219 protein-coding genes, 1 tRNA gene, 1 pseudogene and 1 riboswitch (2 of these 222 only partly in view) are annotated in these 226,870 nt (G+C 69.1%); of the genes and pseudogenes, 146 read left to right on the top strand and 75 right to left on the bottom strand.

Annotated features, from left to right (window positions below; translation table 11 throughout):
* The 10 genes and pseudogenes from HRC28_RS23275 to HRC28_RS23235 all read left to right on the top strand — a co-directional run.
* Nucleotides 1-908 carry the 3' portion of a hypothetical protein gene (locus HRC28_RS23275; protein ID WP_182377734.1) on the top strand. 469 nt of this gene lie to the left of the window's left edge, so 908 of the gene's 1,377 nt are visible here — the last part of the coding sequence; its start codon lies off the left edge, out of view; the stop codon is at nt 906-908.
* A 116-nt stretch (nt 909-1,024) separates the two neighbouring features.
* On the top strand, nt 1,025-2,695 hold the full coding sequence (locus tag HRC28_RS23270; protein WP_182377733.1) for an FAD-dependent oxidoreductase: 1,671 nt from the start codon (nt 1,025-1,027) through the stop codon (nt 2,693-2,695).
* Nucleotides 2,696-2,897: 202 nt separating this feature from the next.
* Nucleotides 2,898-4,301: an aromatic ring-hydroxylating dioxygenase subunit alpha gene (locus HRC28_RS23265; RefSeq protein WP_182377732.1), complete on the top strand. Its 1,404-nt coding sequence runs from the start codon at nt 2,898-2,900 to the stop codon at nt 4,299-4,301.
* Nucleotides 4,291-4,659 (top strand): 2Fe-2S iron-sulfur cluster-binding protein, encoded by a 369-nt coding sequence (locus tag HRC28_RS23260; RefSeq protein WP_182377731.1) that lies wholly within the window; start codon nt 4,291-4,293, stop codon nt 4,657-4,659. The genes HRC28_RS23265 and HRC28_RS23260 overlap by 11 nt, the downstream gene beginning before the upstream one ends.
* Nucleotides 4,656-5,663: a thiamine pyrophosphate-dependent dehydrogenase E1 component subunit alpha gene (locus tag HRC28_RS23255; RefSeq protein WP_182377730.1), complete on the top strand. Its 1,008-nt coding sequence runs from the start codon at nt 4,656-4,658 to the stop codon at nt 5,661-5,663. Before HRC28_RS23260 ends, HRC28_RS23255 begins: the two co-directional genes overlap by 4 nt.
* Nucleotides 5,660-6,679, top strand: a complete 1,020-nt coding sequence (locus HRC28_RS23250) for an alpha-ketoacid dehydrogenase subunit beta (RefSeq protein ID WP_182377729.1) — start codon at nt 5,660-5,662, stop codon at nt 6,677-6,679. Before HRC28_RS23255 ends, HRC28_RS23250 begins: the two co-directional genes overlap by 4 nt.
* Nucleotides 6,680-6,744: 65 nt before the next feature.
* The gene (locus tag HRC28_RS23245) at nt 6,745-6,966 is read left to right on the top strand and encodes a lipoyl domain-containing protein (protein ID WP_182377728.1); all 222 of its coding nucleotides are present in this window, start codon (nt 6,745-6,747) and stop codon (nt 6,964-6,966) included.
* 36 nt (nt 6,967-7,002) lie between these two features.
* A pseudogene (locus HRC28_RS25780) lies at nt 7,003-7,773 on the top strand (CoA transferase subunit A); the annotation flags it as partial.
* A 75-nt stretch (nt 7,774-7,848) separates the two neighbouring features.
* Entirely contained in the window at nt 7,849-8,469 is a 621-nt protein-coding gene (locus tag HRC28_RS25775) for a 3-oxoacid CoA-transferase subunit B (protein ID WP_202033463.1), read from the top strand.
* Between the two features lies 1 nt (nt 8,470).
* Nucleotides 8,471-9,667, top strand: coding sequence for an MFS transporter (locus HRC28_RS23235; protein ID WP_182377726.1), 1,197 nt, complete (start codon nt 8,471-8,473; stop codon nt 9,665-9,667).
* Between the two features lie 45 nt (nt 9,668-9,712).
* Here HRC28_RS23235 and HRC28_RS23230 read toward each other — a convergent pair whose 3' ends face one another.
* The 4 genes from HRC28_RS23230 to HRC28_RS23215 all read right to left on the bottom strand — a co-directional run bounded on the left by HRC28_RS23230 (nt 9,713) and on the right by HRC28_RS23215 (nt 14,551).
* The gene (locus tag HRC28_RS23230) at nt 9,713-10,765 is read right to left on the bottom strand and encodes an LLM class flavin-dependent oxidoreductase (protein ID WP_182377725.1); all 1,053 of its coding nucleotides are present in this window, start codon (nt 10,763-10,765) and stop codon (nt 9,713-9,715) included.
* Between the two features lie 31 nt (nt 10,766-10,796).
* Nucleotides 10,797-12,425, bottom strand: coding sequence for an FAD-binding protein (locus tag HRC28_RS23225; protein WP_202033160.1), 1,629 nt, complete (start codon nt 12,423-12,425; stop codon nt 10,797-10,799).
* A gap of 168 nt (nt 12,426-12,593) precedes the next feature.
* Nucleotides 12,594-13,748 (bottom strand): acyl-CoA dehydrogenase family protein, encoded by a 1,155-nt coding sequence (locus tag HRC28_RS23220; RefSeq protein ID WP_182377723.1) that lies wholly within the window; start codon nt 13,746-13,748, stop codon nt 12,594-12,596.
* A gap of 11 nt (nt 13,749-13,759) precedes the next feature.
* A complete protein-coding gene (locus HRC28_RS23215; RefSeq protein WP_182377722.1) occupies nt 13,760-14,551 on the bottom strand; it encodes an enoyl-CoA hydratase-related protein in 792 nt (263 codons plus the stop codon).
* Nucleotides 14,552-14,717: 166 nt separating this feature from the next.
* On the opposite strand from HRC28_RS23215, the gene HRC28_RS23210 reads away from it, so the two are divergent.
* From HRC28_RS23210 to HRC28_RS23185, 6 genes are all read left to right on the top strand, one after another.
* Nucleotides 14,718-15,662 (top strand): alpha/beta hydrolase, encoded by a 945-nt coding sequence (locus HRC28_RS23210; protein ID WP_182377721.1) that lies wholly within the window; start codon nt 14,718-14,720, stop codon nt 15,660-15,662.
* Nucleotides 15,663-15,832: 170 nt separating this feature from the next.
* Nucleotides 15,833-16,573, top strand: a complete 741-nt coding sequence (locus HRC28_RS23205) for an SDR family NAD(P)-dependent oxidoreductase (protein WP_182377720.1) — start codon at nt 15,833-15,835, stop codon at nt 16,571-16,573.
* A gap of 56 nt (nt 16,574-16,629) precedes the next feature.
* On the top strand, nt 16,630-17,844 hold the full coding sequence (locus HRC28_RS23200) for an LLM class flavin-dependent oxidoreductase (RefSeq protein WP_202033159.1): 1,215 nt from the start codon (nt 16,630-16,632) through the stop codon (nt 17,842-17,844).
* Entirely contained in the window at nt 17,831-19,348 is a 1,518-nt protein-coding gene (locus HRC28_RS23195; RefSeq protein WP_182377718.1) for a carboxyl transferase domain-containing protein, read from the top strand. The genes HRC28_RS23200 and HRC28_RS23195 overlap by 14 nt, the downstream gene beginning before the upstream one ends.
* 106 nt (nt 19,349-19,454) lie before the next feature.
* A complete protein-coding gene (locus HRC28_RS23190; protein ID WP_237111624.1) occupies nt 19,455-20,903 on the top strand; it encodes an NAD-dependent succinate-semialdehyde dehydrogenase in 1,449 nt (482 codons plus the stop codon).
* The gene (locus HRC28_RS23185) at nt 20,896-21,792 is read left to right on the top strand and encodes a MoxR family ATPase (RefSeq protein ID WP_182377716.1); all 897 of its coding nucleotides are present in this window, start codon (nt 20,896-20,898) and stop codon (nt 21,790-21,792) included. The genes HRC28_RS23190 and HRC28_RS23185 overlap by 8 nt, the downstream gene beginning before the upstream one ends.
* Before the next feature lie 12 nt (nt 21,793-21,804).
* On the opposite strand, the gene HRC28_RS23180 is transcribed toward HRC28_RS23185, so the two are convergent.
* Nucleotides 21,805-22,470, bottom strand: coding sequence for an alpha/beta fold hydrolase (locus tag HRC28_RS23180; RefSeq protein ID WP_182377715.1), 666 nt, complete (start codon nt 22,468-22,470; stop codon nt 21,805-21,807).
* 58 nt (nt 22,471-22,528) lie between these two features.
* Here HRC28_RS23180 and HRC28_RS23175 point away from each other — a divergent pair, with 58 nt between their 5' ends.
* From HRC28_RS23175 to HRC28_RS23160, 4 genes are all read left to right on the top strand, one after another.
* The gene (locus tag HRC28_RS23175) at nt 22,529-23,899 is read left to right on the top strand and encodes a VWA domain-containing protein (RefSeq protein ID WP_182377714.1); all 1,371 of its coding nucleotides are present in this window, start codon (nt 22,529-22,531) and stop codon (nt 23,897-23,899) included.
* 125 nt (nt 23,900-24,024) lie between these two features.
* Nucleotides 24,025-26,142 (top strand): acetate--CoA ligase family protein, encoded by a 2,118-nt coding sequence (locus tag HRC28_RS23170; protein ID WP_182377713.1) that lies wholly within the window; start codon nt 24,025-24,027, stop codon nt 26,140-26,142.
* Nucleotides 26,143-26,144: 2 nt separating this feature from the next.
* Nucleotides 26,145-27,119, top strand: a complete 975-nt coding sequence (locus HRC28_RS23165; protein WP_182377712.1) for a phosphotriesterase-related protein — start codon at nt 26,145-26,147, stop codon at nt 27,117-27,119.
* Nucleotides 27,120-27,121: 2 nt separating this feature from the next.
* On the top strand, nt 27,122-28,063 hold the full coding sequence (locus HRC28_RS23160) for an amidohydrolase family protein (protein WP_182377711.1): 942 nt from the start codon (nt 27,122-27,124) through the stop codon (nt 28,061-28,063).
* On the opposite strand, the gene HRC28_RS23155 is transcribed toward HRC28_RS23160, so the two are convergent.
* Nucleotides 28,051-30,441: a LuxR C-terminal-related transcriptional regulator gene (locus HRC28_RS23155; RefSeq protein WP_182377710.1), complete on the bottom strand. Its 2,391-nt coding sequence runs from the start codon at nt 30,439-30,441 to the stop codon at nt 28,051-28,053. The two genes, HRC28_RS23160 and HRC28_RS23155, sit on opposite strands and share 13 nt — an antisense overlap.
* A 127-nt stretch (nt 30,442-30,568) precedes the next feature.
* Between HRC28_RS23155 and HRC28_RS23150 the strand changes: the two genes are divergently transcribed.
* Complete coding sequence (locus HRC28_RS23150) at nt 30,569-30,997, top strand: metalloregulator ArsR/SmtB family transcription factor (protein ID WP_202033157.1); 429 nt, start codon at nt 30,569-30,571, stop codon at nt 30,995-30,997.
* A 4-nt stretch (nt 30,998-31,001) separates the two neighbouring features.
* Here HRC28_RS23150 and HRC28_RS23145 read toward each other — a convergent pair whose 3' ends face one another.
* A complete protein-coding gene (locus tag HRC28_RS23145; RefSeq protein WP_182377709.1) occupies nt 31,002-31,796 on the bottom strand; it encodes an enoyl-CoA hydratase-related protein in 795 nt (264 codons plus the stop codon).
* A 114-nt stretch (nt 31,797-31,910) separates the two neighbouring features.
* On the bottom strand, nt 31,911-32,237 hold the full coding sequence (locus tag HRC28_RS23140) for an Lsr2 family protein (protein ID WP_182377708.1): 327 nt from the start codon (nt 32,235-32,237) through the stop codon (nt 31,911-31,913).
* A 282-nt stretch (nt 32,238-32,519) separates the two neighbouring features.
* Between HRC28_RS23140 and HRC28_RS23135 the strand changes: the two genes are divergently transcribed.
* Genes HRC28_RS23135 through lipA form a run of 4 tightly spaced genes read left to right on the top strand, consistent with a single transcriptional unit; the run spans nt 32,520 to nt 36,140 of the window.
* The gene (locus HRC28_RS23135; RefSeq protein WP_182377707.1) at nt 32,520-33,707 is read left to right on the top strand and encodes a thiolase family protein; all 1,188 of its coding nucleotides are present in this window, start codon (nt 32,520-32,522) and stop codon (nt 33,705-33,707) included.
* A 2-nt stretch (nt 33,708-33,709) separates the two neighbouring features.
* Entirely contained in the window at nt 33,710-34,120 is a 411-nt protein-coding gene (locus tag HRC28_RS23130; protein WP_182377706.1) for an OB-fold domain-containing protein, read from the top strand.
* Between the two features lie 36 nt (nt 34,121-34,156).
* Nucleotides 34,157-35,131, top strand: coding sequence for an acyl-CoA dehydrogenase family protein (locus HRC28_RS23125; protein ID WP_182377705.1), 975 nt, complete (start codon nt 34,157-34,159; stop codon nt 35,129-35,131).
* A gap of 19 nt (nt 35,132-35,150) precedes the next feature.
* On the top strand, nt 35,151-36,140 hold the full coding sequence (gene lipA, locus HRC28_RS23120; RefSeq protein WP_182377704.1) for a lipoyl synthase: 990 nt from the start codon (nt 35,151-35,153) through the stop codon (nt 36,138-36,140).
* A gap of 14 nt (nt 36,141-36,154) precedes the next feature.
* Here the strand turns inward: lipA and HRC28_RS23115 are convergent, their stop codons facing one another.
* From HRC28_RS23115 to typA, 3 genes are all read right to left on the bottom strand, one after another.
* Nucleotides 36,155-37,525: an MFS transporter gene (locus tag HRC28_RS23115; protein ID WP_182377703.1), complete on the bottom strand. Its 1,371-nt coding sequence runs from the start codon at nt 37,523-37,525 to the stop codon at nt 36,155-36,157.
* A 67-nt stretch (nt 37,526-37,592) separates the two neighbouring features.
* Entirely contained in the window at nt 37,593-39,557 is a 1,965-nt protein-coding gene (locus tag HRC28_RS23110; protein WP_202033156.1) for a hypothetical protein, read from the bottom strand.
* Between the two features lie 217 nt (nt 39,558-39,774).
* Nucleotides 39,775-41,685: a translational GTPase TypA gene (gene typA / locus HRC28_RS23105; protein WP_182380926.1), complete on the bottom strand. Its 1,911-nt coding sequence runs from the start codon at nt 41,683-41,685 to the stop codon at nt 39,775-39,777.
* A gap of 166 nt (nt 41,686-41,851) precedes the next feature.
* Here typA and HRC28_RS23100 point away from each other — a divergent pair, with 166 nt between their 5' ends.
* Nucleotides 41,852-42,541 (top strand): amino acid racemase, encoded by a 690-nt coding sequence (locus HRC28_RS23100; RefSeq protein ID WP_182377702.1) that lies wholly within the window; start codon nt 41,852-41,854, stop codon nt 42,539-42,541.
* 21 nt (nt 42,542-42,562) lie between these two features.
* On the opposite strand, the gene HRC28_RS23095 is transcribed toward HRC28_RS23100, so the two are convergent.
* The 4 genes from HRC28_RS23095 to HRC28_RS23080 are packed head-to-tail and all read right to left on the bottom strand — an operon-like array spanning nt 42,563 to nt 44,363.
* The gene (locus HRC28_RS23095) at nt 42,563-42,862 is read right to left on the bottom strand and encodes a PqqD family protein (RefSeq protein ID WP_182377701.1); all 300 of its coding nucleotides are present in this window, start codon (nt 42,860-42,862) and stop codon (nt 42,563-42,565) included.
* Nucleotides 42,846-43,766 (bottom strand): hypothetical protein, encoded by a 921-nt coding sequence (locus HRC28_RS23090; RefSeq protein WP_182377700.1) that lies wholly within the window; start codon nt 43,764-43,766, stop codon nt 42,846-42,848. The genes HRC28_RS23095 and HRC28_RS23090 overlap by 17 nt, the downstream gene beginning before the upstream one ends.
* 1 nt (nt 43,767) lies before the next feature.
* On the bottom strand, nt 43,768-44,196 hold the full coding sequence (locus HRC28_RS23085) for a lasso peptide biosynthesis B2 protein (protein ID WP_272902687.1): 429 nt from the start codon (nt 44,194-44,196) through the stop codon (nt 43,768-43,770).
* 17 nt (nt 44,197-44,213) lie between these two features.
* A complete protein-coding gene (locus HRC28_RS23080) occupies nt 44,214-44,363 on the bottom strand; it encodes a hypothetical protein (RefSeq protein WP_182377699.1) in 150 nt (49 codons plus the stop codon).
* A 167-nt stretch (nt 44,364-44,530) separates the two neighbouring features.
* Between HRC28_RS23080 and HRC28_RS23075 the strand changes: the two genes are divergently transcribed.
* Entirely contained in the window at nt 44,531-45,703 is a 1,173-nt protein-coding gene (locus tag HRC28_RS23075) for a nucleotidyltransferase family protein (RefSeq protein ID WP_182377698.1), read from the top strand.
* Here HRC28_RS23075 and HRC28_RS23070 read toward each other — a convergent pair.
* Nucleotides 45,657-46,409, bottom strand: coding sequence for an SDR family NAD(P)-dependent oxidoreductase (locus HRC28_RS23070; RefSeq protein ID WP_182377697.1), 753 nt, complete (start codon nt 46,407-46,409; stop codon nt 45,657-45,659). The two genes, HRC28_RS23075 and HRC28_RS23070, sit on opposite strands and share 47 nt — an antisense overlap.
* 85 nt (nt 46,410-46,494) lie before the next feature.
* Between HRC28_RS23070 and mshA the strand changes: the two genes are divergently transcribed.
* Complete coding sequence (mshA, locus tag HRC28_RS23065) at nt 46,495-47,787, top strand: D-inositol-3-phosphate glycosyltransferase (RefSeq protein ID WP_182377696.1); 1,293 nt, start codon at nt 46,495-46,497, stop codon at nt 47,785-47,787.
* Nucleotides 47,787-48,287, top strand: a complete 501-nt coding sequence (locus tag HRC28_RS23060) for a YbjN domain-containing protein (protein ID WP_182380922.1) — start codon at nt 47,787-47,789, stop codon at nt 48,285-48,287. The genes mshA and HRC28_RS23060 overlap by 1 nt, the downstream gene beginning before the upstream one ends.
* Here the strand turns inward: HRC28_RS23060 and HRC28_RS23055 are convergent.
* Both HRC28_RS23055 and HRC28_RS23050 read right to left on the bottom strand, forming a co-directional pair.
* Nucleotides 48,276-49,409 carry a sigma-70 family RNA polymerase sigma factor gene (locus HRC28_RS23055; RefSeq protein ID WP_346010498.1) on the bottom strand — a complete coding sequence of 378 codons (1,134 nt, stop codon included), beginning with the start codon at nt 49,407-49,409 and terminating at the stop codon, nt 48,276-48,278. The two genes, HRC28_RS23060 and HRC28_RS23055, sit on opposite strands and share 12 nt — an antisense overlap.
* Complete coding sequence (locus HRC28_RS23050; RefSeq protein WP_182377694.1) at nt 49,406-49,825, bottom strand: YciI family protein; 420 nt, start codon at nt 49,823-49,825, stop codon at nt 49,406-49,408. The genes HRC28_RS23055 and HRC28_RS23050 overlap by 4 nt, the downstream gene beginning before the upstream one ends.
* Nucleotides 49,826-49,957: 132 nt before the next feature.
* On the opposite strand from HRC28_RS23050, the gene HRC28_RS23045 reads away from it, so the two are divergent.
* The gene (locus HRC28_RS23045; RefSeq protein WP_182377693.1) at nt 49,958-50,878 is read left to right on the top strand and encodes a DMT family transporter; all 921 of its coding nucleotides are present in this window, start codon (nt 49,958-49,960) and stop codon (nt 50,876-50,878) included.
* Here HRC28_RS23045 and HRC28_RS23040 read toward each other — a convergent pair whose 3' ends face one another.
* Together HRC28_RS23040 and HRC28_RS23035 are read right to left on the bottom strand one after the other, a co-directional pair.
* Nucleotides 50,879-51,556, bottom strand: coding sequence for a response regulator transcription factor (locus HRC28_RS23040; RefSeq protein WP_182377692.1), 678 nt, complete (start codon nt 51,554-51,556; stop codon nt 50,879-50,881).
* A complete protein-coding gene (locus HRC28_RS23035; RefSeq protein WP_182377691.1) occupies nt 51,553-52,764 on the bottom strand; it encodes an ATP-binding protein in 1,212 nt (403 codons plus the stop codon). The genes HRC28_RS23040 and HRC28_RS23035 overlap by 4 nt, the downstream gene beginning before the upstream one ends.
* A gap of 122 nt (nt 52,765-52,886) precedes the next feature.
* Here HRC28_RS23035 and phoU point away from each other — a divergent pair, with 122 nt between their 5' ends.
* Nucleotides 52,887-53,540, top strand: coding sequence for a phosphate signaling complex protein PhoU (phoU, locus tag HRC28_RS23030; RefSeq protein ID WP_182377690.1), 654 nt, complete (start codon nt 52,887-52,889; stop codon nt 53,538-53,540).
* 7 nt (nt 53,541-53,547) lie between these two features.
* Here the strand turns inward: phoU and HRC28_RS23025 are convergent, their stop codons facing one another.
* The 4 genes from HRC28_RS23025 to HRC28_RS23010 all read right to left on the bottom strand — a co-directional run bounded on the left by HRC28_RS23025 (nt 53,548) and on the right by HRC28_RS23010 (nt 57,568).
* Nucleotides 53,548-54,846 carry an Ig-like domain-containing protein gene (locus HRC28_RS23025; protein ID WP_182377689.1) on the bottom strand — a complete coding sequence of 433 codons (1,299 nt, stop codon included), beginning with the start codon at nt 54,844-54,846 and terminating at the stop codon, nt 53,548-53,550.
* Between the two features lie 62 nt (nt 54,847-54,908).
* Nucleotides 54,909-55,655, bottom strand: a complete 747-nt coding sequence (locus HRC28_RS23020) for a phosphoglyceromutase (RefSeq protein WP_182377688.1) — start codon at nt 55,653-55,655, stop codon at nt 54,909-54,911.
* The gene (locus tag HRC28_RS23015; protein ID WP_182377687.1) at nt 55,655-56,305 is read right to left on the bottom strand and encodes a hypothetical protein; all 651 of its coding nucleotides are present in this window, start codon (nt 56,303-56,305) and stop codon (nt 55,655-55,657) included. Before HRC28_RS23015 ends, HRC28_RS23020 begins: the two co-directional genes overlap by 1 nt.
* Nucleotides 56,306-56,434: 129 nt before the next feature.
* The gene (locus tag HRC28_RS23010) at nt 56,435-57,568 is read right to left on the bottom strand and encodes a UbiA family prenyltransferase (protein WP_182377686.1); all 1,134 of its coding nucleotides are present in this window, start codon (nt 57,566-57,568) and stop codon (nt 56,435-56,437) included.
* A gap of 261 nt (nt 57,569-57,829) precedes the next feature.
* Between HRC28_RS23010 and HRC28_RS23005 the strand changes: the two genes are divergently transcribed.
* Complete coding sequence (locus tag HRC28_RS23005; RefSeq protein WP_182377685.1) at nt 57,830-58,315, top strand: CarD family transcriptional regulator; 486 nt, start codon at nt 57,830-57,832, stop codon at nt 58,313-58,315.
* A gap of 37 nt (nt 58,316-58,352) precedes the next feature.
* On the top strand, nt 58,353-58,949 hold the full coding sequence (locus HRC28_RS23000; protein ID WP_182377684.1) for a 2-C-methyl-D-erythritol 4-phosphate cytidylyltransferase: 597 nt from the start codon (nt 58,353-58,355) through the stop codon (nt 58,947-58,949).
* 8 nt (nt 58,950-58,957) lie between these two features.
* Here the strand turns inward: HRC28_RS23000 and HRC28_RS22995 are convergent, their stop codons facing one another.
* Nucleotides 58,958-59,632: a 2-C-methyl-D-erythritol 4-phosphate cytidylyltransferase gene (locus HRC28_RS22995; protein ID WP_182377683.1), complete on the bottom strand. Its 675-nt coding sequence runs from the start codon at nt 59,630-59,632 to the stop codon at nt 58,958-58,960.
* Nucleotides 59,633-59,758: 126 nt separating this feature from the next.
* On the opposite strand from HRC28_RS22995, the gene nirD reads away from it, so the two are divergent.
* A complete protein-coding gene (nirD, locus tag HRC28_RS22990; RefSeq protein WP_182377682.1) occupies nt 59,759-60,130 on the top strand; it encodes a nitrite reductase small subunit NirD in 372 nt (123 codons plus the stop codon).
* A gap of 13 nt (nt 60,131-60,143) precedes the next feature.
* Here the strand turns inward: nirD and ispF are convergent, their stop codons facing one another.
* Nucleotides 60,144-60,671, bottom strand: coding sequence for a 2-C-methyl-D-erythritol 2,4-cyclodiphosphate synthase (gene ispF, locus HRC28_RS22985; RefSeq protein ID WP_237111622.1), 528 nt, complete (start codon nt 60,669-60,671; stop codon nt 60,144-60,146).
* Nucleotides 60,672-60,703: 32 nt separating this feature from the next.
* Here ispF and HRC28_RS22980 point away from each other — a divergent pair, with 32 nt between their 5' ends.
* The 8 genes from HRC28_RS22980 (at nt 60,704) to HRC28_RS22945 (ending at nt 68,935) form a co-directional block, all read left to right on the top strand.
* Complete coding sequence (locus tag HRC28_RS22980) at nt 60,704-62,242, top strand: molybdopterin-dependent oxidoreductase (protein WP_182377680.1); 1,539 nt, start codon at nt 60,704-60,706, stop codon at nt 62,240-62,242.
* Nucleotides 62,239-62,979 (top strand): SDR family oxidoreductase, encoded by a 741-nt coding sequence (locus HRC28_RS22975; RefSeq protein ID WP_182377679.1) that lies wholly within the window; start codon nt 62,239-62,241, stop codon nt 62,977-62,979. The genes HRC28_RS22980 and HRC28_RS22975 overlap by 4 nt, the downstream gene beginning before the upstream one ends.
* Nucleotides 62,980-63,031: 52 nt before the next feature.
* Complete coding sequence (gene cysS / locus HRC28_RS22970) at nt 63,032-64,462, top strand: cysteine--tRNA ligase (RefSeq protein WP_182377678.1); 1,431 nt, start codon at nt 63,032-63,034, stop codon at nt 64,460-64,462.
* A 62-nt stretch (nt 64,463-64,524) separates the two neighbouring features.
* Nucleotides 64,525-65,493 carry a 23S rRNA (guanosine(2251)-2'-O)-methyltransferase RlmB gene (gene rlmB / locus HRC28_RS22965; protein ID WP_182377677.1) on the top strand — a complete coding sequence of 323 codons (969 nt, stop codon included), beginning with the start codon at nt 64,525-64,527 and terminating at the stop codon, nt 65,491-65,493.
* Nucleotides 65,494-65,555: 62 nt separating this feature from the next.
* A complete protein-coding gene (locus HRC28_RS22960; protein WP_237111621.1) occupies nt 65,556-67,007 on the top strand; it encodes a metallophosphoesterase in 1,452 nt (483 codons plus the stop codon).
* 9 nt (nt 67,008-67,016) lie between these two features.
* The gene (locus tag HRC28_RS22955; RefSeq protein ID WP_182377676.1) at nt 67,017-68,165 is read left to right on the top strand and encodes an acyl-CoA dehydrogenase family protein; all 1,149 of its coding nucleotides are present in this window, start codon (nt 67,017-67,019) and stop codon (nt 68,163-68,165) included.
* Nucleotides 68,166-68,256: 91 nt separating this feature from the next.
* A complete protein-coding gene (locus HRC28_RS22950; RefSeq protein ID WP_182377675.1) occupies nt 68,257-68,757 on the top strand; it encodes a hypothetical protein in 501 nt (166 codons plus the stop codon).
* 99 nt (nt 68,758-68,856) lie between these two features.
* Nucleotides 68,857-68,935, top strand: a tRNA-Gln gene (locus HRC28_RS22945).
* A 32-nt stretch (nt 68,936-68,967) separates the two neighbouring features.
* On the opposite strand, the gene HRC28_RS22940 is transcribed toward HRC28_RS22945, so the two are convergent.
* On the bottom strand, nt 68,968-70,104 hold the full coding sequence (locus tag HRC28_RS22940; protein WP_182377674.1) for an XdhC family protein: 1,137 nt from the start codon (nt 70,102-70,104) through the stop codon (nt 68,968-68,970).
* 172 nt (nt 70,105-70,276) lie between these two features.
* Between HRC28_RS22940 and HRC28_RS22935 the strand changes: the two genes are divergently transcribed.
* Together HRC28_RS22935 and HRC28_RS22930 are read left to right on the top strand one after the other, a co-directional pair.
* Entirely contained in the window at nt 70,277-70,789 is a 513-nt protein-coding gene (locus tag HRC28_RS22935) for a 2Fe-2S iron-sulfur cluster-binding protein (RefSeq protein WP_202033155.1), read from the top strand.
* Nucleotides 70,786-73,125 (top strand): molybdopterin cofactor-binding domain-containing protein, encoded by a 2,340-nt coding sequence (locus tag HRC28_RS22930; RefSeq protein WP_182377672.1) that lies wholly within the window; start codon nt 70,786-70,788, stop codon nt 73,123-73,125. Before HRC28_RS22935 ends, HRC28_RS22930 begins: the two co-directional genes overlap by 4 nt.
* A 1-nt stretch (nt 73,126) precedes the next feature.
* On the opposite strand, the gene HRC28_RS22925 is transcribed toward HRC28_RS22930, so the two are convergent.
* Nucleotides 73,127-73,993, bottom strand: a complete 867-nt coding sequence (locus HRC28_RS22925) for a DICT sensory domain-containing protein (RefSeq protein WP_182377671.1) — start codon at nt 73,991-73,993, stop codon at nt 73,127-73,129.
* 51 nt (nt 73,994-74,044) lie between these two features.
* On the opposite strand from HRC28_RS22925, the gene HRC28_RS22920 reads away from it, so the two are divergent.
* Genes HRC28_RS22920 through HRC28_RS22900 form a run of 5 tightly spaced genes read left to right on the top strand, consistent with a single transcriptional unit; the run spans nt 74,045 to nt 78,249 of the window.
* Complete coding sequence (locus HRC28_RS22920; protein ID WP_182377670.1) at nt 74,045-74,347, top strand: hypothetical protein; 303 nt, start codon at nt 74,045-74,047, stop codon at nt 74,345-74,347.
* The gene (locus tag HRC28_RS22915) at nt 74,341-75,606 is read left to right on the top strand and encodes an FAD-dependent oxidoreductase (RefSeq protein ID WP_182377669.1); all 1,266 of its coding nucleotides are present in this window, start codon (nt 74,341-74,343) and stop codon (nt 75,604-75,606) included. The genes HRC28_RS22920 and HRC28_RS22915 overlap by 7 nt, the downstream gene beginning before the upstream one ends.
* Nucleotides 75,603-76,505, top strand: a complete 903-nt coding sequence (locus HRC28_RS22910; protein WP_182377668.1) for an NAD(P)H-binding protein — start codon at nt 75,603-75,605, stop codon at nt 76,503-76,505. Before HRC28_RS22915 ends, HRC28_RS22910 begins: the two co-directional genes overlap by 4 nt.
* Nucleotides 76,502-77,254: a CPBP family intramembrane glutamic endopeptidase gene (locus HRC28_RS22905; protein WP_182377667.1), complete on the top strand. Its 753-nt coding sequence runs from the start codon at nt 76,502-76,504 to the stop codon at nt 77,252-77,254. Before HRC28_RS22910 ends, HRC28_RS22905 begins: the two co-directional genes overlap by 4 nt.
* Entirely contained in the window at nt 77,251-78,249 is a 999-nt protein-coding gene (locus tag HRC28_RS22900) for an SDR family NAD(P)-dependent oxidoreductase (RefSeq protein WP_182377666.1), read from the top strand. The genes HRC28_RS22905 and HRC28_RS22900 overlap by 4 nt, the downstream gene beginning before the upstream one ends.
* A gap of 10 nt (nt 78,250-78,259) precedes the next feature.
* On the opposite strand, the gene HRC28_RS22895 is transcribed toward HRC28_RS22900, so the two are convergent.
* Entirely contained in the window at nt 78,260-79,279 is a 1,020-nt protein-coding gene (locus HRC28_RS22895; RefSeq protein ID WP_182377665.1) for a hypothetical protein, read from the bottom strand.
* A gap of 170 nt (nt 79,280-79,449) precedes the next feature.
* Between HRC28_RS22895 and HRC28_RS22890 the strand changes: the two genes are divergently transcribed.
* From HRC28_RS22890 to HRC28_RS22860, 7 genes are all read left to right on the top strand, one after another.
* A complete protein-coding gene (locus HRC28_RS22890; RefSeq protein WP_182377664.1) occupies nt 79,450-80,220 on the top strand; it encodes an ABC transporter ATP-binding protein in 771 nt (256 codons plus the stop codon).
* Nucleotides 80,217-81,566 (top strand): FtsX-like permease family protein, encoded by a 1,350-nt coding sequence (locus HRC28_RS22885; RefSeq protein ID WP_182377663.1) that lies wholly within the window; start codon nt 80,217-80,219, stop codon nt 81,564-81,566. Before HRC28_RS22890 ends, HRC28_RS22885 begins: the two co-directional genes overlap by 4 nt.
* Nucleotides 81,567-81,580: 14 nt before the next feature.
* Nucleotides 81,581-82,810 (top strand): histidine kinase, encoded by a 1,230-nt coding sequence (locus HRC28_RS22880; RefSeq protein WP_202033154.1) that lies wholly within the window; start codon nt 81,581-81,583, stop codon nt 82,808-82,810.
* A 14-nt stretch (nt 82,811-82,824) separates the two neighbouring features.
* Nucleotides 82,825-83,466: a response regulator transcription factor gene (locus HRC28_RS22875; protein WP_182380918.1), complete on the top strand. Its 642-nt coding sequence runs from the start codon at nt 82,825-82,827 to the stop codon at nt 83,464-83,466.
* Nucleotides 83,467-83,511: 45 nt separating this feature from the next.
* Nucleotides 83,512-84,963, top strand: a complete 1,452-nt coding sequence (glmU, locus tag HRC28_RS22870) for a bifunctional UDP-N-acetylglucosamine diphosphorylase/glucosamine-1-phosphate N-acetyltransferase GlmU (RefSeq protein ID WP_182377661.1) — start codon at nt 83,512-83,514, stop codon at nt 84,961-84,963.
* Entirely contained in the window at nt 84,963-86,159 is a 1,197-nt protein-coding gene (locus HRC28_RS22865; RefSeq protein ID WP_182377660.1) for an LCP family protein, read from the top strand. Before glmU ends, HRC28_RS22865 begins: the two co-directional genes overlap by 1 nt.
* 146 nt (nt 86,160-86,305) lie before the next feature.
* Nucleotides 86,306-87,286, top strand: coding sequence for a ribose-phosphate diphosphokinase (locus HRC28_RS22860; RefSeq protein ID WP_182377659.1), 981 nt, complete (start codon nt 86,306-86,308; stop codon nt 87,284-87,286).
* A 6-nt stretch (nt 87,287-87,292) separates the two neighbouring features.
* On the opposite strand, the gene HRC28_RS22855 is transcribed toward HRC28_RS22860, so the two are convergent.
* A complete protein-coding gene (locus tag HRC28_RS22855) occupies nt 87,293-88,465 on the bottom strand; it encodes an ATP-binding protein (RefSeq protein ID WP_182377658.1) in 1,173 nt (390 codons plus the stop codon).
* A 147-nt stretch (nt 88,466-88,612) separates the two neighbouring features.
* Nucleotides 88,613-89,239 carry a maleylpyruvate isomerase family mycothiol-dependent enzyme gene (locus HRC28_RS22850; RefSeq protein ID WP_182377657.1) on the bottom strand — a complete coding sequence of 209 codons (627 nt, stop codon included), beginning with the start codon at nt 89,237-89,239 and terminating at the stop codon, nt 88,613-88,615.
* Nucleotides 89,240-89,333: 94 nt separating this feature from the next.
* Here HRC28_RS22850 and HRC28_RS22845 point away from each other — a divergent pair, with 94 nt between their 5' ends.
* The 6 genes from HRC28_RS22845 (at nt 89,334) to HRC28_RS22820 (ending at nt 93,526) form a co-directional block, all read left to right on the top strand.
* Nucleotides 89,334-89,765 (top strand): MarR family winged helix-turn-helix transcriptional regulator, encoded by a 432-nt coding sequence (locus HRC28_RS22845; RefSeq protein WP_182377656.1) that lies wholly within the window; start codon nt 89,334-89,336, stop codon nt 89,763-89,765.
* 207 nt (nt 89,766-89,972) lie between these two features.
* Nucleotides 89,973-90,596 (top strand): 50S ribosomal protein L25/general stress protein Ctc, encoded by a 624-nt coding sequence (locus HRC28_RS22840; RefSeq protein ID WP_182377655.1) that lies wholly within the window; start codon nt 89,973-89,975, stop codon nt 90,594-90,596.
* Between the two features lie 101 nt (nt 90,597-90,697).
* Nucleotides 90,698-91,300, top strand: coding sequence for an aminoacyl-tRNA hydrolase (gene pth / locus HRC28_RS22835; protein WP_182377654.1), 603 nt, complete (start codon nt 90,698-90,700; stop codon nt 91,298-91,300).
* 132 nt (nt 91,301-91,432) lie between these two features.
* The gene (locus tag HRC28_RS22830; RefSeq protein WP_182377653.1) at nt 91,433-92,224 is read left to right on the top strand and encodes a 3'(2'),5'-bisphosphate nucleotidase CysQ; all 792 of its coding nucleotides are present in this window, start codon (nt 91,433-91,435) and stop codon (nt 92,222-92,224) included.
* Between the two features lie 14 nt (nt 92,225-92,238).
* A complete protein-coding gene (locus tag HRC28_RS22825) occupies nt 92,239-93,066 on the top strand; it encodes a hypothetical protein (RefSeq protein WP_182377652.1) in 828 nt (275 codons plus the stop codon).
* A 55-nt stretch (nt 93,067-93,121) separates the two neighbouring features.
* A complete protein-coding gene (locus HRC28_RS22820) occupies nt 93,122-93,526 on the top strand; it encodes a VOC family protein (RefSeq protein WP_182377651.1) in 405 nt (134 codons plus the stop codon).
* Between the two features lie 3 nt (nt 93,527-93,529).
* On the opposite strand, the gene HRC28_RS22815 is transcribed toward HRC28_RS22820, so the two are convergent.
* The gene (locus tag HRC28_RS22815) at nt 93,530-94,147 is read right to left on the bottom strand and encodes an alpha-ketoglutarate-dependent dioxygenase AlkB (RefSeq protein ID WP_237111882.1); all 618 of its coding nucleotides are present in this window, start codon (nt 94,145-94,147) and stop codon (nt 93,530-93,532) included.
* A 163-nt stretch (nt 94,148-94,310) separates the two neighbouring features.
* Here HRC28_RS22815 and HRC28_RS22810 point away from each other — a divergent pair, with 163 nt between their 5' ends.
* A complete protein-coding gene (locus HRC28_RS22810) occupies nt 94,311-95,000 on the top strand; it encodes a GntR family transcriptional regulator (protein ID WP_182377649.1) in 690 nt (229 codons plus the stop codon).
* Nucleotides 95,001-95,021: 21 nt separating this feature from the next.
* Here the strand turns inward: HRC28_RS22810 and HRC28_RS22805 are convergent, their stop codons facing one another.
* A complete protein-coding gene (locus HRC28_RS22805; RefSeq protein ID WP_182377648.1) occupies nt 95,022-95,387 on the bottom strand; it encodes a hypothetical protein in 366 nt (121 codons plus the stop codon).
* A 172-nt stretch (nt 95,388-95,559) separates the two neighbouring features.
* Between HRC28_RS22805 and HRC28_RS22800 the strand changes: the two genes are divergently transcribed.
* Nucleotides 95,560-96,225, top strand: coding sequence for an NAD(P)H-dependent oxidoreductase (locus tag HRC28_RS22800; protein ID WP_182377647.1), 666 nt, complete (start codon nt 95,560-95,562; stop codon nt 96,223-96,225).
* Between the two features lie 2 nt (nt 96,226-96,227).
* On the opposite strand, the gene HRC28_RS22795 is transcribed toward HRC28_RS22800, so the two are convergent.
* Nucleotides 96,228-96,842 (bottom strand): hypothetical protein, encoded by a 615-nt coding sequence (locus HRC28_RS22795; protein WP_182377646.1) that lies wholly within the window; start codon nt 96,840-96,842, stop codon nt 96,228-96,230.
* 47 nt (nt 96,843-96,889) lie between these two features.
* The gene (locus tag HRC28_RS22790; protein WP_182377645.1) at nt 96,890-98,071 is read right to left on the bottom strand and encodes an RtcB family protein; all 1,182 of its coding nucleotides are present in this window, start codon (nt 98,069-98,071) and stop codon (nt 96,890-96,892) included.
* A 249-nt stretch (nt 98,072-98,320) separates the two neighbouring features.
* On the opposite strand from HRC28_RS22790, the gene HRC28_RS22785 reads away from it, so the two are divergent.
* The 4 genes from HRC28_RS22785 to lon all read left to right on the top strand — a co-directional run bounded on the left by HRC28_RS22785 (nt 98,321) and on the right by lon (nt 102,206).
* On the top strand, nt 98,321-98,632 hold the full coding sequence (locus tag HRC28_RS22785) for a chorismate mutase (RefSeq protein WP_182377644.1): 312 nt from the start codon (nt 98,321-98,323) through the stop codon (nt 98,630-98,632).
* Nucleotides 98,633-98,645: 13 nt separating this feature from the next.
* Nucleotides 98,646-99,023 carry a hypothetical protein gene (locus HRC28_RS22780; RefSeq protein WP_182377643.1) on the top strand — a complete coding sequence of 126 codons (378 nt, stop codon included), beginning with the start codon at nt 98,646-98,648 and terminating at the stop codon, nt 99,021-99,023.
* 163 nt (nt 99,024-99,186) lie between these two features.
* Complete coding sequence (locus HRC28_RS22775) at nt 99,187-99,726, top strand: Uma2 family endonuclease (RefSeq protein WP_237111620.1); 540 nt, start codon at nt 99,187-99,189, stop codon at nt 99,724-99,726.
* Between the two features lie 65 nt (nt 99,727-99,791).
* Nucleotides 99,792-102,206, top strand: a complete 2,415-nt coding sequence (gene lon, locus HRC28_RS22770) for an endopeptidase La (RefSeq protein ID WP_182377641.1) — start codon at nt 99,792-99,794, stop codon at nt 102,204-102,206.
* A gap of 3 nt (nt 102,207-102,209) precedes the next feature.
* Here lon and HRC28_RS22765 read toward each other — a convergent pair whose 3' ends face one another.
* Nucleotides 102,210-103,880, bottom strand: coding sequence for a DNA repair helicase XPB (locus HRC28_RS22765; protein ID WP_182377640.1), 1,671 nt, complete (start codon nt 103,878-103,880; stop codon nt 102,210-102,212).
* A gap of 33 nt (nt 103,881-103,913) precedes the next feature.
* On the bottom strand, nt 103,914-106,202 hold the full coding sequence (locus HRC28_RS22760) for a helicase-associated domain-containing protein (protein ID WP_182377639.1): 2,289 nt from the start codon (nt 106,200-106,202) through the stop codon (nt 103,914-103,916).
* 45 nt (nt 106,203-106,247) lie between these two features.
* Between HRC28_RS22760 and HRC28_RS22755 the strand changes: the two genes are divergently transcribed.
* The 3 genes from HRC28_RS22755 (at nt 106,248) to HRC28_RS25685 (ending at nt 110,190) form a co-directional block, all read left to right on the top strand.
* Nucleotides 106,248-107,096, top strand: a complete 849-nt coding sequence (locus HRC28_RS22755; RefSeq protein ID WP_182377638.1) for a protein phosphatase 2C domain-containing protein — start codon at nt 106,248-106,250, stop codon at nt 107,094-107,096.
* A complete protein-coding gene (locus HRC28_RS22750) occupies nt 107,093-108,136 on the top strand; it encodes a hypothetical protein (RefSeq protein WP_182377637.1) in 1,044 nt (347 codons plus the stop codon). Before HRC28_RS22755 ends, HRC28_RS22750 begins: the two co-directional genes overlap by 4 nt.
* Before the next feature lie 845 nt (nt 108,137-108,981).
* Entirely contained in the window at nt 108,982-110,190 is a 1,209-nt protein-coding gene (locus HRC28_RS25685; protein ID WP_182377636.1) for an RDD family protein, read from the top strand.
* 15 nt (nt 110,191-110,205) lie between these two features.
* Here the strand turns inward: HRC28_RS25685 and HRC28_RS22740 are convergent, their stop codons facing one another.
* On the bottom strand, nt 110,206-110,802 hold the full coding sequence (locus HRC28_RS22740; RefSeq protein WP_202033153.1) for a GNAT family protein: 597 nt from the start codon (nt 110,800-110,802) through the stop codon (nt 110,206-110,208).
* A gap of 108 nt (nt 110,803-110,910) precedes the next feature.
* Between HRC28_RS22740 and HRC28_RS22735 the strand changes: the two genes are divergently transcribed.
* Nucleotides 110,911-111,306, top strand: coding sequence for a cold-shock protein (locus HRC28_RS22735; protein WP_182377634.1), 396 nt, complete (start codon nt 110,911-110,913; stop codon nt 111,304-111,306).
* 176 nt (nt 111,307-111,482) lie between these two features.
* On the opposite strand, the gene HRC28_RS22730 is transcribed toward HRC28_RS22735, so the two are convergent.
* Nucleotides 111,483-112,856, bottom strand: coding sequence for an MFS transporter (locus HRC28_RS22730; RefSeq protein WP_182377633.1), 1,374 nt, complete (start codon nt 112,854-112,856; stop codon nt 111,483-111,485).
* A 194-nt stretch (nt 112,857-113,050) separates the two neighbouring features.
* Between HRC28_RS22730 and HRC28_RS22725 the strand changes: the two genes are divergently transcribed.
* Nucleotides 113,051-113,827, top strand: coding sequence for a DUF3027 domain-containing protein (locus tag HRC28_RS22725; RefSeq protein ID WP_237111619.1), 777 nt, complete (start codon nt 113,051-113,053; stop codon nt 113,825-113,827).
* A 124-nt stretch (nt 113,828-113,951) separates the two neighbouring features.
* On the opposite strand, the gene HRC28_RS22720 is transcribed toward HRC28_RS22725, so the two are convergent.
* Complete coding sequence (locus HRC28_RS22720) at nt 113,952-114,608, bottom strand: class I SAM-dependent methyltransferase (protein ID WP_182377631.1); 657 nt, start codon at nt 114,606-114,608, stop codon at nt 113,952-113,954.
* Entirely contained in the window at nt 114,598-114,888 is a 291-nt protein-coding gene (locus HRC28_RS22715; protein WP_237111618.1) for a DUF2530 domain-containing protein, read from the bottom strand. The genes HRC28_RS22720 and HRC28_RS22715 overlap by 11 nt, the downstream gene beginning before the upstream one ends.
* A gap of 80 nt (nt 114,889-114,968) precedes the next feature.
* On the opposite strand from HRC28_RS22715, the gene HRC28_RS22710 reads away from it, so the two are divergent.
* The 10 genes from HRC28_RS22710 to HRC28_RS22665 all read left to right on the top strand — a co-directional run bounded on the left by HRC28_RS22710 (nt 114,969) and on the right by HRC28_RS22665 (nt 125,240).
* Entirely contained in the window at nt 114,969-115,427 is a 459-nt protein-coding gene (locus HRC28_RS22710) for a MarR family transcriptional regulator (RefSeq protein WP_182377630.1), read from the top strand.
* Nucleotides 115,428-115,473: 46 nt separating this feature from the next.
* On the top strand, nt 115,474-116,718 hold the full coding sequence (locus tag HRC28_RS22705) for an MFS transporter (protein ID WP_237111880.1): 1,245 nt from the start codon (nt 115,474-115,476) through the stop codon (nt 116,716-116,718).
* Between the two features lie 207 nt (nt 116,719-116,925).
* Nucleotides 116,926-117,300, top strand: a complete 375-nt coding sequence (gene rpsL, locus HRC28_RS22700) for a 30S ribosomal protein S12 (RefSeq protein WP_056708632.1) — start codon at nt 116,926-116,928, stop codon at nt 117,298-117,300.
* A gap of 1 nt (nt 117,301) precedes the next feature.
* Nucleotides 117,302-117,772: a 30S ribosomal protein S7 gene (rpsG, locus tag HRC28_RS22695; RefSeq protein WP_182377629.1), complete on the top strand. Its 471-nt coding sequence runs from the start codon at nt 117,302-117,304 to the stop codon at nt 117,770-117,772.
* An 83-nt stretch (nt 117,773-117,855) separates the two neighbouring features.
* Nucleotides 117,856-119,970 carry an elongation factor G gene (fusA, locus tag HRC28_RS22690; protein WP_182377628.1) on the top strand — a complete coding sequence of 705 codons (2,115 nt, stop codon included), beginning with the start codon at nt 117,856-117,858 and terminating at the stop codon, nt 119,968-119,970.
* A gap of 80 nt (nt 119,971-120,050) precedes the next feature.
* Nucleotides 120,051-121,244, top strand: coding sequence for an elongation factor Tu (gene tuf, locus HRC28_RS22685; RefSeq protein WP_182377627.1), 1,194 nt, complete (start codon nt 120,051-120,053; stop codon nt 121,242-121,244).
* 578 nt (nt 121,245-121,822) lie between these two features.
* Nucleotides 121,823-122,257, top strand: coding sequence for a hypothetical protein (locus tag HRC28_RS25480; protein WP_237111617.1), 435 nt, complete (start codon nt 121,823-121,825; stop codon nt 122,255-122,257).
* Nucleotides 122,258-122,445: 188 nt separating this feature from the next.
* Nucleotides 122,446-123,768, top strand: a complete 1,323-nt coding sequence (locus HRC28_RS22675) for a PhoH family protein (protein ID WP_202033152.1) — start codon at nt 122,446-122,448, stop codon at nt 123,766-123,768.
* A 303-nt stretch (nt 123,769-124,071) separates the two neighbouring features.
* Nucleotides 124,072-124,635 carry a lytic transglycosylase domain-containing protein gene (locus tag HRC28_RS22670; protein ID WP_237111616.1) on the top strand — a complete coding sequence of 188 codons (564 nt, stop codon included), beginning with the start codon at nt 124,072-124,074 and terminating at the stop codon, nt 124,633-124,635.
* 290 nt (nt 124,636-124,925) lie between these two features.
* Nucleotides 124,926-125,240, top strand: coding sequence for a hypothetical protein (locus HRC28_RS22665; protein ID WP_182377624.1), 315 nt, complete (start codon nt 124,926-124,928; stop codon nt 125,238-125,240).
* Between the two features lie 25 nt (nt 125,241-125,265).
* Here HRC28_RS22665 and HRC28_RS22660 read toward each other — a convergent pair whose 3' ends face one another.
* From HRC28_RS22660 to HRC28_RS22650, 3 genes are all read right to left on the bottom strand, one after another.
* Entirely contained in the window at nt 125,266-126,675 is a 1,410-nt protein-coding gene (locus HRC28_RS22660; protein ID WP_202033151.1) for a class II fumarate hydratase, read from the bottom strand.
* Nucleotides 126,676-126,723: 48 nt separating this feature from the next.
* Entirely contained in the window at nt 126,724-129,921 is a 3,198-nt protein-coding gene (locus HRC28_RS22655) for a bifunctional diguanylate cyclase/phosphodiesterase (RefSeq protein WP_182377623.1), read from the bottom strand.
* Between the two features lie 155 nt (nt 129,922-130,076).
* Nucleotides 130,077-130,370 carry a zf-TFIIB domain-containing protein gene (locus HRC28_RS22650; RefSeq protein WP_182377622.1) on the bottom strand — a complete coding sequence of 98 codons (294 nt, stop codon included), beginning with the start codon at nt 130,368-130,370 and terminating at the stop codon, nt 130,077-130,079.
* Nucleotides 130,371-130,532: 162 nt separating this feature from the next.
* Between HRC28_RS22650 and HRC28_RS22645 the strand changes: the two genes are divergently transcribed.
* Nucleotides 130,533-132,293, top strand: coding sequence for an AMP-binding protein (locus HRC28_RS22645; RefSeq protein WP_182377621.1), 1,761 nt, complete (start codon nt 130,533-130,535; stop codon nt 132,291-132,293).
* A gap of 19 nt (nt 132,294-132,312) precedes the next feature.
* Entirely contained in the window at nt 132,313-132,921 is a 609-nt protein-coding gene (locus HRC28_RS22640; RefSeq protein ID WP_182377620.1) for a TetR/AcrR family transcriptional regulator, read from the top strand.
* 15 nt (nt 132,922-132,936) lie between these two features.
* Here HRC28_RS22640 and HRC28_RS22635 read toward each other — a convergent pair whose 3' ends face one another.
* Nucleotides 132,937-134,625 (bottom strand): fumarate hydratase, encoded by a 1,689-nt coding sequence (locus tag HRC28_RS22635; RefSeq protein ID WP_202033150.1) that lies wholly within the window; start codon nt 134,623-134,625, stop codon nt 132,937-132,939.
* Nucleotides 134,626-134,706: 81 nt separating this feature from the next.
* Nucleotides 134,707-135,960 (bottom strand): choice-of-anchor P family protein, encoded by a 1,254-nt coding sequence (locus HRC28_RS22630; protein ID WP_272902647.1) that lies wholly within the window; start codon nt 135,958-135,960, stop codon nt 134,707-134,709.
* A 224-nt stretch (nt 135,961-136,184) separates the two neighbouring features.
* Here HRC28_RS22630 and HRC28_RS22625 point away from each other — a divergent pair, with 224 nt between their 5' ends.
* The 8 genes from HRC28_RS22625 (at nt 136,185) to thiC (ending at nt 142,937) form a co-directional block, all read left to right on the top strand.
* Nucleotides 136,185-137,324 carry an FAD-dependent oxidoreductase gene (locus HRC28_RS22625; RefSeq protein ID WP_237111615.1) on the top strand — a complete coding sequence of 380 codons (1,140 nt, stop codon included), beginning with the start codon at nt 136,185-136,187 and terminating at the stop codon, nt 137,322-137,324.
* A riboswitch (TPP riboswitch) is annotated at nt 137,290-137,399 on the top strand. (Overlaps the previous gene by 35 nt.)
* Nucleotides 137,398-138,000 carry a thiamine phosphate synthase gene (gene thiE / locus HRC28_RS22620; protein WP_182377618.1) on the top strand — a complete coding sequence of 201 codons (603 nt, stop codon included), beginning with the start codon at nt 137,398-137,400 and terminating at the stop codon, nt 137,998-138,000. (Overlaps the previous riboswitch by 2 nt.)
* A 5-nt stretch (nt 138,001-138,005) precedes the next feature.
* Nucleotides 138,006-139,043 carry an FAD-dependent oxidoreductase gene (locus HRC28_RS22615; protein ID WP_182377617.1) on the top strand — a complete coding sequence of 346 codons (1,038 nt, stop codon included), beginning with the start codon at nt 138,006-138,008 and terminating at the stop codon, nt 139,041-139,043.
* Nucleotides 139,021-139,227 (top strand): sulfur carrier protein ThiS, encoded by a 207-nt coding sequence (gene thiS, locus HRC28_RS22610; protein ID WP_182377616.1) that lies wholly within the window; start codon nt 139,021-139,023, stop codon nt 139,225-139,227. The genes HRC28_RS22615 and thiS overlap by 23 nt, the downstream gene beginning before the upstream one ends.
* The gene (locus tag HRC28_RS22605) at nt 139,224-140,003 is read left to right on the top strand and encodes a thiazole synthase (RefSeq protein ID WP_182377615.1); all 780 of its coding nucleotides are present in this window, start codon (nt 139,224-139,226) and stop codon (nt 140,001-140,003) included. The genes thiS and HRC28_RS22605 overlap by 4 nt, the downstream gene beginning before the upstream one ends.
* Nucleotides 140,000-140,563 (top strand): thiamine phosphate synthase, encoded by a 564-nt coding sequence (locus HRC28_RS22600; RefSeq protein ID WP_182377614.1) that lies wholly within the window; start codon nt 140,000-140,002, stop codon nt 140,561-140,563. The genes HRC28_RS22605 and HRC28_RS22600 overlap by 4 nt, the downstream gene beginning before the upstream one ends.
* Nucleotides 140,560-141,231 (top strand): bifunctional hydroxymethylpyrimidine kinase/phosphomethylpyrimidine kinase, encoded by a 672-nt coding sequence (locus HRC28_RS22595; protein WP_182377613.1) that lies wholly within the window; start codon nt 140,560-140,562, stop codon nt 141,229-141,231. Before HRC28_RS22600 ends, HRC28_RS22595 begins: the two co-directional genes overlap by 4 nt.
* Nucleotides 141,228-142,937 carry a phosphomethylpyrimidine synthase ThiC gene (gene thiC, locus HRC28_RS22590; RefSeq protein WP_182377612.1) on the top strand — a complete coding sequence of 570 codons (1,710 nt, stop codon included), beginning with the start codon at nt 141,228-141,230 and terminating at the stop codon, nt 142,935-142,937. The genes HRC28_RS22595 and thiC overlap by 4 nt, the downstream gene beginning before the upstream one ends.
* On the opposite strand, the gene HRC28_RS22585 is transcribed toward thiC, so the two are convergent.
* Together HRC28_RS22585 and HRC28_RS22580 are read right to left on the bottom strand one after the other, a co-directional pair.
* The gene (locus tag HRC28_RS22585; protein ID WP_182377611.1) at nt 142,895-144,379 is read right to left on the bottom strand and encodes a hypothetical protein; all 1,485 of its coding nucleotides are present in this window, start codon (nt 144,377-144,379) and stop codon (nt 142,895-142,897) included. The genes thiC and HRC28_RS22585 overlap by 43 nt on opposite strands.
* A gap of 61 nt (nt 144,380-144,440) precedes the next feature.
* Nucleotides 144,441-145,112, bottom strand: coding sequence for a YdeI/OmpD-associated family protein (locus HRC28_RS22580; RefSeq protein WP_202033149.1), 672 nt, complete (start codon nt 145,110-145,112; stop codon nt 144,441-144,443).
* Nucleotides 145,113-145,164: 52 nt separating this feature from the next.
* Between HRC28_RS22580 and HRC28_RS22575 the strand changes: the two genes are divergently transcribed.
* Complete coding sequence (locus HRC28_RS22575; RefSeq protein ID WP_182377610.1) at nt 145,165-146,166, top strand: asparaginase; 1,002 nt, start codon at nt 145,165-145,167, stop codon at nt 146,164-146,166.
* On the opposite strand, the gene HRC28_RS22570 is transcribed toward HRC28_RS22575, so the two are convergent.
* Nucleotides 146,163-147,362: a DUF4032 domain-containing protein gene (locus tag HRC28_RS22570; RefSeq protein WP_182377609.1), complete on the bottom strand. Its 1,200-nt coding sequence runs from the start codon at nt 147,360-147,362 to the stop codon at nt 146,163-146,165. The genes HRC28_RS22575 and HRC28_RS22570 overlap by 4 nt on opposite strands.
* 171 nt (nt 147,363-147,533) lie before the next feature.
* Here HRC28_RS22570 and HRC28_RS22565 point away from each other — a divergent pair, with 171 nt between their 5' ends.
* From HRC28_RS22565 to ugpC, 4 genes are read left to right on the top strand one after another with little or no spacing between them, the layout of a single operon-like run.
* On the top strand, nt 147,534-148,808 hold the full coding sequence (locus tag HRC28_RS22565) for an extracellular solute-binding protein (RefSeq protein WP_182377608.1): 1,275 nt from the start codon (nt 147,534-147,536) through the stop codon (nt 148,806-148,808).
* A complete protein-coding gene (locus HRC28_RS22560) occupies nt 148,805-149,731 on the top strand; it encodes a sugar ABC transporter permease (RefSeq protein WP_237111614.1) in 927 nt (308 codons plus the stop codon). Before HRC28_RS22565 ends, HRC28_RS22560 begins: the two co-directional genes overlap by 4 nt.
* A 1-nt stretch (nt 149,732) precedes the next feature.
* Entirely contained in the window at nt 149,733-150,578 is an 846-nt protein-coding gene (locus tag HRC28_RS22555) for a carbohydrate ABC transporter permease (protein ID WP_182377607.1), read from the top strand.
* 11 nt (nt 150,579-150,589) lie between these two features.
* Nucleotides 150,590-151,792 (top strand): sn-glycerol-3-phosphate ABC transporter ATP-binding protein UgpC, encoded by a 1,203-nt coding sequence (gene ugpC, locus HRC28_RS22550; RefSeq protein ID WP_182377606.1) that lies wholly within the window; start codon nt 150,590-150,592, stop codon nt 151,790-151,792.
* A 6-nt stretch (nt 151,793-151,798) separates the two neighbouring features.
* Here the strand turns inward: ugpC and HRC28_RS22545 are convergent, their stop codons facing one another.
* Together HRC28_RS22545 and HRC28_RS22540 are read right to left on the bottom strand one after the other, a co-directional pair.
* Entirely contained in the window at nt 151,799-152,176 is a 378-nt protein-coding gene (locus tag HRC28_RS22545; RefSeq protein WP_182377605.1) for a hypothetical protein, read from the bottom strand.
* 152 nt (nt 152,177-152,328) lie between these two features.
* Nucleotides 152,329-153,270, bottom strand: coding sequence for an alpha/beta fold hydrolase (locus HRC28_RS22540; RefSeq protein WP_182377604.1), 942 nt, complete (start codon nt 153,268-153,270; stop codon nt 152,329-152,331).
* 57 nt (nt 153,271-153,327) lie between these two features.
* Here HRC28_RS22540 and HRC28_RS22535 point away from each other — a divergent pair, with 57 nt between their 5' ends.
* Nucleotides 153,328-154,161 carry an alpha/beta fold hydrolase gene (locus tag HRC28_RS22535; protein ID WP_182377603.1) on the top strand — a complete coding sequence of 278 codons (834 nt, stop codon included), beginning with the start codon at nt 153,328-153,330 and terminating at the stop codon, nt 154,159-154,161.
* A 25-nt stretch (nt 154,162-154,186) separates the two neighbouring features.
* On the opposite strand, the gene glpX is transcribed toward HRC28_RS22535, so the two are convergent.
* From glpX to HRC28_RS22510, 5 genes are all read right to left on the bottom strand, one after another.
* Nucleotides 154,187-155,200 (bottom strand): class II fructose-bisphosphatase, encoded by a 1,014-nt coding sequence (gene glpX, locus HRC28_RS22530; RefSeq protein ID WP_182377602.1) that lies wholly within the window; start codon nt 155,198-155,200, stop codon nt 154,187-154,189.
* Between the two features lie 69 nt (nt 155,201-155,269).
* Complete coding sequence (locus HRC28_RS22525) at nt 155,270-156,310, bottom strand: ATP-binding cassette domain-containing protein (RefSeq protein WP_182377601.1); 1,041 nt, start codon at nt 156,308-156,310, stop codon at nt 155,270-155,272.
* The gene (locus tag HRC28_RS22520) at nt 156,307-157,092 is read right to left on the bottom strand and encodes an ABC transporter permease (RefSeq protein WP_182377600.1); all 786 of its coding nucleotides are present in this window, start codon (nt 157,090-157,092) and stop codon (nt 156,307-156,309) included. The genes HRC28_RS22525 and HRC28_RS22520 overlap by 4 nt, the downstream gene beginning before the upstream one ends.
* Complete coding sequence (gene modA, locus HRC28_RS22515; RefSeq protein ID WP_182377599.1) at nt 157,089-157,847, bottom strand: molybdate ABC transporter substrate-binding protein; 759 nt, start codon at nt 157,845-157,847, stop codon at nt 157,089-157,091. Before modA ends, HRC28_RS22520 begins: the two co-directional genes overlap by 4 nt.
* A complete protein-coding gene (locus tag HRC28_RS22510) occupies nt 157,844-158,245 on the bottom strand; it encodes a TOBE domain-containing protein (protein ID WP_182377598.1) in 402 nt (133 codons plus the stop codon). The genes modA and HRC28_RS22510 overlap by 4 nt, the downstream gene beginning before the upstream one ends.
* Nucleotides 158,246-158,355: 110 nt before the next feature.
* Between HRC28_RS22510 and HRC28_RS22505 the strand changes: the two genes are divergently transcribed.
* Both HRC28_RS22505 and HRC28_RS22500 read left to right on the top strand, forming a co-directional pair.
* A complete protein-coding gene (locus HRC28_RS22505) occupies nt 158,356-158,937 on the top strand; it encodes a DUF4245 family protein (RefSeq protein WP_182377597.1) in 582 nt (193 codons plus the stop codon).
* A gap of 35 nt (nt 158,938-158,972) precedes the next feature.
* The gene (locus HRC28_RS22500; protein WP_182377596.1) at nt 158,973-160,112 is read left to right on the top strand and encodes a hypothetical protein; all 1,140 of its coding nucleotides are present in this window, start codon (nt 158,973-158,975) and stop codon (nt 160,110-160,112) included.
* Between the two features lie 3 nt (nt 160,113-160,115).
* Here the strand turns inward: HRC28_RS22500 and HRC28_RS22495 are convergent, their stop codons facing one another.
* The gene (locus tag HRC28_RS22495) at nt 160,116-160,328 is read right to left on the bottom strand and encodes an exodeoxyribonuclease VII small subunit (RefSeq protein WP_237111613.1); all 213 of its coding nucleotides are present in this window, start codon (nt 160,326-160,328) and stop codon (nt 160,116-160,118) included.
* Complete coding sequence (xseA, locus tag HRC28_RS22490) at nt 160,325-161,557, bottom strand: exodeoxyribonuclease VII large subunit (protein WP_182377595.1); 1,233 nt, start codon at nt 161,555-161,557, stop codon at nt 160,325-160,327. Before xseA ends, HRC28_RS22495 begins: the two co-directional genes overlap by 4 nt.
* Nucleotides 161,558-161,644: 87 nt before the next feature.
* Here xseA and HRC28_RS22485 point away from each other — a divergent pair, with 87 nt between their 5' ends.
* From HRC28_RS22485 to HRC28_RS22465, 5 genes are read left to right on the top strand one after another with little or no spacing between them, the layout of a single operon-like run.
* Nucleotides 161,645-162,106, top strand: coding sequence for a hypothetical protein (locus HRC28_RS22485; RefSeq protein ID WP_182377594.1), 462 nt, complete (start codon nt 161,645-161,647; stop codon nt 162,104-162,106).
* Between the two features lie 46 nt (nt 162,107-162,152).
* Nucleotides 162,153-163,079: a PfkB family carbohydrate kinase gene (locus tag HRC28_RS22480; protein WP_182377593.1), complete on the top strand. Its 927-nt coding sequence runs from the start codon at nt 162,153-162,155 to the stop codon at nt 163,077-163,079.
* A 17-nt stretch (nt 163,080-163,096) separates the two neighbouring features.
* Nucleotides 163,097-163,930, top strand: a complete 834-nt coding sequence (gene truA / locus HRC28_RS22475; protein ID WP_182377592.1) for a tRNA pseudouridine(38-40) synthase TruA — start codon at nt 163,097-163,099, stop codon at nt 163,928-163,930.
* Complete coding sequence (locus tag HRC28_RS22470) at nt 163,927-164,526, top strand: methyltransferase (protein ID WP_182377591.1); 600 nt, start codon at nt 163,927-163,929, stop codon at nt 164,524-164,526. Before truA ends, HRC28_RS22470 begins: the two co-directional genes overlap by 4 nt.
* Nucleotides 164,527-164,550: 24 nt before the next feature.
* The gene (locus HRC28_RS22465) at nt 164,551-165,231 is read left to right on the top strand and encodes an SIMPL domain-containing protein (protein WP_182377590.1); all 681 of its coding nucleotides are present in this window, start codon (nt 164,551-164,553) and stop codon (nt 165,229-165,231) included.
* 1 nt (nt 165,232) lies between these two features.
* Here the strand turns inward: HRC28_RS22465 and HRC28_RS22460 are convergent, their stop codons facing one another.
* Complete coding sequence (locus HRC28_RS22460; protein WP_182377589.1) at nt 165,233-165,901, bottom strand: maleylpyruvate isomerase family mycothiol-dependent enzyme; 669 nt, start codon at nt 165,899-165,901, stop codon at nt 165,233-165,235.
* A 69-nt stretch (nt 165,902-165,970) separates the two neighbouring features.
* On the opposite strand from HRC28_RS22460, the gene HRC28_RS22455 reads away from it, so the two are divergent.
* Genes HRC28_RS22455 through HRC28_RS22445 form a run of 3 tightly spaced genes read left to right on the top strand, consistent with a single transcriptional unit; the run spans nt 165,971 to nt 168,189 of the window.
* A complete protein-coding gene (locus tag HRC28_RS22455; RefSeq protein ID WP_182377588.1) occupies nt 165,971-166,516 on the top strand; it encodes a SigE family RNA polymerase sigma factor in 546 nt (181 codons plus the stop codon).
* On the top strand, nt 166,509-167,762 hold the full coding sequence (locus tag HRC28_RS22450) for a hypothetical protein (protein WP_182377587.1): 1,254 nt from the start codon (nt 166,509-166,511) through the stop codon (nt 167,760-167,762). The genes HRC28_RS22455 and HRC28_RS22450 overlap by 8 nt, the downstream gene beginning before the upstream one ends.
* 7 nt (nt 167,763-167,769) lie before the next feature.
* Entirely contained in the window at nt 167,770-168,189 is a 420-nt protein-coding gene (locus HRC28_RS22445; RefSeq protein ID WP_182377586.1) for an adenylyltransferase/cytidyltransferase family protein, read from the top strand.
* A 43-nt stretch (nt 168,190-168,232) separates the two neighbouring features.
* Here HRC28_RS22445 and HRC28_RS22440 read toward each other — a convergent pair whose 3' ends face one another.
* The 4 genes from HRC28_RS22440 to HRC28_RS22425 form a co-directional block, all read right to left on the bottom strand.
* On the bottom strand, nt 168,233-168,610 hold the full coding sequence (locus HRC28_RS22440) for a hypothetical protein (RefSeq protein ID WP_182377585.1): 378 nt from the start codon (nt 168,608-168,610) through the stop codon (nt 168,233-168,235).
* A gap of 308 nt (nt 168,611-168,918) precedes the next feature.
* Complete coding sequence (locus HRC28_RS22435) at nt 168,919-169,392, bottom strand: hypothetical protein (protein ID WP_182377584.1); 474 nt, start codon at nt 169,390-169,392, stop codon at nt 168,919-168,921.
* A gap of 629 nt (nt 169,393-170,021) precedes the next feature.
* Nucleotides 170,022-170,504 carry a hypothetical protein gene (locus tag HRC28_RS22430; RefSeq protein ID WP_182377583.1) on the bottom strand — a complete coding sequence of 161 codons (483 nt, stop codon included), beginning with the start codon at nt 170,502-170,504 and terminating at the stop codon, nt 170,022-170,024.
* Between the two features lie 151 nt (nt 170,505-170,655).
* Nucleotides 170,656-171,975 carry an HNH endonuclease signature motif containing protein gene (locus HRC28_RS22425; RefSeq protein ID WP_182377582.1) on the bottom strand — a complete coding sequence of 440 codons (1,320 nt, stop codon included), beginning with the start codon at nt 171,973-171,975 and terminating at the stop codon, nt 170,656-170,658.
* 441 nt (nt 171,976-172,416) lie between these two features.
* On the opposite strand from HRC28_RS22425, the gene HRC28_RS22420 reads away from it, so the two are divergent.
* The 3 genes from HRC28_RS22420 (at nt 172,417) to HRC28_RS22410 (ending at nt 175,405) form a co-directional block, all read left to right on the top strand.
* A complete protein-coding gene (locus HRC28_RS22420; RefSeq protein WP_182377581.1) occupies nt 172,417-174,132 on the top strand; it encodes an ATP-binding cassette domain-containing protein in 1,716 nt (571 codons plus the stop codon).
* Entirely contained in the window at nt 174,129-175,157 is a 1,029-nt protein-coding gene (locus HRC28_RS22415; protein ID WP_182377580.1) for a GNAT family N-acetyltransferase, read from the top strand. The genes HRC28_RS22420 and HRC28_RS22415 overlap by 4 nt, the downstream gene beginning before the upstream one ends.
* A gap of 65 nt (nt 175,158-175,222) precedes the next feature.
* On the top strand, nt 175,223-175,405 hold the full coding sequence (locus tag HRC28_RS22410) for a DUF5302 domain-containing protein (protein WP_182377579.1): 183 nt from the start codon (nt 175,223-175,225) through the stop codon (nt 175,403-175,405).
* Nucleotides 175,406-175,416: 11 nt separating this feature from the next.
* Here the strand turns inward: HRC28_RS22410 and HRC28_RS22405 are convergent, their stop codons facing one another.
* On the bottom strand, nt 175,417-176,616 hold the full coding sequence (locus tag HRC28_RS22405; protein WP_182377578.1) for a trypsin-like peptidase domain-containing protein: 1,200 nt from the start codon (nt 176,614-176,616) through the stop codon (nt 175,417-175,419).
* A gap of 66 nt (nt 176,617-176,682) precedes the next feature.
* Nucleotides 176,683-178,320 (bottom strand): long-chain-fatty-acid--CoA ligase, encoded by a 1,638-nt coding sequence (locus HRC28_RS22400; RefSeq protein WP_182377577.1) that lies wholly within the window; start codon nt 178,318-178,320, stop codon nt 176,683-176,685.
* Between the two features lie 92 nt (nt 178,321-178,412).
* Here HRC28_RS22400 and HRC28_RS22395 point away from each other — a divergent pair, with 92 nt between their 5' ends.
* The 5 genes from HRC28_RS22395 (at nt 178,413) to HRC28_RS22375 (ending at nt 186,952) form a co-directional block, all read left to right on the top strand.
* Nucleotides 178,413-182,276, top strand: a complete 3,864-nt coding sequence (locus tag HRC28_RS22395; RefSeq protein WP_237111612.1) for a Pls/PosA family non-ribosomal peptide synthetase — start codon at nt 178,413-178,415, stop codon at nt 182,274-182,276.
* Complete coding sequence (locus HRC28_RS22390; RefSeq protein WP_237111611.1) at nt 182,276-183,574, top strand: M1 family metallopeptidase; 1,299 nt, start codon at nt 182,276-182,278, stop codon at nt 183,572-183,574. The genes HRC28_RS22395 and HRC28_RS22390 overlap by 1 nt, the downstream gene beginning before the upstream one ends.
* An 89-nt stretch (nt 183,575-183,663) precedes the next feature.
* Complete coding sequence (locus tag HRC28_RS22385) at nt 183,664-183,954, top strand: hypothetical protein (RefSeq protein WP_182377574.1); 291 nt, start codon at nt 183,664-183,666, stop codon at nt 183,952-183,954.
* On the top strand, nt 183,954-186,371 hold the full coding sequence (locus tag HRC28_RS22380; protein ID WP_182377573.1) for a hypothetical protein: 2,418 nt from the start codon (nt 183,954-183,956) through the stop codon (nt 186,369-186,371). Before HRC28_RS22385 ends, HRC28_RS22380 begins: the two co-directional genes overlap by 1 nt.
* Nucleotides 186,365-186,952 (top strand): hypothetical protein, encoded by a 588-nt coding sequence (locus HRC28_RS22375; RefSeq protein WP_182377572.1) that lies wholly within the window; start codon nt 186,365-186,367, stop codon nt 186,950-186,952. Before HRC28_RS22380 ends, HRC28_RS22375 begins: the two co-directional genes overlap by 7 nt.
* A gap of 70 nt (nt 186,953-187,022) precedes the next feature.
* Here HRC28_RS22375 and HRC28_RS22370 read toward each other — a convergent pair whose 3' ends face one another.
* A complete protein-coding gene (locus HRC28_RS22370) occupies nt 187,023-188,312 on the bottom strand; it encodes a citrate synthase (protein WP_182377571.1) in 1,290 nt (429 codons plus the stop codon).
* A gap of 384 nt (nt 188,313-188,696) precedes the next feature.
* Between HRC28_RS22370 and rplM the strand changes: the two genes are divergently transcribed.
* From rplM to HRC28_RS22350, 4 genes are all read left to right on the top strand, one after another.
* On the top strand, nt 188,697-189,140 hold the full coding sequence (rplM, locus tag HRC28_RS22365) for a 50S ribosomal protein L13 (RefSeq protein WP_182377570.1): 444 nt from the start codon (nt 188,697-188,699) through the stop codon (nt 189,138-189,140).
* A 32-nt stretch (nt 189,141-189,172) separates the two neighbouring features.
* Complete coding sequence (rpsI, locus tag HRC28_RS22360; protein WP_182377569.1) at nt 189,173-189,676, top strand: 30S ribosomal protein S9; 504 nt, start codon at nt 189,173-189,175, stop codon at nt 189,674-189,676.
* A 94-nt stretch (nt 189,677-189,770) separates the two neighbouring features.
* Nucleotides 189,771-191,132: a phosphoglucosamine mutase gene (gene glmM, locus HRC28_RS22355; RefSeq protein WP_182377568.1), complete on the top strand. Its 1,362-nt coding sequence runs from the start codon at nt 189,771-189,773 to the stop codon at nt 191,130-191,132.
* 17 nt (nt 191,133-191,149) lie between these two features.
* Entirely contained in the window at nt 191,150-192,883 is a 1,734-nt protein-coding gene (locus HRC28_RS22350; RefSeq protein ID WP_272902646.1) for a serine/threonine-protein kinase, read from the top strand.
* A gap of 16 nt (nt 192,884-192,899) precedes the next feature.
* Here HRC28_RS22350 and HRC28_RS22345 read toward each other — a convergent pair whose 3' ends face one another.
* Both HRC28_RS22345 and coaA read right to left on the bottom strand, forming a co-directional pair.
* On the bottom strand, nt 192,900-193,952 hold the full coding sequence (locus HRC28_RS22345) for an alpha/beta fold hydrolase (protein WP_182377566.1): 1,053 nt from the start codon (nt 193,950-193,952) through the stop codon (nt 192,900-192,902).
* A 9-nt stretch (nt 193,953-193,961) separates the two neighbouring features.
* Nucleotides 193,962-194,960 carry a type I pantothenate kinase gene (coaA, locus tag HRC28_RS22340; protein WP_182377565.1) on the bottom strand — a complete coding sequence of 333 codons (999 nt, stop codon included), beginning with the start codon at nt 194,958-194,960 and terminating at the stop codon, nt 193,962-193,964.
* Nucleotides 194,961-195,024: 64 nt separating this feature from the next.
* On the opposite strand from coaA, the gene glmS reads away from it, so the two are divergent.
* From glmS to tsaD, 12 genes are all read left to right on the top strand, one after another.
* Nucleotides 195,025-196,869, top strand: coding sequence for a glutamine--fructose-6-phosphate transaminase (isomerizing) (gene glmS, locus HRC28_RS22335; RefSeq protein WP_182377564.1), 1,845 nt, complete (start codon nt 195,025-195,027; stop codon nt 196,867-196,869).
* 6 nt (nt 196,870-196,875) lie between these two features.
* Nucleotides 196,876-197,229: a holo-ACP synthase gene (locus HRC28_RS22330; RefSeq protein ID WP_182377563.1), complete on the top strand. Its 354-nt coding sequence runs from the start codon at nt 196,876-196,878 to the stop codon at nt 197,227-197,229.
* A 47-nt stretch (nt 197,230-197,276) separates the two neighbouring features.
* Complete coding sequence (locus HRC28_RS22325; protein WP_182377562.1) at nt 197,277-197,507, top strand: ribbon-helix-helix protein, CopG family; 231 nt, start codon at nt 197,277-197,279, stop codon at nt 197,505-197,507.
* Nucleotides 197,482-197,841, top strand: a complete 360-nt coding sequence (locus tag HRC28_RS22320; RefSeq protein WP_272902645.1) for a type II toxin-antitoxin system PemK/MazF family toxin — start codon at nt 197,482-197,484, stop codon at nt 197,839-197,841. The genes HRC28_RS22325 and HRC28_RS22320 overlap by 26 nt, the downstream gene beginning before the upstream one ends.
* A 7-nt stretch (nt 197,842-197,848) precedes the next feature.
* Entirely contained in the window at nt 197,849-199,300 is a 1,452-nt protein-coding gene (locus tag HRC28_RS22315) for an NAD(P)H-hydrate dehydratase (RefSeq protein ID WP_182377561.1), read from the top strand.
* A gap of 16 nt (nt 199,301-199,316) precedes the next feature.
* Entirely contained in the window at nt 199,317-200,501 is a 1,185-nt protein-coding gene (alr, locus tag HRC28_RS22310; RefSeq protein WP_182377560.1) for an alanine racemase, read from the top strand.
* Nucleotides 200,498-201,604, top strand: coding sequence for an alpha/beta hydrolase (locus tag HRC28_RS22305; RefSeq protein ID WP_182377559.1), 1,107 nt, complete (start codon nt 200,498-200,500; stop codon nt 201,602-201,604). The genes alr and HRC28_RS22305 overlap by 4 nt, the downstream gene beginning before the upstream one ends.
* Nucleotides 201,601-202,545, top strand: a complete 945-nt coding sequence (gene tsaE, locus HRC28_RS22300) for a tRNA (adenosine(37)-N6)-threonylcarbamoyltransferase complex ATPase subunit type 1 TsaE (protein ID WP_182377558.1) — start codon at nt 201,601-201,603, stop codon at nt 202,543-202,545. Before HRC28_RS22305 ends, tsaE begins: the two co-directional genes overlap by 4 nt.
* 167 nt (nt 202,546-202,712) lie before the next feature.
* Nucleotides 202,713-203,876 (top strand): glycoside hydrolase family 16 protein, encoded by a 1,164-nt coding sequence (locus tag HRC28_RS22295; RefSeq protein WP_182377557.1) that lies wholly within the window; start codon nt 202,713-202,715, stop codon nt 203,874-203,876.
* A 33-nt stretch (nt 203,877-203,909) separates the two neighbouring features.
* Complete coding sequence (gene tsaB, locus HRC28_RS22290) at nt 203,910-204,569, top strand: tRNA (adenosine(37)-N6)-threonylcarbamoyltransferase complex dimerization subunit type 1 TsaB (protein ID WP_182377556.1); 660 nt, start codon at nt 203,910-203,912, stop codon at nt 204,567-204,569.
* On the top strand, nt 204,566-205,024 hold the full coding sequence (rimI, locus tag HRC28_RS22285; protein WP_182377555.1) for a ribosomal protein S18-alanine N-acetyltransferase: 459 nt from the start codon (nt 204,566-204,568) through the stop codon (nt 205,022-205,024). Before tsaB ends, rimI begins: the two co-directional genes overlap by 4 nt.
* Nucleotides 205,024-206,082, top strand: coding sequence for a tRNA (adenosine(37)-N6)-threonylcarbamoyltransferase complex transferase subunit TsaD (gene tsaD / locus HRC28_RS22280; RefSeq protein ID WP_182380897.1), 1,059 nt, complete (start codon nt 205,024-205,026; stop codon nt 206,080-206,082). Before rimI ends, tsaD begins: the two co-directional genes overlap by 1 nt.
* A gap of 4 nt (nt 206,083-206,086) precedes the next feature.
* On the opposite strand, the gene HRC28_RS22275 is transcribed toward tsaD, so the two are convergent.
* The 3 genes from HRC28_RS22275 to HRC28_RS22265 are packed head-to-tail and all read right to left on the bottom strand — an operon-like array spanning nt 206,087 to nt 207,689.
* Nucleotides 206,087-206,548: a hypothetical protein gene (locus tag HRC28_RS22275; protein ID WP_182377554.1), complete on the bottom strand. Its 462-nt coding sequence runs from the start codon at nt 206,546-206,548 to the stop codon at nt 206,087-206,089.
* An 8-nt stretch (nt 206,549-206,556) separates the two neighbouring features.
* Nucleotides 206,557-207,249 (bottom strand): hypothetical protein, encoded by a 693-nt coding sequence (locus HRC28_RS22270; protein ID WP_182377553.1) that lies wholly within the window; start codon nt 207,247-207,249, stop codon nt 206,557-206,559.
* Entirely contained in the window at nt 207,249-207,689 is a 441-nt protein-coding gene (locus HRC28_RS22265) for a hypothetical protein (RefSeq protein WP_182377552.1), read from the bottom strand. The genes HRC28_RS22270 and HRC28_RS22265 overlap by 1 nt, the downstream gene beginning before the upstream one ends.
* 97 nt (nt 207,690-207,786) lie before the next feature.
* On the opposite strand from HRC28_RS22265, the gene HRC28_RS22260 reads away from it, so the two are divergent.
* From HRC28_RS22260 to HRC28_RS22245, 4 genes are read left to right on the top strand one after another with little or no spacing between them, the layout of a single operon-like run.
* On the top strand, nt 207,787-208,386 hold the full coding sequence (locus HRC28_RS22260) for a hypothetical protein (protein WP_182377551.1): 600 nt from the start codon (nt 207,787-207,789) through the stop codon (nt 208,384-208,386).
* Between the two features lie 57 nt (nt 208,387-208,443).
* Nucleotides 208,444-209,553, top strand: coding sequence for an S-(hydroxymethyl)mycothiol dehydrogenase (locus HRC28_RS22255; RefSeq protein WP_182377550.1), 1,110 nt, complete (start codon nt 208,444-208,446; stop codon nt 209,551-209,553).
* Nucleotides 209,553-210,173, top strand: coding sequence for an MBL fold metallo-hydrolase (locus HRC28_RS22250; protein ID WP_182377549.1), 621 nt, complete (start codon nt 209,553-209,555; stop codon nt 210,171-210,173). Before HRC28_RS22255 ends, HRC28_RS22250 begins: the two co-directional genes overlap by 1 nt.
* A 10-nt stretch (nt 210,174-210,183) precedes the next feature.
* Nucleotides 210,184-211,236, top strand: a complete 1,053-nt coding sequence (locus HRC28_RS22245) for an alpha/beta hydrolase (protein ID WP_182377548.1) — start codon at nt 210,184-210,186, stop codon at nt 211,234-211,236.
* A 96-nt stretch (nt 211,237-211,332) separates the two neighbouring features.
* Here HRC28_RS22245 and HRC28_RS22240 read toward each other — a convergent pair whose 3' ends face one another.
* The 3 genes from HRC28_RS22240 to HRC28_RS22230 form a co-directional block, all read right to left on the bottom strand.
* On the bottom strand, nt 211,333-211,503 hold the full coding sequence (locus HRC28_RS22240; protein ID WP_182377547.1) for a hypothetical protein: 171 nt from the start codon (nt 211,501-211,503) through the stop codon (nt 211,333-211,335).
* Between the two features lie 94 nt (nt 211,504-211,597).
* Nucleotides 211,598-212,773, bottom strand: coding sequence for a class I SAM-dependent methyltransferase (locus HRC28_RS22235; RefSeq protein ID WP_182377545.1), 1,176 nt, complete (start codon nt 212,771-212,773; stop codon nt 211,598-211,600).
* 12 nt (nt 212,774-212,785) lie between these two features.
* On the bottom strand, nt 212,786-214,939 hold the full coding sequence (locus tag HRC28_RS22230; RefSeq protein ID WP_182377543.1) for an MMPL family transporter: 2,154 nt from the start codon (nt 214,937-214,939) through the stop codon (nt 212,786-212,788).
* 229 nt (nt 214,940-215,168) lie between these two features.
* Between HRC28_RS22230 and groES the strand changes: the two genes are divergently transcribed.
* The 5 genes from groES to HRC28_RS22205 all read left to right on the top strand — a co-directional run bounded on the left by groES (nt 215,169) and on the right by HRC28_RS22205 (nt 220,709).
* Complete coding sequence (groES, locus tag HRC28_RS22225; RefSeq protein ID WP_182380895.1) at nt 215,169-215,462, top strand: co-chaperone GroES; 294 nt, start codon at nt 215,169-215,171, stop codon at nt 215,460-215,462.
* Nucleotides 215,463-215,592: 130 nt separating this feature from the next.
* Nucleotides 215,593-217,230, top strand: coding sequence for a chaperonin GroEL (gene groL, locus HRC28_RS22220; protein WP_182377542.1), 1,638 nt, complete (start codon nt 215,593-215,595; stop codon nt 217,228-217,230).
* Between the two features lie 131 nt (nt 217,231-217,361).
* Complete coding sequence (locus HRC28_RS22215) at nt 217,362-218,225, top strand: GNAT family N-acetyltransferase (RefSeq protein ID WP_182377540.1); 864 nt, start codon at nt 217,362-217,364, stop codon at nt 218,223-218,225.
* Nucleotides 218,226-218,283: 58 nt separating this feature from the next.
* On the top strand, nt 218,284-219,711 hold the full coding sequence (locus HRC28_RS22210; RefSeq protein WP_237111610.1) for a cytochrome ubiquinol oxidase subunit I: 1,428 nt from the start codon (nt 218,284-218,286) through the stop codon (nt 219,709-219,711).
* The gene (locus HRC28_RS22205; RefSeq protein WP_182377538.1) at nt 219,708-220,709 is read left to right on the top strand and encodes a cytochrome d ubiquinol oxidase subunit II; all 1,002 of its coding nucleotides are present in this window, start codon (nt 219,708-219,710) and stop codon (nt 220,707-220,709) included. The genes HRC28_RS22210 and HRC28_RS22205 overlap by 4 nt, the downstream gene beginning before the upstream one ends.
* A gap of 3 nt (nt 220,710-220,712) precedes the next feature.
* Here HRC28_RS22205 and zwf read toward each other — a convergent pair whose 3' ends face one another.
* Nucleotides 220,713-222,170 carry a glucose-6-phosphate dehydrogenase gene (gene zwf / locus HRC28_RS22200; RefSeq protein ID WP_182377537.1) on the bottom strand — a complete coding sequence of 486 codons (1,458 nt, stop codon included), beginning with the start codon at nt 222,168-222,170 and terminating at the stop codon, nt 220,713-220,715.
* A 55-nt stretch (nt 222,171-222,225) separates the two neighbouring features.
* Between zwf and HRC28_RS22195 the strand changes: the two genes are divergently transcribed.
* The 4 genes from HRC28_RS22195 to HRC28_RS22180 form a co-directional block, all read left to right on the top strand.
* Complete coding sequence (locus tag HRC28_RS22195; RefSeq protein WP_182377536.1) at nt 222,226-222,882, top strand: class I SAM-dependent methyltransferase; 657 nt, start codon at nt 222,226-222,228, stop codon at nt 222,880-222,882.
* 71 nt (nt 222,883-222,953) lie between these two features.
* Nucleotides 222,954-224,456 carry an IMP dehydrogenase gene (gene guaB / locus HRC28_RS22190; protein WP_182377535.1) on the top strand — a complete coding sequence of 501 codons (1,503 nt, stop codon included), beginning with the start codon at nt 222,954-222,956 and terminating at the stop codon, nt 224,454-224,456.
* A 62-nt stretch (nt 224,457-224,518) separates the two neighbouring features.
* Nucleotides 224,519-226,027, top strand: coding sequence for a glycoside hydrolase family 16 protein (locus HRC28_RS22185; protein ID WP_182377534.1), 1,509 nt, complete (start codon nt 224,519-224,521; stop codon nt 226,025-226,027).
* A gap of 284 nt (nt 226,028-226,311) precedes the next feature.
* Nucleotides 226,312-226,870 carry the 5' end (the start) of a hypothetical protein gene (locus tag HRC28_RS22180; protein WP_182377533.1) on the top strand. It continues 593 nt past the right edge of the window, so the window shows 559 of its 1,152 coding nt (coding positions 1-559); its start codon is at nt 226,312-226,314; its stop codon lies off the right edge, out of view.

Here is a 226,870-nt window from a genome sequence, read left to right as displayed (position 1 = left end):
TCGGCAACCCGTCCTGTGTGGTGCAGCAGAACAACACCCCGATGCTCACCACGTTCCCGGGATCGGACTCGGAGTACCTGAAGCAGTTCCCGAAGCTGTCCGGCGGCGCGGCCACCCTGGAGCAGGCAGCGACCGACCTGATCGGTGGCGGCGCCGAGATGGGCTTCTTCGACATCCCCGGCAAGTTGGGCATTCTGCGCAACGGCTGCGACCCGGACTCGGTCTGGGACGGACCCAATGGCGTGTATGCCCTGCTGAAGCAGCTGGGCATCACCAGCGATGACTACGTCGAGTACAAGAACGCCTGCGACTTCGCGGTGACGGCGGGCAAGACCGCGACCCAGGCGCTGCTGGCGTTCAAGGCCGCGAACGTCACCAAGGTGATCGCCGGTACCGGATCGGCGATGGAGAAGACCGTCTCCGCGCAGGGCCAGCGGCAGGGCTTCCAGCCGGCCTGGCTGATCGGCGACTTCGCCTCGACCATCCAGAACACGACCCTGTTGAACAACGACAACATTGACGGGGCCTACGGCGTCAGCGGGACGGCACTCACCTATGAGGGCAGCGAGAGCGCTGCTCTTTGTGACGAGATCTTCACCGGCGCCGGGCTGCCCGCGATGAAGGGCATTGATGTCGATCTCAGTGCCGCCTATCACTGCGATGCGGTCGTCCAGATGGTCCAGATCGGGGCCTTGATGGACAAGGACGCCGAGGTCACCACCGAGTCCTATGCCGAAGCGGCCCAGAAGGCAGGGAACCTGTTCTCAGCCCAGACCTACGGGGTGACCTACGGCGAGGGCGACATGCTCGGCGCCGACAAGGTCGGGCTGTTCCGCTACGACGCTGACAAGAAGGCGTGGAAGCAGCAGGGCGAGACCATCGTCGCGCCGCACGTCCCGCAGAGCTGAGGACGCGCGACCGCGCGCACTGAACGCGGTGTTGGCGCGGGAGCCCCGAGGCCCCGCGCCAACGCCGAACAACGCACCTTTCGAAACGTAGACACCAACCAAGGGAGTAGGGACCGATGAGCAGCGAAGATCGCCTGGTCGACGTGGTCATCGTCGGGAGTGGCGGCGGAGCCCTCACCGCGGCACTCCGCGCCGTGACTCTCGGACTCGAGCCGCTCGTGCTGGAGAAGACCGAGTACGTCGGAGGCGCAACCGCCATGTCAGGCGGCGGGATGTGGGTTCCGAACAACCCGCTGATGAAGGCGGAAGGGATCCAGGACTCGTCGGGGGACGCGCAGGCGTACTTCCGTTCGGTCGTCGGGGACGTCGGTCCGCAGTCGTCGATCGAACGCCGCGCGTCGTACATCGCGAACAGCCCGAAGATGGTCGAATTCCTGCAGACGATGGGCGTCAGGTTCAAGCGCGCCGCCGGGTGGCCGGACTACTACTCGGAGTCGCCTGGCGGCAAGGCAGATGGGCGATCGGTCGAACCGACACCTTTCGACACCAGGCAGCTCGGCGCCTGGGAACCGCGGTTGAGGCCGGGGATCACGATGGGGATCGGGATCGTCGCGACCACCTCTGAACTGATGCGCCTCGGCTACTGGAACCGGAGCATCAAGGGCATGGTCACCGGGCTCCGGGTGGTCGGGCGGACCAAGGTGTCGAAGTGGCGGGGCCGTTCGCTGGTGTCGCACGGCGCCGCGCTGATCGGCATGCTGCTGGAGGCCGCGATCGCCCGTGGTGTTCCGATCTGGACCGACTCGCCGGTCGAGGAGCTGGTCGTCGAGGACGGCCGGGTCGTCGGCGTGGTCGTCGTCCACGAAGGTGAGCGGATCACGGTCCGGGCCCGCAAGGCTGTGTTGCTGGCCGCTGGGGGCTATGCAATGAACCAGGAGATGCGTGACAAGTTCGCTCCGCACCAGCCCGGCGGATTCACCTATTCGAACCCCGGGGACACCGGTGAGATGCTCGTCCAGGCGATGAAGCTGGGGGCAGCCACCGCGCAGCTCGACGAGGCCCTGTGGACACCCAACCCGGCGATGCCTGATGGTTCTCCGGCGCTCTTCCAGGCCGCGAGCATGGGCATTGTGAAGACCCGTCCCGGTGCGATCCTGGTCGATCAGGACGGCGAGCGTTTCACCAACGAGGCGGGCTCGCACATGGACATCGGGCAAGCCATGTTCGCCAGGAATGCTGCCGGGCGAAGCGTGCCCAGTTGGGCGGTCTTCGACGACAGGGCCCGGCGCCGGTACACCTTCGACAGGGTGCCGGGGCAGCTCAAGAAGGAGCTGATCGACGGAGGGTTCGTCATCCGCGCCGACACCCTGGAAGAACTTGCCGCCGCCTGCAAGGTCGATCCGACGGGGCTGGCAGCAACGGTTCAGCGCTGGAACACGATGGTGGCGAACGGCCGTGACGAGGACTTCGCTCGCGGCGAGGGTGCCTACAACCGGTACCAGGGTGATCCGCTCAAGCGCGGCAACAACGGCCTGGCGCCGATCTCGCGGGCGCCGTACTACGCCGTGGCCTACGTGCCCGGCGATGTGGCGACGCTCGGTGGGGTACTCACTGACGAGCATGCACGCGTGCTCGACGAGAGCGGTCAGCCGATTCCGGGTCTGTACGCCGCCGGCAACATCGCGGCGACGGTCATGGGCCGTACCTACCCGGGGCCGGGAGCGAGCATCGCGCACACCTGCACCTTCGGAATGGTGGCGGTCGACCATGTGGCCGCCGGTTCCTAGGGCCATATTCATTAATTAATTCACGGCGAGATTCAATTGCATTCTTCTAATGTCATTTAATGCTTGACATTGACTTCTCGCCATTGCAATATTGCCGAAACTTTCCATTTGCGCGACCTGCATTTTCATTCACTTCAGGAATGGACTCGGGGTCGCTGAGGGCAATGTGACCGTCCGCCAGGAATGGCACGAAGGAGATGCAGTGACCACTCAGATCGAGAACCCGGCAGCGCACGGCGCGGGCGAGGTCGACCTGCCCGAGGTGGAGGTCATCCCCCTCCTTCCCGACCCGAGCGTCGACACCTCGGGCGTTCCGTTCCGCATGGTCGACGGGGTGCACATTCCGGCTGACCGGTACTACGACAAGGACTTCGCCAGGCTCGAGAACCGCAAGCTCTGGATGCACACCTGGATGTGGGCCGCCCGCGTCGAGGACGTCCAGATGCCCGGTGACTACATCGAGTTCCAGGTCGCCGAAGAGTCGGTGATGGTCGTCCGGGTGGACGAGAACACCATCAAGGTCTTCCACAATGTGTGTCCGCACCGGGCCACCCAGCTGGCCGTGGACTGCGGATCCTTCAGTGGAAAGCAGATCGTCTGCCCGTTCCACGGCTGGCGCTGGAATCTCGATGGGACCCAGTCCTACCTCTACGCCCGCAACGGCTTCGTCGCGGAGTCGATCGACCCGTCGAAGATCAACCTCAAGGAGGTCCGGTCCGAGATCCGGCACGGCTTTGTCTGGATCAACTTCGACGACGAGGCACCGTCGCTGGGCGAGTTCCTCGGCGACATGGACCGCCACCTCGAGCCGATGTGGATGGACAAGATGCGGGTCCGGTGGTGGAAGTACATCGACCTGGACGCCAACTGGAAGGTCGCCACCGAGGCGTTCATCGAGGCCTACCACGTGATGCAGGCTCACCCCGAGCTCGCCTTCTACGCGGTCGGCGACGACTATGACGCCGACAAGCTGGCGTACCACCCGAAGGGCAACGGCCACTACAACGTGGGCGCCGCCGAGCGTCCAGGTGGGTACACCCCGCCGGTGAAGGACATTCCTTTCGGGCAGTTCTTCCTCGAGCAGAACCGGGTCATGTTCGAGGGCACCGACGCGTACATCACTGCGCGTGAGGAGTTCATCAGCGATCGCGTGCGGCACCAGGACATTCCCGACGAAGCGCTGGTGACGACGTTCTTCGAGCAGTACTACGCCTACGCGGCGGATGCCGGGATCGCGCTGCCGCCCCCGGACCCGGACGCGTCCGGATACGGATTCATCTTCCCGAACATGGTGTTCCTCGGTTTCACCGGCAACCTCCTGCTCTACCGGATCCGGCCGCTCGGTACGGACCCGAACGTCTGCCGGTTCGAGGTCTTCGCGCTGCAGATCCCGATCGAAGCAGAAGGCGAGCAGGCCCCGGCGCGTGCCGAAGGACCACTCCAGGTCTCCGACCTGCCGTTCGTGCTCCGCCAGGACGTGGAGAACATTGCGCGTCAGCAGGCCGGATACCGGAGCAGTGCGTTCACCGAGACCACCATGTCGCCGCGCTTCGAGACGATGATCTTCGGAATGCACAACGAGATCGACCGCTACCTTGCGCAATGACAGCCGCAAGGTCATCGCCGGGACGATGACGGTCGAGCCGGCCGGGCACGTGGTCGACGTACTGGCCGGAGAGTCGTTGATCGAGGCTGCGTGGCGCGAGGACTTCCACTGGCCGACACTCTGCTACGGCGTTGGCAAGTGCACCGCGTGCCAACTCGAGGTCATCGACGGTCTGGACCGGCTGTCACCCCAGACCGAGGCGGAGCGCGCGATGCTGACCGACTTCGCCATGCGCCGACGTCGAGTCCACCCGCAACGGCTCCGGCTGGCCTGCCAGGTGCGAATCAGCGGCGACGTCGTCGTCCGCAAGCCCGGGGTGCGGCCTGCCGACCCAGAGACCACAAGGAGTTCAACATGACCACCCAGATCACTGCCGAGCCCGATGGCGAGATCGGAGTCGGGGCCGAGGTCCTGCTCGAGATCTTCACGACGGCCGCGAAGATCAAGCAGTACGACGACACCTACCGAGCTTCGATGAGCGCCGGAAAGGTCAGCGGGATGTACTACTCGGCCCGCGGCCAGGAGCTGATCCCGTCGGCGATCAACGCGGTCATCGGTGCCGATGACTACGTGCTCACCATGTATCGGGGCGTGCACGACCAGATCGCCAAGGGCGTACCGCTGCCCACGCTGACCGCAGAGTTCTTCGGGAAGGCCAGCGGCAGCTGCAAGGGCAAGGGCGGCCCGATGCACCTCACCGACGTCAGCTCCGGCCTGATCGTCACCACCGGGGTGGTCGGTTCCCAGATCCCGATCGCTGTGGGCGTCGGCCTGTCGGCCCAGATGAGGGGCACCGGTCAGGTCGCCGTTGTGAGTTTCGGTGACGGCGCCGCCAACATCGGCGCCTTCCACGAGGCGCTCAACCTGGCTTCGCTGTGGAACCTTCCGGTGGTCTTCGTGTGCCAGAACAACCTGTACTCCGAGTACACGCCCTTCGCTGACGGCACCTCGATCGACCAGATCGCCAAGCGCGGAGCGTCGTACTCGATGCGGTCCATCCATGTGGACGGCAACGACGCCGAGGCGATGTACCGGGCGGCGCGCGTCGCCGTCGACGCGGCGCGTGCTGGCGAAGGTCCGACGCTGATCGAGGCGGTGACCTACCGCTTCAACGGACACATGATCGGCGACTCCATGGAGTACATGCCCAAGGAGGAGTTGGCGGCGGCCATCGAAGCCGATCCGGTGCTGCGGCTCCGAGCCTCGCTCATCGCCTCGGGACAGGTTTCCGAGGCCGAGATCGTCGAGATCGAACAGCGCCTGCAGGCCGAGATCGATGAAGCCTTCGAGTTCGCGATTGCGGCGCCGTTCCCCGATGTCGCCGAGCTGACCACCGACGTTTACGGGACGGAAAACCGATGACCATTCAAAGCCAGACCCAGGACGACGTGAGCACCGGCCGTCAACTGCGGATGATCGATGCGATCTCTGAAGCGCTCGACGTCGCGATGTCGATCGATGAGACCGTCTTCGAGTTGGGTGAGGACATCCAGGACCCCAAGGGCGGCGGGTGGGGCATCCACAAGGGTCTGTCCACCAAGTTCGGGCTCGATCGGGTGCGCCCGACGCCGATCTCGGAGCAGGCCATCATGGGCGCGGCCATCGGTGCCGCGATCACCGGCATGCGGCCGGTGCCCGAGATCATGCTGATGAACTTCCTGGCGGTCTGCTCGGACCAGTTGATCAACCACGCGGCCAAGCTTCGCTACATGTCGGGTGGACAGACCAACGTTCCCATCACGGTTCGCACGGCAACGGGAGCTGGCGGCGGTTTCGGCGCGCAGCACTCCGACATGCTCGAGGCCGTCCTGGCGCACACGCCCGGCCTCAAGGTCGTGATCCCCTCGACCGCTGCCGACGCCAAGGGCCTGCTCCTGAGCTCGATCTTCGACGACGACCCGGTCGTCTTCGTGGAGATGCATCACCTCTACTACTCCACCGTCGACGCGGTGCCTGAGGGCGACTACCGGGTTCCGCTCGGTGAAGCGAGGATCGCGCGCGCCGGCTCTGACGTGACGTTGATCAGTTGGGGCCGCCAGGTGCACGACTGCCTGGCTGTTGCCGAGACGCTCAGCGCGTCCGGGATCGAGGCCGAGGTCCTGGATCTGCGCACCCTGGTGCCGCTGGACCTGGACCGCATCCTGGCATCGGTCAGCAAGACACGTCGCGCTGTCATCGTTCACGAAGCGGTTCGCCGGGGCGGATTCGGGGCCGAACTGGCCGCAACGATCAACGAAGAGTTGTTCGGGCAGCTGCATGGGCCGGTTCGCCGGGTCGCTGCGCCCAACACCCCGGTGCCGTTCTCCTCGGTTCTGGAGGCGGCGTACATGCCCAGCAGGGCTGCCATCGAAGAAGCCGTACGCGGCTTGTGCAGCTGAGCACCAACTCACGATCCACGGACGCCCACGCGCGGCGGCCCGCTATCTGAAGAAGGAAACGAACGATGGAACTGAGCATCCCCCAGCTGGGCGTCACCATGACCGAGGGCACGTTGGCCGAGTGGCTCGTCGCCGACGGCGCGTCCGTCGGCGCAGGCGAAGCGCTCTACGTGCTCGAGACGGACAAGACCATGACCGAGATCGAGTCGCCCGCCGCCGGTGTGTTGACGATCAAGGTCGAACCCGGCGACTACGAGGTCGGCACCGTGGTCGGCGAGCTCAACTAGCCGTCGAACCGACGAGAAGCCGGAGGCTGGACAGCGATGGACAAGGTGGTCGGCGGTGTCGCCGAGGCGCTCGAGGGAATCGGCGACGGAGCCCGACTCTCGGTCGGAGGTTTCGGACTGTGCGGAATCCCGAGCGTCCTGATCGCGGGGCTCCTGGACAAGGGAGTCCGGGACCTCGTCACCGTGTCCAACAACTGCGGGGTCGACGACTGGGGCCTCGGCCTGCTGCTTCGCGAGCACCGGATCCGACGGATGGTTTCGTCATACGTCGGCGAGAACAAGGAGTTCGAACGCCAGTTCCTGGGCGGTGAGCTCGAAGTCGAGCTCGTCCCGCAGGGAACCCTGGCCGAGAAGTTGCGTGCGGGTGGCTCCGGCGTCCCGGCGTTCTACACCGCCACTGGAGTCGGCAGCCAGGTTGCCGACGGCGGCCTGCCGTGGCTTTTCGGCCCTGATGGTGAGGCTCTCGAACAGAGCCAGCCCAAACCCACGGCGCAGTTCGACTTCCGCGGAAAAGAGCGAACGTTCGTCCTCGAGGAGGCCATCGCCACCGACTTCGGCCTGGTCCGGGCGTGGAAGGGCGACCGCCACGGGAACCTGGTCTTCCACCGGTCAGCGCGGAACTTCAATCCGCTCGCAGCCATGGCCGGGCGGATCACGGTGGCCGAGGTCGAGATTCTCGTCGAGCCCGGTGAATTGGACCCGGACGAGATCCACTTGCCGGGAATCTACGTCCATCGGGTGCTCGCCCTCACGTCGGAACAGTCGGCGGAGAAGAGGATCGAGCGGCTCGTGGTCCGGGACCCGGCTGTCAGCGACGATGGGAACCAGGTCGTGGCCGGGGCTTCCGCGACGCCACCAGGCTTTGGCCTGAGCCGCGACCAGATGGCGGCCCGGGCCGCGCTCGAACTGTCCGATGGCGACTACGTCAATCTCGGCATCGGGCTGCCGACGCTGATCCCGGCGCATGTTCCCGAGAACGTCGAGATCGTGCTCCAGTCAGAGAACGGCGTGCTGGGGACCGGACCGGCGCCGTACGCCGACCAGGTGGACCCTGACGTGGTCGACGCCGGCAAGGCGACGGTGACCCTGCGTCGAGGCGCGTCCATCTTCGACTCCGCCACGAGCTTCGGGATGATCCGCGGAGGCAAGATCGACACTGCCATTCTCGGAGCAATGCAGGTCTCTGCGGACGGCACCATCGCCAACTGGATGATCCCGGGCAAGATGGTCAAGGGCATGGGCGGCGGCATGGATCTCGTCGGCGGTGCCCAGAAGGTGATTGTGCTGATGGAGCACGTTGCCAAGGACGGGACCTTCAAGGTCGTCGAGAGCTGCACCCTGCCGATCACCGGTGTTCAGGTGGTCTCGCGGATCATCACCGACCTGTGCGTCCTTGATGTCGCCGACGGCGGTCTGGTCCTGCGTGAGCTGGCGCCCGGGGTCACCGTCGAAATGGTTCGGGACCGGACCGGTCCACCGTTCACCGTCGACCTGACTGCCTGAGATGAAGCCTGCCGCGGTCGCGGCACGCCCGGCACAGGTGACGGTTCCGGTGTGGGCGCTCGCCGCCCTGATGACGGTGATCGGACTCAACCTTCGCGCCTCGCTGGGGTCGGTGCCACCGCTGCTGGACGACATCACCAGGGACCTCGAGCTCTCGGGACTCGAACAGGGGTTGCTGACATCGCTGGTCGTCGCCTTCATGGGGATCGGTGCGCCCGTCGGGCACCGGGTGGCGGTCCGGGTCGGCGCGGTCAATGGGATGGGCGTCGGTCTCGCGGTGCTCTCGCTCGGCTGCCTGCTCCGGTTGGTTCCTGCCGGCGCCCCGCTGCTGCTCTGCTCATGCGCAATCGTCGGCGCCGGGATGGGGGCGGCTTCGGCGCTCGTGCCCAGTCTGATCGCCAGTCACCTCTCCCGGATCCGGGGGCTCGCGGTTGGCCTCTACACCACCGGTACTGCGGTCGGTGTGGCTCTCGCTGCCTGGATCGCGACACCGGTGGAGGAATCGTTGGGGGGTTGGCGGCCAGCGCTCGCGTTCTGGGGCGTCATCGCGGCGGTGACCGCATTGGTCTGGGTCGCCACGGCACGGAGGCTTCCCGCTGACCCGCCTCCCGAGGGCCGGGTTGAGCGCCGCTTGCCGTGGCGCTCGCCGACGGCGTGGTGGATCACCTGGTTCACGGCTTCGGCGATGCTCATCGGCTTCAGCGGATTGGCCTGGGTGACGCCGCTTTTTCTCCACCTCGGCACCTCCGAACATCACGCGGCGGGTCTCTTCGCCGTCTTCCAGCTCGTCGGCCCTGTATCGATGGTGGCCGTGTCGTGGCTCACCGACGTCGTCGTCGATCGACGTCCGCTGCTCGCCGTGGTGATCACCGCGTCGACCACGGGCGTGCTCTTCCTGCTGGTGGCCCCGCTGACCCTGGCAGTTCCCTCCATGGTCCTGTTCGGCATCGGCGCTGGCGGGTGCTCGACACTCGCCCTGGTCTTGCTCGTTGATGTCACCCGCACCCAGGCGGACGCCACCCGACTCGGGGCAATGGTGATCCTGATCGCCTACCTCGTTGGAGCGACTGGTCCAGCCCTGCTCGGCATCCTCCGCGAAGCGACGGGAGGGTTCACCGCCGGCTACGCCGTCCTGCTCGCCATCGGGATCCTCTCCCTCTTGAGCGTTCCGATGTTCGGGCCCCAGCGCCGCCTGTGAAATGTGAAGCGGCCGGCCCCGAGGGGACCGGCCGCTTGGTGTCACTCAGAGTTGTGGGCGGACCTTCTCGGTGAAGGTCGTCATCGACTGGAGGACCTGCTCCTGCGGCTGGGCCCCGCCGCCGTCGAACCACAGCATCATTCCGCCGAGGCCGGTGTGACTGTGCAGTGAGGAGAGCTCCTCAGCGACGTCGTCGGGGGAGCCGACGATGAGCATCTTCCGCTCGACGTACTGCTCGAAGCTCATCGTGTCGATGTTGAGACCGACCTTGGGTCGGTTGCTCTTCACGTCGGTGAACCACATGTAGCCGTCCTTGAACTCACGCTGCGCCTGCTCCGTGGTGTCGGCCACGTGGATCGCCTTGAACTGCTGGCAGCGCGAGACGAGCTCGTCGATCTCGTCGAAGGAGTAGCCGGCAGTGCGGGCTTCCTCGCGATAGACGTTGACGAGGTCACGCGCCTGGTCGCGCGACGCAGCACCGAGGACGAAGGCGTGGCCCTGACGCGCCGCCTTGCGCAGCGACTCCTCGCTGGAGCTGACCATCACGTAGACCGGGGGAGTCGGCTTCTGGAACACCTCGGGGTAGATCGGAATCTCGTCGATGACCTCACCCGGGCCGGGAACCTGGAGATGCTTGCCCTGGTAGCTGACCTTGCCGGTCTGCCAGGCCTGCATGACGATGTCCAGGGTCTCCTGGTATCGCTCGTCGCGCTCGTCGAGGTTGACGTCGTACGCCTGGAATTCGACGGGGTCATAACCCTTGCCGATCCCGAAGTCGAGGCGGCCGCCGCTGAGTTGATCGATGTACGCGAAGTCCTCGGCGAGGCGAAGGGGGTGGTGCAGCGGCAGACGCGACACGGCGGTGCCGAGCCGGATGTTCTTAGTGGAGGCCGCGGCAGCCGCGAGCAGCATCTGCGCCGAGGACGTGATGCCGTAGATGCGGCCGTTGTGCTCGGCAGTCCACGCTCGTTCGAAGCCGAGCTTGTCGGCGTGCCTGATCTGATCGATCGCCTTGTTCACGATCTCGTTCGGGGTGCTCCCCGGCGGGATCGTGGACAGGACGAAGATCCCGTAGTGAAGGCTGGCTCCAGAGGTCATTGCATTCCAATCGACAATTAGTTGTTCCCGGTCAGGTGACGATCCGGGTTCCTGCCTGGGCAGAGGGACTGCTGTTCTGTGCAGCCGCGGCTGCATGTCCGCCGGCACGGCGGCCGGAGAAGACACCATCGGCCAGCGAGAGTCCGCTGACGTAGCTGTGCGAGCAGAGCCCGATCGCGCACCTGCCGGCGGCGTAGAGACCGGGAATCCGCTGGTTGTCAGGGGTGAGAACGTGGCCGGAGGTCTCGTCGACACGCAGACCGCCGAGGGTGAACACCGTCGCCGGGTAGAGAGGCGAGGCGTCAACGGAGATGTTGATCGCCCGGTACGGGCCCCGGCTGAGCGGCTTGCACAGGTTGGCCGCCTTGTGGGCCGGATCCCCGTCCGCGCTGCGGACGCCCTCGTTGTAGGCGTCGACCGTTGCGGCGAGTGCATCGGCAGGGACGCCGATCCTGGCTGCCAGGTCGTCGAGGGTGTCTGCCTTCTGATGGCCGGCCGTGAAGAGGTACGCCGTCTGCGGGATCTGGAACGCTTGCCGGCACTGTTTCCGGATCTGCCTACGGGCCCGGACCCAGGTCTCGTCGTCCACGATCAGGAAGCCCTTGCCCTGGTGTTCGGCGATCATGAACTCGGCCAGGCGGGCGCCGTACACGTCCTCGTTGATGATCCGCGTGCCCGTCGGCCCGACGGCGACGCCCTCGAGGAAGGCACTCGGCGGCGACAGGAACCTCCAGGCGGCCAGACGGTCCATGTTGACGGTGGTTCCGCCGGCAGAAACGCCGAGCCGCAGCCCGGTGCCGTCGTCACCGACAGTTCCCAGCGGCAGCAACGACTGGTACTCGGGGGCGTGCTCGGCCATCATCTCGGCGTTGAGCACGAATCCGCCGGCGGCCAGGATGACCGACTTCGCGCGGGCCGTGTGCGTGGTCGCGTGTCGTTGCCACAGAGCCTCGGCCTTGCCATTGAGCCGCGCGCCCAGGGGCGGCATCCAGTTGCCGAGCTTGGCACCGACCTTGCTCAGCCGGCGATGGCCGTCGGCGCTGTCGGCATTGACGCTCATGGTCCGGTAGGTCACGCCGACGACGACCCCGTCCTCGATGAGGAGTTCGCTGACCCTGCTGAGCGGCCTGAACTCGACGCCCTTGGCGATGGCGGCCTTCCGAACGGCGAGCGACAGCATCGTCCCGGACTGCACGCCCTTCGCCACCTGCCGGTGACCTCGGGCTGCTGGAACCGCATGGAGCCGGTAAGGCCAGGCGGTCTCGTTGCCTGAGTAGTACAAGTAGTGCGCATCGGTCGTGTACGACGCCTTGTAGGGGCTCAGCGTGCCTTCGAACTTGGCGCCCTGCTCCTCCAGCCAGTCGATCATGGCCGGACTCTGTTCGCAGAAGGCGCGGACGGTCTCGTCGGAAACGATCCCGTTCACTTCCTGACGGAGGTAGTTGAACATGTTCTGCGGGGTGTCGTGCACCCCGGCCGCCTTCTGGTGCCTGGTGCCGCCACCGGCGTAGATGACGCCGCCCGACAACGCAGCCGCACCGCCGCCGTACCCGCGATCGAGGACCAGCACCCGGGCACCGCGCTCGACGGCTTCGATGGCAGCGGCAGCTCCCGCGATGCCGAAGCCCACGATGACGACGTCATGATCAGTGCGTTCCACGTTCGAACTCCTTGGACTGAATGAGCAATTCGGAAAAGTGGAGAATATTCGCCACGCAGCGATTGAATTCGAACCAGGCTGGCATTTATGCAATCTTTCAAGAATTGCCATTGCCTGTCAATGAAATAGTCATTGTCCCTATGAATTCATGCTGGGATCAGAATGATTTCAGCGCGGTAGCCCGAGTACGCGCTCACCGATGATGTTCTTCTGGATGTCCTTCGTGCCGCCGACGATCGTCGTCGCGAACGTGCCGAGCCACTGTCGGGTCCAGTTGTTCCGGAGCAGGGCCTCGGTGCCGAGAATGTCGACCGCGAGGCGACTGATGCGCTGCTCGAGCTGGGTGTGCCAGGTCCTGATCGCCGTGGACTCCGCTCCCGGTTGGACGCCCATCTCTGAGGTCGAGATCTGCCAGTAGGCCATCGACCGGACCGCTGCAGCGTCCGCGCGAGCCTGGGCGAGTCGGTCGGCCAGGGCGGCGTCGGCCAGGAGGCCTCTGTCGCGAGCGATCGAGATCAACTCATCGACGTGGTAGATGTTGTAAAGGCGCATGTCCAGGAACGCAGGCCCGCGCTCGATGGCCAGCGTGGACATCGCCACGCTCCAGCCGTTGTTGACCTGGTCGACGACATTGCTGAGCGGCACCCTGACCTCGTCGTAGAAGACCTCACACGTCTCGTACTCGTCGGGGATCAGGTGAATCGGACGGACGTCGACTCCCGGTCGGTCCATTTCCATGATCACCCACGTGAGGCCCTTGTGGCGGGCCACGTCGGGGTCGGTCCGGACCAGCAGCTCGCAGTAGTCGGCGTACTGAGCCCCGGTGGTCCACATCTTCTGTCCGGTGATGACGAGCTCCTCGCCATCGATGACGCCGGTGGTACGCAGCGAGGCGAGGTCCGAACCGGAGGAGGGCTCGGAGAAGCCCTGGCACCAAGGCGACTCGCCCTTCAGGATCCGCGGCAGGTGGAAGGCCTTCTGCTCGTCGGTTGCCCGGGCGATCAGGGTCGGGCCGGCGTGGCCGAGCGCGACCTGGAAGACCGAGAACCCGGTCGGCGCACCGGCCCGAACCAGTTCCTCGTACCAGATGACCTGTTCGACCAACGACAGTCCGCGGCCGCCGTACTCCTTCGGCCAGTCGACGCCGGCCCAGCCGCCGTCGTACTGGCGGCGCTGCCAGGCGGCGTCCCAGGCACGGATCTCGTCTCGGTTCTTCAGGCCCGGGCCGTCGTGCGGACGGTCGTCGCCCGGGACGTTCTCGTGCAACCAGGTGCGCGCTTCGTCGCGGAATTCCTGCAGTTCCGGGCTGGTCAACAGTTCCATGGTCAGAATCCTCAGATCCGGTCGAAGGGGTTCGGCCACTGGTTGCCGAACTGGGGTTCACGCTTTTCGGCGAAGGCGCGCGGGCCCTCGTGCATGTCCCCGGAGAGCATCACTCGATGGATGACGGCCTCGTAGTAGCGCTGCTGCTCGGCCAGGAGCGCGTCGCGCCAGAACTTCAGCACCTTCTTGGTGCCCCAGACGGCGGGCTGCGAATTGCGTCCGATCATCTCGGCCTTCTCCAGCGCCGTTTCCAGCAACTTCTCGGCGGGGACGACGCGCTGGACGAGGCCCAGGCGATGGGCATCCTCCGCGCTGAGTCGGTCCCCACTCAGCATCAGGTCCATGACGGCGCCCATGGGCATCAGCCGAGGCAGCACGTTGACCGCTACGCCGGCCATGAATCCGCGCTTGGGTTCGAAGACTCCGAACCACGCATTCTCGGACGCGATCCGGATGTCGCAACTGATCGCGATTTCCATGCCACCGGCGATCGCCAGGCCGTTGACGGCCGCGATGGTGACCTTCTCGCAGGCAGCAATACCGGCAATGTCGGGACCGGGTGAGACGGGAAGTGCCGTGCCCGCGTCGGCGGCGACCATGTCCTTGAGGTCGAAGCCGGAGCAGAATGCCTTCTCGCCGACGGCAGTGATGATCGCGACGTACTGCGCGGGGTCCGCTTCGAACTCCCGCAGGCCCGCGGTCAGGTCGGCCATGACGGACCCGCCGACGGCGTTCATCCGATCCGGGCGGTTGATCGTGAAGACGGTGGTGGTCCCGTGCTTTTCGACGAGCAGGTCGGCCACATTTCCTCCTGAAGGCATCTCTGATTCACATTGCCGAAATGTGAATGGCGCGAAAATTGAGGCGCCCATTTCGGTCGGGGTATTGCAGCAATATGCTTCTATTGTGTCATCTAATCAACCATAATCTTAATTTTCCTCGAGATTGTGATTCCAATAGGTGGTAAATATGCTGACACCTGACCCGCAAATCGCAGAAGCGTTTGCCGTACTGGTCGAGAAGTTCACGGGAGCCGTCGCGGCTCCGGCGCGCGGGGATGCCCCGGCCCTGCGCGCGATGATCGATGCTGGCCTCGACGATGCGCCCGTGCCGGAGTCGTCCGGCGTCTCGGTGACGTCGCACCGGGTTCCGACCTCGGACGGGCAGAGCATCGAGATGCGCTGGTACACGCCGGATTCGGCGACCGGACCGGGGCCTGTGGTCGTTTACCTGCACGGCGGCGGCATGATCGCGGGCAAGCCGGACCACGTGGACGGACTGGTGCGCCACTACGCCGAGCAGACCGGAGTCCGGTTCGCGGTACCGGACTACCGGCTCTCTCCGGAACACCCCGGGGAGCGGATGGCACGGGATGCCTTCGAGACGCTCGTCTGGGTACTCGAGCGGAGCGAGACGTTCTCTGTGGACCCGGATCGGGCCGCTGTGATGGGCGACAGCGGTGGTGGAGGCGTCGCGGCGGGAACTGCTGTGCTGGCCCGTGACCTGGGGGTCCCGCTGGCCAAGCAGGTGCTGATCTATCCGATGCTGGACGATCGCAACACGGTCCCGGACCCGGACTTCCCGCCCTTCGTGAGCTGGGACTGGTCCGCGAACTGGACCTGCTGGAACGCGGTCCTGGGTGGGAGGCAGGGCACCGACCACGTCTCGCCGATCGAAGCGCCGGCACGGCTCGTTGATGTCGCCGGCCTGGCGCCTGCGTACATCGAGGTCGGAGAACTCGACATCTTCCGGGACGAGTCGATCAGCTTCGCGCAACGACTGCATCGCGCCGGTGTCTCATGCGAGTTGCACGTGCTGCCGGGCGTCACGCACGGACACGATCGGTTGAGCTTGGAGATCGATGTCTCGAGGCGGTCATTGGTCGAGAGATGTCGAGTGCTGCGCGACCTTTGAAGTATTTGTTCGCCGGCCGTAGGTACCGAGATAGGTATTTCTGGGAATGCCTCCGAAGAGCACACTGGCCAAGGTTGGCGCGTGAGGCAACGACATTCCCGCGGTCTTGAGAGAAAGAGCGGTTCTCGTCGTCGAGACGAAGCCGTCCAGTCGAATCGTTCGGAGTTTTCATGAGCACGGAACTTGCAGGAAAGAATGTCGTCGTCACCGGCGGTGCCAGCGGTATCGGTCTTGCGACCGCGCAGTTGTTCGCTGCTCGCGGCGCCCGCGTGGTGCTCGCTGACCTCAATGACACAGCGGCGAAGGAAGCACTCACCTCGCTCGAGGCCCATGGTGTCGAGCACCTCGCCGTCGCTGTCGACGTCTCGTCGTCCTCGAGCGTCGAGGCAATGCGGGACCGCGTCTCGGAGGTGGTCGGCGACGTCGACATCCTTGCAAACGTGGCCGGCATCTACCCCGATGCTTCGGTGATCGAGACCACCGATGAGATGTGGCGACGCACCATGGCGGTGAACCTCGACGGCACGTTCTACATGTGCCGGGCCTTCGCCCCCGGGATGGCTCGTCGCGGATCTTCCTCGATCATCAACGTGATCTCCGGAGCGGCAAGAATCCCGTACCCGGGTCTCGCCGCTTACTCCGCCAGCAAGGGTGGAGTCGTGTCCTTCACCCGGGTGGCCGCGCAGGAACTGGCCCCGGCGGTGCGGGTCAATTGCATTGGCCCGGGGGGCACGGCTGCGTCCGACGCCCAGGCATCCGACCTCACTCCCGAAGCCAGGGCGCTGATTCCGATGGCGCGCCTCGCGCAGGCCGAGGAGGTCGCCGAAGCAATCGTCTTCTTCGGCTCCGATCGCGCCAGCTTCATCACCGGCCAGATCCTGCACGTCAATGGCGGCCGTTCGATGCATTGATCGATTCAGAACGTCCTCACCACCAACCCAATGACCTTGAATAGATGGGAAGAACAATGAAGTTCGGAATGTTCATGTCGCCGCTGCACGCCCCCGGGCAGAGCCCGACGATCGCGCTGACCCAGGACCTCGACATCGTCCAGCACATGGATCGGCTCGGGTTCGACGAGGTGTGGGTGGGCGAGCACCACTCCGGAGGTGTCGAGCCCGTCTCCTCGCCCGAGATCTTCATCGCTGCTGCGGCGCAGCGCACGCAGGACATCAAGTTCGGCACTGGTGTCATCTCGGTTCCCTACCACCACCCGCTGGTGACGGCTGGTCGGCTGACCCTGCTGGACCACCTGTCCCGCGGACGGGTCATGTTCGGTGCCGGGCCGGGCGCCCTGGTCACCGATGCGCACATGATGGGCATCGACCCGAACAAGCAGCGCACGATGCTGGCCGAGGGTCTGGACGCGATCCACCGGCTGCTCAACGGCGAGACCGTCAGCATGGAGACGGACTGGTTCACGCTCAAGGATGCGCAACTCCAGTTGCTGCCCTACAAGGGCCGGAAGATGGAGATGGCCGTTGCCTCGGTTCGGTCTCCGTCGGGGGTCAACCTCGCTGGCCGGTACGGCCTCGGGCTGCTGTCGATTGCTGCCACCGACTCCGAGGGCGGCTTCGCCTTCATCAAGGACACCTGGCAGCTGATGGAGGAGCGCGCGCAACTGTTCGGACAGACCGTCGACCGGAGCAACTGGCGATTGATGGTTCCGATGCACCTGGCCGCCACCAAGGAACAGGCTTATGAAGAGGCCCGGCACGGGATGGTGCCGATGATGCGCTGGGGATCGACCGGGCCGTTCTCTGGTGGGGACGACATCGAGCAGGTCATCGCCGACACTCCGCATGACGTCATCTGTGACGGGATCAACGATCTCGGCCACGGCGTGATCGGTACGCCGGACATGGCGATCGCCGCGATCAAGCGACTTGAGGAGCAGTCCGGCGGTGGCTTCGGCACCGTGCTGCTGGCAGGGATCGAATGGGCTGACTTCGAGGCGCGCAAGCGGTCGCTGGAACTGTTCGCGCAGTACGTCATGCCCGAGTTCCACGGCACTGTCGCGCCGCTGGTCTCTTCGTGGGACCACCACTACGGCGACCGGGCCAAGTTCGGTGCGGAGTTCCGTACCGCCCAGGACCAGGCGACCGCACAGTTCAAGGCCGACAACCCCGACTCCATGATGGGGGCGTCGCCGCGCCAGGAACCGGTCGATGTCGCGACCTGATGCGAAGGAACTTCTGAACCTCGTCGTCGATGCCGGGAGTTGGCAGTGTTGGGACCAGTCGCCGCTGGACCCGCCTGCCGGTCCCGAGTATCACCAAGAGCTGGCCCGGGCTCGAGAGCTCACTGGCTGTGACGAGGCGATAGCGACGGGGGCGGCCACGATCGCTGGCCGTCCCGTCGTTCTCATCCTGGGGGAGTTCAGCTTCCTCGGCGGTTCGATAGGCATGGTCGCGGCCGACCGCGTCGTTTCGGCGCTTCGCCGCGCCACTGCCGAACGGCTGCCGGTCGTCGCATTGCCGACCTCGGGCGGAACCCGGATGCAGGAAGGAACCGGGGCGTTCTTGCAGATGCTTCGGATCACCTCGGCGGTCAATGCGCACCGTGCAGCTCAACTTCCATATCTCGTCTACCTGAGGCACCCGACGACCGGCGGCGTGCTCGCTTCATGGGGATCCCTGGGGCATGTCACCGCTGCAGAGCCGGGCGCCCTGATCGGATTCCTCGGACCCCGCGTCTACCAGGCATTGCATGGGGAGACCTTCGAGCCGGGCGTCCAGGTCGCCGAGAACCTGCACCGTCGCGGACTGGTGGACGCGGTCCTGGCGCCCGATGAGCTGCGGGCTTACGTGGTACGGGTGTTGTCGATACTGGCACCGGGTGAAGCGATGCCGAGGCGCCTGGTTGCTGCGGACCTCGAGGGATGGGGGATGACGCCTGAGGATGACTCGGCCTGGGCGTCGGTCTCGGCGTCGCGATCGCCGAGCCGTCCCGGCGTCCGGGAGGTTCTGGAACACGCTGCATCGGAGGCGGTTCTGCTCAGCGGGACCGGTGCCGCGGGCACCTTCTCCGGTCTGGTGATGGCGCTTGCGCGCTTCGGTGACGTCTCCTGCGTCCTGATCGGCCAGGATCGCGCTGGCGCGCCGGAAGCGGAGCCGTTGGGGCCTGCGGAGCTGCGTGAGGCCCGCCGTGGAATGAGGCTTGCTGCGGCCCTCGGCCTACCCGTGGTGACGCTGATCGACACCGGAGGCGCGGCGCTGAGTCCGGAAGCCGAGTCGGGTGGTCTCGCCCGCGAGATCGCCCAGTGCCTCTCGGATCTGATCGATCTCGATGTGCCGACCGTCTCGGTCCTGCTCGGACAAGGGACGGGCGGGGCCGCGATCGCCTTCCTGCCAGCGGACGCGGTGATTGCGGCCCGACATGGCTGGTTGTCGCCACTTCCGCTCGAAGGCGCGAGCGTCATCCTCTTTCACGATGCATCGCGAGCACCGGAGATGGCAGACCGTCAGAACATTCGTGCGGCCGACCTTGCCCGCTTCGGCCTCGTTGACCGGATCGTGCCGGAGATGCCTGACGCGGCGGACGAGCCGGAGCGTTTCGCTGTCCGCGTCGGCGCGGCCATCGAGGCCGAGGTACGGCGAGTCAGCGCTCAGGACAGCGTCGGCCGCCACCGGCGCCGCGTCCAGCGCTTCGACCGTCTGGGCGCCAACCTCGTCATGCAAACGTAATTCTGTTCGACAATTAAATAGCAATCATGGTAATTTCGAAATGATAAACAAATCGAATTATGGCGCGGAGGATAATGTGTCCCGGAATGATTTGCAGAATGTCGCTGTGACGGAAACTTTGGACACCCTCTACGTCGACGGCGGCTGGTGCCCGGCCGCCGACGGAAGCACCTTCGAGGTGACCGACCCCGCCAGCGGTGAGGTCATTCATCGGGTCGCCTCGGGTGGCAAGGCCGACGTCCAACTGGCGATCGCTGCTGCTGAGCGTGCTCTTCCCGTGTGGTCGGCCGCGACGGCGTACCAGCGCGCGGAGGTGCTCCTCAAGGCACACCGGCTGATGCTGGAGCGCTCGGAGGACCTGGCGCAGTTGATGACCCGGGAACAGGGCAAGCCGATCAAGGCAGCGCGCACGGAGGTCAAGTACGCGGCGGATTTCCTGATCTGGTTCGCCGAGGAGGCGAAGCGCGTCTACGGGCAGACGATCCCCTCGGCCCGCGAGGACCAGCGGTTCCTCGTCATGCATCAGCCTGTCGGGGTGGTCGGGGCCGTCACGCCCTGGAACTACCCGATCTCGATGATCACACGCAAGGTCGCGCCAGCGATTGCCGCCGGGTGCACGATCGTGCTGAAGCCGGCCGAGCAGACGCCGTTGTGTGCGGTCGCGGTCTTCGAGATCCTGCACGAAGCGGGCGTCCCGGCCGGGGTGGCGAATCTGGTCACAGCCGAAGACCCGGAGCCGATCGGAACCGAGTTCCTGACCAATCCCGCGATCGCGAAGCTGACCTTCACTGGATCCACGGCGGTGGGCAGAATGCTCGCCCGCGAAGCAGCAGGCCAGATGAAGCGCGTGTCGATGGAGCTGGGGGGACACGCACCCTTCATCGTGTTCGGCGACGCCGACCCGGAGCACGCCGCCAAGGGCGCAGCGCTGGTGAAGCTGCTCAACGCCGGTCAGGCCTGCATCTCGCCGAACCGGATCTTCGTGCACCGCTCCATTCGCGATGAGTTCGTGAACGTCCTCACCAAGCGGGTGTCCGGCATGAAGGTCGGCCAGGGCTTGATCGACGGGGTCACCGTCGGGCCGCTGATCGACAGCGATGCCATGGATCGGATGGAGCAGCAGGTCGCCGACGCCGTGGCCAAGGGGGCGACGGTCGAGACCGGAGGCACGCGGCTCATCGACGATGGCCTCGCCGGCGGACACTTCTTCGCGCCCACCGTCCTGACCGGCGTGACCGAGGAGATGCGGATCTACCGCGAGGAGACCTTCGGGCCGATCGCCCCGGTGATCGTCTTCGACGACGATGACGACGTGGTCGCGATGGCGAACGACACCGACTACGGTCTCGCGTCGTACGTCTACACCCAGAACCTGAGCAAGGCATTGCGGACCGCGGAGGGGCTCCGGTTCGGGATGGTGGGAATCAATGACATCAACCCGACGTCTGCGGCGGCTCCGTTCGGCGGGATGAAGCAGAGCGGCCTCGGTCGGGAAGGCGCCCAGGAAGGCCTGCTGGAGTACCTGGAGACGAAGCTCGTCGGGATCAGTGTCTGAGTCGGCGAGGAACACGGACTTCGCCGGTGCTGATGACGTGCAGCGCCGGCTCGGTTCCGTCGACTATCTCGCTGACCACCGGACTGCTACTGCGGTCTATCTGGCCGCGGAACTCGGCAAGCCGATCCTGGTCGAGGGGCCGGCCGGGACAGGGAAAACGGAACTGGCCAAGAGCTTCGCCCGGATGACGGGGGCCGAGCTCATCAGGTTGCAGTGCTACGAGGGACTCGATGAGTCGAAGGCCCTGTACGAGTGGAACTACCGCAAGCAGTTGCTGGCACTGTCTGATCGGCGTGAGGACGGGGGCGAGGGTCTCGACGATGCGGGCATCTTCGGACCTGAATACCTGCTGGAGCGGCCGATTCTCGCGGCCCTGCGCGCCGAGAAGCCGGTGGTGTTGTTGATCGACGAGATCGACCGTATCGACTTCGAAACGGAGGCGCTGCTGCTCGAGGCGCTCTCGGAGTTCCAGGTGACCGTGCCCGAACTGGGGACGATCCGTGCGCGGCATCGGCCGATGGTGTTCCTGACCAGCAACGGCACCCGGGACCTCTCCGAGGCGGTCAAGCGCCGGTGCCTGTTTCTGTTCCTGGGCCATCCGTCGGCTGAGCGGGAACGAGCGATCATCGAGGCTCGGGTGCCGGGGATCGCTCGCGAACTGGGTGAGCAGATCTCGATGGTCGTCCAGTCACTGCGGATGCTGGACCTGAAGAAGCGCCCTTCGGTCTCGGAGACGCTCGACTGGGCGCGGACGCTGAGGTTGCTCGAGGTGGAGACGGTCGATGCCGCCTGTGTGGTCGACACGTTGAATGTGTTGCTCAAGGACCAGTCCGATGTCGACAAGGCCGAGGCGGCCCTTGCAGCAAGTACGCCTCTGGTCGGCGCCTGACGTCCTGCCTGATCAGGCGCCAATGAACGCGAGCGCGAAGTCGATGACCCGGAAGTCCGACGGAGTCGCGACATGATCCAGGCCCGGTACGACGACGAGCTCACTGCAGGGCAGCAGTTCTGCCAGACGGCTTGCCGGCGCGGCGGGGTCGCGATCACCCACGATGACCAACGTCGGCACCGTGATGGCAGCCAACGCTGCCTCCGGGACCGAGAGCGGCGCGCCTTCGAGGAACGCGATCAGGGCGTCGCGATCGTTTCGGGCGGAGTCGGCCATCCGACGGAACAGGGTGGACACCGGATCGGCGTTTCCCGTGAGTGCTGTCACGCTGAGAGCCGCGATGAGGTCGATCGGAGCTGGTGCCTGTCGGAGAACACTGTCGCCGAGGCCGAGGAGCACCAGCCGCCGGAATCGGTGGGGGTGCTCCGATGCCACCTGAAGGAGCGCCATCGCGCCGGCCGAGAATCCGATCGCGTCGCTCGGGACGTCGGGGAGTTGGGCCAGGACGTGCGCCGCGAGGTCGGCGTACTCCCCGGGTTCGTGCGGGCGTTCGCTGCGACCGTGGCCGAGCAGCTCGGCTGGGATGACATCGCGGCCTTGGTCGGCAAGGAGGTCCGGCCACCCGAAGCGGGCCCACCCGTGCTCGAAGCTGGACGCGAATCCATGCAGAAGAACCACCGGCCCGACCATTTTCATGGCGCCATGATAACGGCGGCGAAGCCCTTCAGGAATTCCCATGATTGACGATCTGAATGCATTTGTTGATGAACTCAGAAACATCGGTCTGCCGATTGCGCTGTCCGACCGGATGGCGGCACTGACGGCCGTCGGGCTGCTCGGCACGACCCGACGCGAAACGGTCGAGGCAACGTTGAGCGCCACGCTGGTGAAGAGCGGCACCCACCTTGGTGCCTTCCGCACCGTCTTCGACATCTACTTCGCGCGGGCCGGCGTGACCGCGGGTGCACTCGCTGACGGCGTCACCGCTCTGAGTTCCCTGACCGACGACGACCTGGCCGCGGTCGTCGCGCGGGCGGTGGCGGCTGACGACTCGCTGCTGTTGCGGTTGGTCGCCGCCGAGGCGGTTGCCCGGCACGGTGGGTTCGAGCCCGGACGGCCGGTTGGCGGGACCTACTACGTCATTCGGACGCTCCGGGCACTCGACCTGGGCAAGGTGGCGACTGCCTTGGCGACCTCCACCGCCGAGGCCCGAGCGGAGGGTCGGATGGACGTACTCGCGGCCTACCTGACCGATCGGAACCACGAACGCAGGATCGGGGAGTTCCGGGCCGAAGTGGAGGCCGAGGTGCGACGGCTGGTTGCGGCTGACCGGGGTTCTGAGGCACTCGCTCGGACCCTGCGCAAACCCCTCCCGGAGGACCTGGACTTCGCGAACGCTTCGGGCGCGGATCTCGAGGAACTTCGTGCTGCAGTGGGGCCTCTCGCCCGGAGACTGGCCGTTCGGTTGGGCCGATCGCGTCGTGACCATCGCCGTACTGCTGTCGATCTACGAGCGACGATCCGTCGTTCGTTGGCCTTCGGAGGGGTGCCGCTGGATCTGCAACACCGGCGGCCCCGGGTCGTCAAGACGGAACTCGTCGTTGTCGCTGACATCTCCGGATCGGTCGCGTCCTTCGCGGGGTTCACTCTCGGGTTCCTGCGGGCCCTGGCTTCCCAGTTCGCTGCGGTGCGGTCCTTCGTCTTCGTCGACGGGCTCACCGAGATCACCGATCTGGTGCGTGCGGCGAACGACCTCGAGGAGCTCATCGACCGGGTCAACGCTGAGTCGGAGGCGCTCTGGGTGGACGGACACTCGGACTACGGACATGCGTTCCGCACCCTCGCTGATCGCTGCGCAGGTCAGTTCACCCGCCGTACGACGGTGATCATCCTCGGAGATGCCCGCAACAACTACCACGCGGCGCAGGACGATGCCCTGGCCCGAATCCGCTCGGGGGTGGGCCAGGTGTTCTGGCTCAACCCTGAGCCTCGCGCCAGTTGGGACACCGGTGATTCGATCGTCTCGGTCTACGCACCGCACTGCGACGAGGTCCTGGAATGCCGGTCATTGGCTCAACTGTCGGGAATCGTCGAGGCGCTGGGATGAGGTTTCCAGAAAATGCCCCTTGAGTATTAATTGGAAACAGTCTTAAATGCATTTATATATCTGCCTCGAAATGGTCGAGAGATTTCTGCATTAATACATTCGGAGGGCCACAAATGACGCAAGGCTTGACTCAGATCGAGTCCTCGGGACCCGAGACTCGCTCGTCGCTCGACCGGACCCTGAACCCTCGCTCGGTCGCGGTCGTCGGCATCAGTGACACCTCGATGCTGGGGTCGGGGGTGCGCCGGTCGCTGGCCAGCGACACCGAGTTCTTCTTCGTCCACCCGACTGCGACGAACGTCTTCGGGCACCAGGCGTTTCCCGACCTGGCGTCGATCGGTGCTCCGGTGGACGCGGTCTTCAGCGCTGTGCGGGCCGACCGCACCATCGATGTCGTCGAACAGGCCGCGAGTGTCGGGGCTGGCGGCGTCATCACGATCGCTGGTGGGTTCGCCGAGCTCGGTGATGCCGGCACCGCCCTTCAGAAGCGGATGCTGGACGCGGCCCGCGCCGGGGACCTCCACGTGGTGGGGCCGAACGGCGTCGGGATGATCAACGTGCACCGCAAGCTCGACCTGACCATGCTTGCGAACTTCGAACGGCGCGCCGGCGGGGTGTCGGCGGTGACTCACAGCGGCGCCATGATCGAGGCGATCGCTGCGTCCGGATGGCGCCCCGGCGGCGTCGGGCTGAACCTGCTGATCTCGGCAGGGAACGAAGCCGTGACCGACCTCGCGGACTACGTCGATTACCTGGCCGGGGATCCGGCAACGTCGGTGATCGCCCTGGCGATCGAGAAGATCCGCCGTCCAGACGAGTTCTTCGCCGCGGCACAGCGCTGCCTCGAGGCGGGCAAGCCGATCGTGGCGGTGAAACTGGGTCGCACTGAACGCGCCCAGCGCATGGCCGCGTCGCACACGGGCACCCTGACCGGCGACAGCTGGGTCTACGACGTCGCGATGCGCCAGGCGGGGATCCAGCTCGCCTCTGACATCGACGACCTCGTCGACCGGGTCCAGTTCCTCGAACAACTCCCGGCGGACCGTTGGTCAAAGGTCAACGGCCTGGCTGTCCTGACGGTCACCGGCGGATTCGCGCAGTTGGCAAGTGACCTCGCAGAGGTCGAGGACGTCTCCATGCCGGAGGTCGAACGGCTCAAGGACTTCGTGGCCGAGACGATCCCCGGTGGCACCGTGCCCAATCCGCTCGACGTGACCGGGTTCGTCGGGACCGTCGATGGCCTGTGGGAACGGATCGTCAAGGAGTACGCCGCCGCGCCGGAGTTCGATGCGCTCCTCTTCGCGAGCCAACATGCCGACTGGGACGCTGAATTCCGTGGTCTCGCCGACGGTTTCGTCGAGGTCGGCAAGAGTTTCCCGGGCAAGCCGTTCATCGTTGCGCCGCTGGCCGGGATCGGCGGCCAGTGGGTTGACGAGTTCCGGGCCGATGGCGTCGCCGTGGGCAACGGCCTGCGGGGCACCCTGCGCGGACTCAACACGATGGCCGGGTTCAAGCGGACGCACCCGGACGCGGTGGTCACCTCGGCACTCAGCCGGCGCGCGATTGTGCGCCCCGGCGTGACACCTCTTGCCGTCGCCGAAGGGAGCATGCTTCCGTTCGCCGCCACGATGGAGTTGCTCGAAGCGGCCGGAATCGCAGTCGCGCCGTGGCACCTGATTGGTGCGGACGCAGCGGCGACTCCGCCGCCTTTCGAGGGGCCGTACGTCGTCAAACTGGCCGACGTCGCTCACCGGACCGAACACGATGCGGTCCGGGTCAAGGTCACCCTTGACGGGCTGGAGGCGGCGGTTGCTGAACTCCGCGCGATCGCTGCCCGCGACGACCTTCCTTCGGTCGTCGCCGTCCAGGCGATGATCGCCGGGCATGGCGAGGTGTTCCTCGGGATCCAGGGCGAGACGGAACTGGGGCCTGTGGTCGCCTTCGGGCTCGGCGGCATCTTCGTCGAGATCATGAAGCGGATTGGTGGCCGGATGGCGCCGATGTCTGGCCGCGACGCTGCCGAGTTGATCGAGGAGTTTGCCGACACGGGCGTTCTCGATGGCTTCCGGGGTGGTCAGGCGTGGAACAAGGAGGCGTTGGCGAAGACCCTGATCGCTGCCTCCGAACTCGCTGCTGGAGGACGGGAATGGATCGCGTCAATCGACGTCAATCCAATGATCATGACCAGTGACGGCCCGGTGGCAGTGGACGGTCTCTGCCTGGTCCGCGACGAGGAGATCTGAGCGTGGCAACGGTCCAGACCGTCAACGGCGAGGTCGAATGTGCCGAGCTCGGCCGTGTGCTCATGCACGAGCACGTATTCGTGCAGAACCACGAGTTCCAGGTGAACTACCCAGAGACCTGGGACGACGAGGCGCGTACCGATGACGCTGTCCGCAAGTTCGTCGATCTGAAGGCCTCGGGCATCGACACGATCGTGGACCTGACCGTCCTCGGTCTCGGCCGGGACATCCGGCGGGTTCAGGCTGTCGCAGAGCGATCGCCGGTCCGGATCATTGCCGCCACCGGCTACTACACCTTCGCCGATCTACCGACGCACCTGCGGGTGCGCGGTCCGGGCCGGATGTTCGGCGGCGAAGAACCGTTGCTCGAGATGTTCGTCCGGGACATCACCGAAGGCATCGCCGGGACCGGAATCCGGGCAGGGATCCTGAAGTGCGTCACGGACGCCCCCGGCGTCACGCCGGACGTCGAACGGATCCTCCGATCAGTCGCGCGGGCGCATCTGCAGACCGGGGTTCCGATCTCCACCCACACCGATGCGATCGCCGAGCGTGGTCTGGATCAGCAGCGCATCTTCCTCGAAGAGGGGGTGGATCTGGGGCGCGTCGTGATCGGGCACAGCGGAGACACCGAGGACCTCGACTACCTGCAGCGACTGATCGACGCAGGGTCCTACGTAGGAATGGACCGGTTCGGGCTGGACGGTTTCATGACCTTCGAGAAGAGGGTCGCCACGGTCGCCGCGTTGGTCGAACGTGGCTACGCATCGCGGATCGTGCTCTCCCACGACACCTCGTGTCACAGTGCGAACGTTCCCGACGAATACCGCGAGAAGAACTGGCCCAACTGGCAGTTCCTGCACATCACCGAGGACGTCGTTCCGGCCCTGCTCGAGGCTGGGGTCACCTCGGAGCAGATCGTGACCATGCTCGAGGACAATCCGCGCGAGATCTTCTCGGGCGCCTCGTCGGACTGACGATGTCAGGCGAGATCGTTGACTCGCACTTCCACCTGTTCGAGGAAGGACGGCGGCCGGCGTACCGTCCGGGTGACCTCGACGAGGACGTCGCCGCGGGTGGGCACGCCGTCACGCAGGTCGTGCATGTCGAATGTGGACAGGGCTACAGGGCGAGGGGCCCGGCCCACCTGCGTGCCGTCGGAGAGACGGAGACCGTGGCTGCGCTGTACGGCCGGAGCCGGGGGAGTGGGCCGGATCTCGCTGCGATCGTCGGGTACGCCGACCTGAGCGATCCGCGCTTGCCGGAAGTACTGGACGCGCATGAGGCCGCCGGTGGTGGACGGTTCAGGGGCATCCGTCAGGCAACGGCGTACGACGACGACCCCGCTGTACCGCGGTTGCCGCAGGGCCCGGCTCCAGACCTGATGGCTCGCGACGAGTTCCGTGCGGGCCTGGCTGTTCTCGGTGGCCGGGGGCTCAGCTACGACGCCTACGTGTACCACCCCCAGCTCCCCCAGTTGGCGGAGACCGCCCGCGCCGTCCCGGACACGACGATCGTCGTGAACCACCTGGGATCGCCGCTGTCCATCGGGTCCTATGCCGGGCGACAGGACGAGGTCATGGCCGCATGGCTGGATGGCATCGTTGAGCTCAGTGAATGCGGGAATGTCGCGGTCAAGGTCGGCGGACTCGGAATGCCGATGCTGGGCTTCGGTCGCGGTCAACTCGTGACGCCCATCGCGGGCCATCAACTCGCGCACGCCTGGCATGCAGTGGTGTCCCAGGTGCTGGCTGCGTTCGGCCCGGGGCGATGCCTCGCGGAGTCGAACTTCCCGGTCGACCGGGCGACCTGCACCTACGGGGCGGTCTGGGACGCGGTCAAACTGTTGATCGAGGACCTAGGGCGTGACGACCAGCGGATGGTCCTGGCGGACACCGCTCGACGGCTCTATCGGCTCTGAGGCGGTCGCCCGGTCGGGCTGGGCTGGGTACCACGATTCTCGGCGACCCACGCTGCGATCTGGGCTCGAGCATTGAAGCCGAGTTTGGTCAGGATGTGTTCGACGTGGGCCTCAGCAGTTCGCTGCGAGATCACCAGTTGGGCGGCGATGGTCTTGTTGCTCAGGCCCTCGGCGACGAGTTCCGCCACCTGCTGCTCACGAGGGGTCAACCGGCTGGCCGTTCCAGGCGTCGGAGGTGGTGCCTCAGCCCCCAGGGCGAACCGGATGCCGTCGTCGACCCCCATCCGGGTGCCTTCTTCCAGCGCCGCATTGAGGCGGCGACTGCCGATCGCCTCCTCGATGTCGGCCCGGCAGCGTTGGTCGCGATCAAGGATGTGCGGGAAGAGCTTCCCTCCGGTGCTCAACCACAGTGCGTGCACGACGCCGAGCAGTCGTGCAGCGGACTCGTACGACTGCTGTGACGCTGCGATCCACGCCAGCACCTCGAGGCATTGCGCGGCACCGAGGCGATCCTGGAAGGAATGTCTGATGCGCAGGCTGTCGCGCATGGCGCCCTGCGCGGCTTCGATGTCGCCGAAGTCGAAGTGCATGATGCCCTGGATCCACAGGACCGTTGATCGACCCCAGGTCTCACCCGACTCTTCGCTGAGGGCGAGCGCCTCGGTGTAGTGGACCGAAGCATTCTCGATGTCGCCCAAGCGGTAGGTGGCCATTGCCAGACGTGCCAGCGCAAAGATCGCCCCGAGTTTGTTGCCGAGCACTCGGTACTTGGCTGCGGCGGACCGCGAGTGGGTCGCGGCCGCTGTCCAGTCCTGCGCCAACAGTGCCGCCACGCCCTTGCACTCGACCAGGTGGGCCATCGCGTCGTCATCGTCGACTGCCTCGGCTGCCAATGACCCGAGCTCCAGTTTGGCCACGGCACCATCGATGTCTCCCTGGTGCAGCCGCAGGTAGGCGTCGCACCAGAGCGCCTTCGCCCGCTCGTTGGACGGTTCTCCGGGGACCGCCAGGACACGGTCGAGCCAGTGGCGTCCCTCGGTGAGGAGGCCGTTCATCAGCCAGTGCACCCAGAGGCTTCCCGCGAGATCGAGTCCACCCCGTGGATCGCCGGGCTCGGACAGCGAGAACTCCAGTGCGGTTCGAAGATTGTCGTGCTCGTCGTCGAGTCGGGCGACCCAGTCCCGTTGATCCGGTCCGCACCAGTCGATCTCGGCGGTCCGGGCCAGCTGGAGGAAGTATTCGTAGTGTCGGCGCCGCTGGGTGGTGATCAGTTCCGGGTCGTCACGCTGGGCCAGCCGACCGTACTCGCGGATGGTGTCCAACGCGCGGTAGCGCATGCGCCGCGGCCCGCCGGGTTCCGCGACCAACAGCGACCTGTCCAGGAGCCCGGTGAGGGCATCGAGCACAGCGGCTTCATCCAGACCGTCGCCGGCACAGATGCCGATCGCCGCATCGAGGTCAAAGGCGCCCGGAAACACCGACAGTCGCATCCAGAGGGTGCGCTCCTCGGGTGAGCACAGCTCGAAGCTCCAGTCGATCAGCGCGTGCAGGTTGCGTTGGCGCGGATGGATCGACTGGTCCTGGGACGCGAGCAGGCTGAAGCGGTCGTCGAGGCGCGCGAGGACCTGTTCAGGGGACAGCATGCGCAGGCGAACGGCAGCCAGCTCGAGCGCCAGAGGCATGCCGTCGAGCGCGCGGCACAGCGCAACCACAACGGCGTGGTTGCTGGCAGTGACAGCGAAACTCGGGGTGGCTGCCTGGGCCCGTTCGACGAACAGGATCAGGGCCTCGTACTGCGGGAAGGCCGCGGGAAGCGGGGCCGGCTTGTCGGCGTCGGGGAGTGAGAGGGACGACAGTGACAACACGTGTTCGCCAGTGATGCCCAGGCGCTGCCGGGAGGTGGTCAGGACCCGGACCTGTGGGGCGACCTTCAGCAGGTCCGCAATGAGCAGTGCCGCTGCGTCGATGACATGTTCGCAGTTGTCGATCACGAGGAGCGCCTGTTTGTCGCTCAGATAGTCGAGAAGGACTTCTGCCGGAGAACGGCCGGAGTGATCGCGCAGGCCCAGTGCCAGCCCGACCTGCCCGGCGACCAGATCGGGATCCTCGACCGCTCCGAGTTCGACAAACCAGACGTCACCCGGGAAAGCCCGCCGCAGTTGGGCAGCGACCCTCAGGGCGAGGCGGGTCTTGCCGATCCCGCCGACCCCGGTCACGGTGACGAGCCGAGACACCTCGAGGAGGCGCTTGAGCTCGGAACTCTCCTGGTGTCGGCCGATGAAGCTGGTCAAATCAGCGGGGAGGTTGCCGCGTTGGCCGCGACCACGCGTAGATGGCATTTGATCGACCACGGTAAGAGGTCTTCCGTGCGGGGTCAAGGACCGATGGCTGGGGAATTGCGATTGGCGATTGTTGTGCGCATTCTGAATTACTTGAGAGCATGCGAGATAATGGATAGATTGAATCAATGCATTATTGAGATGTGCCCAGGGAAGGGACAAGGCCGTGATCGATCCCGATCCTGAAGACCCGCTCTCGAGCCGTGCTTTCAAAGCGCTCGGAGACCCGATCCGGCTCGACATGGTGCGACAGATCGCCGCTGCCGGAGAACTCTCATGGAGCGCTCTCGAGGACGCCTTGAGTGTTTCGAAGCCGACGATCTCCTACCATCTCAAAACGCTGGTGCAAGCCGAGTTGATCATCGCTCGAAAGCGCGGTCGTCACCTCCATTACTCGCTTCGGCAGGAGACGCTGCGCGATCTCGTCGACGGTTTGTGGGAGTTGTCGCCTCAGCCACGGCTCCTGCGCGGGGACCAGATCGACCATTCGAGCGCCAAGCAGGGACGTCGAAGCCAAGCGGCTCGGGAGCGTCGCGTTGCTCGCCCGGAGGTGCCAGCTTCGGAACAGAAGGCAGCGGTCGTCTTCACCTGGTAGGTGGTCAGTGCCCCTGGAAAACAGGGGCGCGATTCGTCCGGACCGCCTCGACGCCTTCGTGCAGGTCGGCCGTGGTCATGGTGACCGGCTGGGCCAGCGCCTCCCACTGGATGGCCGCCTCGAGCCCCGCGGCCGCCTGGCTGAGACCGACCTTGGTCAGACGGAGGGCGATGGGCCCCGCAGAGGCGATCCGGCGGGCGACTTCCAGGGCCTGGGTGAGGACGTCCTCGGTCACGTCGGAGACCAGACCCCAGGCAAGCGCTTCGTCGGCGAAGACCTGCCGACCGGTGTAGAGCATCTCCCGGGCACGCGGCACTCCGATGGCCTCGGGAAGGAGCCAGGTCGCGCCCATCCCGCCGTGGGTGCCGAGGAAGATGAAGGGTGTCGAGAAGTGTGCCTCGGGACTGGAAATCCGGATGTCGCAGGCCAGCGCAAGGCACACCCCGGCGCCGACCACGGGACCGTTGACGGCCGCGATCACAGGGAAGGGCAACTCTCGGGGAGCGAGCCAACTCCGGTAGAACGGCAGCATTCGGTCTCGTAGGCGGTCCGTCGTGACGTCCTCGGCTGCGGTCTGGTCGAGCCAGGACAGATCTGCCCCCGAGCAGAACGAGCTACCCGCGCCCGTGACCACGAGTGCCCGGACCTGCCGGTCGGCTGCGACAGCGTTGATCGCCTGGTCCCAGGCGGTGGTCATGTCGGCCGTCATTGCATTGCGGACGTCGGGACGGTTGAGGGTGATCAGGCGGACGCCCGGAGCGGGCTCCGTCAACACGACTGCCTCGGGAGGGGGCGCCATCGGGGCTGCCTTTCTGGTGGGACGGTCGCTGGCAACGGGGCGTAGGTGGCCGGACGACGAGGCCCCGACGGGGAGATCCCGCCGGGGCCTGTTGCGTGCGACGAACTGCGAGGGCTACTTGCTTTCCCAGGCCGTTCGGATGCTGTCCGGAATGCGGCCGCGAGTCGGGACGTCGAAGCCGTTGTCGGCTGCCCAGGCCCGCAGTTCCGCGGGGGACGGTCCGTCCAGCTTCTTGGCCTTCGTGCCGGCCTTGCGGGTGACCTTGCCGGCAACGTCGATGTAGCGCTGGAGAAGCTTGCGCAACTCGGCCGCGTTCTTCTCGGTCAGGTCGACGCTGTAGTCCTGACCGTCCAAGCCAAACGTCACCGGGCCGCCCTTGCCCTGCTTGATCTCGGTGCCGTCAAGGTCGTCCACGTACAGAGTGATCGTTCTGCTAGCCATGGGCGGTAACCCTTTCCTCTTGGTTGGTGGTAACGCATTGAATCATGCCGGGCAGCTTCAGACTTCTCGCCGCTCGGTGAGGCGGCCCGTCCGGAATCGTGGTTCGTAACGACCAGATTAGCCGCTTGGCCTCAAGAAATCTATTCAAATGTTGCGCCATATCGTGATCTGGATCGCACGCACTTGCGTTAATCGCGGTTATTGCGCGAATATTCGAAATGGCGATATCTTTGATATCGCGATAAACGTGGCGATGGATATTGGTGACAGTGAGGGGATGGCATGGCTCGGCAATTCCGAGAGGCGGTCGTGGCCGGCGTCTACCAGACGAAGCAGGGCGACCTGACCGATCGCAACGCAGCGGACGTCTGGTTCGAGTGCGCCAAGGCGGCGTGTGCGGACGCGGGTATCAGCCTCGCTGACATCGACGGCGTCATCGGCGAAGGTCCCCCGGGTGCCGGGATCCGCGCCAACCTGCCGGGCGCTGCCCTGGGTTTCGACCTGCTGGGCAAGCCACTGCGTTACCACGCGTCGACCTCGATCGGAGCAGCCTCGAGCGCGGCCGGGATCAATCTGGCAGTTCACGCGGTGTCCACCGGACTGGCTGACGCCGTTCTGATCTGCACCGCGGCGGCCGGCATGCCCGAAGGGTATGCGAGCGCGGACCGCGATGAGGCGGTCGCCGCCATGGCGATGCTCAGCGGTCCCTACGAATACGTGTATGGCACGACGCGGGTCTCGGACTACGCCGTCCTGGCCATGCGGCACATGGCGGAGTTCGGCACCACGCCCGAGCAGTTGGCAGAGGTAGCCGTGGCCCAGCGCCACGGCGCGACCTTGCATCCGTTGTCGTTCAACGGCCATCGCGGTGAGATCACCATCGAGGATGTCCTCGGCTCCCGGATGATCGCCGACCCGTTGCACCTCCTCGACTGCTGCGCGATCAATCAGGGAGGCGGAGCCGTGGTGGTCACCACAGCCGATGTCGCCCGGGCCAACGGCCGCCGGGCCATCGGCCTCCTCGGGTACGGCGAAGGGCACAGCCACATCGACCCGAATGTGGCCCCCTCACTGGCCGAGTTCGAAGCAGCCACCCAGGCGGCAGACCGTGCCTTTGACCTCGCTGGCGTCGCGCGTGACGACATCGACGTCACCGGAATCGGTGACCACTTCAGTGTCAACGTCTTGTTCGGCCTCGAGGCAGCGGGCTTCTGCAAGCCGGGCGAGAGCGGCCCGTTCGTCGAGAAGGGTGCCCTCAAGATCGGCGGCAGGCTGCCGACCAACACGTCGGGCGGCTTCCTTTCCTTCAGTCATGCCGGTAGCTGCGGCATCTTCACGATGATCGAAGTGGTCGAGCAGCTTCGGGGGACCGCCGGTCCCCGTCAGGTCGACAACGCCCGTTTCGGATATGTGAGCGGTGTCGGCGGCGCGATGCAGAACAACTTCTCGGCGATTCTCGGTGAGGTGTGAGCATGGACCACTACGACAAGTTCCTCCCGCAGGGTGTCCCGGCCTGGCAGCGCCCGTTCTGGGACTCACTCCGCGAGCACGCCATCAAGGTGCAGAAGTGCGACGGATGTGGCGCGTTCCGCTACGTGCCCAAGGAGATCTGCAACCGATGCCTCGATGACAAGGCGACGTGGACCCCGCTTGCTGGCCACGGCCGGATCTACACCTACACCGTCGTACGTCGTGCCCCGACCAAGGCGTATCAGGAGACCGCGCCGTACGCGTTGGTGCACGTGACCATGGCCGAAGGGTTCCGGATGATCGGTTCACTGCGGATCGAAGATCCGGAATCGATCACGATCGGCCAGATGGTGCGGGTCGGCTACGACGACGTCACCCCGGACTGGACCCTGCTCCAGTTCGAGCCTGTCTGAATCTTCTCAACCACCAACGATGCGGACTATCCGATGATGAACCTCGCCCCGTCGCCTGACCAGACCGAAATCGCCGCCTCGACTGCCGGTTTCCTGGCCAAGGAGCTTCCGATCTCCCGAGTCCGCGAGCTTGCCGCAGATCCGCGGTCGGCCGTCATCGACGAGGAGACCTGGTCACGCTGCGCCGACCTCGGCTGGTTGGCCCTGTCGCTCCCGGAGGAGCAGGGCGGAGTCGGCCTGGGCTTGCCCGAAGAGGTGATGCTGTTCCGGGAACTCGGTCGCGGGCTGGCGCCGGGACCGTTCCGTTCCTCGGTGCTCGGGGCTCGAGTTGCAGCGCTCGCTGGCGAGACTTCGCTCGCTGAGGAGATCGCCAGCGGGAACCGACGCGTGGGCATGGATCTGGGTGGCGTCGCCATCGACGCGCGGCCGGGCGACCTCTTGCTCCGGGTCGAGGAGAACGGCGGCACCCTGTCCGTGGTGGTCGACGCAGAGCCGACGCCTGGAGTCGACCCCTGCACACGGTTCTCCCGCGTGACGACCACCGGGACAGTCGTTCAGATCGAGGGCCCGGCGCTGATGGACCGGGCACGGGTGCTGGCTGCGGCAGAACTGCTCGGGATCATTGAGGCCATCTGTGACATGTCCGCTGCGTACGCCCAGACCCGGACCCAGTTCGGCAAGGCGATCGGCTCCTTCCAGGCGGTCAAGCACCGTTGCGCCGACATGGCGATCGCGTCATACGCCACAGTCGGGCAGGTCTTCCAGGCCGCGCTCCTCGTCGAGGCCGGCGCTCCGGACGCTGCGTTCCACGCGTCGTCCGCCTATGTGCTGGCGGTGAACGGTGCCCGGACCAGCGCTGCCGACAACATCCAGAACCACGGCGGTATCGGGTACACGTGGGAGCACGACGCCCACCTGTACCTGAAGCGTGCGTTCCTGCTGGAGCGCCTCCTCGGCCCACAGCGGAACAGCTACCGGGCCATTCTTGCCCCAGAGCGTCACGAATTCTGAGGCGGGAGGCGACGACACGATGGACCAGCCGTCAGAACTGACTGTTTCCAGCAGCGAGCCTGTTGCCCCACACCAGCGCAAGTTGCTGCGTCTGGAGGTTCGTAATGCGGAGACGCCGATCGAACGCAAACCGTCGTGGATCAAGACGACCGCGCGGATGGGTCCGGAGTACACCGCGCTGCAGAAGCTGGTGAAGTCCGAGGGCCTGCACACGGTCTGCCAGGAAGCTGCGTGCCCCAACATCTTCGAGTGCTGGGAAGACCGCGAGGCCACCTTCCTGATCGGCGGTGAGCAGTGCACCCGGCGCTGCGACTTCTGCCAGATCGACACCGGCAAGCCGTTGCCGCTGGACCGTGACGAGCCGCGTCGGGTCGCGGAGTCGGTGCAGAAGATGCAGCTCAAGTACGCCACCATCACCGGTGTCGCCCGCGACGACCTGCCCGACGGCGGTGCCTGGTTGTACGCCGAGACCGTGCGGATGATCCACGAGCTCAACCCCGGCATCGGTGTGGAGAACCTGATCCCCGACTTCAACGGGATCCCGGAGCTCCTCACCGAGGTCTTCGAGTCCCGCCCCGAGGTGCTGGCCCACAACGTCGAGACGGTGCCGCGGATCTTCAAGCGGATCCGCCCAGCGTTCCGCTACGAGCGCTCCCTCGACGTGATCACCCAGGCCCGCACCTTCGGTCTGGTCACCAAGTCGAACCTGATCCTGGGCATGGGCGAGACCCGCGAAGAGGTTTCGCAGGCGCTGCGCGACCTGCACGAAGCCGGTTGCGAGCTCATCACGATCACCCAGTACCTCCGTCCTTCGCCGCGTCACCACCCCGTGGAGCGGTGGGTCAAGCCGGAGGAGTTCGTCGAGCTCGCGGCCGAGGCCGAGGAGATCGGATTCGCCGGAGTCCTCTCGGGACCGCTGGTCCGTTCGTCGTACCGCGCCGGCCAGCTGTACCGGCAAGCTGTCGATTCCCGTCTGGTGCCCTCTCGGCCTGATGGGCAAGGTCTCTGACCGATCGCCCTCAGCTAGCGCCTCCGGCGCCCCAGCGGTACGACGGCCGCGGCGATCAGGCACACCCCCGCCATCGTGAGCGTGGTGGCCCGGAACGCGGTCTCGTGGCCGCCGTACACCGCGAGCAGGGCGACGCTTGCGGCCGAGCCGACGGCGAAGCCGAGGTAGCGGAGCAACTGGTTGAACGCCATCGCGCTGCCGGTCTCCGACGGGGGGACGTGCGGCACGATCAGCATCGGCAGCGTCGAGAACGTGAAGCCGCTGCCGAGCCCGCCGATCGCCATCGCGACCAGGGCCAGCGCGAAGGTGTCGTGCTCGAGGGTGAGCAGGACGAGCGACGAGGCGAAGATGGTGGAGCCGAGCGGCAGCAACACGTGCGCGCCGTACCGACGGGCGATGCGGAGCGCGACCCGGCTGCCGCCGACGCTCATCAGGGCGTAGGGGACCAGGACCAGCCCGGCGCTCAGCGGCCCCCGATCCAGGCCCCAGCCGTCGCTGCCGTCGTTGCGGACCAGGAGGACGACGACTGTCAGGAGTCCGTACATCGCGAACGCGAGCACGAAGCCGACGAGGTTCGGACCGAGGACACCGGGGCGGGCGGCCAGGCGGAGGTCGACGAGCGGTTGTCCGCCGCAGCGGGTCACCCGGACGGTGCGGGCGATCCAGCCCGAGAGCAGCAGCACGCCGGCGGCGGCCAGCAGCAGGACGGGCGCGGACAACCAGCCCCAGCGCTCGCCCTCACTGACGGCCAGCAGCGTGCAGACCATGCCGACGCCGATCAGGGCGACGCTGGGCAGGTCGACGGCCTGCGGCACCCCCTCGGCGTGCTTCGGGAGGTACTTCAGTGCGAGGCCGAGGCTGATCGCGACGAGCACCGCACCGAACCCGTAGGCGCCGCTGATGCCGGCGTACTCGGCGAGGAAGCCGGTGAGGGGATAGCCCAGGCCGGCGCCGGCCACCGTGGCGATCGACAGCAACGAGAGCCGCGACGCCAGTCGGTCACCGGACCAGACGTCGCGCGCGACGGCCATGGTCAGCGGTGACAGCGCCAGGCCCACGCCCTGCAGGGCACGACCGGCGATCAGCGGACCGATCCCCAGCGGTACGGCGGACAGGATCGTGCCGACGAGGACGACGCCCAGCGCACCGAGGATCACGGGCCGGCGCAGCCGCCCGCTGCCCCAGCGCCCGAGTGCCGGGGTGGCGGCCGCCGCAGTGATCAGGGTGGCGGTCAGGATCCACTGAGCGGTGCTGATCGGGACGTCGTACCGACCGGCGATGCTGGGGACCAGTGGCGCGCCCAGGCTGCTGACGATTGCGGTGACGGTGGTGACGGCGGCGAGCGTCGCGAAGAGCCAGCGGTCCTGGCTCCGGGCAGTCGTCACCCGACCAGTCTCGTGGGTACTGGTCGGGTGACGATGTTCAGGCCCGGACTTCGGGCGGTATCAGGCCTCAGTCACTCGAGACCGGGTCCCCGTCGTCGACGGTCAGCGACGAGGTCTCCTCACAACTGGCGGCGATGTCGCGCTGGGCCGGGTTGTCACTGTCGTAACTCACCTGCCACGAGTAGTCACCGGCGGCAAAGGCTTCTGTGTTCGACGTACTCACGGTCACGCCGCTCTGGTCACCAGCGACATCGACCTTTTCGGTGTACGCCACGGCGCCTGTGCAGTCCGACGTGGCGTACAGGTTGAAGGTCACTTCACCGTCCAGGTCGTCGCCAGCCGTTGCGGACACGGTCGCCGAGTCGTTCGGTACCCAACTCTGGGCGGTCTCGATCGTCGACGGGACATCGGTGACCTCGACCATTTCGTCGTCCACGGAACAGTCCGTGTTGTGGTCGGCGGCATTGGTGTTGGGTGCATTGCCGCTGTACGAAGCGACCCAGTGGTACAGGCCGACCGATTCCGGCTCGAAGTCGGGCGTCGAGTAGTCGCCATCGCCGTCCACATCGACCGACGTCGTGTAGACGGGGTCACCCTGACCGCACCCGGTGTCGCTGGGCCCGTAGAGATCGAAGGTGATGGTGCCGCCCGCGTCCGCTGCGCCCACCGGCACCGTGGTGCTGACCCCGTCGCCGACCGGCTGGGTTGCCGTTCCGGACAACGTCGCGGTGTCACTGACGGTGCCACCCGCGGTGGTGTCCTCGCTGGCCACGGTGCTCAGGTCCGGGGTGACTGCGGAGACCTCGAAACACTCTCCCGGCTCGTCATTCTCGGAGACCGCAGGAATGCCGTTCCCGGAGTCGCCGCTCCAGGTGGCACGCCAGCAGTAGGTGCCGGCTGCGGTGATGTAAGCCGTCGGCGAGGTGACGTTGACGGGGAAGGCGTTGCCGGTGAGGTTGGTCGAACCGATGGCTTCACCTTCTCCGGCGCCACAGGTCGCTCCATGGTCGTCCGCGTTGCAGAGCCAGTACGAAACCGACCCGGTCGGTGATGCGTTGCCGCCGGTCAGGCCCACGGTCGCGATGTCCTTGACCTGGACCACGCCGTCTCCGATCGAGACGGTGCCCTCGTCGAGCGCCGTGCCGCTGCCGTCCGCAGGCGTCGTGGTGAGCGTGGGCGTGCAACTACTGAGCGGGTCGATCTTCTTGAGGATCGTGTCCTTGTAGTCGGCCGTGTCGGAGTTGCCGGTCACGGTGCTCGGGATGACGTTGGCGAAGGTCGTGCAGGACTGGCCGTCGGTCAGTCCTGCCGCTGTGAGGTTGATGGCCGCTTCACCGCGGGTCTTGTCCGCGCTGTAGAGACCGGCTGCCTGGGCGGGCGGCAGGCCCACGGGCGCGCTGAGGACCAGCGGCGCGTTGGCGTTCGCCTGCGTCCAGGTCCGCTTCGAGAGCACCGCGCTGCTGCCGCTCTGGTCCCACAGGATCAGGAAGTCGCCGGCGCTGCGGCCGACCTGGACGTTGCCCGCCTCGGTGCCTGTCTTCCACGGATTGCAGGTGGCAATGGCATACGACGTGGCGCACCCGGACGGCAGTCCGTTCTTCATGAACTCGAAGGCAATGAAGCCGCTGCCGGTGTTGGAGTCGCGCTCCCACGCGAAGTAGAGGAAGTCGGCGTTGCCCTGGCGCTTGAGGTTGAGCCACGCCTGCTTCAGGTCGACCTGCGCGTTGGGGTTCGTGAGTTCGAGCATGGGCGGGTTTGCGGTGTGGATCACGGTGATCTTGGTGGGGCTGCCGTTCTTCGGGCCGATCTCCTTGACGTTGCCGGAGTCGTCAGGGAGGTTCTGCGCAGCATCTGACCCGGGAACGATCCCGTCGATGTCGTACGGGCCGAAGGCGGCGGCGTCGGCTCCGGAGCTGACGAGGGTGGTGGCGGCGACGACGGCCAGACAGGCGAAGAAGGCGCCGGAACGGCGAGCGATGCGCCGCCGGAGCGGCCGCGGAAGAGCGCGGGAAGATCGGGAGGCTGAAGGCATTGGGAGCATCCTCAAGGTGGGCGTGCACGGCTGGATGTCGCTGCACCCAACTCCCGGAAAATGCTCCCCAGAAGCAAAGCCGTATGCGGCCGGTCCCACCGCCCATCACACAACGGGTCTCCAAGAACAGCAATGGCACGTCGTAGTCACGTGGCGTGACTAGGACGTGCCATGGTCCAGACCGGGCTGAGCCCGGCCTGTGGTGCTGCTCAGTGCCTTACTTGGAGGCCTTCTTCGCGCGGCTCGTGATCTTCGCGCGCTCGTTGGCGTCGAGGATGATCTTGCGGATCCGCACCGTCTCCGGGGTGATCTCCACGCACTCGTCCTCGCGGCAGAACTCGAGGCTCTGCTCGAGCGACAGCTTCTTCGCTGGGATGAGCTTCTCGAAGTTGTCGGAGGTGGCGGACCGGATGTTGGTCTGCTGCTTCTCCTTGGTGATGTTGACGTCCATGTCGTCGGCGCGGGAGTTCTCGCCGACGATCATGCCCTCGTAGACCTCGGTGGCGGGCTCGAGGAACATCACGCCGCGCTCCTGGAGCGAGGTCATGGCGTACGCCGTCGTGGCGCCCGAGCGGTCCGCGACGAGCGAGCCGGAGGCGCGCGAGCGGATGTCGCCGGCCCACGGGAAGTAGCCCTCCGAGATGTGGTGGGCGATACCGGTGCCGCGGGTCTCGGTGAGGAAGTCGGTCCGGAAACCGATCAGGCCTCGGGCCGGGACGACGAACTCCATGCGCACCCAGCCGGTGCCGTGGTTGGTCATGCCCTCCATGCGGCCCTTACGGGCGGCGAGGAGTTCGGTGATCGTGCCGAGGAACTCCTCGGGCGCGTCGATCGTGAGGCGCTCGAACGGCTCGTGGACCTTGCCGTCGACCTCCTTGGTGACGACCTGCGGCTTGCCGACGGTGAGTTCGTAGCCCTCACGACGCATCTGCTCGACGAGGATGGCCAGCGCCAGCTCGCCGCGGCCCTGCACCTCCCACGCGTCGGGACGCTCGGTCGGGAGGACGCGGAGCGACACGTTGCCGATGAGCTCCTGGTCCAGGCGGTCCTTGACCAGACGGGCGGTGACCTTGTGTCCCTTGACCTTGCCCACGAGCGGGCTGGTGTTGGTGCCGATGGTCATCGAGATCGCGGGCTCGTCGACGTGGATCAGCGGCAGGGCGATCGGGTTCTCCGCGTCGGCGAGGGTCTCGCCGATGGTGATCTCCGGGATGCCGGCGACAGCGACGATGTCGCCGGGGCCGGCCTGCTCGCCGGGCTTGCGCTCGAGACCCTCGGTGACGAGCAGCTCGGTGATCTTGACGTTCTTGACCGTGCCGTCGCGCTTCATCCAGGCAACGGTCTGGCCCTTCTTCAGGGTGCCCTGCTGGATCCGCAGCAACGCGAGGCGACCCAGGAAGGGGGAGGCGTCGAGGTTGGTGACGTGCGCCTGCAGGGGTGCGCCCTCGTCGTACACGGGGGCGGGGATGTTCTCGAGGATGGTGCGGAACAGCGGCTCGAGGTCGGTGCCCTCGGGGAGGGTGCCGTTCTCGGGCTTGGTCAGCGACGCGATCCCGGCCCGGCCGGAGGCGAACACGACGGGGAAGTCGAGGGCGTCGTGGCTGTGGGTGTCGTCGAGCAGGTCCATGAAGAGCTCGTACGTCTCATCCACGACCTCGTCGATGCGCGCGTCGCCACGGTCGGTCTTGTTGACGACCAGGATCACGGGCATGTTGGCGTTGAGTGCCTTGCGCAGCACGAAGCGGGTCTGCGGGAGCGGGCCCTCGGACGCGTCGACCAGGAGCACGATGCCGTCGACCATGGACAGGCCGCGCTCGACCTCGCCACCGAAGTCGGCGTGACCCGGGGTGTCGATGATGTTGATGACCATGTCGCCGTTGGCCATCTCCTGAGCGGAGGGGCCGCGGTAGTGAACGGCGGTGTTCTTCGCGAGGATCGTGATGCCCTTCTCGCGCTCGAGGTCACCGGAGTCCATGACGCGCTCGGCCACGGACTCGGCCTGGTGCGCCGTGAAGGCACCGGCCTGGCGCAGCATCGCGTCAACAAGCGTGGTCTTGCCGTGGTCGACGTGCGCGACAATGGCTACGTTGCGCAGGTCGTGGCGGAGGGATCGTCCATCCTCGGACATGGTCTGGGACATGGGAGTACGGCGTCGCTCTCGTCGAAGGTCTTCGGGGCGGTCAGGACACGCGCTCGCGCGCGGTGACCGCCTGCAAGCCTAACGGCGGGAAAGCATCCTGCTCACATCGTCGACGCCCCGGCCGCGTGTGATCTGACACCCCTAGACTCTGGCCATGCAGACCATCGGGCTCGTCGGCGGCATGTCCTGGGAAAGCAGCGCGGCGTACTACGAGGCGCTCAACCGCGGCGTTGAGCAGCGCCTGGGCGGCTTCCATTCGGCGCGTACGGCGATGACGTCGGTCGATTTTGCCGAAGTCACCACGCTCCAGGAGGCGGAGGACTGGGACGGCGTTGCCGCCATCCTGCGCGACGCAGCCATCTCGGTCGAGCGCGCTGGCGCCGACTTCCTGCTGTTGTGTACGACGACCTTCCACCGCGTTGCCGAACAGGTCCAGGAAGCGGTGTCGATCCCGCTGCTGCACCTGGGCGACGTCGTCGCGGAGGCGTGCAAGGAGCAGGGGGTCGAGAGCGTCGCGCTGCTGGGCACGAAGTTCGCGATGTCCCGGACCTTCTTCACCGACCGGATCGCCAGCCACGGGCTCGGCGTCCTGGTGCCCGAGCCGGCCCACCACGACGAGCTCAACCGGATCATCTATGACGAGCTGGTGCACGGGAAGGTCATCGACGACTCGCGTCGGTCCGTGGTCAACCTGATCAGCGAGTTGTGGGACGCCGGCGCGGGTGGCGTGATCCTCGGTTGCTCCGAGCTGGAGCTGCTGGTGCGCCAGGCCGACTCCGAGCTGCCCGTCTTCGGCTGCACCTCGCTGCACGTCGCGGCGGCCCTGGACCGCGCCCTCGCCTGAGGCTGGCTGATCGACGGCTGATCAGCCCGCCGCCTGCACCATGCCCTTGGTGCGGAGCTGGTCGATGAAGGCCGCGACATCGCCGCGGCACGCCTCGGCGCTGACGTCGTACTCCTCGGCGACGAGTGCGGCCAGTTCGGCGACGTCGTGCGGCTCGGCGAGGTGGCGCCACAGGGCAGCGGCGACGCCCTTCACGGCGTAGTACTCGCCCTGCTCGACGCCCATCATCACGAACTCGGCGTCCATCTCGACGGCGTGCAGGGCGGGGTCGCGGACCCAGCGGCTCTCTGTGGTCTCCGTGGTCTCAGCGGCTCGTCGCATGGTGATCCTTCTTCGTCTGGGACTGGGTGATGTCGGCGAGGATCGCGTCGGCCGATGCGACGACGGAGTCCTCGCCGCGGGGGCGATCGAGGCGGGCGGGCCGGACGGTCGCCACGAGCGCTGCGCTGCGGGCCAGGTGGGTCTGGCGGTGGGCGCCCACCAGGATCTCCTTGCGGTAGCTGTGCTCGTGCAGGCTGGTGAAGATCGCCGCACCGGCGAGGGGAGTGATCGTCAACAGGCCCCTGTGCTTGTCGAGCACGTAGATCCAGCGCACGGGTAGTGGGCCGAGTGGCGGTCGGTCGATGGGCACGTGGAACTTCGCGTGCGACCCGCGGATCCGGTCGTAGCTGCTCGAGTCGATGCCCAGCCGGTCGAGGGCGTCCTGCCACAGCTTGAGGCGTGGCCAGCCGGGCAGGGCACAGCCGTGCGCATCGATGGGGACGACGTCGTCGCTGAGGATGTCGTGGCCGCGCCGGTGCATCTCGGCGGCCAGCGTGGACTTGCCGGCGCCGGAGTGGCCCACCACGACCGCACACGCATCGCCGACGCGGAAGGCGTTGCCGTGGAGCACGAGGTGGCCGCGCTGCACCATGAGGGCGCCGAGCGCCGTGCCGAGCAGGAAGAGCTTGAGCACGCCGGGCTCGACGGCGACCACGGGTTCCACGACGATCCGGGAGCCGCCCTCGCAGACGTAGCGGCCGACGTCGGGGACGTCGACGCCGATCCGGTCGCCGTCGACCCACAGGCCGAGGGGGAGCAGTGTGGCGGTGGCCGAGGGACCGGCTGCCGCGCCGAGCACGATCTCGATGTCGGCAGGACCGGGTGTCGTGATCTCTGCGCCCAGCTCGGGGAGCGCGACCTCGCTCGCCAGCCGCAGGCCGTAGGCGGAGTACAGGGTGGTCATGTCAGCGTCCGCGCGGGGACCAGGCGAAGCTGCCGACGCCGACCCAGGACTGGCCGGTGCCGCCGGCCACGGAGACGCGACCGGCGCTGACCCAGGCGTGGGCCTTCAAGGTGCCGGCGTCGTCACGGCGTACGCCGAAGGTCACGGCATGAGGGACGCGGGCCAGGCGCAGGAGGGCGCGCGCGGTGAGGGCCTGCGGATAGCAGTCCGATCGCCAGGGGGTCCGTTGGGCGGCGGTTCGCACGGCCCAGCCGATCTGCCGGGCGCGGTTCTCGTCGCGCCTGTCAGCAGGTGGGGGGACCGGCCCCGAGGCCGGGTTCGCTCCGTTCGGTGACCGATGCTCGCCCAACAGGTGTCTGATCGCCCGAAAGGGCAGCACCACGGTGAGCAGGCGGGTGAGCCCCAGCAGGGTCCACGCCGCCGCAAGCAGCAGTCCGGAGCGGGGTTTCAGCTGCCGAGCCCGAGCCCGAGGTCAACATCCAGGTCGACTTCGGCGACGGGGTCGACGTCGAGATCGACTTCGATGTCACCGTCGATCTCGTGCGTGGCGTTGAGGCTGAGCGCCTCGAGCACCGGCGTTTCGTAAGCAAGCTTCATGTTGGAGCTCCTTCGGTCGTGACGGAGGGAGGGAGATCCCCGTCAGGCGTTGAACGGAACTGTGGCCCCTGAGGACACGCCTTCGTGGGCGGTTTTGCCTATTTTTTACCTGCCCGGAACTTTCATTCCGCAGGTGAGGGCCTCCGCCGGGTGTCACGCTCGGCGTCGTGAAGGCCGCTCCCGCCGCTCTCGACGTCCTCCGGACGCTCCTGAAGAGCGCGCTGGGAGCCGAGGAAGGGGTGCCGGCGGCGCCGGTTCCGCTCGGCGACGTGGCGCGCCGAGACCTGCTCGAAGTGATCGGCCGGCACCGGGTCTCCGACGTGCTGCGGACGCACGCCGATGCGCTCGGGCTGCCGCACGAGATCACGTCCGTCATGGGCATCTGGCGCCAGCGCAACCAGAAGCGCCTGATGCTCCAGACCTTCGAGACGGTGCGTGCGGTCAAGCTCCTCAACGAGCGCGGCATCGACGTGCTCGTCTTCAAGGGCCAGGCCCTCGCCGTCCAGACGACGGGGCAGTACGACGCCCGCGGACCCGGTGACATCGACCTGCTCATCGCACCGGAGAAGGTCGTCGATGCCCACCGCACGCTGAAGGCCGCGGGCTGGTCCCTGCACGAATGCGGGCAGATCGAACCCGAGATGTGGGCCTGGGGCCACGTGAACAGGTGGGGCAGCGCGCTGACCTATCTCGGTGCCGGCGGCGACGTCGACCTGCACTGGCGTTTCGAGTCGATGCGCGGCGCCCACCCCGAGTTCGCCGAACTGTGGCCGCGCCGCGAACTGGTCGTGATCGGCGGCACCGAGCACGCGACGCTGAGCACCCGTGACGCCTTCCATCACCTCGCCGGGCACCGCGAGGGCTGGATCTGGGCGCGCACCCTGATCGACCTGCGACGGCTGTCCCGCGACCCGGCCGTGTTCGACGGCGACCTGTCAGCGACCGCTGCGGTCTCCCTGGCGGTGGCCCGCGAGGTCGTGGGCCTGTCGGCCGCCGTACCGAGCGAGATCCATGCCCGGCTCGACCGGGTCCCCGACGCCCACCTCGAGCGCGCCCGTCGCCATCACGGCCTTGGCGTGCGGGCGACGTACGGCGGCGGGGCGGGCAGCGCGATCGCGTTCCGCAACAACTTCACGTCGAGCCGGTCACCGGCCGACCTCAGTCAGGCCGCGATGATCCTGGTCCTCCCGGCGCATGCCGCCCTGGTGGTCCGCTCCCGGACGGCCTGGACGGGCATTCCGGTCGCCCTGGCGTTGCGCGTCCGCAACCTGGTGCGGGGCGCGCTGGCTCGGGTCAGACGCGATGCACCTTGTGCGGAGCTGCCTGAGCTCGTGGCTTGATGACCATCTCGTCGATGTTGACGTGCGGCGGACGGGTGGCGACCCAGGTGATCGCGTCAGCGATGTCGTCGGCGACGAGCGGCTCGGCCACTCCGGCGTAGACCGCGTCGGCCTTCGCCTGGTCGCCGTCGAACCGCACCAGCGCGAACTCGTCGGTCCGCACCATCCCCGGCGCGACCTCGCACACCCGCACCGGCTGGGCGACCAGTTCCAGGCGCAGGGTCTCGGTGACGACCTTGGTGCCGTGCTTCGCGGCGGTGTAGCCGGCGCCGCCCTCGTAGGCGACGCGACCGGCGATCGAGCCCACGTTGATGATCGTGCCCGCACCGTTGGCGACTCCACTGGCGATCAGCGCGGGGAGCAGCGCGCGGGTGACCTGCATCAGGCCGACCACGTTGACGTCGTACATCCGGCGCCACTGGTCGGCATCGCCCTCGGCCACCGGCGAGGACCCGAAGGCACCACCTGCGTTGTTCACGAGTACGTCGACCCGGGGGCCCACCGCGGCCGCCAGCGCCGCTACGGAGTCGGCGTCGGTGACGTCGCAGACGACGGCGCGCCCGCCGATCTCGGCTGCGAGCGCCTCGATCCGGTCGGTCCGGCGTGCGGCGCAGATGACCTCGAAGCCGGCGCTCGCGAGGTGCCGCGCGGTGGCGGCGCCGATCCCGCTGGAGGCTCCGGTCACGACGGCAATCGGTCTGCTCATGAACGCCATTCTTGTCGGTCGGGAATGCCGGGCACACTGGGAGGGTTGACCAATCGCCGGTGAAGCGAGAACCAGAGGGGGTGGCATGGGGGAGTCAGCACCGTCCGACATCGGACGCGTCGCGATGATCAGCCTGCACACCTCGCCCCTGGACCAGCCCGGGACCGGTGACGCGGGCGGCATGAACGTCTACGTCGTCGAGGTCGCTCGCCGGCTCGCCGAGCGCGGCATCGAGGTCGACATCTTCACGCGCGCGACCCGGTCCAGCCTGGCGCCGCTCGTCACGATGTCGCCGGGCGTGACGGTGCACCACGTGCACGCCGGCCCCTTCGAGGGCCTGACCAAGGAGCAACTCCCGGGCCAGCTCTGCGTCTTCGCGCGTGACGTGCTCCGGGCCGAGGCTGCCCACCCCGCCGGCCACTTCGACGTCGTGCACTCCCACTACTGGCTCTCCGGCCAGGTCGGCGCCCTCGCGCGCGACCGCTGGGGCGTGCCGCTCGTGCACTCGATGCACACCATGGCCAAGGTCAAGAACGAAGCGCTCGCCGAGGGCGACACCCCCGAGCCGCTCGAGCGCGAGATCGGCGAGGAGCAGGTGGTCGAGTCGGCCGACGTGCTGATCGCGAACACCGACCTCGAGGCCAAGCAGCTCATCAACCTGTACGACGCCGAGCCGGCCCGCGTCGAGGTGGTGCACCCGGGCGTCGACACCGACGTGTTCCGTCCGTTGTCGCCGGCAGAACGCTCTGCTGCCCGGAAGGCCCGCAACCTGGCCGACGACGCCCTCGTGCTGCTCTTCGCCGGTCGCATCCAGCCGCTGAAGGCGCCGGATGTGCTGCTGCGCGCGGTCGCCGAACTGCTGTACCGCCGCCCCGACCTGCGCTCGCGCCTGGTCGTGCCGATCGTCGGCGGTCCGTCCGGCAGCGGTCTGGAGCGCCCCGCAGCGCTGGCCAATCTCGCGGCCGAGCTCCGCATCGACGACGTCGTGCGCTTCGTCCCACCGGTCCCTCAGCATGAGCTCGCTGGCTGGTACTCCGCGGCCACGCTCGTCGCGGTGCCGTCCTACAACGAGTCGTTCGGCCTCGTCGCCGCCGAGGCCCAGGCCGCCGGTTCGCCGGTCGTCGCCGCGGCCGTCGGCGGGCTCACCACCGTCGTGAGTGACGGTCACAGCGGACTGCTGGTCGACACCCACGAGGCCCACGACTGGGCCATCGCGCTCGAGCGGGTCGTGTCCGATGCCGACCTCCGTGAGCGGCTCGCCGCGGGCGCCATCATGCAGTCCGAGAAGTTCTCGTGGGACGCCACGGCCGCCCAGACGTTGGCCGTCTACGAGCGCGCGCACTCCTTCATGCGGCAAGAAGTAGGCTCACCGGCGTGATCGAACCCTCGGACGTCGTACGCACCCATCTGGCGGACAACGACATCGAGTTCGAGGAGTCGACCCCGGGCACCTTCACGTTCTCGTTGCCCGGCGAGAAGAAGCTCCAGACCCCGGTCCGCCTCGACGTCGGTTCGCACGCGCTGGGGGTGCACGCGTTCGTGTGCCGCCGCCCCGATGAGGAGTTCGAGCGCGTCTACCGCTGGCTGCTCGAGCGCAACCTGAAGATGTACGGCGTCGGGTTCGCCCTCGACCACCACGGCGACATCTACCTCGACGCGCGGCTGCCGTTGTCGTCGGTGACGCCGGCCGACCTCGACAAGCTCCTCGGCTCGGTGTTGACCTACGCCGACGAGTCGTTCAACACGATCCTCGAGCTCGGCTTCGAGTCCTCCATCCGCAAGGAATGGCAGTGGCGGATCGACCGGGGTGAGTCGACGGCCAACCTGGATGCGTTCCGGGGCTGGCTCGAACCGGCCGAGACCGACTCAGACGCGTAGCCGTGCCGCCTGCCGCAGCAGGTGATTGACCTCGGGCAGGTTCGGCGCCTTGCCGGCTGCGACGGTGTACAGCCGCGCCGCTTCCGTGTTGTTGCCGGCCTGCTCGTTCAGCCAGGCCGCGACCGCGTCGTAACGCGGCAGGTCGGGGTCGAGTGGCTCGAGGGCGCGAAGGCCCGCCATCGGTCCATCGGCCGCACCGACGGCCACGGCCCGGTTGAGCAGCACCATCGGGCTGGGCGACAACCGGACCAGTTCGTCGTACCACTCCAGGATCTGGACCCAGTCGGTCTCCTCGGCGCGGGCGGCGTCGTCGTGGAGGGCGGCGATGGCCGCCTGGACCTGGTACTCGCCCAGGGCATCGCGGTCCAGCGCGCCCTGCAGGATCCCGACCGCCTCGCCGACCATCGCCGTGTCCCATCGCGAGCGGTCCTGGTCGGCGAGCGGGACGAGTTCCCCGTTGGTGGAACGGCGTGCGGCCCGGCGGGCGTGGTGCAGCAGCATCAGCGCGAGGAGCCCCGCCACCTCGGGATCCGGCGTGGTGGCCGCCAGTTGCCGGGTCAGCCGGATCGCCTCCACCGCGAGGTCGACCTCACCGGTGAAGCCCTCGTTGAAGATCAGGTAGAGCACCCGGAGTACGGCGGTGACCTCGCCGGGTCGCGCGAACGGCTGGCCAGCGATCGTCCGCTTGGCGCGAGAGATCCGCTGCGCCATCGTCGCCTCCGGCACCAGGAACGCCTGCGCGATCTGGGCCGTCGTCAGGCCGCCGACCGCACGCAGGGTCAGGGCGATCGCGGAGGCAGGCGTGAGGTCCGGGTGGCAGCACCGGCTCAGCAACAGCAACGTGTCGTCGGCCTGTTCGGTCGGCCCCGCGTCCGGCTCGAGGTGGTGCTGGACCTCGCGCCGGTTGCGGGCCGACGCCGAGCGGTGCTCGTCGATCATCTTCCGGCCGGCCACCGTGATCAGCCACGCTCGCGGGTCGTCGGGCATCGCGTCCGGCCATCGTCGTACGGCCTCGAGAAGGGCTTCCTGGACGGCATCCTCGGCCGCCGCGAACTCGATGCCGCGGCGCACGAGGATGCCCAGGACCTGCGGGGTCAACTCCCGCAGCAGGTCCTCGTTCACTCGGTGACCACGGGCGGCTCGCCGTAGAACGGGCGCACCTCGATCCATTCGTGGATCGGCTGGCCACCCTTGCCGGGGGCCGCAGACAGGCTGGCGGCCGCTTCGTAGGCCCGCTCCTGCGAGTCCACGTCGATGATCATCCAGCCCGCGATCAGTTCCTTGGTCTCGGGGAACGGGCCGTCGGTGACGGGCGGCTTGCCCTCGCCGTCGTACCGCACGAACGCGCCGGCGGGCTCGAGCGCCTGGCCGTCGACGAACTCACCGCGCTCGGCCATCTCGTCGGCCCAGGTCCGCATGAAGTCGACGTGCGCGGTGATCTCGTCCGGCTCCCACTGGTCCATCGGGACGTTCGTGCCGGGCAGCCAGTCCGGGCCGCTGGTGCGGTTGTAGTGCTTGAGCAAGAGGTACTTCGCCATGGTGGTCTCCTTGGGTCCGAGATGGCCATTCTTGCCACCTTCACTCCAGAGACGGAGCGGTTGGCGGGTTCTCGACAAGGACTGGCAAAAAATCGCTGGGGAGTTGTCGGTGCCGGTCCCTAGGGTGAGGGAGTGACGAACCGCGGTTGGAGCCTGTTCCTGGCGATGTGTCTGATCTGGGGTCTGCCGTACCTCTTCATCAGGATCGCGGTCGACCACGTGTCGCCCGCCGAACTCGTCTTCCTGCGCACGGCGCTCGCGGCCGTCGTCCTCCTGCCGATTGCGCTGATGCGCCGCGAAGTGGCGGAGGTGCTGACCCGCTGGCGTCCGCTGGTGCTGTTCGCGGTCATCGAGATCATGATCCCGTGGGTGCTCCTCGGGCACGCCGAGCAGCGCATCTCCTCGTCGCTCGCCGGCCTGTTGGTCGCGGCCGTGCCGCTGTTCGGTGCGCTGGCCTTCCTGGTGACGGCCCACGCCGAGCGGTTCACGCTCAAGCAACTGGGCGGCCTGATCCTCGGTTTCGCCGGGGTGGCGTGCCTGGTCGGACTCGACCTCGGCCACCTCGACATGCTCGCGGTCGCGGAGATGCTGGGTGTCGCGGTGTGCTACGCCGCCGGGCCGCTGGTCCTGGCGCGCTGGTTCTCCGACGTCTCCGGACTCGGCGTGATGGCGTGCGCGTTGACCCTGACGGCGGTCGTCTACGCACCGTTCGGGATCGCGAACCCGCCCACCGGCCTGCCGACCGAGGCCTGGGTCAGCATCGCCGTGCTGTCCCTGGTGTGCACCGCACTGGCGTTCGTGATCTTCCTCGATCTGATCAAGGAGGCCGGACCCACGCGCTCGACGATCATCACCTACGTCAATCCGGCCGTGGCGATCGTGCTCGGCGTGATCGTGCTCGACGAGAAGATCACCAACGGCATGATCGTCGGCTTCCCGCTGATCCTGGTGGGATGCCTGGTGGCCGCGGGTGGGCGCAGCGCAGCGGTCGCGACCGTCGAACCGGCTGCGGACATCGCCCTCGAGTGCGAGGCCGACCCCGAGCCGGTCTGATCAGACCTCGAGCTTGTAGCCCAGCCCGCGCACGGTGACGAGGTACTTCGGCTCGCTCGGCTCGGGCTCGAGCTTGGCCCGCAGGCGCTTCACGTGGACGTCGAGCGTCTTCGTGTCGCCGACGTAGTCCGAACCCCAGACGCGGTCGATGAGCTGACCGCGGGTGAGCACCCGACCGGGGTTGCGCAGGAACATCTCGAGGAGCTCGAACTCCTTGAGCGGGAGCCGCTGCTCGATGCCGTCGACGGTGACGACGTGGCGCTCGACGTCCATCCGGACCGGTCCGGCCTCGAGGGTGTCGGGGAGCAGTTCGGCCTCGTTGCCGCGGCGCAGCACAGCGCGGATCCGGGCGACCAGTTCGCGCGGGGAGTACGGCTTGGTGACGTAGTCGTCGGCGCCGAGCTCGAGTCCGACGACCTTGTCGACCTCGTCGTCCTTCGCGCTGACCATGATCACCGGGACGTTCGACGTCTGGCGGATGGTGCGGCACACCTCGGTGCCGGGGATGCCGGGGAGCATCAGGTCCAGCAGCACGATGTCGGCGCCGTTGCGGTCGAACTCCTTCAGCGCCTCGTTGCCGTCCGCGGCGATCGCGACCTCGAACCCCTCCTTGCGGAGCAGGTAGGCGAGGGCATCGCTGTAGCTCTCTTCGTCTTCGACGACAAGCACTCGGGTCATGGGGACTTCTCCTGTGATTCGGCGCGCCGGCCCGGTGAATCCGGGTCGGACGCGAGTGGGGCCAGGCGGATGAGCGGCCTGGCCTCGTGGTGGTCGGGGTGTTGGGGGAGGGAGAGCGTGAAGGTCGAGCCCTGGCCCTCGACGGACCAGACCCGCACGTCTCCGCCGTGGGTGGCGGCAACGTGCTTGACGATCGACAGGCCGAGGCCGGTGCCGCCGGTCGACCGGTGGCGGGCGGGGTCCACCCGGTAGAACCGTTCGAAGATCCGGTCGACCTCGGCTTCGGGGATGCCGATGCCCTGGTCGATCACCGAGATCTCGATCGACGAGCCGACCCGCTTGCGGGTGACGACGACGCGTGAGTTCGGCTCGGAGTAGGCCACGGCGTTCGCGACCAGGTTGGCCACGGCAGCACTGACCTGCTTCTCGCTGCCGAGCACCTTCAGGCCCTCGTCGCCCTCGGCGATGATCGAGATGTCCTTGGCGGTGGCATTCATGTTGCTGCCATCGACAGCCGCAGCGACGATCTCGTCGATGGAGACGGGGGTGGGGGAGTCGATCGGCTCGTCACCCTGGAGCCGCGACAGTTCGATGATCTGCAGGATCAGCCGCGACAACCGGTCGCTCTCGGTCAGCATCCGCGAAGCGAAGCGATAGACCGCTTCGGGATCGTCGGAGGCATCCTGGACGGCTTCTGCGAGGAGCCGGATCGCGCCGATCGGCGTCTTCAGTTCGTGACTGACATTGGCGACGAAGTCGCGGCGTACGGCGTCGACCTGGCGCTCGCGCGTCCGGTCCTCGACCAGGGCCAGGACCAGCCGGGAGCCGAGGGGCGCGACGCGGGCCGTGACGTGGCGGGGTACGCCGGCCGCCCGGGGCACGATCAGTTCGGTCTCGCGGATCTGCCCGTCGCGACGGACCTTCCGGATCAGGTTGCCGAGCTCCTCCGACAGCAGGCTGGTGCCGCGCACGAAGCCCATGGCGTACGCCGGCGCGGACGCCTTGAGGACGACGTCGGACTCGTCGACGACGACCGCGCTGCTGCGCAGCACGGAGAGGACGGCGGCGACCCCGTCCGGAACCTGCGGTTCCTCGGGAGCGACGTACTGTCGTTGCTGACGATCACTGAGGTACCAGGCGAACATGGCACCGCCGGACACGAGGGCGCCGAGGACCGCAGCAAGGAACGCCTGCGCAGTCGGATCCACGCTTCGATCGTACGGCGCGGCGCGGTTTGAGCCGGGAATCGGCGAGCCCGACCTTCGCGATGTTCACTCCCCGTTCACCGGCATGCGCCGGTTGGTCACCTCTGTTCCCTACTGTCTCTCTCATGCGTGACGCGTACATTGACCAGCTCGATGCGATCTTCGAGGACCTCGCCGGCATTGCCCGCAAGGTCCAGGTCGCTGTCGGCCAGGCCACCACGGCCCTGATGACCGGTGACTCCTCGATCGCGGAGCAGGTGATCAGCGACGACGCAGCCATCGACCGTGCCCGGGAGCAGGTCGAGGAGAACGCGTTCAGCCTGCTCTCCCTGCAGCAGCCGGTCGCCCGCGACCTGCGCACCGTCGTCGCAGCGCTGCGGATGGTCGCCGAGCTCGAGCGGATGGGCGACCTCTCCGTGCACGTCGCCAAGGTCGCACGCCTCCGGGTGCCGGACGTGGCGGTGCCCGAAGAGGCCCGCGCGACGATGACGCGGATGGCCGAGGTGGCCGAGGACATGGTCGCCCGCGTGTGCGACGTCATCGCCGGTCGTGACGTCGAGGCGGCCATCGCCCTGGGTCGCGACGACGAGGAGATGGACCAGTTGCGTCGTACCAGCTTCTCCGAACTGCTCTCCGACGACTGGTCGCACGGCGTCGAGGCGGCTGTCGACATCGCCCTGCTCGGCCGTTACTACGAGCGCATCGCCGACCACGCGGTCTCGATCGCCAACCGCGTCATCTTCGTCGTGACCGGGCACAACCCGGTGCCGGCCGCCTGAGGCTGAATCAGCCGATCAGGTTGCCGCGTGCTGACGACGCGGTGTTGTTCGCGTCTCCGGCGTAACCGGCGACGTACCCGCCGTTGAGGGTCAACGCGAGTCGCTGGGCGTTGGCGTCGCAGGTGGCGACGCCCTGGGCATCGGTCGTGGCCACGCAAAGAACGGTCTTGCCGGTGGTGAAGCTGACCGGGTAGCCCGCGATCGCCCGGCCGTTGCCCGTCAGCGTGGCGCGCAGGACGGCCTTGGGCAGCAGCCACGGGCTCAGGCCCAGGAACACGGGGGCCGCCGTGAGCGATGTCGTACGACGCGCGACCACCAGGCTGACCCGATCGCTGGACGTGCTGTAGGCGAAGGCGCCGCTGCCCGAGTACGAGGCTTCGATCCGGTGGGTCCCGGTGGCGAGGTCCGCCTTCTCGAGTACGGCGGAGGAGACGCCGTCGCTCGGATCGCCGACCGGCGTCACGGGCACCTCCACGTCACGGCCGTCGATCTCGAAGGTGACCGTTCCGGACGTCGGCGCTCCCAGATCGGTGACGTCGGCGCGCACGACGGCCGCGATCCGCACGGTGTCGCCGTACGTCGCAGAGGCCGGGGTGACGGACAGTTCCGTGATCGTCCCGATCCGCCGGACGTCGTACTCGATCGTCGCGGATGCCCAGCCGTAGCGGGCGTCGCTGGTGTAGATCGCTGACAACTGATGCTCCCCGACGGGGAGGTCGGGCGTGGTCAATGTGGCCGCGCCGTCGGTCCCGACGGGAACGACCGCAAGCTGCGTGCCCTGGTCGCGGAACGTGATGGAGCCGGTGGGCACGGCCATGCCCGACGGGAAGCCGAGGGTGGCCGTGAGGGTCACGGGCCGGCCGGGCCAGGCATGGTCGGGCGACACGGTCAGCGCCAGGGTCGGGTCGGCCTTGGACACGAGCATGACGTCGGTGTAGCTGGACGGCGCGAACCGCTCGTTGCCCGCGTACGAGAGCACGATTTCGTGTTCGCCGACCTCCAGCAACGGGAGCGGGACGACGGCCATCCCGTGGGGGATCCCGTCGTTGAACGGGCTGAGCGTGCCGCCGCCGATGGCCTGACCGTCGATCTGGACCGAAACCTGGCCATCGGGCACCCCGGCTGCGGCGATGACCCGGACCTTCAGCGAGTCAGGCTCGCCGTACTCGGCGATCCACGAGTCCCCGGACATGTAGACGCCCGTCTCCACGGGCGTGCCCTCCGCATGCGCGGGCGCGAGAGGCACCAGGCCCGTCGCCACGAGGGGCAGGGACAGGGCGAGGACCGAGAGCAGACGTCGAAGCACCGTCAGATTGAATCAGGAGGACGGCCTGCGCGGACCGAAACGGCCGACTCGGTGCTGCAGGTTCAGCGACCCTGGTTGGCCACGGCCGCCGCCGCAGCAGCCGCCGCCTCGGGGTCGAGGTAGCGCCCGCCCGGAACGGTCGGTGCGAGGGTGTCCTCGTCGAGTTCGTAGACCAGCGGCATGCCGGTCGGGATGTTGAGCCCGGCGATGTCGGCGTCGCTGATCTGGTCGAGGTGCTTCACGATCGCGCGCAGGCTGTTGCCGTGTGCGGCGACCAGGACGGTGTGGCCGGCGCGGAGATCCGGCACGATCCCGGCGTCCCAGTAGGGGAGCAGGCGGGTGATGACGTCCTTGAGGCACTCGGTGCGCGGCAGGTCCTCACCGAGGTCGGCGTATCGCGGGTCGGCCGACTGCGAGAACTCGCTGCTGTCGTCGAGCGGCGGCGGCGGGATGTCGAACGAGCGACGCCACAGCATGAACTGGTCCTCGCCGTACTGCTCGCGGACCTGCGCCTTGTCCTTGCCCTGCAGGTCGCCGTAGTGGCGCTCGTTGAGGCGCCAGGAACGGCGCACGGGGATCCAGTGCCGGTCGGCTGCGTCGAGCGCGAGCGCGGCCGTGTTGATGGCCCGTCGCTGCAGCGAGGTGTGCAGGACGTCCGGCAGCAGGCCGGCATCCTTCAGCAGTTCGCCGCCGCGGACCGCTTCGGCGCGGCCCTTGTCGGTCAGGGCCACGTCGACCCAGCCGGTGAAGAGGTTCTTCGCGTTCCAGTCGCTCTCGCCGTGGCGGAGCAGGATGAGCGTGAACGTCATCAGTGCGCGCCCTCCGGAGCGGGGGCTTCGTCGGCGCAGTTGAAGCGGGCGTCGCCGCCCTCCTCAGCGTGCTCCTCGTCGGCGTGCTCTTCCTCGGCGGCAGCGTCGGCGGCCTCGCCCTCCTCGGACTCCGCAGCCTCGCTCTCGGCGGCCTCGGTCGGGATCTGGGTGTACTGGAAGCAGTTCTTGACGACCGGAACGTTCAGGCTGACCTTCTCGCCGGTGCTGAAGCCCAGTTCGAGGGTGACCACGTCGCCGGCCGTGAAGTCGCCGGTCACCGGGATGACGACGTCCTTGGCCAGGTTGACCGCTTCGCGACCGGGGATCTGGACGGCCTCGAACTTCGCGGTGGCCTTGCCCTCGGGCGACGTCACCGAATCCAGTGCAGCGTTCTCGTCGAGGTTGTTCGCGAGGGACCCGATCAGGCGGCCCTTGCCCGTGGCGGACGCGAGCAACCGGATGCCGAGGGCGTCCACGGAGGCGTCGCGGTTGTTCTCACCGGCCGCGATCGTGTTGACGCGGTCGGTGGGGTAGTCGAAGCCGCAGGACGACAGGGTCATGGCGGCGGGCACGAGGGCCAGCAGCAGTCCGGCGATCGCAGTCGGGCGCAGGTGGTGCATCTCGGCAGGCCTCCGCAGCTCTCTCTTCATCGGCCGTTGCAACGGCCCCTGGGTCCGGGTCGGTGCTCCCGGTGGCGTACGCCGCGGGAGCGGCCACACTCTAGCGGTCTCCGGCGCCGACGACGTGTCCGGCTCGGACTGCTGCGTGCGGGACGCCCGTCAGCGGCTGAGGCCGACCTTGGCGCCCATGACGACGAGCAGGACGGTGATCACCGCGGTGTAGAGGGTCGCGAGGGCCAGCAATCGCGTGGCGCCGAGCTTGAGCCCCAACTTCAGCGGCAGGTAGGTCCAGCCGTCCTCGTGGTCGGCGACCAGGCCCCACACAGCGCGCAGGAAGTGGATGCCGACACCGAGCAGGGCGGCGAGGACCACGATCGACGTCTCGGGAGCGCTGCCGACCGCTTGGCCGCCCCATCCGCCATAGGAGAGGTACGCCGGCAGCAGCGCGAACGACGCCGCCCACGACCACCACGAGAAGAAGCCGGTCCGCAGCACGATGTTGCCGAGCATCCCGACGGCGACCGCCGCGAGGTACAGGCAGCCGGCGCGGATGCCGGTGGTGATCGCCAGCGGCACGAGCAGCAGGGTCGCGACCACGATGGCGTACCAGACCGTCTCGGGCTGGAGCCGTCCCATCGCGAGCGGTTTGCCCGTGAGGTCATGGGACTTGTCGCGCTGCCGGTCGACGATGTCGTTGTGCCAGCCGAGGATGGTCTGGCCGACCAGGACGGTGAGCAGTACGACGCCCGCTTCGCGGGCCGGGCGGCCGGCGATCGCGGCCACGAGGCCCATCGCGACGGCGGTGCCGATGGCCTGCTTGGTGTGCGCCGCCTGCAGCAACTGCAGCGGGACGACCTCGGCGGGATTGCGGCCGCCGAAGAGAACGCCGATCAGGCCGGTGGCCGGCGGGTAGGCCGGTTCCACGGGGCCGCCGTAGAAGTCGTCGTTCTCGACGTCTTCGACGTCTTCGACGTCTTCGACGTCTTCGAGCTCGTCGACGTCATCGACGTCATCGAGGTCGGTCTCCTCGTCGGGATCGAGGTCCGCCTCGAGTGCGGTGTCCAGTTCGGATGCCGTGTCGGACTCCGTGTCGGGGTCGAGGTCCGCTTCGACGCCTGTCTCGACGTCCCCATCGAGCTCCGCGTCCACGTCCGAGGGCAGCTCCGTGTCCAGGGGGGCGTCGTCCGCCGTCGCCTCGGGTGCCGACTCCTCCGCGGAGTCGACCTCCCCCTCCACTGAGGTGGTGTCCTCCCCGGCAGGGCGGCCGCGTCGCCAACGCTGCGTCTTTGCCATGCCGAGCAGTATTGACCACGGTCCGGCCCCGCGTGTGCGGGCCCGCCGAAACGTCTGTCCCACATCGGTGTCGTCCCGCTGGCCGGTGGGGGGTCGTCGTACTCCGGTCAGGTGATCTGTCTCACGGGGCAACCGTGCTGGCCGAACACACCTCACCCCCGTTGTCAAGCCAGCCATTACGGCCCTGACCTGCGCAAACGCTTTCTGGGACTGGCCCCGGGCGTGGTAGCATAGGTCACCCTAGGAAGGGGCTTTTCACATATGACTTTCACCGTCGGCGAAACGGTCGTCTACCCCAATCACGGGGCTGCGGTCATCGAAAACATCGAGATGCGGACGATCAAGGGGGAACCTCGGGAGTACCTCGTTCTCCGGATCGTCGCCCAGCAGGACCTGGTTGTCCGGGTTCCTGCCTGCAACCTCGATCTTGTCGGGGTCCGCGACGTGGTGGACAAGGAAGGCCTGGACCGTGTGTTCGGCGTTCTGCGGGCCGAGCACGTTGAGGAGCCGACCAACTGGTCGCGTCGCTACAAGGCGAACCTCGAGAAGTTGCACAGTGGCGATGTCATGAAGGTGGCCGAGGTCGTCCGCGACCTGTGGCGCCGTGAGAGGGACCGCGGGCTGTCGGCCGGCGAGAAGCGCATGCTCGCCAAGGCACGCCAGATCCTCGTCTCCGAGCTCGCGCTCGCTGAGCACACCAACGAGGACAAGGCCGAGACCATCCTGGACGAAGTCCTCGCCTCGTAACTGATCCACATCGACGACGTCATACGGTGGGACTCTGATGAGTCCACATCCGTATGACGTCGTCGACATTTACGCCCCTGTCTCGGGGATGGTGGTCGACGAGGGCCGGGGCGCCCTGCCGTACCACCTGATCCACGGTGAATCACTCGTTGCCGCTGCCGCCTGGGCCGCCGGGGAGGCACGCGTTGACCTGATCGACCAGAGCGTGCCGTGGGAGTTCGTCGCCGAGCGCGACGAGGCCGTGTTGTTGCACGATCCGCTGTGCCCGATGACCCCGCCGGCCTTCCTCGCCCGCTGTGCCGACCGGGCTGGGGTCGAGGACCGGGTCATCGTCGGAGTCCGGCCGGTCACCGACACGGTCAAGGTGGTCCGGGACGGAGCCCTGGGCGAAACGGTTGATCGCGACCAGTTGGTGGCGATCTGCTCGCCGATCGTCCTGCCTGCCTCTGTGGTCCAGGACTTGTTCGGCGAGGGCGGCCAGCTGCCGTCGACGGACTTCGTGGAACTGGTCGCCGCCCTCCGGGAGCGGTACGGCGCCGAGCGGGTCGAGTTCGTCGAGGCGCCCCCTGAGGCGCGGCGAGTGGGCTCGGACGAGGACATCGCCGTGCTCGCGGCGTTGACCGATCCGCGCTGAGGTCCGGACTACTGCGCGAGCAGCGTCTCCGCAACGCGCAGGTCCTCTGCGAAGGTGACCTTGAGGTTCCGCGCCCCGGCCGGAACGGCCCGGATCGAGCCGTCGCCGGGTGCGAACTGCGCGAACGCTGCCGCCGTGTCGGTTCCGTCGAAGCCGGCCGCCGCAGCCGCCGCGTAGGCCGCGATCAGTGGCGCGGCCAGGAACGCCTGGGGCGTCTGGACGCCCGCGAGGGTGTGGTCGGAGCGGGGGAACAGGCCCGCCAGTTCGAGGGTGGGTACGGCGCCGCCGTACGCGCGGGCGATGGCGATGACCTGCCCGAACAGGTCGGCGCCGGCGAGGGGCCGGGCGCCGTCGTGGATCGCGATGACGTCGATGTCCCCGGCGGCGACGCGGGGAGCGAGCAGGTCCAGCGCGGCCTGCTCGGAGGCCTGACGCGTGGCGCCACCGTCGATGAGGAGCACTTCGCGCTCCCCGACGTGGGGAGCAAGGGCATGCGCGACGGTCGTGCGCTCACCCGGACGGCAGACCACCACGACCGGGTCGACGTCCGGCAACGACAGGGCGGTCTGGACGGACCAGGCCAGCAGCGGCCGGTCGCGCACGTTGAGCAGGACCTTGTTCACGTCCGCGCCGACGCGGGTGCCGCTCCCGGCGGCGAGTACGACCACTGCAGCAGTTGGCACCGGGCGAGACTAGCCGCCGCGGGGTGTCGGAGGACGGTCGGGAGCCGAGCAACTGGGAGAAAGCGTTTTCCTCCCCGTTACACAGCGAAACGCTGACGAGAACAACCGCGACCTACGTTCACAGGCATGACAGGTCGCGGGGCCGTGGAGGAATGGCAGCCGGTCTGCCGGATGGCCGAGCTCGAGGTCGATCGCGGTGTGACCGCGCTCGTGCATGGGCAGGCGATCGCGATCTTCCGGACGGGGGACGACGCGGTCTACGCGCTGGGCAACCACGACCCGTTCGCACGCCATGCGATCGGCGGCATCTCCAAGGGCATCGTCGGCCGTCGCGGGGAGACCCCGTTCGTCGCGTCGCCGGCCCACCGGCACGCGTTCGACCTGCGCACCGGTCGCTGCCTCGACGACGTCCACGCCGCCGTTCCGGCGTACGACGTCAAGGTGGTCGAGGGCGTCGTCCTGGTCGGACATCGCAAGACCGCCGCTGCCTCCGCCTGACGAAGCGTGACGGTCAGCCGCTGACCGTGATCAGCGCGCTCGCGATTGCCGCGACGCCTTCGCCGCGCCCCGTGAGGCCGAGTCCGTCGGTGGTGGTGGCGGACAGCGAGACCGGCGCGCCGAGCACGTCGCCGAGGGCGGCTTCGGCTTCTGCGCGACGCGGCCCGATCTTCGGCCGGTTGCCAATCACCTGGACGGCGACGTTGATGACGGCGAACCCGGCCGCCTCGACCCGGCGCCGGGTCTCGCCGAGCAGGGCGGCTCCGCTCGCTCCGGACCACTCGGGCTCCGCCGTACCGAAGTTGCTGCCCAGGTCGCCCAGGCCGGAGGCGGACAGCAGGGCGTCGCAGATCGCGTGGGCGGCCACATCGGCGTCCGAGTGGCCCTCGAGGCGGACGTCCTCGTCGGGCCAGAGCAGCCCGCCGAGCGCCAGCGGGGCGTCGTCGTCCGCGCGGGGGACGAGGCGGTGGACGTCGGTGCCGATGCCGGTTCGCAGGCCGGCGAGGGCTGCGGCGACACTCCCGTTGGCGGTTGGGTTCACGCCCTGATCATGCCTGAGGGACAATCGGCCCTGTGAAGACATCCCGCGGTTGGTGGGCCTTCGCCGGAATCCTGTCCGGCGCGGTCGGGCTGGCCCTGAGTTACGCCGCGGCGGCGTTGCTCCACGTGCGGGAATCCCCGGTCGTCGTGGTCGCCGAGGGCTTCGCCGACCTGACGCCCGGGTCGGTCGTGAAGTGGGCCATCGACACCTTCGACAAGGACGACAAGAAGATCCTCGTCCTCGGCATCATGCTGTTCCTGACGGTCACCTTCGCGGTGCTCGGTCGGCTCGCCCGCACCCGCTGGTGGGCCGCGATGATCGGCTTCTGCGCGCTGGCCGGTGTCGCCGTGATCGCGGTGCTCGCCAAGCCGACCCCGAGCCCCATCGACTTCGCGCCCATCGTCGTGGGCCTGCTCTGCTGGATCGTCGCGCTGGCGATCCTGGCCGAGTGGCTGCGCCGCTGGGAGATGGTCGCCGACGGCGACGAACCCGCCATCGAGCCGATGCACACCCGCCGCCACTTCTTCATCGCTGCGGGTGCCACCGCCGGGTTCGCGGCCTTCGGGGGACTGATCGGGCGGCTGGCCGGCAGCGCGCGCCGTCGCGCCGAGGAGAGTCGTCGGCTGCTGCGGATCGAGGGCATCACCGCACCGGACGTCCCCAACGGCGCCAGCTTCGAGATCGACAACGTCTCGCTCTGGCAGACGCCGAGCGAGGACTTCTATCTGATCGACACGGCCTTCATCAAGCCGACCATCGAGCCGGCCGACTGGCAACTGCGGATCCACGGCATGGTCGATCGGGAGATCACCCTGACCTACCAGGACCTGGTGTCCCGCGAGATCACCCAGGACTGGATCACCCTCAACTGCGTGTCCAACGAGGTCGGCGGCGACCTGATCGGCAACGCCTGGTGGAGCGGTGTCCGGCTCGCTGCGATCCTCGCCGAGGCCGGACCGCAGGAGGGTGCCGACGCGGTGCTCCAGACGTCCGAGGACGGCTGGACCTGCGGGACGCCCCTGGGCGCGCTGATGGACGACCGCAACGCCATGCTGGCGGTGGCGATGAACGGCGAACCCCTGCTCATCGAGCACGGCTTCCCCGTGCGCACGATCGTGCCCGGTCTCTACGGCTACGTGTCCGCGACCAAATGGGTCATCGACATGGAAGTCACCCGCTTCGACGAGATCGAGGCGTACTGGACCGGCAAGGGCTGGTCCGAGCAGGGCCCCGTCAAGATCGCATCGAAGATCGAGGTGCCCCACGACGGCGACGAGGTCGCTGCCGGGGAGGTCGTCGTTGCCGGCGTCGCGTGGTTCCAGCACACCGGGGTCTCGGCCGTGGAGGTGCAGGTCGACGGCGGCGCGTGGAAGCCGACCGAACTCGCCGCCACCCCCAACATCGACACCTGGGTGCAGTGGCGGACCACCGTGGACCTCGACGAGGGCGACCACCAGATCCGGGTCCGGGCCACCGACAGGGACGGGAACGCGCAGACGGGTGCGATCGCCGACGTACTGCCCGACGGTGCAACTGGCTGGCACACCATCGACGTCAGTGTGAATGCGTGAGCGCGCCTGACTTCTCCGGCCTCGCAGGCGGGGCCCTGGTCATCGGTGGCTCCGGCGGCCTGGGCCGCGCGATCGCCGAGATGTTGATCGAGCGTGGGGCCCGCGTCGCCGTCACGCATCGCACCCGTCCGGTCGAGGTGGGCGTGGCGTCGTACGGACTGGACCTGGGGGACCCCGAGGAGGTGACGCGGGTCGTCGGCCACGCGGCCGCCGAACTCAACGGACTCCACACCGTCGTCCACGCCGCCGGTCCGCACGTACCGATGGTCCATCTCTCCCGCGTCGCGCCGTCGGACATGGGGGCGCAGTTGCTCGTCGACGCTGCGGGCTTCTTCGCGGTCGCGCACGCCGCCCTGCCGTTCCTCCGGGAGTCGCGCGGCTCGCTGACCGCCGTCACGACCGCCGCGACTTCCCGCTTCCCGGTCCGTGACGGGCTCTCCTCGGCGCCCAAGGCGGCGGTCGAGGCCATGGTGCGGGGCCTCGCCGTCGAGGAGGGCCGGTACGGCGTCCGGGTCAACGCCGTCGGTCCCGGCATGCTCACCGACGGGATGGCCGAGCGACTCATCTCCTCCGGCGAACTCGACGACAAGGCACTCGAGGTGACCCGCGGCAACATCCCGCTGCGCACCTTCGGGACGGCTGCCGACATCGCCGAAGCGGTCTGCTTCCTCGCGTCCTCCCGCGCCGGGTTCATCACCGGCCAGAAGCTGGACGTCGACGGCGGCTACGGCTGCTGACCCCATAGGTGACAATGCGCGGGCTGACCGTTCGAATCCCTAGACTGGCCGGGTGACGATCAGGCTCTATGACACTGCGACCCGCGAAGTGCGTGACTTCGTGCCCCTTGAGGTGGGCAAAGCGAGTCTCTACGTCTGCGGTCTGACGGTCCAGAGCGAGCCCCACGTCGGGCACGTCCGGTCGGGCGTGAACTTCGACGTCCTCCAGCGCTGGCTGCGTTTTCGCGGGTACGACGTCACGTTCATCCGCAACATCACCGACATCGACGACAAGATCCTCGCCAAGTCCGCCGAGCAGGATCGCCCCTGGTACAACCTCGCCTACGCGATGAAGATCGAGCTGGACAAGGCGTACACCGCTCTCAACGTCGCCCCGCCGACGTACGAGCCGGCTGCCACGGCGCACGTCCCCGAGATCATCGTGCTGATCGAGGAACTGATCGCGCGCGGCCACGCCTACGCGGCGCCCGAAGGTTCAGCCTCGGCCGGCGACGTCTACTTCGACGTGCGGTCGTGGTCGTCGTACGGCGAACTGACCCATCAGGGCATCGACGACATGGAGCCCGCGGCCGACGCCGACCCGCGCGGCAAGCGCGACCCGCGTGACTTCGCGCTGTGGAAGGGCCGCAAGGACTCCGAGCCGGAGACCGCGTCGTGGCCGAGCCCGTGGGGCCGCGGTCGCCCCGGCTGGCACATCGAGTGCTCCGCGATGGCCGGCAAGTACCTCGGTCCCGCGTTCGACATCCACGGTGGTGGCGTCGACCTGCGGTTCCCGCACCACGAGAACGAGCAGGCCCAGTCGCGTGCGGCCGGCGGCTCCTTCGCGTCGTACTGGATGCACAACGCGTGGATCACCACCGCGGGCGAGAAGATGAGCAAGTCGCTCGGCAACACGCTCAGCATTCCCTCGGTCCTGCAGCGCGTGCGCGGCGTCGAGCTGCGCTATTACATGGCGGCCGCGCACTACCGCTCCCACGTGGAGTTCTCGTTCGAGGCCCTCGACGAGGCTGCTGCGGGGTATCGACGCATCGAGTCCTTCCTCGAGCGCGCGGCGGCAGCGCTGGGCGAGGACATTCCGCTCGGCATGCCCTGCGCCGAATTCGTGACCGCGATGGACGAGGACCTCGGCACTCCCGCTGCTGTGGGCGCCCTGTTCGACGTGACCCGCGAGGGCAACAAGCTCCTGGCCGGTGGCGACCTCGCAGCGCTGCGCGGCAGCGCCGGTTCGGTGCGGGCGATGCTCGACATCCTCGGCCTCGACCCGGCCGACCCGGCCTGGGCAGCAAGCCGAACGAACACAGACACCGAGGAGAGGTTGACCGTTGCGGTCGACGTCCTCGTCGCCGGACTCCTCGACGAGCGCACGCAGGCCCGCGCCGACAAGGACTGGGCACGCGCGGACGCGATCCGCGATCGAATCAAGTCGGCTGGCATCGAAGTCACCGACACCCCTGATGGACCTACCTGGACGGTCGGTGGTTGAGGTGCGAGCGCAGCGAGCTTCGAAACCCGTCCGGGCGATCCACCGAAAGCAAGGAAACTGACATGGCTGGGAACTCGAGCCGCAAGGGCGCGATCCGCAAGTCGAGCAAGAGGCCGCAGGCCGGGTCCGGTGGCCAGGTGCGCCGCGGACTCGAGGGCAAGGGCCCGACGCCGAAGGCGGCCGACCGCCCGTACCACAAGACGCACAAGGCCGAGGAGTACAAGAAGCGGCAGGCCAAGCGCGCCGGAGCCGGCAGCGGCGGCCGCAAGACCAGCGACGCCGAGTGGATCGCTGGGCGCAACTCCGTGCTCGAGGCGCTGCGCGAGAAGGTTCCGATCACGTCGGTCTACGTCGCCGACAACACCGAGCGCGACACCCGCCTGCGCGAGGTCTTCCGCCTGGCTGCGGAGATGGGTGTGGGCCTCATGGAGGTCAGCCGCACCGAGCTCGACAAGCTCACCGACAAGGCTGTCCACCAGGGCATCGCCGCGCGCATCCCTCCCTACGAGTACGCCGACCCGAACGACCTGCTCGACGCGGCGACCGAAGCTGCCGAGGCACCGCTCATCGTGATGCTCGATTCGATCACCGACCCGCGCAACCTCGGCGCAATCGTCCGCAGCGCTGCCGGATTCGGCGCGCACGGCGTCGTGATTCCCGAGCGTCGCGCCGCGTCGATGACCGCATCGGCCTGGAAGACGTCGGCCGGTGCTGCCGCCCGCTGCCCCGTCGCGCAGACGGTGAACCTGAACCGCCAGATCAAGGCCTACCAGGACGCCGGATGCTTCGTGATCGGCCTGGCCGCCGACGGCGACCTGAGCCTCCCAGAACTCGTCGCTGACACCGACCTCGTCAAGGGTCCGCTGGTGCTCGTCATCGGTTCCGAGGGCGACGGCTTGGCCCGCCTGGTGGCGGAGAACTGCGACCGACTGCTCTCGATCCCGATGGCGGGGGTCCTCGAGTCCCTCAACGCTGGAGTGGCCGCGTCGGTCGCGCTCTACGCCGTCGCGGAGGCCCGGAGCCGGAGGTAACGATTCCTCCGATCTCGCCCCTGCGGGTCCTCAAGGTCCTGACCTATGTCGGGATCTGGATCGTGCTGTCGATCTGCATCGCGGCGACGATCTTCGTCGGCAGCGAGCGCGAGATCGACCTGGCCAGCCACGAAGCGACGATCAGCCCGGACTTCTCGGGTGACGTCGTGCTGCGCACCGGCCCGGTGCTGCCGGACCTGTGGGTGCCCTCGCCCTCGAAGATCGGGGTGGAGGTCCAGCTCGGCAAGAGCGACACGGCGTCCCTGCCCGAACTCACCGCGCGCTATGCCGCCATTGCGTCACAGCCCGACGGCCAGATCGCCGTGGTCGAGCGCGCCGTGACCTCGATGGCACTTGCCGCCCTCGTCCAGGGCGCGGCCATCGGCGCGGTCCCGCTGCTGATGTGGGCGGCCATCGGGCCGGAGCGACGGCGGGGACTGGTCAGCGCCCTGCCCACGCGCAAGGGCGCCATCGGCGCGACCGTCCTGCTCGTGGTGGTGGCCGCGGTCGCCGTACCCACGGGCTGGGGCCAGCAGGATCCGCCGGTCGAGAACTGGTCCTCGCTGCAGGACTTCGTGGGCACCGCCGTACCCCTGCCGGAACAGGCCCGCGACGTGCTGGTCCTCGGCGATGCCTCCACCGGGCAGACCCGTCGGCTGATCGCCAGCGCGGTCAGCAGTTACCAGCAGGGACTGGCGTTCTACTCGAAGGCCACCGACGACGCGGCCGACCTCGAGCTGCGCGAACCGGACGCCGACGAGACGGTCGTCCTGCTGGTCTCGGATCGTCACGACAACGTCGGCATGGACAAGGTGGCCCGCGCCATTGCCAAGGCCGGGGGCGCCACCAACGTCTTCAACGCAGGGGACGACACGTCGACAGGGGAGCGCTGGGAGGCCTTCTCCCTCGACTCCCTCGGCGCCGCGTTCGAGGACTTCGACGGCCGCTGGGCGGTGTCCGGCAACCACGACAACGGCACCTTCGTGCGCGGCCACATGGAGGAGCAGGGCTGGACCTACTTCGACGGCGCCGAGATCGACGGCCCGGGCAACGCGCGCCTGCTCGGTGTCGACGACCCGCGGTCCAGTGGGCTCGGCAACTGGCGCGACGAGACGGGCCTGACGTCGTCCGAGGTGGCCCAGCGGCTCACCGACGAGGCCTGTGACGCCGACGAACGCGGCGAACGGGTCAACACGATCCTCGTCCATGACGCCGACTTCGGCGACGACGCACTGGCCCGCGGCTGCGTCGACCTCGTCGTCGGTGGCCACACCCACGTCCAGGACGGCCCCACCGCGGTCATCGGCGAGAACGACACCACCGGCTACACCTACACCGTCGGCACCACCGGCGGCGCTGCGTACGCGATCGCCATCGGCAGCAAGCTCCGCCGGGCTGCCGGCGTCGCGCTGATCACCTACCGCGAGGGACGTCCCGTCGGCATCCAGTCGGTGACGCTGCAGACCAACGGCCGCTACGACGTCGACGACTGGGTCGAGCTGACCTACTCATAGGCTGCCTGCATGGCCACCACCGTCGACCGACTGCTGCCCAGCGAGGAAGCAGAGGAACTGCTCGCCCTGACCCGCGAGATCGCCACGAAGGAGCTCGCGCCGCAGGTCGCCGAGGCCGAGGAACGGGCCGAGTTCCCTGAAGCCGCGTACCGGTTGCTCGGTCGCTCCGGCCTGTTGAGCCTGCCATTCGCCGAGGAGTACGGCGGCGGGAACCAGCCCTACGAGGTGTACCTCCAGGTCGTCGAGGAGATCGCCACGGTGTGGCCGAGCGTCGGGGTCGGTGTCAGCGTGCATGCGCTCACGGGCACCGTGGTCGCCGCCAACGGGTCGCCCGAACTGCGCGAGACCTGGTTGCCCCGGATGCTCTCGGGCGACTGGCTCGGTGCCTACGGCCTGTCCGAGCCGCAGGCCGGGTCCGATGTCAGCGGCATCCGGACGTCGGCCCGCCGCGACGGCGATGACTTCGTCGTCAAGGGCACCAAGCAGTGGATCTCCAACGGGTCCTGTGCCGACTACTACGTGCTGTTCGCCCGCACCTCCGAGGACCCGAAGCGCGGTCTGTCGGCCTTCGTCGTGGAGGACGGGACGCCCGGGATGACCTTCGGTGCCCCCGAGAAGAAGATGGGCCTGCACTGCGACGTCACCACGCAGGTGCTGTTCGACGACGCCCGGGTGCCCGCAGCCCAGTTGATCGGCGACGAGGGCGCGGGCATGAAGGTGGCCCTGTCGGCCCTCGACGCCGGCCGTCTCGGCATCGCCGCTGTCGCGACCGGCATCGCCCAGGGTGCACTGGCGCACGCGGTTGCGTACGCGCGCGAGCGGGAGCAGTTCGGCCAGAAGATCGGGGAGTTCCAGGGCCTGCAGTTCCTGCTGGCCGACATGGCCGCCGACGTCGAACGGTCGCGGGCGGCGTACCTCCACGCTGCGCGACTGAAGGATGCCGGACGTCCGTACTCGCGTCAGGCGTCCATCGCCAAGCTGACCGCATCCGACGCCGCGATGCGGGTGACCACCGACGCGGTGCAGGTGCTCGGCGGCAACGGCTTCACGCGGGAGTACCCCGTGGAGCGGATGTTCCGCGACGCAAAGGTGACCCAGATCTTCGAGGGAACCAACCAGATTCAACGGATGGTGATCGGGCGTGACCTGCTGCGCTGACGCACTTCAGACCCCCTGCCCTTAGGGTGATCCTGAGAATTCACTGAGGGGGGCTCGGGACCACCCTTTTCACACTCGGAGGGAACCCCCCATGGGCAAGAGCCTGATCGTCAAACTCGGCGGCGTCGGCGTCGCGATCCTGATCGCCATCGTCGCGACATTCGTCCTCAGCAAGGGATCGGAGAAGGTCGCCGAAGCGCAGGCCCCGAAGGTCGGCGAGTGCATCACCGTCACGGGCACCGTCAACGCCAAGACCGAGGACAAGGACTGCGGCGACGCGGACGCCACCTTCAAGGTCACGGGCAACAAGGGTGACTGCGACCCGAGCGAGGACACCCTGTCGATCTCGGTCGGCAAGGCGGACTCGGGCAACGTGGCCGAGCTGTGCCTCGGTCTGAACGCCGCGAAGGGCGACTGCTTCCGGCTGACCGCCACCGAGAGCTCGAAGGTCGAGTGCGCGGCCAACAAGGGTGACGCCGACGTCGCGCTGGTCTCCAGCGTCGGCAAGTCCGGTACCGCCTGCGCCAACGGCGCGCAGCCGCTGGACTACAAGAAGCGCGACACCTTGCTCTGCCTGGTGCCGAACGCCTGAGTCGCATCGCCGTCGTACCTGACGAAACTGTCCTCTCCGCTCGCGGAAGGCAACCGTTTCGTCAGGTACGACGCACGCGCTCTAGGCTTGGCCTCGCAATCCCCGGTTGGTCTGCCGGCAGGGCCCGCCTGACTTTGAATCAGGACTAGCGACGATGGTTCGACTCCATCCCGGGGAGCAAGTTCGTCCAGCACGGATTCCTAACGGCGCTCAGACCGGGTCTGGGGTGGAACCGTGGTGGATCCGGCTCGACGTGCCGTTCAGGGGCTGGCCGGAACCGCCCCAGCGCCCAGCGACGATCTCGGCCGCGATGCTGATCGCGGTCTCCTCGGGGGTGCGCGCGCCGAGGTCGAGGCCGATGGGTGAGTGCAGCCGGTCGAGCTCGGCGTCGGTCAGTCCGGCTTCCCGGAGCCGGGCCATCCGGTCGTCGTGGGTCCGTCGGGACCCCATCGCCCCCACGTAGCCGACTTCGGGCAGGCGCAGCGCCACCTCGAGCAGCGGTACGTCGAACTTCGGGTCGTGGGTCAGCACGCAGATGACGGTCCGGGCATCGAGGCGGCCCGCCTCCTGCTCGGCGCGCAGGTACTTGTGCGGCCAGGTCACCACGACCTCGTCGGCCCCGGGGAAGCGGCTGGTGGTGGCGAAGACCGGTCGGGCGTCGCAGACTGTCACGTGATGGCCGAGGAACCCGCCGACACGGGCCACGGCAGCAGCGAAGTCGATGGCGCCGAACACCAGCATCCGTGGCTTCGGGGCGAACGCCCACACGAACACCCGCATCCCCTCGCCGCGGCGCTCTCCGTCGGGGCCGTAGGTCAGGGTGCCGCTCGTCCCGGTGGCGAGCAGGCCGAGCGCGTCGTCGCGGACCGCGTCGTCGATCCGGCGACTGCCGAGGGAGCCCACCAGGCCGGCGTCGCGCAGGACCGCCCGGCGGCCGACGTACGTCGGGTCCGGGTGGTCGACGATGGCGATCAGCGCGACCGGTCGACCGGCGTCCACGTCGTCGGCGAGTGCGCCGAGTTCCGGGAAGGACTGCTGGTCCACCCGCTCGACGTACACGTCGAGGATGCCGCCGCAGGTCAGGCCGACGGCGAACGCGTCATCGTCCGAGACGCCGTACCGCTGCAGGGTCGGTACGCCGGAGGCGAGCACCTCCTGGCCGAGCTCGAAGACGGCACCCTCCACGCAACCGCCGGAGACCGAACCGACCGCGGATCCGTCCGGGCCGACGAGCATGGCTGCCCCCGGCGGGCGAGGTGCCGACCGGAAGGTGGCCACGACCGTGGCCATGGCGACCGGCTCGCCCGCGCGCCACCAGTCCAGCAGAGCGGGCATCACCTCACGCATGGGCGCCTCGTGGAGCGGTCACCCGTCCACCCTGCCAGCGATTCGAGCCAGGCGACACTGGTCACATTGGGCCATTGAGATCGATGCTCCTCGTAGTTACCTTGGGCACGTCCGCCGGGACCCCAGTGAGCGGACCGGAGACAGCTATGGGGGCTGACTCGTGCCTAACCCTTTGACGCGCAACCTCGAACTCAATGGGCAGCCGGTGACGGTAGCGGTGCCCGACGACACCGAACGACTGTTGTACGCACTCCGTGAGCAGTGCGACCAGATCGGGCCCAAGTTCGGCTGCGGGGTGGCCCAGTGCGGCGCCTGCACCGTGCTGGTGGACGGTGTCATCTCGCGATCCTGCATCGTGCCCCTGGCCGCCGTCCCCGAAGGGGCAACCGTTCGGACCCTCGACGGACTCGGGACCGTGGATGATCCACATCCCATGCAGGCGGCGTTCATCGACAAACAGGCCGCGCAGTGCGCCTTCTGCATCAACGGCATGATCATGGGTGCCGTCGGCTGGATCGAGTCGCGCATGGCGTCGGGCAACAGCTCGGTGCCGAGCAGGGCGGAGACTGCGGACTTCCTGTCCGGGGCGAGCGAGGGCAACCCGTTCAACTACGTCTGCCGGTGCGGAGCGCACAACCGCATCCTCGACGCGATCCACGCCGCAGCCGTGGAGATGACGTCATGACCACCTCCAGCGTGACCCGCCGGATGGTGCTCAAGGGCACCGGCTCGCTCGTGGTGGGCTTTGCCCTCGCGGAGGCGCTGGGGGTGAGTGTCGCCGACGCCATCGCAGCCAACCGCGGCGAACTCCGGATCGACCCGACCACCCACGCCGGAGCTGACGACGCCTGGCTGATCCTCACCGCCAAGGGAACGACGATCTTCAGCGCCCGCGTCGAGCTCGGCACGGGGGTCCAGACGGCTCTCACCCAGATCGTGGTCGAGGAGCTCCGGCTCGGCATGGCGAAGGTCGAGTTCATCCAGGGCGACACGGTGCGCACGCCGGCCGCCGGGACGGTGGGCAGCAAGTCCATCCAGCAAGGTGGTCCCCTGCTCCGTCAGGCCGCCGCGACGGCGTACCAGGCGCTGCTGGCGAAGGCCGCGGCGTACCTCAAGGCGCCGGCGAGCTCGATCACCGCGACCAAGGGGAAGTTCACCGTCAACGGCACCGCCAAGTCGGTGACCTACGAAAAGCTGCTGACCGGGCCCGACGTACTCCTCACCACCTCGGCAACCGCTCCCGTGGTTTCTCCGTCGAGCTACAAGATCGTCGGTACGTCGGTGCCCCGGGTCGACATCCCCGGCAAGGCGCTGGCCACCTTCACCTATGTCTCCGACCTGTCCCTGCCCGGCATGCTGCACGGTCGCGTGGTCAGGCCGAACGGACGCAACGCCCAGTTCTCCGCCATCACTCAGATGGCCAGGGCAGAGGCGATCCCGGGTTTCGTTGCTGTCGTGCAGCAGGACAACTTCGTGGGCGTCGTCGCGGAGACCGAGTACGCCGCCTCGCTGATCGCCGCGCCCGCCACCGGGATCGTGGTCCAGTGGACCGCCGGCGCGGCACTCGCGCCGATGGCGACGCTGGAGAGCGAGCTGAAGGATCCCGCGAACCACTACGGGACCTTCAACGACGACGCCCATGGCGACTTCGCCGCGGCATACGCCGCTGCGGAGCAGCAGCTGACGGCGTCCTACTTCACGCCGTACCAGATGCACGCGGCGATGGGTGCCTCCTGCGCGGTCGCCGACGTGAAGGAGGCGCCGGACCCGGTCACCGGAATCCAGGCCACCGTCTGGTCGGGGACGCAGAACGTCTACAACCTGCGGGGGGCGATCGCCACGCTGCTCTTCGGCGCCGGCAACGCCTCGAAGGTCCATGTGCGCTACGAGGAGGCGTCTGGTTGCTACGGCCATGACGGGGTCGACGACGCCGCAGCTGATGCTGCACTGCTCTCGCAGGCGGTCAAGAAGCCCGTGCGATTGCAGTGGACCCGGCAGAACGAGCACGGCTGGGAACCGCTCGGGGAGGCCGCCGCTCACGACATGGAGGCGGGTATCACCGGTGGAAGTCTGGTGGCGTGGCACCACCGGCTCTATGCCCTGACCGCCAACAGCCGACCCGGCAACAACAACGCCGGCACGCTCCTGGCGGGCACCCTCAAGGGCTCGCTGCCCGCCGATCTCCCTGCGAACTCGAACAACTCCTCGGGACGCAACGCACCGGTGACCTACGAGTTCGCCGACAGCCTCACCGACGCCAAGCTGGTGAGAAGCTTCTCCACGCTCGGGGCCACGTCCAGAGTTGCGGCGGCTCCGTTGACGTACAAGTTCCTGCGCACCACGGCGCTGCGCTCGTTGGGCGGGTTCTCGAACTCGTTCGCCAACGAGTCCTTCCTCGACGAGGTCGCGCACGCCACCGGCCAGGACCCTCTGCAGATCCGGTTGAACGCCCTGGCCGGCGACCCACGCGCCCACGCCGTGGTCGCGGCCCTGCAGAGCGCCTGGGACAGCCGTCCTGCTGGCGGGAACGGCGTCGGCGCAGGCCTCGGCTTCCAGCAGTACGAGGAGGAGAACGCCTACGCGGCGACCTATGCAGAGGTCGAGGTCGACCCGGTCACCGGGAAGGTGCGGGTCACTCGGGTCGTGGTGGCACACGACTGTGGCCTGATCATCAACCCGGACGGGCTGCGCAACCAGATCGAGGGCAACGTCATCCAGGGCATCAGTCGCACCACCCATGAAGAGGTCGTCTACAACGCCAACGGCGTGACCAGCGTGGTCTGGCAGATCGCTCCGCCCTTCAACGTCACCACGCAGTACGAGGTGATCCGGTTCAACGAGGTGCCCACGATCGAGTGCATCCTGATCGACCGGCCGAACGAACCGGCCTGGGGTGCTGGTGAGCCTGCCATCGGGACCATCGGCGGTGCTGTCGGCAACGCCGTCTTCGCCGCCACCGGCAAGCGGGTACGCCAACTGCCGATGACTCCCGAGAGGGTGTTGGGGACGCCCGTCGAATGATCTAGCGGAGGCGGTCGACGTACGCGATCGCGCGGTTGAAGAGCGCGGTGGCTGCCTGCGCCTCGCTGGAGCGCCGCACGGGCGGGTCCGCCAGTTCCAGCGTGAGCCGGTGGGCGGCCGCGTTGCCGGTGTCGGCCGCAACCTGGGCGGCCACGCGGGCGGCGGCGCGCACGGCGTGGGGGTCGACCGTCCAGACGGCCTCGAAGACACGGTCCCGGTCGGGGACCCCGGACTGGCCCGGCAGTTCCCAGGCCGAGAGGCAGGCGGTGCTGTCCTGGGCGTCGCACACGACCGCCCACTCGCGTCGTAGCGGAGCGTCATCGGCGAGGTGGATCTGGACGGGCGTCGTCGCCGATGTCGGCCGGGGTGCATCGAGGAAGACCATTGCGGAACGAGCCACCCGGGCCAGTTCGGACCAGCGGGCAGCAGAGGGATCGTAGAACTCCGCGCGCTGGAAGGCGCCGAACAGGACCGGCCGGTCCGCGGTCGCGCAGCACTCGTCCTCGATCGCGTGGGACAGGCCGAGCAGGGTCGTCTTGCGCAGGCGCTGGGCGACGAGCGTCGGGTGGCGTCGACGGAGCTCGGCGAAGATCGAGGGACTGGTCGGCGCCTGGTGGCTGACGGTCTCGTTGATGGCCGCGTCGAGCCGCACGCCGGCATCCTTGCGGCGCAGGATCTGCTGGATCGCGGCGACGTCGGCCGCTGAGTAGCGGCGGTGGCCACTGTCGAGACGCCGCGGCACGGGGAATCCGTGGCGCACCTCCCACGTGCGGATGACGGCCTGCGTCAGACCGGTGCGCTGCGCGAGGTCGCCGATGGTGAGGTCGAGGTGTGCCCCTGCCGGTGCGATCGCGTCGCTCTGATCCATGCTCACAGCCTAATCTAAGCAGATTGTTTAGGTTTGTGTTTAACTATATTCGTGAACAGCGACCAGCAGGGCGACCTCGCCGGCCTCCTCGCTCGCGCTGCTGCGGGCGACGTCGCCGCCTTCGTGGCGTTCTACGACCACACCAGCCCGATCACCTTTCGCTACGCGCTCGCCTGTCGCCGCGGGGATCGTGATGCGGCCACGGACTTCACGCGGCTCATCTACCTCGAGGCCTGGCGTACGGCGGACCAGCACCCTGCGTCCGGTCTCTCACCCCTTGCCTGGTTGATCGCCGCTGGCCACCACCACCGCTTCCAGCACCCGCCCACCACCATCACGGAGCACGCATGCTGACCACCGACCTTCCTGTCGTGATCATCGGCGCCGGACTCGCCGGCCTGGCCTGCGCGGCGCGCCTGCATGCGGAGCAGGTCCCGGTCGTCGTACTCGAGGCCGCGGAGGCGGTCGGCGGACGGATCCGCACCGATGTCGTGGACGGGTTCACCATCGACCGGGGCTTCCAGGTGCTCAACACGGCCTACCCCGCACTGCAGACAGGCGTGGACGTGGATCGACTCGCCCTGCGCCGGTTGCCTCGCGGGGTCCGGATCCGGCGCCAGGGCGCGTTGCACGACATCCGCCACCCGCTGGCATCGCCCGGTGCGGCTCTCGGCGACCTCACGACGTCGGTCGTCGGTCTGCGTTCGAAGGTCGCCCTCGCCCGCTACGTGGCGAGCAGTGTTGCGGCCCGCCCGTCGACGATCAAGGGCAGGGCCGACGTCGAGGCCCGGGCCGCGTGGGCGCAGTTGCCGGACGACGTCGTCGATGACGTACTCACGGCCTTCTTCGCCGGCGTGGTCCTCGAGGCCGAGATCACGACCTCGCGGGTCTTCACCGACCTGATGATGCGCATGTTCGTGCACGGCAACTCCGCGGTGCCTGCGGCCGGAATGCAGGCCCTGCCCGAGGAGCTCGCCCGCCAACTGCCCGCCGGCACCGTCCGGTTGGGCACCCCGGTGGCCAGCGTTGTCGAGGGAGGCGTCGCGCTGGCGGACGGCCCGGTTCTCGAGGCGCGGGGCGTCGTGGTGGCCGCTGACCCCTGGACTGCGCACGAGTTGCTCCCCGAGCTCGGTGCACCGCCGGCGGCGCGGGCCGTGACGACGTACTACTTCGCCGCTGCGCCCTGGGCCGACATCGACCCGCTCCTCACCCTCGACGCCGACGGTTCGGGTGTCGTCAACTCCGTCGTCCTCACCGCCTCCGCGCCCGAGTACTCGACCGACGGCCGCGCTCTCGTCGCGACCTCAGTCCTGCACGCCACCGGCCGTCCGGTCCTCGACGCCGCTGCCGCCCAGGCCGCGGCACGCGAGCTGCACCAGGCCCCGGGCGGCGACTGGGAGCTCGTCGCCACCCGAGACGTCCCGCATGCGCTGCCCGCAATGACCGCGCCGCACCCGCTCCGCAAGCCCGTGGAGGTGATCCCGGATCGGCTCTGGGTCGCCGGGGACCACCGCGACACCAGCTCGATCCAGGGGGCGCTCGTGTCCGGCCGTCGTACTGCAAACCTGGTGGCGACAGCCCTGCGCAGCGCGACGGCCGGGAGAACCCGATGACGAACGGCAGGGGACCTGTCCTGGTGGCCGGCGGAACCGGTTTCGTCGGGCGGCGTCTGGTGGCGACGCTGGTCGAGGCCGGGTACGACGTCCGGGTGATGACCCGCAAGCCCGATCGCCATGAGGGGCCCGGCACGGCCGTCCGCGGTGACGTCGGCGACCCAGGCTCCCTCGCCGAGGCACTGCGCGACTGCTCGGCCGCCTACTACCTGGTGCACTCGCTCGACTCGGCCGATTTCGAGTCCCGTGACGCCGATGCCGCCACCGCCTTCGGGAAGGCGGCGGCCGGCGCGGGCGTGGACCAGATCATCTACCTCGGTGGTCTCGGCGACGACCAGGACGCCCTGTCCGCGCACCTGCGCAGCCGACGCGAGGTCGAGGGCCTGCTCGCCGATGCCGGTGTGCCCGTGACGGTGCTGCGTGCCGGGATCATCGTCGGCCACGGCGGCATCTCCTGGGAGATCACCCGCCAGCTCGTGGAGCACCTGCCTGCGATGATCACGCCCCGCTGGGTGCGGACCCGCACGCAGCCGATCGCGGTCGGTGACGTGGTGCGCTACCTCGTGGGAGTGCTGGACAACCGCGACGCTCGCGGCAAGGTCTTCGAGATCGGTGGACCCGATGTCCTCGAGTACCTCGAGATGCTCCAGCGCGTCGCCGCGGTCGAGGGCCGTCGACTGCCGATCCTGCCGGTCCCGCTTCTCACGCCCGGGCTGTCCTCGCGCTGGCTGTCCTTCGTCACCGACGTCGACACTCGTGCGGGACGCAACCTGATCGACTCCATGGTCAACGAGGTCGTCGTCCGCGACCGTTCCGTCCGCGACGTCGTACCGTTCGAGCCCATGGGGTACGACGACGCTGTCCGGTTCGCGCTTGCGGAGCGGGCCGCAACACGATGAGTCGGCGATGGCTGCGCAGGCAGCTCGAGTCCCGCCTGCCGATGCCGCTCACGCACGTGGTGGCCGCAGCGGGCCGTGAGTCGAGCGAGGTCGTGCAGCGGCGGCGCAAAGTGGTCGGCGGGACCTCCCTGGTCGGTGCCGGGCTCCTCGGTGCGTCGCTCTCGACTCGTCCCGGCTCGAGGGAGTTCTACCTCTCCACCGCGGCGGTGGCAGGCATCTGGACGGTCGGTGGCCTGGCCTCGGGGCCGCTCCACCTGGGCTGGATCCAGACCCGGGACTCGACGCTGCGCCGGCCCGTCCTCACCCCGGTCGCCACGGGGGTCGGTGCCTTTGCCTTCTTCTATGCCGCGGCCCTCGTCGCGCGCCGGATCCCGCCGCTGGACGCGGCGATCGCGCGGGTGCTGCTCTTCGCCGACGAGGGGGACGACCGTCTGGTTCTCCTCACCACACTGGCCAACGGCCTGGGCGAGGAGATCTTCTTCCGCGGGGCCCTTTATGCAGCGCTCGGCGATCGTCGCCCGGCCCTCGCGTCGACGGCGGTGTACACCGTGGCGACCACGACGACCCGCAACCCCGCGCTGGTGCTTGCGGCAACCGTCATGGGCACGCTGTTCGGCCTGCAGCGCCGCGCCTCCGGCGGCGTCCAGGCCCCCACCATCACGCACCTCACCTGGTCGACGTTGATGGTGCGCTACCTGCCGCCGCTCTTCCGCCGCTCGAGCCTGCCCGACGCGAGGTCTGCCCGATGACGGGGAAGGGCTCCGACACCGGCCTGGACCGCCTGCTCGACCGGCTCGTCGTGCCCGGCTACTCCGCCATCGGCCACCGGCTGCGTCGCCGCCATTGGGTCGGAGATCCCGCTCCCGGTTCCCTGGCCGGCAAGCGCGCCGTCGTGACCGGTGCGGGCGGAGGTCTCGGTGAGGCGACGGCGCTCGACCTGGCTCGGCTCGGCGCCATCGTGCACCTCGTCGTGCGCTCGCAAGGTCGCGCCCGTGAGGCGGTCGAGCGCATCACGGCGACCCTGCGCGAGGAGGGGATCGAGGCGTTGCTCGAGGTCGAGGAGTGCGATGTGTCCGACCTCGACTCCGTCCGTCGCTTCGCCGTCGGGTTCGGTGAGCGACTGGAACGCGACGGCAGTGCCCTGGACGTCGTGGTCCACAACGCCGGTGTGTTGCCCGCCGAGCGCACCACCTCGGCCCAGGGCCACGAGTTGACGGTCGCCACCCACGTCCTCGGCCCGGTGCTGATGACCGACCTGCTTCTGCCGGCCCTGGGCCGGGCCGCGGGCGGTGCGCGGGTTGTCCTGGTCGCCTCGGGCGGCATGTACACCCAGGCCCTGCCGGTCGGCGACCCCGACTTCACTCAGGGCGAATACCGCGGTGCGGTGGCCTATGCGCGCTCGAAGCGGATGCAGGTGGAGCTCGTCCCGCTGCTCACCGAGCGCTGGAGGGCCCACGGCACGGCCGTCCATGCCATGCATCCGGGCTGGGCGGACACCCCGGGCGTCGCCAGCGCGCTGCCGGCGTTCCGTCTGGTCACCCGCGTCGTCCTGCGTGCCCCGGCCGCTGGGGCCGACACGATCACCTGGCTCGCCGCCACGGAACCCGCGCCGACGGGTGGGCAGTTCTGGCATGACCGCGAGGTCCGCCCGACCAGCTACCGATCAGCGACGGTGGCGACACCGGCCGACGTGGCGACGATCTGGGAATGGGTGCGCGAGGCCACAGCGCTCGACCCGCGCTGACGCGGGCCGTTCAGGAGCCGAGGATCTCCGCGACCTCGGGCGAGGCGTAGAACGGCGCGAGCCGCGCACGGATCAGCCGCTCGGCCTCGCCGGACTCGACCGCCTTCGCCAGCAGACCGGGCAGCAGGGCCGTGGCCTGGCCGACCAGTTCGTCACGGGTGAGGCCCAGGTCGTCGACGAGCGTCGACATCGGGTGGTCGCCGTACACGGCGAAGAAGCCGTCAACGAGTGCATCGGCCAGCGCGAGGACCGGCTCCGAGGCAGCGCCCGCGATCGCGATGTCCTGCAGCAGTCCGGCGACACGGTGGATGTCCTCACGCTCGCCCACCTCGTGCAGGTTGGTGAGCGGGTGGTCGGCGTACAGGTCGAAGACCTGGAGGGCGGCCTCGCGGGCCGCCGGGTCGGAGAGTGTCTCGACGAGGAGCTTGTTGAGGCGGCGCATCGCGAACGTCGCACCCTTGCCGGCGGTGTCGCCGAGGAGCGCCTCGAACTGCTTGTCGGCCGCGCCGGCGACGCCGCGCGCGACGCTGCTGCCGAGCGAGACCAGGGAGCCGACGCCGGGGATCTTCTCGGCGACGGCGCGGTTCGTGGCGAGTACGTCGCCCACGATCCTGGTCACGAAGCGGGCGGCCACGGACGCGGCGAGCGGGCTCTCGGCGACCTTGTCGAGGAACTTCGCCGCGAGGTCGGGGCGGGCAAGCAGCTCCGAGAGCAGGGCGTCGACGTGGTCGCGATTGAGCACGTCCGCCACGGCGAACGGCGTCTTCGGGCCGTCGTAGGCGACGTCTGCGGCGATGCCGACCACGGTGCTGGCGGCGGCGCTCGCGGGCACCCGCTGCAGCACGAGCCGGATCAGTTCCTTGACGGGCGCGGGGTCGACCAGGTCGGTCACCGACAGGCGCGACCCGGCGTCGAGCAGGTCGTCGATGTCCTCGGCGACGACATCGGCCAGGCCCGCACCGGTGATCCGGGTCAGGAGCCAGGCGACCTGGGCGTCGAGCAAACGGTCGGCGGTGCTCGCAGTAGGCATGACCGATTGTCTCGTGCCTCGGGGCCGTGCCGACAATCGCCCCCGCGTGGCAGTGGTGGCGACAGGGGTAGGGGAAACCCCACCCCTGCTTGGCGGTTCAGGCCCATCGATCCGGACTCCGGATCTTTCTAGCGTCGTGAGTACCGATTCCGACGAGCTCAGGAGCCCCCATGTCCCACCCCCGCAACGACGCTGCACCGGCCCTCGCCGTGCACGAACTCACCCGCACCTACGGGACCGGCGATGCCGCCATCGCCGCCCTCGCCGGCATCGACCTCGCCTTCCGGCGCGGCACCTTCACCGCAGTGATGGGCCCGTCCGGGTCCGGCAAGTCCACGCTCCTCGCCTGCGCCGCCGGCCTCGACCGACCGACCTCGGGACGCGTCGCCATCGGCGGCGAGGACGTCACCGACTGGGACGAGGAGCGCCGCACCCGGTTGCGTCGGGAGCGGATCGGGTTCGTGTTCCAGGCCTTTCACCTGATGCCCTACCTGTCCGTGACCCAGAACGTCGGGCTTCCCGCCCGGCTCGCCGGCAAGCGCCCCGACCGCGCGCGGGTGCGCGACCTGATCGATCGGGTCGGCCTCACGGACCGTTCCCACCACCTGCCCGGCAGCCTCTCTGGCGGACAGCAGCAACGCGTCGCGATCGCCCGTGCGCTGGTCTGCCAGCCCGACGTCGTCCTCGCCGACGAACCGACCGGTGCCCTCGACTCGGCCACCGCGCGCCAGATTCTCGAACTGTTGCGTAGCAGCGTCACGGATCCTCAGGGGCCCAGCCAGACCGTGGTGATGGTGACGCACGACCCCGTCGCGGCGTCGAACGCCGACGAGGTGGTCTTCCTCGTGGACGGCCGGGTTGCGGGGCGGATGACCCACCCCACTGCCGACGCGGTTGCCGGTCAGATGGCGCACCTCGACGACCTGGTGGTGACCCGATGAACGCCACGACCAGCCTTGCTTGGCGCAGCCTGCGTCACCGTCCGCTCGCCGCCACGGCGACCTTCGTCGCGGTCCTGCTCGGGACCGCCCTCATCGGATCCTTCGCCACCCTCGTCGAATCGGCCTTCAACGCCGAAGGCACCGACGCCGACACCCTCGTCATCATGGGTGCCGTCGTTGGCGGCTGGGGCTCGATCATCGTGCTCTTCTCGGTGGCCTCCACCGTCGGCATCACCGCGACCCAGCGGGCGGCCGAGATCGGCCTGATCCGCACCATCGGCGCCACGCCCCGCCAAGCCAGGAAGCTGATCGTCCGCGAAACCGGCGTCGTTGCCGTAGTGGCGGCCGTTGCCGGTGCTGCGGTCGCCCTCGGCAGCGGCCGGTTGCTCTTCGACCTGCTGCAGTCCGGTGGTCTCCTCACCTCCCGGACCGAGTACGACGGCGGGCCGGTTTCGGTCGCCACCGGGGCCGGACTCGTGCTGCTCGCCTCAGCCGCTGCGGCACTGATCGCCGCCCGCAAGGCAACCCGCGGTCCGGCCGGCGTCCTCGTGCAGAGCAGCGCCGCGGAGCAGTCCCGGATGGCGTGGTGGCGCGTGACGATCGCGCTGTTGCTGGTCGGCTACGGCATCGCGATGGCCGTCATCACCGTCACGGTCACCGCGCACGACGCCGACCCGTACGCGGCGATGTCGACGAGCGGGTCGAGTTCGATCCTGGTCGGTGTCGGTCTCGCCGTGCTGGCGCCCGTCCTGTTGCGGTGGTGCGCCACCCCGATCGGTCGGCTCGTCGCTCCGTTCGGTGCGAGCGGCCACCTGGCGTCGTACAACACCGCCCGGAGGGCGCACCTGCTCGCCGGTGTCCTGGCGCCCGTGATCGTCCTGACGTCGGCTGCGGTCGGCACCCTGATGCTCGTCGACATCGACACCCGCTCGCTGCCGGCGGGCACGCCCGACAGCGACACGATCAACCTGCTCAACAACGTGGTGGTCGGGATGATCGCGCTGTTCGCGGCGATCATGGTGGTCAACGCGTTCGTGGCGACCATCGCCCACCGTCGTGCGGAACTGCACCGCCTGCACCTGCTCGGTGCGACCACGCGACAGGTGCGCGGGTCGGTGGTCGCAGAAGCGGCGATTGTCGCGGCCGTCGGTGTCGTGCTCGGCAGCGTCGCCGCGCTCGCCACGGTGGTCCCGTTCGCCATCGCTCGTGACGAAGGCGTGGTGCCGAACGGCGGCCTGTGGCTGCTGCCCGTCGTCGTCGCCGGGGTCGTCGTGGTCACGCTCGGTTCGGCCCGTACAGCAGCCCGGGGCGCGGGGAACCCGATGGTGTCGGGGGCAGGGCGATGACACACTTCGAACCAATGGACCTTCTCGCGCCGATCCGTCTCGGGCGGCCGTACGCCGTGACCGCGGACGGCATCGTCGACCGGCTTCGCCTGACCCTGATCTCGGCCGGGTACGCCGCGTCCTTCCTGCCGAGCCTCGCGCTCGCGATCCTGACCATGCTGTGCCTCGTGCTCGGCCCGGCGCTGGGGATCGGCGTGCTGCTCGCCCAACTGGTGTTCCCCGCGACGGCTGGCCTCACCGCCGCCCACCGCCGGATCAGCGGCCAGTTGCTCGACGAGGAGATCGTTGCGGGCTACGCCTCGGACCGTGGCGCACCCGTGCTGGTGCGGCCGCTGCGCTGGATGCGGGACCCCGCGCGCTGGCGGAACTTCGGCTTCCTGTGGTTCTCCGCGTCGGGCGGGTTCGCGATGTCGCTGCTCCCCGTCGCCCTGCTGACCCTGCCGTTGACCTGGCTCATCCTCGCGATCACCGCATCGGGCTGGATCTGGTTGTTCCTGCTCGTGGGCAGCGGTCCGGCCTACGTGGCGTGGTGGTTCATCACGCCGCCGCTGGTCCGGGCGCGGGCCCTGGCCGAGCGCGGCATGCTCGGCAACTCCCGGGTCGCTGAGCTGGAGGAGCGGGTGGAGCGGGTCCGGGAGTCGCGTGCGGAGACGCTGGACCACTCGGCGGCGGAGGTGCGCCGGATCGAGCGCGACCTGCACGACGGTGCGCAGGCCCGGATCGCGTCGGTCGGCATGAACGTCGGGCTCGCCGAGAAGCTGGTCCACACCGACCCGGCCGCGGCTGCCGCACTGCTGCGCGAGGCCCGCGAGACCACGATCGATGCGCTCGAGGACCTGCGCGGTGTCGTCCGCGGCATCCACCCGCCGGTGCTCGCCGACAAGGGCCTGGCTGGTGCGATCGAAGCGCTGACCCTCGCGCTGCCCGTCCCGACGTCAGTCGCGATCCAGGTGCCCCGGCTGCCCGCACCGGTCGAGTCCGCGGCCTACTTCGCCGTCGCGGAGTGTCTCGCCAACACCGTCAAGCACGCCCGCGCCGGACGCGCCTGGGTCACCGGTCGGTACGACGGCGAACGGCTCCGGATCACGGTCGGGGACGACGGACGGGGCGGCGCGGATGCCGCCGGCTCCGGCCTGACCGGAGTGGCTCGCCGACTCGACGCGTTCGACGGCGACCTGCACGTGCTGAGCCCGGCAGGCGGGCCGACGCTGGTCGAACTGGAGGTTCCGTGCCGGATCAGTTGAGCGACGGGCCGCCGATGCGGGCGGTCCTCGCCGAGGACCAGGCCCTGCTCCGGGTCGGCCTGACCCGGATCCTCGAGTCCGGCGGCATCGAGGTCGTCGAAGCGGTCGACAACGCTCCCTCGCTCGCCCGTGCGTTGACCCGCGACGACATCGACATCGCCGTGGTCGACGTACGACTGCCGCCGACGTTCAGCACCGAGGGCCTGGAGGCGGCCACCACGGCCCGCCGGGCCCGGCCGGGGCTGCCGGTCCTCGTGCTCAGCCAGTGGGTCGAACCGCTCTACGCCCGTGACCTGCTGGCCAGCGGCGAGGGTGCTGTCGGGTACCTGCTCAAGGACCGGGTCGCCGACGTGGACGCGTTCCTCGCCGCGGTCCGGCAGGTCGCCGGCGGCGGCACCGTGCTCGATCCCGAGGTCGTCGCCGCGCTGGTCTCGGCCCGCAGCCGGCCGCTCGACCGGCTCACCGACCGCGAGCGCGAAGTCCTGACCCTGATGGCCGAGGGACGCACCAACGCAGCGATCGCGGCCCGCCTCGTCGTCACCGAGAAGGCGATCGGCAAGCACACCAACAACATCTTCGCGAAGCTCGACCTCCCGCCCGCGGCCGACGACAACCGGCGCGTGCTGGCCGTGCTCGCGTGGCTCGACGGGCGCTGAACGTCGACACGCGTGCGTAAGGACCCACACCCTAGGGTGGCTCTCGTGACCGACCAGTTGACCGTCATCGTCCTCGCCGCCGGCGGGGGCACCCGGATGAAGTCCAAGACTCCGAAGGTGCTCCACCGGATCGGTGGCCGCAGCATGATTGGCCACGTGCTGGCCGCTGTCGCCAGCCTGGAACCGAACCGCGTGGTGACCGTCGTGGGCCACCAGCGCGAGCTGGTCGCACCCCACATCACCGAACTGCGACCCGACGCCGTGCTCGCCGTCCAGGAGGAGCAGCTCGGGACCGGGCACGCCGTACGGATCGCCCTGGAAGCCCTCGGCGACGTGCCGCGCGCCGGCACCGTCCTGATCGCGTACGGCGACACGCCCCTCCTCGAGGGCGCCACGCTCCGCGCCTTCACCGAGTCCCACCGCGGCGCCCAGGCGGCCGTGAGCATCCTCAGCGGCATCGTCACCGACCCCCACGGCTACGGCCGGATCGTGCGCGATGCCGAGGGTGGCGTCGAGGCGATCGTGGAGGAGAAGGACGCCAGCGACCTGCAGCGCGCGATCACCGAGATCAACTCCGGCATCCTCGCCTTCGACGCGGCGTTCCTGCTCGACTGCATCGGCCGCATCGACAACGACAACTCCAAGGGCGAGTACTACCTGACCGACGCGGTCGGTCTCGCCCACGGCGACGGCCTGACGGTCGCGGCCCACGCCGTCGACGATGCGCTGCAGACCGAGGGCGCCAACGACCGGGTCCAGCTCGCCGAGCTCGGTCGCGAGCTCAACCGCCGGATCGTCACCCGCTGGATGGCCTCGGGTGTCACCGTCATGGACCCCGCCACGACCTGGATCGACGCGGACGCCGTGCTCGCCGCGGACGTCACGATCCTGCCCGGCACCCAGTTGCTCGGCGCCACCGTCATCGCCGAGGACGCAGTCATCGGACCGGACACCACCCTCGAGGACTGCGAGATCGGCGCGGGCGCGCGGGTGGTGCGCACCCACGGCCAGCTCGCCGTCATCGGGGCCAACGCGAACGTCGGCCCCTTCGCGTACCTGCGTCCCGGCACGCTGCTCGGTGCCGACGGCAAGATCGGCACGTTCGTCGAGACCAAGAACGCGCAGATCGGCGCGGGCGCCAAGGTCCCGCACCTGTCGTACGTCGGCGACGCGGAGATCGGCGAGGGCTCGAACATCGGCGCCGGCACCATCTTCGCCAACTACGACGGCTCCGCGAAGCACCGCACGAAGGTCGGTCGGCACGCCAAGACCGGCTCCAACAACACGTTCGTGGCCCCCGTCGAGATCGGTGACGGGGCCGGAACCGGGGGCGGCACCGTCGTACGACGGAACGTCCCGCCGGGGGCGCTGGCCGTGAGCGGTGGGCCGCAGCGCAACCTGCCCGGCTGGGCGCAATCCAAGCGTGCCGGGACGGCCCAGGCGGAGGCCGCTTCGGCCGCCGCAGCGGAGGACAAGCCAGCGGGCGACAGCGCCTGATGGCACGGAGCGGCCGGCGCAAGGCGCCGCAGCCGGGCCGGACCGTCGCTCGGGTGATCGTGGCGAGCCTGCTGTCCCTGGGCGTGCTCACCGGTCTCGGCGTCGTCCTCGTCTACAACCACTGGAACAGCAACGTCGACCAGGTCCCCATCGGAGACCAGGTCAAGAACCGCCCTGCTGCGAAGACCAAGGCGATCAACATCCTGGTGATGGGTTCCGACACCCGTGACGGCAAGGGCAACGGCGTCGACGGGGAGTCCGGCGGTGGCCTGTCGGACACCACGATGCTGTTCCACCTCTCGGCGGACCGGAAGTTCGCCTACGGGATCTCCATCCCGCGGGACTCCGCGGTCATGCGGCCGACCTGCTACCGCGACGACGGGTCGGAGATCGCCGCCACCACGGGCTACGTGAAGTGGAACGAGGCGTACGCCGCCGGCGGCCCGTTCTGCACGATCCAGCAGTTCGAACAGCTCACCGACATCCGGATCGACAACTACCTGCTCGTGGACTTCAACCAGTTCAAGGACATGGTCGATGCCCTCGACGGCGTCGAGATCTGCCTGCCCCAGGACATCGACGACGAGGAACGCAACGTCCACCTCAAGGCGGGCACCCGGGTGGTCGACGGCGAGGAGGCGCTGGCCTACGTGCGGGTCCGCTACGGCATCTCGGGCGGCATCGACCCGAACCGCACCCGCCGCCAACAGGCGTTCATCGGCTCGATGATCAGCCGGGCCCTCACCGCCGGGATCCTGACGCGGCCCGACAAGCTGGTCTCCTTCATGAACGCTGCGACATCGTCGTTGCAGACCAACTTCAAGAACATCGGTCAGATGGCCGACCTGGGCCTCGACGCCCGCAAGGTCGGCGCGGACAACATCAAGTTCGTCACGACCCCGTGGATCTACAGCGACAAGGTCAGTTCGGGCGTCGAGTGGACCGAGGCCGTGGACCGCCTCTGGGCCCTGGTCCGCAACGACGAGCCGTTGTCGGCGGAGTTCCGCAAGGACGCGCTCAGCGCCAGCGACGAGCCCGACGGAGCTTCGACGGACCCTTCGCCCGACGTGTCGGAATCAGGGACGCCGGACGGTTCCTCCACGGGTACGACGGACGAAGCGACCGACCCGGCTGCTCCCGGCGGCTCGGACGGGTTGTCGACGAGCGGGCGCGAAGCGGCGGGCCTGTGCACCTGAGCCCCACCTGACCCGCACCTGACCTGCACCTGGCACGCCCGGCGTCGTCGGTGAACAGTCCCAAAACGGACGGGGACTTGGGGCCGACCCCCACCAGCAGGCAGAATCCTCGGCATCACCTCCGGCGACCCAGGGGAGTCACTCGCGTGAGCGGTCTGAAGAAGACGACCGAGAAGAACATGATGCTCTTCTCCGGACGTGCCCACCCCGAGCTGGCCGATCAGGTCGCGGAGATCCTGGGGCAGGGCCTCGTGCCCACCCAGGCCTACGAGTTCGCCAACGGCGAGATCTACGTGCGCTACGAGGAGTCGGTCCGCGGTTGCGACGCCTTCGTGATCCAGAGCCACACCACTCCGATCAACGAGTGGATCATGGAGCACCTGATCATGGTCGACGCGCTCAAGCGCGCCTCGGCCAAGCGGATCACCGTGGTCATGCCGTTCTGGGGCTACAGCCGCCAGGACAAGAAGCACCGCGGCCGCGAGCCGATCTCGGCGCGCCTGATCGCCGACATGTTCAAGTCCGCGGGCGCGGACCGGATCATCACCGTCGACCTGCACGCCGACCAGTTGCAGGGCTTCTTCGACGGCCCCGTCGACCACCTGATGGCGCTGCCGCTGCTGGCCGACTACATCAAGTCCAAGTACGGCGACCAGCCGCTCGCCGTGGTCTCGCCGGACGCCGGCCGGATCAAGGTCGCCGAGCGCTGGTCTGCCCGCCTCGGCGGTGTGCCGCTGGCGTTCATCCACAAGACCCGTCGTACCGACCGGCCGAACGAGACCGTCGCCAACCGGGTCGTCGGTGACGTGAAGGACCGGATCTGCGTCCTCACCGACGACATGATCGACACCGGCGGCACGATCGTGAAGGCCGCCGAGGCGCTGATGGCCGAGGGCGCGGCCGGCGTGGTCATCGCGGCCACCCACGCGATCCTCTCCGACCCCGCGGTCGACCGCCTCAAGAACAGCACTGCCGTCGAGGTCGTCATCACCAACACGCTCCCCGTGCCCGCCGAGAAGCAGTTCGACAAGCTCACCACGCTGTCGATCGCGCCGCTCGTGGCCCGGGCGATCCGGGAAGTCTTCGAGGACGGCTCGGTCACGAGCATGTTCGACGGCCACGCCTGACGCAGTTCACGCGTCGTCGAGGCCCCGCACGAAGGCACCGAAGCCCGGCAGGGTGAACCGCACCAGGCCGTGACCGACGGGCTCGATCACGCCCTTGGCGATGAGCCGCTCCCGGGGCATGCTGATGGCGCGTGACTCGCGGCCCATGCCGGCGGCGATGTCGGCGCGGGTGACGTTGCCGTCGCCGCAGAAGGCCATCGCGCGGAGGAACTCGCGCTCGATCCGGCCGGCTGCTCCCCAGCGCGCACGGTGCATCGCGGAGAGCTGGTCGCGCGCAGCCGGCAGGCCCTTGCGGACGGCGGGCATCCCGAGCTTGGTGCCGCTGGCCGGCCGGGCGGAGTCCCACGTCGTACTGCCCAGGAGCTGGAGCAGGTACGGATAACCGTGAGCCTCGGCGACAACGGCCGAAAGCGCGGCGGGCGTCCACTCGACGCCCTCGGCGGCCGCGGGGTCGGTCAGGGCTGACGCGGCGTCGACGTCGGACAGGACGTCGAGGGCGATGAAGGAGCTGCGTTCGCCGAAGGTCGCGGCCCGGGTCAGCGCCTCGGGCGTCACGGGCAGGCCGGCGGCGACCGTCGCGATCGGGGTTTCCTCGCGATCGCCGTCGAGGTTCTGCAGTGTGTTGAGCAACACCGAAAGGTCGCTGGACGAGGCCGTGTGCAACTCGTCGAGCAGGATCATCAGGCCGGCGCCGCCACGCTTTCGGACCACGGTTGCGCTGTCGTGGAGCAGCGACTGGAGCAGGCCCACGGCCGCCGGCGGCGGCGTCACCGGTTCGGACCGGCCGATCTCGGCCTGCACCTTCGCGCCGGGGAGTCCGACCTCCAGGGTGACCCGCTCGAGCTGGCCGCGCCACCGGTTGCCCGCGGGTCCGCTGGGGACAGCGTCCGCCTGCTCCAGGGCCCGACCCACACTGTGGACGATCTCGGGGAGGACCGGTCGGTCGCGGGAACAAGCGGTCCACGACGTGACGAAGCCGGCGGCCTCGGCGCGGCGCTGGCTGGCGCGCAGGAGCGAGGTCTTGCCGACACCCCGAGGCGCGTGGAAGACCAGCAGCGGTCCGCCCATCTCGCCGAAGGCCGCTACGCGGCCGAGGAGGTCGTCGATCCGACGCATTTCCTCGGTGCGCCCGGCAAGGATGCGGGGCACCTGACCAGGTGTGTACGGGTTGTTCGGCATCGGACCTCCGAGACGAGATACCAGTTTATACTTCGTCGAAGTATAACTTCGTATCCTGCGTGGCGGCGGTGCCACGCTCGTCGAGAACCATGCCACGGACGTCCGACGGGAACGGGGAGCCCGACGGGTCCCGGCCGGGGAATCCGATCAGTGCACGTGGGCCAGGCCGTCGCCGGTGACGAGCGCCGGATCGGGGGTCCGGCCCGACGCCAACATCAGCAGTTCCTGGATCGGACCGCTGATCGTCGGCCCCTTGCCCCGGTCCCACTCCACGTCGGTGGCGACCATCCGGACACTCCGGACGAGCTTGCCCGTTCCCATCAGGGGAGCGAGGCGTCGTACCCGGTCGGCGGCGACGGCCGCGGCGGCCGGTGGCATCGCGCGGGTCCGGCCGAGCGGGCGCACGATGTCCTGGTGGTGCAGGAGTGCGTCGATGAGCGGCTCGACCGAGGTGGTCGTGGGGACGTGGTGCGTGCTGGTCGCGTAGCGCTCGAAGTCCCCGAGGATGCTGTCGCGGGTCTCGCGCGCGCCGATCCGCTTCACCTCGCGGAAGATCATCGTGTTGTAGCCGCGGCCGAGGTTGCGCGCCATCAGGCCGCCCATCTCGCGCCAGCCGATCTGCGGCGTCGAGATGACGTGCGCGGCGACGTCGTGGACGGTCCATCCGGGGCACAACGTGTCGTGGGACCAGTCCTCGTCGGTGAGTTCGGCGAGCAGGCTGGCGAGGGCGGCGCGCTCGGCGTGGATGTGGCGCCAGAGTTCGCTCCTGTCCATGGGGACGTCCTTCCTGTCTCGTTCGATGGTCAGGCTTCCTGACTGATATGGTCAGGCGAACTGACCGTTCCGTCAAGCCCTTCGAGGAGGCGCGATGACCGATCCCCATCCAGCGCTGCTGATGTTCATCAGTGCGCGGTACGCCGAACAGCGGATCCACGAAGCGATCGTGGCCGCTGGTTTCGACGACCTCACCCCGGCGATGGCGCGCGTCGCGGCCCGCGTCGCGGAGCAGGGGAGCAGGGTCACCGACCTGGCCGAGCAGGCCCGGATCACCAAGCAGAGCGCGAGCGCCCTGGTGGACCAACTCCTCCGGGCCGGGTACGTCGACCGGGTGCCCGATCCGTCCGATGCCCGCGCCCGACTCGTGGTCGGTGCGCCGCGCGGGGACCAGGTGCGCAAGGTGGCCCGGCGCGAGGAGCGCGCGATCGAGCAGGAATGGATCCGCCACCTCGGCCCGGAGGCGATGGCGGCACTGCACGGAGCCCTCGCGTCGTTGCGCGAGATCACCGACCCCTACCGCTGACCGGAATTTCGCCGTACCCCCGGATCGTGGGTAATCTTCTCCGGTTGCCTCGGCGAGGGAGCTCCCGCTTCTATGACTCCGTGATCGACTGGGCCGGCTCGTAGTACGTCACGACGCCGCGCGCCCTGCCGGTCACCGGGTGAGGGAAGCGCGGCGCTCCTGTTTCCGGGGCTCCCACCGAGACCCAGACGATCCAGGAGATTCCCCATGAGCACCGAGAAGATCAAGGCCGAGATCCGCGCCGAGTTCGGCAAGGGCGCTGCCCGCCGCATCCGCCGCGAGAACAAGATCCCCGCGGTCGTCTACGGACACGGCAACGAGCCGATCCACGTCACCCTCCCGGGCCACGAGACCATGATGGCGATCCGCCACGGTGGCGCCAACGCGCTGCTCGAGCTCGACATCGACGGCACCATCCAGCTCGCCCTGACCAAGCAGGTCCAGGTCGACCCGGTCCGTCGCCTCCTCGAGCACGTCGACTTCGTTGCCGTCGTCCGCGGCGACAAGGCCACCGTTGACGTCCAGATCCACGTCGTCGGCGACGCCGAGAAGGACACGCTGGTCGTCACCGAGAACAACACGATCCAGGTCGAGGCTGACGCCACGAACATCCCCGAGTCCATCGAGGTCAACATCGAGGGCGCCGCCGCCGGCACCCAGTTCCTCGCTGGCGACGTCGTGCTGCCCGCCGGCACCACGCTGGTCACCGACCCGGAGACCCTGATCGTCAACGTCACCGGTGCGCAGGACAGCGACACCGGCGACGAGGCCGCTCCGGCCGAGGGCGAAGACGCTGCGGGCGACGCCGCCGAAGCTGGCGACAGCGAGTGACCTTCAGTCGGCTCAGGTGGTTCCTGGGCCGTCTGATCTCCCCGGCACGTTCCATCGTGCCGGGGAGTTCTGCCGTTCCTGACGAGACCGAGGAGGCCCCCGTGGCAGACGACACCAGCGCCGATGTGTGGCTCGTCGTCGGACTCGGCAACCCCGGGCCGTCGTACTCGGGACATCGGCACAACGTCGGCCACCTCGTGGTGGATGAACTCGCCCGCCGGATGGGCAGCGGCTTCCGCGCCCACAAGACCGGCCGTGCGGACGTCGTCGAGGGGCGCTTCGGTGCGCCCGGTTCGGCTGCGCCGCGCGTGGTCCTCGCCAAGGCGCGCACGTACATGAACGAGTCGGGTGGCGCGATCAAGGCGCTGGCCACCTTCTACAAGGTGCCCGCCGACCGGATCATTGCGATCCACGACGAGCTCGACATCGACTTCGGCACGCTGCGCAGCAAGCTCGGCGGCGGCGACAACGGCCACAACGGCCTCAAGTCGATGCGCTCCTCGCTCGGCACCGGCGACTTCTACCGGGTGCGGGCCGGCATCGGCCGCCCGCCCGGCCGCCAGGACGTCGCCGACTTCGTGCTGTCCAACTACTCCGGCGTCGAGCGCAAGGAACTGCCCTTCCAGGTGGACTCCGCTGCCGACGCCGTCGAGTCCCTGGTCACCGACGGCCTCGAGAAGACCCAGCAGCGCTTCAACTCCTAGCGCGAGTTGGGGTTTGTAGCCGCCGACTTGGGGTTTGTCCCCGTCGAGTTGGTGCCTTGTGTACGACGGCGCGGACACAAACCCCAAGTCGCGGGTCACAAACCCCAAGTCGGCGATCGCTAGGGTGACCCGGTGACCTTTGATCCCGGCGTCCCCGCCGCTGATGTTGTTGCCGATGACCACCAGTTCGCGGCCTGGCTGGCCGAGGCTGCGGGCCAGCGTCTGCTGGAAGTCCGCACCGAGGGCCTCGAGGGCAAGGAACTCAAGGACGCCGGTGACCGGGCCGCCCACGTGCTGCTGATGGACCTGCTGGCGACGTACCGCCCTGACGACGCCGTCCTGTCCGAGGAGGCGCTCGAGGACGCCGCCGACAAGGACGCCCGCCTGCAGTCCGACAAGGTGTGGATCGTCGACCCGCTCGACGGCACCCGTGAGTTCTCCGAGCCGCCCCGCGACGACTGGGCCGTGCACGTGGCGCTCTGGCAGGCCGGCACCCTGATCGCCGGTGCGGTCGCGCAGCCGGTCCTCGGCGAGACCTTCAACACCGGCACCCCGCCTGTCGTCCCCGTGCGTACGTCGGCCCGCCCCCGGATCGCCGTTTCCCGTACCCGTCCGCCCGCCTTCGTGCAGGCCCTGGCCGCCGAGATCGACGCCGAACTGGTGCCGATGGGGTCGGCCGGCGTGAAGATGATGTCCGTGGTTCGCGACGTCGCAGACGCCTACGTGCACGCGGGCGGGCAGTACGAGTGGGACTCGGCTGCTCCGGTGGCCGTGGCCCGCGCAGCCGGCCTGTTCACCTCGCGCGTCGACGGCAGCGAACTGGTCTACAACCAGGCCGATGTCTACCTGCCTGACGTGATCGTCTGCCGCCCTGAGTTGTCCGAGCAGATCCTCGCCTTCATCGCCGCGCACGGCACGGACTGATCCGACAGTCCGCCATGGTCGAGCAGAAGGTCGCCCAGGAGGAGGCCCGGTCGCCCATCGACTGGCCGGCCACCTTCGCGGGCGCGGCGGCGGCGGTCACCGTTGCCGTCCTGCTCTCGACCCTCGGTGCCGCCGGAACCCTGATCGGCGCGGCGCTCGGCAGCGTGGTCGCGACCGTCAGTACTGCTCTCTACAAGCAGGGCATCGAGTCCAGTCGCCGTCGGATGGCCGAGGTCCAGGCGGTTGCCCTGCAGAAGGTGAACCTGGCTGACCAGGACCTGCGACGGGCAGAAGGGCACCCCGAAGGGCCGCGGGCCCAGCAGGACGTGGCACGAGCTCGCGAGCGGCTCGACGCGGCCAGCAGTGCGCTGGACCCCGACGCGGATCGGCCGACCGTGGAGCGGCCCGTGGAGCGGCCCGTGGAGCGGCCCGTGCTGAAGGAACCCGGTCGCTGGTCTGACCTGCCGTGGCGGCGGATGGCCCTGCTCGCGGTCGCCGTGTTCGTGCTCGCGCTCGGCGTGATCAGCATCGTCGAGGTGCTGGCGGGCAAGAGCGTCTCGACGATCACGGGCGGTACCGACGACGACCGCACCTCCATCACCGGGATCTTCGGTGACCGCACCGGGACGGACGAACAACCGACCGAGCAGGTCACGCCGACCGACCCCACCACCGGGCCGACCGAGAGCGAGTCGACCACCCCGACCCAGGAGACGTCGGCGACCACGACCGACACCACCGAACCGACTCCCTCGGACACCCCGACCGCGACGGTCACCGTGACCGAGACGGCCACGGAGTCCGTCGACCCGGTGGATCCGACGGCGTCCGCCACCCCCTGACGAGCCGGGCGGAAATCCGGTTGTGGCAACGGCTGGCGCCGGTGAGAGTGGCCGCATGACGTCGTACATCTCGCACACCACCGTCGACAGCCTCAACGCCTACGAGCTCTCGGAGTGGTGGAAGCCCGTCCTCGGCTACGTCGACGTGGACGGCGACCCGAACCTGCCCGGGCACGTCGAGTGCATGATCCTCGACCCCGTCACCGGCCACCAGATCCTCTTCCTTCAGGTGCCCGACGCCAAGACCCCGCTGAAGAACCGCGTGCACTTCGACCTGCGCCCCCGTGAGGTCAACCGGGACGAGGAGGTGGCCCGTCTCCTGGAGTACGGCGCCACCCAGGTGGCCGACCATCGCGGCATCCACGGGCCCGGGTCCGGCTGGGTCATCCTCGCCGACCCCGAGGGCAACGAGTGCTGCATCCTGCGCTCGGACGCCGAGCTCACCGCGCAGGAACAGTAGGGCTCAGAACACGCCGAAGGGGCGGAACTGGACCGAGATCCGCGGTCCGGCTGACGCCACCTTGGGGACCGCGTGCTCCCAGGTGCGCTGGCAGGAGCCACCCATCACGACGAGGTCGCCGTGGCCCATCTCGACCGCGAATCCCTCGCTGCGTCGCTCCGGATCGCGGGGCCGCAGGTGCAGCTTGCGGGGATCGCCGACGGACACGATGGCGACCATCGTGTCGTGGGTCGAGCCGCGCCCGATGGTGTCGCCGTGCCACGCGACGCTGTCGCGCCCGTCGCGGTAGTAGCAGCAACCGGCGGTCCGGAACGGCTCGCCTAGCTCGTCGCCGTAGCGGGTCGTCAGGTCCTCGCGCGCAGCCGTCAACGCCGGGTGGGGCAGGTCGTCGCCAATCATGTAGGTGTGGACGAGGCGGGGTACGTCGACCACGCGGTCGTACATCGACCGGCGCTCTGCGCGCCAGGGGACTTCGTTGACCAGCGCCGCGAAGACGTCGTCGGCGTGGGGGAGCCAGTTGCGGGCGACGTCGACCCAGGCGCCGTCGCTCAGGGCGCGACGCTCGATCGGGCCGGTCTGTTCGGGCGCGACCGTCTCGAACAGGGTGCTCTGGAAGTCCACCGCCATGGGGCCCATCGTAGACCCTGATCGAACAGGTGTTCGTACGACGTGGCCGTGGAGATGTCCGCGAATCCGATGGTTCGGGCAAATAAATCGGAGTTCGCCGGACGCGTCGTCGGCCCCCTCCTAATCTCCGAATTGTGGCAATGGTCGAGGGGGGTTGATGAGCCGCATGCTCAAGCACGTGGAGATCCGCGAGTACGTCCGCGAGCTCGTTCGTGGCAGCGCGCCCGGCACGGCGGCGCCGTCCGAACGCGACCTGGTCGACCGCTTCGGTGTCGCCCGGATGACTGTGCGTCAGGCGCTCGATGCACTGGTCGGTGAGGGTGTGCTCGAGCGGTTCCCGGGACGGGGCACCTTCGTCGCCGTACCGCGGCGCACGCCCACCGGAGTCTCCAGCTTCACCGAGGACATGGCGGCCAAGGGGGTCGTCGCTGAGTCACGCACGCTCGTCGCAGAGCGTGTCTCGCCGACCCCGTCGGTTGCCGGTGCCCTGCGCCTGCGCCCCGACGAGATGGTCGTGCACTGGCAGCGGCTGCGCCTGGCTGACGGCCGACCGGTGTGCCTGTCGGACGCCTTCTTGCCGGAGAGCATGGTCCCGGGCCTCCTCGAGAAGCTCCCCGCCAGCCTGTACGACGACCTGGCCTCTCGTGGCCGCCGACCCACCTGGGCCGAGGACGACGTCGCGGCCCGCACGGCGACGGACGTCGAGGCCGGTCTGCTCGAGCTTCCGGTCGGTGGAGTGGTCCTGCGGCGGGCGCGTCGCGCGCTGTGGCGCGACATCCCGGTCGAGGTGTCGCGGACGATCTACCGCGGCGACCAGCACTCCGTCTGCCTGCTCCTGCGCGACTGAGATCGACCGGGCCAGGCCACCTCAGCCGGTCAGGCCTCCCAGCGGAGCGACCGTCTGGCCGGTCTCCTCGCACACCCACTGTGGGTCCGGGCCACCCAGGTCCGGGTCGATGTGCAACGCGTGGATCGGCCCGTCCTGGCAACCGACGCACACGGGCCAGAGGCCTTCGCGGGTGCCGCGGCCGAACTGATCGGCCAGCGCGTCCTGGAGGTCCTGCGCGATGAGGCCGCCGATGTACGGCGCCCCGTCCGTCCACTGCTCGAGCCACCATCGCCGTTCGGAACAGGCCTCCTCGAGAAGGGTCACCGTGTTCGGCGTCCCGAGGGCACGGGCCTCGAGATCGGCGAGCACCTGCGCCCGGGCCACGAAGATCACGGTGTCGTCCACAGGCCCATTGTGCGTTGGTTTCCCAAGGGCGCTCGGGAGCCGGTCTGCACGGTTCCGTTGGTGGCGCGCGCGGGTGCTGCGGCGCTAGCGTCGGCATGTTGTCACGCCCGGCTCTCGGTGCTCGTCCCGCCGGACCTGTCCTGCCCACTGAACCCGCGCCCCTGGAGCCCCCATGAGCACTCGTCTCCTGCACATCATCGCCACGCCCCGTGGCCTCGCTTCCAACACGGGACGCGTCTCCAGCGTCCTGATCGAAGAGCTGCACCAGAAGTACGACGACCTCGAGGTCACCACGCTCGACCTCTTCAGTGCTGACCTCCCCGCGGTCGCGGGCGTCAACATCAAGTCCAAGTACGCCCTGATGACGGGTCAGCCCGTCGACGAGGCGGCGACCGGGTCGTGGCAGGAGATCGAGCGCACGATCGAGCAGTTCCTCGCCGCGGACCTGTACGTCCTGACCGTGCCCATGTGGAACTTCGGCATCCCCTACGCGCTGAAGTACTACATCGATGCGATCGTCCAGCCGGGCTACCTGTTCACCTACAACGAGCAGGGCCAGCCGGTCGGCCTCGTCGAGGGCAAGAAGATGGTCTGCGTGACCTCGCGCGGCGGCGACTACTCCCAGCCGCCGATGTCCGAGCTGGACCAGGTGCAGAGCTACCTCGGCAGCATCTTCGGGTTCGTCGGCATCAGTGACATCGAGTTCTTCCCCGTGCAGCCGTGCGACGTGACGGTCGAACTGCGCAACGCCGCAGCCAAGGCAGCGATCGCCGATGTGCGGGCCTGGGTGGCAACGGGGGCCTGGGACGCGCAGCCCGCGGTGTCGCTCGCGCCGTAGCGCTACCCGGTGGCCTCGAGGGCCTCGATCTCGCGAGCCAGGTTGGGGCGGGCCGCGGCCTCCCAGTGCGCGGCGCCGTAGGCCGTGTGGAAGAGCCGCGGCTTGCTCGACAGTGCCCGCAGGACGTCGGCGCGGCCCTTGTTGAAGACCTCGTCGGGAAGGTGGGCGTACTCGGTGCGCACCGCCGCGACATACGCGTCGTAGCGCTCCGGCGGCGCCGCGAGGATCGCCAGGTCCGCGTCCGAGAGTGCCGCGCCGTTGGCGTCACCCTCCTCGGGACGGTGGTGCTCGGTCAGCCGCACCAGACGGACCACTTCGGCCACGGTCGCGGCGTCGGCGAAGGCGGGGAGCGCCTCCTCGGCCCAGGTGGCCGACCGCTCCTCGGCGTCCCGCTCGCCGTCGTACACGGCATCGTGGAACCACGCGGCGAGCAGAACCGGCGTGCGGTCGTACGTCGTCTCGTGCTGGCTCAGCGTGTCGAGGTGCGCGAGCACCTCGCGCAGGTGCCGGGTGCCGTGGTGCCCGCGTTGCGGGTCGGCGTACGCGGCGAGGACCTCGTCTCGGAGCGGGTCGGCGCCGGACAGGGGCCAGGGCAGGTCGGGATGGTCGTCCTCCATCGGGACATTCAAACCGACCGCCCCAGCCCCTGTCACGGCGGTGGGTGTCAGTCGCCCTTCACGTTCACGATCTGCCGCAGCGTGTGCCGGATCTCAACGAGGTCGGCGGCGTCCGCCATCACCTGGTCGATGTCCTTGTACGCCGCCGGGATCTCGTCGATGAACGCGTCGGTGTCGCGGTACTCGATGCCCACCATCGCCTCCTGCAGCTGCTCACGCGTGAACGTGCGCCGGGCCCGCGAGCGGGAGTACTCCCGCCCCGCCCCGTGCGGCGCGGAGTTGAGTGCCACCTTGTTGCCGAGCCCGCTGACGACGTACGACGCCGTCCCCATGGAGCCGGGAATCAGGCCGGGCCGCCCGAGCTCGGCGTTGATCGCACCCTTGCGGGACAGCCACACCTGCTTGCCGAAGTGGGTCTCCTGCTCGGTGTAGTTGTGGTGGCAGTTGATCTCCTCGCCGCGCGCCACGTCGTCGACCGACCCGAGCCCGAGCCAGTCGGCGAACTGCCGCACGACCCGGTCCATCATCTCCTCGCGGTTGAGCAGCGCGTAGCGCTGTGCCCACCGCATCTCGCGGATGTAGGCCCAGAACTCGTCGGTGCCCTCGGCCAGGTAGGCGAGGTCCTTGTCGGGCAGCGGAATCCACCACTTCTCGCACAGGTCGCGCGCGACCTTGATGTGCTTCTGGGCGATTTTGTTGCCGACACCGCGCGAACCCGAGTGCAGGAACAGCCAGACCCGCTGCTCCTCGTCGACGGTGACCTCGATGAAGTGATTGCCGGATCCGAGCGTGCCGAGCTGCAGTTCCCACCGGCTCGCGTAGCGACCGGGCTCGAACCCGGCTTCGCTCGCCGCGGCAGCGAGCTGCTCGAGCCGCTGCTCGGTGTGGGGGCGGCTGACCTTGCGGTTGGCCGCGCCGGCCGAGAGCGGGATCGCCCGCTCGATGGCCTCGCGCAGCGGACGCCGATCGCTCGGCAGCTGGTCGGCGGTGAACTGGGTGCGCACGGCGATCATGCCGCAGCCGATGTCGACGCCGACTGCGGCCGGGATGATGGCGCCGAGGGTCGGAATGACCGAACCCACCGTCGCTCCCAGGCCCAGGTGGGCGTCGGGCATCAGCGCGAGGTGCGGGTGGATGAACGGCATCTTCGCCGTCGTCACCGCCTGGTCGCGCGTGCCCTGCTCGAGGATCGAAGCCCAGTTGATGAGCTTCGGCGTGATCTTCTCCATCGTGGTTTCCTCCTCGTCGGCAGCGCGGTGAGAGGCGCGCGTGACGGCAGCTTGCTGCCCCCTTCGCGCCGAAGACGCGCTCGACCGTCGAGCTCAGTGCCCTTCTTGTGTGCTCGGTTGACCAGCGGTTGCGGGCCAACCGAGCACGTTAGGTCCGCGGAAATGCGTTGCGCACTGCATTTCGGCAGCAGTAGGTGGACGGCGTGTTACAGCATCCGGCGCGGGCGGCGATGTGGCGCGTACGGCAGGATGGAGTCCGTGAGTGCAGAAGAAGCGCGGGCCGAGCTCCACCGTCTCCGGTCGAGCATCGACAACCTCGATGCCGCCCTCGTGCACCTGCTCGCGGAGCGGTTCAAGTGCACCGAGCAGGTCGGCCAGTTGAAGGCGAAGGCCGGCATGCCGCCCGCGGACCCGGCGCGCGAGTCGGTGCAGATCGCCCGTCTGCGGTCGATGGCCGAGAGCTCGGGCCTGGACCCGCACTTCGCCGAGAAGATCCTCAACGTGATCATCGCCGAGGTCATCCGCAACCACGAGCAGTTCGCCGAGGACGCCGAAGTCTGATGTGGCTGGTGCCATGAGAAGTCGAGAGCTCCTGCTCGGGCTGGTCGCCGTCGGACAGGCAGCGCTGTTGTGCTGGCTCTTCGCGGTTGCCGACGGGGACGGCGTTGCACTCGTCGTTGCCCGATTCCTGCTCGGGGTCGCGGTCCTGGTTCTGGTGCTGGCAACGCTGCCGACGCTCTTTCCGCGCCTGGGGCTGGGACGGGTCGCGCCCGCCGCCGCCCCGCCAGTGATCCTCTGGTGCAGCGTCGCTTTCGTTGCAGGCTCTGGTGCGGGGCTCGTCGTCGATGGGTGGTCCGACCTCCACCTGCTGGGCCTCGCCCTCGGTTTGGCAGGGTTGGGTGCGGCGGCAGGCGCGCGTCGCCGGACCAAGGCGCTTACGCCGTCGGTCTGACCTGAACGGTCCACCCTCTGTCCACCGGCAGCCTTCTCGAAGGCACCTGTCCACGGCCTCACGGCCGGGTACCTGCACCTAGCCGGCACGGTGAGGTGGGATGAACGCATGACCGCGATCGGGCTCCTTCAATCGCTCCGGGGAGTGAGGCACCATGGAACCCATGACCACACCGACTCTCGGCCCCGGTCACACACGGGACGACTACTACGCATTGCCCGACGACGGACTGCGTTACGAACTGCTCGAGGGTGAGATCACCGTGGTACCCGCACCCTCCTTCGACCACCAGCGGATGTCGGCGGAGCTCCACTTCGTGCTGCGGTCGGTGTGTCCTGACGGCTTGGTCGTCCTGGCTGCGCCGTTCGACGTCGAGCTCGAGGTCGCCTCTGTTGTCCAGCCGGACCTGATCGTGGTGGGACGTCACGTTCCGGAGCAGCGCGGGCTGATGGAGCCGCCACTGCTCGCCGTCGAGATCCTGTCGCCGAGCGGGCGTGGGCGCGACCAGGTGCGCAAGAAGCGGCTCTATGAACGCGCCGGGGTGCCGTCGTACTGGATCGTGGACCCCGAGGTTCCCAGCGTGACGGCGTGGGAGCTGCGCGACGGGCGCTATGCGGTTGTGGCGCTGGTCTCGGGCGACGAGGAGTGGGTGGCGACCGCGCCGTACGCCGTCCGGATGGTGCCGGCCGAGCTGTACGCCTGAAAGTTCCCGGGTTCGCCATCCGCGAACAGCGGAACAGCACGAACCCGGAATGCATTGGAAGGTGCATGACGAACCCTGTGCAGCTTCCCGTGCTGTTCCTCTCCGACGTGGTGGTGCTTCCCGGGATGGTGGTGCGCGTCGAGCTCGACGAGCCGGCCCGGGCCGCCATCGACGCCGCCCAACTGGCCCTTGGGTCGAGCGACGTCTCCGGCGCCGAGAAGGGCAGCAAGCTGCCGGAGGGCGTCTCCCGCCGCGCTGCCGACGTCGCCCGTGAATCCGGCGATCCCGCCCAGGTCCTGGTCGCGCCGCGCCTCGAGGACCGCTACGCGTCGTACGGCGTCGTGGCCACCATCGAGAAGGTCGGCCGGTTCTCCGGCGGCGAACCCGCGGCGGTGCTCAAGGCCGGCGAACGGGCGCGGATCGGGAGCGGGGTGACCGGTCCCGGCGCAGCCCTGTGGGTCGAGGTCGAGACCGTCGAGGCCGGTCCGGTCGATGACGCGGTTCGCGCGCTGGCCGACGAGTACAAGCAGCTCGTCGTCGGTCTCCTGCACCGGCGGGAGGCCTGGCAGGTCGCGGACAACGTCACCCGGATCGAGGACCCGGCGACGCTGGCCGACACGGCCGGCTACGCGCCGTACCTCAGCGACGACCGCAAGCGCGAGCTGCTCGAGACCCCCGCGGTCGCGGAGCGCCTGCGGCTCCTCGTCGAGTGGACGCGCGACTTCGTCGCGGAGTCCGAGGTCAGCGAGAAGATCGAGTCGGACGTGCGGGAGTCGCTGGAGAAGTCGCAGCGCGACTACCTGCTGCGCCAGCAGCTCGCCGCGATCCGCAAGGAGCTCGGTGACGGCGAGGCCGACACCGATGACTACCGCGCCCGGGTCGAGGCCGCCGACGTACCCGATCACGTCCGCGAAGCGCTGCTGCGTGAGGTCGACAAGCTCGAGCGGTCCAGCGACCAGAACCCGGAAGCCGGCTGGATCCGCACCTGGCTCGACACCGTGCTGGACCTGCCCTGGGCGGTCCGCACCGAGGACGACACCGACGTCCGCGCCGCCCGCGCGGTCCTCGACGCCGACCACCACGGCCTGGACGAGGTGAAGGACCGGATCACGGAGTACCTCGCCGTTCGGGCCCGCCGTGAGGAACGGGGCCTCGACGTCGTCGGCGGCCGCGGCTCCGGTGCCGTCATCCTGCTGGCCGGCCCTCCGGGAGTCGGCAAGACCTCGCTCGGCGAATCCGTCGCGCGCGCCCTCGGCCGCAACTTCGTCCGCGTCGCCCTCGGCGGTGTGCGGGACGAGGCCGAGATCCGTGGTCACCGACGGACGTACGTCGGCGCCCTCCCGGGCCGCGTCGTGCGCGCCGTCAAGGAGGCCGGTTCGATGAACCCGGTCGTGCTGCTCGACGAGATCGACAAGGTGGGTTCCGACTACCGCGGCGACCCGGCGGCGGCGCTGCTCGAGGTCCTGGACCCCGCGCAGAACCACACCTTCCGCGATCACTACCTCGAGCTCGACCTCGACCTGTCGAACGTGCTGTTCATCGCGACCGCCAACGACATCGGGCAGATCCCCGCGGCGTTGCTGGACCGGATGGAGCTCGTGACCCTCGACGGCTACACCGAGGACGACAAGGTCGCGATCGCGCGGGACTTCCTCGTGCCGCGGCAGCTCGAACGCGCCGCCCTGGGCCTCGACGAGGTGACCATCAGCGACGAGGCGTTGCGCGAGATCGCGTCGAACTACACCCGCGAAGCGGGCGTCCGCCAGGTCGAGCGGCTGCTGGCCAAGGCCTTCCGCAAGGCCACGGCCCGCCTCGCGTCCGGTGAGGTGGATCGCGTCGACATCGGCCTCGACCAGCTCAAGGACCTGATCGGCCGGCCGCGGTTCACGCCGGACGTCCAGGAACGGACCTCGGTCCCCGGTGTCGCCACCGGCCTCGCCGTGACCGGCATGGGCGGTGATGTGCTGTACGTCGAGACGTCGGTCGCCGAGGGCGAGGCAGGTCTCACCGTGACCGGTCAGCTGGGTGACGTCATGAAGGAGTCGGCCCGGATCGCGCTCTCGTGGGTGCGCTCGCACGCCACCGAGCTCGGCATCCCGGCGTCGGCCTTCGAGCGGTCGCTGCACGTGCACTTCCCGGCGGGCGCGATCCCGAAGGACGGTCCGTCCGCGGGCGTCACGATGGTGACGGCGCTGGTGTCGCTGCTGACCGGTCGCCCCGTGCGGTCCGACGTCGCGATGACCGGCGAGGTCACGTTGTCCGGCCGGGTGCTCCCGATCGGTGGCGTGAAGCAGAAGCTGCTCGCCGCCCAGCGCGCTGGCGTCACCGACGTGTTCATCCCCGAACGCAACCGGCCCGACCTGGACGACGTACCGGCGGAGATCCTGGAACAGTTGACGGTCCACCCTGTTGGCCACGTGACCGAGATCCTGGCGCTCGCGCTGGTGGCCGCAGAGGAGCAGGCGGTCAGCGCCGCCTGATCGTCAGACCTGGTCCGCTGACGCGTCCAGGTCGTCGGCATCGACGATCCGGTACGCGTACCCCTGCTCGGCCAGGAACCGCTGGCGGTTCTGGGCGAAGTCGGCATCGACGGTGTCGCGGGAGACGATCGTGTAGAACCGCGCGACCTTCCGCTCACCGTCGGGGCCGGGCTCCCCGGGGCGCAGCAGGCGACCGAGGCGCTGGGCCTCCTCCTGCCGTGATCCGAACGAGCCGGACACCTGGATGGCGACCTCGGCGCTGGGCAGGTCGATCGAGAAGTTCGCGACCTTCGACACGACCAACAGTCCGACCTCGCCGGTGCGGAACGCCTCGAAGAGACGCTGGCGTTCCTTGACCGGGGTGGCGCCCGTGATGACGGGCGCGTCGAGGGCTTGGGACAGTTCCTCGATCTGGTCGAGGTACTGACCGATCACGAGCGTCGGCTGGTTGACGTGGCGGGCCACCAGGTCGCGGACGACGCGGATCTTCTCCGGCGTGCACGCGGCCAGGCGGTAGCGCTCCTCGGCCTCCGAGGTCGCGTAGACCATCCGGGCGGAGTCGCTCAGGCTGACCCGCGCCTCGATGCAGTCGGCCGGCGCGATCCAGCCCTGCGCCTCGATGTCCTTCCACGGGGCGTCGTACCGCTTCGGCCCGATCAGCGAGAAGACGTCACCCTCGCGGCCGTCCTCGCGCACCAGGGTCGCGGTCAGGCCGATCCGGCGGCGGGCCTGGAGGTTGGCCGTCATCCGGAAGATCGGAGCGGGGAGCAGGTGCACCTCGTCGTACACGATCAGGCCCCAGTCGCGGGCGTCGAAGAGCTCGAGGTGCGGGTAGACGCCCTTCCGCTTCGTCGTCACGACCTGGTACGTCGCGATGGTGACAGGGCGGATCTCCTTGACGGTGCCGGAGTACTCACCGATCTCGTCGGCCGTCAGGGACGTGCGCTTGATCAGCTCGTCCTTCCACTGCCGGGCGCTGACGGTGTTGGTGACCAGGATCAGGGTGGTCGCCTTGGCCTGCGCCATGGCGGCCGCGCCGACGATCGTCTTCCCCGCCCCACAAGGCAGTACGACGACCCCGGAGCCGCCGTGCCAGAACGACTCGGCGGCCTCGCGCTGGTAGGTGCGCAGCTCCCAGCCGTCCTCGGTCAGGTCGATCGCGTGGGCCTCGCCGTCGACGTACCCGGCGTAGTCCTCGGCCGGCCATCCCAGCTTCAGCAGCGCCTGCTTCAGGTTGCCGCGCTCGGAGGGGTGGACCGCGACGGAGTCGGGGTCGAGGCGCTCGCCGAGCATCCCGGCGATCTTCTTGGCGCGCAGCACTTCTTCGAGCACGGGTCGGTCGGTCGACGTGAGCACGAGGCCGTGGACGGGGTGCTTCTCGAGGCGCAGCCGGCCGTAGCGCGCCATCGTCTCCGCGACGTCGACGAGCAGCGCGTGCGGGACGGCGTAGCGGGAGTAGCTGAGCAGCGTGTCGACGACCTGTTCGGCGTCGTGACCGGCGGCCCGGGCGTTCCACAGACCGAGGGGCGTGAGCCGGTAGGTGTGGATGTGTTCGGGGGAGCGCTCGAGCTCCGCGAAGGGAGCGATCGCCTTGCGGCACTCGGCCGCCTGCGGATGGTCGACCTCCAGCAGCAGGGACTTGTCCGACTGCACGATCAACGGTCCGTCTGTCACCGCACGAGTCTACGGGCCAGACCTCTGTGCAGGTCAGCCGACGGGAACGACCCGACTGATCCGATGGACGGCATAGGTCCGCTCGGCGTCGGGGTCGTCGGCGTCGGCGTCCTGGTCGCGCGCCGTCAACCGGCCGCCCTCGACGGCGAGCGGTGCGACGGCGCGTTCGCTCACGACGCCCTGGTTGTCGGTGAAGCCGATGAGGACGACGCCGCGCCGCTCGATCGCTTCGCGGAGGGCCGAGAGCACGCCACCGCCCGGGGCGGACGCGGAGGCAGGCCGGTTGCGGGCTTCCTCGTCGCCCTCGCGCAGGCTTCGCACGGCCGTGACCACGTGGGTCGACTGCCGGGCAGCGGCGCGCGCCGGGTCGGCCGCGTCGCGGGTACGTGGCGACCGGGCGCGGAGCGGTTCGGCGGCTCCGACGCGGACGACGCCGTCCGGTCCCTCGACGACCGGCGCGACGCCGAGGTCGCGCAGTCGGGGGAGCAGGACGTCGATCGGCACGTTCGACACCAGCACCGTCGGCGCGATCCGCTGGAGACCCAGCCCGACGGCGCGCGGGTCACCGATCAGTCCGGCGAGGGCGGCCTCGTCCTCGGACCGGATGAACGAGGAGGCGACACCGACGCGCAGTCGGCCGAAGCTGCGCACGACGTCGTCGATCAAGTAGCTCAGTGGCTGGGGCACGGGCGTGCGGGACGCGGCGAGCAGGAAGGCGTGGAGCTCCGCGGCGGTCCAGCCGACGTCGAGCCCGCGCCGCACCGAGTCGGGCGTGAACCGGTAGACGGTCGCGGCGCCGTGCGACTCGATGTCCGCGACCTGGTTGAGCCGGCGGGCGAGATCGGGCTCGAGGGGGCCGGGAGCGACAGCGGTGAGGTCGGCCTGGATCAGGACGTGGTCGACGGGCGGGGGCAGCACGGAGGCGAGTGCGGGGGCTGGGTCGTCGCCTGCGACCAGCACCCGCCCGAACGGCGCGAGCACGTCGGCCCCAGTGACGCCGATGACCGCGGCTTCCGTGATCGCCCAGGCGACCAGGTCGGGACGGGTGCGGGGACGGCGCGGCCGCTCCCACGCAACCCGGGCCACCAGCGACGGCAGCCCGGTGCCGGCGGCCAGGCCGTGCCCCTCGGGGAGTTCGGCCAGCGCGGCGAGGGCCATCGCCTTGGCTTCGGGCATGCCGGAGGCCGAGAGCTCGGGAGTCAGCGCATTCCATTGCTTCTGGTCCGGGCCACGCTCGCCGACGAGCGACGGCAACCGCGCGCTGGTCAGCCAGGCCCGCGCGAGGACCGACCACTTCTCGGCTGTCGGGAGCTCACGCCACAGGTCGAACTGCTCCGTCGGCACCCACACCGGGTTGCCGTCGGAGTCGGCACGGGTGCCGAGCAGTCCGGCCTCGGTCGCCACCTCCACCAGCAGGGCCGCGACCGCGTCGGAGACCTGGAGGTACGTCGCCGTCGCCTTCAACTCGCGCACGCCGAGTCCCGTGGTGCGCAGCGCGGCCGCTGGCCGCACGCCCCACCATTCGAGCAACGTCTCGGTTCGTCGTACGACGTCCGTCGCAGCACCGACGGCAGCGCCCTGGGCCAGACGGGGCGACCGGGCCTCGGCCGCCAGGGGCGGGGGCTCGTCGATCGGGGTGGTCGTCGTACGACCGCCGCGCAGCACGAGGCCGACTTCGCCGGGCGCCATCAGCAGGCCGGGCTGCAGGGAGCCTCCGGGCAGCAGCAGGCGGTGCGCGATGAGCAGTTCGGCGGGGGTCTCGGTGTTCTCGGGCTGGAGGCCGATGCGGGCGGTTCCGGGCTTCGCCGTACCCCCGCTGGCCACGACGTGGTCCAGAAGGGCGCGGGCCTCCACGGGCAGAGCGGCGATGACCGGTTCGAGTTCCACGAGGTCCCGGCGCCCGGCGGATCGGGGACGCAGTCCGCTGACTCCGGCCTCGCCGCCGCCGAGCATGCTGTCGGCGACACCGGTCAGCGCCCGCAGTCCTTCGGGCGACTCCCAGGCCAGGGCCAGGTCCATCAGACGGGCCACCGCCGCGGCGACGTAGGCGGGGTCGGCCGACAGGATCGAGATCAGTTCGGATTCGGTGGTTTGACCGGCCACCACGAGGGCATCAAGCACGGAGAGTTCGCCCCGGGTGAGTCCATCGAGTGTTCGCGCAATCGAGTTCCTCACCGCGGCGCGCGAGGCGAGTTGACCGAAGTCGTGAGGGGCAGGGGTGGCAAGGTCGGGACGTGCTGCGAGCAGGCGTTGGAGCCGCTCGTCGGGCCACGACCGCAATTGGTCGGCCAACGACCGGTGTCCGTTCGGTCCTGGTCCCACGCTGCTCAAACTACCGACACCGGGTGCGCTCGAAGGACCGGGCGCATGATCGGCGTCAGTCAGGTCGAGTTGCACCACGGCTCCGCGACCGATGTCGGCCTCGTTCGTTCGGCCAATGAGGACGCCTATCTGGCGAACCCGCCGGTCTTCGTCGTCGCCGACGGCATGGGCGGACACGACCGCGGCGACGTGGCCAGCGGGATCGTCATCGAGGAGTTCGCGCGCCTCGCTGCCGACGGGTACGACGCGGCCCGCGGCGCCGAGGTGATCGCCTCCACCCTGCAGGCGGTCCAGGACCGGATTCTTGCCTACGACGCCGAGCAGCGCGCCAACGGTGCGCCCGCGTCGTTCTCCGCCGGAACGACCGCCGTCGTGGCGTTGCTGGTCGATTCCGACGACGGCCCGCGCTGGCTGCTGGCCAACGTCGGCGACTCCCGGATCTACCGTCACACCGACGGGCTCCTCGAGCAGGTGAGCGTCGACCACAGCCTCGTCCAGGAGATGGTCGAGGCCGGCCAGATCAGTGCGGAGGCGGCCGCCGTGCATCCCAGCCGCAACGTGATCACGCGAGCCCTGGGCGGTTCGGCACTGCCCGGCAGCGTGAGCGGGGAGGCCGATTTCTTCCTGATGCCGCTGGCCGCAGCGGAGCGCCTGCTGCTGTGCTCCGACGGGGTCAGCGGGATGGTCAGTGACGAGCAGATCGGGGCGATTCTGGGTGGGTGTGAGGACCCGCGGGACGCCGCCGAACAGCTCGTCGCTGCAGCCCTGAGCGCTGGCGGGCACGACAACGCCACCGCTGTCGTCGTTGATGTGGTGGGATTGACCCACACAGATCCGTATGACTCCGATGCGCAGCGGGTGAGTCTGGAGCAGAAGTTGGGAGCTCTCCCATGAGCGAGATCGCTACGGGCGCCACCGGCGCCTGGTCCTACCGAGCTGGATCCTGGTTCGCAGTGTTCGGCAGCAAGGTCACGATCTTGCTGCCCGAGTCGCAGAAGGACCAGGTCGTTTCCCTCTGGGCCTTGGTCGACGGCGGCGCCGGGTTCGACGAGGTCCTCGACGGTCTCCTCGCCTCGGGCTTGAGCAAGATCCCGGGCTTCGTCCTGGTGAGTACCGAAGAAGGCCCCACCCGGATCCTGCTGCGTGGCCAGGGCGTCACGGCGTCGATCACCGGTGCCGGCGAGGACGTCGAACTGGACGGCGCCGCGAGCCACACCTGGGTGGATCGCGAGGTCGAGGGTGTCACCGCACTGACCGTGACCGTGCCCGGCGACGGCGATGAGGCCTCCACTGACTTCCCGATCCTGGGTGGACTCGTACGGGTCGGCCGGATCGATCGACCCGCCGTGCTGGCCACTCCGGCCGGCGACACGATGGCCGATGCCGGCGCTGACGTCCCGATGGTCGCCGCCGCTGACGAGGCCGCTCATGAGCACGTTGACGAGCACGTTGACGAGCACGTTGACGAGCACGCTGACGATGCCCCGGTCGAGACGCCGGAGGAGATTGCCGAGGAGGACATGGTCGCCGAGGGCGGTCCGGTCGAGGACGCTGCCGACGACGCATCGTCCGGCGACGCCCTTGTCGCTGGTGGCCTTGTCGCCGGTGGCCTGGCAGCTGGCGGCCTCGCGGCCGGAGTCGACGCCCCCTGGGAGCCCCCGCCGCCCCCGTCGTTCGGCGGCGCCCACCTGGCCTCCGAACCCGAAACCACGATGGAACCTGCCGGCGCCGAGGCCGACGTGGAGGCCGACGTGGAGGGCGCCCCGTTGAGGGCGACCCCATGGATGCGTCCCTCGCTGACGCCGCGATGGCCGACGAAGCCGTCGCCGACGACGCGATGGACAGCGCCGAGGCCGACGTCATGGCCGAGGCCTCACCGTTCGACGACGGTCCGGCCACCGAGGTCATGGACCCCGTGGTCGGCGACCCCTTGACCGATCCGCTCAGTGACCCGCTGGCGGGGCCCGCGCCTGTCGACCCGCCCGTGGACCTGCCCGTCGACCCGCCGGCCGCGCCGGATCACGCTGCGCCCGCCGGGTGGGTGACCCCCTGGGACAACCCGGCCCCCAGCGACGTCCCCGTCACCCCGCCGCCGGCGATCGAGCCTGACCCCCTCGCCGAGCCCGACACGCCTGCGGTTCCGCCGCCGCCGTTCCCGCCGCTCGGTGGGGCCACCGAGGTGGCGCCTGCCGGCTGGACGCCGCCCCCGCCGCCGATGGACGCCGGCGTGCCCGACGCGCCGCCGTTGCCCATCGGCTCGTGGGAACCCGTCGGTGGCGCCGTGCCGCCGCCGCCCGGCTTCCCGCTCGAGCACGACGGCCTGACCATCGCCGGTGGTGGCGAGCCGGCGGTTCCGCCGTCGGGGATTCCCGGCCAGCCGCAGGCTCCGGCGATCACCCAGCCGGTCGCACAGCTCCTCATTTCCGACGGGCAGACGATCGTCGTCGACCGGGCCATCCTCATCGGTCGGGCGCCGGAAGCACGCCGGTTCACCTCGACCGAGCAGCCGACGCTGGTCACGGTGCCGAGCCGCCTGCACGAGATCTCGTCCACCCATGTGGAGGTCCGTCCCGGCACCGGTGCCGACCACGGCACCGCCGTCGTGACGGACATGGGTTCGACCAATGGCACCGTTCTGGTGCAGCCGGGGCTGGGGCCGGAGGACCTCAAGCCCGGCATCGCTGTCCAGCTGATTCCTGGCGCCATCATCAACCTGGGCGATGGAGTCACCATCCAGGTCACCCGGCCCTGACGGGCCACCGCTACTCGGAGCACATTCATGTCCCTCGTCCCGCCCACGGCGGAGCCGGTGATGTTTCCACCGGCCGAGCTCGATCGACGCTTCTCGGCGTTCGTGCTGGATCGCACGATCGGCTGGGGGATCGCGGCCGGCATCGGCCTGGCGGTCTGGCGCTTCGCTGCGCGTGACGAGGTCTGGATCGCTCTCGCCTCCTTCCTCGGTGCGGTGATCCTGATCGGCCTCGTGACCGCTGTGGTCGTGGGAACGACCGGGCTCACCCCCGGCAAGGCGGTCGTGGGCCTTCGGGTCGTACGACGGACCACCGGCCGCCCGATCGGTGTCGGGCCCGCCATCGGGCGCTCCCTGGCGCTGGGTGCCGCGGGCATTCCGACTGTCGGGATGGGTCTGGCCACGCTGGCGTGGACCGCCGCCGCTGATCCCACACGGCAGCGCCGTGCCCTGCACGACCAGATCGGCGATGCGGTCGTGGTCGACGTCCGGCCGATGCCGGTCGCGACCGACGAGGTCGATGACCGTCCGCAGCAGATCGTGAACCTCACCGCGATGCGCCTGGTGCCCGTGCCGGCACCCGAGTCGATCCCGGTGCCTCCGCCCATGCCGATGCCCACGCCGGTCGCGGGCCCCCGCCCCCGCACCGGCACCGGCCCCGCTCCGGTCGTGGCTCGGGCCCCGGTCGCAGCGCCGGCCCCGGTACGGCAAGCCCCCGCTCCCGTGCCCCCACCTGCTCCCGCACCCGCATCGGTGCAGCCCCCGGTCGCAGCGCCGGCCCCCGGAGTGCACCGGGCCGCGCCAGCGGCAACGCCGCCGGTTCGTCAGGCCCCGGCCCCGGTGGCCAGCCCGGCTCCGACCACCGTGCCCTCGCCCGTGGCACCGGTTGCGGCCGCGCCTCCGACCAGTCGGTGGCGCGTGTCCTTCGACTCGGGCGAGGCGTTCGTCGTCGAGGGCCTCGCCCTCGTCGGCCGCCGACCCGAGCCGCGTCCGGGCGAGCCGGTCCGCCACGTCGTACCCCTCCGGTCCTCGGACATGTCGCTGTCCAAGACCCATGCCCAGTTCCTGGTGGCGCCCGACGGTGCCCTGGTCGTGATGGATCGTGGGTCGACCAACGGGTCGTTCGTCGTCCGCGGCGGCATGTCGAAGTCGCTCACGCCGGGGCGTCCGAGCACCTTGCTCGCCGGTGACGTCGTCCGCTTCGGTGACCGGATGATGAAGGTCGAACGCGCGAGCTGAGGCCGGGCAGCCGCGTTACAGCGCGGCCCATTCCCGGCGCAGCAGGCCGTAGACGGCTGTGTCGCCCCAGGTGCCGTCGCGGTCGGCGAAGTCCTCGCGGGTGTGTGCCTCGTGACGCATCCCCAACCGCTCGCACAGGGCTGCGGAGGCGACGTTGCGGGGGTCGAGCTGAGCCATCACCCGGTGCAGCGGGTAGTGCCCGAACGCCAGGTCGATGAGGGCGCGCGCGCTCTCGGTGGCGAACCCGCGGCCGGCGTACTCCGGCGCGAACACCCAGCCGAGCTCAGCGATCGACGGCGGCGCGTCGTCGCCATGCCTGGCGCTGAAGCGGAGCATCAGGTCGCCGACGAGCACGCCGTCGAACTCGACGGCCAGCGCCAGGAACTCCCCGACCGTTGAGGGCGCGGTGGCCGCGACGAGGCGATCCAGGCGCTTGGTCAGGCCCTCGTCGTCGAGTGCCGGGAAGGGTAGATAGCGCGTCACCTCGGGCTTCGCGCAGTAGTCGCCGATCGCCTCGCGGTCGCTGGCGACCACCGTGCGCAGCACGAGTCGCTCGGTCCGCAGCGGCAGCGGAGGGGGCAGAAGTTGCGGCGGTGACGGTTCGCTTCCCACGTCCGCGAGGGTACGACGTCGGCCCGCACCCACCGTGCCTACTAGCATGTGCGGTTGCGAGCCGTCGGGCTCGCGGCAACAGCGTGATCAGTGAGGAAGGTCGAGACCGTGCCGAGTGGCAAGGTGAAGTGGTACGACACGGAGAAGGGCTTCGGCTTCCTCTCCCAGGACGACGGTGCGGACGTCTACGTGCGCTCCGACGCGCTGCCCGAGGGCGTCACCACCCTCAAGGCGGGCACCAAGGTCGAGTTCGGGATCGCTCAGGGCCGCCGTGGCGACCAGGCGCTCCAGGTCAAGCTCATCGACGCGCCCGCTTCGGTCTCCCGCAACCAGCAGAACGCCCGCCGCAAGTCGCCGGAGGACATGGTCCTGATCGTCGAGGACCTGATCCGCCTGCTCGACGGTGTGGGCGAGGCCTACCGCCACGGCCGCCACCCCGATCGTCGCGCGGCCCAGCCCGTCGCGAAGGTGCTCCGCGCCCTCGCCGACGAGCTCGAACTGTGACATTGGGTCGAGCGCGTCTCCGGCGTTGATCCGGGGCAGCAAGCTGCCCATCGACGCCTCCCGCCGCGGCTGCCGACCTGTGACATTGGGTCGAGCGCGTCTCCGGCGTTGATCCGGGGCAGCAAGCTGCCCATCGACGCCTCCCGCCGCGCTGCCGACCTGTGACCAACTAGCGCTCAGGCGGGGATCGGCGGGCTCTGCTGGCTGCCCCGCTTGTGCGGCGCGCTGCGCAGCACGAAGACCGCCCAGGCGCTCACCAGCACCGCAGCGAACGCCAGTCCGAAGTCGTTGACCGCGGGGTAGGACAGGATCACGCCGAGGAATCCGCCGACCACCCACGCCAGTTGCAGGGTGGTGTCGCCCTTCGCGAACGCGCTCGCGTGGGCGCGTGCCGGGACCCCGGTCTGGATGGTGGAGTCGAGCGAGACCTTCGCGAGGTACTGCATCAACCCGACCGTCAGGCCGAGGATGACCAGTGGCAACGCGCTGTAGACGATGGTCGCGAACAGCAGGGCAACGATGTCGGCGAGCAGGGCGACGACCACCATCACGACCGGGTTGATCTTGCGCGCGAGGGACGCCACGAAGATGCCGATCGTGTTGCCGAGGCCTGCGCCGCCGATGACCAGGCCGAGCAGCACGGTCGACTTGGTCGTGGTCTCCCAGCCGTCGAGCGGTTCGGTGGCGAGCACGAACGTCATGAACATCGTCAGGAAGCCCGACAACAGACGGGGACCGCAGTTCGCGCGCAGTGCGAACGCCACCTTCGGCGGCAGTCCGGTCGTACGGCGCGCGCCGGTGACGGCGTCGCGGGGAGACTCGACGGACTCCTCGCCGGTCGAGGAGTCGACCTGGTCCGGCAGCAGGATCGCGGCGACCGTGCCGACGGCGAACACGACGAACGCGTAGCGGCAGGCCCACTCGGGGCCGATCCAGTACGCCGCACCCGCGAGCGGGGCGGACACGCACGCGCCCACGACGCCGGCGAGGGCGACGCGGCCGTTCGCCTTCACGAGGGTGATCTCGTGGGGAAGCAGTCGGGGTACGGCGGAGGCCTTCGCGACGCCGTACGCCTTCGACGACACGAGGACGCCGAGCGCCGCGACGTAGAACCAGGGGGAGCCGTCGGCGAGCGTGCCCGCGAGGATCCAGCAGAGGAAGGCGCGCAGCGCGAAGGTCGAGCCGATCGCCCAGCGTCGGCCGTGGCTGAACCGGTCGAGGAACGGTCCGATCAGCGGGGCGACGATCGCGAACGGCACCATCGTCAGGCCGAGGAACAGCAGCACCGGTCCGCGTTCACCACTCGTCGCTCCGGCGAAGAAGACCGTTCCGGCCAGGGCGATGGCGAAGGCCGAGTCGCCGGCGGCGTTGAAGGAATGCAGTTCGATGAGCCGCTTGAGCCCGGATCGCTCCGCGCCCTGGGCGCCGGCGGCCTTGCGGGCCTGTCGGAAGGTCGCCCGACTGGCGCGGCCGGTCACCGCCGCGGTGGCCTTGAGGCCGCGGGCCGTGGCCTTCGCACCGGTCCCGAGGCCCGCGCCGACGGCGCGCATCGATCCTGTTTCGCTCAGATCTGCGTCCGGGACCTCACCGGAACCGTCGCGCGGCGGCGGTGGCGGAGGAGGTGGTGGAGGCGGATAGCTCACGACGTCCATCTTGCCTGCTGGTGTCGAAGCGACACCCCCCGACGTCCCGGCACGGTCCCCCGACGTGACGAGCATCGCCCGAATGAGGGATGCTGTGCCCCGTGTCCACACTCGAGCGCAAGTTGACCGACGCCGTCGCGGCCGACGCCGTTGATGAAGCGCGCACCGCGCTGCTCAACGAGGTCGACGCTGCCGACGTGGGTGACCACCTCGGCCTCCAGGTCGACGGATTGCGGGTCGTCACCCACCTGTTCGGGTGCAACCGCAAGGGCTACCACGGCTGGCAGTGGGCGGTGACCCTGACGCGGGCGTCCCGCCAGCGCAAGGTGACCGTCGTCGAGGTCGTGCTGCTTCCCGGCGCCGAAGCGATCATCGCTCCCGCCTGGGTGCCCTACCGCGACCGCCTCCAGCCCGGCGACCTGTCGCCCGGTGACCTGCTGCCCGTCTCCGACGAGGACCCGCGCCTCGTGCCGACGTACTCCTTCGGCGACGACGCGCTCGACACCGACGAGAAGACCCAGATCCGCGATGTCGCCAAGGACCTCGGCCTCGGCCGGGTCCGCGTGCTCTCCCCGGAGGGTCGCGACATCGCCGCCGAGCGCTGGTACGACGGCGAACCCGGCCCGGACGCGCCGATCGCCAAGTCGGCCCCGCACCAGTGCTACTCCTGTGGCTTCCTGGTCCGCCTCGCCGGCCCGCTGTCGGAGATGTTCGGTGTCTGCGCCAACGGCGACGCCAACGACGACGCTCGTGTGGTCGCCTTCCAGCACGGTTGCGGTGCGCACTCCGAGGTCCGCCTCAGCAAGCGCCAGCAGTCGCAGCCCCCGGCCCCGCCGGTCATCGACACCATCGGCACCGACGACCTGGAAGTGTTCTAGGCGCGATACGCGTCTCGCGCCTGACGTGGACGAGCTGTCTTGCCGCCAGGCCAACCCAGCCATCTACGCGGGACGACCGCGGCGCGGCAGCGCGGCGGGAGGCGCCGACGGCAGCTCGCTGCCCCTAGTTCTGCGCCGGAGACGCGTCTCGCGCCAGACTGAGCACCCAGACGGCGTAGTTGTCGTCGACCGGTCGCAGGTCGTAGCCACCGAACCGGTGGTCGATCCGGAGTCCCGCTGACGTCGCGTCGGCGATGAACTCGTCGGGGGAGTAGGGCCGGGCCGAGCTCGGACCGCCCCGGAGGTGGAAGCCCGCGAGGATTCGTCCGGTCGGTGCGAGGAGCTCGCGCAGACGGGTCAGGACAGCCACCTCGGTGCCGTCCGCGACGAACGTCAACACGTTCCCGACGCACACGATGAGGTCGAACCCGTCCGCCACACCCGCTGCGGCCACGGCCTCGCGGGTGAGGTCGAGGATCTCGAGGGGCACCACGTCCAGCGCGGGATAGGTCAGCCGGGACTGCTCGACGAGCACCGGGTCGGGCTCGGCTGCGACCACGCGATGGCCGTGGGCCTGCAGGTAGCCCGCGACCCGGCCCATGCCGGAGCCCGCGTCGAGGATCCGGGCGCCCCGGTCGACGAGGGTGTCGGCCAGGCGGGCCTCGCCGTCGACGTCCTTGCCCTGGTTGATCAGTTCGGCGAAGCGCTCGCCGTAGCCGCTGTTCTTCGCTCCGCCGAGAGCCCAACGGGTCGGCGGAAGCGGGGCGGCGTCACTCGCCATCGGCGGCGCGCTCGGCGCGGATCCCGCGGCGGCGCTTGCAGTACTCCGTGCCGAGGAGGCCGAGGCCGACGCCCGTCAGGCACATCCACAGCAGCCAGGTCTGGCCCTCTTCCTCGAGGCGGCCCCAGAACGGCAGCAGTCCGAGGAACGCCAGCAGGAAGATGCCGGTGCCGACCTGGACGGTCCGGACTCCGTCAACGTCGAGCGGCTCGACAGGAGCGATCAGGTAGGTGCGCTTGCCGATCTCGTGCTGCGTCGGCTGGTCATCACGGAGCTCCACAACCCGATGGTAGCCCGGCGGCCGGTTCCCGGCGCCGTCCCGGGGAATAGTTACGCAAAGTAATGACTTAGACTAACGACATGCCGATTCTGGAGAAGCACGTGCGCTCGACAGCAGGGCTAGCCACCGAGCTCCGCTTCTCGGTCATGCGCCTGCGGCGCCGGCTGGTGCGCGAGCGCCACCCGGACAACGACCTCAGCCTCACCGCGATGGCCGTGTTGTGGGTGCTGCACGGTCGCGGCGACCAGACCGTGGGTGCCCTGGCCACGCGCGAGCAGGTGCGGCCGCCGACCATGACCCGGACCGTCACCGCACTCGGCGAGCGGGGACTGGTCGAACGGCATGACCACCCCGACGACGGCCGGCAGGTCGTCGTACGCATCACCGACGCGGGTCGCTCGATCGTGCTGGCCGACGCCGCCCGTCGCGACCGCTGGCTGTCGATGCGCCTGGAGGAGCTCACCCCTGACGAGCGCGACATCCTGCGCCGGGCCGCCCCGATCCTCCAGCGGCTCGCCGAATCCGAACAGACCCTGTAACCGAACCGACCCGAAGGAGCCCGCCACGAGCCCCCGATTCCGCTCCCTGGCCCACCACAACTACCGCCTGTACTTTGCCGGCAGCCTGGTCTCCAACATCGGGACCTGGATGCAGCGCATTGCCCAGGACTGGCTGGTGCTCACCATCCCCGGCAACGGTGGTGCCGCGCTCGGCATCACCACCGGCCTGCAGTTCGTCCCGGTCCTGCTCCTGTCGCCGTACGCCGGCGTCGTGGCCGACCGCTTCTCCAAGCGCCGCCTGCTGCAGGTCACGCAGGCCGTGATGGCCGGCGCCGCCCTCACGCTCGGCGTGATCGCCGCCCTCGGCGTCGCCGAGACGTGGCACGTCTACCTGCTGGCGTTCATCTTCGGCATCGGCGCCGCCTTCGACGCGCCCGCCCGCCAGGCGTTCGTCTCCGAGATGGTCGGGACTGACGACGTCGCCAATGCGGTGAGCCTGAACTCCGCCGCATTCAACGCCGCCCGGATGATCGGCCCCGGCCTTGCCGGCCTGCTCATCGGCCTCGGTGGCGGTGGCATGCGCGCGACCGGGTGGGTGATCCTCGTGAACGCCGTGTCCTACGCCGCCGTGATCCTCCAGTTGCGTCGGATGGACGCGACCGAGCTGCACTCACCGCGTCCCGTGGCCCGGGCGCCCGGGATGCTCCGCGCCGGCTTCTCGTACATGCGGAGCGAGCCGAAGATGCTGATGATCCTCGTGCTGGTGTTCTTCGTCGGGACGTTCGGCATGAACTTCCAGATCACCTCCGCGCTGATGGCGACCGACATCTTCGACAAGGGCGCCACCGAGTACGGCGTCCTCGGCTCCGCTCTCGCAGTCGGCTCGCTGGCCGGGGCACTCGTCGCCGCCGGTCGCACCCGGGTGCGGGTCCGGTTGCTCCTGGTGGCCGCCGTCGCGTTCGGCCTGGTCGAGATCGCGGCCGGTCTCATGCCGACGTACCTCACCTTCGTCCTGCTGTGCCCCCTGCTCGGCTTCTCGGTCATCACCGTGCTGAACTCCTGCAACGCCCTGCTCCAGGTCGAGTCCGACCCCGCCCTGCGCGGTCGCGTGATGGCGATCTACATGACCATCGTGATGGGTGGAACGCCCCTCGGTGCCCCCGTGATCGGCTGGATCGGGGAGCAGTACGGCGCCCGCTGGACCCTCCTCGTGAGCGGTACGCTGGTGCTGGTGGGAGTGGCTGCCGCGGTCGCCGTACGCGCTCTGGCGGAGCGCCGGGTGGGTCTGAGCGTCCCCCAGCCCGATCGGGCCGGTGCACCGGCATTTTGACCGGCCCCTGACCGGCCGGTAATCTCGATTCTCGTGTCTGGGGTGACCCGGCACGTCGAGCATGCCCTCAACGCGATCGCACCCTTGAGTTTCAAGTTTCTTGGGGAGCGAACGACCAGAGGCCACTCATTCGGCACGCAGTAACGCAACACATCCGTGCCCGGCAAGGCGCCGGCACGTGAGAGCAAAAGGAAAGGGAACCACCAGGTGCCCACCATTAATCAGTTGGTCCGCAAGGGCCGCCAGGACAAGGTGTCGAAGTCCAAGACGCCTGCCCTGAAGGGTTCGCCCCAGCGTCGCGGTGTTTGCACCCGCGTCTACACCACCACCCCGAAGAAGCCGAACTCCGCTCTGCGCAAGGTCGCCCGCGTGCGCCTGTCCAGTGGCGTCGAGGTCACCGCTTACATCCCGGGTGAGGGTCACAACCTGCAGGAGCACTCCATCGTGCTCGTCCGCGGCGGTCGTGTGAAGGACCTCCCCGGTGTTCGCTACAAGGTCATCCGCGGCGCTCTGGACACCCAGGCCGTGAAGAACCGTAAGCAGGCTCGCAGCCGCTACGGTGCCAAGAAGGAGAAGAGCTGACATGCCGCGCAAGGGCCCCGCGCCGAAGCGGCCGATCGACATGGACCCGGTCTACGGGTCGCAGCTGGTGAGCCAGCTCGTGTCGAAGGTGCTGCAGGACGGCAAGAAGCAGGTTGCACAGCGCATCGTCTACACCGCGCTCGAAGGCACCCGCGAAAAGACCGGTATCGACCCGGTCATCACCCTCAAGCGTGCGCTCGACAACGTGCGCCCCGCCATCGAGGTCAAGTCCCGCCGTGTTGGTGGCGCGACCTACCAGGTCCCGATCGAGGTCAAGGGCACGCGTGGCACCACGCTGTCGCTCCGCTGGCTCGTCGGCTACGCCGCCGACCGTCGTGAGAAGACGATGGCCGAGCGCCTGCAGAACGAGATCCTCGACGCAGCCAACGGCCTCGGTGCCGCGGTGAAGAAGCGCGAGGACACGCACAAGATGGCCGAATCCAACAAGGCCTTCGCTCACTACCGCTGGTGATTTCGTCGGAGCGGGCCCGTTACGGCGGCGCCCGCTCCGGCACCCACCTTCTCCATCCCAAGATCTAAGGAACGCTGACTCACGTGGCAGTCGACATCACGACAGACCTGAACGTCGTTCGCAACATCGGCATCATGGCGCACATCGACGCCGGCAAGACCACCACCACCGAGCGCATCCTCTTCTACACCGGCATCACGTACAAGATCGGTGAAGTCCACGAGGGCGCGGCCACGATGGACTGGATGGAGCAGGAGCAGGAGCGCGGCATCACGATCACGTCCGCCGCGACGACCTGCTGGTGGAAGAAGCACCAGATCAACATCATCGACACCCCCGGCCACGTGGACTTCACGGCCGAGGTCGAGCGCTCGCTGCGCGTCCTCGACGGCGCCGTTGCAGTGTTCGACGGTGTCGCTGGCGTCGAGCCCCAGACCATGACGGTGTGGCGCCAGGCCAACAAGTACTCCGTCCCCCGTATGTGCTTCGTCAACAAGCTTGACCGCACCGGCGCGGACTTCTTCCGTTGCGTCGACATGATGGTCGAGCGCCTCAACTCCAACGTGCTGGTCCTCCAGCTCCCGATCGGTGCCGAAGGCGACTTCATCGGCGTCGTCGACCTGGTCGAGATGCACGCCAAGGTGTGGCGCGGCGAGACCGCCATGGGCGAGGACTACGTCGTCGAGGAGATCCCCGCCGACCTGCTCGAGCAGGCTGCGGAGTACCGCGAGAAGCTCGTCGAGACGGTCGCCGAGGCCGACGACGACATCATGGAGGTCTACCTCGAGGACGGCGACACGTTCGACTCCGCCACCCTCAAGGCCGCCATCCGTCGCGCGACCCTGGCCGACAAGCTCAACCCGGTCCTGTGTGGCACCGCCTTCAAGAACAAGGGCGTCCAGCCCCTGCTCGACGCGGTCATCGACTACCTCCCCTCGCCGCTCGACATCGACGGCATCGTCGGTCACGACCCGCGCGACGAGGAGAAGGAGATCACCCGTCAGCCGTCCGACGACGAGCCGTTCTCCGGCCTCGCCTACAAGATCGCGACCGACCCGCACCTCGGCAAGCTGATCTACGTCCGGGTCTACTCGGGCAAGCTCGCTGCCGGCGCGACCGTGGTCAACTCGGTCAACGGCCGCAAGGAGCGGATCGGCAAGGTCTACCAGATGCACGCCAACAAGCGTGAGGAGATCGCGTCGGTCGGCGCCGGCCAGATCGTGGCCGTCATGGGCCTCAAGGACACCAAGACGGGTCACACGCTGTCCGACCCGAACAACCAGGTCGTCCTCGAGTCGATGACGTTCCCGGCCCCGGTGATCGAGGTCGCCATCGAGCCGAAGACGAAGTCCGATCAGGAGAAGCTCGGCACGGCCATCCAGCGCCTGTCCGACGAGGACCCGACGTTCGTCGTCAAGACGGACGAAGAGACCGGTCAGACCATCATCGCGGGCATGGGCGAGCTCCACCTGGAGATCCTCGTCGACCGCATGAAGCGCGAGTTCAAGGTCGAGGCCACCGTCGGCAAGCCGCAGGTCGCCTACCGCGAGACCATTCGCGCCGAGGTCAAGAACCACTCCTACACCCACAAGAAGCAGACGGGTGGCTCCGGCCAGTTCGCCAAGGTCGTCATCTCGATCGAGCCGAACAAGGACCCGGAGACCGGTCTCGGTGTGGGCTACGAGTTCGTCAACAACGTCTCGGGTGGCCGCATCCCGCGCGAGTACATCCCGTCCGTCGACAACGGCGGTCAGGAAGCCATGGAGTTCGGCGTGCTCGCCGGTTACCCCATGGTCGACGTGAAGTTCTCCCTCGAGGACGGCGCGTACCACGACGTCGACTCCTCGGAGCTCGCGTTCAAGATCGCCGGCATCCAGTCGTTCAAGGAGGCTGCGCGTCGCGCGAAGCCGTGCCTGCTCGAGCCGATGTTCGCGGTCGAGGTCATCACGCCCGAGGGCTTCCTCGGTACGGTGATCGGTGACATCAACAGCCGTCGCGGCCAGATTCGCGCACAGGAGGAGCGTCACGGCGACATCGTCGTGAACGCCCTCGTGCCGCTGTCCGAGATGTTCGGGTACGTTGGCGACCTGAGGTCCAAGACCTCTGGTCAGGCGTCGTACTCGATGGAGTTTGACTCGTACGCCGAGGTTCCCACGAACATCGCCGACGAGATCATCAAGAAGGTTCGTGGCGAGTAGTCTTCCGACTGCTTTCCGCCGCCCTCGGCGCATCACCCAACCCAGTACGAGTCAAGTAACAATCCCAGGAGGAGCCAGCAATGGCTAAGGCCAAGTTCGAGCGGACCAAGCCGCACGTCAACATCGGCACCATCGGTCACATCGACCACGGCAAGACCACGCTGACCGCGGCGATCTCGAAGGTCCTGCACGACAAGTACCCGAACCTCAACGAGGCCTCGGCGTTCGACCAGATCGACAAGGCTCCCGAAGAGCGTCAGCGCGGCATCACGATCTCGATCGCACACATCGAGTACCAGACCGAAGCGCGCCACTACGCGCACGTTGACTGCCCCGGTCACGCGGACTACATCAAGAACATGATCACCGGTGCCGCGCAGATGGACGGCGCGATCCTGGTGGTTGCCGCGACCGACGGTCCGATGCCGCAGACGCGTGAGCACGTGCTGCTCGCCCGCCAGGTCGGCGTTCCCGCCCTGGTCGTCGCGCTCAACAAGTGCGACATGGTCGACGACGAAGAGCTCATCGAGCTCGTCGAGATGGAGGTGCGCGAGCTCCTCTCCGAGTACGACTACGACGGCGACGAGATCCCGGTCGTTCGCGTTGCTGCCTTCCCGGCACTGCAGGGCGACGAGAAGTGGGGCAACTCGGTTCTCGAGCTGCTCGACGCGGTCGACGCCAGCATCCCGCAGCCCGAGCGTGAGGTCGACAAGCCGTTCCTCATGCCCGTTGAGGACGTCTTCACGATCACCGGTCGTGGAACCGTCATCACCGGTCGTATCGAGCGCGGCATCGTCAAGGTCAACGAGGAGGTCGAGATCATCGGCATCCGCGAGGGCGCGATGAAGTCGACCGTCACCGGTGTCGAGATGTTCCGCAAGCTCCTCGACGAGGGTCGGGCTGGCGAGAACGTCGGTCTGCTGCTGCGTGGAACCAAGCGCGAAGAGATCGAGCGCGGCATGGTTGTCATCAAGCCGGGCACGACCACCCCGCACACCAACTTCGACGCGTCGGTCTACATCCTGTCGAAGGAAGAAGGCGGCCGTCACACGCCGTTCTTCAACAACTACCGCCCGCAGTTCTACTTCCGGACCACCGACGTCACCGGCGTCGTCACCCTCCCCGAGGGCACGGAAATGGTCATGCCGGGCGACAACACGGACATGGCCGTTGAGCTGATCCAGCCCATCGCCATGGACGAGGGCCTGAAGTTCGCGATCCGTGAAGGTGGCCGCACCGTCGGCGCCGGCCGGGTCACGAAGATCACCAAGTGATCTGACCCTTCTTCACCAGGTTCCCCCATCGCCTTCGGGCGGTGGGGGTTCCTGCGTTTTGGCTGGCTGGGTGGGCGCTGCGTGCGCCGGCCTCCCCACCCCTCGATGGCTTAGGAGCGGTCCCCGCCGTCGGCGCCCTGGCTTTCGCCATTGCGTGACCTTGGTACGACGGGCGCCGCCGGCACGGACCGAAGCGCCCTCGAGGGGTGGTCCGGCCTGCGCACGCAGCGCCCGGTCGGTCCTCTGGTTTTCGCTCCCTCTCGTCCGGCCGGGAGAATGTCTGTCGTGAATCACGGAGTGCGCCCGGCTCGGCCCCATCAGAAGTTCACCGACGATGGTCGGCGGGAGCGGGAGGTGTTGACCTATGCGCGGCGGGGGAGTCGGTTCACGCCCAAGCAGCAGTTGGGGTGGGACGAGTACGCCGACCGGTGGGTCATTCCGGATGAGGCCGTGGATGCGCCGGACTTCTCCTTCGGCTCGTGGTTCTCTCGGGAGGCTCCGTTGATCGTGGAGATCGGTGGGGGTGTGGGGGAGGCGACGGCTGCTTTGGCGGCGGCGCGCGGCCGACGTACAACGTCTTGTCGCTCGAGGTCTGGCTGCCGGGGGTGGCGGAGAGCCTGGGGCGGGTGGGGGACGCTGGTTGTTCCAACGTGCGGTTCTGTGGGGTCGACGCGGTGTGGACCTTCGAGCACCTGCTGGCCGAAGCGAGTGTTGCCGAGATCTGGACGTTCTTCCCTGATCCGTGGCACAAGGCGCGTCACAACAAGCGGCGACTGGTCAACGCAGAGAACGCGCACCTGATGGCATCGCGGCTGGTGCCGGGTGGGGTGTGGCGGCTGGCGACGGACTGGGCCGACTATGCGGAGCAGATGGAGTCGGTGCTCGGTGCCGAGGGGCTGCTCTCGGGTGGTCCGGTGGAGCGGTGGGAAGAGCGGCCGGTGACCAAGTTCGAACGCAAGGGGCTGGCCAAGGACCGCGAGATCGCGGACTTCGCGTACCGACGCGTCACCTGACATTAACTTCCGCGATGCGGCGTGGCGCCCTCAACAGTTGGATGACGGGCGTACTTTCCGATCAGTGGCAGGTGGGGAAGCCGGCCACATCGGGAGGCCAAACGTGAACCAACACGACTGTGCAACCCGGTCCGTCTACCAGGGATAGGGCCGGGGCCCTCCAGGGGCGCGGTCCGGTGAGGTTTCACGTGTCGAACACGAAGGCCCAGGCCACCATCCGTCGTACTTATGTCCTCGACACCAGCGTGCTGCTGGCTGATCCGGCCGCCCTGCGCCGGTTCGAGGAACACGAGGTCGTCCTGCCAGTGGTGGTGATCACCGAACTCGAAGCGAAACGGCACCACCCAGAGCTCGGGTACTTCGCCCGGAGCGCGCTGCGGATGCTCGACGAGTTGCGGGTCAAGCACGGCCGGCTGGACGCACCCGTCCCGGTGGGCGACGACGGCGGCAGCATCCGCGTCGAGCTCAACCACACGGACGCCTCGTCGCTGCCCTCCGGCTTCCGGCTCGGGGACAACGACACGCGGATCCTCGCCGTCGCCCGGAACCTCGCCGACGAAGGCCACGAAGTCATCCTGGTCTCCAAGGACCTGCCGATGCGGATCAAGGCATCGGCCGTCGGGCTGGACGCGCAGGAGTACCGCGGCGAAACGCTCGGAGACTCCGACACCGGCTACTCGGGGATGGCCGAGATCGAGGTGTCGGCCGAAGCCCTCGACGAGTTGTACGACGACGGGACCCTCGACCTCGCCGAGGCGCGCGAGATGCCCTGCCACGTCGGCCTCGTCATGCTGTCCGAGCGCGGCTCCGCACTCGGGCGCGTGGGACCGGACAAGCAGGTGCACCTCGTCAAGGGCGACCGCGAGGCCTTCGGCCTGCACGGCCGCAGCGCCGAGCAGCGGGTCGCCCTCGACATCCTGCTGGACCCCGAGGTCGGCATCGTGTCGCTCGGCGGCCGCGCCGGCACCGGCAAGTCGGCGCTCGCGCTGTGTGCGGGCCTCGAAGCGGTGATGGAGCGCCAGCAGCACAAGAAGGTCGTCGTGTTCCGCCCGCTCTTCGCCGTCGGTGGCCAAGAGCTCGGCTACCTCCCCGGTTCGGAGTCGGAGAAGATGTCGCCCTGGGGTCAGGCCGTGTTCGACACCCTGGGTGCCCTCACGTCGAAGGACGTGGTGGACGAGATCCTCGACCGCGGCATGCTCGAGGTGCTGCCGCTGACCCACATCCGCGGCCGGTCGCTGCACGACTCGTTCGTGATCGTCGACGAGGCGCAGTCGCTCGAGCGCAACGTGCTGCTGACGGTGCTGTCGCGGATCGGCGCGAACTCCAAGGTGGTGCTCACCCACGACGTCGCCCAGCGCGACAACCTGCGGGTCGGCCGCCACGACGGCGTCGTCGCGGTCGTGGAGAAGCTCAAGGGCCACCCGCTCTTCGCGCACGTCACGCTGACCCGGTCGGAGCGCTCGCCGATCGCCGCACTGGTCACCGAGATGCTGGAGAACGTCGTCGTGTAGCCCTCTGCGAAGCCTGGGGTTGGTGTGACAACTGAGGCGCCCGTGGCGTTCGTGGCAGACGAGGTCTGAAACCACGAACGAAACGGGCGCTTCGGTTTGCTTGAGGGAGATCACTCAGGCATGGTGGTCGCTGGTCGCCGGCGGTGATGACAATGGAGTCGGGCCCGATCGGGCGGTGATCAGGTCCTGCTGTCGAGCCCGAGATTCGAGCACTTGTCGAAGCACGCGAACCCTTCACCGAAGCACCGTGGAGCACCTAAGCACGCTCACCTTGCCCAGGCGCCTCGCAAGGCTGCCCGCAACGTGGTCGTCCTGTCGTCGGTTGCCGTGGCTGTCACGGGCGTGTCCGTGGCCGCCGGTGTCCTCGGCCAGGACGCTGCTCCGCCCGCTGCGAGCGCTGACCTCGACGCCCTCACCGCTGCCCGGACCGCCGACGTCACCGTCGCGACCGAGCGCCGTGAAGTGGTCTCCCGCGACGACCGCCGCCCCGAGGCCGACCCGGCCAAGGCTGCAGGCCTGGACGAGACGGGCCCCGCTGCGCTGACCGACGAGCGCAAGCTCTCCGATTCGGACCCCCGAGACATCGCCCGCGCGCTCCTGGGTGAGTTCGGATTCTCCTCCGACCAGTTCGGTTGCCTCGACTCGCTGTGGACCCGCGAGTCCGGCTGGCGCTGGAACGCCGACAACCCCTCGTCGAGCGCCTACGGCATCCCGCAGTCGCTCCCCGGCTCCAAGATGGCCTCGGCCGGAGCCGACTGGGCGACCAACCCGGCCACCCAGATCCGCTGGGGCCTCGGCTACATCCAGAACCGCTACGGCAGCCCCTGCGGCGCCTGGGCGCACTCCGAGAGCCACAACTGGTACTGAGTTGGATGGCGCGAGCGATGTCGTCGCTCCGCTCCGACACGCTGCCGCGCCGCAGCTGTCTTGGCATGGGCTGAGTTGGCCTGGCGGCAAGACAGTCGACGCTCAGGTACGTCGATTCCTCCACTCCGGTCGCTCCTGCGTCGCTCTCTTCGCTCCGTCGCTCGACGTCCCTGAGCAGCCGACAGCGCGTGTCGCGCTTACGCCGCGCCTTCGCAGGTAAAGGCGCAGGCCGGTGCATGATGCCCCCATCGCGGGACATCGGTGTCCCGCGCGACGGAAGGGGCGCTCCCATGCTCTGGAGCATCATCGTCACGATTGTCGGTGGCACGATCATCGGTCTCATCGGGAAGGCCGTGGCGCCGGGCGACAGAACCAGGTTCCCGCTCTGGTTGACGACCGCATGTGGCATCGTCGGCATGCTGGTCGGCAGTGCCCTCTACTGGGCGATCGCCGGGAACAACAACGGCCCCTTCGACGGGCACGCCGCCGAGATGACCAACGCCACCAACGGCATCGACTGGATCCGCCACCTCTGGCAGATCGCGGTGGCGGCCGTTGCCGTGATTGCCGGGTCCATCCTCACCGGACGTCGCAAGACGACCTGACGGACAACGCGGTGACCCGCTCCGGTCAGGGACCAGGCGTCCCGTCGGGGCGGGTCATGGCATCCAGGTCGAGCGCGGCGTCGAGTGCTTCGAGAGTGAGCTCGCCGCGGTCGACGTACCCCAGGGCGAGCACCGTCTCGCGGATGGTGCTGCCGGTCGCGAGTGCCTGCTTCGCGATCTTGGCGGCAGCCTCGTAGCCGAGGTGCTTGTTGAGCGGTGTGACCACGGACGGTGAGGATGCCGCGTAGCGCCGCATCCGGTCCTCGTCGGCAGTGATCCCGTCGATGCAGCGCCCGGCGAGCGTGGTGCTGGCGGTCGAGAGCAGGCGGATCGACTCCAGGACGTTGCGTGCGATCACCGGCATCGCGACGTTGAGCTCGAAGCTGCCGCTCGCGCCGGCCATCGTCACCGCGGCGTCGTTGCCCATCACCTGCATGCAGACCATCAACGTGGCCTCGGGCAGGACCGGGTTCACCTTGCCCGGCATGATCGAGGACCCCGGCTGCAGGTCGGGGAGGTGGATCTCGGACAGGCCTGTCGTGGGGCCCGAGCCCATCCAGCGCAGGTCGTTGCAGATCTTGGTGAGGCCGACCGCGATGGTGCGCAGCACGCCGCTGAGCTCGACCAGCGAGTCCCGGGTGCCCTGCGCCTCGAAGTGGTTGCGCGCCTCGGTGAACGGCTCGCCCGTCGCGGCGCTCAACGCCCCGATGGCGGCCGCAGCGAACCCGGGCGGCGTATTGATGCCCGTGCCGACCGCTGTGCCGCCCAGGGGCAGCTCACGGACGCGAGGGAGCACGGCCTCCAGCCGTTCGACGCCGTAGCGCACGGTCGCGGCGTACCCGCCGAACTCCTGACCGAGCGTGACGGGGGTGGCATCCATCAAGTGGGTGCGGCCCGACTTCACCAGCGAGGCGAACTCCGTGGCCTTCGCCTCGAGCGACCCGGCGAGTACGGCGAGCGCCGGCACCAGGTCGCGGACGACGGCCAGGCTCGCGGCGACGTGGATCGCCGTGGGGAAGGTGTCGTTGCTGGACTGGCTGGCGTTGACGTGGTCGTTCGGGTGGGCCTCGACCCCGGCCTGCCCGGCCAGCGTGGCCACGACCTCGTTGGCGTTCATGTTGGAACTGGTGCCCGACCCGGTCTGGAACACGTCGATCGGGAACTGGTCGTCGTACCGGCCCTCGGCGACCTGGTGGGCCGCCGCCTCGATGGCCGCGGCGAGGTCGGCCGCCAGAACGCCCAGGTCGCCGTTGGCGCGAGCGGCTGCGGCCTTGACCTCGCCGAGCGCGTGGATCAGCGCGGGCTCGATCGGCGTGCCGCTGATCGGGAAGTTCTCCACCGCCCGCTGGGTCTGCGCTTGCCAGAGTGCCGCTGTCGGGACCCGCACCTCGCCCATGGAGTCGTGCTCGGTCCGGAAGCTGGCGTCGCTCGTCACGCCCACGACGCTACTCGGCACGCCATGCCACGGCCACTGGTGGCGGAGTCAGCCAGCGGCGGGAGCGGGCGTGATCGTCAGCTGGGGTGCCGACCACTCGTGGACGAACCTCGTGGCCTGCGCCGCGGGCAGTGGCCGGGAGTAGTGATACCCCTGGGCGAAGTGGCATCCGAGCCCGACCAGCTCGTCGCGCTGCTGCTCTGTCTCCACCCCCTCGGCAACGACGTCGAGACCGAACGTCTCGCCGAGTCGGACGATGGCCTCGACGAGTGCCCGGTCATCGCTGGAGGTACCGATGCCGTCCACGAAGCTCCGATCGATCTTCAGAATGCTCACGGGGAACCGCCGAAGGTAGCCGAGGGCCGAGTAGCCGGTCCCGAAGTCGTCGATGGCCAGGTGAACGCCCAGTTCGTGCAATTCGGCCATCGCGCGGATGATCTGGGGGTCCCCGCCAGCGAGGATGCGCTCGGTGATCTCCAGCACGAGTGCCTCGTGCGGCAGGCCGTGGCGCTCCAGCGCGGTGATGACGACGTCGACGAATCCCGGGTGGGCGAACTCGTGCGGCGTCACGTTCACACCGATCTTCAGCAATCCGCTGTCGGGCCCGGTGCCCTGCCACTGGGCGGCCTGCTCGATCGCCTTGTCGATCACCCAGGCGCCGACGGAGATGGCGAGCTCACTGTCCTCGACGACGTCGATGAAGTCGCCAGGAGACAGCAGCCCACGCTCCGGGTGCTGCCAGCGGATCAGGGCCTCGAACCCGACGACACAGGCGGTGTCGAGCGCGATGATGGGTTGGTAGTGGAGCACGAACTGGTCGCGCTGCACGGCCAGTTCGAGCTCGCTGACGGTCCGTGCCCGCAGCTGTATGGCATCGATCAGGGCTGGCCGGAAGAACTGCACGCCACCCTTTCCGGCGTCCTTCGCGGCGTACATCGCGAGGTCGGCCTGGAGCAGCAGCTCCGCCGCCTCCTGGCCGTAGGCGCTGGTCGTGACGCCGAAGCTGGCTCCTGCGTGAACACTCTCGCCGCCGATGTCGAACGGCGACCGGAGGTGCTCGAGCAGACGCGCGGCGAGTTCGCAGGCCTCCTCGTTGTTCGACACGCCGTTGGCGAGGACCGCGAACTCGTCGCCGCCGAGCCGCGCGCACGAGTCCGAGGGCCGCAGGGCGGCTTGCAGACGCTGCCCGACGCTGGCGAGCAGTGCGTCACCTGCGGCATGGCCGCGGGTGTCGTTGATGATCTTGAAGTTGTCCAGGTCGATCAGGACGACCGCGATCAGGTCGCGGTCGGGGCCGCTGGGCGCGAGGGCACGCTCGACACGGTCGAGGAACATGGCCCTGTTGGGCAGCTGGGTCAGGGAGTCATGGAACGCCTGGTACGCCAGGTCGCTCTCGAGCTGGCGACGCTCGGTGATGTCGTGGAGCGTGACGACCACGCCGCCAACGCTCGGGTCGTCCATCAGGTTCCGGCAGGAGACCTCGAACAGGCGTACCCGGCCACCGCGATCCACGATCCGCCACTCGTCGCTCGGTCCGCGCCCCGAGCGCCGCTCGCCGAGCAGGACCCGGCCGAGCAGCAGGCGGGCCTTGGAGACGTCGCCGGCGATCACCATCGAATCCACGGTTCGGTCACGTGCACCCTCTGGTTCCCATCCGAGCACGGTCTGCGCAGAGGGTGTGTTGAACCGAAGCCGGAGCTGCTCATCGAACACGAGGATGATGTCGGCTGCGTGCTGGAACAATGACCGGAAGTGCGCCTCGCTCCTCCGCTCGGCGACCTGTGCCGTGAGCTCGATGCTGTCGAGGGCGAGCATCATCTGGGACGCCAGGCTGCAGATGGGGTCGATGCTCTCGGGCCGCTCGACGCCGGGGCCGTGGACCACCAGCAGTCCGCTGATCCGTTCGTCGCGCACCATCGCGGCCAGCAGCACCGTCTCGCCTGCGCCGATGGCCGCGGCGAGGGCGGGACCGCACCCCGCAGCCGTGGTGAGGACGAACTGCTGGCTGAGCAGTTCGTGCTCGTGGCACCGAAGGAGCGGCTCCAGGTCCTCGTCGTCCCTGCTCCGGTGCCTGTCGCTGGAGTCGAACACCACCCGGAGGGGGTGGCCGGTCGCGACGAGGAGGCGGGGCGAGTGGCAGGTGACGTCGGCCAGGGCCGCGAGGCCGACGCGGTAGACGGTGTCCGGGTCCGAGGCGGCGACCAGGGCCTCACCGGTGCGGCGCATGGCGTTCTCCCGGTGGGTCGCTTCGTGGGCGGCGTTGACCAGGCCCTTGAGGCGCAGCGACACCAGGAGGAAGAGCACTGCCGCGGTCCCTGCGGTCTCGAGAATGTGGCCAGAGCCGCCGCGCGAGAGCTCCCACAGCAGCAGGCCAGGAGCAGCGAGCGGGACCAGGGTGAAGAGGAGCAGACGGCGGCTCGAGGTCTGTGGTGGTGTCCGCCGCACCGGCTCGGTCAACCGCGCCATGTCCGGTGACAGAGCCGCCGCGCCCCAGGCTCCGTAGAACAACATCCAGCCGAGGTCGACGAGGCTGCCGGTGGACCAGTTGCCGTTGAGCTGGATCAGCCCGTAGACGGTGTCGGACGCGAGCAGGCCGACGGTGCCGATGCTGAGCAACCACAGCGAGTGCGATCGCCGCTCGGTGCCAATGAGGAGTCGCACCAGGAAGGCGAGGATCAGGACGTCTCCGAGCGGGTAGCTGATCGACACCGCCTTCTGGCCCCAGGTCAGCGTCGCGTCCTGTGTGTAGGGCTCGACCAGGTAGACCCAGACCAGCAGCCCGAGAGCGACGGTGACGATGCTGGCATCGATGGCGGCATGCTTGTCGCCGAGCGGCTTGATCACCCGGACCAGCACGAGCAGCCCACCCGCAACCAGCGGGTACATCGCGAGGTAGAACCCGTCGGCAGCGGAGGGGTAGGGGTTGAGCTGGCCGAACACGCCGGTCAGCAGGTCGTAGGTCGTGTCACCTGCCATGAGAGCGGCCACGCCCAGGGTGGCCAGCCACCACGGCAGGCGCCGCCGCGGCCGGTTCACGATGGTGCCGACGACCAGCCCGGTGAGCGAGAGCAGTCCGATGGCGGTCCACAGGTAGCGCGGTGCGTCAGGCAGCGCGACGTACGACACGTACAGCGGAACCGCGACGAGCGTGTAGAGCATGAGCCATGGCCTGGACCGTCGGGGAGCCACGGCGAACGCCAGCGCGCTGTTGGGAGCAGTCCAGCGGCCCCATGGCTGTTCGAGCATGACGGTCCTTGCGTGACTCGTCGCGACGGTCTTGTCGTGACAGTCCCCAGATCGGCCCGGACGGCGTGGTCAGTCGCAATTGGCCGGAACTCGGGAACAAGGGCCCCGGGCAAGTGGCCCGAACGGGCTACGGCGCTCCGCCAATCGTCGGCGCCTCAATCAAAGAGCTCGGAGAGCCAGGACTCCTTCTTGCGCTTCTTGTTGTAGCCGTGCTGTTGCTGCGGGGCGTACTGCTGGCGGGGCGTCTGGTAGCCGTCGTACTCGGGCTGACGCTGCGGCGGGGCCTGCTGGGCGGCCTGCTGGGGTGCCGGCTCGGCTACGGAACGGTCGATGATCTTGTCCAGTTCACCGCGGTCCAGCCAGACGCCGCGACACTGGGGGCAGTAGTCGATCTCGATTCCGCTTCGCTCGCTCATCACCAGCGTGGTCTCGTCGACGGGGCAACGCATCAGCAGGGTTCCTTTCGCAGGGGGTACACCCGCGTCAACGGACGGCGGTTGCCCGCAGTTCCTGCCCTGCCTGACCAAAGGGTCCCAAAACAAGCAGAAGTGCTTGCTTTGCCGGTGTGACGTGGCTTACGTTCTGCGCGAACCCGTCACCGAGGAGACAAATTGAGCTCGTCCATCACTGTCTGCCAGGCCTTCCAGCAGACCGCCAAGGTCAACCCCGACGCTGTCGCTGTCCGTACCCCGGGAGACAAGGTCTCCGTCACCTGGCGCGAACTGTCCGACCGCGTCCGCAAGGTCGCAGCGGGTCTGGCGAGCCTCGGTGTGAAGCGCGGCGACACCGTCGCCATCATGGTGACGAACCGGCCGGAGTCGGCCTGGATCGACGCCGGCGCGATGCACCTGGGTGCGACCGCCTTCTCGATCTACAACACCTCGGCGCCGGAGCAGGTCGCGTACCTCTTCAGCAACGCCGAGAACAAGGTCATCTTCACCGAGACCGCGCTGCTGCCGGTCGTCCTCGCGTCGGGCGCCCCGCTCGATCACATCATCGTGGTGGACGGGAAGCCTGAGGGCGCCACGATGAGCCTGGAGGAGCTCGAGGCTGCGGGCGACCCCGACTTCGACTTCGAGGCCGCGTGGAAGGCCGTCACGCCCGACGACCTCCTCACCCTCATCTACACCTCCGGTACGACGGGCCCGCCCAAGGGCGTGCAGCTGACCCACGGCAACCTGATGAGCATCCTGGAGTCGGTGACCGCCAACTTCCCGATGCCGTTCGGCGGCCGGATCACCTCGTTCCTGCCGATGGCCCACATCGCCGACCGCGCGACTTCGCAGTACGGCCTGTGCGCCCGCGGCACCCAGGTCACCTACATCGCCGACCCGCGCACCATCGCCGCGGCCCTGCCCGACTGCAAGCCGACCATCTGGTTCGCCGTCCCGCGCGTCTGGGAGAAGATCAAGGCCGGCGTCGAGGCGAAGGTCGCCAACGAACCCGATGCCAAGAAGCAGAAGATCGCGCAGTTCGCCCTTGCCATGGCGGACAAGAAGGCGGACGCCCGTCTTGCCGGCAAGTCGCTGAACCCCATCGACAAGGTCAAGTTCGCCGTGGCCGAGAAGCTCGTGCTGTCCAAGGTCCGCGAGGCCCTCGGCATGCAGGAGTTGACCTGGGCGTGGTCTGGCGCTGCCGCCATCTCCCCGGAGACGCTCAAGTTCTTCATCGGCCTCGGCATCGAGGTCTGCGAGTTGTGGGGCATGTCCGAGACCTGCGGCGGCTCGACGTTGAACCCTCCCGGCAAGCAGAAGCTCGGCACGGTCGGACCGGCGATCCCCGGCATCGAGATCAAGCTGGCCGAGGACGGCGAGCTCCTGGTCCGCGGCCCGGGCAACATGATCGGTTACCGCAAGGACCCCGAGAAGACCGCCGAAGCGCTCGACGCCGACGGCTGGATCCACACCGGTGACATCGGCACGGTCGACGAGGACGGGTACTACTCGATCGTGGACCGCAAGAAGGAGCTGATCATCAGCGCCTCCGGCAAGAACATGTCGCCGTCCAACATCGAGAACACCCTCAAGGTGAGCACCCCGCTGGCCGCCGCGATCGTCTGCATCGGTGACGCCCGGGCGTTCAACACGGCGCTGATCGTGCTCGACCCCGACGCTGCGGCGGCGTACGCCGAGAAGGCCGGCGTCGCCGCCGACCCGGCCGTGCTCGCCAAGGACCCGGGCGTGCTGGCCCTGATCCAGCAGGGCATCGACGCCGGCAACGCGAAGTTGTCGCGCGTCGAGCAGGTCAAGAAGTTCGAGGTCGTCCCGACCTTCTGGATGCCCGGTGGCGACGAGCTCACCCCGACCCTCAAGCTCAAGCGGAAGCCGATCGCCGAGAAGTACTCGGCGCAGATCGACTCGCTCTACGCCTGAGCGGACAGCAGGACAGCGCATGGGGCGCGAACCTCAGCAGGACCGGAGCCGGGCCACCCGGGAGAGCCTTCTCGACGCAACGATCGAGAGCCTCGCCGAAGTCGGGTGGCACGGCACCACCGTTGTTGCTGTGGCGGCGCGCGCGGGAGTTTCCCGCGGCGCCGCCCAGCACCACTTTGCGAGCCGCGACGACCTGGTCCGCGACGCCGTGCAACGCGTGGCCGACGGCCTCGGTGACCGGCTCCGCACGCAGCCGGCCGACGAGCACGACGACAACCCGGTGCTCGACGTGCTGACCCGGTTGACCAGCGTCTGGACCGACGTGGTCGGCCGGGCCGCGTTGAACCTGTGGGTTGCGGCGGCCTCGGACCCGACCCTGCGGGCCCTCGTGGTCCCGATCGAACGCCGGTTCAGCCGCGAGATGGAGGAACTCACCATCGAGCTGCTGCATGCGGACCCGAGCCGGCAGGAGGTGCAGTCGTCGGTACGACTGACCCTCGATGTCGCGCGCGGGATCGGCCTGGGTGCCGTGGTCCGTCAGGACCTGCAGCAGCGCAAGGCCGACCTGGCCCAGTGGGCCGCCATCTTGGGGACCATGCCCGGGATCGGTGGCGGAGTGGGTCTTTGACGCCGGACGGGTCGACTACTCGGCCGAGCGCACCCGGATGGCGCCCAGCGGGACGTTGACGGCGCCCGAGGGGTCGGTGAAGAAGTCGTTGCCCTTGTCGTCGACGACGATGAAGGCCGGGAAGTTCTCGACCTCGATCTTCCAGACGGCTTCCATGCCGAGTTCGGGGTACTCCAGCACTTCCTGGCTCTTGATGCAGTCCTGGGCCAGCCGCGCGGCCGGGCCGCCGATCGAGCCGAGGTAGAACCCGCCGTACTCGTTGCAGGCCTCGGTGACCTGCTTGCTGCGGTTGCCCTTGGCGAGCATCACCATCGACCCGCCTGCGGCCTGGAACGCCTTGACGTAGGAGTCCATCCGGCCGGCGGTCGTCGGGCCGAAGGACCCGGACGCCATGCCGGCTGGCGTCTTGGCGGGGCCGGCGTAGTAGACCGGGTGGTTCTTGAGGTATTCCGGCATCGGCTGGCCCGCGTCGAGGAGTTCCTGGATCTTGGCGTGCGCGATGTCGCGTGCCACGACCAGCGGGCCGGTGAGGGAGAGCCGGGTCTTCACGGGGAACTGCGAGAGCTGGGCGAGGATCTCGCTCATCGGGCGGTTCAGGTCGACCTCGACCACCTCGCCACCGGAGATGTCCTCGGCGACACCGGCGTCGGGCATGTATTGCGCCGGGTCCGTCTCGAGCTGCTCGAGGAAGACACCGTCGGCGGTGATCTTGCCGAGCGCCTGGCGGTCAGCCGAGCAGGAGACCGCAATGGCCACCGGGCACGACGCACCGTGACGGGGGAGGCGGACCACGCGCACGTCGTGACAGAAGTACTTGCCGCCGAACTGGGCGCCGATCCCGAACTCCTGGGTGAGCTTGAAGACCTCCTCCTCGAGCTCCAGGTCGCGGAACCCGTGGGCGCTCATGCTGCCCTCGGTCGGGAGGTTGTCGAGGTAGTGCGCCGAGGCGTACTTCGCGGTCTTGAGCGCGAACTCCGCCGACGTACCGCCGATGACCACGGCCAGGTGGTACGGCGGGCAGGCGGCCGTGCCGAGCGAGCGGATCTTCTCGTCGAGGAACTCCAGCATCCGCTTCGGGTTCAGGACCGCCTTCGTCTCCTGGAACAGGAAGGACTTGTTGGCCGAGCCGCCGCCCTTGGCCATGAAGAGGAACTTGTACTCCGGGCCCTTCTCGCCCTGGACCGTGGAGTAGAGCTCGATCTGGGCCGGCAGGTTGGTGCCGGTGTTCTTCTCGTCGTACGTCGTCAGGGGGGCGAGCTGGCTGTAGCGCAGGTTCAGCTTCGTGTAGGCGTCGTACACACCACGGCTGATCGCCTCGCCGTCGTCGGCGCCGGTGAGGACACCTTCGGACTTCTTGCCCATCACGATCGCGGTACCGGTGTCCTGGCACATCGGCAGCACGCCGCCGGCGGAGATGTTGACGTTCTTGAGCAGGTCGAGCGCCACGAAGCGGTCGTTCCCGGACGCCTCGGGGTCGTCGATGATCTTGCGGAGCTGCTTGAGGTGCGCCGGCCGCAGGTAGTGGCTGATGTCGTGCATCGCCTCGGAGGTGAGCCGCTGGATGGCGGCTGGATCGACCTGGAGGAAGGTGCGGCCGTCAGGCCCCTCGACGGTTGAAACACCTTCGGTCGTGATCAACCGGTAGGGGGTGTCGTCCTTGCCGGTCGGGAGGAGGTCGGAATACCGGAACTCTGCGTCAGCCACGACTACCGAGGATATCGCTGATCCGGAATGACGAAGGGGCTGGGTCGCATAGCGACCCAGCCCCTCAGTTGTCTGCTTCGATCAGGGCGCCGTGAGCTGCGGCGAGATCGCCGTGCTGGCCACGCCGAGCTCGATCACGGCACCGACCGGAAGACCGGCCTGAGCAGTGCTGAGCGTGATGCGCACACCGTCGATGCGGTTGAAGTACGCACCGCCCGGGTGCTTGCGCTGCAGGTTGATCGCGACCTCGCCGAGGCCCGCCACGTTGATGACGGTGTTCGGGGAGACGTTGATCGGGATCTGCTTGCCGGCAATGACCAGGTTGACGAGTTCCATCTTCATGGAGCTGGTCCAGACGCCGTCCTGGAGCTTGCCGGTCGCCGTCACCTTGATGGCGTTCGCCTTGATCAGACCACCGAGCAGGTTGAGCCCGGCCGTCTGGTTGGTGTTGGTGACCTCAGCGTTGCCGAAGGCGTCCTTGGTGGACGTCGTCGTCGAACTCACCACACCGGTGGTGAGCAGGCCGGGGATCTTCACGCTGAGCGTCGAGTTCGTCAGCGTCTTGCCGTTGCTGGAGCCGAACGGGGTGCCGACGCGAGCGGTCGGGTCACTGATGACCTGGATCTGGTCGCTGACGTTGGCCTCGACGCGGGTGCCGTAGGCCGTGCCGGACAGACCAGCGCCCGAGGACGGGTCGACCTCGGAGAGGTACTGGTTGACCGGGTTGACCAGGATCGTGACGCCGGCCGGGTAGCCGCCGGTCGGCTGCAGCAGCGTGACGCCGAGCGCCCAGCCGATGGTGCCGGCGGTGCGGTCGACCTTGCCGTGGATCGACATGTTGAGGCTGATGCTGGCGACGCCGGGGATGGTGACGCCGTAGTTCTTCGGGATGTTCAGCGGCAGGTTGACGCCGACGATCTTGATGCCCGCGAACTGGGTGTTGGCCGTGTGCGAGGCGGTGCCGTCCGCGCGACCGACCGTGGAGATCGTCGTCGTGAGGGCGTCGACCCGGATCAGGCCACCGAGCAGGTCGACCTTGGCCGTGCGTGCCCAGCCGTTGAGCGTCGTGGTCTTCGCGACCGTGTTGACGTTCGCGCTGGTGCTGGTTTCGATGGCGCCGACCGAGAGCAGGCCAGCGACGTTCGCAGCAGCAGTGCTGTTCTTGGAGGAGGACGACTTCGCGCCTCCGGTGACCGAGGACTGGGCCGTGAGGTCAGAGTTGACCAAGCTGTCCTGGACCTTGACGTACGTTCCGCCTGTGCTGGCTGCGTAACTCCAGACCACATTTTCAGCGGCTTGCGCCGTCGTAGGCGTGAGCGTCAAGCCCGCGCCCATGAGGGCGAAGGTGACTACAGAGACAATCTTCCGCGTGTTCACGGGACCCCATTCCCATTGATGACAAGTATTGAGTTGCAAGCTTTGGAGGTAACTCTCCGCCTGTTCGGGAGGAAATCCGAGTACTTTCCGCAGATTTAACGAAGGTTAGCCATAGAAGGTCACGGTTGGTAACCGGGGTTCTCATCGCGGACGGCACAGCGGGCGGCACAGCGGCGGCATAGATGGACGGGGCCGGCTGTTCCACCACCGTGAAGGTGTACGACGTCGTGGTGATCGGAGCAGGCCAGGCCGGCCTGTCGGCGTCGTACCACCTGGCTCGCCTGGGCCTCGACCACGTCGTGCTGGACGCCAACGCGCAGCCCGGCGGAGCGTGGCAGCACCGGTGGGACTCGCTGAGCATGCAGGACGTCCACGGCGTCGCCGACCTGCCTGACGCTGCAGCGCCCGGCGGCTCGAGCGATCGGGCGAATGCGGTCCTGCCCGACTGGTTCGCGCGCTACGAGGCGGAGCGCGGGCTGCCGGTCGTCCGTCCGGTCCGGGTGGACCGGGTGACATCCGAAGGCGACTTGCTCGGCGTGCACGCGGGAGCGCGGACCTGGTGGACCCGCACCCTGATCAACGCGACGGGCACGTGGACCCAACCGTTCCTGCCGTACTACCCCGGTGCGGAGTCGTTCCGCGGCGAGCAACTGCACACCGTCGACTACCCCGGCCCCGAGCACTTCGACGGCAAGCGGGTGCTGGTCGTGGGCGGTGGCGCGTCGGCGGTGCAGTTCATCGGCGAACTCGCACCGCGGACCGACGTGCTCTGGGCGACCCGGCGTCCGCCCGTGTGGCGCTCGGACTGGGACGAGCGTTCTGGTCGCGATGCGATCGAGCTGGTCCAGAAGCGCGTGCGGGCCGGCCTGCCGCCGGCCAGCGTCGTGAGCGTGACCGGGCTCGGCCTGCGCCCACAGGAGCAGGAGGCCGCGCGGCTGGGCGCCTACGAACGGCGCCGCCCGATGTTTGCCCGGATCGAGCCCGACGGCGTGCGCTGGGCCGACGGCACCTTCGAACCCGTGGACGTGATCTTGTGGGCCACCGGCTTCCGACCGGCCGTCGCGCACCTCGCGCCGCTGCACCTGCGCAGCGAGCTCGGCGGGATCGCGCTGCTGCAGACCGGCGCCGATGTCCAGACGGCCACCACGGTCGAGCGCGACCCCCGCGTGCACCTGGTGGGCTACGGGCCCTCGGCCAGCACCATCGGGGGCAACCGCGCCGGGCGTGCGGCCGCCGTCGCCGTACGCCGCCATCTGGCGGAACTCGACGGTCGGCTATCGTCTGCGACATCCATCCCACGGGAGTCCGCAGCAGCGGGCTGAGAGGGAGCTGAAGCTGCTCCGACCGTCGAACCTGATCCGGCTCATACCGGCGAAGGAAGAGAAGGAGCAGCCCATGCGCTTTTCAACGGTCCCGAGGATCACCTGCCTCGTCTCCGAACACGACGACCTCTCGGTCCTGACCCGCCTGGCCGAGCTCGGCGTCGACGGATTCCAGGTCCGGTCGAAGGCGTACGACGCCCGCCGGCTGATCGAGCTGACCCGGACCGTCATCGCGGCCGTCCGCCCGGTCGGAGCGACCGTCATCGTGAACGACCGCGTCGACGTGGCCATCGCGGCGGGCGCCGACGGTGCGCACCTCGGGTCCGGTGACCTGCCGGTCGCGGTCGCCCGCTCCCTCGCTCCCGGCCTGCTCCTGGGTGCGACCTGCCGGTCCCTCGCCGATGTCGAGACCGCAGCAGCGGAAGGTGCCGACTACGCCGGCGTCGGCCCGGTGTTCGCCACGACGAGCAAGGCCGGGTTGCCCGAACCGCTCGGGACGACGGGCCTGCGGAGCGTCGTGGGTCGGTTGCCGGTGATCGCGATCGGGGGGATCACCGCGTCCGGTGCTGCCGACGTGTTCGCAGCTGGCGCGGCCGGCGTCGCCGTGATCGGCGGCATCTGGCACCCACCCGATCCCGTCGTGGCAGCAGAGGAGCTCCTCGCGGCCATCGGGTGAACGGCATGCGCGTCACCGTCCTGGGCGCCGGCATCATCGGCCTGACCGTCGCCGACGAACTGATCCGCCGCGGGCACACGGTGACGGTTGTCGATCCGCACCCGGCCAGCGGGGCGTCGTACGCAGCCGCGGGGATGTTGAGCCCGGCAGCCGAGGTCTGGCACGGGGAGGAGGAGATCCTCCGGCTGGGTACGGCGTCCCTGGCGCTGTGGCCTGCCCTGGCCGGCCGACTCGGCGTGGAACTGCGGGCCGACCCCACCCTTCTTGTCGGGTACGACGCCGGGGACCTCCAGCAGGTCGAACGGCAGGTGTCGCTGGTCGGTGGCCTGGGTGGCGGGGCGACGCTGCTGGACCGTGTGGCGGTGCGGGCGTGCGAGCCGGTGTTGGCGCGGGTCGCGGGTGCGGCCCTGCTTGCGGGGGAGATGAGTGTCGATCCGCGGGCGGTCTGCGGGGCGCTGCTCTCCCGCATCCCTGTGGTGTCCCGCGATCCCGGGGGCGCGGACGTCACGGTCGTCGCCACGGGTGCCCGTCTTCCGAAACCGTGGACCGGACTGGTCCGTGGCGTGCGCGGCGAGATCCTCCGCGTCCGTGCCGACGACCCGCCGACGCACACCGTGCGCGGCTGGGTTGGCGGTGAGCCGATCTACCTGGTGCCGCGCGGCAACGGTGAGGTCGTGGTCGGCGCCACCTCCGAGGAGCACTCGGTACCTCCCGTGGTGACCGCCGGTGGCGTCCACCGGTTGCTCACCGCTGCGCGCGCCCTGTGGCCCGGGCTGGATCGCGCCGAGCTCATCGAGTCGACGGCTCGTGACCGGCCCACCACCGCGGATGGGCGCCCCCTCATCGGTGCCAGTGGCGTCGACGGGGTCCTTCTCGCTGCGGGCCACTTCCGGCACGGCGTGCTCCTGGCTCCCCTCACGGCCCGCCTCGTGGCCGACCACCTCGACGGCGCCCCGGTCGACCCCTCGGTCGATCCGCGGCGGTTCACCACGGGATGCACCCTGCAAGGAAAGGAACGGCATGACCATCACGCACAACGGTGAGGCAACGACCCTGGAGGACCGCGCGACCGTGGCGGACCTGCTCACGATCCGCTTCGACGATCCGCGCCCCCACGGCATTGCCGTCGCCGTCAACGAAGAAGTGGTGCCGCGCGGGGACTGGGCCGGCTGGGTGCTCGTCGAGGGTGACGTGGTCGACGTCGTGGCGGCGGTGCAGGGCGGATGACCACCCCAGCCAGCGATGACCTGGTCATCGCCGGAGAAGCCCTGTCCTCGCGGCTCTTCCTGGGCACCGGGGGGCTTCCGCAGGTCGCTCTCGTTGCTCCGATCCTGGCGGCCGCCCAACCCGCCCTGGTCACGGTGTCGATCCGGCGCACCTCGTCGGTCGCCGACGGCGGCCTGCTCGCGGCAGTGCGGGACGCGGGCGTTCGCCTGCTGCCCAACACTGCCGGATGCCTCTCGGCGCGGGAAGCGGTGATCACCGCGGAACTCGCGCGCGAAGCGCTCGAGACGAGCTGGGTCAAGCTCGAGGTGATCGGCGACGAGCGATCGCTGCTCCCCGATGTCGTCGAACTCCTCGACGCTGCTGCCGAACTGGTCCGTCGCGGATTCACCGTCCTGCCGTACTGCACCGACGACCCCGTCATCGCCCGCCGACTCGTCGATGCCGGCTGTGCTGCGGTGATGCCGCTCGGATCGCCGATCGGCTCGGGCCTCGGCGTGCTCAATCCGCACGCCATCGAGGCCGTCCGCGCGGCCGTCGACGTGCCCGTGGTGCTCGACGCCGGAGTCGGTACCGCCAGTGACGCCGCGCTCGCGATGGAGCTCGGCTGCGACGCAGTCCTGGCGGCCACGGCTGTCACCCGCGCCGACGACCCGATCGCCATGGCCCGCGCCCTGCGCCTCGGCGTGGACGCTGGTCGGCTCGCCCGACAGGCCGGACGGATCCCGCGGCAGGCGACGGCCCGCGCGTCCAGCCCGATGGCAGGGCGGATCGGATGACCGCCCGACTGCTCCTGCTGACCGACCGGACCCTCGTTCCGCCCGGACGCACGCTCGACGACGTCCTCCGCGAAGCCGCCGCGGCAGGGCTCACCCGCGTCGTCCTCCGCGAGACCGACCTCCCCGACGACGAACGCCAGGAGATCGCGGACACCGCCCGCAGTGCCGCTCTCGAGGTGATCGCCGCCCACCGGCCACTCCTGCGGACGGTGGGACTCCACCTGCCGGCGAGCGCCTCCCGACCCGGCCAGGCGCTGCGCTGGGGTCGTTCGTGCCACAGCCGGACCGACGTCGCCCGTGCGGCGAGCGATGGCGCCTGGTGGGCCACCTTGTCGCCGTACACATGGACGGAGAGCAAGCCCGGCTATGGTCCGCCGTTGTCCGACGGCGCGTTCACGGGCCACTCCGTCCCGATCTATGCGCTCGGCGGCGTGACGCCGGACAACGCCGAGCAAGCCCGCAAGGCCGGTGCGTACGGCGTCGCGGTGATGGGCGCCGTGATGCGGGCCGACGATCCGGCAGCCGTCGTGGCCGATCTGCTGCGAGCGGTGGCGCCATGAACCCACCCGTCGTCCTCACCATCGCCGGGACCGACTCCGGCGGGGCCGCCGGCATCGCGGCGGACCTGACCACCTTCGCGGCGCTCGGTGTGCACGGCGCCTGCGTGGTCGCCGCCGTCACCGCCCAGGACACGACCGGGGTCCGCGCGATCCACCCGGTGCCGCTCGACGTCGTGGCCGCCCAACTCGATGCGGTGCTCGAGGACCTCGACCCGGTCGCGGTGAAGACCGGAATGCTCGGCACCCCCGAGGTGGTCCGGCTCGTCGCGGAGCGCTGCGCCGGACGGATCCTGGTCGTCGACCCGGTGCTGGTCGCGACCTCGGGCGCAGTCCTCGCCGACGACTCCGTCGTGCAGGCCTACCGCCAGCACCTGCTTCCGGTCGCGACGGTGATCACCCCCAACGAGGAAGAGTTCCTTGCTCTCGGAGAGCCCGACCACGCCGGCGTGATCGTGACGCGTGGTGGCGACATCGACACCACCAACGACCACGGCACCGGATGCACCCACAGCAGCGCCCTCGCCGCCCATCTTGCACACGGCGCCACCATCCCGATCGCGGCCGAGCGTGCCGCGGCGTACGTCTCTCAACAGCTTCATCTCGGCAAGAACTGGACCCTCGGCCGCGGCCGAGGGCCGGTCGCTCACATCCAAGGAGAACACTCATGACCGTCCACCCCGCCCACACCCGCATCGAGGTCGGCGACCTCGCCGTCCCGTTCACCCGGGTCGCGCTCACCAACGGCGACACCTTCGACCGGTACTGCACCGAAGGCCCCGGCTCCGAACCCGAACGCGGCCTGGCGCCCTTGCGTTCGGCATGGATCGAGGCCCGCGGCGACACGGCGTCGTACGACGGCCGCGAGACCCAGTTGCTCGACAACGGCCGCTCGGCGCTGCGCCGCGGCGAGGCCGTGGGCGAGTGGCAGGGCGAGCGCCGGGCACCGCGGGTCTCGACCGGTGCCACCGTCACCCAGATGGCCTACGCGCGCGCCGGCACCATCACCGAGGAGATGCGGTACGTCGCCGCGCGCGAGCAGTGCGACGTCGAACTCGTCCGCAGCGAGGTCGCCGCCGGCCGCGCAATCATCCCCGCCAACGTGAACCACCCGGAGTCCGAGCCGATGATCATCGGCAAGCGGTTCCTCGTGAAGATCAACGCCAACATCGGCAACTCCGCCGTCACCAGCAGCATCGCCGAAGAGGTCGACAAGCTCACCCACGCCATCACGTGGGGCGCCGACACGGTCATGGACCTGTCGACCGGCGACGACATCCACACCACCCGCGAGTGGATCATCCGCAACAGCCCCGTGCCCATCGGCACCGTGCCGATCTACCAGGCCCTCGAGAAGGTCAACGGCGAGGCCGACAAACTCACCTGGGAGATCTTCCGCGACACCGTGATCGAGCAGTGCGAACAGGGCGTCGACTACATGACCGTCCACGCCGGTGTGTTGCTGCGCTACGTCCCCATGACCGCACGCCGGGTCACCGGCATCGTCAGCCGCGGCGGATCGATCATGGCCGGCTGGTGCCTGGCCCACCACGAGGAGAACTTCCTCTACACCCACTTCGACGAGCTCTGCGAGATCTTCCGCCAGTACGACGTCAGCTTCTCCCTCGGCGACGGACTCCGCCCCGGATCGACCGCCGACGCCAACGACGAAGCACAGTTCTCGGAGCTCAGGACCCTTGCCGAGCTGACGAAACGCGCCTGGGAGTACGACGTCCAGGTGATGGTCGAAGGCCCCGGACACGTCCCGCTGCACCTCGTGGAGGAGAACGTCCGGCTCCAGCAGGACTGGTGCCACGGCGCGCCGTTCTACACGCTCGGCCCCCTCGCCACCGACATCGCGCCCGGCTACGACCACATCACCTCCGCCATCGGCGCCGCGACGATCGCCATGCACGGCACGGCGATGCTCTGCTACGTCACGCCCAAGGAACACCTCGGCCTGCCGAACCGCGACGACGTCAAGACCGGCGTCATCACCTACAAGCTGGCCGCCCACGCCGCCGACCTGGCCAAGGGCCACCCGGGCGCCCGGGACTGGGACGACGCGTTGTCGAAGGCCCGTTTCGAGTTCCGCTGGCGCGACCAGTTCGCCCTGTCCCTCGACCCCGTCACGGCCGAGGAGTTCCACGACGAGACCCTGCCTGCCGAGAACGCGAAGACCGCCCACTTCTGCTCCATGTGCGGCCCGAAGTTCTGCTCGATGAAGATCAGTCAGGACGTCCGGGACCGGTTCGGTGCGGACCTCTCACCCGAGGACGCCGCCCTCGGGATGAAGGAGAAGTCCGAGGAGTTCCTCGAGCTGGGCGCGTCGGTCTACGTGGAGCCGGAAATGAGCGCGACCCGCAACACACCGTAGTTCTCGTCGCTCGACACGCCCCCGACCTGCACGTAGTAGCTCGTGCCGGGAACGGCGTCGAATGTCGTCCTGGCCTGGAGCGTGAGCGTGACCAGGCCGGGCGACAGGGGACGCCACCAGTCGTCGTTGCAGGCACCGTCGACCGGTACGAGAGATCCGGTGTCGTCGACGGCGTGAACGGAGATCGCTGTGTCGAACCGGGTGTCGGCCGTGTCGATCGTGGTCCGGCCGTCGCCCGTCACCGTGAACCAGACGGTGTGGGTCGCGCGATAGTCCGGCTGTTCCTCCCACGGCTCCGTGCACGGATTGGCCTGCTCGGCCTCGAGTGCGGAGCCGGAGGTCTGCACCGTCGTGGTGTCGGTCAGCGTGACGGCGGCTTCCGGGGCGTCGTTGATCGGCGCTCGCGCGGTGGGTGGCGAGCCGCCCCCAGCGGCGACCCTGTGGTGGTCAGCGCTGTACGCGAAGCAGTCGAGCGCGGTCACCCGGCCGTCGGCATCGGTGATGTCGCCGGTCAGCGGACCGCTGGTGACCGTGCTGCGCTGGGTCCAGGTGCCCGACCAGAGCACGGCCGGCGACACCGTCGCGCCGGACCAGGCAAGCGTGATCGTGGCATCGACCGGATCGCCTTGCAGGTCCGTGCCGGCCAGTTCCAGCGACGTTCCGTCCTCGATCTGCTCCAGCGTCACCGTGGTCACACTGGAGTAGAACGCCCCGGTGTCGTCGTCGAAGTCGTCCGGAGTCCCGGCGTCGTCGTACGTCGACAGCGCCAGCCCCCATTCCTCCGTCGCCGTGTCGATCCACACCTCGTCGACCCGGGTGCCCTGTTCGACCGGGTTGCACCAGGCCCCGGAGGTGCTGGCGCTCCTCACCTGCGCCTTCGGGTCGGACTGCCGGTCCATCGTCCGCGACACGACGGAACCGGTGCAGCCGCTGACCTCCGCGGTGCTGCCGTTGTCGAACTCGAGGTGCGCGGTGCCCACGACCTCGAGTGCGCGTGCGACCGTCAGATGCATCTCCTGGTCGTTGCTCGCTCCGGATCCGGTGCCAGTGCCGGTGCGGGTGACGGTCGGGTGCAGCTCGGTCACCTGGGCGGTGAGCGTCATGGTGCCGCGCAGGAAGGGCTGGCCGGGGAGCGGGAGGTACTGCCCCTGGGCGACCAGGCGCACCTGGCCGTCGACGTACTCGACCTCCCACGGGGCTCCCGTCGGCGCGACGAAGTGCTCAGGCACCCAGTTGACGTTGCCGCGGTAGGTGTCGCCGTTCAGGAAGACGCCGATGTTGTGGGCGGGGTCCGCACTGCAACGGAACGACTCGAGGTACGGCTCGCCACCTGATGCAGGCCCGGGGGCGACGGGGGCCGCGGACGTGACCGGGCCGACGAGCCCGGCTGCCGTCAGGGTGAGGGTCGCTGCTGCTGCGCGAAGCGCCCGCGAGAGCACCATGCCTCGACTCTAGGGCTGCCTCGGGCCGATCGGCAGGGGCTGCTCCGTAAAGAAACGGCGGCTACAGGTCCGCAGCCCGGGCGGCCTCCGCCGCTCGCTCGACCCACTTGGGGATCTCGCCGTAGCGCTGCATGGGGATGAGTTGGCCGGCGGCGGATTCCGCCACCAGTTGGGCCATGCGGCGGTCACGGGTGGCTTCCTGCTTGGCGCTGAGCACCCAGTTGGAGCACACCTTGCGGTAGGTCCTCGTGGCGGCTTCCCAGAAGGCGGTGGCGGCCGGGTCGCCGGCGAGTTGGGCGGCGTAGGCGTCGGGCAGGACGATCTCGCCGTCGACCTCGTGCGTGTACGGCGCCGCGTCGGTCTTGCGCTGCGCCCAGATGGCCAGCCCGCTGGGCTGCATCCGGCCTTCGGCCCGCAGTTGCTCGACGAAGTCGAGGTTGACCTTGCTCCAGTTGCTGGTCTTCTTGCGGGGGGTCCAGCGTTGCCGGACGGCGTTCTCGTCGATGCGTTGGGCGACGGAGTCGATCCAGCCCCAGCACAGGGCTTCGGGCACCGCCTGCGCCCAGGTCAGCCCGCCGTCGGGGACGTGCTTCTTGTTGATGCCCATCCACAGCTCGGTCGCGGTGTCGTGGTTCGCGGCCAGCCAGGCACCGAACTCGGCGGCATCCTTGAAGAAGCGGGCGGGCCGCTCGGTGCTGCCGCCCATCCGGCCCGGTGCAGTGTCCTTCGCCATGCCCCCAGCCTGCCACCCGCCGCCGACAGCGGCGATCGGACAAGATGGCGTCATGAGTCTTCCCGTGGTGGCGATCGGTGCCCTCGGCGGCACGATCGCGTCGACCTCGACCGACGGCGCCGAGGTCGTGCCCACCCTCTCGGCTGCGTTGCTCGCTGACGCCGTACCCGGTCTTGCTGAGATCGCGGACATCCGGGCCGAGACGCTGGCCATGTTGCCGAGTCCTTCTCTCGACGAACCCACCATCCTGCGGGCACTTCGCTGGGCGCAGGCCGCGGTCGATGCGGGAGCGACGGGCGTCGTACTCACGCAGGGGACGGACACCCTGGAGGAGGCGGCGTACCTGCTCGACCTGTTCTGGGACCTGCCCGAACCGCTGGTGCTGACGGGCGCGATGCGCTCGCCGCAGGCGGCCGGGGCCGATGGTCCGGCGAACCTGCTCACCGCGGTGCGCTGTGCCCTGGCCCCGTCCTCGCGGGACCGTGGCGTCCTGGTCGCGTTCGATGACGAGATCCACCAGGCGCGGTGGGTGGCGAAGACGGACTCGATGTCGACCAGTGCGTTCCGTTCGGCGGTGTTCGGGCCGATCGGTCGGTGCGTCGAGGCCGAGGTCGCGTACGGCGTCCCGGCCGGCCGTGTCGCGCCGCTGCGCCTGTCCGCAGGGCAGGAGGCCGACGATCCCCGGGTGCCGCTGTTGGCCACCTACCTCGGGGACGACGGGTACGTCGTCGACGCGATCCGCCCCGACGACGTGGACGGGCTCGTGATCGCCGGCTTCGGTGCCGGACACGTGTCGGCGGCAATGGCCGAAGCGGTGGGCCGGATCGCGCGTCAGGTGCCGGTGGTGTTCGCGTCCCGCACGGGCTCCGGGCCCACCGGGCGGGCGATGTACGGCTACCCCGGTTCGGAGATCGATCTCATCGCACGGGGTGCGGTCGGCGCCGGTTGGCTCTCGCCGGTCAAGGCCCGACTGCTGCTCTGGGCACTGGCGTTGGGTGGGCCGCCGAGCCGACAGGACGTGATCGATGCGTTCGAGGTCCGCGGGCGCCCCTAGCTCAGGGTCGGGGTGTCGGACGGCCGGTCCGGCAGCACCGTCGCGACGTAGTCGCGGGCGGAGTCGAAGATGTTGACTTCGTGCCCGGCGATGTCGGACAGCGCCCACCGGTGCTCCATCACCTCGTGGAAGAACTCGGCCGGTGCGATCTTGCGGCGCTGGTCGATCGGCAGGATCTCCACGATCGGCGTGTAGACGGTGGCCAGCCACCGGCGCGCCACCGTCTCGCGGTCCTCGTCGTCGTACCCGCCGTGGGCGGTGAACGCGGCCAGGTCGTTGAGCAGCTTGCGGGCCTGGCTGTCCTCGACGTCGAGGCCGGTCAGTTGGCGGAGTTCGCGGCAGTGGTGGCCGGCTTCGACCACCCGGGGCTGGATCCGGACCCGGTCGGACTCGGCCTGGACGTCGAGCTCGTCGACGTCGAAGCCGAGGTCGTTGAGGCGACCGATGCGCTGTTCGATCCGATACCACTCGTCGTTGCCGAACTCCTCCGCGACGGTCAGTTCGTCCCACAGGGCGTGGTAGCGATCGCCGAGCTGGGTGACGATCTCGAACCCGTCGACGATGACGTCGGTGTCGCCGCTGGCCTGCAGGTCCATCAGCTCCGCGAAGATGTTCTCGATGCCGACGGTGACGTCGTGTTCGCGCAGCGCGTCGGACACCGTCGGGTGGTGCTCGCTGGTCTCGGCGTCGACGAGATAGGCCGCGAATCCCCCTGCACTGCGGCGGAAAAGAGCATTCGACAGGGACACGTCGCCCCAGTAGACCCCGGCCAGGTGGAGCCGCACGAGGAGCACCACGAGCGCGTCGATGAGGGCCGGCACCTGGTCAGGACGCAGGCCGTGCTGGAAGACGGTGCGGTACGGCAGCGAATAGTGCAGGTGCTCGGTGAGCAGCGCGGTCGGCAGTGGATTGCCCTCGATGTCAGTGCGTCCCCGCACCACTCCGCGCGGTACGACGGCGGGCTGGCCGAGGCGTTGCAGGGTCCGCAACATGTCGTACTCGCGCAGCGCGATCGTCTCCTCGGTCTCCTTGACGGCGAGGAACTGGTGGTTGATCCGGACCACCCGGACAACGTGTCGGGACAGCCCGAGGGGGAGTGGGACGACGTACTGCCTGTCCCACTCGGCCAGCGGCGTCGACCACGGTAATTGGAACAGTGCGGGGTCGGTGCGGGCGGCGACGACATGGAGCGCCATGACCCGCAACCTACGCGTAAAGGTTCGGCCTCGACAGCCGTCAACGATGGACAACACCCCCTCGGCTGCGGTAGGCCTGAGTGACGCAGCCCACACTCGGAGGGGGTGGCTTGGTTGAATTTTTCGACACAAGGCAGACGGCGTCGGAGGGTCGCTGTCGCGGCTTCGGCGGTGCTGGCAGCCGGCGCCCTTGCGGCGTGCGGCGGCTCCGACAAGCCGGTGCTGAACTGGTACGTCAACCCCGACGGGGTTCCCGTCTTCATGAAGTACGCCGAGTCCTGCAGCACCGGTGACTACGACATCGAGGTCCAGCAGCTGCCCTCGTCGGCCACCGACCAGCGCACCCAGCTCGCACGGCGGCTCGCAGCGCAGGACTCCTCCACTGACCTGATGAACCTGGACCCCGTCTTCGTGGCGGAGTTCGCCAACGCCGGCTGGCTCCAGGAGGTCAAGGGCGACCTCGCTGCCACGATCACCGAAAGTGCCGGGGGTGAAGGTGCCTACCTGTCCGGCGCTGCCGAGACGGTCACCTGGGACGACAAGGTCTACGCGATCCCGCTGTGGGCCAACACCCAGTTGCTCTGGTACCGGAAGTCCCTGGCAAGGGCGGCCGGACTGGACATGACCAAGCCCGTCACCTGGGACCAGGTGATCGATGCTGCTGCCGACAACGGCGGCACGGTCGGGGTCCAGGCCAACCGCTACGAGGCCTATGTCGTGTGGATCAACGCGATGATCCAGGGCGCCGGCGGCGACATCGTCTCCGACACCGAAGCCGGTCGCGACGCGAAGGTGGGCCTCGACTCGGACGCCGGGCGCAAGGCCGCCGAGATCATCAAGAAGCTGGCCGATTCCGCGGCCGCGCAACCGGACCTGACGGTCTCGAACGAGGGCACCAGCCTCGGCCAGATGTTCCCGGCCGACGGCGCCGGTGAGTTCATGACGAACTGGACCTTCGTCTACAAGAACTACGAGGGCGGTATCGGTCAGCCCGGCGGGCCGGCCGACAAGACGGCCTTCGCGGACCTCGGCTGGGCGCGCTACCCGGCGACCGTCGAGGGCGAGGCCTCCAAGCCGCCGGTCGGTGGCATCGACATCGGCGTCGGCAACTACTCCGAGCACCCGGAATGGGCGATGGCTGCGGCGCAGTGCATCACCTCCACGCAGGCCCAGGTCGACCTCGCTTTGGAGGCCGGCCTGATGCCGTCGACCAATGCGGCGTACGACGAAGTGGCGGCGAGCGGTCAGTACCCCGCGGACCTCGTCACCCTGTTCCGGACCAGTGTCGACGAGGGCGGTCCCCGTCCCGAGAGCGCGTTCTACGCGATGATCTCGGGCGCCGTCCAGGCCCGGTGGCACTCGCCGAACTCGGTTGATCCGGACAGCACACCCGAGGACTCCGCGAAGTACCTGAAGGACGTGCTGGAAGGGAAGTCACTGCTGTGAGTGCCGTGATCACGCCCGAGAAGGGCAAGCCCGTCCTCAGCGACCGGGCCAAGGCAGAGACCAGGCTGGGGCAGAAGCTGGTGGCGCCGGCGATCGTGTTGATGCTGGTGGTCACCGCGTTCCCGATGCTGCGCGCGATCTACCTCTCGACCTTCGACTATGCGCTGACGGCGCCCGATGACCGTAACTTCATCGGTCTCAGCAACTACATCACTGCGCTGTCCGACCCGCTGTTCTGGCGCACCACCGCGGTCACGGTCGTGTACATGGTGGTCACCGTCGCGGTGGAGCTCGTCATCGGTTTCATCTTCGCGATGGTCATGCACCGGGTGATCTTCGCCCGCGGCGTGATCAGGACCTCGATCCTGATTCCCTACGGCATCATCACCGTCGTCTCGGGCTTCGCCTGGCAGTTCGCGTTCTCCTTCCAGAACGGCTTCATCAACGGCTGGCTCCCGTTCATCGGCGACGAATTCAACTGGTTCGGCGAGACGACGCCGGCCGTGATCGCGATCATGGTGTCGGAGATCTGGAAGACCACGCCGTTCATGTCGCTGCTCCTGCTGGCGGGCCTGGCCCAGGTCAGTGAGGACATGCTCGAGGCCGCGAAGGTCGACGGCGCCACGTGGACGCAACGGCTGACCAAGGTGATCCTGCCGAACATGCGCGCCGCGATCATGGTGGCCGTCCTGTTCCGTGCCCTCGACGCCTACCGGATCTTCGACAACATCTTCGTGATGACGGCCGGTGCCGCGAAGACCGAATCGATCAGCTTCCTGACCTACCGACAAACCATCGAGCAGTTCCAGCTCGGCATGGGCTCGGCCCTGTCGGTGCTGCTGTTCCTTTCGGTCCTGCTGATCGCCTTCGGAATCGTCAGACTCTTCCGCGTCGACCTGGCCCAAGCACGGCAGGAGTCCTGACATGAACAGTCGCATCGGAAGTCGCGTCGGGCTCATCGTGGGCTGCACCTTGATCATGATCTGGTGCCTGTTGCCGGTGGCGTGGATCATCTCGCTGTCGTTCAAGTCCGAGGCCGCGATCACCAACGGCAGCCCGGGCTTCTTCCCCGCCGACGGCGGCGGTGCCGGTTGGGCGAACTACGAGGCGGTCTGGGACAACGAGCAGTTCCGCCGCGCGATCTTCAACTCCATCGGGATCAGCCTGATCGCCACGGTGCTCTCGGTCGTGGTGGCCACCCTGGCGGCGTACGCCATCGCCCGCCTGGAGTTCAAGGGCAAGAAGCTGGTGCTGTCCTTGTCGCTGGCGATCGCCATGTTCCCGGTCGTGTCGCTGGTCGGTCCGCTGTTCGACATGTGGCGGGTGACGGGTCTCTACGACACCTGGCCGGGCCTGATCATCCCGTACATGTCCTTCACCCTCCCGCTGGCGATCTGGACCCTGTCGGCCTTCTTCCGGGAGATCCCGTGGGAGATGGAGCAGGCGGCCCAGGTGGACGGGGCCACGTCGTGGCAGGCGTTCCGCAAGGTGATCGTGCCGCTGGCCGCGCCGGGGGTCTTCACCGCCGCGATCCTGACCTTCTTCTTCGCCTGGAACGACTTCGTCTTCGGCATCTCGCTCACCTCGACCGAGAACGCCCGACCGATCCCGGCCTCGTTGTCGTTCTTCGTCGGCGCCGACCCGTTCAACCGACCTGCGTCGTTGCTGGCTGCGGGTGCCGTCATCGCCACGATCCCGATCATCATCATCGTCCTGATTTTCCAGCGCAAGATCGTTGCCGGGCTGACCTCCGGCGCAGTGAAGGGATAGGTGCTGCTGCCATGGCCGCCATCACGATGAACCACATCGTCAAGAAGTACGGCGACGGCTTCCCTGCCGTGAACGACATCTCCATCGACGTCGCTGACGGGGAGTTCATGATCCTCGTCGGGCCCTCGGGCTGCGGGAAGTCCACCCTGCTGCGGATGATCGTCGGGCTGGAGGACATCACCTCCGGCGACATGATCATCGGGGAACGTCGGGTCAACGATCTCGCGACCCGTGATCGCAACCTGGCGATGGTGTTCCAGAACTACGCGCTCTACCCGCACCTGACGGTCTACGAGAACATCGCGTTCCCGCTCCGGCTGGCCAAGATGCCCGAGGCCGAGATCGACAAGTTGGTGCGCGACGCATCCGGCACGCTCGAGCTTGATGAGCACCTGGAGCGGAAGCCCGGCAACCTGTCCGGCGGCCAGCGGCAGCGGGTGGCGATGGGGCGCGCCATCGTGCGGCAGGCGGACGCGTTCCTCTTCGACGAGCCGCTGTCCAACCTCGACGCCAAGTTGCGTGGGCAGATGCGCACCGAGATCTCGCGGCTGCAGAAGCGCCTCGGCATCACCACGGTCTACGTCACGCACGACCAGACCGAGGCGATGACGCTGGGCGACCGGGTCGCCGTACTCAAGCGCGGCATCCTGCAGCAGCTGGCGACGCCCCGTGAGCTCTACGAGAACCCGGGCAACCTGTTCGTCGCGGGCTTCATCGGCTCGCCGCCGATGAACTTCCTGCCGGCGACGGTCGAGGGAACCTCGGTGCAGCTGCCATTCGGCAAGGTGGAGATCCCGGCAGACAAGGCCGAACGGGTCGCCGGCCGCGGCCTGCTCATCGCCGGCGTCCGCCCCGAGCACTTCGAGGACGCGTCGCTGGCCTCCGAGGAGGCGCGCACCGGCTCGACCTTCCGCGCGAAGGTCGACGTCGTCGAGTGGCTCGGCAACGAGACCTACGCCTACATCCCGTTCGAGTCCCCGCCCGAGGTGACCCAGCAGCTCCAGCAACTCGAGAAGGACCTCGACGGCGAGGGCATGCGCACCCAGTTGGTGGTGTCCCTGGACGGCGCGAGCCGGATCAAGGAGGGCGAAGAGGCCGAGATCTGGGTCGACGGCCGCAAGATGCACCTGTTCGAACCGACGACCGGCGAGAACCTGACGGTCGACCTCGCGAACGCCGGGCGGGTGCTCGGCGCGGAGGCGCCGGTCGGCTGACCTGACTCAGGTCCCCGGTCGGGGCCGCGCCGCGTCGTACCTCGCCCAGGCGATCGCCGTCTGGAGGTCGGCCAGGTCGCGGAACCACGTCTCGACCTCGACCTGACAGGCGACCGCCTGCACCTCGGTGTCGTACTCACCGCACTCCGCCGTGGTCTCGGACAGGGTCGGCGGCGAGAGCGCCGTGCCGTCGTACTGGTGGATGGTGAAGCCGTTGTCCGCGTCGCCCTCGACGGCCACGATCGTGTCGCCCGGCGGTTGCCACCGCGGGCCTCGCTCCCGCAGGGCGGTTGCGGCGTCACCGGGCCCGGCGAGCAGGCCCGCCACCAGGCCCGTGACCACCACCGCCAGGGCTCCCGGCACACCGATCCTCTTCAGTCCCATCTGCACTCCTCGGTCATCGTGCGCCGACCTGTCCGGCGCGGGAGGCAGACATTAGGAGCGTGCGACCGGATTTGGCGCCCGCGCGTGCCCGCGCTGTGGAGGACGGATTCCGACGCGGAGCGCTGTGGACGTGGGGTGGCCCTGCGCGGGGCTCAGGAGGCGGGTGGGGTGACGCGGTCGGCGTTGCTGCGGATCGCAGAGGTGTACGTCGGGAACAGGGCAGCCGGCATGTCGTGCCCCCAGCCGCTGATCAGCGTGACGCGCGCGCCCGGGATCGCGGCCGCCGTGGCGCGTCCACCCGAGACGTGCACCATCTTGTCGGCGAGGCCGTGCATGACCAGTGTCGGAACGGCGAGGTCCGCGAGCGCACGGGTGCGGTCGGGCTGGGTGAGCACCGCCATCATTTGGCGCAACACGCCGGCGCGGGAAACGCCCCGGTCGTAGGTGTCGCCGGCGCGCGAGCGCAGCTTCTCCTCGGTCTGGGGGAAGCGCGGGGAGCCGATGATCTTCCAGACCGCGACGCTGCCCGCGATGTAGGCGTCGCGCTCCGGGCCGCGCTTGGCGATCAGGGTCGGTATCAGGCTCGGGTGCTGGCGTCCGACGCTGCGGCGCCCGGTCGTCGACATGATGCTGGCCAGGCTGCGCACCCGCTCGGGCTTCTCCAGGGCCATCGTCTGGGCGACCATGCCACCCATCGACACGCCAGCGAGGTGGGCCGACTCGATGCCGAGGTGATCGAGCAGGCCGAACGCGTCGCCCGCCAGGTCGTGGATGGAGTACGGCGCCGAGGTCGGTGCGCCGACGAACGCGCGGACCAGGTGAGCGCGACGCACGCGGCCGGGGCTGCGCGTCGACTTGCCCGTGTCGCGGTTGTCGTAGCGGATGACGTAGAAGCCGGCCGCGGCCAGTTGGGTGCACAGCTCGGTGTCCCACCACGTCATCGGACCGCCCAGGCCCATCACCAGGAGCAGCGGATCGGCACCCGGATCACCGAACGTCTGGTAGCACAGTTCGACGGTCGGGGTCACTGGTGCGAGCAGTTCATCCGAGATGGTCACTTCGGGTGGGGTCGCGTTCTGCGTGGGGCCAGACATGCCTCCAGTGTGCCCAATTGCCGGAAGTTGCTGTTTCAACCACGTAACATCCCGAAAATGAGCAACACGATGGCGCCCTGGCTGCTGCCCGACGGCTACGGCCGTCCGGCACTGGCGGCGCTCCTGCGCGAGGGCAGCGTGGTCACCGAGGCCGGCCGCTTCGCGGTCCGCCGTGGCGCCACCCGGCACACCCGTCGTCGTACTCCCTTCGCGGGAGGGGCTGCCGCTCGCGCGGCGGAGCCCGTGCTGCTCATTCCCGGCTTCCTCGCCGGTGACTGGACGCTGGCGGCGATGAACAAGGAACTGCGCGAGCGGGGCTTTCGCACGTACCGCTCGCACATCCACGCCAACGTCAACTGCACCCTGAAGTCCGCCCTCGACCTCGAGACGCGGCTGGAGCAGCTCGTCGAGCGGCGCGGCTCCCGCGTGCAGATCGTCGGCCACAGCCTCGGCGGCATGATCGGCCGCGGACTCGCGGCTCGGCGCCCCGATCTCGTGGCCGGTCTGGTCACGATGGGGAGCCCCATGCGCGCCCCGGCTGCGCACCACGCGCTGCTGACCCGCGGCGTGCGCGCCCTGAACCGGCTCTCCGACGCAGGTCTGCCCGGCGTCATGTCGAGCGACTGCGTCGGCGGAGAGTGTGCCCACCTGAGCTTCGTCGAGGTCCAGGAGCCGCTGCGCGCCGACGTACAGATGACGAACGTCTACTCCCGGCGCGACGGCATCGTCGACTGGAAGGCCTGCATCGACCCGGAAGGTCGCGCCGTCGAGGTGCGCGCCTCGCACGTCGGCCTGGCCGTCGACCCGCGGGTCATCGACATCGTCTCGGCGTCACTGCTGCACCAGAGCGCCGCCTTCGCGGGGGACCTGACCGCCGTCGCCACTGCCTGACGGCTGCGGCTGCGGCTGCGCCGACTCAGTCGAAGGCGATGCTGGAGTAGCCGCGCAGCTTCGAGAGCTGGTGCTCCGAGGTGATGGTGCGGATCGTGCCGCTGCGCGAGCGCATCACGAGCGACTGGGTGGTGGCGCCGCCCGCGCGGTAACGCACGCCGCGGACCAGTTCGCCGTCGGTGATGCCGGTCGCGACGAAGAAGCAGTCGTCGCCGGTGACCAGGGTGTCGGTGGTGAGGATGAAGTCCGAGTCCAGGTTGTGGCCGGCGTCGATGGCGCGCTGGCGCTCCTCGTCGTCGGTCGGCCACAGGCGCCCCTGGATGGTGCCGCCGAGGGCCTTCATCGCGCAGGCGGCGATGATGCCTTCCGGGGTGCCGCCGATGCCGAGCATCAGGTCGATGCCGGTGTCTGCGCGGGCGGCCATGATGGCGCCGGCGACGTCGCCGTCGGAGATGAACTTGATCCGCGCACCGGTGGCCCGGATGTCATCGACCAGCTGGTTGTGACGCGGGCGGTCGAGCAGCACGACGGTCACGTCGGACGGGTTGGAGCCCTTGGCCTTGGCAACCTGGTGGATGTTCTCGGAGACGGGGTAGCGGATGTCGACGACGTCGGCCGCCTCCGGTCCGGTGACCAGCTTCTCCATGTAGAACACCGCGGACGGGTCGTACATGGTGCCGCGCGGCGAGACGGCGAGGACGGCGATGGAGTTCGCCATGCCCTTCGCGGTCAGCGTGGTGCCGTCGATCGGGTCGACCGCCACATCGCACTCGGGGCCCGTGCCGTCGCCGACCCGCTCGCCGTTGTAGAGCATCGGGGCGTTGTCCTTCTCGCCCTCGCCGATGACGACGGTGCCGTCCATGCCGATGGTCGAGATCATCACGCGCATCGCCTGCACGGCCACGCCGTCGGCGCCGTTCTTGTCGCCCCGGCCGACCCAGCGGCCCGCTGCCATCGCTGCGGCCTCCGTGACGCGCACCAGCTCGAGGGCAAGGTTGCGGTCGGGGGCGGGCGGCTCCACAGTGAGGGCGTCGTTCATGGGGCGAACCTTATCTGGATCAAGGGCCCAGTCGTGACTTTGCAGGGCGTGCCGGACAACCACTCGCGTCTAGTGCGCGTAGACGTCGACCTCGGTGGCCTTCACCACGAACGTCGCCGCCATCCCCGGCGCCAGGCCCAGTTCCGCCACCGACGCCAGGGTGACGTCGGCGGCGAGGTCTCCGGCCCGGACCCGGACGACGTCACCGATGGGCTCGAGTTCGGTGATCTGCACCGGAATCGCGTTGCGGGGGCTGCCCCCGGGCGCCTCGCGGTGCACGGCGACGGCGGACGGACGGAAGACGGCCACCGCCGCGGAGCCGTTGCTGGGCGCGGGGTCGGCGGCGGTTCCGTGGAGCAGGGTGCCGTCGGGTCGTCGTACTCCCTCGGGAGAGGCGAGGCCGGCGACCAGGTTGAGGCCGGCGAAGCGGGCGGCGAACGCGCTCCGCGGTCGAGAGAGTACGACGTCCGCCGGGCCTTGTTCGGCGATCCGACCGCCGTCCATCACCACGACCCGGTCGGCCAGGAGCAGCGCGTCGAGGACGTGGTGGGTGACGATCACGGTGGTGCGGTCGGCGAGGACCTTGCGGAGCAGTTGGCGCAGCGCGGGGGCGACGGCGATGTCGAGCGCGGCCATGGGTTCGTCGAGGAGGAGCAGGCGGGGATCGGCGGCGAGGGCCCGGGCGACGGCAACCCGCTGGGCCTGTCCGCCGGAGAGTTGTGCGGGCCGCCGGCCGGCCAGGTCGCTGGCGTCGACCTCGGCGAGCCAGTGTTCGGCCGTGGACCGGGCCTCCCGGCGCCCGGTGCCGGTGCTGCGCGGACCGAAGGCGACGTTGTCGAGCACCGTGAGGTGGGGGAAGAGGAGCGCTTCCTGGGCGAGGAGGGCCGTGCGGCGGGCGTGCGGGCGGACCCAGCGGTCCGGACCGGTGACCTCCTCGCCGTCGATGACGACCCGCCCCGTGTCAGGCCGGAGCAGGCCTGCGAGCACGGCAAGCACCGTGGACTTGCCGGCCCCGTTGGGACCGAGGAGCGCGACGGTCTCGCCCTCGGCGACCTCGAACGCGACGTCGAGGCCGCGGTCGGCGACGGTCGCCTCGATCAGGACGCTCATGACGCCACCCGCGGGCGCACCAGGCCGATGACGACGACGGCGACGACCACGAGCAGCAGGGACATCGCGACAGCGGCGTCGGCGTCGGTGACCCGGAGGTTGTAGATCAGCAGCGGCAGGGTCCGGGTGGTGCCTTCGAGGCTGCCGGCGAAGGTGATCGTCGCGCCGAACTCGCCGAGCGAACGGGCAAAGGCCAGGACCGCGCCCGAGGCCAGCCCGGGAAGGACCAGGGGGAGCGTGACGCGACGCAGGACCGTGGTGGGTGCGGCGCCGAGCGAGGCGGCCACGACGTCGTACTTCTCTCCTGCGGTGCGCAGTGCGCCTTCGAGGCTGACCACCAGGAACGGCAGGGAGACGAAGGTCTGCGCCAGCACGACCGCGATCGACGTGAATGCGATCCGCAGGCCGAACGCTTCGAGGTGCTCGCCCAGCAGTCCCTGGCGACCGAAGGTCGCGAGCAGCGCGATGCCGCCGACCACCGGCGGAAGGACGAGGGGGAGCAGCACGACGGAACGGAGCAGGCCGAGTCCGCGGAACTCGCTGCGCGCCAGCACGACAGCCAGGGGGACGCCGAACAGCAGGCACAGCAGGGTGCTCGCCGCCGACGTGCGGATGCTCAGGCCGAGCGCGGACATCGCCGCGTCGGAGGTGATCAGCGACCCGAAGTCGGCCCAGTTGATCCGGGTGGCCAACGAGGCCACCGGGAGCGCCACGAACACGACGGCCAGCAGCGCGGGGATGAACACCCAGCGCGGCAGGCCGACGTGTCGGGTGCGACTCATGAGGAGGGCGGTCCGAATCCGGCGTCGGCGAACACCTGCTGGCCCTCGGTGCTCAGGACCAGGTCGATCCACTCCTGCGCGAGGTCGGCGTTGTCCGAGCCCTCCACCGCGACCAGGGGGTAGTGGTTGACGACGGAGGCGGCTTCCGGGAAAGCGACGCCCTCGACCTTGTCGCCCGCACCCTTCACGTCGGTGACGTAGACCAGTCCGGCATCGGCCTCGCCGGCCTCGACCTTGGCGAGGACGTCGGACACCGACTGCTCCTCGCTGACCGGCTTCAGTGTCAGGCCGGCGCTCTCGGCGACCGTCACCGCGGCGCTGCCGCACGGGACCTCGGGGGCGCACACGACCAGCTGGAGATCCTTCTTGGTGAGGTCGGCGAGCGTCTTCACGCCGGCCGGGTTGCCCGGGGGTACAGCGATGATCAGGGTGTTCGTCGCGAACTCGGCCGGGTCGCCCGCGGCGAGGTCGGCGTCGACCAGCTTGTCCATGTACTTGTTGTCGGCGGAGGCGAACACGTCGGCCTCGGCGCCTTCGGTGATCTGCGCGACCAGGTCGGAGGAGCCGGCGAAGGAGAGCTTGACGTCGACGTCCGGGTGATCGTCCTCGTACTGCTTCTCCAGCTCCTCGAAGGTCTTGGTCAGCGACGCCGCGGCGAAGACGGTGAGCGTCTCCTTCTCGCCGTCCCTGCTGCCGGCGTCGTCGCCGCACGCGGTGAGGGGGAGCAGCAGCAGCAGGGTGAGCAGGCGCCTCATCGGACCGGCCTTTCGACGACGACGTTGGTGGACTTCACCGAGGCGATGGCGCGGACGCCGGGTTCGAGGCCGAGTTCGACGGCGGCTTCGGTGCTCATGAGGGACACCACGCGGTACGGCCCGCAGACCATCTCGACCTGCGCCATCACGGTGTCGGTGACGACGCGGGTGACGATGCCGGTCATCCGGTTGCGCGCGCTGACCGCTCCCGCGCGGGTGCGGTCGTGCTCGGCCTCGTCGACCAGCGAGGTCGCGAGGACGGCGAGGTCGGCGCCGACGATGACGGTGCGGCCTTCGACGGTGCTGCTCGGCACCCGGCCGGCGTCGATCCAGCGGCGCACGGTGTCGGTGCTGACCCCGAGCAGTTCGGCAGCCTCGGCGACGCGGTAGTCGGTCATGGCGCCAGTCTGCCGCATGTGCGTCTGTTTCGAGCCAAAGGGGCCGCATTTGCGGCGACGGCGTCCCCGACTGCCGATCGCTGAGGCGCCGCCGGGATACTTGACCCGTCATGAGCACCCCGAAGACAGAGCCCACCGGCAAGGCCGGCCGCTACCAGCGATCGGCCGCCGGCCTGGTGACCTCGCTGGTCGTGACCGTGATCGGCCTTGGCGCGCTGCTCTACTTCACCGGCGCCTTCCGGCACGACCTCGAGATCAAGCCCGAGGCGATCGACTACGCCGAGACCATCGCGTCGGCGCAGCAGGCCGGGCTCACGCCGGTCTACCCCGCCACCCTTCCCGAGGGCTGGATCGCGACGGGCGTTGACATCGTTCCCGGCGACGACCCGGTCTTCATGGTCCGCCTGCTGACCGACGACGGAGACTTCGTCGGGGTGCGCCAGGAGGACTCCACGATCCCGGCCCTGCTGGCGAAGTGGGTGGACGAGGAGACCCAGGTCGCCGACGCCCATGCCGTTCCGGCCAGCGTGTCCGCCCCCGTCGTGCGCGACTGGAAGGGCTACACCGACGACGGTGGCGACACCGCGTTCGCTGCCGAGTACGGCGACGACTCCCTGATCGTGTTCGGGTCGGCCCCGGCCAAGGACCTCCAGGCCATCGTCGACAGCCTGACCACCGCGCCGATCGGCTGACGGAACCGCTGGCGCCGTGAGAGCGTCGTAGGGCCATGCGCCGCCTGTTGCCTGTCGTCCTTGCCCTGACCTTGGTGGTGCTGTCGGGCTGCGGCGACGAGGACTCCGCACCGTCGTCGGAGCAGGGTGCACAGTCCGACTGGCAGCGGTTGCCCGACTTCCCGCTCGCCGAGCGGGACGGCCCCCTTGTGGCGTGGACCGGCGCTGAGGTGCTCGCCCTCGGCGGCGACACCGGCGACCAGTGCCCACCCAACGCCGACTGCGGCCAGCCCAACGAGTCGGCCGTCGACGGCGCCGCGCTCGACCCGGCCACCCGGAAGTGGCGGCGGATCGCCGACGCTCCGATCCCGGTGCCGTCGTACAGCCCGCATGCCCTGGTCGGAGACCTGTTCTTCGTGCATGTCGACCGGGCCCTGCTGTCGTACGACGTCCGCGCCGACCGGTGGGAGACCGTCCCGCGGGACCTCGAACCGGGGAACCAACTCGTCGCGGACGGCGATCGCCTGGTGCTCATTCGGGGCAGCGACGAGACCGAGGTGCTGCCCGACCTCGCCTACGACCCCGCCACCGGCCAGTGGACCCCACTGCCCGACGACCCGCTCGGACCGTCGTACGACCGGGTTGCCGTGAGTACGCCGCACGGGTTGTTGCTCGGCGCCCACGATCTCGTTGCCCAGCCGGGCGGCGGTGCGAACCCGTCGTACCTCGAGGCTGCGCTGCTGGGTCCGAACGGGAAGTGGCGAGAGTTCGGCCCCAGTGGTCAGGTGGGCGGTTGGGTCCTGTCCGCGGCAGGCGACCGCGTCGTGAGCCTCAGCCTGATGACGACGAACGGCGGCGGAGACCCGCCCGGCGACTACGGCCGTCAGGTCCCGGGGGGCGGCCGCCTCGACGTACGCACGGGCACGTGGTCGGACCTCCCCGCTGCACCGGAGGAGGGCTCCGGCGGCTGGGCCGTCTACGCGCCTGAGGGGCGACTGATGGCCAACGAGGGTTACGTGTACGACGACAGCGCGGGGACCTGGCAGCGGATCGGGCGGCCATCCGACGCGGCGAAGCAGCCGGGTCCGGCCGTGTGGGCGGGTGACACCCTCGTCGTGGTCACGGGGCAGGCGAACCGCGATTCGAACGAGGCCAACCGGAGCAACGAAGTCTGGTCCTGGAGCCCGACTCCTTGAGGGTCAGTCCTCGTCGGCAGCCTCGAGTACGGCGTCCAGCCGGGCTCGGGCACCGTCGATCCAGTCCTGGCAGATGGTGGCGAGCTTCTCGCCGCGCTCCCAGAGCGTGAGCGACTCCTCGAGCGTGGTGCCGCCGGCCTCGAGCTGACGGACCACCTCGACCAGTTCCGCCCGGGCGTCCTCGTAGGACGGGGTCTCGTCAGTCAACTCACTCACGGGTTCTCCTCGATCAGTTCGGTCGTGGTGGCAGTGGCGTTGATCCGGCCGTCGGCGACGCGGACCGTGAGAGCGGCGCCGGTGGCGATGTCCGCGGCCGAGGTGACGACGTGGCCGTTGGCGTCCTGGAGGACGGCGTAGCCCCGCTGCAGGGTGGCGAGCGGCGAGAGCGACTTGACCCGCGCCCGCCGGTGGTCGATGTCGTCGGCGGCCCGGTCGAGGCGGGTCTCGAGCTGGCGGCGGATCCGGACCCGCCAGTCGTCGAGTTCACCTGCTCGTGCGTCGAGAAGCGTGCGCGGGTCGGCGAGGACGGGCCGCGACCGGAGGGCGTCGAGTTGTCCCTGCTCCCGGTCCAGCCGCATCGTCACGGCCTGGCGGATGCGTGAGCGGGCCTCGATCACCCGGCTTCGTTCCTGGAGCATGTCCGGCACGATCAGCTTGGCCGCATCGGTGGGGGTGGAGGCACGGAGGTCGGCGACCAGGTCCAGGAGCGGTGAGTCGGGCTCGTGGCCGATCGCCGACACGACCGGTGTGCGGGCGGCCGCAACCACGCGGATCAGGCCTTCGTCGGAGAAGGGCAGCAGGTCCTCGACCGAACCGCCGCCCCGCGCGATCACGATCACGTCGACCTCGGGGTGGGCATCGAGGCGTCGTACGGCGTCAATCACCTCGGCGGCCGACTTGTGGCCCTGCATCGACGCGTAGGCGATCTCGAAGGACACGGCGGGCCAGCGGCGGGTGGCGTTCTCGACCACGTCGCGCTCGGCGGCGGAGTTGGCCGCGGTGACCAGGCCGACGCGCCCCGGCAGGGTCGGCAACCGGCGCTTGCGTTCGGTGGAGAACAGGCCCTCGGCAGCGAGGAGTTGGCGGCGCTGTTCGAGGCGGGCGAGCAGCTCGCCGAGCCCCACCATCCGGATGTCGCGCGCCTGCAGGGACATGCTGCCGCGGTTGGCGTAGTACGTCGGCTTCGCGTGGATGACCACGCTCGCGCCCTCGGTCACCGGCGTCGCCAGCCCGTCGAACAGGACCCGCGAACAGGTGACGGGCACGGAGATGTCGGCGACCGAGTCGCGCAGCGTGAGGAAGACCGTGGCCAGGCCCGGCCGGCGACTGATCTGGGTGACCTGGCCCTCGACCCACACGGCACCGAGACGGTCGATCCAGCCCGAGATCGCGTTCGCGATCGCCCGGACTGGAGCCGGCTTCTCGAGCGAGGTCTCCAGGGTCACGCCCGCGAGCCTATTTCATGGGGCCGACAAGCGTCCGTCTGCGCCGTCTCGTCGTTTGGAAACCGCTCTGCTGGAGAGGGTCGACATGTGACCTTCCCGCTGTGGCTGCCCTGGGTGATCCTGTTCGTACTGCTCGCCGCCCTCGTGCTGAAGCCCGAGTCGTCGCTGCGGACCTCGGGACCGATCTGGATCGTCCTGATCATCGCCGTCTGGCTCACCTTCGACCACTTCTCGGTCTCGGAGGACGAGTTGTCCCGGGCGACCATCGACGCGGCCGCCGCGGTGGACGGTTCGCTCGGCGGGGTGACCCAGGACCGGATCCGTGTCGAGGTCGAGGACCGACTCGGTCGACCGGTGGTGATCAGCCGGCAGGAGGTCGCGGATGACGATCCCACGGAGGACGCCTACGGCTTCACCGTCACGGTCGGGGACGACGACGAACCGGCGATGTGCGTCGAGGTGGTGGAGTTCTCGTCGTTGACCTCGCCCGGCGTCCGGCCGGCGTACACGTCGACTCAGCCCGGTCAGTGCACCGCATCGAGTGACTGAGGCGAGTCCTCTTCCCTCGCGGCGACGTCGACGGCACAGTGGGGCCGTGACGACAGCCCTGGTGATCGGCGAAGCAGTGCTCGACGTGGTCCAGGCGACGGGCACCGACCCCGTGCAGCGGCCGGGAGGTTCGGCGGTCAACGTCGCTGTCGCCCTGGCCAGGCTCGGGCGCCCGGTGCGGCTCGCGACCTCCTACGCGGCCGATGGGGCCGGCGAACTCCTCGACGGTCACCTGCGCGCCGCGGGGGTCGACCTCGCCGCCGACCCGCACGTCCTGGCATCCACCCCGCGCGCGGACGCCGTCATCGACGCGACCGGCGCGGCGTCGTACACGTTCGAGGTGGGGTGGCAGTTGCCCCCTGACGTGCCGACCGGCCAGGGGACCGATGCGCCGCACGTGGTGCACGTGACCTCGCTGGCGCCGCTGCTCGACCCCGGCGCTGCGGACGTCTTCGCGCTGGTCGAGCAACTCAGGACCACCACCACGGTGTCGTACGACGTCAACCTCCGCCCCGCGATCACCGGCACCGGACCCGAGGTACTCGCGGGCGTGACCCGGATGGCGGCGCTCGCCCACCTGGTGAAGGCCTCGGACGAGGACCTGCTGGCGCTGTGGCCCGACCAGGACCCGGGGGAGTCGGCGGCCCTGCTCCTCGAGCTCGGCGCGGCGGCGGTCGTCGTGACGCACGGCGACGGCGGCGCGTCGTGGCACTCGCGCTGCGGCTGCGACTGGTGCACCGGCGGCATCCACGCCCAGACGGTCGAGGTCGTCGACACGATCGGTGCGGGCGACACGTTCGGCGCCGCACTGATCGACCACCTCTGGTCGTTGCTCGGCGTCGGTGGCGCCGACCGGATCGCGGCGCTGGAGGCGGAGGAGTGGATCGCTGCGCTGGAGTACGCCGCCAAGGCAGCGGCGATCACCGTCGGTCGGGTGGGTGCGGACCCGCCGACCCGTGCAGAACTCGGCTAGGGCTCTACGATTCACGCGTGCGGTTGCGGATCGATCTTGCCTATGACGGCACCGAATTCCGGGGGTGGGCCACCCAGCCGGGGCTGCGGACGGTGCAGGAAGACCTGACCTCGGCTCTGACGACGGTCCTGCGCATCCCTGAGGGCTCGCTGACCGTGACCGTCGCCGGGCGAACCGACGCGGGCGTGCACGCGCGTGCCCAGGTCGCCCATGTCGACGTTCCCGATGACTCGGTGGCGGTCGCGGCTGACCAGCTCTATCGCCTCGGTCGCCGCGTCAACGGCGTGCTCGATCGCGACGTCCGCGTCCACCACATCGGTCCGGCGGCGGAAGGCTTCGACGCGCGTTACTCCGCGCTCTGGCGGCGCTACGCCTACCGGATCGCCGATGCGCCCGCCCTGATCGACCCGTTGCGCCGCCGTGAGGTGCTGCGCTGGGGAAGGCACCTCGACGGTGACGCCATGAACGAGGCTGCGGCCACCCTCATCGGCCTCCACGACTTCGCCGCGTTCTGCAAGAAGCGCGAGGGCGCGACCACGATCCGCACGTTGCTCGAGTTCGACTGGCGCCGGGACGACAGCGGGATCCTGGTCGGCCACGTGCAGGCCGACGCCTTCTGTCACTCGATGGTGCGCGCACTCGTCGGGTGCGTGGTCGCCGTCGGCGAGGGACGCCGGTCGGTCGCCTGGGCGACCGGGGTGCTGACCGGCAAGCAGCGGGACCAGGGCGTCACCGTCGTACCCGCGCACGGGCTGACCCTCGAAGAGGTCCGGTATCCCGAGGACGCCGAACTCGCAGTCCGGGCCCAGCAGACCGCCGCCCGCCGTACTTCCACCGAGGCACCTGCATGAGCGACGAGCACTACTTCACCGCCGACCCGTCGGTGCCCTTCCAGCGCGAGACGGCGTACGCGGCCGTCTGGGGGCTCGAACTCCAGCTCCAGAGCGGTTCGGGCGTCTTCGCGCGCGGCCGCCTCGACAGCGGTACGTCGATCCTGTTCCGCGAGACCGAACCCCCGAAGGGTGGACGGATCCTCGACCTCGGATGTGGGTACGGCGTCATCGGCCTCGCCGTCGCGGCGGCGGTGCCGGACGCGGTGGTCACGGCCGTCGACGTCAACCAGCGCGCGGTCCTGCTGGCCAACGAGAACGCCGCGTCGCTCGGCGTCACCGACCGCTTCACGGCGTCGGTGCCGGAGGAGGTTCCGGCCGGGGCGGAGTTCGACGAGATCTGGTCCAACCCGCCCATCCGGATCGGCAAGGAAGCGCTGCACGAACTGTTGTTGACCTGGTTGCCGCGACTGGCGCCGGACGGTCGCGCGGTGATGGTGGTCGGCAAGAACCTCGGCGCCGACTCGTTGCAGCGCTGGCTCGGCGAGCAGGGCTTCCCGACCACCCGGATCGCCAGCGCCAAGGGTTTCCGGGTGCTCGAAACCCGCCGCGCCTGACCGGTGCGTGTCTAGGGTGGGCGCATGCCCACCGAGTTCACCGTCCGCGGTTCGCACACTGCCTTCCAGAGCCCTGAGCGGGGCACCGTGATGGCCACTCTCGGCTTCGAGGGGCCGGCCCTCAAGCCCGTCTACAACCGCGTCGTCAGCGACCTCGATGCGGTGAAGAAGTCGATCCAGGTGCTGCACAACCCCGAGCACGGTCCGGTCACCTGGTGGGCGACCAAGCACATCCGCACGTGGGCGAACCGCCCGTGGAACCAGGACGGCAAGCAACTGCCCCTCGTCCACCACGCGAGCATCAGCCTCGAGGTGAAGTTCCAGGACTTCACGAAGCTCACCGACTGGGTCGGCCGTCACGTCACCGAGACGGCCGGTTTCAGCCTCGACGGCGTCGTGTGGGCGCTCACCGAGAACAACCGGCAGGACCTCGAGAAGGCCGTCCGCACCCGCGCGGTCCAGGACGCCGCGCGCCGCGCCCAGGAGTACGCCGACGCGCTCGACCTCGGACAGGTCCGACCCGTCGCGGTGGCCGATGCCGGGATGCTCACGATGGGCATCTCGCCCATGGACGGCGGCGGTTCGGCGCCGTACATGCGGATGGCCGGCATGGCCAAGGACTCCGCCGGGGCCAGCGAGCTGGAGCTCTCGCCCGAGGACATCGAGGTGTCCGCGCAGGTGGACGCGCGCTTCGTCGCTGAATGACCTAGGGAACGACGGCTGCCGTCGCCAGTACGTCGGCGGCCGGGCCTTCGACCGGCCGACGGCCCCAGAGCATCAGCAGCAGATCGGCTGCGGGCGCGGCGAGTTCGACGACGGGGTCGGTGTCGCCGAGGTCGAGTGACTGGTCGAGGTCGGTCGCGACGAGCCGCACGGTGCCCTGCAGGGGCTCGGTCCGGCCGAGCTTGATCTGGCGCGGGTAGAACAGGGTCGCCACCTCGTCGACGCCGTCCCAGCCGAGCTCGGGCGTGACCACCCACTCGGCTGCGCGTCCCTGGGACGCGAGGGCGTCGTACAGGTGGATGGTGACTTCCTGGGTCTGGCGGCGTCGCCAGAACGCGCTCATCGGCTCGGGGCCGAAGGTCCACACGTGCTCGTCGGGAGCCGTCCGTCGCAGCGCGTCGAGCAGGGTGCCGGCCGCTGCCCGGTAGCCGGCGACGAGCGACGCCCGGTCGGTCCCGACGGGGTCCGTGGCGCCGTCGGGATTGCCGGCGGTGACGGCGTTGGCCGCCCACGCGTGCACCCACCGGGTGTGCTCGCCGAGTTCGGTCAGCGTCCATCCGGGGCAGTCGGGCACGGGCGCCGCCAGGTCGCCGTACTCCAGCACCTCGGCGAACCGATCAGTTGTCGTTTGCAGCAGGTCGATCCACTCCATGAAGGAATCCTTGCAGCAGACTCGCAACAGGATCGGGACTTGCAGCGTTGGAGGGGTGTGGAAGCAGTGATGGAGTCGAACGGGGCGGACCCCGCGGTGCTCGCCCCGACCTTCGATGACTGGGTCGCGGCGCGTGGCCCGGCGTTGTTGCGTCTCGCCTACGTGTTGACCGGCAACGCCGCCGATGCGGAGGACGTCGTCCAGGACGCCCTGTCGCGTGCGCTGCCTCGTTGGGAGCGGATCGCTCGGGTCGAGAACCTCGACGCCTACGTGCGTCGGATGGTGGTCAACGCGCACACCTCGTGGTGGCGGAAGTTCCGGCGACGCGAGTCGCCGTCGGAGTTCGTCGGCGGCAGCGAGGTCGTCGCCGGTCCGGGCGAGGGTCCGGGGCACGACGAACGGGCGCGGATCTGGGCGGCCTGCCAGGCGCTTCCCGAGGCGCAGCGGACGGCCGTCGTCCTGCGCTTCTACGAACAACTCGAGTACGACGAGATCGCAGCGTTGACCGGGGTCCGCGAGGGCTCCGTCCGCTCACGGGTGTCCCGCGGGATCGCCGTACTCAGGACCGAACTGGGCCATCTGAACGACCAGGACATGGGTGAGCGCGATGAGTGACTTCGAGGAGCAGGTGGGCGCGACGCTCGCCGTCGTCGCCGAGGACGCGCCGGACGCTGGTCGCCTGGCCGCCGGGGCGCGCCGTCGTCATCGGGTACGACGCCAGCGCCGGATCGCCGTGGGGGGAGTCGCGACTACCCTCGTCGTAGCGGTGTCCGCCGTGGCGCTCGTGGCGCGCGACGGTGGGAACCCGGACATCGCCGAGGACGCGACCGAGACGCCGTCGGGTGCCTGGCAGACGATCTCGGAGGGTGACCTCCGCGCTTCGATCCCGCCCGACTGGAAGGCGTACGACTGCAACGACGGCGACACCGTCTTTGCGGGGCCGGACGAGGATCCGTGTGCGGACGGCACCGGCACGCTCTTCGAGGAGCGCGCGATCTTCGAGCCCCGGGATGCTGCGGGCGTGGTGGTGCGGCGGCCGGCCGGTGGGGCCGCGTACTGGACCAGTTATGTGTACCTCGATGATTGGGCGTTTGTCGTGACCTCGACCGACCGCGACCTCACGCGCCAGATCCTTGCCACCGCCCGGCACGACGGGCAGCCGGTGATCGACGGAGGCCTATGGGTGTCGTTCGAGCGCAACGGGATCGGCTATGACGTCCCGGCCTTCTGGGGCGTTGGCCACCGGGGCGACCGGAGCGGCTACTCCGTCTGTGCGGTGTCGGGCGCCCTCGACGAGGGGGTCGGCGAGCAACTCGATGACCGCCTCTACCGGTACGACAGGCCCTTCGGCAACCATCAGGTCACGATCACCGCGCCGACCAGTGCGGTGGCCGACATCGTGTGGGCCTCGCTCAACGAGGCTCCGGACGCGGTCGGAGGCGGGTGCGCCGAGGAAGACTTCGCCGTCGGATTGCTGCCGCCCGAGGGGAGTTCCGGCGCTCCGGTCGAGAGCGAGGAGTCGGCGACGGTCACGACCGCCACCGGTGATGCTGCCGTTGCTTTCGGTGCGGACCTGGCACGCCTCTACGCCAGCGGCGAGGACTATCCGATCGACATGTTCGCTGTGGAGGGCCTCATGGAGGACGGCGACCTCGCACCGTTCGAGCCGGGCCACGGGCTGCACAACTACTTCCGGCTCACGATGCAACCGGGCGTCCTGTTCTGCCTCGTCAACAACTCCACCGGCGAGTACGCCGCCTACGACAGCACAGCAGGTGGCCTGATCGGGCAGGGCAAGGTCGACCCGGGCGAGGCCACCGCGTTCGACAACGCGTGCACCTCGGCCATCAACAATCAGTGAGCGGCAGATGACCGAGTCCATCCGTGTGTACGTCGACATGGTCGGCGATCTCTTCCACGCCGGCCACGTCGCGTTGCTGCGCGCCGCCCGCGAGCTGGGCGACGAACTGGTGGTCGGCGTCCTCTCGGACGCAACAGTTGCGGCCTACAAGCGCCAACCGATCATGACCCTGGCCGAGCGCGTAGCGGTGATCGAAGCCTGTCGGTACGTCGACGAGGTCGTCCCGGACGCCCCCAACCGGCTCACCCCTGAGTTCCTCGAGGAGCACCGTCTTGCACTCGTCGTCCACGGCGACGACGTGGACCCCAGCGCCGCAGCCGATGTGTACGGAGCAGCCGTTGATGCCGGGATGCTCCGCCTCGTCCCTCGGACCGGCGAGATCTCCACGACCGACCTGATCGCGCGGGTGCGCAGCCGGCCCGGGTGAGACCCGGTGGCGGGATGTGATCTGTCCGCGGCAGGTGAGGGCGCTACTGCTCGCGGTCACTCGTCGACGACGGCAGAGCTGGATCCGAACGCGGCGAAGCCTCTGCCGCTCGCAAATGACGGCGGAACCTTCCGGCAACAAGGTGCAGGACCGCCGGCCCAGCCAGCCAACCCACGATTGGCACCACGACGGTGGACGGGTCGGCGCTCTGCCCCTCGATCTGCCCCGACCAACCCAGCATGAACACCGCGATCCACCACAGCGGCACCAGAACCGCGAAGTCGAGCACGACCGCGAACACCCGGCCGGCGGTTCCCGCTTCCGACGAGGCAGTGAGCGCGCCGTCAAGAAGCCCCGCCACCGCACCCAGCGCGGCCGCCGGCACAAGCAACCCCGTCCACACCCATTCCTCGAAGTCCAAGACTGGGCCCCGGTGCAACGGACCCGAGAGGGTCACGAGCAATACCGCGCCCAGCACCGCGAGAACGAGGTGACCGCTCAGGCCCTCGCTCAGTGTCGGAAGGCGCGGAGCGTTGCGTTTGGGAGCGGCCGGGACCGGTGGGCCGCTCCGCTTGGGCTGCATAGGTGGAGCCTCGCGGTCGCGGTGTCCAATGAGCAGGGTTGTGGTACTCATCCCGGAGAAGCCTGGGAAGGCCTGTCAGTCAGAAGACCTGTCGTCGGCACGGCCCGACAGCGACATGTGAGTGCGTCGAGGTTGTGGCGACAGCCCTAGTGCGTTCGCGAGGTACGAGAGCCGTCAGGCTTGACCTCTACCCAATCGATCAGGTGTTGCTGGGGAGGCTCAAGGCCGTCGCCGAGCACCTTCTCCGGCGCGATGCGAAGTTCTCTACAGAAGTCAACGACGTCCATGGTTCGCGCGCGCTCCAGGAGATTGACTGCGTGAGAATCGGCCGGGCCCAGATGGGAGTGTGCGAACACCTGTACTGGCCGGCCATCAAGACGGTCGTAAACGATCACGTTGCACCAGCGCTTCGGGTTGTACTCGATGAGGGTCAACCCGAGACTGGCGAGGCCAACGAAGAACTGGCGTAGAGCTACTGCGAATTTGCGCCATGGAGAGACGTACTCGTATTCGGCGCGGATGCCGAACCACCGCGATGCGGTCACGCCCGTCGATGGAGTGTTCACGACACCACCGTCCTCGTCGCAGCGAGCAGTGCTGCTCACTTCACCGTCGGCCACCCGACCATCATAGGTTGTCTGAATGCGCTCCAACCGTGTTCGCATCACGGGGGTTTCGCACCGTCCCGACAGCGGAATGTGCGGGCCGTTCGCCTCGCTGCGGCAACGTCCGACGCTTCCTAGACTGCAGACGCGCCTTGCTCCGCGAGTGCCAGCCACTCGGGGTAGTCGTGGCGGTCTCCCTCGTCACTGAGGCACAACATGACGTGCCCGTCGGCGGTGTGGGCGCTCCAGCGCGAGGGTTCGCGTAGGAGGGCGCTCGCGTCTGTTGCCGCCAGGACTAGGTAGGAGTCGTTCTGAGTCGCACCTGCGCGCCACGCGGCGCCGGAGAGGGCGACAGGAGGGTCTGCATCAGCGATTAGGTCGATCCAGCCCGCTCGGTGCCAAGGCGTCAGGGCGGCCTGGCACTCGCGTGGCAGCCAAGGGCCGTGCACGACGTCGCGCCCGTCACCGTGAAGGTCGGTGACTTGATGGGTCACCTCGTGCAGGAAGGCTTGCTCCCGCACGAGGCAGTACATCTCCGACACCAGATCGGACCAACGTTGGGAGTCCACAACTTGCAGTCTGCCGCTTCGGCCGAATGCGCGCTCCTCGGCACGGCCGCGCGCTCGGCGGCATGACAGCGCGGATCAGCTACCGACGTCCAGCAGTGAACGCATCGGCGCGATGATGAACGCGCCGTTGTAGTCGCCAGCGACGTAGCGTGCTCGCAGGGCATCGGATGAATCGACCCCCTGGGCGTAGCGGATCACTTGGGCGACGCATCTGGCGATCGCCGCTGCTCGGACTTCATTCTCACCAGCCCAGTCCGGAAACGCCGCGTCCGGGATGAAGGGGATGGCCCCTTCCGTTTCGTCCTCTCCGTCGCCATAAGGCAAGGGCAGGAATAGGTAGCAGTCCTCAGCATTGCGGGGCGCGAGGTCCCCAAGTTGAGGAAGTGACGCGCCCAGAATCAGCCGGTAGGGGGCTCGTTTTCCGCTCCCGTCGACCACGATTGAAATCGACCATTTGAGGTCCTTGTGGACGAGCTGACAACCACCGTTCGCGTACTTCAAGCCTTCGGCGTCGAACGCCGAAAGGAACATACGTCGAAGGGTGCGCCGGTCGATCATGAGTGCACTATTCCGTGCCTAGTACGTTGCGGTGCTGAGCCACGCGAACGCCCCGGACATCGGCATGTGCGTGCGGGTCCGCTGTCTCACTACTGACTTGTCCCGGGCATGCCGCTGGCCCCGCTGGTGGGCGGGGTGCGGGGCGGGGAAGCTATTCGGCGGGGTCGGGTGACCGGGGCGGGTCGAGGGCGCGGGTGCCGTCGGGGCCGACAAGGAAGTGTCGGCCATGCGGGCTGGTCCACAGGTAGTGGCCGGGTAGGACGATCGTGTAGCGCCACCTGCTGTGGGTTTTGGCGCGGTGATGTCGTCGGCACAGCGGGACCAGGTTGCACGGACACGTCGCACCGCCCTGACCGTGCGGTTGCGCATGGTCCAGATCGCACCGGGACGCCCGGTGCGGGCAACCGGGGAACCGACATTGGTGGTCGCGGAGCTCGACCCTGCGGCGGATGCGGTCGGGGATCTCGTAGGAATCGACCGGGACACAATCAGCCAGATCGATGACCGGTCGCACGATCACGGTGGTGTCGCGGGCGCGGAGCCATTCCTTGATCTGCTGAGTGGAGATCGGTGCCCGGCCCTCGTCCCAGCGCCCGACGGGGTTCACGAACGGGTTGTCCTCATCGTCAGAGGTGAGGGTGGTGTCGGTGATGTGGACGCTCAGCTCGACCTTGCGGCCGGGTGACTGGGCCACGACTTCACCGGTTTCCTCGTCGGTGAACAGCAGGTCCAGGGACAGGTCCTGGCGGGCCAGGTCGCCAACGGACTTGGAGCGGCGGACGTCGAAGGAGTCGGTGTCACCGAGCTGCCCGCGGATCTTGGCTCGACGCGACAACGCGAGGTCGAAGTCATGAGCATCCGCGGCGTCCAGAACCGAGTGCGACTCGACCTGCCCGTTCGCGTCGACCTCACCGACATCGACCCGGCGGGCATCGGCGGCGGCCTGGCGCTCGGCTTCGGCGCGTTCGGGGTCGAACCGGATCATCGCTTCGGTGACGAGGCGTTCGAGCTGTGCCCAGCCGACGCCGCCGACGGCAGCGAGCTGGCGGTCGACGAACGCAGCCGCTTCGGCGTTCAACGAGTGGGTGAGGTCGGCGATGCGTTCGGCCCGCCACGGCTCCAACCTGCCCTCAACGACCGAGGTGTAGATGCCGGGGAGGCGCCAGGCGCACTCGATGACCCGGCCGACGTACCCACGTCCACCATCAGGGGACCTGCCGAGGACGGCGATGAGTTCCATCAGGTTGAACTCTGACACCAGCGGTGCACCGGCGCCCGCGATCGGGACACCGGTGTCGATGATCCCGTCGACGATGGTCGCGGCATGCTCGGGGCTGGTGACGATGTTGCGCCTAGCCCAGGTCGCGATGTCGACCCATTCCTTGACCAGCGCAGCCTGGCGGGACTTGACGCCGTTGCTGAGGTCGGACAGCAAGGCCCGATCAGAGCGGGTGTCGGTTCCGAGATCCATACATGTATTAGATCACCGACCTCCGACATGACGAAGCGGCGGAAACCCGCCTGTGGACAGGGCAAAGTCCCCACCAAGCCTGTGGAGAGTTGATGGTCAGGGCCGGGGGTTTCGAGGCTCGCTTCGCTCGCACCTCAACCACCGGGCTCGCTTCGCTCGCACCTCAACCACCGGGCTCGCCAGATTTCGCTCGCACCTCAACCACCGGGGCGGCGTCTCGATACGCGGCTCGCTGGCGCTCCCCGCTACTCGACGAACTTGCGCGGCCTGGCGCTCGCCGCTACTCGACGAACTTGCGCGGCCTGGCGCTCGCCACTACTCGACGAACTGGTGCCCGCTCGCACCTCGACCACTGGGTTACGGTCGCTGCGCGACCTCCTCAGCCACCCGACGCCGTAACCCGTTCGCACCCAGCGACCCGATGCCGGACAATCGCATCTTGTGGGTCACGTAGAGGTTGCAGGTCTCCGGTACGAACTGCCTGACGGGCGGGTCCTTCTCGACGATGTCGCGTTCCGGGTGGGTGAGGGCGCCAAGGTCGCGCTCGTCGGCGCGAATGGCGCGGGCAAGACCACGTTGTTCCGGATCATCACGGGGGATCTGTCGCCGCACGCTGGTGTCGTTACGCGCTCCGGTGGGCTCGGCGTGATGCGCCAGATGGTCGACCGGATCTCGACAAGCTCGATCAACGAGGGATCACCGACCGTCGGCGACCTGCTGCTCAGCCTCGCTCCCGAACGCGTCCGTCGCGCGCAGGCCGAGGTCGATCGGTGGGAGCTAGCGCTCATGGACACCGACGACGAGAAGACCCAGATCGCCTACGCCACGGCGTTGTCGGAGTACGCCGACGCCGGCGGGTACGACGTCGAGGTGCTGTGGGACGTCTGCACGGTCAAGGCGCTGGCGCTGCCGTACGACCGCGCGAAGTACCGCGAGCTCCGCACCCTGTCGGGCGGCGAGCAGAAGCGACTGGTGCTGGAGTACCTCCTCGCCGGCCCCGAAGAAGTGCTGCTCCTCGACGAGCCTGACAACTTCCTCGACGTGCCCGGCAAGATCTGGCTCGAGCAGCGAATTGCCGCATCGGACAAGACGATTCTCTTCATCAGCCACGACCGCGAACTGCTCGCCAACACCGCCACCCACGTCGTCACGGTGGAGCTCGGGGCGGGTGGCGGCGGCAACAGCACCTGGACGCACGCGGGCACCTTCACGTCGTACCACGAGGCGCGGCAGGACCGCTTCGCCCGCTTCGCCGAGCTCCGCCGTCGTTGGGACGAGGAGGAGGCGAAGCTCAAGGCGCTGGTGCTGCGGCTGAAGATCAAGTCGGAGTACAACGACGGCATGTCGTCGCAGTACCGGGCGGCACAGACCCGGCTCCGCAAGTTCCAGGAGGCGGGCCCGCCGACCGAGCAGCCCCGCGAGCAGCAGGTCACGATGCGCCTCTCCGGAGCCCGCACCGGCAAGCGCGCCATCGTCTGCGAGGACGTCGAGCTCACCGGTTTGATGAAGCCCTTCGACCTCGAGGTCTGGTACGGCGACCGGTTGGCCGTGCTCGGATCGAACGGCTCCGGCAAGTCCCACTTCCTGCGGCTGCTCGCCGCGGGCGGGAGCGACCCCGACATCGAGCACCAGCCCGTCGGCGACGCCGAGATCGTCCCCGTGCCCCACACCGGCCGTGCCCGGCTCGGCGCGCGGGTGCGGCCCGGCTGGTTCGTGCAGACCCACGAACACCCCGAACTGACCGGCCGGACGCTGCTGGAGATCCTGCATCGGGGCGACGGATCGCCGAACGGGCGTAAGGGCATGGGCCGCGAACAGGCGGCACGGGTACTCGATCGCTACGAACTCGCGGCGAGCTCGGAGCAGAAGTTCGAGTCGCTGTCCGGTGGCCAGCAGGCGCGGTTCCAGATCCTGTTGCTCGAACTGTCCGGCGCGACCTTGCTGCTGCTCGACGAGCCGACCGACAACCTCGATGTCCAGTCGGCCGAGGCGCTGGAAGAGGGCCTTGCGGCCTTCGACGGGACGGTTGTCGCGGTGACCCACGACCGCTGGTTCGCCCGCGGCTTCGACCGGTTCTGCGTGTTCGGGTCCGACGGCTCGGTCTACGAATCGAATGACCCGGTGTGGGACGAGGCGAGGGTGGTGCGGACGCGATGAGCCAGCTGGAGATCAGCGAACTCGAACGCGGCGACGAGGCAGGAGTCGCTGCCTGGGTCGACACGGCGATCGCCGCGGAGCGTCACGACGTCGGCGACCACGCGACGTACTGGGCCTACGAAGAGCTGCTCCCGATCGTCGGTGACGCCAGCGGGCTGCGGCAGTTCCGGCTCTTCAGCGGCACCCTCGACGGCGAAGTCGTCGCGGTCGCCCGGATGGCGCTGCCGTTGAAGGACAACCTCGACAACGCGGAGTTGCACGTCGGCGTCCGTCCCGAGGTACGACGACGCGGGCTGGGCAGCGCGATGCTCACCCATCTCGAGGCGATCGCCCTGGCTGGCGGCCGCACGAAGCTCGATGCGTTGCCGCCGTGGCCCTATGACGCACCCGAGGACGGTGCCGGAACCTCGGGCGCCGAGTTCGCCCGGGCCCACGGCTACACGTTCACGCTCGGCGAGATCCAGCGCGAGCTCAGCCTCCCGATGCCTGAGAACCTGCTGCAGGAACTCGCGGACGAGGCCGCGCCGTACCACCGCGACTACGAGATCCGGACCTGGTCCGGGCCGATTCCGGACGACCTCGTGGTCAGCTGGCTCGAGCTCTCCTCGACGCTCGCGACCGAGGCGCCGGCGGGCACGGGGGAGCACGAGAACGAGGCCGTCGACGTACCGGCCTTCCGGGAGTCCGAGGCCAACCAGGCCGCTCAGGGCCGCACGATGTGGCACACGGTGGCGCTCGACAACACCGGCACGGTCGTGGCCTACACGCAGGTGGCCGAGACCCACCCCGACAACCCGTTCCTCTTCCAGTGGGGCACCCTCGTCCACCGCGAGCACCGCGGCCACCGGCTGGGACTGGCCGTGAAGGTGGCCAATCACCGCGCTCTCCAGGACGGCGCCGACGTGTCGGGTCGTCGTACCGTCACCTGGAACGCCGGGGTCAACGACCACATGATCGCGATCAACGAGCGCCTGGGCTTCGTGTGCGGAGCCCGCAGCGGCGAGTTCCAGAAGAAACTGACCTGATCGGTTCCCCGTTGTGCGACTACGGTGGAACCGTCACCGTCCGCACGAAGGAAGGAAATGCCCCCATGGCTGCCAGCAACGCGAACGACGACCTCAAGGCCAAGATGCGCGAGGCCCTCGACCGCAAGAACAACAAGGGCAAGAGCCTGACCGAGGAAGTCCCCGGCAAGGAGAAGGCCCACGGCTCCGAAGTCGTCGGTGGCGCTCCGAAGATGCACCGCCGCAAGGCCGGTGGCGGCGGCTCCTGAGCCCTGGCTTTCTAGCCGTCCGACGCGAGCTTCAGGTCGGTTGTGCTCTCCTTGCCGCCCCGCAGGTACGTCACCTTCACGGTGTCACCGGGGCGGTAGGAGCGCACGGTCGCGATCAGGCCGTCACTGTCCTCGATCCGGCGATCATCGATCGCCGTGATCACGTCGCCCGCCTTGAGGCCGGCGTCGGAGGCGGCTGAGCCCTTCTCCGTCTCCTCGATCTTCGCGCCCGACACGGTGGTGTCGCTGGAGCCGGCGGTGCCGGCCGCGTTGGAGACCTGGATCCCGAGTCGCGCGTGCGTCGGGGTCTCCCCGCTGCGCAACTGCTCGATGATCGGCAGCACCTCGTCGATCGGGATCGCGAAGCCGAGCCCGATCGAGCCGGACTCCGCACCCGCTCCCGATCCGGTCGAGCGGATCGAGGCGTTGATGCCGACGAGTTGGCCGTCCATGTTGACCAGCGGGCCGCCGCTGTTGCCGGGGTTGATCGCGGCGTCGGTCTGGATCGCCGGGTAGGCGGTCACGTTGCCGTTGGCGTCGCGCGCCACCTGGACCGGACGGTTCAGTGCGCTGACGATGCCACTCGTCACGGTCGCATCCAGTCCGAACGGGGAGCCGATCGCGACGACCTGCTCGCCCACGTCGAGGTTGCTGGACTTGCCGATCGTGATCGGGGTCAGGTTGTCGACGCCCTCGACCTTCACCAGTGCGGTGTCGGTGAGCGGGTCGGTGCCGACCACGGTCGCCCGTGCCTTGGTGCCGTCGCTGAAGGACGCGGTCACCTCAGCCTGCTGGGAATCGATCTCTCCCCCCAGGGTGACCACGTGGTCGTTGGTCAGGATCAGGCCGTTGGCGTCGAGCACGACGCCGGAGCCGCTGCCGGAGTTGCCTCCACCGCTCACGTCGAGCGCCACCACGGACGGAAGTACGGCGGCCGCAACTCCTTCGACGCTGCCGGAGGCCGCAGCCTTGTTGCCCGTGTCCGCGACCTGCAGCGGCGCGGAACTGCCGCTCCCCCCGGACCCGTCGGTGGCTGCGTCGTAGATCGCAGCACCGCCGACTCCGGCCCCGCCCCCGACCAGGAGGGCTCCGGTCAGCACCAGCACCGCGAACCCGGATCGCTTCGGCAACCGGTTGGGGGGAGGCGGCTGCTCGGGTGAAGCGTGCGGGAAGAACGGCAGCGCTGGCGGCGGGGGCAGGACCTGAGTCATGCCTCCACTGTGCGGAGCCTCCCTGTGACGGCGCTGAGACCCGGTTGAGGACTTGCCCTGAGAGTCCTAGACCTGGCGGTCGCGCGAATCCCAGTAGGGCTTGCGCAGCTCGCGCTTGAGGACCTTGCCCGTGGGATTGCGGGGGAGCGCCTCGATGATGTCGACCGATCGCGGTGCCTTGAAGCGGGCCAACCGCTCGCGGGTCCACTCGATGAGCTCGATCTCGGAGGCGTCCGCGCCCGGCTTCAGCGCAACGACGGCCTTGACCGACTCGCCCCACTGGTCGTCGGGGACACCGATGACGGCGACCTCCAGGACTCCCGGGTGCTCGGAGAGCACGCGCTCGACCTCGGGGGAGTACACGTTCTCGCCGCCGGTGATGATCATGTCCTTGAGCCGGTCGGACACGAAGACGTAGCCGTCCTCGTCGACGTGGCCCATGTCGCCCGTGCGGAACCAGCCGTCCTCGACGAGCACCTCGGCGGTCGCTTCCGGCTTGTTGAGGAATCCCTTCATCAGCTGGGGAGTGCGCAACCAGAGCTCGCCGTGCTCGCCCGTCGCCACCTCCTCGAGCGTGGCCGGGTCGACGATCTTCACCTCGCACTCCGGGACCGGCTTGCCGGCCGACACCAGTCGTTCGGGGTGACCGTCCGTCACGGCGTTGCGGTGGTCCTCCGGCATCAGGTGCGTCGCGACGCCGGAGACCTCGGTGAGGCCGTAGACCTGGATGAAGTCCGTGTCGGGCCACGCCTCCATGGCGGCCCGCAGCAGCGGCGGTGGCATCGGGGCGGCGCCGTACGTGTAGGTCTTGAGGGCGCCGAACAGCTTGACCGCGTCCGGACCGGACTGCAGCACCTGGGCGAGCACCGCCGGGACGAGGAAGGTGCGGTTGGCGCCCGCCATGATCGCACCGGCGAGGGAGGCAGCGTCGGGCTCGCGGGTCATCACGCTGGGGATGCCGTCGTGGATCCCGAACAGGACCCAGGACGACCCGCCGACGTGGAACAGCGGCATCGCGACCATCGTCTTGTCGCCGGGCTCGAAGTCCCAGCCGTCGTGGGCGTTCACCGTGTGCTTGACCATGTTGCGGTGCGTGAGCATCACGCCCTTGGGACGGCCGGTGGTGCCGGAGGAGTACATGATCAGGCAGACGTCGTCCTCGAGCACGTCGGGACCGTCGTCGCACGCCACGGAGTCAGCGAGGAACTGCTCGTACGGATCACCCTCCGCGCCCTCGGGCGCGACCTCGATGATGGTGTGGACGTTCGGGAGCCGGTCACGGATCGCCTCGATCGTCGGCATCAGCTCACTCCCGACGAAGAGCACCTTCGCTCCGGAGTCGTTGACGGCGTAGTCGATCTCGTCGCCGGCCGAGCGCCAGTTGATGATCGCGTTGGCCGCACCGATCGAGCCGGCGGCGAGGCTGATCTCCACGCAGGCCGGGTGGTTCTTGTCGAGGAACGACACGACGTCGCCGCGCGCGATGCCGAGCTCGCGCAGCCCGCCGGCCGCGCGATGCACGCGTTCGTGCCACTGCGCCCAGGTCCAGGTCCTGCCGAGGTACGTCATCGCCTCCGCATCGGGCGTCGCAGCGGCCCAGTAGTTCAGTCGGTCGTCGACGTACGTCGGCTCCGAGGGGCGGGCCGGGGGCCAGGCCCGGGTGGCTGAAGAGGACCCTGATGGTGACGTTGTCGGCGCGCTCACGTCCCGGATTGTGTCCCAGGTCACAAGGATGCACAACGACCTCCTCAAGGTGCGGTCACTCTCCGTTCACCTCCGTCCACCACGATGGAGAGGTGAGCCTCGTGTCGTCGCCCCTGCTCCGCGGGGCTGAGGCACCTGCTTCGAGCACGCTCGTGGAGATCTTTCGTCGTACTGCTGCCGACTTCCCGGACGCGATGGCCCTCGACAGCGGCAACGACACCGTCACCTATGCCGAGTTCGGTGAGGCCGCGGATGCCGTCGCCGACGACCTGGCGGACCTCGGCATCGGCGCCGGCGACAAGGTCGGCGTCCGGCTGCTGTCCGGCACCACGGACCTCTACGTCGCGATCATGGGCATCCTGTTCGCCGGGGCTGCCTATGTGCCCGTCGACGCCGATGACCCCGAGGAACGGGCTCTTCTGGTCTTCGGCGAGGCCGACGTCGCCGCAATCATCGGTGCCGGTCTGGTCATCGAGTCGCGCCGCGAGGGCGCTGTCCGTGAACGTCGCGACCCGACGCCCGAGGACGACGCCTGGGTGATCTTCACGTCCGGCTCGACCGGGACGCCCAAGGGCGTCGCGGTCACCCATCGCAACGCGGCGGCCTTCGTCGACGCTGAAGCCGGGATGTTCCTGCAGGAGCAACCCCTTGGTCCCGCCGACCGGGTGATGGCCGGCCTGAGCGTCGCCTTCGACGCGAGTTGTGAGGAGATGTGGCTGGCCTGGCGGTACGGCGCCTGCCTGGTGCCCGCGCCGCGCGCGCTGGTGCGCAGCGGTGTGGACGTCGGCCCGTGGCTGATCGCCAACAAGGTCAGCGTCGTGTCCACCGTCCCGACACTGGTCAGCCTGTGGCCCGACGACGCGCTCGAACAGATCCGCTTGCTGATCTTCGGTGGTGAAGCGCTCCCGCCCGAGTTGGCCGCTCGCGTGATCCGCGAGGGCCGCGAGGTCTGGAACACCTACGGCCCCACCGAGGCGACCGTCGTCGCCTGCGGTGCCCTGGTCACCGCAGACGGTCCGGTGCGGATCGGCCTGCCGCTCGCGGGCTGGGACCTCGTCGTCGTCGACCCCGAAGGCAACCCGGTTGCCGAGGGCGAGCGCGGCGAGCTGATCATTGGTGGCGTCGGCCTGGCCCGCTATCTCGATCCCGCGAAGGACGCCGAGAAGTACGCCCCCATGCCCACCCTCGGCTGGGACCGCGCGTACCGCAGCGGCGACATCGTCATCAACGACCCGGTCGGCCTGCTCTTCGCCGGCCGCGCCGACGACCAGGTCAAGGTCGGCGGCCGCCGGATCGAGCTCGGCGAGATCGACTCGGCCCTGCTCGCCCTGCCCGGTGTCAGCGCCGCGGCTGCCGCCGTCCGTCGTACGACGACCGGAAACCAACTTCTCGTCGGCTACCTCACCACCACTCCCGAGTACGACGCCGCGTCGGCCACCGCGCACCTGCGGGCCACGATGCCGGCGGCCCTCGTCCCGCGGCTGGCCGTGGTCGACGACATCCCGACCCGGATCTCCGGCAAGGTCGACCGCGACGCACTGCCGTGGCCGCTGGCGACCGCCGACCCGGCCGATGTCGGCCTGCACGGCACCTCGGCCAGGATCGCCGAGGTGTGGCAGCGGGTCATCGGGGCAACCCCGGAGGGGCCGGACTCGAACTTCTTCGACCTCGGTGGCGGCAGCCTCACCGCGGCCCAGGTCGTGACGATCCTGCGCGCCGACCACCCCGAGTTGACCGTCGCGGACATCTACGAGGTGCCGACGGTCGCTGGTCTCGCTGCGCTCCTCGACACCCTCGAACCGTCCGCCCTCGCGGAGCAGAGCCGCAAGGTGATGCCGATTCCGCGCAAGACCCAGCTCGGCCAGGTCGTCGCCGTACCTCTGCTGCGGGCGCTGGCTGCGCCCCGCTGGCTGGCCGGGACCCTCACCCTGTCCCGCCTGCTCCACGACGTGCTCGACGTCGGCTGGCTGCCCGCCGTGTCGTGGTGGGTGCTGGTGCCGCTGCTCCTCGTCTTCGTCAGCCCGGTTGGCCGGATGTTCACGGCGGCCAAGCTGGCTCGGTGGGTGCTCGCCGGCGTCCGGCCCGGCAGCTACCCGCGCGGCGGCAAGGTGCACCTGCGGATCTGGGCCGCCGAACGCCTCGCCGACGAGTTGGGTGCGACCCGGATGGCCGGCGCGCCGTACATCACCTGGTACGCCCGGTTGCTCGGCGCAAAGATCGCTCGTGGTGCGGACGTGCACTCCCTGCCGCCGATCACCGGTCACCTGACCGTCGGCAAGGGCGCCTCGATCGAGCCCGAGGTCGACCTGACCGGCTACTGGATCGACGGCGACACCCTCCACGTCGGCGGCATCCGGATCGGCGATCGCGCCCGCGTCGGCACCCGCTCGATGTTGTGCCCCGGCGCGGTTGTCGGCGACGACGCTGAGGTCGCGCCCGGCTCCGCTGCGTTCGGCGACGTGCCCACCGGCGAGTTCTGGTCCGGCGCCCCCGCCACCCGCGCGAGCTCCGCTGCCCGCGGCCCGTGGGCCGAACGGCCCGCGGCCTCGAAGCGATCCCTTCGCCGCTGGGCGGTGTCCTACGCCGCCGCGGCTGCCGGCCTCGCCCTGCTGCCCTCGATCGCCGTCACCGCGGTCGTGCTGCCGATCCTGCTGCTCGCGAACCTCGACGACACCGACAACGCCGGGGACGCCCTGCGTGCGCTGGTGCCGTGGCTGCTGCCCGGCGTCATTGCGGGTTGCCTCCTGCTCGCCGGCCTGATCCTCGTCGTGGTGCGCCTGCTCGGCCGCGGCGTCCTGCCCGGTGCGCACCCGCTGCAGAGTCGACCGGCGCTGAGTGTCTGGGCCACGATCCGCGTGCTCGACGAGGCGCGGACCTGGCTCTTCCCGCTCTACAGCTCGCAGCTCACGCCGGGTTGGTTGCGGCTCCTGGGGGCGAAGATCGGCAAGGACGTCGAGGCGTCGACGGTGCTGATGATCCCGTCGCTGACCACGGTCAGTGACCAGGCCTTCCTCGCCGACGACACCCTGATCGGCGGCTACGAACTCGGCGGCGGCTGGCTGCGTGCGGGCAACGTCAAGGTCGGCAAGCGCGCTTTCGTCGGCAACTCGGCGATGGCGGCTCCCGGCCGCAAGGTCCCGAAGCGGTCGCTCGTCGCGGTGCTGTCGGCCGCTCCTGCGCGCAACACGATGAAGGCGGGGGAGTCGTGGCTCGGCAGCCCGCCCGCCCCGCTGCGTCGCGCCGCACAGGGCTCCACCGACGAGCGCACCTACGCGCCCCCGCGCCGCCTCAAGATTGCCCGCGCCTGCTGGGAGATCGCCCGTCTGGTGCCCGTCGCCCTCAGCGTCGCCCTGCAGGTGGCGGTCGTCCTGGCCACCGTCGCCGTCTGGGTCGAGTACGGCGCCGTGGCCGGCCTGGTCGCCGTACCGGTGGCGTTGTGGCTGGCCGGTCTCGTGGCCGCCCTCATCGCGATTGCCGCGAAGTGGCTGCTGGTCGGCCGGGTCCGCGCCGGGTCCCACCCGCTGTGGAGCTCCTTCGTCTGGCGCAACGAACTGGCCGACACGTTCGTCGAGGTGCTTGCGACCCCGTGGTTCGCGGGCCTGGCGACGGGCTCGCCCCTCATCACCCTGTGGTTCCGCGCGATGGGCGCGAAGGTCGGCCGGGGTGTGTGGTGCGAGTCCTACTGGCTGCCCGAGCCCGACCTCGTGGAGCTGGGCGACGGCGCGACCGTCAACCAGGGCAGCGTCGTGCAGACCCACCTCTTCCACGACCGCCTGCTCGTCACCGACACCGTGCAACTGCGGCGAGGCGCCACGCTCGGCCCGAACTCGGTCGTGCTGCCCGCAGCGGTGCTGGGCCGGCACGCTACCGTCGGCCCGGTGTCCTTGGTGATGAGAGGCGAGACCGTGCCTGACAAGACTCGCTGGATCGGCAACCCGATCGGCCCGTGGGCCTAGTGCCTGAACTCCCCACCGCAGATCCCTATCTGCCGGGCCACGGCGACCCGTCGTACTCGGTCTGGCACTACGACCTCGACGTCGTCTACGTCCCCGAGGGCAACCGGCTGCGCGGCACCGCTGTCCTCGACGCCGTCGTTGCGACGGAGACCAACCGCGTGGTCCTGGACCTCGCACACCTGCAGGCGAGCAAGGTCCGCGTCGACGGCGCCCGCCTGAAGAAGTGGTCGGCGCGCGACGAGCGGCTGGTGCTCCAACTGGAGCGCCCGGCAGCCGCTGGCGCTGAGCTGCGGATCACCATCGCGTACGGCGGTACGCCGCTCCCCGTCATCGACGAGCACCACGGCGACGCCGGCTGGGAAGAGCTCGCCGACGGTGTGATCGTCGCGGCGCAGCCCCACGGCGCACCGACCTGGTACCCCTGCAACGACCGGCCCGACGACAAGGCGACCTACCGGATCACCGTGTCCGCGCCGAGCGGCTACACCGTCGTCTCCAACGGCACCCTGGCCGACCACCGTCGCAAGGCGAGTGTGGAAACCTGGTGCTACGAGATGAACAAGCCGATGGCGACCTACCTCGCGACGGTGCAGATCGGCCGCTACGTCACCGTGCAGCACGGCTTGACGACCCGCACGATCGCGCCGGCGGACGTCGATCTCGCAGGTTCGTTCGACCAGCAGGCCGCGATGATGGAGTTCTTCGAGCAGGCCTTCGGCCCGTACCCGTTCGATGCGTACGCCGCCGTCATCACCGACGACGACCTCGAGATCCCGCTCGAGAGCCAGAGCCTGTCCACCTTCGGCCGCAACTTCTGCACCGACGACTGGTCGCACGTGCGGCTGATCGCCCATGAGCTGGCGCACCAGTGGTTCGGCAACGCCGTGACCCTCGCGCGCTGGCAGGACATCTGGTTGCACGAGGGATTCGCCTGCTACAGCGAGTGGTTGTGGTCCGAGGAGTCCGGCGGCCCGCGCACCTGCGACGAGTGGGCGCGCCACCACCACGACAAGCTGGTCGACCTCGACCAGGACCTCGTCCTGGCGGATCCGGGTCCCGCGCTGATGTTCGACGACCGCGTCTACAAGCGCGGTGCGCTCACCCTGCACGCACTGCGTGTCGACGTCGGCGACGCCGCGTTCTTCGACGTGCTGCGCGGCTGGGCCGCCCTCCGCGCCGGCGACTCCGTCACCACCGAGGAGTTCCTGGCCTTCGCGACCGACCGCACCGGCCGTGACGTGGCCGCGCTGCTGGAGCCGTGGCTGTACGACACCGACCTGCCGCCGTACCCCGTCTGAGTCGATCAGTTCACTCGTGTTTGCCTGCGCTGTCGCGCGGGAAAGTGCCTGCATTGTCAGCCCAACAATGCACGCGCCCGGGAGCGAACATGACGGTCGAGATCGTCGAACGTGACGTCAACCTTTCTGCCCAGCAGATCGAGGAAGCCGCCGACAGTGCGGCCAGGGTGACCTTCAAGGATCACCTCACCGCCGTCGCGACGGCCCTGTCCGGCAGCACCAGCGGACCCGCGGCGACCAGCCTCGGCACCGACCTCGACACCGACCTGACGGCCTGGGTCACCGCCGCGCACACCCATCACACGGCGACGACGGACGCGGCCGACGACATCACCGAGGCCGACATCCTCGTCCGTACCCGGATCGGACGGCCGATCTGATGGTCACCTACGACGTGTTGATGAGCTGGGACCCCGGCGCCCTGGGCACGGTCGGCGACGACCTGACGACGTCGCGGCGCACGATCCTGGACCTGCAGGACGAACTCGACGACGGCCGTCCGCCGTACACCTGGATCGGCGACAGCGCCGAGACGGCCCGGACCTCCCACACCACCCTGGTGGCTGATCTCAACGACATCGTGTCCCCGGTCTCCGAGGTGATCAACGCCCTCGACGAGGCGTCCGCCACGATCGCCAGTGCGAAGCGTCGGGCGCGGGGTGCGATGGCGACGATCAACGAGAAGGGGCTCGAGGTCTCCTTCTCCGGGGGCACGGTCACGGTCAGGGACCCGGATGCCGACGGGGAGGACCGCCCGGAGACCAGCGAATTGGAGAGCCTGGCGACCACGCTGGCCGACGCGCTCTCCGACGCCGACCAGGCCGACACCGACCTCGCCGCGGTCCTCCGCTCCGCACGGCGCGGTGCGTACGACGGCGGCACCGGCTCCCTGGGTGATGCGGCCCTGCCGTCCGAGCTCCGCGGACTGTCCGATGCCTCCCTGATCCAGCAGTTGCTCGCCCATCCCGATCGGTACGACGGCTACATCAATGCCCTCACCGACGAGCAGCAGGGCGCGCTGGGCACGGCGATCGCTGACGAGACCGAGGGCATCCGCACGGGCGACGAGGAGATCCCGCCCGAGGAACTGGAGCGGGTGACCGATCTCCTGGAGGCCTACGGCACCGACGCCGAGGTCTCGACCGGCTTCCTCAACCGCACCGGCCCCGAGGGGTTGCTCGACCTCCAGCAGCGCGCCGCCTTCTTCGGTCGCGGGGACGACACCGGCGAAGGCCTCGAGAACGGCGACGAACTGCGCGATCTGCAGCGTGCGCTGGGCGCGACGCTCGCAGCCGGCACGCAGAACATCGGCGACAGCGACCCGGGTGCAGCCGACCACGTCTCGACCGAGTGGAAGTGGGACCTGATCGGCGCCGGGCGCGACGTCTTCACCGTGCCGGGCGACATCTCCGACATCGAGGTCCGGGGCTACCAGTTGATCGCCCCGTTGCTGGCCGACGGCAGCGCCTTCGACCCGGACTTCCTGGAGTCCGTGGCCGCGACCACCGTCGACTTCGAGCGGGACTGGGACTGGGACGAGCACCCGGAAGGGCCCTGGGACTTCCCCGGCATCGTCGGCGACGGCGTCCGCTGGGACTTCACGCAGGGCCACGACGACGAGCACGATGCGCTCGGCCACGACCCGATCCCCGGTGTCCTGCGCGGCATCGCGGACAACCCTGAAGCAGCGCGGGAGTTCTTCACCTCCGCCGTCACGTACGACGGCGACGAGCCGTACGGCACCCGGGTCAACTACCTGCTCTACGAGCGCGCTGATGAGTTCCGCTGGCCGAACGACCTGCAGTACCCCAACCACGACGGACCGCCGCCCGGGCTGGCCCTGGTCGGTGACGCACTCCAGGCCGCGACCATCGAGGGGGAGCCCGACGAGAGGTCGGTGCAGGTGGTCCAGGACCTCGTCCACCTCAGCTACGACCGCTTCCAGGACGCGGACGACTCGTTCTCCGGCTCGGACTTCATCCCGCCGTCGCTGCGGGAGGACCTGGCCACCATCACCAGTCACTACATCGGCTCGTTCCACCACGAACTCGGCGTCAACCCGGGCGGAGGCGACCTCACCGACGACTACGTCTTCGACGACGCCCGCTTCGCCGACCCTGACCAGTCGGCGCGCTTCCTGCTCGCCGAGCTCGCCAAGGACGACGTCGGTCGCGAAGAACTCCGGATCGCGAGCAACGCCTGGACGGCCGACCAGCTGACCCGCAACCTGGACGGCATCACGGACCCCGACGACGTACGCGACGAGTTGGTGCCGGTCATCAGCACCAACTACGACGTGCTGGGTGCCATCGACTTCGGTGCCTCGCGGGACATCGCACAGGACAACCTGTCGGCCGACGAACGACACAACGCCGGCGTCGACCTCGGCACCAACATCGTGTCGACGGTGCTCGGCCAGACGCCCGTCGGCGCGAACCCGGTCGGTGGTTTCCTGCTCGACCAGGTGCTCAGCGGCATCGGCGACAGCCTGCACCAGGACAGCACCGGGGCCACGAACCAGGAGGTCGGTGACCTCTACAGTTCCTCGGCACAGACCGCGCAGGAGATCGTCCGCGACACCTACTGGCACAGCCTGCCGGCGGACGCCTACCCCGACGGCCTCGGACCCGACACCAACCTCAACGACCTCACCGCTTCCCAGGCCGACGCCTACGAGGACTGGCTGGACGACAACCCGTGGGGCGAGCGGCTGGCCACCGAGCTCTCCCAGCTCGAGAACGACCACGGCAGCAGCCTCGACCGCTCCGAGCAGATCCTTGAGGACTACGGGTGGTGAGAGCGCGCGGTCCTGCCGCGTGGCTGGTCGCCGTCACCAGCGCCGCCCTGCTGGCCGGGTGCAGTGACGAGCCGGACCCGCCCGAACTGATCGGTGCGTCCAGCATCGACGGTGACCTTACGCCGATCGAGGACTTCGAGCCGACGGCGTGGCCGGTCTGCGACATCGAGTCCGACACCGTGCTCACGGACGTGGACCCGGACAACTTCCGCGCCTGGACCCGGACCGTCGGCGGCCACGAGGAACGGGTCGTGGTCGGGATCTGGCGCATCGAGGAGGACAAGGTGAAGCGCCAGTTCGAGCGATTCGTGGATGCGCGGCAGGCGTGCAGTGACAAGGGACGGGCCGGAGGGTTCGTCCTTGACCTCTCGTCGGCCGGGAATGCGCCGACGTACGGCTTCACGGCCCGCGGTCTGACGAGCGAGGCTCCCTACCGACTCGACCACACCTACACGTGGGCGGAAGGCACCGACCACGGCTACCTGGCCACCGTGTGGCTCGAGCGGTACGACGGCAGCCAGGTCTCGGGCGACCTCGACGCGATCATGGACGACCAGCTCCAGCAGATCCCCGGCTACTGAACGTCGTACCCGAAAACGGCAGACGCCCCGCGTGCATCACGCGGGGCGCCTGGACCGGCAAGCGGTGGGCTCAGGCCCAGCGCTCCTCAGCCGGCACGAAGTCGAGCGTGCGCGGACCGGTGTAGATCTGCTTCGGACGAGCGATCTTCTGCTCCTTGTCCTGGACGAGCTCCAGCCACTGTGCGAGCCAGCCCGGCGCGCGGCCGATGGCGAACAGCACGGTGAACATCTCCGGCGGGAACTGCAGCGCCTCGTAGATCAGGCCGGAGTAGAAGTCGACGTTCGGGTAGAGCTTGCGCTTGACGAAGTACTCGTCCTCGAGCGCGATCTTCTCGAGCTCCTTGGCGATCTCGAGGAGCGGGTTGACCCCGGTGACCTCGAAGACGTCGTCGCAGGCCTTCTTGATGATCGTCGCGCGCGGGTCGAAGTTCTTGTAGACCCGGTGGCCGAAGCCCATCAGCCGCTCGTTGCCGGCCTTCACGCCCTCGATGAAGGCGGGGATGTTCTCCTTGGTGCCGATCCGGCGCAGCATCTTGAGGACGGCCTCGTTGGCGCCACCGTGCAGTGGGCCGTAGAGGGCGCCGATGCCGGCCGCGACAGCGGAGTACGGGTCGACCTGCGAGGAACCGACCGAGCGGACCGCGTTGGTCGAGCAGTTCTGCTCGTGGTCGGCGTGCAGGATGAACAGCACGTCGAGCGCCTTGGCGATGCGCGGGTCAGCGGCGTACTTCGTCTCGCTCATCTTGAAGAGCATGGAGAGGAAGTTCTCCGCGTAGGACAGCTCGTTGTCCGGGTAGACGTACGGCTTGCCCTGCGCGTGGCGGAACGACCAGGCGCCGAGGGTCGGCATCTTGGCGATCATGCGCACGATCTGGATGTGCCGGTTGTCCGGGTCCTCGATGTGGCGGGACTCGGGGTAGAACGTCGAAAGGGCCCCGATCGACGCCATCAGCATCCCCATCGGATGCGCGTCGTACCGGAACCCCTGCATGAAGCCCTTGACGTTCTCGTGCACGAACGTGTGATAGGTGATTTCGTGCACCCAGGCGTCGTACTGCTCCTTCGACGGCAGGTCGCCGTGGACGAGCAGGTAGGCCACCTCGAGGAAGTTCGACTTCTCCGCCAGCTGTTCGATCGGATAGCCGCGGTACTCGAGGATCCCCCGCTCGCCATCGATGTAGGTGATGGCACTGCGGCAGGAGGCAGTGTTGACGAAACCGGGGTCGTAGACAGCCAGGCCGGGGTTTTCCTCATCGGCCTTGATCTTCCCGATGTCGGCGGCCTTGATGGTGCCGTCGACGATCGGAATGTCGTACTCCGCTCCGGTGCGGTTGTCGCGTACGGTGAGAGAGTCAGTCACCCCTGCAACCTAGTCGCCCGCGTCACATCGCGGAAAGGCGGTGTCCCGAGGCGTGGCCTAGGAGACATCTCACAGAGGTTGCTCTCCGGCAGTGACATCTGCGGCGTTTTGACCGGTTCCGAGACCCCGCCGTAGTCTTTCCTGCGCGTCTCCTGCCGCTTCGCGCTGCCGTCCTGTACGGCGCCGAGGCAGTCCCGGATCGCCCAGTGTTCCTCAAAGGCAGTGCCTGGCTGGAATACAGATCGCCGTGAGGCGAGCATGAGTGGGCCGGGCTGAGTTCGTCAGAAGACGTCGCCTGCACGGTGCAACCGCACCGGCGGCAGGCAAGCCCGATCGACATTCGCCGAACGGGTCCACGAACTAACCGAAGAGAGTGAACGCATCATGCGTACCTACGCTCCCAAGCCCGGTGACGTTGAGCGCGCCTGGCTCGTGATCGACGCCACCGACGTCGTCCTGGGCCGGCTGGCCGTCACCGCCGCTGGTCTCCTCCGCGGCAAGCACAAGCCGATCTTCGCGCCGAACGCCGACACCGGTGACTTCGTCGTGATCATCAACGCCGACAAGGTTGCCCTGTCCGGCAAGAAGCGCACCGACAAGATGGTCTACCGCCACTCGGGTTACCCGGGCGGTCTGACCTCGACCCCCATCGGCCAGATCCTCGACAAGGACGCCCGCAAGGCCGTCGAGGCCGCGGTCTGGGGCATGCTCCCCAAGAACCGTCTTGGTCGCCAGATCATCACGAAGCTCAAGGTCTACAACGGCCCGACGCACCCCCACCAGGCGCAGCAGGCCGTTGCGTACGAGATCACCCAGATCTCCCAGTGACCCGAAGCTGACCAGGACTAAGGACTTTCATCGTGACTGAATCGCAGACCACCGAGGTCGAAGAGACCTTCGAGACCGACGACCAGGGCCTCGCCTACACCAGCGAGACCTCGCCGTCCGACGCCACTCCCGCCGTCCCGGCGACGATCGCCCCCGGCGCGGCCACTGGCCGTCGCAAGGAAGCCGTCGCCCGCGTCCGGATCGTTCCGGGCACCGGCACGTGGACCATCAACGGCCGCGCGTTCGAGGACTACTTCCCGAACAAGCTGCACCAGCAGGTCGCCAACGAGCCCTTCGCGACGCTCGGCCTCGAGGGCCGCTTCGACGTGATCGCCCGTATCCACGGCGGCGGCATCACCGGTCAGGCCGGCGCCCTGCGCCTCGGCGTGGCCCGCTCGCTCAACGCGATCGACATCGACGCCAACCGCCCGGCCCTCAAGAAGGCCGGTCTGTTGACCCGTGACGCCCGCGCGACCGAGCGCAAGAAGGCTGGTCTCAAGAAGGCCCGTAAGGCTCCGCAGTACAGCAAGCGCTGATTGCGACGACAGGGCCACGCACCGCACCTGCGGTCCGTGGCCCTGTCGGCCGTTTTCGGCCATGATCGTTTCGCCACCACACGAGGGAGAGCACGTGCCCCGCATCTTCGGCACCGATGGTGTCCGCGGTCTCGCGAACGCCGACCTGACCGCCGAACTGGTCCTGGACCTGTCCGTCTCCGCTGCGCACGTCCTTGCGGAGCGCGGCGCCTTTGCCGGCCACCGGCCCTTCGCCGTGGTCGGGCGCGACACCCGGATCTCCGGCCAGTTCCTCGAGGCCGCAGTGGTCGCCGGGCTGGCGTCGGCCGGGGTCGACGTACTCCTCCTGGGTGAACTGCCCACCCCGGGGGTCGCCTACCTCACTGCCTCGCTCGGCGCCGACCTCGGCGTCATGCTCTCGGCATCGCACAACGCGATGCCCGACAACGGCATCAAGTTCCTCGCCCGCGGCGGGGTCAAGCTCGACGACGCCATCGAGGACGCCATCGAGGCCCGCCTCGAGGAGCCGTGGGAACGGCCGGTGGGCGGCGACGTCGGCCGGGTCACCCCGCACCCCACGGCGATCGACGAGTACGCCGCCCACCTGGTCGCGACCGTCGGCGACCTCGGTCCTGCGGGCGGTGGGCGCCGCCTCAAGGTGGTCCTCGACTGCGCCCACGGCGCCGCGTCGGTCGCCGGACCGAAGGCGCTGCGCGACGCAGGCGTCGACGTCGTGGCGATCTGCGCCGAGCCCGACGGCCTCAACATCAATGACGGCTGCGGCTCGACGCACCTCGACGTGCTGCAGAAGGCCGTCGTCGAGCACGGTGCCGACGTCGGCTTCGCGCTCGACGGCGACGCCGACCGCTGCCTGGCCGTCGACGCCGAAGGCACCATCGTGGACGGCGACCAGATCCTCGCGATCCTCGCCCTGTCCCTGCGTGACGCGGGCCGACTGGTCGACGACACCGTGGTCGCCACCGTCATGTCCAACCTCGGCTTCGTCCAGGCCCTCACCGCGGCGGGGGTCGTCGTGCGGCAGACCGCCGTCGGCGACCGCTACGTGCTCGAGGACATGAAGAACGGCGGCTACTCGCTCGGCGGCGAGCAGTCGGGCCACGTGATCATGAACGAGCACGCCACCACGGGCGACGGCACCCTCACCGCCCTGCAGGTCCTGCACCGGATGGCGGCGACGGGTCAGTCGCTGCGCGAGCTGGCCGGTGTGATGACCCGCCTCCCGCAGGTGCTCGTCAACGTGCCCGGCGTCGACCGGGCCCGCACCGACGACGTCGAGCTGGTCGCGGCCGTTGTTGCGGCCGAGTCCGAACTGGCCGGCACCGGTCGCGTGCTGCTGCGGCCCTCGGGCACCGAGCCCCTCGTGCGGGTGATGGTGGAGGCGCCGACCGCCGAACAGGCCGACTCGATCGCCCACCGGCTGGCTGACGTCGTACGCCTGCGGCTCGCCCTTTCCTGACACTAGGGTGCAGCCCCATGGGGGCTATACCGGCGGCTGGTGACACATTCGGTCGATATCGAATCGAAGGCACGCTCGGGCAGGGCGGCATGGGTGTCGTCCTGCGCGCCCGCCAGATCGAACTCGACCGTGTCGTCGCGCTCAAGTTGATGCTGCCCGAGGTCATCGGGGCCGATGACCGGATCACCCGCTTCCGTGGCGAAGCGATGGCGCTGGGTCGGCTCGAGTCGCCCCACGTCGTCCAGGTGTACGACGCCGGCGAGCACGACGGCTGGCTCTACATCGCGACCCAGTTGATCCCCGACGGCGACGTCGCCAACCTGCTGGCCGCCCAGGGACCGCTCGGCCCGTCCGCGGCGCTCGGTCTCGTCGACCAGGTCCTGTCCGGCCTCGCCGACGCCCATGCCGTGGGGCTGATCCACCGCGACGTGAAGCCGAGCAACGTCCTGCTCCGCCGGGAGACGGCCGGCCCGCGGGCCTTCCTGTGCGACTTCGGCATCTCGCAGGTCATGGACTCCACGTCGCAGACGGTGGGCGTCATCGGCACCTGGGCCTACCTGGCCCCCGAGCGGCTGCGCGGCGCGGCCGCCACGGTGCAGTCCGACCTGTACGCCGTGGGCTGCCTGCTGTGGGAGCTGCTGACCGGTACGGCGCCGTACACGGGAACCATGCCGCAACTGGCGATTGCCCATGAGGCGTCGCCGCTGCCACAGGCCCAGCCGACCGGTCCGTGGGCGGCGGCCGTCAACCAGGTGCTGGTGCGGGCGATGGCCAAGCAACCCCAGCACCGGTTCGCGAGTGCGATCGAGATGCAGGCTGCCGTGCGGGACGCGGCGACCCGGGCTCATCAGGCGGCGCCCGCCGAGGGTGGAACGCCCATCGCTCAGGTCGGTGGAGCGAGCGCCACGGTCTTCGCGTCGTCGGCTCCGGTGATCTCGTCGCCGCCACCCCCGCCGCCGTCGTACGCGGCTCCGTCGTACCCCGTGGCCTTCCCCGGCGCCTTCCCCGTGGCGCCGTCAGTGACGCCGGCCCCGCGCGGCAAGGGCAAGGTGCTCGCGGTGATCGCAGCCTGTGTGCTGGCCGTGGCCCTCGGGGTCGGGGGAGCGGTCGCGCTGGTGCAGTTGACCGGCGACGACGACCCCGCGACGGCCGCGACCGACGACGTCACGACCGGGCCCGCCGACAACAGCCCGGGCACCGACACCCCGGTCAGCGCCGGCCCGACCGACGAGCCGACCTCACCTGCCGCACCTGCGCCCGTGGGCGACGTGACCTGCTGGGACGGGTCGCAGGTGGTGCGGGTCAGCAACTGCGACCCGAGGCCCTCCGGGCAGGCCGGGATGACGTGGGTGTTCCCGTCGATGAAGGACCAGGACTGCACGGGCGGCGACCTGACCGGCGACCGCGCCGAGGTGTGGTCGTGCAGCACTCCGTTCAACGGGGAGGAGGTGCGCCTGACCTACACGCGCTGGGACAGCGTCAAGGTGGCCCGGTCAGCCTTCGAGGCCGAGCTCGGCAGCAGCCACTCGATCCGCGACCCCGAGGACACCGAAGCCGTCTTCGACGAGTGGATCGCGCCGGGCCGTGGGGGCCACGTGTTCGTACGGCTCTTCGTCGGCTTCCCGTACAGCGTCGAAGTTGAGTCGACGATCCCCTACGACGGCCCGGACATCGCCATCGACGGGTTCGACGACAACGGTGCGAAGCTCGTCCGGTTCCGGCCGCACCGCAAGTTCGCCGGGCAGTCCTGACCGCCGTACGGCGTGATCAGCCGAGCTGTCGGTCGAAGTAGGTGACCGCGTTCTGGATCGCCTGCGCCTGCCGTGCGTCGAAGATGTGGCGTTCGCCCTCGTAGAGCTCCAGGTCGGCGTCGACCCCGGCCGTGCGGAGCGCGCCCAGGGTCGTCTGCGACCACACCAGCGGGCACACCGGGTCCGCCGTACCGTGCTGGATCAGCACCGATGCGGTGATCTTCGAGAAGTACGTGCGCGGCGACAGGTTCCGGTAGAACGCCGGGTTCGCCTCCTGCGTGCCGAACTCGACGGGGATGGAGTCGCGGTCCGCCGGCCTGCCGAGGCTCGCCAGGAGTGCCCTGGCCTGGGCGAACGACGAGCTGATCGGTGACAGCAGTACGGCAGCCCGGGCGAGTTCGGGGTGGGTCGTCAGGACGTTCATCGTGATGCCGCCGCCCATCGATCGTCCGAGCACGCCGACCCGGTCGCGGTCGACGTACTCCTGCGTCCGGAGGGTGGCGAGGGCGTTGATCACGTCGCGGCTGTAGCCGACCATCGTCTGCTGGTCGAACGGCCCGAGCGGGTCCGAGCCGGCGTGCCCCCGCAGGTCGCTCTGGAAGACGACGTAGCCCGCTGCGACCAGGGCATCCTGCTCCCTCTCCAGCCCGCCGCCGGTGCGGTAGCTCTTGATCGGCACGCGACCGTGGACGATGACGACGGCCGGGAACGGCCCCGTCCCGCGAGGGCGCAGGAGCACGCCGGTGATGGTCAGGCCGTCGCTGCGGTAGCTCACCGCTTCCCGGGTGTACCGGGTCGTGGATCCGGCGTCGCGCAGGACCACGAGGTCGCCTGCGTCCGGTGCCTTCGCTGCGATCGCCGGGAGGGAGTACGTCGGATCCGGCTCGCTGACCGTCGCGGAACCGGACGCTTCGGGGGTCGGCGTACTGCTGGCTTCCGCTGCCCCGCTGCGCGACGGCCTGGCCTCGGGGCTGGCGGGCGCGTCCGTGCCACACCCGGCGACGGGCAGGGCGAGGGCGATGATCGAGCACAGCGCCACGACGCGGAGTCGGGACGGCCGTCGTGTCATCGCGCCGGGTCAGATCTTGCGCAGGCGCACGTAGCGGACGGAGTGGTCCGCGGACTTGCGCAGCACCAGCGTGGCGCGGGACCGGGTCGGCAACACGTTGCGCTCCAGGTTCGGGCCGTTGATCGAATCCCAGATCCGGCGCGCCTCGTCGACGGCCGTGTCGTGGCTCAGCGCGGCGTACTTGGCGAAGTAGGACCCGGGGTCACGGAAGGCCGTCTCGCGCAGGCGCAGGAACCGGTCGACGTACCAGTCCCGGATGTGGTTGGTGTTCGCGTCGACGAAGATCGAGAAGTCGAAGAAGTCGGACAGGCCCAGGGTGATCCGGCCGTCCTCGCGCACCCGCGCCGGCTGAAGGACGTTCAGTCCCTCCACGATGACGATGTCGGGCCGCTTCACGACCACCTTCTCGTCCGGTTGCACGTCATAGATGAGGTGGGAGTAGACCGGGGCCTCGACCTCGTCCTTGCCGGACTTGATGTCGATCACGAACTTCAGCAGGGCGCGCCGGTCGTAGGACTCCGGGAAGCCCTTGCGGTCGAGCAAGCCGCGCTTCTCGAGCTCGGCATTGGGATAGAGGAAGCCGTCGGTGGTGACCAGGGCGACGTTCGGGTGCTCGGGCCAGCGCGCGAGCATCTGCTGGAGGACGCGCGCTGCGGTCGACTTGCCGACGGCCACCGACCCCGCGAGCCCGATCACGAACGGCGTGCGGGGCGGGGTGAGGCCGTGGAGGAACTCCTCCTGGTCCTGGTGCAGGGCCGAGGCGCTGCTGACCCGCAGGCTCAGCAACCGGGAGAGCGGGAGGTAGACGTCGCGGATCTCGTCCAGGTCGAGCGACTCGCCGAGGCCGCGGAGGCGGTCGAGCTCGTCGGTGGTGAGCGGGCTCTCCGTCTCCGACGCCAGCTTTGCCCACGTCGCCCGGTCGAGCTCGACGTACGGGGACGCCTCACGCTGCGACTCGTCACCGGGATGAGTCGTGGAGAGGTTGTCCGCCGTGGGACCGGTCACCATGGCAGCGATTCTTCCAGTGCGCCACTGCAGGTGTGAGGCCGCGTCCACCGTAGACTCATCGACCATGTGCGGGATCGTCGGATACATCGGGCCCAGGTCGGCTCAGGACACAGTCATCGACGGTCTGCGGCGGCTGGAGTATCGCGGCTACGACTCGGCGGGAGTCGCGGTCGTCAGCGACGGCGACCTGTTCATCGAGAAGAAGGCCGGCAAGCTGGCCAACCTCGAGAAGGTCCTCGACGACGAGCCCATGCCCACGTCCGGAATCGGCATCGGCCACACCCGCTGGGCCACCCACGGACCGCCGAACGACGTCAACGCCCACCCGCACACCGGGTCGGCCCGCCGGGTCGGCCTCGTGCACAACGGCATCATCGAGAACTTCGTCGAACTCCGCACCCGCGTCGAGGACGACGGCCACGAACTGCTCTCCGCCACCGACACCGAGATCGTCGCGCACCTCGTCGAGCTCCAGGTCCAGTCCGGTGTCGACCTGATCACCGCCATGCAGCGTGTGTGCCAGCAGCTCGACGGCGCCTTCACGCTCGTCGCCATCGACAGCCAGGACCCCGACACGGTCGTCGCGGCACGCCGGAACTCGCCGCTGGTCGTGGGCCTGGGCGAGGGCGAGAACTTCCTCGGCTCCGACGTCGCCGCGTTCATCGAGTTCACCCGCGAGGCGCTGGAGCTCGGCCAGGACCAGATCGTCGTGATGACCCGGGACGACGTCCAGGTCACCGACTTCTGGGGCCGCCCGGTCGAGGCCAAGCGCTTCCACGTCGACTGGGACCTCTCCGCTGCGGAGAAGGACGGCCACGACTGGTTCATGCGCAAGGAGATCTTCGAGCAGCCGCGCGCCGTCGCGGACTCGTTGATCGGCCGTCGTACGGCGGCAGGACAGCTGCAGCTCGACGAGATGCGCCTCGCGGACGAGGAGCTCCGCGACATCGACAAGATCATCATCATCGCCTGCGGCACGTCGTTCTACGCCGGCATGGTCGCGAAGTACGCCATCGAACACTGGACCCGCACGCCGGTGGAGGTCGAGCTGGCCTCGGAATTCCGCTACCGCGACCCGATCATCGACTCCACGACCCTGATCGTCGCGATCAGCCAGTCGGGGGAGACCGCGGACACGCTGCAGGCGATCATCCACGCGCGGTCCCAGAAGGCCAAGGTGCTCGCGATCTGCAACACCAACGGCTCGTCGATTCCGCGCGAGTCCGACGCCGTGATCTACACCCACGCCGGGCCCGAGATCGGCGTCGCGTCGACGAAGGGGTTCCTCACCCAGCTGGTCGCCTGCTACCTCCTCGCGCTGTACATCGCGCAGGTCAAGGGCACCCGCTTCGGCGACGAGATCGACGAGATCATGGAGCAGCTCGAGGCGATGCCCGGGCACATCGAGACCGTGCTCAAGGACGCCGCGTCCGTCTACGAGCTCGCGCACGCCCACGTCGACACCCGCTCGGTCCTGTTCCTCGGCCGCCACGCCGGCTACCCGGTCGCCCTCGAGGGCGCCCTCAAGCTCAAGGAACTCGCCTACATCCACGCCGAGGGCTTCGCCGCCGGCGAGCTCAAGCACGGCCCGATCGCCCTGATCGAAGAAGGCCTCCCCGTGTTCTGCGTCGTCCCGCCCAAGGGTCGCGACCAACTCCACGGGAAGATGCTCAGCGGCATCCAGGAGGTCCGGGCCCGTGGTGCCCGCACGCTCTGCCTGGCCGAGGTCGGCGACACCTCGATCGAGCCGTACGCCGACGTGCTGATCCGGTTGCCCAAGGTGCCGGTGCTGCTCCAGCCGCTGGTGGCGATCGTGCCCCTGCAACTGTTCGCCTGCGAACTGGCCACGGCACTGGGCCACGACGTCGACCAGCCCCGGAACCTCGCCAAGTCCGTCACGGTCGAGTAACGCCTCATGGCCGTGGTGGGGGTCGGGATCGACGTGTGCGAGATCGCCCGGTTCGAGGAGTCGTGTCGTCGTACTCCTGCGCTGGTGGAGAAGCTCTTCGTCGAGGCCGAACGCGGTCGGCACATCAGTTCGATGGCCGCCCGGTTCGCCGCCAAGGAAGCCCTCGCGAAGGCGCTCGGCGCCCCGCGCGGCATGGCCTGGCACGACGCCGAGGTGGTCTCCGAGGAGTCCGGACGGCCACGCTTCGTGCTGCGCGGGACCGTGCTCGCCGAGGCCGACCTGCTCGGTGTCCGTTCGGTGCACCTCTCGCTGACCCATGACGGCGGCATCGCCTCGGCGGTCGTCGTCCTTGAGGACTGAGTAGCATTCAGGTAGCACCACATGTGCTACCGGGGTACGATCGTGTCATGAAGCTGAGCGTCAGTCTGACCGACGGCGATGTTGCCTTGATCGATGCCTACGCGCGCGAGTCCGGCCTTGCGTCGCGGTCGGCGGTCGTCCAACTGGCCGTCCGCCATCTTCGGCAGGCGTCGCTCGAAGACGACTACGACGCCGCCTGGCGCGAGTGGGAGAGCTCCGGCGAGGAGGCGGCCTGGGCGGCTGCGACGTCGGATGGGCTGGATCGTGCGGCGCGGTGAGGTTCGCCTCGTCGACCTGGAACCGGCGCGGGGCAGCGAAGCAAGCAAGCGTCGCCCGGCCGTGGTGGTCAGCAACGACCGAGCCAACGCCGCCGCCGACAGACTGGGGAGAGGGGTGGTCACCGTGGTCCCGGTGACCAGCAATGTGCAGCGGATCCTGCCGTTCCAGACCCTGTTGCCATCCGAGGAAACGGGCTTGCGTCTCGACTCCAAGGCGCAGGCCGAACAGGTTCGATCGGTGGCAGTCGAGCGCATCGGCGCCGTGTTGGGGCGGGTGCCCGGTCACTTGATGTCGGACCTGGACGACGCCCTTCGCCTTCACCTCGATCTGTGAGTCCGTTGTGATCCGCGCGCACACGGTCGACCAGGTCCGCGCTGCGGAAGCGTTGCTGCTCGCCGAACTGCCCGAGGGCGCGCTCATGCAGCGGGCCGCACACGGCCTCGCTTACGCGGTGCTCGACTTCCTGGGCTCGGCGTACGGGCGTCGGGTCGTGTTGCTCGTCGGGTCGGGCGACAACGGCGGTGATGCGTTGTACGCCGGCGTGGTGCTCGCGCGGCGGGGCGTGCAGGTCGAGGCGTGGTTGTTGTCGGAGCAGGCGCATGCAGGTGGGGTGGCGGCCTTGCGGGCAGTGGGCGGACGGGTGGTGCGTCTCGATACGCCGCTCGTACCTCGCGGCTACTCGACGAGCTTTCGGCCTGATGTGGTGGTCGACGGAATCGTCGGCATCGGTGGCCGGCCGGGCCTGCGGCCCAACGCTGTCGCCGCACTCGCTGCGCTCGAGGGGATCCCCGTCGTCGCGGTCGACGTGCCGTCGGGAGTCGATGTCGACACCGGTGCCGTGGACGGGCCTCATGTCACGGCCGCGTTGACGGTCACCTTCGGCACCCACAAGGGCTGCCACCTCCTCGACCCGGCCGCGCTGGCCTGCGGAGCGCTCGAGCTCGTCGACATCGGACTACCGGAGGTCGAGCCTGTCGAGACCACCTCAACCACCGAGTGGGCGTCGATGGAAGCGCTCCAGCCGGCCGACGTGGCGGCGTTGCTGCCCCGTCCGGGTCCGGCGTCACACAAGTACACCCGTGGTGTCGTCGGCATCCGCGCCGGCTCCGCGACCTATCCGGGCGCGGGCCTGCTCAGCGTCGCTGGCGCGACCTGCGGCCTCGCGGGGATGGTGCGGTACGACGGCGATCCGGCCGTGAACGACTGGGTCCGTGATCGCCATCCCGAGGTCGTCGGCGCCGGCCGCGTCCAGGCCTGGGTCGTCGGTTCGGGCAGCGACACCGCGGCCGAGCAGGCGTTGCGGGACTCCCTTGCCGACGAGGTGCCGGTGGTCGTCGACGCCGATGCCCTTGCCTTCGCCGACCTGGCGCGCGGACGGCCCGCGGTCCTCACGCCGCACGCCGGCGAACTGGCCCGGATGCTCGGCGTCGACCGAGCGGCGGTCGAAGCCGAATCGCTGTCCTTCGCGCTCCGCGCTGCCCACGAGTACGACGCCGTCGTACTCCTCAAGGGGCGGCACACCGTGATCGCCGAACCGGGCGGGCGGGTCCGCGTGACGACCTCGGGCACCCCGTGGCTGGCGACGGCGGGGGCCGGCGACGTCCTCGGCGGCGTGATCGGCGCGTTGCTGGCTGGTGGCCTCGATCCGTTCGACGCGGCCTCGGTCGGGTCCTGGTTGCACGGTGCCGCGGCCACCCAGGCAGCGGCGGGTGGACCGATCGTCGCGTCGGATGTCGCGGCCGCGCTCCCCTCCCTCGTTGCGGCCCTCATCGCATCCCTCGACACGGAGTGATGGGAGGATCGGAGCCATGTCCAGCACGTCGGCGCCTCTGGGCCCTGCCGAGATCGTCGTCGACCTCGACGCGATCCGCGCCAACGCGCGACTGCTGCGCGAGACCGCCGGCGTCCCGCTGATCGCGGTCGTGAAGTCCGACGGCTACGGCCACGGCATGGTCGAGTGCGCCCGTGCCGCGCAGCAGGGCGGCGCCGAGTGGCTGGCGACGGCCACCATCGAGGAAGCCCTTGCCCTGCGTGCGGCCGGCGTCGACGGTCCGCTGCTGTGCTGGATCACGGCCCCGGGCGCCCCGTACGCCGCTGCCGCCGACGCCGGCATCGAGGTTTCCGCCTACTCCGTCGACGAACTCGACGAGATGGCCGCCGCCTTCGCCGGCCGGACCGAGCCAGCGCGGATCCAGCTCAAGGTCGACACCGGCCTGTCCCGCGGGGGAGCGCCGCGAGCAGCCTGGGCAGAGGTCTTCGACCGGGCGCGCGCCGGCGAGGAAGCAGGCGACTGGACGGTCACCGGCCTCTGGTCGCACTTCGCGTGCGCCGATGAGCCCGCGCACCCGGCCAACGACCGCCAGGAGCAGGCCTTCCGCGAGGCGATTGCTCTGGCCGAGGCACACGGCCTGCGTCCCGAACTGCGCCACCTGGCCAACTCGGCTGCCACGATCCTGCGGCCGTCCTCCCGTTTCGATGCCGTGCGCTGCGGCATTGCGCTCTACGGACTGGACCCGGCCCCGGGCCAGGCCACCGACATCGGACTGGTGCCGGCGATGACCGTTCGGGGACCGCTGGTGATGGTCAAGGACCTCGCCGTCGGTGACGGGGTCTCCTACGGACACCGCTGGATCGCCGACCGCCCGACGACCGTCGCGCTGGTGCCGATCGGGTACGCCGACGGCATCCCGCGCAGCGCCTCGCGACCCGGTTCGCCCGGGTCCGCGGCGCAGGTCGGGATTGCCGGCAAGCACCGCCCGATCCGCGGCACCGTCTGCATGGACCAGGTCGTCGTCGACCTGGATGGCGACCGGCCGGAGGTCGGCACCGAGGTCGTCGTTTTCGGCCCGCCCTCGGCCGGTGGCCCCACGGCGCAGGACTGGGCCGAGGCGTGCGGCACCATCAACTACGAGATCGTGACGAGGATCGGTGGCCGGATGACGCGACGCTACGTGGGAGTCTCGACAGGCTCGACCACCGGGAACACCCCATGAAGCGCGGTCGGATCCTGGGTTCGGTGGCCGGTGCCCTCGGCCTCGCTGCGGCCGGTACGGCGGTCGGTGTCGTCCGCCAGCAACGGCAGATCGGCAGGCGGGCGGGTGAGGACATCCCGTTCGGCACCCTGCGCTCGCCGGAGATCAGCATCGTCGCCGAGGACGGGGTGCGCCTGTACGTCGAGGTCGACGAGGTCGATGTCGCGACGCCGGCCACGGCAGCGACCGGTCCGCTCGAGCGGCTGCTTCGTCGTACCAAGGACGACACACCGCCGGTCACCGTGGTGTTCGTCCACGGCTTCTGCCTCAACCTCGACTGCTGGCACTTCCAGCGCGCCGCCTACCGCGGCTTGGTGCGCACGGTCTACTACGACCAGCGTTCGCACGGCCGGTCCGGCAACTCCGGCCGCGCGCACTCCACCATCGACCAGTTGGGCCGCGACCTCAAGGACGTCATCGATGCCGTCGTACCCGAAGGCCCGATCGTCCTCGTCGGTCACTCGATGGGCGGCATGTCGATCGTCGCGCTGGCCGAGCAGTTCCCCGACCTGATCGGGACCCGCGTGGCTGGGGTCGGCCTGGTCTCGACCACTGCCGGAGGGCTCGACCCGAGCCGGATCCTGCTGCCCATGCTGCCCGCGCGACTGACCGGGCCCTTCGCCAGTGGCGCGGTCCGCACCCTGCACCTGGGCCATCGCGCCGTCGACGTCCTGCGCAGGGCCGGCAGTTCGGTCGCCACGGTCATCACCGACCGGTTCGCCTTCGGTGGCCCGGTCCCGCAGGGGTACGTCGAGTTCGTCGACGACATGCTGGGAGCGACGCCCTTCGAGGTGGTGGCCGACTTCTTCCCGCACTTCGCGAGCCTCGACAAGTTCGACCACGTCGAGAGCCTCGGCCGGATTCCCACCTCGATCATCTGTGGGACCAACGACAAGATCACCTCGATCGGGCACTCGCGCAAGCTGCACTCCCGCATCCCCGAGTCCCGGCTGCTCGAGTGCGAGGGCGCCGGGCACATGGTGATCATGGAGCGCCACGAACTCGTCAACGCCGAGCTCGACCAGCTGATCACCGCCGCGACCGCGAGGACCGCAACGCGGTGAGTCTCGAGGTCATCGTGGTCGGCCAGGAGGCCGCCGCAGAGGTGCTTGCCGTGGTGCGCGCTGCGTTCGCCGCGCGCCCCGTCCTGGACCCGCCTGCCGATGCCCTCAGCGAGACCGAGGCCTCGATCGCGGCCCTGCTCGCGCCCGGTGGCGGTCTGCTGGCGCGTCTGGACGGACGCACGGTCGGCGCCGTTGTCCTCGATCCGGACGGCGACGCGCTCTACCTGCGCCGGTTCGGTGTCGACCCCAGTGCACAGGGCCGCGGCATCGCGCGGGCCCTGGTCCGCGCTGCCCTCGCCGAAGCCGGGAGACGGGACGGTCTGAAGCGGCTGGTCATCCTGGCGCGCGAGGAACTCCCGCTCACCGTGCAGTTCTGGCGCGACATGGGCTTTGCGGAGACTGCCCGCCAGCCGCCGTACGTCGAGATGGCGCGGCCGGTGCCGCGCACCGTCGAGATTCCTACTGCCGATGCGATGCGTTCACTCGGCGAGCACCTGGCATCGGTCCTGCAGGCCGGAGACGTCCTGGTGCTCAGCGGCGAACTCGGCGCCGGCAAGACCACCTTCACGCAGGGACTGGGCGCCGGCCTCGACGTCCGCGGCAGCATCACGTCTCCGACCTTCGTGATCGCCCGGGTGCATCCCTCGCTGTCGGGCGGACCCTCGCTCGTCCACGTCGACGCCTACCGGCTCGGCGGTACCGCTGAACTGGATGACCTGGACCTCGACACCGACCTCGATCAGGCGGTCACGGTCGTCGAGTGGGGGAGCGGACTGGCCGAGGGGCTGGCCGACGGCTGGCTCGAGGTCCGCATCGGACGCGCCACCGGTGACGCCGGCGCCACCGGGATCGACCCGGAAGCCGATCCGCGGATCGTTGAACTGGACCCGGTCGGCGTGCGATGGCTCGGCGTGGAACTCCCCGCTTCGTCGACCCTCTAGGTCCCGGTCTCTGGCGGGCTCCAGTTGGGACCCTCGCCGCAGAAGTCCCGGGACCCAGTCCCAGATTCTCGCCCTTGATGACCATGCGTGGTCCGTCTGGGCGCAGGTGCCGCCGAACCATCTCCCGCTCCTAGCCTCGAATCGAGGGTCAAGGGGAGTGGGAGCGGATGGGTTTCGTGACGCGGTGGCGGGCGCTGGTCGTGGCGTTGTCGTGCCTCGCCGCGCTCGGACTGCCGCTCGATCAGGCGGCCGCAGCACGCCAGAAGTCGCCGGCTCTCGACCGCCCCGTCGAACGGGCGACCTCGGTGCTCTTCACCGGTCGCGCAGCGCCGCGGGCCGTCGTCCGGCTGCAGGTCCGCGGATCGACCCGCTGGGTCACGCTCCGCAAGACGCGCGCCTCGCGCTCGGGCGCCTACCGGATCGCCACCCACTACCCGACGCGGACGAGCAAGTACCGGGTCGTCTCCCGTGGCCGGGCCAGTGCCGTCCGGCAGGTCGGCCCCCGCAAGGTCGTCACGCCCGTGGCAAAGCCGGCTCCTGCCCCCACCGATGCCTGCGGCGTGCGGCCGCGTCGCGCCGACGGGACCTACTACGCCTGCACCTTCCGCGACGAGTTCGACGGGGAGGCGCTCGACACCAGCAAGTGGTTGGTCCAGGAGACGTCGTACAGCGGAATGACCAGCGGCAACCGGGACTGCTACGTCAACGATTCGTCGACGATCGCAGTTGCGTCCGGAACACTGCGGGTGTCGGCGCGCCGGCAGCTCGAGGAGTTCACCTGTCCGAGCCCGTACGGCGACTTCCCGACCACGTCCACGGCCGGCACCGTGACGACACGGGACCGATTCGGGCAGGCCTACGGTCGCTTCGAGTTCCGGGCGAAGATGCCGTCCGGCGCCGGGATCCCCGGTGCGCACTCGGCCCTGTGGCTGTTCCCCCAGGCCAGCGCGTACGGCCGCTGGCCGCTCTCCGGGGAGATCGACGTCGCCGAGTGGTTCAGCGCCCGCCCCAGCAACATGTACCCCTCGGTGCACTACTCCGGCGAAGTGCCCCTGCTGAGCACCGGTGCCAACTGTGCGATGCCGACGTCCGGCAGTGCGTTCCACACCTACGCGGTGGAGTGGACCACGCAGGTGATGCGGTTCTTCTACGACGGCAAGCTCTGCTTCTCGCACATCTGGAACCCGCTGGGCCTGACCCGGCCGCAGCCGTTCGACAAGCCCTTCAACCTCATCGTGACGCAGGTCTGGGGTTCCAGCTGGAACGCCCCGACCGAGCAGACGGCCAACGCAGCGACGGTCGAAGTGGACTGGGTCCGCGCCTGGCAGTGAGGCCGGCCCGGGTGGGCCGGTAGCCTCGACGCCGTGCTGCTCGCCTTCGACACTGCGTCGCCGTCGGTCACCGTCGCCCTGCATGACGGGACCGAGGTGGTCGCTGCCGCGACCTCGGAGATCGGGATGCGGCACGGCGAACAACTGGCGCCGCTCATCGAGCAGGTCCTCGCCGCCGCCGGCATCACGCCGGGCGGCGTGACGGGCATCGCCGTCGGCGTCGGTCCCGGCCCGTTCACCGGGCTGCGGGTCGGCCTGGTCACCGCCCGGACACTGGCGCACGTGCTCGACGTCCCGGTCCACGGGGTCTGCTCGCTCGACGCCCTCGCCGCCGAGGCCGTTGCCACGGGCGTGGTGGACGGCGACTTCCTCGTCGCCACGGACGCGCGACGCAAGGAGGTCTACCTGGCGTCGTACGACGGCAACGGCCGCAGGCAGAGTGCGCCGGTCGTGGAGCGGCCTGCTGTGCTCGCCACGGACCTGCCGGTCGTCGGCGAAGGTGCGGCGCTCTATCCGGACGCCTTCCCGAACGCGCGAACGCCGCTGCGACCGGACGCCGCCTGGCTGGCCCGAGCCGTGATCGCGCACCAGGTGGAGGTGCTCGGGCCCGAGCCGCTCTACCTGCGGCGTCCCGATGCCGAGATCCCGCGTGCCGCCAAGGCCGTGCTGCCCGACGGAGCGCCGGCGAAGTGACGTCGTCGGTCGTCCGTGCGGCTGTCGCCGCGGACGTGCCCTCCATCGTCGATCTGGAAGCCGAGGCGTTCCCGCTCGACCCGTGGTCGACGAACCTCGTCGCCGAGGGAGTCAGCGGCTCCCTGCCCACGGTGTCGTACGTCGTCGCCGACCTCGCGGGCGCGTTCGCCGGCTACGCCGTCGTGAGTGTTGTCGACGTCGCCGAGTTGCAGCGGATCGCCGTACTCCCGACGCTTCGGCGGTCGGGGATCGCCACGGCATTGCTGGCCGCCGTCCACGCGCAGGCTGCGGAGGGCGGCGCGAACCAGGTGCTGCTCGAGGTCCGCGAGGACAACATCGAGGCCCGCGGCTTCTACGAACGCCACGGTTTCACCGAGCTCGGCAAGCGGGCTCGCTACTACCGGGACGGCACCACGGCCCTCGTGCTGACGGCACCCGTCACAATGGTCCCGTGATTCGCGACGAGCCGCTGGTCCTCGGCATCGAGACCTCCTGCGACGAGACCGGTGTCGGCATCGTGCGGGGCCACACCCTGCTGGCCGATGCGGTCGCCAGCAGCGTCGAGGAGCACGCACGCTTCGGCGGCGTCGTACCCGAGGTGGCCAGCCGCGCCCACCTCGAGGCGATGGTCCCCACGATCCAGCGGGCCTGTGACACGGCCGGCATCCAACTGGCCGACGTCGACGCGATCGCGGTGACCCACGGCCCCGGCCTGGCGGGCGCGCTGCTGGTGGGCGTCGCTGCGGCCAAGGCGCTGGCCCTGGGCCTGGGCCTGCCGATCTACGGCGTCAACCACCTCGCTGCCCACGTCGCCGTCGACCAGCTCGAACACGGTCCGCTGCCGGAGCCCTGTCTGGCGCTGCTCGTGTCCGGCGGGCACTCCAGCCTGCTCAGGGTCACCGACATCACCGGGCACAACGGCGGCATCGACCCGATGGGCGCCACCATCGACGACGCCGCCGGCGAGGCCTTCGACAAGGTCGCCCGGCTGCTCGGCCTGCCGTTCCCCGGCGGTCCTCACATCGACCGGGTCGCCCGCGAGGGTGACCGGATCGCCATCGACTTCCCGCGTGGCCTGTCGACCCGCCGCGACCTCGAGCGACACCGCTTCGACTTCTCGTTCTCGGGACTCAAGACCTCCGTCGCCCGCTGGGTGGAGGCGCGCGAGCGGAGCGGCGAACCGGTGCCGGTCGCCGACGTCGCCGCGTCGTTCCAGGAAGCCGTCTGCGACGTCCTCGTACGCAAGGCCCTCGACGCCGCCAAGGCCGAAGGCATCGAGGACCTGATGATCGGCGGCGGCGTCGCCGCGAACTCGCGCCTGCGCGCGATGGCCGAGGAGCGCGCCGGCAAGCTCGGCATTCGAGTGCGGGTGCCCCGGCCCGGACTGTGCACCGACAACGGCGCCATGGTCGCTGCCCTGGGCGCGACGATGGTCGAACGAGGACGTCAGCCGTCCCCGCTCGACCTGCCGGCAGATTCGAGCCGGCCGGTCACCGACGTCCTGGCGGGCTGACGCCTCAACCGAGGACGCCGGGCCCGGTGCCCTCGTCGTCGATCCAGTCCTCGCCGTCGTCGAAGTGGTCCTGGTGCTGCGACGGGTCGTCGTTGCGCTTGCGGCGTGCTCCACCCGAGGTACCGATGCCACCGCGGCCGCCCGCTCCACCGCGTCCTCCACGGGCACCGCCACCGGGTGCCGCACCGCCACTGCGGCCCGTCGCTCCGCCCGGTGCTGCGCCCGAACGCCCGAGTGAGCCGGGTGCGCCCGTACGGCCCGTGCTGCCGATGGCACCGACGCCGCTGGACGGTCCGCCGCGCCCGAGGAGGTTGCGGACACCGTTGATGGCGCCCGGGCCGGCGAGGCCGGCCGCAGCCAGACCGCCGCCGATCACGCCGGGGTGGGTGAGGCCGCCGGGGAGCCCCGGGGCGGTCGGGTCCACCGGGTCCACGGGATCGACCGGATCCACCGGGTCGATGGGCACCGGCTCGATCACCGGTGGCCACACGGGCGGAGGCGGCGGGGGCGGAGGCGGCGGCGGGGGGGGGGGCGGGGGCGGCGGGGGAGGTGGGGGAGGTGGGGCCAGACCACCGGCTTGACGGGGTCGAGCGGATCGACGTTCGGCTCGATGTCGCTGCCGACCACGACGGGCAGCTTGGGATCGCCGTGGATCGTCTTCATGACCAGGATCGCCTCGGAGTACGCGTCGTTGAGCCTGGCGAGCTTCACCGCAGCATCCTGATCCGCGTTGTTGTAGGCGATCACGCCGACGTTGTACTGCGCCGTCGCGACGGCGTACTCGAAGGTGGCCTCGACGGGGAGGCCGGGGAACTGTTCGAGCTTGGGGGGAGTGTCCGAGGGGCGCTCCGGCGTGGCGTTCTGGGCGTTCTGGGCATCGATCATCGCCGTGTGGACGGACAGCAGGACGTCGGCTGCCCGGATCATCTTCGCCTCCTTGTCCTTGAGGCGCCGGGCGACCAGGCGGAACGCCCGGGCGGCAGAGTCGGCGACACCGGACTCCTCGCCGAAGCCGTCGCCGACATCGCGCGCGGCCTTCTTCAACGTCCGTCGGACGTCGGTCAGCGACGCGGCCCCCCGGTGCCACGCGCCGCGCGCCTCCAGCACGTCATCGGTGTCCATGCCCGCGGTCCAGCGCTGCAGGCGGTGCAGGTTCTCGCCGGCCATCAGTTGGTCCCTCCGTCGTTCTGGTGCTCGACCTGGGCGTTCAGGTACGCATTGGCTCCGAGGTCGATGCTCTCGGTCTTGGCCAGTACCAGCTGGATCTCGCCGACCGCTTCCTCGTCCTTGTTGCGGATCAGGTCGCGCGCCTCACGAACCGCAGTACGGAAGTCGCGCAGGTCCTTGCGGAGGTCGACGAGGGTGTCGACCACGACGCGGTGGGCGCGCTCGTGATGATCGGCCAGCAGGGGTGAGGGCGGGCCGCCGCCGAACGCGCGCCCGGAGATGTGTCCCTTCACCGGGAAGTCGACTTCCTTGAGATTGCTCAACTCCTCGTTGAGAACCTTGATCACCTTGGTGATCTCGCTCTCGACGACCCTGAGCTCCCGCGGTCCGGCGGAGGCGAGGTCTGCCTGGGTGAAGCCTGCAAGATCCAGAAGCGCCATGCTGAACGATCCTTCGCCCGAGTTGTGGAGGTGACTGCCTCCATGGCTACCCGGACGACGGCAGGGTGAAACCGATGGCGTCGATAGGCTGCTGCCCATGCACTCTCGGGTCCTCGCTGCATCGTTGTTCATGGTCGTCGCTGCGGCCCTCGGCGCCTGCACCTCCGACGACGAGCCCGCCTCGCCGACGACGCGCGCAACCACGGAGTCATCGAGTACGCCGTCGGCAACCGACGCGACGAAGGGCACCCCCGGCGTCAGCGCCAGTGCGGCCGGCGGCGAGCAGGTCCAGTTGAAGAACACCGTGAAGTTCCGGGTGCCTGCTGAGTACGACTGGCTGATCGACGACAGTGGCGATTCGATCCTCGCCACGGCCGTCATCGACGGGGGAGTGCTGGACATCAGTTCGCACGATGTCCTCTGGGACAGCGGCTCGCTCGAAGAGGCCGCCGACATCACGCTCGACACGTGGAACGAGGACACCTCCGCGACGTACCGACGGACGGCCAACCGGACCGTCGCGGGCGTCGAAGGGTTCGTGATCGGGGGGAAGCGCAATCAGACGCTGTTGCTGGAATTCGGCACCCTGCACAACGGCCGACTGGTGACGCTCGACCTCAACCACCCGGAGACCTTCGACCCCGCCACGGCTGTCGAGATCTTCGACGCGGTGCTCGCCAGCGTGGAGTGGAAGTAGCGGTTGCCGCTCGGCCGCTACGGTGGTGATTCAGCTCATCACCGTGCAGGAGGCATCATGCAGCAGGTCCGCGCCGTCATCGCTCGTAGCAAGGGAGCGCCGGTCGAGATCGCGTTGATCAACGTCCCGGACCCGGGTCCGGGCGAGGCCGTGGTCAAGGTGTTGACGTGCGGGGTGTGCCACACGGATCTGCACTACCGGGAGGGCGGCATCAACGACGACTTCCCGTTCTTGTTGGGCCATGAGGCCTCCGGGGTCGTGGAGGCCGTGGGTCCCGAGGTCACCGGCGTGGCGCCGGGCGACTTCGTGGTCCTGAACTGGCGCGCGGTCTGCGGCGACTGCCGAGCGTGCCGACGTGGGGAGCCGCAGTACTGCTTCAACACGCACAACGCGAAGCAGAAGATGACGCTCGAGGACGGGACCGAGCTCTCTCCCGCGCTGGGTATCGGCGCGTTCGCCGAGAAGACGCTGGTGGCTGCGGGCCAGTGCACGAAGGTCGACCCGCAGGCTCGTCCCGCGGCCGTCGGCCTGCTGGGCTGTGGCGTGATGGCCGGCATCGGTGCGGCGATCAACACCGGAGCGGTGACCCGCGGCAAGAGCGTCGCTGTGCTCGGTTGTGGTGGCGTCGGCGTGGCTGCGATCGCCGGCTCGGCGCTGGCGGGTGCCAGCCCGATCATCGCGGTCGACATCGACGCGAAGAAGCTCGAGACCGCTCGCCGGATGGGGGCCACCCACACGGTGGACTCCTCGGTGGTCGACCCGGTCGAGGAGATCAAGCGGATCTGTGCGGAGACCTACGACGGCGCGGACGGCGCGGACGGCGCCGACGTGGTGATCGAGGCCGTGGGCCGGCCGGAGACCTGGAAGCAGGCGTTCTACGCCCGCGACCTCGCGGGCACAGTGGTCCTGGTCGGCGTACCGACTCCGGACATGAAGATCCCCGAGATCCCGCTCATTGACGTCTTCGGACGCGGTGGGTCCCTGAAGTCCAGTTGGTACGGCGACTGCCTGCCCAGTCGCGACTTCCCGATGCTGGTCGACCTGTACCGGCAGGGGCGCCTGGACCTGGATGCGTTCGTGTCCGAGGAGATCGGCCTCGACGAGATCGAGGCGGCGTTCGACAAGATGCACCACGGCGACGTACTGCGCTCGGTGGTCGTGCTCTGATGGCCGGTCAGGTGCGGGTCGACCACGCCGTCACGAGCGGCACCTTCTCCCTGGACGGGGAGACCTTCGACGTCGAGAACAACATCTGGGTGATCGGTGACGACGAGGAGTGCATCGTGATCGACGCCCCGCACTCGGTCGACGACATCATCGCGGTCGTCGGGACCCGCAAGGTCAGGGCGATCGTCTGCACCCACGCCCACGACGACCACATCCGGGTCGCTCCCGAGCTCCGCGAGCTGGTGATCGCGCCGATCCTGTTGCACCCCGATGACAAGGTGCTGTGGACGATGACCCACCTCGACCACCTCTGGGACGTGGACCTGTCGGACGGGCAGACCCTCGAGGTCGCCGGTACGACGCTCCGGGTGCTGCACACACCGGGTCATGCGCCGGGGTCGGTGTGCTTGTACGCGCCGGACCTGAGGTGTGTGTTCACCGGCGACACCCTGTTCCAGGGCGGGCCCGGTGCCACCGGTCGTTCGTTCAGCGACCGACCGACGCTGGAGGCCTCGATCCGGGCGACGCTGTTCGCGTTGCCGGACGAAACGGTCGTGCACACCGGCCACGGCGCGGACACCACGATCGGTGCGGAGGCTGAGGCCCTCGGCCGCGGGTAGTTTGTCCCGCATGTCTGCACTCAAGGTCGCTGTTGAGACGGTCATCCTTCGCACCGCGCTGAGCTTGCCCGAACGCGTCCAGAGAGCTCTGCTGGGCAAGCCGGTCGTGGTGGATGGCCAGACGCTCGCCGCCGAGACCGAGATGCTGCTCAAGCTGCAGAAGCTGACCCGGCAACCCGGGTTGGGTGTCGGGCTGTCGGCAGTCGATGCCCGGCCCGTCGTGGTGACCCAGGGCAAGATGGTGGCCGGCCAGCAACCGATCGGGTCCGTGCGCGACCTCACCGTCGACGGGGCCGAGGGACCCCTGGCGGCGCGCCTGTTCGTCCCCACCGAGCGCCTGGGCACCGACGCGATCCCGACGCTGATGTTCATCCACGGCGGGGGCATGGCGCTCGGTGACATCGACAGCCACGACGGGGCCTGCCGCGTGCTGGCGGAGCGCTCCGGCGTACAGGTGTTGTCCATCGACTACCGGCTCGCCCCCGAAAATCCCTACCCGGCGGCTGTGCAGGACTGCTTCGCCGCCTATCAGTGGATGGTGAAGAACGCCGACTCGCTCGACGCCGACCCGGACCGTCTCGCTGTCGGTGGAGATTCCGCCGGCGGCATGCTGTCGGCCACGACCGCGATCCAGGTCGCAGAGGCCGGGTTGCCGATGGCTTTCCAGATGCTGATCTACCCGGCCGTCGACTGGGTCCATCGCTCACGGAGCAGGGAGCTGTTCGACGGTGGCGGCTTCTACCTGACGAAGGAGGGGATGGACCGGCTCTCCGACTGGTACTTCCCGGACGAGGAAGCAAGGAGCGCCCCTCTCGGATCGCCCGGTCTCCGGACCGATCTACCTGCGGGGCTGGCTCCCGCATTTGTGGCAACGGCCGGGTTCGATCCGCTGCGCGACGAGGGTGAGGCGTACGCCGCCCTCCTTGCCCAGCACGGTGTCGAAGTCACCTCGCAGCGCTACCCGTCGATGATCCATGGGTTCTTCAACATGGTCGGCGTCGGTCGCGAGGCTCCGGCCAATGTCGCTGACATCGCGGCCCGTTTGCGAGCGGCGCTCGCGTGAACCCGCAGCAGCCGTGATCAGCGCCGGCGTCCGCGGAGCGGCCGGATCAAGAGGTCGTTGACGACGGCGACGAGCGACCGCAGGGAGAGCCGCACCTCAGCCCCTGGTCGCGAGGACTGCGGCCACGATGATCAGGATGATCCCGAGGATGCCGGCGATGGGCAGGCTGGACAGTCGCCGCCTGCGGTGGGCGCCGGCGTTGACGGCGCGATCGGTGATGGGCATCGGTTGTGTCGCGCGGTGCTTGACGGTCGCGTGGTTGGACATCTCTGACTCCTTGGTTCCCGAGGGTTCGAGAATCCAGACGCGTCGGGCGCCGGAACATCACGCGATTTCCGGAGAAGGTTCTTCGTGACCCGGGTCAGAACGGCTGCACGAGGAGCGCGGTGCCCTCGCCGGCGACGCGGGTGAGGACGATCGTGCCCTCGTTGTCGCCGCTCAGGGCCAGCCGCTTGCGCAGCTGTTCCGGTACGACGTCGACGCCGCGCTTCTTGATCGTCAGCCGACCGATGCTGCGCTCGCGCAGTGCCGCCTTGAGTTGCTTCTCGCGGTAGGGCAGTTCCTCGATCACCCGGTAGCCGCGGGCAAAGGGGGAGCGGAACGCCGTGTCCGCCGTGACGTAGGCGATCTTCGTGTCGATCAGGCCCCCGTCGACGCCGGCCGCGACCGCAGTCACCAGTCCTGCCCGGATCACCGCGCCGTCGGGTTCGTAGAGGAAGGCGCCGACCGGTCGGACACCCACGGCTGCCGGGCCGGGGTCGTCCTCGTCGGTGATGCTGGCGAGGCCGCCGGATCCGATGACGGTCGCGCGGCGGGCGACCGTCGCGGTGCGTCCGGCCCACAGGGCGGCTTCCTTGACCTCGCCCTCGTCACTGACCCATTCGCCCTCGACGCCCTCGGGAATCAGCGCGTGCGGAATGCCGGGGGCGACCTTGACGCAGGCGTCGCGCCGGAGCAGTCCTTCGACCCAGGTCCATGGCGGCGTCCAGTCCTCGACCCGGAAACTGCGCCCGGCACCCGTACGTCGCGCGGGGTCGGCGAAGGCCAGGTCGAAGGCCCGGTGGTCGACCTCGGTGGCGTCGGCGACCTGCACCGCACCGGCCAGGCCCAGGGCAGCGAGGTTCGCCTCGGCGACGGCCACCCGCACCGGGTCGAGGTCGACACCGGCGCAGACGATCCCGGCCCGGGACGCAGCGATCAGGTCGCCGCCTATCCCGCAGCCCAGGTCGATCAGGCTGGTCGCCTCGAACGCGGTGTACCGACCGGCCCGGTGCTCGGCGACCCGGAGCCGGGTGGACTGTTCGAGCGCGTCCGGCGTGAAGTACATCCGGGGTGCGAGGTCACCGAACTTCGCCACCGCACGGACACGCAGGTCCACCTGCGTGAGTGCCGTCGCAGCACGCTCCGCGGACGTCGTACGACGAAGGGCGGAGCCCGCAGCCAGGGCGCTCGCGCCGCTGTCGACGAGCGCGGTCGCCTCGGCGAGCAAGGTCTGGCCGTCGTCGGTCAGCAACCACCGGAAGGCATCGATGTCCACCCGGTGATCCTGTCAGGTGGTGAGGGACTCCGGGGTCGGCGCGTCCTCGTGCTTCGTCGCGTCGCCGTGTCCGGGCCACCAGGCGGCATGGCCGAGCAGTGACGTCAGCGCCGGCGTGAAGAACATCGACATCACGAACGAGACGATGAGGATGCCGACGGCGAGCGCGAAGCCCATCGACACGATCAGCGTGTTGCCGCCGAGCATCAGGGATGCGAACGTGCCGGCCAGGATCACACCCGCGGCAGCAATTGTCGGTCCCGCGTGGGTCACCGCCCGGGCTGCTGCCTCGTGCGGATCGCGGCCTTCCTGGGCCTCCTCGCGCAGTCGGGCGATCATCAGGATGTTGTAGTCCGTCCCGAGCGCGGTGACGAACAGATAGATGTAGATCGGCAGCATGAAGATCAGGCCGGACTCGCCGCCGATGAACTGGAACGCGATCACCGTGGTGCCGAGGGTGGCGGCGAAGCCGAGCCCGACGGCGGCCATCAGGAACCACGGCGCGACCAGGCTGCGCAGCAGGAGGGCGAGGATCAGCATGATGACGGCCGCGGCGACCGGGAACACGACCTTGTAGTCGCGGGCCATCGCTGACGACATGTCGGCGAAGATGCCGGGCGTTCCTCCGACGTAGGCCTCGGTCCCGTCGGGCGCGGCCTCGTGCGCGGCGTCCCGGATGGGTCCGCTGACGTTGTCCTGGGCGACATCGGAGACCGGGTCGTCGGACAGCGTCAGGTAGTACTGGTAGGCCGACTTGTCTGCGGACGGGATCGGTCCGGCCACCTCGTCCACGCCCTTGGCCTCGCCGAGCGCCGTCTTGAACGTCTCGAGCTGCGCGGGGGTGACGTCGGCGCCCTTGGTGTCGACGAGCACCGGGACGGGTTCGGCCGCTCCGGCGGAGAAGTGCTCCTGGAAGGTCTCCATCGCCTCGGTCGACTCGACGCCGTCCGGCAGGCTCGAGTTGAAGTCGAAGGACGGGTTGAAGCTGAGCGCGAAGATCGCGAGCACCGCCATCGCTCCGCCCGACACCAGCGCGGTGCGGCCGGGGTGGCGACCGACGGTGTTGCCGAGCTTGATGAAGGTGCCGTGCTTCGGCTCCTTCTGCCAGGACTTCGACGGCCAGAAGAGCGCCTTGCCGAGCAGGGACACGATGGCCGGAACCAAGGTGAGAGCCGCAATCAACGTGACGAACACTGCGATCGCCAGGGCCGGGCCGATCGCCCGGAAGATGCTCAGGGAGCTGAGGATCAAGGCCATGAACGCGACGATCACCGCGCCTCCGGCGGACGCAATCGCTTCGCCGGCCCGGTCGAGACTGTGCACGACGGAGTCCCGCACGGCCGCGCCCTGGCGCATTCGTTCGCGGTGCCGGAAGAGGAAGAACAGGATGTAGTCGGTCCCGACGCCGTAGAGGACGACGATCAGGATCTGCTGCACCGAGGAGTCGGCCTTGAGGTCGAAGATGTCGTTGGCCCAGGCGATCGCGCCGGTGGCGATCACCGACACGAGCGCCACGGTGACCACCGGCAGCAGGCAGATCAGCACGCTGCGGAAGATCAGGGCGAGCAGGCCGACGATCAGGACGACGGTGACGATCCCCACGATCAGCAGGGTGGTCTCGCCGGACTCCTGTGAGTCGAGGCCCTGGGGGACCGAGCCCGTCGTACGGATCTCGAGGTCGGTGCCCTTCTCGAGGTCGCCCAGTTCCTTGCGGAGGTCCTCGGCGTCGTCGAAGGCCTGCGGGTCGTACCCCGAGGCGCCGTCGGCGAGCGGGACGATCCCGAACATCACGGTCCCGTCGGCGGACAGGTTGGGCTTGCCCTCCTCGTTCTGGGTGATGACGACCTGCTGGAAGGTCTTCTTGCCCAGCGTCGACCCGACCTCGGTCGCGACCTCGACGGCCGCGGTCTGGTCGGCGGCCGTCAGCTTTGCGCCGTCCTTGCGCTCGAAGACGAGGATCGCGCCGGGGGAGAAGGCATCGGAGAACTCCGCCTCCTGCAGTTTCAGGGCCTGGATCGACTCGTAGTGGTCGGGCAGGAACTCCGAGTTGTCCTGAGTGGACTCCAGAGCGGGCGCGGTGGCGCCGACGATGACGGCGATCAACACCCACCCGGCGATGACGAACCAACGGAACCGAGTCACGAACCGACCGAGCGCAGCGAACATGCTTGAACGCTAGCGGCGGACAGGTGCGGTGGGTCAACCGACTTTGGTAGGGCCGTGGCAGAAGTTCGGCCATCTCGTCCAGGGGTCGCTCTGGCACTCACTTGCGGAGAGTGCTAGTTTCGTGGTTGGCACTCTCGCATCGAGTGTGCCAATGCTGGCCGGGAAGTCCGCTTCCCGGCGCACGCCCACCGAACCCAAGCAGTCAGCTCAGAAAGTGGAGGTCGACATCGTGTCGGTCAACATCAAGCCCCTCGAGGACCGGATCGTCGTCAAGCCCCTCGAGGCGGAGCAGACCACGGCGTCCGGCCTGGTCATCCCCGACACCGCCAAGGAGAAGCCCCAGGAGGGCGAGGTCCTGGCGATCGGCCCCGGCCGCATCGATGACAACGGCAACCGCGTCCCGCTCGACGTCGCCGTTGGCGACAAGGTCATCTACAGCAAGTACGGCGGCACCGAGGTCAAGTACTCCGGCGTCGAGTACCTCATTCTCTCGGCGCGCGACGTCCTCGCCGTTCTGGGCTGACCTGGCATCCCGCCTGGCTGCGCCGGGGGCGCTCGACGACCGCTTCGCTCAAAGGTCGCCTTCGCGCCCCCGGCTTGCCAGCCGGGCGCCAGATCACCCCAGCCGCAATCCCTGAAAGGCCGTACAAGCAATGCCCAAGATCCTGGAGTTCAACGAGAACGCCCGGCGTGCGCTCGAGCGCGGCGTCGACGCCCTCGCGAACACCGTCAAGGTGACGCTCGGCCCGAAGGGCCGCTACGTCGTCCTCGACAAGAAGTGGGGCGCGCCGACCATCACCAACGACGGCGTGACCGTCGCACGTGAGATCGAGCTGGACGACCCCTTCGAAAACCTTGGTGCGCAGCTCACCAAGGAGGTCGCGACCAAGACCAACGACGTCGCCGGTGACGGTACGACGACCGCGACCGTGCTCGCCCAGGCACTGGTCCACGAGGGACTGCGCGCGGTTGCCGCCGGCGCGAACCCGATGGGCCTCAAGCGTGGCCTCGACCTCGCGACCGCCGCCGTCGGCGACGCGCTCGCGGCTGCCGCCCGTGAGGTCGACGACGAGAAGGACATCGCCTCCGTGGCGACCGTCTCCTCGCGTGACAGCCACATCGGCGACCTGCTCGCCGAGGCGTTCGGCAAGGTCGGCAAGGACGGTGTGATCACCGTCGAGGAGTCCAACACTCCTTCGACCGAGCTCGAGTTCTCCGAGGGCATGCAGTTCGAGAAGGGCTACATCTCGGCGTACTTCGTCACCGACGCGGAGCGCCAGGAAGCCGTCCTCGACGACCCGTACATCCTCATCAACCAGGGCAAGATCTCGGCGATCGCCGACCTCCTGCCGCTGCTGGAGAAGGTCATCCAGGCCGGCAAGCCGCTCTTCATCCTCTGCGAGGACGTCGACGGTGAGGCGCTGTCGACCCTGGTCGTCAACAAGATCCGTGGCACGTTCAACGCTGTTGCCGTCAAGGCGCCCGCGTTCGGCGACCGTCGCAAGTCGATCCTGCAGGACATCGCGGTGCTCACCGGCGCCACGGTCGTCTCGCCGGAGGTCGGCCTCAAGCTCGACCAGGTCGGTCTCGACGTGCTGGGCAGCGCCCGCCGCATCGTCGTCACCAAGGACAACACCACGATCGTGGACGGTGCCGGCGACGCCGCTGCCGTCGCGGGTCGCGTCGAGCAGATCAAGAAGGAGATCGAGACCTCCGACTCCGACTGGGACTCCGAGAAGCTGCAGGAGCGCCTGGCCAAGCTGGCCGGCGGCGTCGTGGTCATCAAGGTCGGTGCCCACACCGAGGTCGAGCTCAAGGAGAAGAAGCACCGGATCGAGGACGCGGTCTCCGCGACGCGCGCCGCGATCGAAGAGGGCATCGTGCCCGGCGGTGGTTCGGCCCTGATCCACGCTGTGGCCGTGCTCGAGGGTGACCTCGGCCTGACGGGCGACGAGGCGACCGGTGTCCGGATCGTCCGCAAGGCCGCCGAGGAGCCGCTGCGCTGGATCGCCGAGAACGGCGGCGTCAACGGCTACGTCATCACCAACAAGGTGCGCGAGGGCTTTGCCGAGCACGGCGCGAGCTTCGGCTACAACGCCGCGACCGGCGAGTTCGGCGACCTGGTTGCCCAGGGCGTCATCGACCCGGTCAAGGTGACCCGGTCGGCTCTGGTCAACGCGGTCTCCATTGCGGGCCTGCTGCTCACGACCGAGACGCTGATCGTCGACAAGCCCGAGGAAGAGGCCCCCGACGCGGGTGGTCACGGCCACGGACACGGACACGGTCACTGATCCACGGCCCTGATCAACTGATCAACCACCGACCCGGTTCGCGCGAGCGAGCCGGGTCGGTGTCGTTTTTGCGTTGCCTGCCGCAACATTGGTGATCGCCTGCTGTCACCTCGGTCCGGCATAGTGGGCACATGTTGTGGCGAGTGCGGGCCGGATTGCCTGACCGACCGGGAGCCCTGGCGGAGCTTGCTGCGGCCTGCGGGCGGGCCGGAGTCAACATCCAGACGGTCCAGGTCTTCCCTGAAGAAGGCTCGGTGACCGACGAGTTCGTCCTGCAGGTTCCTGCGGACTGGACCCGCGACCACCTGCTCGACCTCGTCTCCAGCGCTGGGGGAGCGGCGGTGTCGGCGGTTCCGGTCACGACGGCCGCGCTCGAGGACCAGCCGACCCGGTACGTCCAGGCCGTGCGCGCGATCATCGCCCAGCCGGCGACCTTCCCGGAGGTGGCGGCGCACCTGTTCGACGCCGACGTCGCCGCCAGTGACGCCTCCGCCGACGTCCTTGAAATGACCGTCGGGGAATCCGCAACGATCCAGATCCGTCGTACTCCACCCTTCACGGCGACCGAGCGGGCCCGCGCGGCTGCGCTCGCCGAGCTGGTCGGCGAGGTCCTGGACGCCCAGGCGCCGCCAGCGCCGCACCAGCCGGGCGCCGGAGATCCCGACTACGTGCGCGACGGTTCGGTCGTCTCCGCGATCGCGGGCGGCAAGGTGGCGGGCCGCGCCGAGGTCTCGGCCGGAGAGAGTGCTGACCACCCGTGGCCTGTGGACCTGTGGGTCGATCCGGCCTGGCACCGGCGGGGCGTCGGCACCCGACTCCTGGCCGAGGTGGCCCGGGTCGCGCGGTCCCAGGGAGCCGAGGAGATCGTGCTCACCGCGCCCTCCGAGACCCGCGCCGTGCTCCCGATGGTGCTCGCCGCAGGCATGCGGGGACGGATCCGGATGGCCGGGGATTCGCTCACCGTGCGGATCGCCATCACCGACCTCCGAGGGTGAGCAGCACAACACCGCAGTGACTTTGTGAAAGTATTCACAAGGGAGTAGCGTCGGCTCCGTGTTGACCCCCGATGTCGTCACCAGCGTCCTTGCCGAATTCGCGGTCCATCTCGCCACGGAGGCCGAGCCTGCTGGCCTGCTCCCGGCTCGCCAGCAGATGGCGCTCTCGCTGGGTTGGCACATCATCCTGGCCTGCTTCGGCGTCGCGTTCCCCGCGATGATCTTCGCGATGCACCTGCGCGGCATCCGTCGCAACGACCCGGTCGCGCTGGGTCTCGCGCAGCGCTGGGCCAAGGTTTCGGCGGTGCTGTTCGCCATCGGTGCCGTGTCCGGCACCGTGCTCAGCTTCGAGATGGGGGTGCTCTGGCCCGGCCTGATGGGGACGTACGGCGACGTCCTCGGACTGCCGTTCGCGTTCGAGGGCCTGGCCTTCTTCCTGGAAGCGATCTTCCTCGGCATCTACCTCTACGGCTGGGGCCGGATGCCCCCGAAGCGGCACGTGATGATGGTGCTGCCGATGGCGATCACCGGAATCATCGGCGCCTACTGCGTACTCGCAGTCAACGCCTGGATGAACGTGCCGACCGGCTTCAAGTTGGTCGACCCTTCGACAGGCTCAGGGCAGGTGGAGATCACGGACGTCGAGCCGTGGGCGGTGCTGTTCAACCAGCACGCGTTCCTCCAGTTCGCCCACATGTGGGTCGGCGCCTACATGCTTGCCGGCTTCTCCATCGCCGGTGTGTACGCCGTCGGCATGCTCCGCGGCCGTCGCGACGCCCACCACCGGCTGGGCTTCATGCTGCCCTTCGTCTTCGCGTCGATCGCCGCGGTCACGCAGCCGTTCGTCGGCCACGTCCTCGGCTTCGGCCTCGACGAGCGGCAACCGGCCAAGTTGGCCGCGTTCGAACTGGCCGAGACCACCGAGAGTCCTTCGCCCCTGCGCCTCGGCGGAGTGCTCATCGACGGCGAGGTCAAGGGCGCCATCGACATCCCGTACCTCGGCTCGCTGATCGCCATGAACTCTCCGGACAAGCCCGTCCCCGGGCTCGACACGATCCCCGAGGACGAGCACCCGCCCGTCAACATGACCCACCTCGCGTTCCAGACCATGGTCGGCATCGGCACCCTGCTCGCGGGCGCCGTGGTGCTGTTCTGGGTCCAGCGGCGCCGCGGCAAGGACCTCCTGCAGAAGCGCTGGTTCCTTCGTTTCGCCGCGGCCGCCGGCCCCCTTGCGGTGATCGCCCTCGAGTCCGGGTGGATCGCCACCGAGGTCGGCCGCCAGCCCTGGGTCGTGTACGGCGTCATGCGCACCACCGAGGCCGCAGGTGATTACTCCGCGAGCCTGTGGTGGCTGCTCGGGATCACGACCGTCGTGTACTCGCTGATGACGTGGGGTGCGGTCGTCGTACTCCGGTCGATGGCGCGACGCTGGCGTGAGGGCGCGATCGACCTGCCGAGTCCGTACGCACCGGAGGTGCGGCAATGAGCATCGAGGTGGCCGTCGCAGCGGCCCTGTTCGTCGGGATCATCGCGTACGCCGTCCTCGGCGGCGCCGACTTCGGGTCCGGCTTCTACGACCTGACCGCGGGCGGCAGCCGCAGGGGAGCGGAGTTGCGGACGCTCGTCGACCACAGCATCGGGCCGGTGTGGGAGGCCAACCACGTCTGGCTGATCTACGTCCTGGTGATCTGGTGGACGGCGTTCCCCGAGTCCTTCGCGGCCGCGATGACGACGCTGGTGCTGCCGCTGCTCTTCGCCCTGCTCGGCATCGTGTTGCGGGGCGCGAGCTTCGCGTTCCGCAAGTTCTCCGAGACGCTCGGCCAGGCCCGCCTGTTCGGCATCATCTTCGCTGCGTCCTCGATCATCACGCCGTTCTTCTTCGGCACGATCGCGGGTGGCATCGCGTCGGGCCGGGTGCCGCTCGACGGCACGGGCGATCGCTGGTCCTCGTGGATCAACCCGACCTCGCTCTTCGGTGGCGTGATCGCGGTCGGCACGTGCGCGTTCCTCGCCGGGACCTTCCTCGTCGCCGAGGCCGCGCGGTCCGGCCAGACCCGGTTGGCCGACGAACTGCGCATCCGCGCGCTGGGCGTCGGAGTGGTCACCGGTGCGGTCGTGTTCGCCGCACTGGTGCCGATCGACCACGATGCGCCGACTTTGGCGGCCGGCCTCGAGGGCCGGGCCGCACCGCTCGTCGTGCTCGCCGCACTGGCCAGCGTCGCCACGCTCGTCCTGCTCTGGCGCCGGCGCTACGCCATCGCCCGCCTCACTGCGGTCGTCGCCGTGGCGTCGGTCGTGTCCGGCTGGGGCGTGGGGCAGTACCCGTGGTTGCTCGTCGACGAGGTGACCATCGTGGACGCAGCAGGAGCACAGGCGACCCTGCAGGCGTTGCTGGTCGCCGTCGCGGTGGCGGTCGTGGTCGTCGTACCGCCGTTGGTCTATCTGTTCCGGCTCACCCAGTCGGAGGAGTGGACGCAGCACTGACCGTCAGCGCGTCAGCTCCCGATCGGGTGCGTGGTTGCCCAGGCGCCAGCCGCCGAGCGGCAGGGCGAGCGCCGTCGCGGGCCCCCACGAGCCGGGTTCGTAGGTCTCGGTCGCCGGCCGTCGGTCGAGCACCGGCTGGAAGATCTCCCAGAGCCGGTCGACCTCCTCGGAGCTGATGAACAACGTCCGGTCGCCACGCATCACGTCGAGCAACAGCCGCTCGTAGGCCTCGAGCGGATCGGCATCGGGCACGTCGCACACGAGGTCGAGGCGGAACACGCCTTCCACCAGCGCCATGTCGGGGCCGGGACGCTTGGCCCGCACGTCGATCGCGATCCTCGGCTGGTCTCCCAGTTCGATGACGAGCTCGTTGGGTTCGGGTGCACCGCCGTGGGCCGGCTTGAGCCAGCGGTGCCGCGGATCGCGGAATCGGACCGTGATGGTGCGCCTGCCATCGGCCAGTGCCTTGCCGGTGCGCAGGTAGAAGGGGACGTCACGCCAGCGGTCGTTGTCGATCCAGAGCTCGGCAGCCACGAAGGTCTCGACCGTGGAGTCGTCGGCGACGTCGGGCTCGTCGCGGTAGCCGTCGTACTGGCCAAAGACGACACGCTCGGGGTCGACCGGGCGAAGCGCCGAGAAGGTGGCGGCCTTGGCGGCCCGGATCGCCGAGGCACGGAAGGCGTGCGGATCCTCGAGGGCGACGAAGCCGAGGAGCTGGGTGAGGTGGGTGGTCACCATGTCGCGCAGGCACCCGGTGCCCTCGTAGAAGCTCCCGCGGCCCTCGACCGTCAGCTTCTCCGGTACGTCGATCTGCACGGACTCGATCGTGTGCCGGTTCCACGCGGGCTCGAACAACCCGTTCGCGAAGCGCAGCGCCAGGATGTTCTGCACCGCCTCCTTGCCGAGGAAGTGGTCGATGCGAAACACCTGGTCATCGGCGAAGGCCGAGTCCAGCACCGCGTGGAGGTCGCGGGCCGTCGCGAGGTCGGTGCCGAACGGCTTCTCGGCGACCAGGCGCGACCGGCTGACGAGGTCCTCGCGATCGAGCATCCCGACCATCCCCTTGACGGCGCCCGGCGGCACGGAGAGGTAGAACAGACGGCGTACGTCGCCCAGCAGGCACCGCGCGTCCCCGAGTAGCCGGTCCTCGGCCGCCTCCACGGCGCGCGCCAGCTCGGCGCCGTCGTCCGCGGAGGAGGCGACGAAGCTGATCCGGTCGAGCAGGGGCCCGGAGACGGCCTCGTCGACGTCACCGACGAACTCGGCCAGCGCGTCGCGGACGTGCCCACGGAACTCCTCGTCGGTACCGGGGGAGCGGCGGCCGCTGCCGATCACCGCGAAGTGGGTGGGGAGTCTTCCGGCGGCCGCAAGGCGATACAGGCCGGGGAACAACTTCCGGCTGGCGAGGTCACCGGTGGCTCCGAAGAGCACCAGGACGTGCGGGGGCAGGTCAGAGGTCACGGAGATCAGCCTGCCCGACCCGTCAAGGCCACCCCATGTGAGACCGTGACTCGACATGAACATCCCAGAGACGGGCCGCTCCGTGTGGCGGCCGACGGCCGACGGCCTCGACCCGATGAACGAGGCGCTGAGCGCGATCGACCGTGCGCTCGTCGGCGATGCGAACATTCTCGAAGTCGGCTGCGGAACCGGCGTCATGGCCGAGCGGATCCACGCTCTCCCAGGCGTGACGCTGGTTGCCACCGACTTCTCGACGAGGTTCGTCGAGCTCGCCGCTGCTCGCGGAGTCGATGCCCGTCAGGCCGACATCTGCTATCTGCCGTTCGACGACGGGTCCTTCGACGTCGTCTATGCAGGCTGGATGCTCCACCACATCCGCGACCTGGAGCGAGCCCTCAACCAGGTCCGCCGAGTGCTCCGCCCCGGCGGCACCTTCGTGGCGGTCACCAACGGCAACGAGCACCTCGCGGACCTGCGCATCGCAGCCGGCGGGAAGCGCAACATCACGCAGTTCAGCAGCGAGACCGGCGAGTCAGTCCTTCGACGGAGGTTTGGCGACGTACGGCGCCAGGACCTCGAGACCCGAGCGGTCTTCCCCGACCATGCGTCTGCTCAGGCCCATCTCGACTCCTCCGGCCAGGGTCTGGTGCTTCCGTCCTTCGAGGGCGTTCGGGAGTACACGGGGCACGTCACTGTGTTCGAAGCACGCTGACCCCTTGAAACCCTTGTCTCGACGGGGGTCCTCGGTTCGGACGAACGCCGAGCGGGTCGTAGGATCTGGTCATGGATGAGGTCCCCGACAAGTTCGCAGCCCTTGGTCTCACCTACGACGACGTGCTGCTGCTGCCGGGTCATTCCGACCTGGCGCCGGACGACATCGACACCAGTACGCGCCTGACGCGCGACATCATGATCAAGGCGCCGCTGATCAGCGCCGCGATGGACACGGTCACCGAGTCCCGGATGGCGATCGCGATGGCCCGCCAGGGCGGCATCGGCATCCTGCACCGCAACCTCTCCGCTGAGGAACAGGCCTACCAGGTCGACCTCGTGAAGCGGACCCAGACCGGGATCATCTCCAACCCGGTCACCATCGGACCCGACGCGACGCTCGAGGAACTCGACCGGATCTGCGGTGAGTACCGCGTCTCCGGTCTCCCCGTGGTGGACACCGACAACCGTCTCCTCGGCATCTGCACCAACCGAGACCTGCGCTTCACCCCCGTCGCGGAGTGGGCGACCACCAAGGTCGACGAAGTGATGACGCCGATGCCGCTGATCACCGGCCCCGTCGGCATCAGCCGCGACGACGCCACCTTGCTGCTGCGCCAGCACAAGCGCGAGCGTCTCCCGCTGGTCGACGAGCAGGGTCGCCTCGGCGGCCTGATCACGGTCAAGGACTTCGTGAAGTCCGAGCAGTTCCCCCTCGCGTCCAAGGACGCCAGCGGCCGCCTCCTCGTCGGTGCCGCCATCGGTTACTTCGGCGACGCGTGGGAACGGGCCACCAGCCTGATCGATGCCGGCGTCGACGTACTCGTTGCCGACACGGCGCACGGCCACGTCACGCTGCTGCTCGACATGGTTCGTCGCCTCAAGTCCGACCCGGCCACCAAGCACGTGCAGGTCATCGGCGGCAACGTCGCCACCCGCGAAGGCGCGCAGGCGTTCGTCGACGCCGGTGCTGACGCGGTCAAGGTGGGCTTCGGCCCCGGCTCCATCTGTACGACGCGCGTCGTGACCGGCTGCGGCGTACCGCAGATCACGGCCGTCTACGAAGCTGCTCTGGCCGCCCATCCGGCCGGCATCCCGGTGATCGCCGACGGTGGTCTGCAGCAGTCCGGCGACATCGCGAAGGCGATCGTGGCCGGCGCCGAGTCCGTGATGATCGGCTCGATGCTCGCCGGTTGCGAGGAGTCACCCGGCGACGTCGTCTTCCACCAGGGCAAGCAGTACAAGGCCTACCGCGGCATGGGATCGCTCGGCGCGATGTCCTCGCGCGGCAAGAAGTCCTACTCCAAGGACCGCTACTTCCAGGCCGAGGTCACCAGCGACGACAAGATCGTGCCTGAGGGCGTCGAGGGCCAGGTCGCCTACAAGGGCCCGGTCTCCGGTGTCGCCCACCAGTTGATCGGGGGCCTCTCGCAGTCGATGTTCTACGTCGGCGCCCAGACCGTCCCCGAGCTGCAGGAGAAGGGCCGGTTCATCCGGATCACCTCCGCCTCGCTCAAGGAGAGCCACCCGCACGACGTCGAGATGACGATCGAGGCTCCGAACTACCACCGCTGACCCGGCACCTGCCGGTCAGGTTTCGTCCTCGCGCGGTGCGCGAGCGTGGTAGGACTGGCCCCGTGAGACGTCTGCGCCTGCTTGCCCTGTTCACTGTCCTCGTGGGAGTCCTGACGCTCCCGCTGGTTGCCCATGCGGCCGCGCTTCCGAAGCCCACGCTCACCCTCACGGCAGCGTCTGCTCCCACGGTGGGTGAGGACGTCACCCTCGCCGTGACCTCCACCGGCCTGAGCGCGGGGGACCCCATCACTCTCGAGAAGTTCAACGGCCTCCTGTACAGCGCCGTGGCCACTGCGCCGGCCTCTGCCACCGGCACGGCCAGTTTCGCTGTCCCGGTGGCCAGCACCAAGGCCGTGAAGTACCGCGTGAGTGTCAAGGCCAGCGCTACGCACCAGGCGGCGACCAGTGCTCAACTGACCGTGACAGGAGTCCTGGCCCAACCCGTTCTCACTCTCGCGCTTCAGGGTCATGCGGTCGTCAACACGCCCACCACCCTCGTCGCCACGGGAACGCGTCTGTCGAACGGTGAAGCCGTGAAGCTGGAGAAGTGGGGTGGCCTCACGTGGGGGTCCGCCGGGACCGCTCCCTATGACGCCGTCACCGGGCAGGTTGCCTTCACGATCACTCCTGCCAACACGAAGGCGACTCGCTACCGCGCAACGGTGGTCAAGACGACCACACACGCTGCGGCGGCCAGCCCTGAACTGACCGTGACTGCCCTCGCCACTGCTCCCGGCCCCGGCGCTCCCACGTGTGGCACGACCCCCGTGGCCAAGGCTGACGGCACGCTCTGGGTGTGCTCCTTCGAAGAGGAGTTCAACGCCAGCGCACTGGACCGGACCAAGTGGACTCCTCAGACGAACTTCGTCAACGGCCGCCTGTACAGCGAGGGCCCTCCCTATGCCTACGCTTGCTACATCGACGACCCGTCCGTCATCAGCCAGTCCAACGGCACCCTCAAGCTCACCACCCGCAAGATGTCCTCCAACGTGCTCTGCCCCAAGTCTGCTGACAGCTCGAAGAACATTCCTGACGTGCCTTACGCCTCCGGTCAGGTGAGCACGTACGGCAGGTTCAACCAGGAGCACGGTCGCTTCGAAGCACGCATGAAGTCGCCGGGGATCTCTCCGGACTCCCCGACCAAGCTCCACGAGGCCTTCTGGCTCTGGCCGGCCGTGGAGGCTGGAGAATCGCTCTTCCCGGCGACGGGAGAAATCGACGTCAGCGAGACCTACTCGGAATACCCGACCCTGTCCGTTCCCTTCCTGCACTACGACGCGACCGGACCCACTCCCTACACGGGGAGCAACTCGGGCGTGGCCAACACCGCATGGAACTGTGTGGCCCATCGGGGTGAATGGAACACCTTCACTCTCGAATGGGACGCCACCAAGCTCCAGATCTGGGTCAACGGCAACCTCTGCATGGTCAACACGTCCAAGAGCCCCATGCTGAACAAGAAGTACATCGTGGCGCTCACTTCTGCCATGGGAAGAGCCTCGACCGGCTACGACGGCGTTGACGCTGGCCCCAAGACGCTGGAAGTCGACTACGTGCACGTCTGGAAGTAGATCGCTTCGGTACGAACGGTCGGTGAGATCGGCGCGAGACCCGCGTCACCTCAGGTGAGCAAAAACGGGCGACTTCACGTCGTGTTTCCTTTTACTTCGGGCTTTCGTCCCTAGTTCGCGGACCGCCTGCGCCACAAGACTGTGGCGCAGGGGTCGGCCCATTCTCGGTCCGGCGTGCCCCTCGTCGTCCCGTCACGGCCGTGCCCCAGCCCGGTCGTGATGCGTCCTGCCCGCGCGCCCGCGTGCAGGTCTCACCCGAGATGAGAAAGGTCGGAAATCCCGACATGAAGCTCAACAAGTATGTCGGTGGCTCCATCGCCGCCCTCGCCACCGCCGCGGTCGTCGTGAGCTCGGCTCTGCCGGCCCACGCCGAGCCGGTCCGCCCCTACGCCGCCGCCGGTTCGGACACCACCCAGGACGTGTGGAACGGCCTGACCAACGACGGTGGTCCGCTCAGCTCCATCGCTTCCTACGACGCCTTCGATGGCACGGGTGTCGCCAACGACAACCAGCTCATCAAGTCCAAGTCGACCGGCACCTGGTTCGTCCGCCCGTCGGGCTCCGGCAACGGCGTCAAGGCGCTCTCCGGCACGTGGGACTCGGCCAACCACATCTGGAAGGGCAAGTCGCTCGTCAACGAGGAGATCGACATGGCTCGCTCCTCGTCGGGCCCCTCGGGTGCCAACGACGACCTGACCTACGTCCCGATGGGTCGTGACGCGGTCTCGATCGCGTTCAACACCTCCTCGGGCCTGCCGTCCAGCCTCAACCTCTCGACGTCGCAGATCCAGGAGCTCTACCGGGGCGTCGACGACAACACCAACGACGGCGCCGTCGTCGTTG

The organism is Nocardioides sp. WS12 (assembly GCF_014108865.1).
Classification (GTDB): Bacteria; Actinomycetota; Actinomycetes; order Propionibacteriales; family Nocardioidaceae; genus Nocardioides.
The sequence above is the reverse complement of the archived record's forward strand: the minus strand, read 5'-3'. Positions and strand labels throughout refer to the sequence as shown.

Bases quoted from the DNA above. Each gene is read 5' to 3' on its own strand.
- HRC28_RS23270 (WP_182377733.1), top strand. From the start codon at position 1,025: ATGAGCAGCGAAGATCGCCTGGTCGACGTGGTCATCGTCGGGAGTGGC.
- HRC28_RS23255 (WP_182377730.1), top strand. From the start codon at position 4,656: ATGACCACCCAGATCACTGCCGAGCCCGATGGCGAGATCGGAGTCGGG.
- HRC28_RS23250 (WP_182377729.1), top strand. From the start codon at position 5,660: ATGACCATTCAAAGCCAGACCCAGGACGACGTGAGCACCGGCCGTCAA.
- HRC28_RS23245 (WP_182377728.1), top strand. From the start codon at position 6,745: ATGGAACTGAGCATCCCCCAGCTGGGCGTCACCATGACCGAGGGCACG.
- HRC28_RS25775 (WP_202033463.1), top strand. From the start codon at position 7,849: ATGGCGGCCCGGGCCGCGCTCGAACTGTCCGATGGCGACTACGTCAAT.
- HRC28_RS23235 (WP_182377726.1), top strand. From the start codon at position 8,471: ATGAAGCCTGCCGCGGTCGCGGCACGCCCGGCACAGGTGACGGTTCCG.
- HRC28_RS23230 (WP_182377725.1), bottom strand. From the start codon at position 10,765: ATGACCTCTGGAGCCAGCCTTCACTACGGGATCTTCGTCCTGTCCACG.
- HRC28_RS23220 (WP_182377723.1), bottom strand. From the start codon at position 13,748: ATGGAACTGTTGACCAGCCCGGAACTGCAGGAATTCCGCGACGAAGCG.
- HRC28_RS23210 (WP_182377721.1), top strand. From the start codon at position 14,718: ATGCTGACACCTGACCCGCAAATCGCAGAAGCGTTTGCCGTACTGGTC.
- HRC28_RS23205 (WP_182377720.1), top strand. From the start codon at position 15,833: ATGAGCACGGAACTTGCAGGAAAGAATGTCGTCGTCACCGGCGGTGCC.
- HRC28_RS23200 (WP_202033159.1), top strand. From the start codon at position 16,630: ATGAAGTTCGGAATGTTCATGTCGCCGCTGCACGCCCCCGGGCAGAGC.
- HRC28_RS23195 (WP_182377718.1), top strand. From the start codon at position 17,831: ATGTCGCGACCTGATGCGAAGGAACTTCTGAACCTCGTCGTCGATGCC.
- HRC28_RS23175 (WP_182377714.1), top strand. From the start codon at position 22,529: ATGATTGACGATCTGAATGCATTTGTTGATGAACTCAGAAACATCGGT.
- HRC28_RS23160 (WP_182377711.1), top strand. From the start codon at position 27,122: ATGTCAGGCGAGATCGTTGACTCGCACTTCCACCTGTTCGAGGAAGGA.
- HRC28_RS23145 (WP_182377709.1), bottom strand. From the start codon at position 31,796: ATGGCGCCCCCTCCCGAGGCAGTCGTGTTGACGGAGCCCGCTCCGGGC.
- HRC28_RS23140 (WP_182377708.1), bottom strand. From the start codon at position 32,237: ATGGCTAGCAGAACGATCACTCTGTACGTGGACGACCTTGACGGCACC.
- HRC28_RS23135 (WP_182377707.1), top strand. From the start codon at position 32,520: ATGGCTCGGCAATTCCGAGAGGCGGTCGTGGCCGGCGTCTACCAGACG.
- HRC28_RS23130 (WP_182377706.1), top strand. From the start codon at position 33,710: ATGGACCACTACGACAAGTTCCTCCCGCAGGGTGTCCCGGCCTGGCAG.
- HRC28_RS23125 (WP_182377705.1), top strand. From the start codon at position 34,157: ATGAACCTCGCCCCGTCGCCTGACCAGACCGAAATCGCCGCCTCGACT.
- lipA (WP_182377704.1), top strand. From the start codon at position 35,151: ATGGACCAGCCGTCAGAACTGACTGTTTCCAGCAGCGAGCCTGTTGCC.
- HRC28_RS23110 (WP_202033156.1), bottom strand. From the start codon at position 39,557: ATGCCTTCAGCCTCCCGATCTTCCCGCGCTCTTCCGCGGCCGCTCCGG.
- typA (WP_182380926.1), bottom strand. From the start codon at position 41,685: ATGTCCGAGGATGGACGATCCCTCCGCCACGACCTGCGCAACGTAGCC.
- HRC28_RS23100 (WP_182377702.1), top strand. From the start codon at position 41,852: ATGCAGACCATCGGGCTCGTCGGCGGCATGTCCTGGGAAAGCAGCGCG.
- HRC28_RS23095 (WP_182377701.1), bottom strand. From the start codon at position 42,862: ATGCGACGAGCCGCTGAGACCACGGAGACCACAGAGAGCCGCTGGGTC.
- HRC28_RS23090 (WP_182377700.1), bottom strand. From the start codon at position 43,766: ATGACCACCCTGTACTCCGCCTACGGCCTGCGGCTGGCGAGCGAGGTC.
- HRC28_RS23080 (WP_182377699.1), bottom strand. From the start codon at position 44,363: ATGAAGCTTGCTTACGAAACGCCGGTGCTCGAGGCGCTCAGCCTCAAC.
- HRC28_RS23070 (WP_182377697.1), bottom strand. From the start codon at position 46,409: ATGAGCAGACCGATTGCCGTCGTGACCGGAGCCTCCAGCGGGATCGGC.
- mshA (WP_182377696.1), top strand. From the start codon at position 46,495: ATGGGGGAGTCAGCACCGTCCGACATCGGACGCGTCGCGATGATCAGC.
- HRC28_RS23050 (WP_182377694.1), bottom strand. From the start codon at position 49,825: ATGGCGAAGTACCTCTTGCTCAAGCACTACAACCGCACCAGCGGCCCG.
- HRC28_RS23040 (WP_182377692.1), bottom strand. From the start codon at position 51,556: ATGACCCGAGTGCTTGTCGTCGAAGACGAAGAGAGCTACAGCGATGCC.
- phoU (WP_182377690.1), top strand. From the start codon at position 52,887: ATGCGTGACGCGTACATTGACCAGCTCGATGCGATCTTCGAGGACCTC.
- HRC28_RS23020 (WP_182377688.1), bottom strand. From the start codon at position 55,655: ATGACGTTCACGCTCATCCTGCTCCGCCACGGCGAGAGCGACTGGAAC.
- HRC28_RS23015 (WP_182377687.1), bottom strand. From the start codon at position 56,305: ATGAAGAGAGAGCTGCGGAGGCCTGCCGAGATGCACCACCTGCGCCCG.
- HRC28_RS23010 (WP_182377686.1), bottom strand. From the start codon at position 57,568: ATGGCAAAGACGCAGCGTTGGCGACGCGGCCGCCCTGCCGGGGAGGAC.
- HRC28_RS23005 (WP_182377685.1), top strand. From the start codon at position 57,830: ATGACTTTCACCGTCGGCGAAACGGTCGTCTACCCCAATCACGGGGCT.
- HRC28_RS23000 (WP_182377684.1), top strand. From the start codon at position 58,353: ATGAGTCCACATCCGTATGACGTCGTCGACATTTACGCCCCTGTCTCG.
- nirD (WP_182377682.1), top strand. From the start codon at position 59,759: ATGACAGGTCGCGGGGCCGTGGAGGAATGGCAGCCGGTCTGCCGGATG.
- rlmB (WP_182377677.1), top strand. From the start codon at position 64,525: ATGGCTGGGAACTCGAGCCGCAAGGGCGCGATCCGCAAGTCGAGCAAG.
- HRC28_RS22955 (WP_182377676.1), top strand. From the start codon at position 67,017: ATGGCCACCACCGTCGACCGACTGCTGCCCAGCGAGGAAGCAGAGGAA.
- HRC28_RS22950 (WP_182377675.1), top strand. From the start codon at position 68,257: ATGGGCAAGAGCCTGATCGTCAAACTCGGCGGCGTCGGCGTCGCGATC.
- HRC28_RS22940 (WP_182377674.1), bottom strand. From the start codon at position 70,104: ATGCGTGAGGTGATGCCCGCTCTGCTGGACTGGTGGCGCGCGGGCGAG.
- HRC28_RS22930 (WP_182377672.1), top strand. From the start codon at position 70,786: ATGACCACCTCCAGCGTGACCCGCCGGATGGTGCTCAAGGGCACCGGC.
- HRC28_RS22925 (WP_182377671.1), bottom strand. From the start codon at position 73,993: ATGGATCAGAGCGACGCGATCGCACCGGCAGGGGCACACCTCGACCTC.
- HRC28_RS22915 (WP_182377669.1), top strand. From the start codon at position 74,341: ATGCTGACCACCGACCTTCCTGTCGTGATCATCGGCGCCGGACTCGCC.
- HRC28_RS22910 (WP_182377668.1), top strand. From the start codon at position 75,603: ATGACGAACGGCAGGGGACCTGTCCTGGTGGCCGGCGGAACCGGTTTC.
- HRC28_RS22905 (WP_182377667.1), top strand. From the start codon at position 76,502: ATGAGTCGGCGATGGCTGCGCAGGCAGCTCGAGTCCCGCCTGCCGATG.
- HRC28_RS22900 (WP_182377666.1), top strand. From the start codon at position 77,251: ATGACGGGGAAGGGCTCCGACACCGGCCTGGACCGCCTGCTCGACCGG.
- HRC28_RS22895 (WP_182377665.1), bottom strand. From the start codon at position 79,279: ATGCCTACTGCGAGCACCGCCGACCGTTTGCTCGACGCCCAGGTCGCC.
- HRC28_RS22890 (WP_182377664.1), top strand. From the start codon at position 79,450: ATGTCCCACCCCCGCAACGACGCTGCACCGGCCCTCGCCGTGCACGAA.
- HRC28_RS22885 (WP_182377663.1), top strand. From the start codon at position 80,217: ATGAACGCCACGACCAGCCTTGCTTGGCGCAGCCTGCGTCACCGTCCG.
- HRC28_RS22880 (WP_202033154.1), top strand. From the start codon at position 81,581: ATGGACCTTCTCGCGCCGATCCGTCTCGGGCGGCCGTACGCCGTGACC.
- HRC28_RS22875 (WP_182380918.1), top strand. From the start codon at position 82,825: ATGCGGGCGGTCCTCGCCGAGGACCAGGCCCTGCTCCGGGTCGGCCTG.
- HRC28_RS22865 (WP_182377660.1), top strand. From the start codon at position 84,963: ATGGCACGGAGCGGCCGGCGCAAGGCGCCGCAGCCGGGCCGGACCGTC.
- HRC28_RS22855 (WP_182377658.1), bottom strand. From the start codon at position 88,465: ATGCCGAACAACCCGTACACACCTGGTCAGGTGCCCCGCATCCTTGCC.
- HRC28_RS22850 (WP_182377657.1), bottom strand. From the start codon at position 89,239: ATGGACAGGAGCGAACTCTGGCGCCACATCCACGCCGAGCGCGCCGCC.
- HRC28_RS22845 (WP_182377656.1), top strand. From the start codon at position 89,334: ATGACCGATCCCCATCCAGCGCTGCTGATGTTCATCAGTGCGCGGTAC.
- HRC28_RS22840 (WP_182377655.1), top strand. From the start codon at position 89,973: ATGAGCACCGAGAAGATCAAGGCCGAGATCCGCGCCGAGTTCGGCAAG.
- HRC28_RS22825 (WP_182377652.1), top strand. From the start codon at position 92,239: ATGGTCGAGCAGAAGGTCGCCCAGGAGGAGGCCCGGTCGCCCATCGAC.
- HRC28_RS22820 (WP_182377651.1), top strand. From the start codon at position 93,122: ATGACGTCGTACATCTCGCACACCACCGTCGACAGCCTCAACGCCTAC.
- HRC28_RS22810 (WP_182377649.1), top strand. From the start codon at position 94,311: ATGAGCCGCATGCTCAAGCACGTGGAGATCCGCGAGTACGTCCGCGAG.
- HRC28_RS22800 (WP_182377647.1), top strand. From the start codon at position 95,560: ATGAGCACTCGTCTCCTGCACATCATCGCCACGCCCCGTGGCCTCGCT.
- HRC28_RS22795 (WP_182377646.1), bottom strand. From the start codon at position 96,842: ATGGAGGACGACCATCCCGACCTGCCCTGGCCCCTGTCCGGCGCCGAC.
- HRC28_RS22790 (WP_182377645.1), bottom strand. From the start codon at position 98,071: ATGGAGAAGATCACGCCGAAGCTCATCAACTGGGCTTCGATCCTCGAG.
- HRC28_RS22785 (WP_182377644.1), top strand. From the start codon at position 98,321: ATGGAGTCCGTGAGTGCAGAAGAAGCGCGGGCCGAGCTCCACCGTCTC.
- HRC28_RS22780 (WP_182377643.1), top strand. From the start codon at position 98,646: ATGAGAAGTCGAGAGCTCCTGCTCGGGCTGGTCGCCGTCGGACAGGCA.
- HRC28_RS22775 (WP_237111620.1), top strand. From the start codon at position 99,187: ATGACCACACCGACTCTCGGCCCCGGTCACACACGGGACGACTACTAC.
- lon (WP_182377641.1), top strand. From the start codon at position 99,792: ATGACGAACCCTGTGCAGCTTCCCGTGCTGTTCCTCTCCGACGTGGTG.
- HRC28_RS22755 (WP_182377638.1), top strand. From the start codon at position 106,248: ATGATCGGCGTCAGTCAGGTCGAGTTGCACCACGGCTCCGCGACCGAT.
- HRC28_RS22750 (WP_182377637.1), top strand. From the start codon at position 107,093: ATGAGCGAGATCGCTACGGGCGCCACCGGCGCCTGGTCCTACCGAGCT.
- HRC28_RS25685 (WP_182377636.1), top strand. From the start codon at position 108,982: ATGTCCCTCGTCCCGCCCACGGCGGAGCCGGTGATGTTTCCACCGGCC.
- HRC28_RS22730 (WP_182377633.1), bottom strand. From the start codon at position 112,856: ATGCGCGCCGTCGGCGCGGGCCTCGGGACCGGTGCGAAGGCCACGGCC.
- HRC28_RS22720 (WP_182377631.1), bottom strand. From the start codon at position 114,608: ATGGCGAGTGACGCCGCCCCGCTTCCGCCGACCCGTTGGGCTCTCGGC.
- HRC28_RS22710 (WP_182377630.1), top strand. From the start codon at position 114,969: ATGCCGATTCTGGAGAAGCACGTGCGCTCGACAGCAGGGCTAGCCACC.
- rpsG (WP_182377629.1), top strand. From the start codon at position 117,302: ATGCCGCGCAAGGGCCCCGCGCCGAAGCGGCCGATCGACATGGACCCG.
- tuf (WP_182377627.1), top strand. From the start codon at position 120,051: ATGGCTAAGGCCAAGTTCGAGCGGACCAAGCCGCACGTCAACATCGGC.
- HRC28_RS22665 (WP_182377624.1), top strand. From the start codon at position 124,926: ATGCTCTGGAGCATCATCGTCACGATTGTCGGTGGCACGATCATCGGT.
- HRC28_RS22655 (WP_182377623.1), bottom strand. From the start codon at position 129,921: ATGCTCGAACAGCCATGGGGCCGCTGGACTGCTCCCAACAGCGCGCTG.
- HRC28_RS22650 (WP_182377622.1), bottom strand. From the start codon at position 130,370: ATGCGTTGCCCCGTCGACGAGACCACGCTGGTGATGAGCGAGCGAAGC.
- HRC28_RS22640 (WP_182377620.1), top strand. From the start codon at position 132,313: ATGGGGCGCGAACCTCAGCAGGACCGGAGCCGGGCCACCCGGGAGAGC.
- HRC28_RS22630 (WP_272902647.1), bottom strand. From the start codon at position 135,960: ATGGGCGCGGGCTTGACGCTCACGCCTACGACGGCGCAAGCCGCTGAA.
- HRC28_RS22625 (WP_237111615.1), top strand. From the start codon at position 136,185: ATGGACGGGGCCGGCTGTTCCACCACCGTGAAGGTGTACGACGTCGTG.
- thiE (WP_182377618.1), top strand. From the start codon at position 137,398: ATGCGCTTTTCAACGGTCCCGAGGATCACCTGCCTCGTCTCCGAACAC.
- HRC28_RS22615 (WP_182377617.1), top strand. From the start codon at position 138,006: ATGCGCGTCACCGTCCTGGGCGCCGGCATCATCGGCCTGACCGTCGCC.
- thiS (WP_182377616.1), top strand. From the start codon at position 139,021: ATGACCATCACGCACAACGGTGAGGCAACGACCCTGGAGGACCGCGCG.
- HRC28_RS22605 (WP_182377615.1), top strand. From the start codon at position 139,224: ATGACCACCCCAGCCAGCGATGACCTGGTCATCGCCGGAGAAGCCCTG.
- HRC28_RS22600 (WP_182377614.1), top strand. From the start codon at position 140,000: ATGACCGCCCGACTGCTCCTGCTGACCGACCGGACCCTCGTTCCGCCC.
- HRC28_RS22595 (WP_182377613.1), top strand. From the start codon at position 140,560: ATGAACCCACCCGTCGTCCTCACCATCGCCGGGACCGACTCCGGCGGG.
- thiC (WP_182377612.1), top strand. From the start codon at position 141,228: ATGACCGTCCACCCCGCCCACACCCGCATCGAGGTCGGCGACCTCGCC.
- HRC28_RS22585 (WP_182377611.1), bottom strand. From the start codon at position 144,379: ATGGTGCTCTCGCGGGCGCTTCGCGCAGCAGCAGCGACCCTCACCCTG.
- HRC28_RS22580 (WP_202033149.1), bottom strand. From the start codon at position 145,112: ATGGCGAAGGACACTGCACCGGGCCGGATGGGCGGCAGCACCGAGCGG.
- HRC28_RS22575 (WP_182377610.1), top strand. From the start codon at position 145,165: ATGAGTCTTCCCGTGGTGGCGATCGGTGCCCTCGGCGGCACGATCGCG.
- HRC28_RS22570 (WP_182377609.1), bottom strand. From the start codon at position 147,362: ATGGCGCTCCATGTCGTCGCCGCCCGCACCGACCCCGCACTGTTCCAA.
- HRC28_RS22555 (WP_182377607.1), top strand. From the start codon at position 149,733: ATGAACAGTCGCATCGGAAGTCGCGTCGGGCTCATCGTGGGCTGCACC.
- ugpC (WP_182377606.1), top strand. From the start codon at position 150,590: ATGGCCGCCATCACGATGAACCACATCGTCAAGAAGTACGGCGACGGC.
- HRC28_RS22545 (WP_182377605.1), bottom strand. From the start codon at position 152,176: ATGGGACTGAAGAGGATCGGTGTGCCGGGAGCCCTGGCGGTGGTGGTC.
- HRC28_RS22540 (WP_182377604.1), bottom strand. From the start codon at position 153,270: ATGTCTGGCCCCACGCAGAACGCGACCCCACCCGAAGTGACCATCTCG.
- HRC28_RS22535 (WP_182377603.1), top strand. From the start codon at position 153,328: ATGAGCAACACGATGGCGCCCTGGCTGCTGCCCGACGGCTACGGCCGT.
- glpX (WP_182377602.1), bottom strand. From the start codon at position 155,200: ATGAACGACGCCCTCACTGTGGAGCCGCCCGCCCCCGACCGCAACCTT.
- HRC28_RS22525 (WP_182377601.1), bottom strand. From the start codon at position 156,310: ATGAGCGTCCTGATCGAGGCGACCGTCGCCGACCGCGGCCTCGACGTC.
- HRC28_RS22520 (WP_182377600.1), bottom strand. From the start codon at position 157,092: ATGAGTCGCACCCGACACGTCGGCCTGCCGCGCTGGGTGTTCATCCCC.
- modA (WP_182377599.1), bottom strand. From the start codon at position 157,847: ATGAGGCGCCTGCTCACCCTGCTGCTGCTGCTCCCCCTCACCGCGTGC.
- HRC28_RS22510 (WP_182377598.1), bottom strand. From the start codon at position 158,245: ATGACCGACTACCGCGTCGCCGAGGCTGCCGAACTGCTCGGGGTCAGC.
- HRC28_RS22505 (WP_182377597.1), top strand. From the start codon at position 158,356: ATGAGCACCCCGAAGACAGAGCCCACCGGCAAGGCCGGCCGCTACCAG.
- HRC28_RS22500 (WP_182377596.1), top strand. From the start codon at position 158,973: ATGCGCCGCCTGTTGCCTGTCGTCCTTGCCCTGACCTTGGTGGTGCTG.
- HRC28_RS22470 (WP_182377591.1), top strand. From the start codon at position 163,927: ATGAGCGACGAGCACTACTTCACCGCCGACCCGTCGGTGCCCTTCCAG.
- HRC28_RS22465 (WP_182377590.1), top strand. From the start codon at position 164,551: ATGCCCACCGAGTTCACCGTCCGCGGTTCGCACACTGCCTTCCAGAGC.
- HRC28_RS22460 (WP_182377589.1), bottom strand. From the start codon at position 165,901: ATGGAGTGGATCGACCTGCTGCAAACGACAACTGATCGGTTCGCCGAG.
- HRC28_RS22455 (WP_182377588.1), top strand. From the start codon at position 165,971: ATGGAGTCGAACGGGGCGGACCCCGCGGTGCTCGCCCCGACCTTCGAT.
- HRC28_RS22450 (WP_182377587.1), top strand. From the start codon at position 166,509: ATGAGTGACTTCGAGGAGCAGGTGGGCGCGACGCTCGCCGTCGTCGCC.
- HRC28_RS22445 (WP_182377586.1), top strand. From the start codon at position 167,770: ATGACCGAGTCCATCCGTGTGTACGTCGACATGGTCGGCGATCTCTTC.
- HRC28_RS22430 (WP_182377583.1), bottom strand. From the start codon at position 170,504: ATGATCGACCGGCGCACCCTTCGACGTATGTTCCTTTCGGCGTTCGAC.
- HRC28_RS22425 (WP_182377582.1), bottom strand. From the start codon at position 171,975: ATGGATCTCGGAACCGACACCCGCTCTGATCGGGCCTTGCTGTCCGAC.
- HRC28_RS22415 (WP_182377580.1), top strand. From the start codon at position 174,129: ATGAGCCAGCTGGAGATCAGCGAACTCGAACGCGGCGACGAGGCAGGA.
- HRC28_RS22410 (WP_182377579.1), top strand. From the start codon at position 175,223: ATGGCTGCCAGCAACGCGAACGACGACCTCAAGGCCAAGATGCGCGAG.
- HRC28_RS22405 (WP_182377578.1), bottom strand. From the start codon at position 176,616: ATGACTCAGGTCCTGCCCCCGCCGCCAGCGCTGCCGTTCTTCCCGCAC.
- HRC28_RS22385 (WP_182377574.1), top strand. From the start codon at position 183,664: ATGACGGTCGAGATCGTCGAACGTGACGTCAACCTTTCTGCCCAGCAG.
- HRC28_RS22380 (WP_182377573.1), top strand. From the start codon at position 183,954: ATGGTCACCTACGACGTGTTGATGAGCTGGGACCCCGGCGCCCTGGGC.
- rplM (WP_182377570.1), top strand. From the start codon at position 188,697: ATGCGTACCTACGCTCCCAAGCCCGGTGACGTTGAGCGCGCCTGGCTC.
- HRC28_RS22350 (WP_272902646.1), top strand. From the start codon at position 191,150: ATGGGGGCTATACCGGCGGCTGGTGACACATTCGGTCGATATCGAATC.
- HRC28_RS22345 (WP_182377566.1), bottom strand. From the start codon at position 193,952: ATGACACGACGGCCGTCCCGACTCCGCGTCGTGGCGCTGTGCTCGATC.
- coaA (WP_182377565.1), bottom strand. From the start codon at position 194,960: ATGGTGACCGGTCCCACGGCGGACAACCTCTCCACGACTCATCCCGGT.
- glmS (WP_182377564.1), top strand. From the start codon at position 195,025: ATGTGCGGGATCGTCGGATACATCGGGCCCAGGTCGGCTCAGGACACA.
- HRC28_RS22330 (WP_182377563.1), top strand. From the start codon at position 196,876: ATGGCCGTGGTGGGGGTCGGGATCGACGTGTGCGAGATCGCCCGGTTC.
- HRC28_RS22325 (WP_182377562.1), top strand. From the start codon at position 197,277: ATGAAGCTGAGCGTCAGTCTGACCGACGGCGATGTTGCCTTGATCGAT.
- HRC28_RS22320 (WP_272902645.1), top strand. From the start codon at position 197,482: ATGGGCTGGATCGTGCGGCGCGGTGAGGTTCGCCTCGTCGACCTGGAA.
- alr (WP_182377560.1), top strand. From the start codon at position 199,317: ATGTCCAGCACGTCGGCGCCTCTGGGCCCTGCCGAGATCGTCGTCGAC.
- HRC28_RS22305 (WP_182377559.1), top strand. From the start codon at position 200,498: ATGAAGCGCGGTCGGATCCTGGGTTCGGTGGCCGGTGCCCTCGGCCTC.
- HRC28_RS22295 (WP_182377557.1), top strand. From the start codon at position 202,713: ATGGGTTTCGTGACGCGGTGGCGGGCGCTGGTCGTGGCGTTGTCGTGC.
- HRC28_RS22270 (WP_182377553.1), bottom strand. From the start codon at position 207,249: ATGGCCGGCGAGAACCTGCACCGCCTGCAGCGCTGGACCGCGGGCATG.
- HRC28_RS22265 (WP_182377552.1), bottom strand. From the start codon at position 207,689: ATGGCGCTTCTGGATCTTGCAGGCTTCACCCAGGCAGACCTCGCCTCC.
- HRC28_RS22260 (WP_182377551.1), top strand. From the start codon at position 207,787: ATGCACTCTCGGGTCCTCGCTGCATCGTTGTTCATGGTCGTCGCTGCG.
- HRC28_RS22255 (WP_182377550.1), top strand. From the start codon at position 208,444: ATGCAGCAGGTCCGCGCCGTCATCGCTCGTAGCAAGGGAGCGCCGGTC.
- HRC28_RS22250 (WP_182377549.1), top strand. From the start codon at position 209,553: ATGGCCGGTCAGGTGCGGGTCGACCACGCCGTCACGAGCGGCACCTTC.
- HRC28_RS22245 (WP_182377548.1), top strand. From the start codon at position 210,184: ATGTCTGCACTCAAGGTCGCTGTTGAGACGGTCATCCTTCGCACCGCG.
- HRC28_RS22240 (WP_182377547.1), bottom strand. From the start codon at position 211,503: ATGTCCAACCACGCGACCGTCAAGCACCGCGCGACACAACCGATGCCC.
- HRC28_RS22230 (WP_182377543.1), bottom strand. From the start codon at position 214,939: ATGTTCGCTGCGCTCGGTCGGTTCGTGACTCGGTTCCGTTGGTTCGTC.
- groL (WP_182377542.1), top strand. From the start codon at position 215,593: ATGCCCAAGATCCTGGAGTTCAACGAGAACGCCCGGCGTGCGCTCGAG.
- HRC28_RS22215 (WP_182377540.1), top strand. From the start codon at position 217,362: ATGTTGTGGCGAGTGCGGGCCGGATTGCCTGACCGACCGGGAGCCCTG.
- HRC28_RS22205 (WP_182377538.1), top strand. From the start codon at position 219,708: ATGAGCATCGAGGTGGCCGTCGCAGCGGCCCTGTTCGTCGGGATCATC.
- HRC28_RS22195 (WP_182377536.1), top strand. From the start codon at position 222,226: ATGAACATCCCAGAGACGGGCCGCTCCGTGTGGCGGCCGACGGCCGAC.
- guaB (WP_182377535.1), top strand. From the start codon at position 222,954: ATGGATGAGGTCCCCGACAAGTTCGCAGCCCTTGGTCTCACCTACGAC.